Origin of the sequence: Vibrio sp. PID23_8, assembly GCF_003584965.1 — a bacterium.
Taxonomy (GTDB): domain Bacteria; phylum Pseudomonadota; class Gammaproteobacteria; order Enterobacterales; family Vibrionaceae; genus Vibrio.
In genome coordinates this window covers 57,672-288,357 of record NZ_LIXE01000005.1, presented here as the reverse complement: position 1 = coordinate 288,357, position 230,686 = coordinate 57,672, and the positions used below count along the sequence as shown (strand labels likewise).

Genomic DNA, 230,686 nt, shown 5'->3' with positions numbered 1-230,686 from the left:
GATTGCCTCGCTGCAAACTCGTGAACGTGCCCCAGTGGCGTCTTTAAATGCCAGCATTAAAGTGGTGGATGGCAGCAAAGAGCTTGCAAGCAATGCAGTCTCAGACGAGCAGATGTGCGAGCAGTTTGAGCGCTACATCCAAGAGACGTACGGTCGATAAGCGAAACCAAGAGCTAGGGGTATACCCAAGTAGAATTGGTAAAAGCCGAACTCCTTAAACTGATTGATGTCACTCGTGCCGAAGAAGGTTGTATCAACTACGACCTTCACCAAGATAACGAAAACCCAGCGCATTTCACTTTCTACGAAAACTGGGAATCACGCGAACTATGGCAACAACACATGGGTAACGAGCACCTAGTGGAATACATGAAAGCCACTGAGGGTGCTGTGGATGTCTTTACTCTGAATGAAATGTCGTACATCGGTTAAACCACAGCACAGCACAGCACAGCACACATTAAAAGCCAGCAACGGTTACCCTACTGGCTTTTTTCTCTTTTACTCCACGCATCTTCGACTCAGGCATAACATAAATTTATCATAATAAGAATAATTGATAATTTCATGTAATTCACACCACCCCATATACTCTCTCCATCGAAACGAATTCCCAATCATCATCAGCGTTTGGAGCACAGTTATGAAAATGAATCACGTAGGTATCATGGTCGGTGAAATGGACAAAGCCGTTGAGTTTTACACTAAAGCTCTGGGTCTAAAAATCGTCATGAACAACACAAAAGTAATTGAAGAGCGCGAAACGGCAATCGGTCGTATGTGTATCGCGGTATTCGGTGAAGGTTTTAAAGGCTTCAACATCGCACACCTTGTGACGACAGATGGTATCGGCGTTGAACTGTTTGAAATGAAAGCGCGTCAGGAACGTCACGAAGTGGATTTCTCTCGCCTCGGCATCTTCCACTTCTGTCTGCAAACAGACGACTTCGAAGGTGCGATCAAACGCACAGAAGAATTTGGTGGTAAAGTACGTATGGATATCATGCGCTACCACCCAGAAGACGATAGCAAACCGGCGCAGATGGTTTACCTGGAAGACCCGTTTGGTAACCTATTCGAACTTTACTCGCATACTTACGAAGAAACTTACGCATCTGATTACGAATAATTCAACACGTAAGAGACAGAAAGGATTGGCATTGTGCCAATCCTTTTTTAGTTTGAATCACGCAGGTTAATCGCTACCCCATTGATTGAAAAGCAGATTCACCGCCACTTACGACTCAACAAAACTTGGCTGAGGTGATGTTATCCAATAAGCTATCAAGCTGGTAAACCACCTCATAGCTGGCTTTCTCCATGGCTTTGATGGCGTTGTTCATCGAATGAGTGTCCGCATTTTTGCCATACTTAAGTGCGTTAATTCCATGCTCGTGCACTAACTTATGTGGCTCTTCTAGCAGAGCAAAACTACGCCGTTCTTTATATTGCGTACCCGCACCTTTGTAGTCGCTTGGATATATACTCTTCTCAAGGAAGAACAAAGGACAAAATCCGATGGCAAATCACGGCAACCCAATTGAAATTAGAGCGATCGACCACGTGGTGCTGAGAACCTGTAAACTGAACGACATGCTACGCTTCTATCGAGATATATTGGGCTGCCACATTGAACGTGAATTACCCGACCTAGGGCTCACCCAGTTACGAGCAGGCTCTGCCATTATTGATTTGGTGACCGTCAACGGTGAACTAGGCAGGCTAGGAGGAAAACCGCCAAGCCAAGACGGGCGCAATCTGGATCACTTCTGCCTACAAATTGGAGTTTATGAAGAAGCAGCTCTTCTCGACTATCTGCACCAGCACAATGTAAATGTTGCAGAATTTTCTGAACGTTATGGCGCGCAAGGCTTTGGGCGCTCAGTGTATATTGAAGATCCTGAGGGCAATGTGGTGGAGCTCAAAGCTCAAAAATAAAATGTGCTTCTAGATGATCTATCGTATGGCAACTTGCGTTTGTAAGCTCTAGAATCAACCACAACATCATTCTCAATAATGGCAAAAATGAACACTATCTTTCTGGTTAATGGTGACATCACTGAGGCGAAAGTAGACGCTATCGTCAATGCCGCGAATACTCGCATGCTTGGTGGCGGTGGCGTGGACGGTGCAATTCATCGCGCCGCAGGGCCAGAGCTTTTACGGGCTTGCTACGCGATTGAAGAAGTGAATGGCATACGCTGCCCTTGGGGGGATGCACGAATGACCACTGCAGGTAACTTGAATGCTCGCTTTGTTATTCATGCTGTTGGGCCTATCTACGATAAATTTGCCGACCCTCGTGCAGTATTAGAATCTGCCTACCAACGTGCTTTGGACTTAGCGTTAGACAATGGTTGCCAGAGCCTCGCCTTGCCCGCCATCTCATGCGGTGCGTTTGGTTACCCCCCTCATGAAGCCGCAGAGGTCGCATTGGCAGTTTGCCAACGTGAGGAATACCAAAATCTGTCAATGCACTTCTATCTGTTCGGCGAAGATATGTTGGCAATTTGGCAACAAGTCCTGGATAACACCGCACAATAGAAACAAAAATATCGAACAATTTTCACCGTTCGGTTTGATCTTATTGTGCCTAAACAAAAAAAGTCAAGCAGTTGCATATGCAAGGGGCAGCCATCTCCACGCCTAATCATTAACGTCTTTAGGGCGAGTGAGCGTTACTTACCCACGAAGCCGTTGTACAACATGTATGGATGTGCAGCACTCCATGAGAAATGATTAGCACCTTGTACCGCCCCCGTCTCAGGATTGTAGTTTTCCTGAATTGGCGTTGTTTCATCAGACATGCAGCGGTTGATGTACTCTTTCGTATCCGCCGCTTTTTCTGCGAAGGCTACTGCTTCTTCCGTTTTACAACTGCGGTAAATCCAGATGATCAATTCCATACTCAACGGCACTTCGACTAAGTCTTAAAAAGTCCACAATAAAGTCGAAACGCTGAAGCACGTGAATATCTATTTTTTCTTGATCTGCGCGCAATCTAGCATACAGAAATCTTACTAATTTAATGGAAATCAATTTTCACCAGAAGCTATATTTACACTATCGATATTGTGCGTAAACATCATCGTGAACATGAAATGATTGCAAACACACCATCATTTGAGCAACATGACATTAGCATTTCACCCTAATATTACTGCTTATAAAGATCATTCTAGCTTCCTATTTGGTTCCAACCTAAGACAGGGACTAGGACAAATATAAATACAATGCGCCTCTACGTGTTCCCAATGACTGGGTCATGTAGAGGCGCTTTGTCCGGTGTTATGGCGTTTATTGGCAACACGTCACACGTATTAAGATGCTGTTTGGGTCTACCCCACCTTTTGCAGCAGATCGGAACAGATTCTCTGCTGCTCACGAGTAAAAAAAGCATTCATCCAATGCAAAAAGAGCATCGAATCGTTCGGCTTCTTCAACTGAACAAACGCATCGTCGTACTGATGTTGAGAAAGTAGGTGCTGACGTTTCCTGACCAGTTTCTCAGTAAACTCTGGACTAAACTCAGGATGACCTTGCACGGTTAAAATATGATTGTCTTTCACCAGCATAAAGTTTGGGCAAAAATCATTACCCGCAATAACACGCATCCCTTTAGGTACTATCACCACCTGATCTTGGTGACTCACCAGCATGCGCGCACTATCAACGGCAAGATTCATCCATTTCTTTAGGGCCACTACTTTCACTTCGTAACAACCTAACCCCCAACCTTTGTGAGACTTTTCAACCATCCCACCCAAAGCTCTAGCAATGAGTTGGTGACCAAAACAAATTCCGACCAATGGTTTTCTTCTGGCTTCACAACTTCGAATCCAGTCAGCTAGCGCGAGAATCCATGGCAAATCATCATAAGCGTTATGTACGCTGCCAGTAATAATAAAACCATGGCACTCATCCAAACGAGGTAGCTCACCTTTCAGCGCATCATAGTTTTGAAATGTTATTGCAGCATTCACACCAGCAAAGGCGCGTTCTATCATATCGGCATACTGACCATGGCCATCCAATAAAGTCGGGTCGACATACCCACACGTGATTATTCCAATTCTCATCGTTCACCTATTTCATCGTTGGCATCACAAATTCACTCTCCCTTTGTCCTTTTGGCCAGCGAGCAGTAACGGTCTTCATACGAGTATAGAAACGCACACCATCATTGCCATGAACATTGAGAGGTCCAAATACAGAGCGCTTCCAACCACCAAAACTATGGAAAGCCATTGGAACCGGAATTGGCACATTCACACCCACCATGCCAATTTCGACTTTGTCAGTGAAGTCTCGTGCGGTATCTCCATCTCGAGTAAAGATGGCGGTCCCATTACCAAACTCATGTTCATTAATAAGTTTAAGCGCATGCTGATAGTCTTTCGCTCTTACCACAGACAGAACCGGACCAAAGATCTCTTCCTGATAGATTGTCATCTCTGGTGTCACGTTATCAAACAGGGTGCCACCAACAAAGTAACCAGGTTCGCTGGTTTCACAGCCTCGCCCGTCGACCACTAGTGTTGCGCCCTGATCAACCCCTGATTGAATGTAGTCACGCACTTTATTCCTATGTGGTTCACTAATCAGTGGTCCCATTTCATTTTCCGGTGATACGCCAAGCCCAGGGCCGACACGCAGTTCCTGCACTTTATGTTTCAATGTTTCCACCAGCTTGTCAGCGGTTTCATCACCGACGGCGACGGCAACCGAAATCGCCATACAACGTTCCCCTGCAGCGCCGTAAGCCGCGCCCATGATCGCATTAGCTGCACCATCTAGGTCGGCATCTGGCATCACCACCAAGTGATTTTTTGCTCCGCCAAGTGCTTGAACTCGTTTACCGTTTGTACTGCCTTTGCTATAAATCGCTTCTGCAATCGGTGTCGAGCCGACAAAGCTCACGGCAGCGACATCTGGCGCATCAAGTAATGCATCCACCACTTCTTTATCACCTTGGATGACATTAAATACCCCATCAGGCAATCCAGCTTCTTGCAGCAATTGTGCGAGCTTAAGAGACACGCTTGGATCTTTCTCTGAAGGTTTAAGAATAAAGCTGTTACCACAAGCTAAAGAGACAGGGATCATCCACAATGGAACCATCACCGGGAAGTTAAACGGCGTAATACCAACACAAACGCCAACTGGCTGCATCATTGAGTAGCTATCAACTTCACGTCCAACGTTGAGTGAATGCTCACCCTTTAAAAGGTGTGGAATACCACAGGCGAATTCGACCACTTCTAAGCCGCGTGTCAGCTCTCCCATCGCATCGCTATGAACCTTGCCATGCTCGGTTGAGATCAAGGTCGCTAGTTCATCCGCATGCTCTTCTAATAACGTCTTAAAACGAAACATCACTCGTGCACGTTGAAGTGGCGGTGTCGCTTGCCATTTTGCTTGCGCTTGTTTGGCAACTTGCACAACGGACAGCGCTTCACTCGCAGAAGAGAGCTGAACCTGGCCTCGAAGTTCACCATTTGCCGGATTAAACAAATCTGCGGTTCTTTGGCTGGTGCTTTTTTCCACTTGCCCATTAATAAAATTTGATACCAAAATCGACATTTCACTGTTCCTTGTTCTTTGTATTTATCCTGATCGTTCGTACTATATTTGGTGACTAACTCTCGTTAGCGGCTGGCGCGGTTTCGGTTATTACTCTTGGTAAGAAATCGTGCTTAAAACATCTGCAATTAAGTTAAACAAATCATCAATTTGTTGCTTCTCGATAATCAGTGGTGGAGACAATGCAATAATGTCACCCGTCACTCGAATCAAGGCGCCTTTCTCAAAACATTGCGTAAACACTTGGAAAGCACGCGAGCCCGGTTTATCCGCAATACCTTCTAATTCAATCGCAGCAACCAGACCGTAGTTGCGTAAATCTTTTACGTGAGGCAAGCCTTTTAGGCTGTGAAGGGCTTGTTCCCAATATCCAGAAAGCTCTGCCGCTCTGGTGTACAGGTTTTCATTACGATAGATATCGAGCGTCGCTAAACCCGCAGCGGCCGCCACTGGATGACCCGAATAGGTATATCCATGGAACAGCTCAATCGCTTGACTTTCCGGCGCAACCATCGCTTGATAGATCTCATCACTCACAAATACCGCGCCCATTGGGATCGCACCATTGGTCAACCCCTTCGCACTGGTGATCATGTCAGGTTTCACATCAAATTCTTGAGCAGCAAACGGACTACCAAGTCGACCAAATCCGGTAATAACCTCATCGAAGATCAACAAAATTCCATGTTGGGTACAAATTTCACGCAGACGTTTTAAATAGCCTTTTGGTGGAAGGATGACCCCTGTGGAGCCCGCAATCGGTTCCACGATCACTGCGGCAATATTGCTCGCATCGTGGAGGTTAACGATATTTTGCAAACTCTCTGCCCAGCCCGGATCATAATCCGGCAACCCTTTGGTAAAGGCACTCTGTTCAATGCTTAATGTATGAGGAAGGTGATCAACGCCTGTCAATAGTGTGCCGAACGTCTTTCTGTTATTGACGATCCCCCCCACAGAGATCCCGCCAAAACCCACACCATGATAGCCCCGTTCACGACCAATCAAACGAGTTCGCGTTCCTTGGCCAATGGCTCTTTGATAAGCGAGGGCGATTTTCAATGCGGTATCAACCGATTCTGAGCCTGAGTTCGTGAAAAAGACTCGATTTAATCCTTCTGGAGCAATTTCAGCCAAAGATTCAGCAAATTGAAACGGTAATGGATGTCCCATCTGAAAAGTAGGCGCAAAATCCAAAGTATGAATTTGACTTGCCACTGCCTCACTGATCTCATGGCGACCGTGCCCGGCATTACAACACCATAACCCTGCGGTGCCATCTAAGATTTGTCTCTTATCTTCCGAGGTATAGTACATCCCCTCCGCGGACACTAGCATTCGTGGGGTCGATTTAAACTGCGCGTTCGCCGTAAACGGCATCCAAAATGATTCCAGACTTGATTGAGCATTGGTACTTTGCATCTTGCCACTCCTTAACAAGCTTGCTGGGTGTTTTTTTTTATAAACACCATGGACAATTGACTCGATAATTGTAAATGAGATGTTATTATATATTTAACAAAAATGACTATAGACGGATTTTTTTGCGCTCGCAATGATTAAATCATGAACACCTGCTGGCTTTTTCAAATACATCCGCTAAGTTATGTTTAGTTTATTAATCAATCAGTCCGTTAACGCAAACGGAAAGGAAAATCATGATGGATGTGGAAATTGGTTCAAGATTCAGAGTGTTACGTGAGCAAGCTGGGCTCTCTCAACGAGAACTAGCCAAGCGCGCTGGTGTCACGAACGGTTTTATCTCGCAAATTGAAAACAATGCCGTCAGCCCATCTGTCGCTTCATTGAGCAAGCTGTTAAGCAAGATCCCATCATCAATGGCAGAGTTTTTTGCTGTTGATGAACATCAGCCAGAACAATTTTTTACACGCAGAAACGAACAACCAGAAATCGGTCGTGGACTGATTAGCTATAAACAAGTTGGCCACTACCACCAGGAACGACATATTGGTATGTTGCGTGAAACGCTAAGCCCTGGTGCTGATACCGGTCAAGAAATGTTAACTCATGAAGGACAGGAATGTGGCGTAGTGGTCGATGGACAGTTAGAGCTCACCGTTGGGGAAACCGTCGCGATTTTAAATGAGGGCGACAGTTATTACTTTGACAGTACTCGTCCTCACCGCTTTAGAAATACAGGTAATAAAGTGTGCGTTATTGTTAGCGCCAATTCGCCGGCCAGTTTTTAGTATTTCGTTCATTTTGTTGTCGCCATCAAGCCGTTTAAACCACGAATTCGCTCTGATGCTTCATCAAATTTGAATCAGAAACGGCTTTAAACTGTCCGCCAATATTTAACCATCTGGCAGGTTTAGCCCTCCGTTAGGTTTTACTTAAACGAAACAAAGGAGTAGGGACAATAGAATGGATACTATAACATGGCACGATAAGGCCGAAACGTTGAGTTTTAGCACACAAGCCTTCATTAACGGTAAGCTAACCAGCTCTATCACTAATGATACATTCGAGATTATTAACCCAGCGACGGGGAAATTTCTCGCTCACGTTTCCCGCTGCCGCCGGGAAGATGTCGACATTGCCGTTAAAGCAGCACGAGATGCCTTTAACTCTCGCGTCTGGGCAGGACTGCCACCAGCAGAGCGCAAAACCGTGTTACTCAACTACGCCAAGCTCATTGAGGAGCAGCAAGAACAATTTGCGCTCTTAGAGTCTTTAGATATGGGGAAACCCATTTCTGACGCAATGGGATACGATGCGCCAGCCACTGCACGCTGCATACAGTGGAATGCCGAGGCCATCGACAAGATTTATGATGAAGTGGCTCCTGTAACTGACGGTGCCCTCGCCCTTGTAACGCGTGAGCCTTTAGGTGTAGTGGCCGCTATTGTCCCTTGGAACTTCCCTACGGTCATGGCGGCGTGGAAAATCGGTCCGGCATTAGCCACCGGAAACTCGGTCATTATTAAACCATCCGAGAAGTCCCCTCTTACGGCAATATTACTTGCCGAACTGGCCTCTCAAGCGGGGATCCCTGATGGGGTATTACAAGTCCTACCCGGTTTCGGTCACGAAGCTGGACAAGCATTAGCACTTCACAACGATGTCGACTGTATTGCCTTTACCGGTTCGACCGCAGTTGGTAAGAAGCTCTTAAGCTTTGCAGGCGAATCCAACCTCAAGCGCGCCTTCATGGAGTGTGGTGGCAAAAGCCCTCATATTATCCATTACGACGTAAAAGACATTGAGAAAGCAGCCGCAACTGCCGCAACTGCCATTTGCTACAACCAAGGAGAGGTGTGTACCGCTGGTTCTCGTCTCTTAGTCCACTCTTCCATCAAAGAGCAATTTATCGAGCTACTGGTGAAGTACATGGACAAATGGCAACCTAGCGATCCACTTAACGGCAGCTCTCGCGTTGGCGCGATTGTGGATAAAACCCAGTTTGATCGCATCCTTAATTATATTGAAATTGGTAAACAGGAAGGCGCAACACTTCGATTCGGTGGTCAACCTGTTCATGAGCAGACTGGCGGTTACTATATCCAACCTGCCGTCTTTACCGATGTGACGCCTGAAATGCGAATATTCAGAGAAGAAATATTTGGCTCAGTTCTCTGTGTAACGACATTCGATACTATCGAAGAAGCCATTGAGCTTGCCAATGATAGCGATTATGGCCTCGCTGCGGGCGTTTGGACAGCCGATATTTCAACGGCAGTAAAATGCTCTCGTGCGTTGAGGGCTGGTACTGTATTTGTGAATAACTGGGATGGCGGAGACATGACGATGCCGTTTGGTGGCTACAAGCAAAGTGGTAACGGCAGGGATAAGTCCTTACATGCACTGGATAAATACACCGAAATTAAATCAACGTGGATTGAGCTGGACTAGAGCTACATTGGTCTTGGATTTTGTTGATCAGTTATAAATACGAATGGCCTCTTGTTTGAGGCCATTCTGCTAGTGTCCCATTCAGTTGGAGTCCGTTGCTACGCTTATTCTTCAATACAATGTGCGTTAGCTAATCTCGACATTTCTCGCTTCAGAAACCGTCGCCTCTACTTTAGGAATGACGACAACCAACACCCCATCCGTAAATTCTGCATAGATGTCATTGGCATTGACATTGCTACTCAACGTAAAGCTTCGGGCCATCTTGCCTTGGTAACGCTCTTTGTGTATGAATTTTCCTTCTTGTACAGTTTCATCTTGCTGTATGGTGGATGCTTCTATTGTCAGCACTCCCTTATCACAAGTCACTGAAATGTCTTTCTTCTCCACACCAGGGAGATCCGCCATTATTTCAAACGCCGTTTCCTTTTCTATCACATCGACATTCGGAGAAAACTGCCCATGGCTCCAACGTGCATGCATACTCGGAAAAGCGTTATCCAACAAATGGCTAAAATCAGACCAAGAATCTCTAGGAATTAAGCTCATACTCGCCTCCTTACTCTTTATACCCTCGCATAAAGTTTAGGCTCTTACTGGTGAAGATAAAGGCGAAAATTTCGATACATTGATCCAAATCAAAAGGCCTGTACGATTTCCGTTCGTTTCTTCAGCCTAGCAGAAGCACGACTACGATTATCTAGAACGTTGGTGGCGTTGCAGCGCTAATCAGCTCACACTCTACTTTGCCCTTATTACGGAATCGATGTGGTTTACGCGTTTCAAAATAGTAAGAATCCCCAGCTTTCAGTACTTGTGTGTGGCTACCTACGGTGATTTCAATTTCACCACGAATCACAACACCTCCTTCTTCCCCTTCATGTTGCATGAAGTCGGTGCCTGTATCAGAACCAGGGGGATAGATCTCACGCAAAATCGCCAGTTGACGACCATCGCGTTTCGCACCCACTAATAGCATTCGAATATGGCCATCACCCAAATCCGCGAGCTGATCGGGGCTAAAAAAGATATCGTCTTTTGGCTCAACATCTAAGGTGAAAAATTCACCCATAGAGATCGGAATGGCTTCGAGGATTTTTTTTAATGATCCTACGGAAGGATTCACAAGGTTCTGCTCAATTTGAGAGATCATGGAGTTAGTTACGCCACTTCGCTTAGCCAATTCTCGTTGCGATAAACCACGCATGGTACGAATCGTTTTAAGTTGCTTGCCTACATCCATGTATCTCTCCTAGATTATCAAAAGATAGCCTTACTGTTCACTCATCTTAATCTCTTGTAACCGGCGCTTTTCTGCTTTGGCTAACACCCACCACGCGATAAAGGTCGCACATGCCACCGCCATAATAATCAACGTTGCGAGAGCATTGATTTTAGGACTAACCCCAAGCCTTACACTGGAAAACACCACCATTGGTAACGTTGTTGCGCTTGGACCCGACACAAAACTGGCAATCACCAAATCGTCAAGCGATAACGTAAAAGCCAATAACCAGCCTGCAAGAATCGCAGGGGCAATACTTGGCAACGTAATTTGAAAAAACACTTTCCAAGGTGGCGCACCAAGATCCATCGCCGCTTCTTCTATTGAGCGATCAACCTCTTGTAATCTGGAGCTCACCACCACTGTTACATAAGCCGTACAAAAAGTGACATGCGCAATCCAAATCGTCATCATTCCACGCTGATTAAACAAATCAAATACTTGCCCTATAGCAATAAAAAGGAGTAGCAAAGACAAACCAGTGATCACTTCTGGCATCACCAATGGCGCCGTTATCATAAAGGCAAAACCCGTCTCACCTTTAAAACTACCGAAACGATTCAATACAAAGGCGGCGATTGTACCCAGAACAACCGCAGCACTGGCAGAAAGGACACCGATCAATAAGCTGAGTTTAACCCCACCCATTAGCAAATCGTCATCAAACAATTCCGAGTACCATTTGAAAGAGAATCCTGACCAAACCGTAACTAAACGATTTTCGTTAAAAGAGTAAATAATCAAGATCAAAATTGGTAAGTAAAGAAAGGTAAAACCCATCCCCAGAATCAGCCACTTCCATCGATTGTTGTAAACTGGAATATCATTCATCCTTGCGCCTCCAATTCACGCTTTTGATAACGGTGGAACCAAAGAATTGGCACCATTAATACCAGCAGCATCACGATGGCCACTGCCGAGGCCACTGGCCAATCTCGGTTATTGAAAAACTCTTGCCATAATACTTTGCCGATGAGAATTGAATCCGGCCCACCGAGCAGTTCGGGAATAACAAACTCCCCTACCGCAGGAATAAAGACCAACATCGATCCAGCAATAATGCCCGCCCGGGTCAACGGCACCAAAACGCTAAACAGCGTTGTTGCTGGTTTGGCACCTAAATCACCAGCGGCTTCAATCAATGAATAATCCACTCGCATGAGCGCGGTATACAAGGGTAAGACCATGAAAGGTAAATAGGTATAAACGATACCGATATACACCGCGATATCGGTATGCAATATTTTGAGCGGCTCATCAATGGCCCCAACCGTTAATAACACATTATTGAGTAGCCCATTGTTTTTGAGGATCCCTATCCAAGCGTACACTCGAATCAAGAAACTCGTCCATGACGGCAAAATAATGAGCATCAGCAGTACGTTACGCATCGACGGTGTAGAGTGCACAATGGCCCACGCAATAGGAAAACCGATCAATAGACACAACAACGTCGAAATAAGCGCAATGCGTATCGACTCCATATAAGAAGAGACATAGAGATCGTCTTCAAGCAGGTATTGGTAGTTACCTATATTCAACAGTAGCTGTAGTTGTTGCTCGGCATAACTAAGTAATTCAGAGTATGGCGGTATTGAAATCTGCGCTTCCGCAAAACTGATTTTAAAAACAATCAAGAATGGAAGTAAGAAAAACAGTAATAACCACCCATACGGGACGGCAAGCAATAAGCATTTGGGCGTTGGGATCACACGCCAGATATTCAATTTGGCTGATTTCATCATATTTTTAGTACCACGCAACTTTCCGTGTCCCAACTGAGCGTAACCTTCTGCTCCCACGTTGGCATATCTTTCCGTAAACGGGTGGTATTTTGTAACGTTGCCGTCACCAACTTGCCTGATGCTAAACGAACATGATAAATCGACTGATTACCCATATAGGCAATGTCTTCAACAACCCCAGAGCAGCTGTTTGCCGAATGGTTTGCACGTGTGCTCAATGTCATTTTTTCAGGGCGAACCGCGATCATCACCGAAATTCCCGGCGCACCAGAAATGCCATGATTAATATAAATTGGTTGCTCCAGCTCATGGCTTCTCACCGTACAATTGTCGTTCTGATTTGTTTCTAGGAGCCCTTCAAATATATTCACTGAGCCGATAAAGGTCGCTGAGAATTTAGAGTTAGGGTGCTCATAAATGGCTTCCGGAGAATCAATTTGAACAAACTGTCCTTTATTCATGATGGCAATTCGGCTGGCCATCGTCATGGCTTCTTCTTGATCATGTGTCACCATCACACAAGTCACGCCCACACGCTCTAGGATATCCACCACTTCGAGTTGCATTTTCTCTCTTAGGTTTTTATCTAGCGCGCCCATTGGTTCATCAAGAAGCAGCAGTTTAGGTTTTTTGGCTAAACTACGAGCGAGTGCAACACGCTGTTTTTGCCCACCAGAGAGTTGATGTGGTTTTCGTTTGGCATAGTCAGACATGTGCACCAATTCCAGCATCTGTTTGACGGTCTCATCAATTTCTTGGCGTGACATGCCATCCTGCTTTAAACCAAATGCAATGTTGCCAGCGACGGTCATGTGAGGAAACAACGCATAGGATTGGAACATCATATTCACGGGACGTCGATACGGGGGAATATCGGCCAGATCTTCACCATCTAAGATGATCTGCCCTGCGGAAGGTTGCTCAAAACCGGCGAGCATCCTTAACAAGGTTGATTTTCCGCAACCCGATGCCCCAAGCAAAGCGAAAAGTTCGCCTTGGTTGATCGTTAAATCCACACCATCTACGGCCACATGGCCATCAAAGTTTTTCGTTAATCCTCTGATTTCAAGTAATGGTTTTGGCGGTGTTGAATCCACATGTAAATGAGGACGATCGGTATCAAGTGACATCACTGTCATGGCATTCTCCAAACAAAAGCGGCGACCCGTTTAAGGCCGCCATGTTCTATCTATCTAGTTTTTGACAAAATCAGTCCACGCACGTGTCATTGCACGAGCGGTTTTATGAGGTAACATTTTTGAACTGAACAGTTTCTTTTGTGTTTCCTCGTCTGGGTAGATGCCTGGATCTTCCAGAATTTCAGCATCAATAAACTCACGTGAAGCTGGGTTCGGGTTCGCATACCAAACGTAGTTACTGATTTCTGCGATGATTTCCGGTCTTAGCAAGAAGTTAATGAAAAGATGCGCATTTTCCGGATGCTTCGCGTCTTTAGGAATGGCCATCAAATCAAACCATGCTAATGCGCCTTCTTTCGGAATGGAGTAGGCAATTTCAACACCATTATCCGCCTCTGCCGCTCGGTCCGCCGCTTGCAGAACGTCCCCTGACCAACCAATTGCGACACAAATATCACCGTTTGCTAAGTCATTAATGTATTGCGAAGAGTGGAAGTAAGTGACATATGGGCGTACGGGTTTCAATACCTCAAGTGCATCTTTCTTATAGTCATTCGGATCGGTGCTGTTTGGGTTTTTACCAACATAATTAAGCGCAGCCATCATGATCTCTGTTGGCGCATTCAAGAACCCAACACCACATTTTGACAGTTTTTCCATATTCTCTGGTTTAAACACCAAATCCCAACTGTCCACTGGGGCATCCTCTCCCAATGCGGCTTTGACTTTTTCAACGTTATAGCCAATGCCGGTTGTACCCCAAAGGTAAGGCACTGAGTAGGCATTCTCTGGGTCAACTGTTTCTGCCAGAATGCCCATAAGTTTCGGGTCTAGGTTTTTATAGTTGCTCAGCTTTTCTCTATCCAGCTTTTGGAAAGCGCCAGCTTTTGCCTGCCTACCCAAGAAATCGTTACTCGGTACGACAATGTCAAAGCCGGTATTGCCTGACAGAATTTTTGCTTCCAAAACTTCGTTAGAATCAAAAACATCATAGACCACTTCAATGCCCGTTTCCTTTTCAAACTTAGCAATGGTGTCTTCGGCAATATAATCAGACCAGTTATAGATATTGAGTACTTTGTCTTCAGCAGCAAGTGATGTTAACGGGGTTAACCCAATCGTCATCCCCAACGCTACCCCAAAGTAAGCTTTTATTTTTTCCATTTGGATCTCCGTTCCCTGTTGCGCTTTGGTGTTATCCTCGTCGGCTACTGCTGAACGTCGGCGAGTGTGTTAGTTAAAGACTGTTTTGCAAATTCAACTAAGTCGTCAATTTCAGATTTACTGATAATCAGTGGTGGTGAGCAGATCATTGAGTCTCCGACGGCTCTCAACACGACGCCATTATTAAAACAATGTTCGCGACATCGAGTACCAACATCTAACTCTTTATCGAAGCGTTCTTTGGTCTCTTTGTCCTTAACTAACTCAATCGCGCCTACCAACCCAAGACTGCGCGCCTCTCCAACCATAGGGTGGTCGGCTAATTCTGCCCAACGCTTAGCAAAATACGGTCCCGTGTCTTCTCGTACCTGATTAACGATGTTGAGACGTTGCATTTCTTTGATATTGGCGATGGCAACAGCACAAGCTGCTGGGTGACCGGAATAAGTGAAACCGTGGGCAAACTCGGTATCAGCATCAGTCAATACCTTAGCAACATGATCACGAACCATAACACCGCCTAAAGGTAAGTATCCTGATGTGATCCCCTTCGCCATACACATTAAATCTGGCTGAATGTTGAATGTTTGACTTGCGAACCACTCCCCCGTACGACCAAAACCACAAATCACTTCATCAACAATCAGTAGAATTTCATACTTGTCACAGATGCGTTGGATCTCTGGCCAATAACTCGCAGGCGGAATGATCACGCCACCCGCCCCCTGAATAGGTTCAGCAATAAAGGCAGCGACGTTTTCTTCACCCAGTTCTAAAATTTTCTCTTCAAGTTGTCTTGCCCGCTCTAAACCAAATTCCGCTTCATCTACACCATTACCTTCACCAAAATAGTAAGGCTGATCAATATGAACGATATTAGGTAAAGGAAGACCACCTTGAGCATGCATAAACGCCATACCGCCGAGGCTCGCCCCCGCCATCGTACTACCGTGGTAAGCATTTTTTCGACTGATAATGGTTTGCTTTTCTGGTTTACCAAGGCTTGCCCAGTAGTGGCGCACCATTCTCACCACGGTGTCATTACACTCAGAACCCGATCCAGTAAAGAATACGTGATTCATGCCTTCTGGTGTCACTTCAGCCAACAATGTAGATAACTCTACCGCGGGTGGATGCGTGGTTTGGAAGAACAAGTTGTAGTAAGGCAGTTCTTGCATCTGCTTGGTGGCGGCATCAATAAGAGGCTGACAGCTGTAGCCCATATTCACGCACCATAACCCGGCCATACCATCAAGGATCTTGTTATCATCCTCGTCATAGATATAAACACCTTCTGCGCGTTTAATAATGCGAGAGCCCTTATTATTTAGAGCCTTGAAGTTAGTAAAAGGGTGCAAACAATGTGCACTATCTTGTTCGATCCATTTAGACATAGTTTCTTTCCATTTTTAATATTAATAACGTGCAAGGACGACTTGCCCGCTATCTCCACAAACAAATGTTTTCCACTTAGAAGCCTCCTTTCATAGGAAATGACCTCCGTTGATACGTTAAGTTGGATTTATACGTTAAGAAGTAAGAACTCACGCTCCCAAGAACTGATCACTTGAAAGAATGTTTTGTACTCTTTGCGCTTAATCGCAACATAAGCTGAAACAAATCGATCACCGAGAATTTCTCTCAACTCATTACAATTTTCTAGCAACACCAAAGCCTCTTCCAACGTATGAGGAAGTGAATAAGGTTCGGTCGTCATATCACCGGTACTTTGTGGTGTCGGCGTGAGTTTCTCTTTCATTCCCAAGTAGCCACACGCTAGTGTTAATGCCATGGCTAAATATGGGTTCGCATCGGCACCGGCATAACGGTTTTCAATACGACGGGAATTTTTATCAGAGACGGGGACTCGAAGCCCAACCGTTCGGTTATCTTCTCCCCATGCCACATTGGTTGGTGCCGAGTCGCCAAAGACTAAACGACGATAGGAATTGATATTGGGAGCAAAAAAGGCAATCGCTGCAGGCGTATATTTTTGCATGCCGGCAATATAGTTGAGGAACAGTTCGCTGTTAGAACCATCGTCATTGGCGAACAAGTTTTTGCCATTCGCATCCACCAAGCTTTGGTGAATATGCATGGCGCTGCCTGGCTCATGCTCCATCGGTTTCGCCATAAAGGTGGCGTAAACATCATGGCGTAGCGCCGCTTCTCTGACTGTACGTTTAAATAGAAACACCTGATCAGCGCGATCCAAAGGCTCACCGTGATCGAAGTTTAATTCCATCTGTGCTGCGCCCGATTCATGAACTAACGTATCGACGTCTAAGCCCTGTATCTCACAGTAGTCATACATATCCTCAAAAATAGGATCGAATTCATTCACGGCATCAATACTGAACGACTGTCTTGCGGTTTCTGGTCTGCCATTTCGTCCAATAGGCGGCTCAAGTGGGTAGTCCCAATCGAGATTCTTTTGCACTAGGAAAAACTCAAGCTCAGGCGCGACAATCGGGCTCCAACCCTCTTTTTCATAGAGAGCCAAAACACGTCTTAATACTGCCCTTGGCGAGATTTCGACTGGATCACCATCTACCGTCTGACAGTCATGAATCACCTGAGCTGTTGGATCTTTTGCCCATGGAACAAATCTAATCGTGTTTGGATCGGGCTCTAGATTCATGTCTTTCTCAGTCAGATCGATCATACTTTCATCGTCTGGCCAATCACCGTTCACCGTTTGGAAAAAAACCACCTCGGGAAGACGCATCCCCCCTTCTCGAAGAAATTTTTTGGCGGGCATGATCTTGCCTCGTGCATTGCCTGTGATATCGGGGATAAGGCACTCAACCTCAGTAATACGATTCTCTTCAATCCATTTCTTGATTGTTTCCATAAATCCTTCTTTGCTACATTTTTCGTCCATTAAAATACGCTTCAGGCTTGCGCTAGCACGGTTAACCACTGACTGGCAACAAAATAACAATCGGATGTTTTCCTTAATCCCAATCCTCTTTCTGGCGTGCTAGGTAAAGAAAATCCCGGTTATTACTCCATCCAAAAATTCATGGATGTCTCAAAAAGCTTTATTTAGCATTGGCCTGAATCTGCTCAAAAGTCAACCGGTCATGTTAAATATTTTATAATATACCAAGCATTCATTAACATTTGAGTTACATTTGTGTTGTAATTTACTGAACATTGCGTGTATGGTTAAAAAGCAAGCAATGTGGTCTGCGGGCATTTCTGAGCCTTTATAGAACAAGGAATTTTTACGTTTAACGTGGAGGAGTCACTGTGGGTATGAGTAGTCTTGCCGATCAACCAAATAACATTAATCGACTAAAAACCAAACAAGAGCAGTTAGAGATTGCTCAATTTATTGAACGCCACCCAAACATTACGACAATTGATCTGATCTTGTTCGATATGAACGGTGTTGTAAGAGGTAAGCGGATCAACACCACCCAGTTAAGCAAAGTACTCGAGCAAGGTATTTGCTTACCCGCTTCTGTTTTTGCGCTTGATATCTGCGGTGAAACCGTCGAAGAAACTGGGCTGGGATTTGAAAAAGGCGATGGTGACCGTATCTGCCATATGGTTCCGAACTCTTTGCAGATTGTACCTTGGCAAGAAAACAGTGCCCAAGCCATCGTTACTATGTACGAGCCGGATACCAACCAACCCTTCTTTGCTGATCCAAGGCACGTACTCGCTCAACAACTCGAGAAACTTCAGAGCAAAGGTTTTCACCCTTGTATCGCGATTGAGTTGGAGTTTTATTTACAAGATCTTGAACACGATGACGCAGGAAGCCCCCAACCACCGCTTATGCCAGTGAGTGGCGATCGCATGACACAAACACAGGTTTATTCACTCGAAGAACTCGATGAATTTAAAGCGTTCTTGGATGAAGTCGTCAGCGCCTGCCAAACGCAAGGCATTCCAGCAGAAAACATCACCGCCGAATATGCTCCTGGCCAATTTGAAGTCAACCTGAAGCATTCAACTGATATCTTGTTAGCCTGCGATCATGCCATGCTGCTAAAACGTGTCGTCCGCGCTGTCGCAAAAAAACACGGTTTTCATGCCAACTTCATGGCGAAGCCTTACACGGAATATGCTGGCAGTGGCTGTCATGTCCACATCAGCTTGCAGAATAAAGATGGCATTAACATGCTCGGGCATAATGAAGATTTACTGCTTAATGCCATTGCTGGTGTATTAGAACATATGGATGAATGTATGGCTGTATTTGCGCCCAACGCAAACTCTTACCGACGCTTGCAGCCCAATATGTTCGTACCATTACATGCGTCATGGGGCTGGGATAACCGAACCGTTGCCGTAAGGGTGCCCGCCAGCGGCGTTGAAGATAAACGAATCGAACACCGTCTATCCGGTGCGGACGTAAACCCGTATCTGACCGTGTCTGTTTTGTTCGCATCCATCATTGATGGTATTGAAAGCAATCTGACACCACCAGCACCTATCGAAGGTGACGCTAATTTACTAGAGTTACAACCTCTACCAAGCTCCTGGGACAGCTCACTACAAGCATTTGCGACAAGTGCATTTTTACAAGCTAGCTTTGGCGAAGAGTTTTGCAAGGTCTATCTGGCAAACAAAAAGCATGAACAGGAAAGATTCTCAGCTCAAGTATCCCCACTTGAATACCAATGGTACCGCTAAGTTTTAATCAATATCATAAGAAAAGGACGTCAAGATGAGCACCAAACACACTCACTCTTACTATGCTGCATCAAAAAACTTGGATTTACGTTTTCCAAAATTAAAGGGTGACCATGTTGCCGATGTGTGTGTCGTTGGATCTGGTATCACGGGTGCAACTGCGGCGCTTGAGCTAGCAAACCAAGGCTTTAGCGTGATTGTATTGGAAGCAAATCGTGTGGGTTGGGGAGCATCAGGACGAAGCGGTGGTCAGGCAATTTTTGGCTGGGCAGCAGAACAGCCCACGCTCGAAAAACTTGTCGGCCAGTCGGATGCGAAAAAACTTTGGGATATTTCCATTGAGGCCTTAGCTCTGACCAAAAACAATATCAAAAAATACAACATCGACTGTGACTGGCGTGATGGCATGGTGCATTTAGGCATGAAGCCGCGCCATGATAAAGAACTTCAACAGTGGCATGATGACCTGACTGAGCGCTATGGTTATGGCTCCCTTGAAATGTGGGGTCAAAACCAAGTCCGAGAAAATATTGCCAGCGACAAGTACACGTCGGGGATGTTTGACAGCAATAGCGGCCATTTACACCCATTGAATTACACTCTCGGCATAGTCAATGCAGCGAAAGCCGCCGGCGCTCAGTTTTTTGAAGAAAGTGCGGTGACTAAAATCGAACATGGCGATCCTGCCGTTCTCTTTACTAAACAAGGCACGGTGAAAGCCAATCACGTCATTCTTGCATGTAACGCCTACATGGATGGACTTGAAAGTTCTTTAGAAAATAAAGTCATGCCCGTTGGCACTTATGTATGCGCCACTGAGCCTCTTGATGAAACTTTAACCAATGAGCTAATGAAAAACCATATCTCCGCCTGTGATATTAACTTTGTACTCGACTACTTCCGTTGCTCTGGCGACCATCGAATGTTATTTGGCGGACGAGTCAGCTATTCAGGTGTGGCACCATTTAATTTAGAGAATGCGATGCGAAAAAGAATGGTAGACATATTTCCTCAACTGAACCATGTCAAAGTCGATTTCGCCTGGGGAGGAAATGTGGCAATTACCATGAATCGCGCCCCTCATTTCGGCCGACTCAAACCCAATGTTTACTTTGCTCAAGGCTTTTCTGGCCACGGTATTGCTGCAACGGGAATGGCGGGGACCTTAATGGCCGAGTGTGTCGCAACAACGGCAGAGCGCTTTGCCATTTTCGACAAGATCCCTCATATGTCATTCCCTGGTGGGCGACTATTTCGCACCCCTGCATTGGTGTTAGCCATGTCCTACTTCCGAGTCCGTGATTTACTTTAATCATCTCGAACACAATGCGTATCAAAAGGGTCGAAAGTTCGGCCCTTAACACCGCCATCATCTCTTAGATATACTCATGTAATCGCTCTTATGACTAAAATCGACGCCTAGAAGAATGCCATGTGTTACACATCGCGCCCCTACGCATACCAACTCATCAAGTTAGTTAGGCGTGGGCGTGAAGCCCTTTCACATGTGGCACTTAAAGCAACCGACTGTTTTAGTATACACATCCCCGCGACACTGGTTCTCATTGGTCACTTGGCTGCATTCGTTTGTTTAATCCAAGCAATGAAAGATGGTATGCCCGTTGGTATTGTTCACGCACTTTGGGCAGGAGTCGCTATTGTGTCTGTCACCTTAATTTATCATTTGGTGCACCGCCAACATATGGATACCAACTTGTGGATTGGCATGGCACTTATCGCTGTGGGCGTGATGGTGATAAACTTCTCCCACGGACACGCACATTAAACCATAAGGCAACAGATTGTCAGACTCTCGAAAGCCCGCTTTAGCACTGTTTGATTTTGATGGCACCATCACTGACGAGGACATGTTTAGCGCATTCCTTCACTATGCAGTCTCTGGCCCGCGCAAGTGGTTCGGGAATGTGGTGATCATGCCATTTTACGCCCTTTTCAAGACTGGCATTATTCCGGCAAAACGAATGCGACCTATCGCCAGCTTTATTGCTTTTTTAGGGCGCAGTACCGAACAAGTCAGTACTTTGGGGGCGCAATTTGCACAAGAGGTGATCGCTCAGCACATTCGCCCCGAGGCTCAAGCCCGTTTGGACTGGCATCAAACACAAGGTGATACCATTGTCGTGGTTTCGGCTTCACTTAACGCTTACCTAAGCCCTTGGTGTAAAGGTCTGGGTTATCAATTACTTTGTAGCGAATTGCTTGGCGACAGCAAACATATTAGTGGCTTCTATTTGAGCGGTGATTGCAGCTTGAGTAGAAAAGTGGAACGTGTCAAAGCCGCTTTTGATTTAAACAAGTATCAAGCGATATATGCGTATGGTGATACTCATGAAGATATCCCAATGCTCAAACTAGCAGACCATAGGATGATGAACTGGCAACCTTGGTCTCCCGATAGCCTGAAAAGCAAAAATGAATAATCAGAAGCAAGAAACCCTTCTCTATCCAGAAGGGTTTTGTCTATTTGGAATGGAAATAAATTAGCGCCAAACGCCCCATTCACCCGTGGTACCAGGCTCTTCGCCACGCGTCCACCATTGTGCTGTCCATTCACGACCGTTGTGCGTCACAACATCACCTTGGTTGTAAATCGCATCTTTGCTCCAAAGATTGGTCGGCTCAACTGGTGGTGTGGTATCACCTTTAATCAATGACAACGCATAACTAAAATTGGCATTCGGCGCCAGTACTTGGTTCGCGTAGATATTATTCGTATCGAACATGTAATGTTTCATTGCTTCATGCCAAATGCCAACGTACCAATCACCGGTTTGTTGTGAGTTAAATTGATCGGCCAACTCTGCAGCCCACGTTGTGGTGTTGTTTGTACTGATGGCAAGCGAAAGATCAACGATCTCAGAGCCTGTTGCACTAAAGGTACGGAAACGCACGGTATCGCCCGATTCAACAGGACCAAAACCTTGCGCCACAAAATAGCCTAAAGAAGTCAGGTTGTTTGCCGGATCAGTTGGCTCGACTGGGTCAGTCGGAGGTGTCGTCCCATTTCCGCTTAACGTAATATCACTACAGTTGTAGAAACCCTCACCCACGACATCAATACGCTGCCAACGGGTAAAAAGAATGGCATCACCTGAGCGATCGGCTGGGAAGGTCACTTGAATTCGATAACGTTTTTCAGCATCAACATACACATCACCAGCGGTATCCATCAGTTCTAAATCATTCCAAGTAAGAGGCTGTGTATCATCATAAGTTGGTTTGGAAAGATAAAACTCCCAATAAGACGGGTTATGTGGCGCTTTACCAAAGAACACCATCTCAATTTGGTTATTGGTATCTAGCGTTACATTGGTACGCTGCCAGTTTGGCGATGGGATATTCAAACCTTTCTTAGCAGCATCACCCGCCGAACAAAGCTCACCGTCACGTACGATAGCTTTTACATGGGCCATATCGCGGTAATTTGGCACATTCGCGGCAATTTCACTGCGCTGCACAAATGGGTATGCACCCGATTCGTCATAAGCCGCCTGACAAGCTTGGTTTGGAATTTCATTGGTCCAAAATCCGCCATCTAAATAACAGGTGTTTTGGCGTGCGCTTGGAAACTCGACCCAGCCATGGGCATTGACATTAAAAGAGCTCAAAGCCGCGACTGCGCCCAAGCTCACCAGAGGGAGGGTTACGTATGATTTCATCATTCATCCTTACATTTGCTGACTCACTACTCGCGAATCAAGTCGCGATGTAGCAAAGCTAGCAGGATGAGATTATTTAGACGGTGAGAATTAATGCTGGCTGTGTCAGATTGCTGGTTGCTTTCCAACATTCAATGTTAACCACCACCCTACTCGACGTAGTCTTTCGACGCACTTCAAATATACGTGCTACAACAATAGGTAGCCTAACGTTGGTCCTTCGGAGTATCCATCACGACCATAGTCGTGATCGCTTTAACATGTTCACACTCCCCTAGCACATCGGCATGAAAAGCTTTATAAGACGCCAAGTCTTGAGTTTCCACTCGTAGCAAGTATTCGTTCGCGCCAGTGATATTATGGCACTCCACCACTTCATCAACAAAGCGGACGTGATCTTCAAAACCAAGCTGAGCCTGCTTCGAGTGGGATGCTAAACCGATCGATACATAAGCGACAAAACCAACGCCCATTTGTTGGTTATCCAGCACCGCACGGTAGCCTTTGATCACGCCCTTACGCTCCAAATCTTGCACTCGACGTAAAGTCGCAGATGGTGATAATCCCACACGTTCAGACAGCTCCACGTTAGAGATTCTTCCGTCTAATTTCATTATTTGCAATATTCTTTCGTCAAACCTATCCATGGTGCTCTTTTATTGTTTAATGGGCGTATTTTCATCAAATATAAGCACAAAATTGATAGCACTTCTACCTATCATTGTTCTCGACCGGTCAGAAAATGTAACCCTTTGCCCCGATGAGTGGCAGCAACAAAAATTCAGGAACACACTATGGAATATCATCAACTTGGAGCGTTGGCGCTGTTTGCGTTTGTCTCGACCTTCACTCCAGGCCCGAACAACATCATGCTTATGACCTCGGGCGCTAACGTCGGCTTTAAACGCACAATCCCTCATATGTTAGGTATTACTTTGGGTTTTGCCGCAATGTTGATTTTAGTTGGCATTGGTTTGATGGGCTTATTCCACGCTTACCCAATCACACATAGCATTCTCAAAATCTTGAGCCTGACGTACTTGTTGTACCTCACGTACAAAATTGCCACCAGCAGCAAAACCGAAGTCAAACACAATTATCAGCCAATGAGCTTTTTAGGTGCGGTGGCCTTCCAGTGGGTGAACCCAAAAGGTTGGTCTATGGCACTTACCGCCATCACGGTTTATAGCAGTGGTGGCTCTTGGCTTGATCTGGCTTTCATTGCTGGCATCTTTTGCTTGGCGAATTTACCATCCGTGACTTTTTGGACTGCCGCAGGCATGCAACTTCAACGTTGGTTAACCACATCCAAGCGAATCAAAAGCTTTAACTATTCCATGGCTGCTCTTCTGCTTTTATCGACTATCCCAATGATATAAATGACAAAAAGCAAGGATAAGTGTGATCAAGTTTTGGCAAGTCCTTTGATCGGTAAGTACAAATAATCGCCACTTATAGAGTTGGATTGGGTCATAGTCGCAATGGCAGTGAAAAGAATATTAACACCATCAAACATAAGCTTTATCGATACATTCGATTTTGGCTTTTCTTTCACTGCTTTGTCGCTTTTCTTTCTTAATAGCGACACCCCATTCATTCTGACCGACAAGCACGATGCTGACAGGTTCGTCACACAAAGTGAAATGCGGAGAAAATCTGTTTAAAAAGGCTAGCCGACTAAATGAACCGTCTGTTGTGGCCAAATGATTTTGAGAGAGCGTACCATGGTCTCATCAGTGCCGACACAATGATGCGGGGCAACTTTCGTCTTTAAGTTATTGATGGGCTGATAGCCACTGGATTGATAAACCGAGGTGAGGCCAAGCAGGGCTGAAATGCATCGCCTCTTTCTAACGCGTCCTAATGAACAGCCTCAGCAATATTTTTACTAATCCCTGCCCACATGAACCCGAATCGACGCAGACTTCAGCAATACCACAAATAGGAAAGGATTGATCGTCAATCATGACTTGCTTTTCATGCACAGCAATATGAGCGGCAAGTCTATTGCCATCCCAAAGTAGATAGTGATGGCGAGGCAATTCATTGAAATAGTGTTGGATTGGGAAAATTTTGTTTTGCTCCTTGGCAAAGCAAGTGGACAGCAAAGCTCTTAACTTAGCATCGAGTTCTTGGGTGACTTCATCATCAAGCAAGTATTCAAAGCGCATGATTTACCTTATTTATTTTTCAAATTTAAAAGTAAACCTTTGAAAACTCACTTACTGAGAGACAGCGTAAATAACAACACCACTGCCTCAACTATTACAAATACGTAAAAATCAATTTCAATTTAGCCAGATTATCATTTTTCTATAAATACCTAAAATGGGCACCAACAAAACGACGCAGCGCGGAGATAAAAGCTCTACTACGCTTATGGCGACACTCCCTATATTGAGAATATAAAGGAAACATCCGATGGCACTTGAAATCAAACCAGGTCAAACTCACATCAAATCTAAAGCAATGGTTGCATGGGCTGCCGGCGAACCTCTTAAAATGGAAGAAGTTGATGTACAGCTTCCGAAAGCGGGCGAAGTTCTTGTTCGCATCGTTGCGACTGGTGTTTGTCACACTGACGCATTCACGCTATCAGGTGACGATCCAGAAGGTATCTTCCCTTCTATCCTTGGCCACGAAGGCGGCGGTATCGTTGAAATGGTTGGCGAAGGCGTAACAAGTGTTGAAGTTGGCGACCACGTAATTCCGCTTTACACAGCAGAATGTGGTGAGTGTAAATTCTGCAAATCTGGCAAAACTAACCTATGTCAGGCAGTTCGTGAAACTCAAGGTAAAGGCCTAATGCCAGACGGCACAAGCCGCTTCTCTATCAACGGTGAGACAATCTTCCACTACATGGGTTGTTCTACTTTCTCTGAGTACACGGTTCTTCCAGAGATCTCACTAGCAAAAGTAAATAAAGAAGCACCACTTGAAGAAGTTTGTCTTCTAGGTTGTGGCGTAACCACTGGTATGGGTGCGGTACTGAACACAGCGAAAGTCGAAAAAGGCGACACCGTTGCTGTATTCGGTTTAGGCGGTATCGGTCTTTCTGCAATCATCGGTGCTCGCATGGTTGGTGCAAGCAAGATCATCGGCGTAGACATCAACGAGAGCAAGTTCGAGCTAGCAAAACAACTTGGCGCGACTGATTGCATCAACCCAATGAAGTTCGATAAGCCAATCCAAGACGTTATTGTTGAGATGACTGACGGTGGTGTTGACTACTCATTCGAATGTATCGGTAACGTAAACGTGATGCGTCAAGCACTTGAGTGTTGTCACAAAGGTTGGGGTGAGTCAGTCATCATTGGTGTTGCGGGTGCAGGTCAAGAGATCTCAACTCGTCCATTCCAACTAGTGACTGGCCGCGTATGGCGTGGTTCTGCTTTCGGTGGTGTTAAAGGCCGCTCAGAGCTTCCAGAAATCGTAAACCGTTACATGGCGGGTGAGTTCGGTCTACAAGAATTCATCACTCACACGATGGGTCTACAAGACGTGAACGAAGCATTCGAATTGATGCACAAAGGTGAATCTATCCGTACTGTTCTTCACATGGATAAGTAACCTTAAGCTTCGGCTCTCTTTTACATCGAAAGAGAGTCGCAAACTTTCACTTGCCGACTAACTAAGCCGCTCTAAGGCCCTTGTTTTATCGAGAGATGACCATGACCATTGAAAGCCTAAGCCAAGCCAAAGTATTCGGTGGTTGGCATAAACAGTACACTCACGAATCACGCGCTTTGAACTGCAACATGCGCTTCGCGATCTTCTTGCCGCCTAACGCAACCAAATCAAACCCAGTACCAGTGATTTACTGGTTGTCAGGCTTGACCTGCACCGATGAAAACTTCATGCAGAAAGCCGGAGCATTTCAAATGGCGTCTGAGTTAGGCATCGCCATTGTGGCACCGGATACCAGCCCACGTGGCGACGATGTTGCAGATGATGAGAACTACGATCTAGGTAACGGTGCAGGTTTCTACCTAAACGCAACTCAAGAGCCGTGGTCACGTCACTACCACATGTACGACTACATCACTCAAGAGCTACCTGCAATCATTGAAAGCAACTTCCCAGTCTCTGACGTGAAGTCGATTTCGGGCCACAGCATGGGTGGCCACGGTGCGATCACCATTGGTCTAAAAAATTCACAGCAGTACCGCTCAATTTCAGCATTTAGCCCAATCAGCAACCCAATGAAATGCCCTTGGGGTCAGAAAGCGTTTACCGCTTACCTAGGCACTGATATTGAAAGTTGGAAACAGTACGATGCGAGCGAGCTTCTCAAACAAAGCCAATCGCCACTGCCAATCTTGGTTGATCAAGGTGATGCAGATAACTTCCTCGCGGAACAATTAAAGCCTGAAGCGTTACTGGCAGCAGCCAAAACACACAATTCAGCGTTAAAGCTTCGTATGCAGCCAGGCTATGACCACAGCTACTTCTTTATCTCGAGCTTTATTGCTGAACACTTGAACTTCCACGCCAAGTATTTGTTTGCATAACAAGAGACTCGAACTTGAAAAACCACCAGAGGACACTCCGATCAATGGTGGTTCATCCAATATCCGAATCTCAGATTAAGATTACATGGATTGGACCGTCTTCGGGTTGTCGCCATATTGGTTTGTTCCCTCTTCGCTGTCTTGCACCAAGAAATACAGCATGACTAAAAAGCCGATGATTGGGATAATGGCGATGAATACCCACCAACCTGTACGATCCGTATCATGCAGGCGACGTACGGTCACAGCAAGCGAAGGAATAAGGATAAACAGCGCATAAAGCACGCCAAACAAGCCAAAGTTTTCGATTTGAAATACATTACCCATAATACGGTCAATGATGTTCATCACTAAATTGACCAAGATATTCACCAAAGTAAAATACCAATACTCTTGCCGCCTGGCTCGTCCACTAAATCCGGTGTAATTGCGGATCACCCCCAAATACCAATCAAACATATTCTCTCTCCTTCTGCCTACTCACCGTTTGACTACTGAGCATCAAATACGCTATTCACTGACTATATACCCTTTATAAAGGTATCGTATTGTTCCAATTTATTTTGATATTTCACCTATCGACCCTGGCTAATAGTGTTAATCACCATGATTTAAATATGGACCAAGTTTGACTTCCTGATCAATTTAGCTGATAAGCACATATATAAAATGAAATTCCAACGTTAAACGGAAAACATAATGAAAAAATTCATGCGAGCAATGCTGCTACTGCTAGTCATTGCCATAGGTGTATTGGCTTGGATGTTTATTCCATCTCATGAAACAATGGGGCAAAAGACCCTTGAAGAAGTACTCAACGATAACTATGTCCTGATCGGCCACCGCATTCATTCGACTGACCCGGATGCAGGTAATATGTTTGGCTACTTTGTGGTTAGCAAGGGCAACGGCATTGACGATGCCGAACCATTTTTGGTCACGTCAGATCAATTTATTCGCATGGAGCAGACTGGCGAAAATACTTTATCGCTAACGGTCAACGGACGCATCTATCGTTACCACAACGATCTGTGGGTAGCTAACACAGAGGGCAAACTGCAACACTGGCTTGTTAGTGCAACCGCTAACTACGTGCGCTAATTCGTTCCTCAACACCTAATAACATAAAAGCCCCGCGGAATACGCGAGGCTTTTGTTTGTCTAAGGCATACTTATAGCAATCGTAGTAAATAACTGTTCATTTACTTACTGTGATTAGTATTAAGCTAAGACTAAAGCACTTTCTCTCGGATCACTTTCATAACACCAGAGTCACGGTTACTTGGTGCAGAAAAACGGGCCACTTTCTTCACCGCTTCGTGGGCATTTTCCATCGCGTAGGAATGTTCACTCACTTTGAGCATCTCTATGTCATTGAAGTAATCACCAAACGCCATGGTTTCTTCTGGGCCAAAGTTCATCGTCTCTTGCAAATGCTTGATTGCCGCCCCCTTTGATGCTTGCGCATTCATGATATCTAGCCAAATTTTTGCACTCACTACGACTTGATGAGTGTCATCAAATTTTGCCTTCATCGTTGGATAAACCAACTCTTCTGTACCACCAAAATGACAAATCGCAACCTTGATAAAATCATCTTCAACCGCCAACAGATCGGGCACGTACTCGCAGCGATGGTAGTATTTTTGGAACTCTTCCAGTGCGTGGGGGGCTTTGGTCTCGATATAAGCTGAACGTTTACCGCACAATACGAGGTGCGTCCCTTCAACTGCGCGAGCCGCTTTTACAATCTCATCAATTTCTGCTTTTGGAATCGTGCAGCTATACAGCTCTTTATCTTGATACATCACCAAGGTGCCGTTTTCCGCCACATAAATCATACGATCTTGAATCGGTGAAAACGTATCGCGCAAACTGTAATACTGACGACCCGATGCAGCCGAAAACAAAATGCCCTTCTCTTCTAACTGCAAAAACAGATCAAAGAAATCAGGGTCTAAACGACCGTATTGGTCAAGCAAGGTGCCATCCATATCGGCGGCGATAAATTTAATACTAGCTTGTGACATCAACTTAAACTCTATAAATGGTGCAGCGCAAATCACTCAAAAAGTGAAGCAAGGCTGCTAAAAATTAGCTAGTAAGGTACAGGATCTTGGATGAATCTCAAGATGAAATCGCCTCAGAAATCAAGATAGCAATCCCTCTCAAAACAGGTACAATCCTCGCTCGATTTTTATTCGCGTGGACTCTCAATCATGCACTCGCCTGAACAATGCTTTACTCGATTTGCTGCAGACATTTCTGGCTACGATTTGCCAGCGCAGTTTACGTTTCCGTTCTACTACACGCCTCATCCATTGTGTGTGTTGGCTGCTGAGCAATTGCAACAGCACCTAATGACACAAACTGACTTCGAACATGATTTCGGGCTTGAGAATGAGCAAAGCGGACGCGGCAAGATGTTCGGAGTTTTGCTAGTACGTAACCCACAAGGTGAGCTTGGTTTTTTCAGCGCCTTTTCCGGCAAGATTGCTGATCAGAATTTACTACCCGGTTTTGTTCCGCCAGTGTTCGATATGCTGACAGAAGAAGGATTTTTCCGCAACGAAACCGACGCAATCAACGCGGCAAATGCACAGTACAAAGCCTTTGCTGCCAATCCAGAACTAGCACAACTGAAAGCTGAAATTAAAGCCGACCGCACGGCTTATGCGCAAGAAGAAAATGCCCACCGCCAAGTGATGATTGCAAGACGTGCAGAACGCAAACAGCAGCGTAAGCAAGGTGAGCAAACGCTAAGTTCAGAAGAGTTAAAAGCGCTGTTGGACGATTTGGGCAAACAGAGCGTGGCTGAAAAAAACGTCCTCAAGTACCTCAAGCAAGCTTGGGATGAAAAGTTAGCAATCAAAGAAGTGCGCCTATCAGAGTTAGAGCAGACATTGGCATCGCTAAAAGAGCAACGCAGAGTCTTGTCTAATGCCCTGCAACACAAACTGCATAAACAATACCAATTCTTAGATAATCGAAGTGCAAAACGCGACTTAGTTGACATTTTTGCCCATACCACTAACCCAGTGCCACCAGCAGGTTCAGGTGAGTGTGCGGCACCTAAATTACTTCAATTTGCATATAAACATGGCTACCAACCGCTTGCTTTAGCGGAGTTTTGGTGGGGCGCTTCACCTAAGTCGGAAGTGCGCCAACACAAGAAATTCTACCCATCGTGCAACAGTAAGTGTCAGCCAATTTTGGGCCATATGATGCAAGGCTTGGAGGTGGAAGCAAACCCATTAGCAGAGAACTGGGCAGAAGACAAAGAGCTAGAAATCCTATACCAAGACGAAGCAATGGTGATAGTGAACAAGCCTTCTGGCTTGCTTTCCGTTCCGGGTAAAACCATCAAAGATTCAGCCTATACGCGCCTACAAACTCTGTTCCCAGACGTAGAAGGCCCATTTGTGATTCATCGTTTGGATATGGCGACGTCGGGCATTTTGGTATTTGCTTTGACCAAACGGGCGAATAAGAGCCTGCAAAAACAGTTCATCAGCCGTGGTGTACAAAAGCGTTATATGGCGCTGCTAGAAGGTATATTAACCGAGTCTGAAGGTGAGATCTCACTGCCAATGCGTGGTGACCCTGACGACCGACCACGCCAGCTTGTGTGCTTTGAACATGGTAAGCCAGCCGAAACTTACTGGCAGTTAATTGAAGTGAAAGGCGAGCGTAGCAAGGTGTACATGTACCCAAAAACCGGACGTACTCACCAATTACGTGTGCACTGCGCGCACCATATGGGTTTGAACATGCCCATGGTCGGCGATGGCCTGTATGGCGAGAAAGCTAACCGCCTGCACTTGCATGCGGAGATGTTAGAGTTGAACCATCCTTACAGCAAAGAACGCATGCGATTTCAGGCTGATTGTGAATTCTAGTGCCTGCGAGTCGGGGAATACACCTCGACACCGCATCCGCATCCGCATCCGCATCCGCAAGGTAATGCTGTTCTAAATAGCTCTAAAACACCACCTGTTACTGCGTACTCTTATTTAAAGAAAGCTGTCCTATACTCATTCCAACCGTCCCGATATTTTTGATAAGGTTGAATATGAAGGAACTTGCCAAACTTGCCCAGCCAGGCGCACTCACAGACCCAACCACTCACGCTGAGTTTTTAACCTTTGCGCTTAAGGACCAATGGATGCACATCGATGAGATTACGTCCGCCCTTTCACAACTGCCGGGCATCGAGAAATCGATCCGACAAAAAGACCCTTCGGCCAATCTGAGTGTCACTTATGGCTTTTCAGCTAACGCTTGGCCTATGCTTTTTCCTGATGTTGCATTGCCATCAGAGTTACATCCATTTCCTCAAATGGAAAATGGTCCAAGACGCTTTCCCTCTACTGAGGGTGACATTTTCTTAATGATCAAATCAGAACGAAAAGACCTTAACTTCCAGGTAGCCAAGTACAGCGCAAAAGCACTCAAAACAATTACAAACTTAATCGAAGATGTTCAAGGCTTTAAGTACCTAGATAATCGAGACATGATTGACTTTGTTGATGGCACGGAAAACCCAATCGATCATGAGCGCATCGCCTCTGTTGTCGTCGCCAACGGGAATGAAAACGAAATCGGTGGCAGCTATTTAGTGGTTCAACGTTATGTCGATCGTGATAATGACTGGGATGCATTACCTACAGAGCAGCAAGAGATGGTAGTCGGTCGAACGAAAATGGATGACATTGAACTAGACGATGACACCAAACCCGTTTGGGCGCATAACGCGAAAAGCAAAGTAGAAATTGAGGGGGAAGAGATCAAAATGTTTCGTCAAAACCGTCCTTACGGCAATGCGTTAGAGCACGGAACTATGTTCGTCGGATTTTCCGCTTCGGTTTCGGTTATTGAAACCTCTCTCACTCAAATGATTCATGCTGACGATCAAGGCCATTACGATCGGCTGCTGGATTTCGTAGAAGCTAAAACGGGGAACAATTACTTTGTTCCGCCGACTTCCTTCCTTGAACAACGTTTTGAAGACTGAACGAAAACGCCCCTCTATTCGATAGCGTTGTAAAAACAAGAAGAGTGGTAAATCAATCCACTCTTCTTGTCACACCAATTTCACTAAATCCATCACCATCAATCAATCAATGAACGATGTTAACTCACCTTAAACTTCGTCCACACCTGCGAGCGCCAGCGTCTTGCCATGATGATACCTCGTACCCATTCATCCAGGGCAATCGCCATCCATGCGCCAATGACACCATAGCCAAGATGAATACCGAAGATATAGGAGAACACGACACCTAATCCCCACATACTCAGAATCCCCATTTGAACAGGGAACTTAATATCACCCGCTCCTTTCAGTGCCGAGATGAAAATTAAGTTAAATACGCGCCCGGCTTCTAGCAGGATCGACCCCATAATCAGAGTGCCGGTCAACGCCAAGATTTCGGGCTGATCGGTGAACACCGCTAAAATGTCATCACGGAAAAAATAAACCAAAGCCGTCACAACGGTTGAGGCTACAAAACCCACCAAGAAGTAGATTTGTACGCGCTTAAGAATACTGGTTACCCAACCTTTGCCAATGTAGTACCCCGTCTGGATTTGCGCGGCCTGACCGATTGCCAACGCAAACGCAAACGAGAAACGTGCAATATTTTGCGCATAAGTCAGAGCGGCAAGTGATGATGTGCCCATCTGTACCACAAAGTAGACAATACAGATTTGTGCCATATTGTAAGATAGCACCTCTCCAGCGTTCATACCGCCAATCTTGAGAATCTTTTTATAAACCTCACCCGGCACTTGCTTAAACTTAGACATTGGCACTTCAATGCGGCTACGGGTAAGAATCACGCCAAGCATCAATGTTCCAATCACTTGGCTAACCACAGTTGCCACTGCAACCCCCTCTACACCATACACCGGTAAACCGAACGGTTGATAAAGAGCAATATAGTTACCAATAATGTTAAACACGCCACTGATCAAGTTCACTACCATTGGCGAACGTGAATAGCCATGGCTACGCAAAATCGTTGTGAAAACAATACCCATGGTGACGTTAAACGTCATTGCACCGCTGATCAGCAGATATTCACGAGCATACTGTTCCACTTGAGCTTCAAGGCCGTAATACGGTAAGAAGAACACCGCACCAATGACAGCGAGCACACTAAGAAACACACCCACAATCACCGACAGTACAATACTCGCAACGCCGACGTTCACTGAATCATTCTCACGCCCTGCACCGTTATATTGCGCAATCAATATCCCTGTTCCGCTGCTAACGAAAGTCGAAACAATGATAAGGAAGAACGTAAGTTGAGTGATAACACCGACCGCAGATACCGCTTTATCTGAGTAACCACTTAGCATGAACACATCACTAGTGCCTAGTGCTGTCCTTAGCAGTATTTCAACAAGTATCGGCCAAGCCAATGCCACAATGGACATGCGCTGGTTGATGTTTTGGCTTTTCGGCATCTATCTGACCTTTCTTAAAACTAAAAACTGCTCCACAGAAAACTGTGAAGCAGTTGGTATTATTGACTGATTTTGTGCGCGGATTGTATAACTTTTGTACTCAAAGTCACGTTACTTTTAAGGTTATTTTTAAGAAAATGCCCCCTCGACCGCTCCATCCACACTGAAACCATAACGTCACGCTATCATTTAGTGCCTATTGTTTGATAATGGCGATTTTTTCTAGCTCTAAGCCTGGCTTAACAAAGTCAATATCTAAGGTGTAAAAACCCGGGGTCAACTTCACTTGTAAACCTTCGACCGTGATTAACTCACCGTCGGTGCCGTGCAATGGCAGCGTCATGCTAAAATCACCATTAAACGACAAACTGCACGATGATTGCGCCAACGAATCTCGCTCGTACTTCATCACACCATTAAACTGGTAAACCCCTGCCTCACGGACTTCGATAACCACCGAAGCATTCACTTTTGTATTCAGTACAATATCTTGACCAATAGGTTGAATTTGCCCCTCTGGCGCTTCGTTTTGCGCAACAAATGTTTTGATCGGCTCATACGCCTTCAACGGGCGATCCATAACTGGCGCAGCCATAATAAAGCGACAAATGTTCATCGCACTGCGTTGTAATTCGCCAATGGTGAGCGTGCCGTTTTCCAACGCTTCTAACGTGTCATCGCCCATAGCATTGCTTTCAGCGCCATCATTTTCCACCACCATATACAGGTCATTTTGTGCACGCACCATGAACGAGGTGAAGGTTTTACTCTCCGCTCCAGCTTCAACAGGATCGTTCATTTTCGCCCACCAATCCGTCATGACGATACCAGTGTAGCCCCATTCTTCACGCAAAATCGTGGTGTTAAGATCATAGTTTGATGCCGCCCAATGACCATTAACCGGGTTATACGACGTCATGATGGTCGATGCCTGCCCCTCTTTCACCGCCATCTCGAAAGGTTTAATATGCACTTCACGTAGCGCACGTTCCGACATAATGCTGTCGACATCAACACGCGCGGTTTCCTGATCGTTTGCCGCATAATGTTTGATGGTGCCCGACACCCCCGCCTTACTTAAGCCACGAGTTTGCGCCGCCGCCATGACACCCGTCATAAACGGGTCTTCAGAGAAATACTCAAAGTTACGGCCATTTAATGGATGACGATGAATATTAATGCCAGGACCAAGCAAGGTATCGATGTGATTCGCTCGTAGCTCTTGGCCGATCAAATAAAACAACTCTTCGTTCAACGCTGAGTTCCAAGTACAACCGAGCAACGTGCCGATCGGAACTTGGGTCGCTTTATGACCGCTGTCCATACGGATTCCAGAAGGGCCATCCGCTGCTGCTGCAACTGGAATCCCCAATTCAAACAGACTGTCACACACCCCTCCAAAGGCAGCAGCCGTCCCCGGCGTGACTTTTGGGCTGCACATGCCTTCACCGCGAACAATGGTTGCTAACTGCTCTGGTGTCATTTGAGCGACAAACGTGGCTAGGCTTGCTTTGCCCTGCTTAACGTCGATAAGTTTAATGCCTTGGTTACCGGTGATTTCATAACTGCGTGGCATGTTCGCTTGAATACGTTCCGCCAAATTTACTGTGCGCTGTGGTACTGCTTCACGGCCCAAATGGAACACACCATTATCATTCTTTTGTGCTGGCTTGATACGTTCAAACTCATGGATAGGCGCACAAGCTTCACTTAGCGCTTCAATCACCAACAGCGCTTCCAGCTCCAGCGTTGCTTCGATAGCTTGAGCATGACGCACACTGCCACCCAAGCAGAACTGATAAGTCCCCGCTTCTAAAACGTAGCAGCTACGATGACCCGTCACGCCGCTGTCATCGTAAGAAGCCAACGATGCAACCGGAACGGAAATGCGCACCACTTCACTTGCGCCTGGTTGAATTGTTTGCGTTTTGGCAAAGCCTGCCAGAACTCGCGAAGGCTTACCCAATTCACCCTGTGCCGCTTCAACATACAGTTGCACAACCTCTTTACTGGCAAACTCTTTGCCCAGGTTGGTTACCTTGATATCAAAGTGAATAACAGCGTCAGCCCCCGCACCTTCGTACTTGAACATCACTAATTCGCGCTGAAATTCGGTGTAAGATAAACCTGCACCAAATTCAAACTGCACCACTTCCGGATTGAAAGTTTCAAAATAACGGTAGCCAACGTAAATATCTTCCGCGTAGACGTTGCGATCTTTGCGTCCAAAGTTAGCAGACGATGGATAGTCAGCCAGTTGGTAAGCAATCGAATCCGTCAGGCGTCCACTTGGTGATTGTAAACCAGAAACCACATCCGCCAGACCATGACCACCTTCCATACCAGCCGCCCAGCTATATAGTACCGCTTTGATTGACGAGTGATTTTCAACGGAATTAAGCCACGCCATGTCCATGATGTTGGTCACGTTCATTACAATAATCACATCGGTGAAATGACGATTCACTTTCGCGATCATGTCCAACTCTTTCTCAGTCAGGCGATAACTGCCCGCTTCATCCGCATTATCTTGGTCTTCACCAGCGGTACGGCCAATAAAGACCATCGCCTTGTTCGATTGTTCGGCCGCTTTCGCCACCAGATCATCAGTCAATGGCATTTCTTGCTGGAACCAAGGCTCGGCAGCCCAACCACCACCGCCATCATCAAATGGGTGATCCGCAATCCAGTCTTGATAAATCGCAACTAACTCTTCATTCAAACGCACATGACTATTCGCACGCAGACCATCTAACGCACTGATTGCGTATGGAACGTTTACCGCGCCACCAGAGCCAGTACCACTGCGGTAAGTGTCGATTTGGCAACGACCAAACAGAGAAACGTTATCTTGCGCGTTCAATGGCAGCGCAGAGTCAGTATTTTTCAGCAGTACGATCCCTTCTGCCGCGGCTTGGCGGCTGACTGGGACAAGGTTATTTTGCGCTTGGCTAATTCGATTATTGTTCATATACAACCACACAACCGTTCACTTTTGTTTCTTGGAATGAGATCTGACTAAGTACGACTCTTGCGTCATGCGAAGTCACGTTATAAATTATTGAAATTAACAGGGGATGTGCTCGGAATTTTTCTTTAAAGAAAAACGTCACTAGCCCCGCAAAAACAGGCTAAAAACACCGGTTAAGATTCTTTTTACTGTGGAGAAATTGTATGCTGAGCAGGTGCGCCATTCTACCAAAATGGCGACAAAAAAAAGGAATATCGCGACATGAGCATTACCTATCAACTCAAAGCACATCAGAAACATCCCCACCTTAAGTTTGCTTACGTGGATGGGCATCATCATTGCGATTTTGCCGCGCATAAACATGACTTTTCTGAACTGTTTTTGGTGGTAAGCGGTAGCGGTAAGCACACGGTCGCCAACTACGAGTATCCGCTGCATAAAGGCGATGTGTTTGTCATCAACGGCGATATTGAACACGGCTTTCGAGATGTCAATAGACTCAAAATTATCAACTTAATGTTCGACTCACAAACCCCATTTTTTGAAATCCCTTCGATGCGTCAGTTGTCTGGTTATCAAGCCATGTTCAAAGTAGAGCCCATTGCACGCCAGACCACAGAATACAAGGCGAAGCTCACTCTCGACTGCCAGCAATTGCCAAAAATTGAACGCCTGCTCCACACGTTAAAAAATGAATACCAAGCGTCACAACCAGGGTTTGAGGTCATGCTCACGAGCTTAATGCAGCAGTTGGTTATCGCATTAGCGCGCATGTATCAAAATCAAAGCGAGGACTTGCCACAGACCACTTTGGCACTAAGCCGAGCATTGGTCTTTATTGAGCAACATTTTAACGATATCGGGGTGAATAGTGACGCGATAGCCAAAGCGGCCTTTATCAGTAAACGTCAATTAGAAAGGCTATTTCGCCAGTTCTTAAACACCTCTCCAAATCAATACCTGCGAGAAGTACAGCTCAATTACGCCACCAAACTGCTGTGTGATGAAAATGAACGCTCGGTGCTGAACATCGCCGAAGAATGTGGCTTTGCCGACAGTAATTATTTCTCGAAGTGCTTTAAGCAGAAATTTCAGCGCAGTCCGAGAAGTTACCGCAAAGAATATTTCTTACACGACATAAAAAAGCCGCTCTCTGAGCGGCTATGAATGGGCATCCATTCACTGCAATATAATCGAGCTCCCCCGTTAGTACTCAAACAACTTGGAACACATCAAGGCTCCTGTTTTGACTCTATTCTCTCGCATATTGCTAACTTAATGTGGTGCAGCCCCCAAGAACTGCACCCGAGTTATGAGCAAAAGCAGTGATTACCACCACATATCTGCTTGGAAACCAACAATAAAATCACCATCTTTACTGTTACCATCTCGGTCTTCACCACCTAGGTAAGAAGCAAGCAAACGGATTTCCGGGTTCGGACCAAAGCCAGAACTTACCACCATCGTTGGTGCAACCGTCAGTTTGTAATCGTACGAACTGTTTGATTCACCGTTACGATCTTCATAGTTGTACATCATGCCGCCTTCTGTCGCGATAAAGAAGTTTTGCGCAACAGGGAAGGAAGGACGAACCATTGCTGACACCCACCCGTCTGAAGATTTATCTTCAAAATCATTATATTGCGTTTGGATTGAGTGGAAAACGCTCACGCCATTTTCAAAGAAGTAACCACCCCAAACCAAACCACGCACCGACATGTTGTCCTCATCAACCGCTTTAACACATGAGGTACCACAGCCTGAACCTGTGGTTAGCCAGCTTTGATAATCACTACCAGGTTTGTACGTGTTGTAAGTGGTGATAGTGCCACCTAACAGGTTACCTGAACCTAAACCTTTACCCGCTTGAACAATGTACTTAGTAAAGCCTTTATCAGACAAACCAAACACAGAATCGCTGTTGTAAATACCGGTCATTTCAAAGCCGCTTTCAGCGAAAACCTCGTCCTCACCAAACAGTTTCACTACGTTATCTGGCATGAACTTCGCCATCGCCATCACTTCAAGTGAGCCAAAGTTTACTCCTGCATGCAACGCATGCATGATATTGTTACTATCACCCCAAAAATTGGCATCACCTGAGTCATCACTAGCAATGTAAGCAAAATCCCATGCATTACCACCTAGTTGGACGCCTTCAATACCAAACCCCGTCCCTGACATATCGGTATAGAAGAAGTCGGTCATGAAAATATAATTTTCTTTACCGTAAAAACGCTTACCCCCCCAGATAACACCTGTTTCAGAAACGTTTTCAAACTCAACGAACGTTTCAACTAAACCAACTTCACTGTTTGCTGCATCTGCGTTTGTACCAAGTTGGTTAGACGCTAGTTGTGCGTTGTTAGCGCCAAGGCGAGTTTTGATTCGGATTTTTTGATCTGCGTCATTAACAAAGTTTTTCTGTAGCGCAAGCTCAAAATGGTTGTCAGACTCCACACCCATGCGACCTAAACGCTCTTTCGATGCAGGGAATTTAGCGCGTTTAAAATCGTCATTTTCACTGAAAAGAGCGCCAGCACGGAAATAACCGTGGAACTCAAAACCATCGGATTTCTCAGCGTGAACAACCGGTGCTGCGGATAAACCTGCTGTCGCAACCAAGCAAGCAAGGGTAAGCTTAGAAAGTTTCATATTAACTCCATGTTCTATCAAATGCCTTCAAAGAAAGCGCTTTCTTTTTATTTTAAAAAAAACTGAACATCCATGACGATCACAATGAATATGCATGCGTTCAATAGTACAATGAAACCAATAATATATAGCCTCAAGTACTTTGTTCAGTATGTTGAAATTATAAATTGATCATTAAGCATAAACCGTGACCCCGCCCATCAAAGAAAGCGCTTTCTTGGTTATTGATCACAAATCTATATACAAATTATCAATTTCTTGTCTAGTGACCTTTGAGTATGCCCATTTATGTATCAGAGAGTTATCTATAAACAGGCCCCAAAAGCATCCAAATTAAGAAAAGCAAAAAGCTCGCAAAATCACTTTTGCGAGCTTTGGTTACACATTTTGATTACGGTTTCGCAAAACGCACGTTATCTAAACTAAATGTCATCGCGGCTGTAGGCTCAAACACGAGTAAGTTAGTGATAGCCGCTGGGTCAGCTTGATTGCCAGCGACAAAACGGTTTGTTTGTGCAAGCAGGTCCGCGAGCTTAATTCGCACTTCACCCCATTGTCCCATTTCTGGCAATGTTACCGTCATGTCAGATGCTTTAGGCCACCCGCTGTCGGTTTTCACCATCAGTTCACTGCCATCGGTCATCTCATCCACTTTGATATCAAACACTAATTCACCCGTTTCCAACCAGTGTCTTATATCCGTTGTCGGTGAACGGAAGTAGATGTTACCTGCGCCATTTTGTTTTGTAATCTTAAGCACTTTACCGCGGCTAACCTCGTCAATTTCTTCATGCTCGATGAGATTCATTGGATCGTAACTGCCATATGCGAGGCTGCTGTTGAGCGCATCTTCAAAAATCGCCAACAGTGGACCATCTGCGTAACTGTCATCTTGTGCCAAAATGGCTGGTGCTTTAAGACCATCTAGTACGATCGCTTGTTCACCAACCGCTGCACAACCTTTGCCTTTCCATCGATCGACACCACATCGATAAACTTTGACGGAATCTACAAGCAAGGTTTTCGGATAATCGTTGTCATCCACACCTTTTTCATTCGCATTCGCCGACCAGGCACCACCGACCGCCAGATTGAGTAATAAGTGGAATCGCTCATCAAAAGGCGCTGGGGATTTTGCATTCACCAGTTGGCCATCAACTTCATATTGACTGTACCAACCATCAGCCGTTTGTGTCGCATAGTGAATATTGTCTACATACCAGCGGATTTCGCCCTCTTCCCACTCAATTGCATAGGTATGAAAACCATCGGCTGGATTAACCCCATCTGGTAAGGTAGCCGCTTGCCCTGTGTATACGTTATCAGGCCATTTTTTTCCATAATGTAAGCTGCCGTATATGCGATTTTCTTTATCACCCGGTTTCGCCCCTGGCGCATCAGATTGCGCTTTTAAGTTCACCGCTTCTAAAATATCGATTTCGCCTGATGCTGCCCAAGTGCCATATTTATTGTCAGTTGGTAACATCCAAAATGCAGGCCAAGTTCCCTGACCGGTTGGCAGCTTAGCGCGGATTTCAAAACGACCATATTTGTGGTCTCGTTTACCTTTAGTGCGAAGACGTGCCGAAGTAAACGGTAGCGTTTTGTTTGCCCCCGGTTTACCTTCTGCGTCATCCGGGCCAGTAAAACTTTCTTTATGAGCTACGATGTGCAATAAGCCATCTTGAACAAAGGCATTGCGCGCGCGTTTGGTATAGCACTGCTGTTCATTGTTTCCTCCGCCCCAACAGTTTTCTTCCAAAGACCAATTACGACTGCTGATTTTGTCACCTTCAAACTCATCTTCCCATACTAGCTGCCATTTATCGCTTGGTTCAACAGGAGTATTGGTTAATACAGTGGGCTTTTTAGTTAAGCTGAAATCTGTTCCACCATCGTGGTCACCAGTTGATTGACACCCTGCCAACAAACCCATGGTCACAGCGAGGCCAAGTGGTTTGAGTATGTTTTTTTGCATCCAAGTTCTCCAGCAGCATATGCGCTGCAAATGTTACTAATCAATCCATATCGCATACTGCTTTTGCCTGCACTGATCGCGCTGCACAAACACATATGCTGACAATTATTATTGTTAAAATTCGGCTATACCTTGTGATATAGCCGATTATGATTAAAGCGATATCAAATCCGATAACGCTTTAACTTGACGTTTTAGTTAGTTAAACCAAGAGATGTTTCTAAATTGAATATCTGCCTCAGTCAGGCCATCCTTACCCTCGTTGTGAACCATGAATGGTGCAACCACCTTGGTTAAAACCGGTTCGCCTGAGAACTTAGAGATGTCAACTTCTATGACTTGCCATTCTTCAGTCAACGTATACTCACCCTCGTTAAAACGAATTGCGTGATTAGAAGCCCATTGCCCCCCCGTATCCGATTGGAAGCCAACACCAAAACCAAACTCAGCCAGTGCCTTACCGTTTTCGGTGGTACCACGGATCTCAAACTTCAGTGTTTTAATATCGCTAAAGTCACGGACACTGTTATCACCAATATGGGCACCCCATCCCCAATCGAGCGCGCTAGCAGGATCCGTTGCAATGGTTAAGATGCCGTTATCATCAATACCAGCCCAAGCGCTACCTTCCCACGCAAATGCATCTGCGCCATCATAAACAGCCGAACCCAGCACTCGGAACTCTCCGTCAACAAGTGGCTCATCCGGTTGTACGATAGGTGCATTCGGTGGTGCCAACACATCAGCCAACAACGAAGGCAAATCACCTCCATAGCTTGCCGTAAAATCACAATCTCGCGTCAAACCCAGTTGGTTTAACGTTTCAACTTTGTCCCAAGCAACGTATTTGACATTACAATCCATATCAATCAAGCCAAAGTGCTGCTCTGAATGCCCATCATTATTCGCATCCCCTTTCCATGGCTCATCAAATGCTTGGAAGAAGAAGAGTGACACATTTTCATTCGCTGAAAAATCACGCATATCATCGTGGAATCTTTTCTGCTTGTATTCATCCGCAGCTTGAGTACCACCCGCACCGTACGCTTCGGTAGAAAGAGAAGACCACCCCGTTTCGCCGATATGAATTGGCTTAGTTGGATCGACACTGTTGATAAATTGTTGAGCGAGGGCAAATTGCTCCAAGGAACGAACATAAGCTTTGTCCATTGACAGAGCTATCTGCTCTTCCTTAGTAAGGGATTGATCCTGCTCTGATATTTTCCAATCCGTTTTAAAATTCGGATCCCACTGAGTATCATGGAAAGCATAGGTATGTAGGGAAACGTAGTCCACCGCTTGAATAAGCGCTTTAAGATCAGATTGTTCATTGTGGTTTGCATTGGCATCTTGTCCTGCCCACACAGCCCAGTTATCTGACGTGGTCACCCACAAGTCTTTCGTCGCGTCATTTTCTTGCTTCCAACTTTGAAGGTCATTGACGTGATTAAGAATGATAGATGGGTGAACTTTGTAACTCGCAGCCCAATTGACCATCGCCTCATTGCCCACAGCAATCACTTTAACGATATCAGGGTATTCAAGAGCCAGCTCCTTAGCTTTCGCTAATTCCAACTGGTTATTTGGCGAATCAACTGAAGAGTCAATTGCCTGGCCAGTCCATGAGTTCAGAGCATCAATCCAAACACCTAGCATCACATACATTTCAAAGTTTTCATCTTCTGCTTTGAGAAGACGAATCGCTTCAAGAAGATTTTCCGTGTTACTCTCACCATCAAGGCCTTTAAAGCCTTGTGTGTTGTACGTACGGATGACCTTAATCCCCATGGCAGAAAGAACTCGCATATCTTCCATCTGATCAGCCACAGAAGGAACCGTATCACCATCCATTCGTTCTTTCGTTCGCCACGCGCCATATGAAATGGCTTGGTACTCTGGATTACCTAATAACGGTTTGCCTGAGTCTGACGTCGGGTAAGTTTCAGGTTTCGGTTGAGCAAGTAAACCATAACCTTCATGACGAATGTTGTGCCAATAAAAAACTTTGTCATTGGTTTCGCTCATGAAGTCAAAAAAGATGACTTTTTGGTTAAAAGTAAAGTCAGAATTAAGTTCACCACCTACTAAGTTGTTGAAATCAAATGTAAGCAGCTCCCATTCATTGGCTTTCGTCGTTTTCACTTCTACTTCAGCAAATTCATCCGAATTAGCTTTGTTTTCCACTTTGAGTCGAACTGGAATGTCAGCCGCTGGCGCATAAACCCAAACAGTAATAAGACTGCGTTCCTGATCCAAATCTAACGTTTTGGTATCAGATAAAATGGTGCCTGCCCATGGCTGCGCGTCGGCTGCTCTCGATGTTTTAAGAACCGTGCCTACTGGTTCAGATACGTTCAGCGCACTACTAGAAAGGCTATTTGGATTTACAACTCCTAGTTCAGTCACCGCACCTTCGAAATCATACGGTGCAGACAGATCCATTACGTAATCTGGTGCAACGGATACTGTTGGCGTAACAACCTCCCCCCCATTATCACCTCCGTCAGTAGGTGGCGGATCAGTTTTGACACTGTCGCCACCACACCCCAGTAGTGCAAGGCTAATCGCAGAACACAGTGCAGCTTTGGCAAATTGAGACCGCTGATTAATTATTCTCATTCTATCTTTCCTTGTTGTTTCATGTTGACCTTTCCCACAAAAGAAAGCGCTTTCTTTACGAGCGTTCAATTTTTCTTGATGTGTGGTATCTACGATGTATATCGGTCACTTATTACAGTCTTCACAGACATAAAAGAGACAATACATATCTACATCATAATGTCATTAACAAACAAAAACGTGAGATACCCCATAAAGAAAGCGCTTTCTTTATGCATTGATCACATGACGTACAAAATATTAATAAAATTGGGTGCCGTGATAATTAGGCTGGAACAAATTGTGTAATTGTGATGTTTTCTCTTTAGCTATCATCACAATACAAGTAATATGGTGCCTATTATGTAGAGGATAAGGTACTTCCCGTTGATCACAATTAAAGAAGTCTCTGAGTTGGCTAATGTGTCTCAGTCGACCGTCTCTCGCGTACTGAATGGACACCCTACGGTTAAAGAAGTTAATCGAAAAAAAGTATTTGATGCCATTAAGAAGCTTGGCTACAAACCCAATGCATTTGCCCAAGCTCTCGCATCGAGTCGTTCAAACAGTATTGGTATGCTTGTCGGGTCGTTAGATGGCCCATTTTATGGACCATTAATGCACAATGCTGAAAACACTGTTCGTGATAGCAACAATCACCTGATCGTTACCAGCGGTTTAGAGTCACACGCAAGAGAAATTGATTCGATCAACTTCTTGCGCTCCAAACAAGTCGATGGACTGATTATCCATTCAGATATGTTATCTGACGATGAGTTGATTGATGTCATTGAGAAGAATCCCGCGACCATCGTACTCAACCGTTATATTCCAGAAGTTGCCAATAAATGCATTTTTATCGATAACGAACTGGGGGGCTATCTCGCCACAAAACACATGCTAGAGCGTGGGCATACTAAAGTGGCCTGCATCACAGGTCAGCTAAGTAAAATTGACAGTCGTGATCGTTTGCAAGGTTACCGCCATGCACTAACTGAATTTGGGATAGAATTTGACACGAACCTGATAGTCGAGGGCCGCTTTGACCATGAGGAGCGCGGATTAAATCACATGTGCGCCCGCCGTTTACTAGAACGAGACTCGAACATTACCGCCATTTTCTGCCATAACGACAACATTGCATTAGCGGTGTACGACGTCGCCTATGACCGCGGCTTAGAAATCGGACGCGATATTTCCGTTGTCGGTTTTGATAACGACAGCCACAGCCAACACATGCGGCCAAAACTGACAACGGTAAACTTCCCGGTTCGAGAAATGGGGATTGAAGCGGCGAAAGGAGTGATTGCTTTGGTCAACAAGCAAGACTACTCACTCAAACATAAATTAACACCAGAGTTAATAGTGCGCGAGTCTGTTGTAGAAAGGTAAGTTACTGATTTTAAACGTTATCAATAAAAAAGGCCCCGATATGATATCGGGGCCTTTATTTTATCGGTTTGGTTTATGGGCGTAATAATGCTTCCGGAATGGACACCACCACTTTCTCAATCTCTCCTGAACGAGCAAAGATAGGGTCGCTCAGCTCCTTCGAGATAACTAGGCTATCCGCCACAAGACACTCACCTGTTGATTTTGTGAGTATAATACCCATTTGCTGATCAGCCCCTACGACCTTATAAATAAATGGTACTTGACAGAGGGTAAATGCCAATTGATCTTTTTCTACCACATAACTTTGCGTATTGCCCGCCACGCTTTGACAAGAGAACGATGCTGGCTCAGTCAGGAATTCATTACGATTGAGCAATCGAGGATCGATACGAATTTCACCGTTTTCCACCATAATACCGAGCTCAGTAAAGCGCGTGATCACTTCTTCTTTCACTTGACCAGTCATGCCCGGTTGCTGCGCACCAGCATGCTTTGGCGTGTGCGAGTATGGGTCAGTTGGGAATGCGCCGTAATTTTCTGGTGTTTTATTAAAGCCAATACCAGCGCGTACGCGGTAGTAGTATTCCGCTAACTTTTGCGTTTCTTCGCTATTGGCATCAAGTTCACGCGCCACCAAGTAGTTTTCTTGCACAGCAAGCAATAGCTTGGAAACCATATGCCAGTAGATACTACCCAGTCCTTCGTAACCAAACATGGTGCCTGAGCGGCCAGTAAACGCTTTGTGATTGAATACTTCTTCGTAAAGCGCCTCTACCCCTTCCCAGTCTTCATCTGTCGCGTCGGCGTAATCACCACACAACTTGTGGATTTGCGCTTTCAAGTAGCCATTGTTTTCTAGGCTCGCATGAAAGTGGAATTGACCTTGTGCATCAGCCATCACCAAACGGTGATCGCCTTTGCCCAACATTTTGCTTAGCACTGGTATCGCGCTAATTTGCTCCTCGGTCAGGCAATTCTTATTCATGAATGCACTTAAGTCACGATCTGGATACAACATGAAGCTGTCTTGATCTTCGCGATACATCTCGCTAGCGAATAGGTTATCCAGTAAGGTCACCGCTTGTGCTGGTGTAAGTACACCTGCACTTAATACTGCAACTTGACCTTCCAACATTGGGTACAACTCTTCAACCTGCAGGCTTTCTGCTGAGTAAGTCAGAATGTTGTACGCATTGTACAACCCATCTTCGCGTAAGTTGCTAGCAATGCTGGCATCCAATACCGTTAAGCTCACCTCAAGCAGCTGCTGAATCGCTGATGCTTCTACTGTCGTCTTGCCAGAAAAGCCATTGACACGGTAAACACGTTGACGGAAATCTTCTGCGGCTTTTTCTAGCTGAGTCAGAATCGCTTTGCGGGTTTGGCGCGTCACCGTTTCTTGACGGATCTCTTTTGCTGCCTCAGACAGAATACGTGTGGTTGAAAGTAACCATTCGAACACCTCTTTCGACATGCTGACGGAAGCAGGCGCATCGGCAAGCAGTTGCTGCAAAAAGGCAATATAACGACGCATGTAATATAACGTGACCATCGACAAACCATTGCCGACAATAGCGTTGTTGGCATCGTTCCATTCCGGACGCTGGGTATTCAGCCAAATACCGCCATCCAGAACCAAGTTGCTGAGCTTCGCCAACAGTGGCACTAGCACTTTCTCGGTCAAGTTAACCATGTAAATGTCGTTGTCACGACCAAGAACCAATCGACCATCGCTGCCCATTGCATCAACGCGTTGTTCGATACTGTGTTGCAGCTCATCATTGAAGGTCACGGTGTCTTTCGGATTGTCGAACAGCTTCTCAACATCGCACAACTCGTAAGGCACGTTGGCGTAGCTGAAGATATCTGACTGCATCAGTGCAAGTAGGTCTTCACGCTGATATTTATCTGCGAGTTCTAAGAACTTGAGCAAGTAGATGATTTGGTGATCCCCCCAGTAACCGATGTTACTCCATGGGTCATCCGCCTCTAGCATTTCCCAGTCAATGCCGTCTTTGGTGATGCGATATGGGTTGTAGCCGTCCATTGTAGATGCGTTCACAAACTTCGCTAAGAAAGATGGAATGAAGCCAGGATAGCTAAGCGCAATCGCCTCCCAGTTTTGGAAGATGTCACGCCAGTTGCCTTGATAAGAAAGCAAACGCTCACCATTGTCGTCTTTAAGTTTGATTTCATAGTGGTTCCAAGGGCGGCTTGGATCGCCATGACGACGACCGAATGTCAGCGGCAGATATTCGTAGCTTAAACGGATTAACTGCGCATCTTCACTTTGCTTGGCCAGGCTGACAAGCTCTGTATGGGTAAACTGATCCGGTAGGTCGGCGAACAACCCGACGTGACGCTCAAACACAATGCGGTTGGCGTTGCGAATCGTCGCTAGCACATCTTTCTTGTCTAACGTGTAGTTGTTTTCAAATACCCCACCGCGCATGTTATTAAACAGTACGTTGGCGTAGTGGTGTACGCTGGTTGCTTCTTCAGCCGTAATTTGCCACGCATCTGCGCCAGACATCAAACTGATCAATTCTTGCTGGTTGGCAGCAATGCTCTGCTCAACTACTTCCGTCATGTTGATTGGCTGGACAAGACGGTGGCGCATCGCCGTAACATCACTGTGATTCTTGTCGATATCCGCAATAATCAACCAAGACTTGTTCTGATTTGCGTCGAGCTTAATAGACTTGTGGATCAAGTAGCTACCACGCACCCCTTTAGTTAGGGTTTCGTTACTAATTTCACGACCTTGACGGAACGCGCTCACTTGTTCGCTGCTCAATAGACGCTGACCGTAATCATTGTCGATACTAAACACGGTGGTTGCGAGCAAGGATTCGGCAGGCTCGGCACGATCACTGAGTTTCGCGTACATGGTGAAGAGCGCAAGTGAGCTACCATCGAGCAACTCATTCCACTTGTAAGCATCCACTAATGCACTCCGTGTTTGCAATGCCGACAATGGCGCACCAGATGGCAATAGGTTTTGCAGACCATCAATTAGCTCCATCTCTCGAGCCTTACCTGATAGGTCCGTGATTTGTGAGCGACGAACAAAACCAAACTCTTCACTGGTGTTCCAGCTGTATTGGAACTTTAGTTGTAACGTATGGTTAAGCTCTTCAAAAACAATCTTGTCACCAATGGTGTTTTTGTACAGATGACGCTCAACTTGGTACAACCCATCGTGATGGCGATTGAACGGTTCCCACATGGCAACGCCTTGCTCACCTGCGACTTTGATGATGGTTTTCGAACCAGTGTTTTCCGCACTCTCATGGATGTGGTCGACGGATTTGTATGGAAACAGCGCGTTCTCTGGACGAATGCGTCCCGCAGATAAGCTACCAGTGGATGAGATGAATAACCAGTGATCGCTAGCAGAAACCACACTGATGAAAAACGGGTTCATTTGGTCGACGTGAGAAATCTTGTAGTAACGTTCACCGTCTAAATCAACGAAACTTCCCTCTACGGTTGGGCTAGAAAAATGTTCAAAATTCATAATGTTCTTCCAATATTTATGAAAGCGCTTTCGAAAAGCACTTTTTTTAGACTAATTCGAGTGCTTTATCCGAGGTGATGGCAACGAGCGTAATGGTCTTCGGCGACTTTGGTCGGTTCGGGCACAGATTGTGTGCACACTTCAGTCGCTTTAAGGCAGCGGGTGGCAAACGGGCACCCTACACTGCTTGGCTTCCACAATGGGATATCGCCTTTCTTCGCCGTAAGCTCACGTTTTCCTGAGTTACCCACCTCTGGTACGGCGGATAACAGCAGCTGTGAATATGGGTGCTGCGGATTTTGTGTCACGTTATCACTATTGCCCCACTCAACCATATGGCCAACGTACATCACGGCCGTTTTCTCAGCAAAGTAGCGCGCAGTAGCGATATCGTGAGTAATGTACATAAAGGAGATGCCGTGCTTATCTTTCAAATCTGACATCAAGTTTAAGATACCTAAGCGCACTGACACATCGAGCATTGAGATAGGCTCATCAGCCAGAATGACTTCTGGATCAACCGCAATCGCACGGGCAATCGCCACACGTTGACGCTGGCCACCACTGAGTTCGTGCGGGTACTTTTCTGCCGTCTCTTTCACCGGAGAAAGACCTACCAGCTCAAGCAACTCGTACACTAATTTTGGAATTGCGTGCTTCTCTGCGCGGTTATGAATCATCAACGGACGAGCAATGTGATGATAAATAGTATGCACTGGGTTTAACGAACCAAATGGGTCTTGGAAAATCATCTGAACCTGACGTGCGTATTCCAGCTCACCATGCTCTTTGATGTACTCACCGAGATCCTGACCTTTAAAAGTCACATTACCATCGGTTTTATCGTAGATACGAGTCAGTATGCGAGCACCGGTACTTTTTCCCGATCCTGATTCGCCCACGATAGCGAGCGCTTCGCCTTTACGCAGTTCAAATGATACATCGTTAACCGCACGCATCAGATTGCTTTTTGCAGACTGACCAAGTGGAAAGTCTTTCACCAGATTCTTTACTGAGAGAATCACTTCTGGGGTAGTTACATTGTCCATTCATCTCTCCCGATTACATCAAATGGCAGGACACTAGATTGCCATTACTAACTGGCACCAGTGTTGGATCGCTCTTCTCGCACTGTGCAAAACATTCATTACAGCGTGCTTGGAAGTTACACCCTTGCGGGATCTTAAGTAGGTTCACAGGGTTGCCTGGAATGCCATAAAGGCGTTCTTTTGGCCCATGAATGGTTGGGAATGATGAGATCAAACCTTTGGTATACGGATGTTGTGGGTCGCCAAATACATTTTTCGCGTCACCCAACTCAATCAGATTACCGGCATACATCACACCAATACGATCAGCAATCTCTCCCATCAAGCTCAAATCGTGACTGATGAACAGAATCGAGAAGCCGAACTTACTCTTGAGTTCGTACAATTCATTGAGGATTTCACGCTCAACCACCACATCAAGAGCGGTGGTTGGCTCGTCCATAATGATCAGTTTTGGCTCTAGTGCCAATGCGATTGCAATGACGACGCGTTGGCGCATGCCACCACTCAATTGGTGTGGAAAACTTGCCATGCGATCCCCGTGAATACCGACGATACCAAGTAGCTCAACCGCTCTACCATAGGCTTCTTTATAAGTGGTTTTACGGTGAGCCAAAATCACATCGGTGAGCTGTTCACCAATGGTGATCACTGGGTTGAGTGAGTTCATTGCACTTTGGAATACCACTGACACGTCATTCCAACGGAACTTACGTAACTGTCTGTCGTTCATTTTCAGTACATCCTGACCTTTGTAGAGAATTTCTCCTTCAGAGATCAGTGCAGGGGCTTTGTGCAAACGAGAGATGGCAAATGCCAATGTGCTCTTGCCACAACCAGACTCACCCGCAATACCCAACGTTTCACCCGGCGAAATGCTGATACTGACGTTGTTCACGGCACGAGCCACGCCATTTGGTGACACGTAATCGACGCATAGATTATTAATTTCTAATAAGTTGCTCATCTTAAACCTCTGCGCTTATCGGCTTCTTTTTTCAGTTTGTGCCACAGCTTGATGTGTGGACCAGTACGAAGTTTCGGGTTGCTCACTTGGTCAATCGACATATTGATCAGCGCCAAAGCACCACCTGTGATGGCCAGTGCCATTGCTGGAACTAACATTTCCCACCAAGCTCCAGTGTAGAGCGAAGACGACGTTTGCGCCCAGTACAACATAGAGCCCCAGCTCACCTCTGTTGCGTCACCCAAACCTAGGATGCCTAAGCCCGCTTCTGAGCCCATTGCGTAAATCACTGTGCCCAAGAAACCACCAAATACGATCGAGACAAGGTTCGGTAAGATTTCGACTAAGATGATGCGGATTTTTGACTCCCCCATCACTTCCGCAGAGATAATAAATTCTTTGTTTCTTATTGCCATGGTTTGTGAACGAATCACCCTTGCGCCCCAAGGCCAAGAGGTTATCCCGAGCAATATGGTGATCACGAGGGCCCCCACCTGCCCTAAGAAAGCAGCGAGCACTATTAGCAGTGGTAACTGAGGGAACACCAAGAAAACGTTAGTTAGGAAGTTAAGGCGCTCATCGATCTTGCCGCCGAAATAGCCCGCTGAGACGCCAATAACCACGGCGATACTCATCGCAATCACACCGGCAGAAATCGCTACCGCCAGCGACTTTCTCGCCCCGTAGAGCACTTGGCTGTATACATCACGCCCACTTCGAGTTGTACCCAGAACATGTTCTGAGTTTGGTGCAATGTGTGGTCTTGCGACGCGGCGATCAGGATCATGCGTTGCCAGAATCGGAGCGAAAACCGCGCCCGCTAAAACAATAGAGAGTAACAAGCCACCAATAATGGCTGGCGGATTACCGTAAAAGAACGCGTAAACTTTGCCCAAGCTCTTTTTAATGCGCTTCCAAGAAAATTTCGATTCACGAATCATCAGTTCATCGTGCTCTGAATTCGTTGGGTTATTAATTAATTTTTCCATGATACACCCTAGTTCGAAATTCGTGGGTCAAGCCACACATACAACAAATCCGCAATGAAGTTGGCTGTCAGAACCGCCGTCACTAAGATCAATAAGATAGCTTGAATAAGTGGGTAATCTCGCGCCACGATGCCTTTTAGCAAGATGTTGCCTAGGCCTTGGTAGTTAAACACCACTTCGGTCATGATCGAACCCGCGAATGAGAAACCGATCGCCATCGCAATGGCCGTTGCCACTGGTAAGATTGCATTTCGGCCCGCATAACGGTTCATCACTTTAAAGCTACTCAAACCTTTAGCTTCTGCCATGGTCACGTAGTCTTCACCCAATATGTTGATCATCGCATTACGCATGTTGAACACCCAAGTGGAGATACCCACTACCACCATTGAGCCCATTGGTAGTACCGCATGTTTCGCCACACTACTGATGAATTCCCAGTTGAAGCCTGGCTCCAATGAAGGGTCATAAGTATATGCTAGCGGCAGCAATTCCATCTTCAAACCGACGAAGTAGAACAACAGCAAGGCAGTTACGATGTATGGGAAATTACTGATGAAGGCCAACACTGGTGGCATAATTTGACCAAACAAGCCTTCGCGATGGTAAGAAGCATAAGTACCGATACTCACGCCAATGATCAGAGCGACAATCAGAGAACCAAGCGCTAGAAACATGGTCCATGGTAGTGCCATAGCAATCACTTCAGATACGCTAACCGGGAACATCAGAACTGATGGACCAAGTTCAAGCGTAAATACACTTTTCATGTACGCGATGTATTGAACAAAGATGTTGCCGTCAACAAAACCGTACATCTCACGTACAGCATCCATCTGAGCAGGATCCATTCGACCTTGTGCTGCTGCAAATAAAGCGTCAACTGGGTCACCTGGCATTAAGCGTGGCAACATAAAGTTGAACGAGATCGCAATCAGAAAGGCAGTAAAATAAAAGCCAAATCGGCGAGCTAGAAACGACATATCAAACCTTTAACTTACGAGCCACAACGCACGGTTACTTTTGCGGTTGCGGTTGTGGCTCCGATGTTAATTAAAAAAACCTACCTACAACTGAAAGTGCTAGTTATTTCAGATGTAGGTTGTTCAGGATGATCACGCGCTTACCGCCGTCATACCAAACTGGTTGTATGTAAGGGTCTTTCTCGCTTGGCCAGCCAACGATTTTCTTAGTGCTGTACTGGAACCAAGTTGCATTAGAGAACAAAGGGATAAATGGCATATTTTCTGCGGTGAACTCTTGAAGCTCAGAAATGATCGCTTCTTGCTTCTTCGTATCACCAATTTTACCAAAGCTCTCAATTAGCTTATCGATTTCAGGTGAGTGAACACCATGACCTGCGTGGAAGCCTTTACCTATACGAGAGGTGTGGTAGTACTCTTGGAACGCCAGAATTGGGTTATCCGACACCATTGACCAGTTGATCGACATGGTGAACGCACTGTCTTTCAGGTTCTTATCGTAAACCGCCCAGTCAACCGTCTTCACGTTGGCTTTGATGCCCACATCGGCATAGTATTCGGTTACCATCTGAACCACTTGGATCCAGTCCGTCCAACCGTTAACCACTTCAATATCGAACTCGACAGTAGATCCGTCAACGTTGTCACGGAAGCCATCACCATTACGGTCAACAATGCCCGCTTCATCAAGTAAGGCCTTCGCTTTGCCTGCATCGTATTGCGTCAAATGTCCGTATTTTTTGTTCACTTCAGCATCAATGTGGCTCTTGTAAAGTTCGGCGATGCCACCCACATTATAGTTCACAGTAGGGTAACCATAGGCCGCAATATCAACGATCGCTTCTCGGTCTAGCGCCATTGAAAGTGCCTGACGTACACGTAGGTCATCAAATGGTGCTTTTTTGGTATTCACGTAAAGATGAATCGCATCATTTGCTGGGTACCAGAAATGGTTGTTCTCTTTGTCTTGATTAACAAACGTCGATTCAACATCAGCGATAAAGTTTGAACCCCAGTCGATCTCACCCTTAATCAAAGCGGGTTGAATTTGTGAGTTATCGTTGTATGAACGGTAGTTTACACAGTCAAGGTATGGGCGATTCTCTAAGTAGTAGTTTTCGTTACGGCACAACTCCATTTGCTGAGGTTTAACGTACTTCACGGTCGTCATCGGGCCACTACCGACTGGATTCGGGTTAGTAAAAGTAGTGTAATCCGTTACTTTTGACCAAGTATGTTTCGGAACAATGTGATACGCACCGATGCTCCAAAGGAACGTCGAATCAGCTTCTGCAAGATCAAACACAACGGTATGTTTATCGGTCGCTTTAATGCTAGTCAGGTTACCTGTCGGCCAAATCGCTTTTACATCAAATGCTGGCGCTTTCTTCGTCAGCTCAAAACTGAATACCACATCTTCCGCTGTCAGCGGAGCGCCATCAGACCATTGTAGGCCGTCACGTAATTTCAAGGTAATGGTTTTTAGATCGTCTGAGTACTGTACAGATTCCGCTAGGCGAAAGTGCGTTTCACCTGTCATGTTATTCAGGACGAACAACGGCTCATACATAATGCCATGTAGCAGATCACCTGATGTGTAAGGGTTAAAATTTTTCACAAAACCGGTGTTAATGATTGGCACTGTCAGCGTACCACCTTGTTTAATGCTGTCCGCTTGAGCAGTAGTGGCAAGCAACATACTGGCAGCAAAGGTAGCAAGTAGGGTTTTCTTATGCATCACATTGTCCTTTTATAATGTTGGATACGAAAAGAAAGCGCTTTCTTATGACTCAAAAAAATAAAGCGACTCAATTGAGTGATCTCGTTCGCTTGGCCATTACGACTCATCGCAAATAGATTATAAACCCAGCAGGAAAGCGCTTTCTTTGCTTTACCATAGTCGTAAATCTCGCAAAGTTCTTCAATGAAAGGGAGTAAAAACAACGCGTTGATCACAACACGAAAAATTCTTTTATATCAATAACTTAAAAACAATAGAGATCTCACTTATGTTTTTAAGCCTTATAATTCAACAAGTTAAACACCTATCGCTTAGCTCGGTTTTTGTGAACCAATCCAAGTTTATCTCTACTTACCATTGCCACTTAGACCAAACATGTCACCGCCCAATATCAAAGGCTCAATTGACTACAACTCGTGCTGATGCACACAAAATCAGCACAAACATTAAGAAAGCGCTTTCAAAATCTAATATTCAGTGAAATCATCCATTCGTCTGAGCAAATTTGAGGAACAAACATGGTTCATTTTTGGAATGGCAACAAATCAGTGATTCGCCAAGAATTCGAATGGAAAGTGCTACAGCTTGTGCTAGAACAGACGAAGTTAAACATTATTATAAACAATGACTTGACTGATTACCCAAGTGCTAAAGATGAAGGACTTGTCTTTTCACATGGCACCGATGTATTGGTTACAGTGGCGGGCAATCGCAAGTTTACGCCAGGAGCCTATTCTATGATTCCACAACCTCTATGCCGAGGATTGTTAGGCTGCCGTATATTGATCATACACAAGAGTCGGTTAGCAGAATTTAGTCGATTGACGCCGTTGCAGCTCAAGCAGTTAAGCGTTGGTATTCCGGCCACGTGGGCTGATGCCGAGCTGTTTCGTTTCAATCAATATCACGTTGTCGAACAAGGGAGCTTGCAAGAGAGGCTGATCGCGGTACAGAACGGTGAGTGTGATTACGTCTCTCTTGGAGCCAATGAAGCCGAGGCAATTGTCACTCAATTTGCGCACCTCACGCCGGATTTGGTCGTGGAGCCGAGCATACTACTCTACTACCCATTCCCTTTGGTTTTTTATTGCCACCCAGAAAAAGCAGCATTGCAGAAAGCCATTGCCCGAGGGTTAGAGCGTTGCTTAGCCAACGGAGAGCTGGATATGCTATTTGAACAGACTTATGGCGCGGAAGTACAAGCTGTCAAACTCCACCAACGCCGTGTTTTTCAGTTAGTGAATCCAATCTTACCAAGCGAATTTACGGGTTATCAGTCAGAATTACTGCCCATTTAACATCAGCTCGGGCGAAATTTAGATACCGTCGACTCCCGCACAATTAAGTCTATCGGTGGGAGTCGGGGACTGCATTTTTCGCCAGTTAGCAGGCTCAAGATTAACTCTGCACACACCACACCGAGCTCCTCAATGGGCTGACGTAATGTGGTTAATCCAGGAGTAAAGTACTTCGACGCAGGCAAATCGTCAAAGCCAATGACAGAGACATCTTCTGGTACTCTCAAACCATGATCATGCAGAGCTTTAATAGCCCCATACGCCATCTGGTCATTAGAGGCAAACAACGCGGAAAAGTGCACCTTAGATTTGATCAACTCTACTGTACGCTCATAACCAACCTCGCTACTAAAATCGCCCTGCTTAATCAGATTATTGCGCACTATAATCCCAGCTTCGGTCAGCGCCTTTTTGTAACCAACAAAGCGTGACACTGCGTCTGGCTGATTAAGCGAACCTTTAATATGTGCAATGTTCACATGCCCTTGTTGCAACAAGTGCAGCGTCGCCATGTGACCGCCAAGCACATTATCAATATTCACCGATTGCAACTTGTTATCCATACAGCTGTAGCCCACGGCGACCACGGGGATCTTTTTGGAATAATCCACCAGTTCTTTCTCTGTCAAACTGCCCGCCACAACAATCACGCCATCGACATTACTCTTCTCTAAATAACTCAGCGCTTGTCGTTGTATGCTGTGTTGCCAATATCCAGAGGCAATCACAAGGGAATAGCCTTTCGATCCGAGAAACCGCTCCATGTCGTTAAAGATGCGACTGATAAAGGGGCTTCCTGGATTTTGTACCAACACGCCAATCGTCATCGAACGTGTGTTGGTGCCTTGATTCATTTGGTAATTGGGCTTGTAGTCTAGCGTTTTAATCGCATCTTCAATCGCGATAGTTTTGTCTTGGGAGATAAACGTTGTGCGATTAAGAAAACGCGATACGGTGCTAGGAGAGACACTGGCTAATTTAGCCACATCGTAAATCGAAGGAGAACGTTTTTTCTTTTTCATAGGTTATTCAGCAGATCCAGGCAGGCAAATGATAAAAATATAAATGACGGAAAATTTTCACTCAATTCTATTTAGATATCGCGTATGGATAAAAAAAGCCAGTGCACAAACACTGGCTCTTACACTTTTCCTACAACGCGATTTAGAAAGTCGCAAGCGAGTTTTCACTCAGCGCATCAAATAGGTGAATCGAATCCAAATCCAAGTACAGCGTGAGTGTATCTACATCCACTTCTGCGGCTTGAGTTTCCACCATCAGAGGCTGACCAGCAACTTCTGTTTTCAATAGAATGCTTGCGCCTAATAGCTCTTTGTCTTTGATTTTCACTGGGAATGGCAACACGCGATCATGATCCACTTGCTCCGCTCGCAGATGAATGTCGGTTGGACGCACACCAAAATGCAGTGCAAGATTTTTCGATGCGTGCGCTTTAAAACGCTCCGGCAGTGGAATACGAACATCGCCCAATTCTACTTCCCAATTGCCCTCTTCTCCCACCAACTTCGCATCCAGCATGTTCATTGATGGATTACCGATAAACTGCGCCACGAACTTGTTTGCAGGGCGCTGGAACACTTCCGTTGGCGTACCCACCTGAGCCACATAACCGTCTTTCAGAATCACGATGCGATCTGCCAATGTCATCGCTTCTATTTGATCGTGAGTCACATAAATCGTCGTGGTTTTTAACTCACGATGAAGGTGTTTGATTTCTTCACGCATCACACCACGTAGCTTGGCATCAAGGTTTGATAATGGCTCATCAAACAAGAATACTTTCGGTGTACGTACCATTGCTCGGCCCATCGCCACACGTTGACGCTGACCACCAGACAGCTCTTTTGGTTTGCGCTCAAGAAGCGCATCTAGCTCCAACATCTGCGCCGCTTTACGCACTTCGATGTCGATTTGGTCTTTCGGCATACCTTTCAATTTAAGTGCAAAGGCAATATTCTCGTAAACCGTCATATGCGGGTATAGCGCGTAGCTTTGGAACACCATCGCAAGGTCACGGTCTTTAGCGTCGATTTTGTTCATCAGCTTATCGCCAACATAAATCTCACCGCTAGAAATACTTTCTAGGCCAGCCAGCATTCGCAACGTAGTCGACTTACCACAACCTGATGGTCCAAGGAAAACCACGAATTCGCCGTCTTGTACGGTGAAATCAAAGTGCTTCACGACTTCCACATCATCGTAAGATTTCTTGATGTTTTTGAATTCTACTTTAGCCATTATCTGTTCTCCTCAGCTCGGTCTAGCAGCATGTTTCGGTACGCAATCGCACTCTGCTTGAAGGTGCGCTCTTGAGTTTGGTAATCAACGTGTACAATACCAAAGCGTTGTTTGTAACCATATGCCCACTCGAAGTTATCCATTAGACTCCAAGCGAAGTAGCCATTCACATTCACGCCAGCTTTAATCGCTTCATCAAGTGCTTCTAGATGTGATTGGAAGTAGCGCACGCGTTGTTCATCATTCACTTGGCCTGCAACATGGTGGTCATCACCCGCCGCTCCATTTTCGGTAATGTACAAAGGCGGTAGATTTGAATAACGCGTTTTCAAACGTAGCAATAAATCCGTCAATGCTTGTGGGTAGATTTCCCATCCAATAAAGGTGTGCTCCGCTTCTGGCTGAGGAATGCTCTCTAGCATGCCATTTTCATCGAATCGTACCACACAACGGGTGTAGAAGTTGATGCCAATAAAGTCTAGGTCTGTACGAATGATATCGAGGTCACCCTCTAGAATCATCGGCATGTTGTGCGCTTGACGCTTAAGTACGGTTTCTGGATATGTCCCTTTCAACACAGGATCCATAAACCAGTGGTAGCCTTCCGCATCGCTGTACTCTGCCGCTTCTGCGTCTGCCTCTGTGTAAGGGTACGCAGGCGTCGCATTGAACACACAACCGTGCATCGCATTTGGTGCGTTCTTGCGCATGTGTGGAATTGCCAAGCCATGACCCAACATCAGGTGGTGTGCCGACAAAAAGCCTTCACGCTCGCCTTTTATACCTGGCGCATGCTCACCCCAACGGTAGCCTAGGTAAGCAGAGCAGAATGGTTCGTTCAGTGTTGCGTAAGAGTCAATCTTGTCACCGAAGTAAGCACTAACTACATCCGCATACTCTGCAAACTTGTAAGCCGTTTCACGGTTCAGCCAACCACCTTTATCTTCAAGGTATTGAGGCAAGTCCCAGTGGTAAAGCGTCACGAACACTTTCAAACCACGAGCATGGCACTCATCGATGATTTGCTCGTAAAACTTAAGACCTTCTTCATTCACTTTGCCATCTTCTGGCAGAATGCGCGGCCATGCCATCGACAAACGATACGCATCGACACCGAGACCTTGAATCATCTCAATATCTTGTTTCCATAGGTGGAAGTGATCACACGCCACATCACCGTTATCGGCATTGTCTACTGCACCAGGCTTGTTGCAAAATGTATCCCAAATCGATGGTGTACGCCCACCAAGCTGTGCGCCCCCTTCAATTTGGTAAGAAGAGGTCGCGACACCAAATAGGAACTCAGGGTGGCGCATTTTAGAATCTTGGGGTAATTGGAATTTATTCATTATATTTTTATGCCTTAAATTTCTCTTAACCTTTCACAGCGCCTGATGTCAGACCGCTAATCATCTGTTTCGAAGCAAATAAGTAAGTAATTACTAACGGAAGAATGGAGATAGTGGTGCCAAGCATCACCGCACCCCATGGCGTATTTGGAATCCCTTGCACGCTTCGTAGTGCCTGAGTAATAACGTAGTTGTCTGGGGAGTTCAGTACCACCAATGGCTGCATAAACATGTTCCAGAAGAAGACAAATTGGACAATGGCCAGTGTCGCTAGAGCTGGTTTCATCAATGGTAATACGACGCTCCAGTAAGTTCTAAATTCACCAGCGCCATCGAGTTTTGCCGCTTCCAAGAGTTCTTTTGGAATTGACGCGATCACGTGCTGACGCATGAGAAAGATACCAAATGGCGTTGCTGTAAATGGTAACCAAACGGCGATATGGCTATCTAGTAAACCTAGGAACTTCACGATCATGAAATACGGGATCAGGCTCAAAACAGGCGGAATCGCCATTGAACCCACCAACATACCAAACAGTAGGTTCTTACCTTTAAACTTGTACACTGCGAAGGCGTAGCCGCCCATGCTACAGAACAGTAATGAAATTGTCGTACCTAAAAAGGCAACATAAATCGAGTTAAACATCGCTTGCCAAAATGGCATAATTTCAAGCAGTTGAGCGTAGTTGTATGCCAAACTATCGCCAATCGCTAAGCTGATACCTGTACCGAAAATCTCCGAACGATCACGTGTCGACAATAGTGCAGACCATATAAATGGAAACACTGTGATAATTGCCGAGACAATCAATACAAAGGCTAGTAGCACCATCGCAACCTTCGTCAACAGGTGGGTGGTACGCTCGCTTGGCATAAGTCCGCTCAAGGGGGACGCTGTGGTTTTAATTGAGGTCGTCATGCTATTGCTCCCCTAAGCCTTTCTTACCAAAGAATAAGAATTGAATTGCCGTACACGTTGCGATTAGAGCAAACAGTAACCATGAGATTGCCGATGCAGTCCCCATCTCTAGCCACTCCCAACCTACTTTGTAAAGATACATAGAGATCGTTAGACCAGACTGACCGGTACCACCGCCCCCACGAGTCAAAACAAACGGTTCTTCAAATAACTGCAGATTCCCGATAATCGTCATGGTGATAGCAAAGAAGATAAATGGACGAATCATTGGTAATGAAATGTGCCAGAAGCGGCGGAATGCATTAGCACCATCCATACGTGCTGCTTCAAGAATGTCTTTTGGAATTGTCATCAAGCCTGTCGTGTAAAGCACGATATTAAAGCCGGTGTACTTCCAAAAAATCACAATAGCAATCGATGGTTTGATCATCGTTGCATCATCGAGCCAGCGAATTGGCTGATAATCATATACCCAAGAAAAAGCCCAACCTAATAGCTGGCTATCCGCCAAGGCAATCAAAGTTTGGTTGATAATGCCCGAGTTTGGCGAATACATATTAAAGAAGATGAGAGATGCAGCAACCGTAGAAGTAATAAATGGTAGGAAATAAGCCGACGTCAACCAGTGACGCAAGCGATCGCCCATTGATACTAAAATATACGCTACAGGAATTGCCACTAAGTGCTGTGCAACACCTGAAGTGACAGCAAGCCATAAGGTATTTTTCAATGAGCGCCAAAGCCATGGGTCTGTGAGTGCAATGTGGTAATTTTCAAAACCAACAAACTGCATCGCATCCATGCCCTCTACAGGGTTCCACATTTGGAACGATAGAAAGACAGAAAACAGTAAAGGGAATATCCCAAAAACAGAAAAAATGATCAGAAACGGCAGAAGGAACCCATACGGTGTAAGCGCTTTCAAATTTAGATATGAAAAAAAGCTTTTACGACCCGTAGTTTCCATGACGTTGCTCGCTGCGTGATTCATAGTAACGACCTCTTACAAAGGAGGCGTTTGCACGCCTCCAAACTTTAAAACTAGCGAGTTGCTTACATATTACGTGTGCGGCGCTTAATTAGGCGCTCTGCTTCACTAAGTGCAACTTTAATATCTTTACCTTCATCAAGCACTTCCATCAGAGCATTTTCAAGAATGATTGAACGTGCTACGTGGTCGCCTTTCGCTGGTTGAACCGGCTTGATGTTTTTAGCAACTTCAGCAAAAACGAGACGTGCTTGCTGGCCACCAAGGAACGGTACTGGCTCTTGGAATAGCTCGTCATCGTACGTTGCTGTGTTCGCTGGGAATGCTGCAATCGTTTCAAAGTGCTTAAGCTGAACATCGCGATCTGCTGTCATGTATTCAATAAGTTTCCATGCTTCATCTGGGTTAGGTGATTGAGTTGGAATTGAAAGGAATGAACCACCCCAGCTACCATAAATGCCATCAGGAAGGTGCTCTACACCCCACTTACCCGCTGTATCTGGTGCAATCCAGTTATTTAGGTGGCCCAGTAGCCATGCACCTGAAAGCTGCGTCGCGAATGTACCGTTACGGAAACCTTCGTACCATTCATTAGACCAAGCAAGGATGCGGCCATCTAAGCCTTTATCTCGAATCTGTTTTGCCACTGTAAATGCATGAACGAAGCGCTCTGAGGTCACCACTGGGTTCCCGTCTTTGTCGAAGTACAAGCCTTCACCTTCAGGAACGGTGGTAAAGATGATCGCTTGCGCAACGTCTGCTGCCGAAGCAATAAGCTGTATGTTTTGTTTTTTAAGCGTTTCACCCGCAGCGATGTAAGAATCCCAATCTTTGATCGCTTCGTTGATATCAATGCCCGCTTTTTCAAAGAGGTCGGTGCGGTAGTACATGACGCCAGGGCCTAAGTCGACAGGCATGCCGTAGATATCACCATCTGCACCTTTGCCTTGTGCCCATGCGTAAGGCGCAAAACTGTCTGCGTATTTATCTGCACCGTAATTTTCAGACAGGTTAACCAAACCACCTGAAGCCACAAATGGGCCAATTTTTTCTACATCAACAACAATCACATCACCCGCACCAGACCCCGTTGCCAAGTTGGTTGTCAGCTTGGTATGGTGGTCGCCATGATTGTTCATTAGGTAATCAACCTTAATACCGTTTTTTTTCTCGAAATCTGGCAGCAGTACTTTCAAGCTGCTATCGAAGTCAGGAAAGCCATCGAAGCGGATTTTGGTTTCGTCGGCAGCGTTTACCGTTGCAGCGACACCGAGTGCAGCAGTCATAGCAAGCGTCAAAGTTTTCAGTTTCATGTTGTCGTCCTTAATTATTGTTCTAGAGATTATTCAGTAACTTGACCGAACCTCTGGGTACTAGGGTTGGTGTGAGCTTGAAGTTCACATCACGTTTGTTCTTGTTCAGCGCTTGGATGACAAGTTGCACCGCCTCTGCGCTCATCTGTTCTATAGGGAAATTAACGGTGGTAAGGGCTGGCGTGAGATAGCGAGCAAACAAGATATCATCAAACCCCACTAGTGAAATTTGCTCTGGTACTTGCATGCCCTCTGCTTTCAACACTTCATAAGCGCCAAACGCCATGTGATCGTTACAGGCAAATACGGCAGTGAAAACACATTCACGTTTTAGCAACTTACGCATAGCACTGATGCCTGATTCTTCAGTAAAACCGGCCTCGGACACTAACGCTTCGTCATACGCGATTTCCGCTTCTTCAAGAGCCTTGCGGTAACCTTGTAGACGCCCCCGTGCGTCAGATTTGTCCAGAGGACCGGTAATACATGCAATGTTGCGATGCCCCATTCGCAACAAATATTCAGTCGCCATTCGGCCACCTAATTCGTTATCGATCTCGATACAACTGTGGGCCATTTCTGGGATATAACGGTTAACCAACACCACCGGAATCCCCTTGTTATCAAGATCAATCAAATAATCATCAGAAAGACTTTGCGTGTGCAAAATCATCGCATCGACACGGCGACCAAGCAGAAACTCTACCGATTCGCGCTGGCTTTGCTCTGTATTCGATCCCGCCGTAACAATCACGTGATAGCCCATACGTCGCAAGCGTTCTTCAATGCTGTGTAAAATACCGGAGTAAAATGGGCCACCTAACTCAGGAACAATGATGCCAATACTGCCAGTACGACTGGATGCGAGCGCCTGCGCAATCGAGTTTGGACGATAGCCTAAATCCTTAATTGCTTTTTCGACTTTGAGTTTCTTATCATGGCTAACGCGGCATGTACCGTTAATCACTCTAGAAACGGTCGCTTGAGAAACGCCTGCGTATTCAGACACATCTTTAATCGTCGCCACATCAACCTCTTTATGGACACCACATCGCAAGTTTCAAACACCTTCGAAACCGCTTTCATCATTCGATTATTCAATATCTAGCTAAGAATTAGCGTGAGTGAGTTCACAACAAGTTTGGGGCTAAATAGAGTAATTTGATAAAGAATGAGGCAACTTACAGTTTTCTTTTCACTTGTGAAACTGTTTCATGACCAGAAGAATTTGCCTGCCTCAGGAGATAAAAAAGCCTCCACGAGGGAGGCAAAAATACAAGAATTAAGAGTAAATAGATGGTAAGCATTTGATCGTTCTGCCTTAAACACTCACCACCTTAGCATGGACAGTAATTAACTAGGTGTGGCTTACCACCAAGCTTCGAACATTGCACCAACCGTTAGGGTGTCAAGATCGGTTGCCACTTTGTTGCCATTGTCATCAAAACCTGTGTACTCGTTATCGGCATTACCCACTGTTGCATAAAAACGTAGCATCGGACGTGACCAAGTATGTGGACCAATCGCCATGTTCTGAGACAACGTCATCTTCCAAGAGCTGTTCGTCGCATCGATGTCATCGTAATCCACGACGTTGTAACCACCTTCTAACCACGTCGAGTGTATGTCATTCCACTGGTACGTCGGGCGAACAATTGCATTGTAGTTCACACGACTGTCATTTCCTTCAACGTCTAGTGCTTGATAAGCCGCTAGATATTGGATTCCCGCTTTGTCTGTCAGCATTGTGCCGCCATCAAAGCTGACTAACGTCGCCGTTTGCCCTTCGGCTAAATCAAACACACTGTCTTTTGCGTTATCAGAGTAACGAACAATCAATCGTTGACCTGCCATCGACAACTCACCCGCCACTTGGTAAGACGTCACGCCATCCACGGATGTACCTTTCAATTTGTCTGACGTAAAACCGTAGTTCGCGTAAAGGCTAAGGTTTGCCATTTCACCCAACTGAATGCCATGCAATTTACTGGTAATAGCGTAGCGACCGTTGTCACCCACCATGTCACCCTCTACTTGCCCTATGGCACCAAAGTCGAACTTAGCAGCGCCTAAGTCTAGGTTATAAAAACCCGCACCTTGACCATCGTGCATCATCCAGAAGTAGTCGTTCAAATCAGTTTGTGGACGTTGATGGAAGTCACGGCCTGCCCATACGTATAGGTCTGGTTGATCTTCAAATAGATTGGCCGCTCCTGCGTAAAACTTCTTAAGGTTAACACCACCATCATCTGCCCATGAAGCATCTGCCCAATGCTCAAGCATTAACACGATATCCCAAATAGCACCACCGTCGCTCTCAAACGCGCGGGCAAACTGGTATTCACCACCGTTTTGTTCATTACCTAAACGACCTGTTGCGTTTCCGTTCAACGCCCCTGCCGTACCGACTGTCACTGCATCACTGCCCTGGTAAGCCGCGCCATAACGAGCATAACCAGAGAACACCACGCCTAGTGGCACTTCGGTTTCAGAAGTCAATACGGCTGGTTGCTGATCAAAAACGTAACCGGTTTGAATTTTGGTTTCTAGCTCTTGAATACGTTTTTCTAATGCCTCTACATCGGCATCAGCAGCAAAAGAAGGTAAAGAAGCAAGCGAAGCGGCCACCGCAATAGAGAGAGGTAAAACTTTAAAGCTTTTCATGTTATATCCCTAAAATTTGTATGTGTTGTTATCTCGTAAGGAATATTAAGGAATGAAAGCATTGAAAAGTTGCTGCTGCTTCACATGTCAGGAGCCCCAGAATGACATGAAACAACGCATGAAACAAAAAACACAATTTATTATTTACAATCATAGGGATAGAAAGAAAGAAACATGGCAATCACATTTGAAATCGCTTTCATTTCACCAATTTGTTTAATTTTTATCACGTTAATTTGCTCAATCCGATGGTATTTTTCACTCTCCTCTATGAAAAATTTCATTATTCTGAAAATATTCACAAGCCGTAAGTTTCTTACAATGCTATATACCTTGAGTAGAGGAGCGGATACAACCTAAGCAAACATATACATCATCCACAACCCCATCAGGAGGAAAGTGACTAACCAAATCACTTGACCAGTTTTACTCGGTTTCACTCTTTTTGACGGAAGGCAAGGTGTTAACGCTTTCTCTTTCGCTTTGGCCAATCGACTTTTCTCCAAAGCTTGTCGATAAGAGATTCTACGTCTGTGTGCTTCATTGGCCACGGTGGTAAAACGATGCCTTTGGTCTGTGGTAAAGTCTGCTGCATCATAGCGAGGAGGAAGATCAGAATGTTTAGATTGAATTGCCATTGTGTCCTCCTTAATTGACCTATGTATCTATTCTAAGTATATACGCTGCTGGCACTTTATTTCTAAAGACTGTTACAACTGGATAACATGCACAAAAAAACCACCCGACGGTGGCTTTCTTAATTTTTTCTTTGCTAAGCGCTTATAAATACTCACACAAATAAGCGGTGGCATCTTTTACTTCCAGTTCAAACGACGCGTTACCTTCCACTTCGAAGAACTCACCACTGTTGTATGTTACCCAATCGGCCTCACCTGCTTTCTTTACAATGAGTGCGCCTTTTACAACGGTCATACGTTCTGGGGCTTGGGTTCCAAACGTGTATTCTCCTGGAAGCATCACACCGACACTAACGTCTTGTCCTTGTTGGTCAAAACCGAGTGACTTTACACCGCCAGCAAAATAACTGTTTTCCTTAATATTCATTGTTGGTTTCCTTATCAAAAATCCGCTCTTTTTTACCCTGTATTGTTCTGCTACTCAAGCTCGACATTACCTATATCAACGAAGATGAACGACTAGCAGCCTTGTGTCGAAATGTAAAAGTGGACATTAGATCATAGTTTCAATATCACATTCTAGAGATTGTTTGTTTTTACAACTGAATCTTTCCACCATAACCCAAAAAACAAGAAGCAGGGATCATGACGAGCACAACACTCCAAAAACGCAAACAAGACCAAACTCCGCCTCCCTCATTTTGGGCACACCATCAGTTCAAAATAATCAAAGGGGTATTTGTATTGTTCAGTTGTAGCTTACTAGGATTCATTAGCTATCAACTTTACGTATCCTATAACGACTACATTGATCCAAAAAAAGTCTATGGTGAGTGGATAGAGATTGGCGCACCGCCATACCAAACTGAGCATCTCAATTTCACTCCTGACGGTGTATTTCGAAATCATCGCCTTATTGCCACTCAATTTGAGTTCGATGGCAAGCAAATCACCTTAAACACAGGGCTAGGAAAAACAGCCTACCAAATATCTGGATCTCATCTCTCTCCTCAACTCCGTCGTGTCAAACCCGCCTTACCTGAGCAACGATTCGTCTCTAAAGAGTTCGAGCACACGGTGCAAGGCTCAGAAACCGGTGCTGCATCTAAGCGCCGCGCTGCGCTAAGCAATCACTTTGGTGGTGATTAGCGATATTAAATGCAAAAAGCTTTATTTCGCTCGCAAAATAACGCACACAAACTGAGTAGAAGATAAATTAAGTAGATGCCAAGAATTTATAAATTATTGGCTCGATTTAGCATTTTTCCTGCAAAACAATGTTACCATAACGTTAAAGTTATGTAGCAAAGTCGATTCTTGGTTTATTTTTTCACGCAAATAAATAAGCGTCTGAAATGCTAAATGCGATGCTTTTGCACTGCACGTAAACTAATTGTCTTTTCTGTCGCAAGAGCAGCTTATGTTCATAAGTGAACGTAAATTCAAGGATTGAGAGAGAAGTTATGATTCGATTTAACCTATGTGCAGCTGGGGTTGCCCTAGCACTATCTGGCGCGGCAAACGCGGCGCCTACCGCACCAAGTATCGATATGTACGGTTCCAACAACCTGCAGTTTTCTAAAATTGAGTTGGCAATGGAAACCACATCTGGCTACAACGACATGGTTAAGTACCATGATCTAGCTAAGATCAACGTGAAATTTAATCAGTGGAGCGGTACTTCTGGCGACACTTACAACATCTACTTTGATGGCGTAAAAGTGGCGACAGGCCCTATCACTGGTAGCCAAACCACGGCATCATTTGAATACGGCCAAGGTGGCTTGTACCAAATGGAAATCGAAGCGTGTGACGCAACAGGTTGTGCTAAGAGCGCACCAGCAGAGATCACTATCGCGGATACCGACGGTTCTCACTTGCCGCCTCTCACCATGAATGTTGACCCAAACAACAAAACCTACAACACAGACCCAAGCGTTGTGATCGGTACTTACTTTGTTGAATGGGGTATTTACGGCCGTAATTACACGGTTGATAACATGCCTGTCGATAACTTGACTCACATCATCTACGGTTTTATTCCTATCTGTGGCCCGAATGAATCAGTAAAATCGGTTGGCGGGAACAGCTTTAATGCGCTACAAACTGCGTGTCGTGGTGTGGATGACTATGAAGTGGTGATTCATGATCCTTGGGCAGCATTCCAAAAAAGTTTCCCTCAAGCGGGACATGAATACAGCACACCTATCAAAGGTAACTATGCGATGTTGATGGCGCTAAAACAGCGCAATCCTGATCTGAAAATTCTTCCTTCTATTGGCGGCTGGACTCTGTCAGATCCGTTTTATGATTTCGTCGATAAAACCAACCGTGACACCTTCGTTGCTTCGGTTGAAAAATTCCTGAAAACATGGAAGTTCTATGACGGTGTCGACATCGACTGGGAATACCCTGGTGGTAGTGGTGCTGCTGCTGATAAAGGTGATCCTGACAACGATGGTGCTGCATACGTTGCGCTAATGCGTGAACTGCGAGCAATGCTCGATGAGCTAGAAGCAGAAACAGGCCGTACTTTTGAGTTGACCTCTGCGATTGGTGTTGGCTACGACAAAATCGAAGACGTTGATTACGCAGATGCGATTCAGTACATGGATTACATCTTTGCAATGACATACGACTTCTACGGCGGTTGGAACAACGTTCCTGGCCATCAAGCCGGACTTTACTGCGGAAGCTTCATGCGTCCTGGCCAGTGTGACGGAAGCGGTGTCGATGAAAACGGCGAAGCGTACAAAGGCCCAGCTTACACGGCTGACAACGGCATCCAACTACTACTCGCGCAAGGCGTTCCTGCGAACAAACTGGTTCTAGGTGCAGCAATGTACGGCCGTGGTTGGGAAGGTGTAACACCAGATACGCTGACGGATCCAAACGACCCAATGACAGGTACTGCGACAGGTAAACTGAAAGGCAGCACGACTCAAGGCGTTTGGGAAGATGGCGTGATTGACTACAAAGGTATTAAGTCATTCATGCTAGGTGCGAACAACGCTGGCATCAACGGCTTTGAATACGGTTATGACGAGCTAGCAGAAGCACCTTGGGTGTGGAACCGTTCGACGGGTGAACTGATTACATTTGACGATCACCGCTCTGTATTGGCAAAAGGCAACTACGCAAAATCTCTGGGTCTAGCAGGTCTATTCTCTTGGGAAATTGATGCAGATAACGGCGACATTCTTAACGCAATGCACGAAGGCATGGCTGGTGGTGTCGTTGTTCCACCAAACCGCCAACCAACGGCAGCCGCTGGTTCAGACCAAGCAGTAACAGGTCCTGCAAGTGTTGTTCTTGATGGCAGCAACTCAACTGACTCTGATGGCACAATCGCAAGCTACGCTTGGGAGCAAGTATCAGGTACTGCAGTGGCTCTATCTGGCGCGAACACTGCGACAGCAAGCTTTGATGTAGCACAAGTGACTGCAGAAGAGCAGCTAACGTTCAAACTAACAGTAACCGATGACAAAGGCGCAACCGCTTCTGATCTCGTTGTAGTCACGGTTAAGCCTGCTGGTGTGATTGATCCACCAAACACTGCGCCAGTTGCAAAAGTTTCTACACCTACAACAGTGAACGCTGGCGACGTAGTCGTGATTGATGCTTCAGATTCTAGCGATGCTGACAACGACACGCTAACGTTTGATTGGACGCTACCTCAAGGTCTAAACGCTACGGTTAACGGCGCGAAAGTGACGTTCACGGCAGCAGAATACCCACAAGACACAAGCCTAAGCTTCACTGTCAGCGTAAGCGATGGTCAAGCAACTTCGACTGCAAGCGCTACGGTTGTTGTCGCGAAACACAACCCAAATCCTGGAACGTGTGACAATGCCTGGGATGCTAGCACAATTTACACCGGCGGTGACCAAGTCACTCACGCAGGCAAGACCTGGGAAGCGAAATGGTGGACTCGTGGCGAGGATCCAACCAAGTCTGGTCAATGGGGTGTTTGGAAAGAGGTTGGCCTAGCAAGCTGCAACTAAGTTCCACTAATGCAATGTCACTTTGACATTATTAAAAAAAGAAAAGGACAGCTTCGGCTGTCCTTTGTTATTCAGTGTTATTGAATTTCTTGTATCAAGCGGTCAAAACTGCGAAACACCTCTTCACACTTCATCACACGCCCATGACCTTGGCCCTGAGTGGTCACCAGTTCCACTCGTTCAATTTCATTCGCAGCCTGAACCGATACACTGTGCTTAGTGAACTTGTCTTGTTCATCATGAACGATGATGGTTGGCGAAAAACGTTCTGAGAGGCGCCTAAATGGGTCAATGGATTGTAAAGGGTAACTAAACTGATCTTCGATTTCTGATACCACTGCGTTGAACAGTTTCATCGAGTAACCTGAACGGGTAATAGTGCCAAATAAATTCTCAACATAGTTCAGCACTGGCGCAATCAGCAACAGTGGTTTGTTTTCAAGCTTACTATGACGACACTCCAACGCAGAAGCCGTCCCCATACTGTGCCCCACCAAACCTGCGACATCACCCACCGAATCAAGCACATCCTCTAAACCACGTACAAACGATGGAATGTGACCATATTGCCCTTCGCTTTCACCATGCGCAGGGTGATCGTAAGCCAAAGCCGTATAGCCTTTTTGTGCAATGTATTCCATCAAAGGGTAGAACTGACTGGCGGTTCCAGACCAACCGTGAGTGAGCACCCAAACCGGTCCAGTACCGAGTGAATAGGTTTTGATCACCCCTGTGTAACCTTGCAACTCACTTTTAATCAGTCCTTTAGGCTCGGCATTCTTTGCCTGTGTCCTTACCGGAGTAAGCAGTAACTTTCGCGCCGTGTTTTTAGCATGTGTTGGGGCCAACGTATGGTGCAATCGTGTACTAATGTTGACCAAACTGCGTTTAATGCTGAAACGCTGCGAGGTGTTAAAGTAGATTTTCTCACTCATGATCTTTTCCTTAGCTATCAGCTTTGCACAAAATAGAACGGTCGTGCTTTTTGTGCTGATAAGAAAGAGCGCTCAGTGTCGCCCTTTGTTATAAAACGCTTACTATGCCCCTGACCGCAGGGCTAATGCTTCCATCGAGTAAACAAGTTATCGATACCCTGCCAGAACAGTCTCTGGCTTTCTTGTTCCCCTTTGATCGAATAAAACACATGCGCACTCAAGTACTGCCCGTACAGATCAAAGGTCGCTTGTTGCGTATCTAAATCCGCCCTAAACTCATGGTTTTCTTTGCCTTTTATCACTTGAATTTGCAAGTAATTCAACCAAGTATCAATCGACTGACGCAGTGCTAATTGCAGTGGGCAATCCTCTTCTGCCGCGTCATTCCATGCATCAAGAAACATGCAACTGCCTTGAAACGAATGATTCCACGTCATCCAGGCATCCAACAGACCACGAATCTTTCGCTCAATATTGCTATCCCCAAACTCTCTCGCAGGTGCGATAACTCGCTCAGCAAATACGTCATTTGCATAGGCCAATACCGAGAGCTGTAAATTCAACTTGGCGTTAAAATGTGCGAATAAGCCACTTTTTGACATTCCACATTGTTTTGCGAGTTCGCCAATCGTGAGGCTTTCTAAGCCATTTTCACTCGCCAACTGAAATGCGCGCTGAAGAATGAGTTCTTTGGTCACTTTTCCTTTATTCATACCTATAGTTTTAGCACGGTCGTTCTTTTTTGTAACCTTAAATTTTCCGATATCAGGCTAGCGAAGAAAGACGGATAAGTTTGAGCTGGATCTAAATTTCGGAAACGGATTGCCATCAATTGATCATGACTTGATTTTTTACCTAAGCTAATCAGGTCTTTACCTGCTAAGTTTGCGCTGATTTTTTCATTTATTTTAGGTAAGCATACTATGGCAACCACCCAAAAAATTGCCAGTTTAGAATTTGCTCGCATCATTGCGATGTTTGCAATTGTTGGACTTCACTGCCAGATGGCCCTCACCTATTGGCAATGGGATGAAGTGCCTTGGGTAGGCTATATACTCAACCAGCTCGCTCGCTTCGCCGTCCCGCTGTTTTTCCTCATTTCCGGCTATTTGATTCAACCAAAGTTAAGCGAGCGCCCTCTCGAGACACTAAAAAGTTACGCCAAGCCACTAATGAAGATCTGGCTGATATGGAGCATGATATGTCTAGCTGTGCCATTTCGCTGGCACACCGTGGCTGAAGCGGGCTATTTAGCCGAGCGCCAAGGTTACTGGGGCTACTTAATGACCAACCCATTGAATTCCTTGTTAGAAGGTGGCTTGGTGCATCTATGGTTTATTCCTGCACTCGTGATTGCGGTTGCGTTGATCGCGTTATTAGTTCGTATTCGTATGGCTCAGTTGCTGCTACCAACGGCGGTACTGCTCTACATCTATGGCGTTTTCGCCGGCAGTTACATTACGCTCACCGAACTACCAACCCTATTCTTTACTCGTAACGGTCCGTTTTTCAGTACCCTGCTTGTCGTACTCGGCTATCTGGCAAGGCAACAGCAATGGCATTGGTCACGCAATAACACGATTCGTTTCATCTTGCTCGGTATGGCACTACATTTCGGTGAAGCGTATTACTTAATGAATGCCGACATTGCCTTCAACTCACATGATTTCCTCTTTGGTACGGTTATTTGGGCACTCGCAGTGTTCATGTGGTTATTGGCTCACCCGAATTTTGGCAACATGCCATGGGTGTTTAAATGGTCTCCGCGTATTCTCGGTATTTATGTCAGCCACTTATTGGTGATCATCATGATGAAGAATGTGGCCGGTATTTTGGGGTTACAAGGCTTAACAGGTGATCTGTTTCTTTATTCCGCCACCATCGTTATCACTGTGCTGTTAGTGACCGCGATTGAAGCCTCTCCATTTAAAAAGCTATTGCTGCGCTAAATTCATTCAGAACTTCATACCCAAGTAACCTCAAGATTCTTGGGTATATATCGCTTGCTCTTACACTTAAGGTTTAGAGCAAGCCTCATAAAAAATGAGAGCACTCTCTCACTCAGAAAAATTCTCATTTTTAAACCAACAGAATTTGCTTCCTCTCACAAAAAACATCGTTCATTTGTTTTAGATTACTCTTTATCAACAAAACGCTCATTAAACGGAGGCTGTATGTGGGCAGGTCAGGAACTCATTCCTTTTTTAGAAATTAGCCATTGGCTAACTTATGGTTTATACGCTGCAGCAGTCCTATTTGGCGCAGCGAGCATTGCGTCGCTCAGAAAGTAGTGACGCAAGCTACATTTATCAAAAACTCCTCCTGTTAAATTCGAGCTTTCTCACACTTAACCCTCTAATTTATGACTAAAATTTCTCCAGTAAGACAAAGGAGAAATGTCTATGCCAATCTATCCAGTTGTCGCTTTTTGCTGCTTGCTATTCTCTAGCGTAAGCTTTGCCGCGACCACCAACGACCTCCATCTAATCCACACGAATGTCGGCTATGCGGCTCTGGCTTTCTTTACCATCGCTTATATTTTAGTCATGCTGGAAGAGTACTTGCAGATGCGGAAGTCAAAACCCGTACTGCTCGCAGCGGGATTGATCTGGATTCTGATCGGTTATACCTTCGCTAAAAACAACCAAGCCGATGTGGCAAAAGCCGCACTAGAGCACAACCTACTCGAATACGCCGAGCTATTGTTGTTCCTATTAGTTGCAATGACGTATATCAATGCGATGGAAGAGCGAAGGCTGTTTGATGCCCTACAGGCATGGATGATTGGCAAGGGTTTCGATTTTAAAAAATTATTCTGGATCACCGGTGGATTAGCTTTCGTTATTTCGCCAATCGCAGATAACCTCACCACCGCCTTATTGATGTGTGCAGTCGTCATCAAAGTCTCTGGTGATAACCCTCGCTTTGTTAACCTTGCCTGCATCAACATAGTCATTGCCGCCAACGCGGGCGGCGCATTCAGCCCCTTTGGCGATATCACCACACTCATGGTCTGGCAAGCCGGCCACGTAAACTTTATCGAGTTTCTTCCCCTATTCGTGCCCTCATTGGTTAACTACGTGATACCTGCGTTTATCATGTCAATGTTTGTACCAAATACTAAGCCAAGCACTGTACATGAGCACATCGAGCTCAAGCGTGGCGCACGACGCATCGTTGGCTTGTTCATCTTGACGATCTCAACGGCAGTGGCATTCCATGCCGTACTACACTTCCCTCCGGTAATAGGCATGATGATGGGCTTAGCATATCTGCAGTTCTTCGGTTATTTCTTGAGGAAAACCCTCAAGCAGTCTCTAACTAAAAAAGCCGCATTAGCGATTGCCAATGGTGATGACTATGCCTTAAGGCGTTTAGGGTCTGTCGTTCCATTTGATGTATTTCACCGTGTTGCCCGCGCCGAGTGGGACACCTTACTGTTCTTTTATGGCGTTGTAATGTGTGTTGGGGGATTGAGTTTACTTGGCTACCTCGAACTGGTTTCTAACGTGATGTACACCGAGTGGAATCCAATTTGGGCAAATGTGATGGTGGGTATTCTGTCCGCTATCGTGGATAACATTCCGGTGATGTTTGCCGTTTTGACCATGGAGCCAACCATGTCAATGGGTAACTGGCTATTAGTGACGTTAACTGCCGGTGTGGGTGGTAGTTTACTGTCCATCGGCTCAGCGGCCGGTGTCGCACTCATGGGGGCGGCGCGTGGACAATACACCTTCTTCGGCCACCTAAAGTGGGCTCCGGTCATCGCACTGGGTTATGCCGCCAGTATCGCAGTGCATTTGTGGATGAATGGCAACCTGTTCACCTAAACAATGCAACCTAACATCTGGTGGGTGGTTCGCGCCACCCATCGCCACCAGCCTTACTGTGTAAAGTATGTTAAACAGTTAACATCGATGCAATTTGGGCGAAATACTCGACATTGGTCACTTTTCACGACACTTTATTCAGCGATTTATCACTCTTTGGTTGGCCTTTTGCTAACCGCACCCGCTTTGGTTGCCTGTTTGCTTCCAATTCGGGTTTAAAACCAAGGAAAATATTTTTATGGATAAAGATCATAGCCTAAGAGAGAACCTCTTGGCCTTGACGCTCGGCAGCGCGTTGGTGTCATTGGGGGTTATCTTCTTCAGCAAAGTGGGGTTACTTACTGGCGGTACCGCTGGCTTGGCCATCTTTCTCACCAAAATAAGTGATTTTAGTTTTGGTCAGGTGTTCTTCGCTCTTAATCTACCTTTCTACATTTTGTCTGTGATGCGCATGGGATGGCGTTTTACCATCAACACGTTTATTGCGGTTTCAATCGTGTCGGTTGCGGTAGACCACCTGCATCATGTGATTGAGATTTCAAGAATCGAACCCATTTACGCCGCCTTATTGGGTGGAGGCTTAATAGGTATTGGAATGCTCGTTATTTTCCGCCACAAGATGAGCCTAGGAGGGTTCAACATCTTGGCGCTATACCTACAAGAGCACTTTAACATCCGGGCGGGTAAAGTTCAGATGGCGCTAGATTGTACTATCGTGGTGATTTCACTGTTCATTGTTGATGTCTACCTTATTGCACTTTCAATATTGGGCGCGATTGCGACTAACCTAATTCTGGCGATGAACCACAAGCCCGGACGTTATCAGCCAAAACCTCAAACAGCATAAACATTAAACGTAATAGCCCCGGACTTGAACCGGGGCTATTTTTATTCTGGCGCGGGTTTAAGCTAACGTTGAATTAACGCAGTATTGCTGCATATCAAGCCCCAATTGCTGCTTATTGATTTGACTAAGGTGATAATGCACTAACATCAGCAAGTCATTAGCACAAAAGAGTTCAAATGCATCTCCACCATTGTGTTGGCAAATCTCTTCACAACGCTCAGCATGGATTTTGGCTTTCTTAGGCTCGCCCGCCTTAAGTAAACTCATCGCAAGGCGATATTCTGCGCGTTCCTCTTGCATCCAACCACCGGCAACTTTCCAATACTCTAGCGCCAATGCTGCCGCTTCAAGCATGTGCTGAATTTGCGTCGCAGTGCGCTCAGAAAGCTCTTCATACTGACATGCGAGGTTGTTTCCAGTAATCGCAATAGAACGCGCCAGTGGCTCTGCTACGCTGCCTGAATTAAGTCCAGATACCGCTTTTGTTAACCATTCGCTGGCTTGTTGCAGTTTGTTCATAGCCGATAGTTCGTTGGCGATTTGAGCAAACACGCGGCGCTGGTCGACCTCAGCCAATAACGCCATGCCAGTATCACTGCCATCAAAAAAATACTGCGCTACCGATTTCGCGCGCTGGCGAGCAAGACACTCAGTTGCGACGCCATTTTCTAGCTTATCGAGGCTGGTAATAAACTGCTTGGGGTCGTTTAAATGACCAACCGAAGTATGCAGCATCAATGGCAAAATACGCTCGGCGTGATTGGCGTCCTCCACCTCTCCTAACGCATGCTCCAGTTGGTTGTAGACCAGCTCTGGCTCGGCTTCATGCTGCTGCCAACTCTGGTTGATGAATGCATCAAAATCCGTTTTGAAAGACATGCTCTTGTTATCCCTATTGATTACTCTGGATTGCTGTGTTTATAGATGGCTCCCACCCTACATAAAATTTAGACAAATACGGTAAACCTTGCTGAATTCTGAGAATCGCTTCACTTAAAGCGGTGTGCCTTGCTCTAAAGCTAATAAACGTTGTTTGCGCTCAACCCCACCCGCATAACCAGTAAGCTTGCCACTTTTACCAATCACACGATGGCACGGCACCACAATCGAGATGGGATTCTTGCCATTGGCAAGCCCTACCGCACGCACCGCTTTCGAATTGCCGATCGCATTAGCTAAGTCCTGGTAACTCCACGTTTCACCATAAGGTATCGTCGTGAGCGCATGCCAAACTTGAGTCTGAAACTCTGTTCCTGTCGCGGCTAATGGCAAATCAAATTCATTACGCAGGCCAGAAAAATACTCATCCAACTGAGTCCTGGTTAGGCTTAATACTGGGCATTGATCGTCGCGCTCCCCTAGGCTGTCTGGCTTGGTGGTACAGGTTTCAAACCAGATCCCCAACAAACCTTGGCCATTCGCTTGAATGGTCACCGTGCCTAACGGGCTTGGCATTATCGTATAACGTGATTTCATGATTGATTCCATAAATGAAACGTGGCGTAACTTCCCCAAGGTGAAGCGGTGTGGGCGTTCAATGAGGGATAATACGGCATGGCTTTCTTGACCACTAAGTCTTTATCTAAAAAACAATCCGGCTGAGACTGGCCACGCAACTGCGCATAACTGACCGTCCAAGGTCCAATACCTTTCAACTCAAGCCACTGCTGCGGATCAGCGTCAGGGTGACTCTGAACAAAATGAGCAAAGCGTGTCAGCGTGTCCTTTCGACTTTGCGGCATACGTAAAAAGCTCATATCCGCCTTTGCGATTGCGGTGGGTGTCGGGAAATAACGGAACGATTCGCCATCACTTAACGTTGCCACCAGCAAATTAAGTTGGCTTATGGCCGCTTTCACCGACACCTGCTGACCCAAAATCGCTCGCACGCCCGCTTCCCAAGCACTCCATACCCCCGGAATACGAAGACCTCGGGTGGTAACCAGACCTGGGGCTATGTAATCTAGGTGTTGCTCCACACTATATATGTCCACATCCAAATCGAACATTCGTCGTACACCAGACACGAGATTTTGCAGTTTAGATACCTCCTCGATTTCAAACACCATCTCAAGGTAACCTTCCCTTTGAGACATTTGCAACCATGCTTTCCCACCGCCGAGCTGCAAGGTTCTTTGATAACAATCACCCGTCACTAACTCCACGCCTTCTATGGCACGTAGGCGATAAAAATCTAGCATGTGCGGCCAGTTCAACTCACCTCGATACGGTAACGCGATCCGGTTCGTCCCTACCCCACCCAACTTTTTGCGCTTCACCTGAGAAGGTGTCAGTTTGAGGATCTTTTTAAAGGCATCATTAAAGCGGCGCGTACTATGAAACCCCGTAGCAAAACCAACATCTGCCACTGACATCGAACTCGAGTGCAACAGTTGCTTAGCAAACATCAATTGTTGGTATTGCGCGTATTGCTTCGGTGACAGGCCAAGATATTGCTCGAATAACATGCGTAAATATCGATCTGATATGCCAAGCCGACCCGCTAGGTTTGCCAGCGATTGTTGATGCAACTCACCGCTATCGATCATATTGATCGCCCGTTGAAAAGTGGTTTCAACCCCTTTCCACGCCCAAGATCCCGGCGCACTGTCTGGCCGACAACGCAAACACGGACGGTAACCAGCCTTAAGAGCCTGCGTTTTATCTGTGAAATACTCCACATTCTCTTCTTTAGGCAAATTGGCTGGACAAATTGGGCGACAGAAGATTCCCGTGGTTTTGACCGCAACGTAGAAGCAACCGTCAAAACGACGATCACGGGCCATACGCGCCTTTTGGCACTGTGCAAAGGTCAGCGATGTATGAGGATGAATAAACATAGTGCAACCCTAGCGAATGCATTCTGTTGTTGATGAACTTAGCCCTTCCATTGGCTGAGTAGACATGACTTGATTTTAGAACGTACCGTTAAAGCAAGTTAGCCATTTTCGGAAATCAATATTGAGAAATTTTTGCATTAGTGAATCTGTGCACTAAATTTAGAATCAGAATAACACAACAACGTCAGCTAAAAGGAATTGGCATGGACTTACACACTTGCGTCATTGTACTAAAAAATCAAAAGGTGATTACTAGCAAATCGGTAGAGCACTCGATAGGAATCATTGAGCGCGACTCTGATAAGGAAATTTCAGAGATTCAAATCAACACAACGGATGGTGAGAAGATCAGAACTTACCACTACAACTGCGTAGAGGCTTCGCTTGAAAGCTTAATGAACCTTTAAGCCTCCCAGTTCCATCAGTTGAATATCAACGGGCGCCGTTCGCGGCGTTCTTTTTCATCAAAACATGATGCCAAGTACTCACACCACCAAACGATCAATCTCTTCCAAACCATGGATTTATTGCACCGCATTCCTCTAGCGTGCCGGGCTAACCGAGCGCCGACATAAGTAACGTGTTCGAGTTTTTTGAATGAGAACATCGAATAGCGACGATGTTTTCTTACGTCAGCCCCTCCTACACTGATTAGAATAACAAGGGAGTCCTTACTCTCCACTAACGGAACCATGAGATTGCGCCAAACTGAGGCGAGGAGACGATTATGATTACAGTAAGGCACGCCGATGACCGAGGTCGTGCGAGTTATGGCTGGCTAAACAGCAAACACACATTCTCTTTCGGCAACTATTACGATCCACAGCATATGGGTTTTTCTGCATTGCGAGTGATTAATGATGACATCGTACAACCTAACGCCGGGTTCGATACACACGGTCATCAGGATATGGAAATCATCAGCTATGTACTGGAAGGGGAGATTGCGCACAAAGACAGTGAGGGTAACGTTCAAACACTATCCGCAGGTGAATTCCAACTGATGTCGGCTGGCACAGGGATTTATCATAGCGAGTACAACGCGTCAAATACTAGCACGCTACGTTTTTTACAGATTTGGATTGAGCCAAACACATTTGGCAATAGGCCTAGCTATCAGCAAAAGAATTTTAGTCGTAAGTCAGGGCTCACCAGCATTGTGACGCCCACTGGAGAAGGCGATAGTCTGCGCATCAAACAAGATGCAAGTTTGCACCAATTAATTCTACCACCGCACTCGCAGCTCAGCGTTAGCATCCAATCCGGAAGAAATCTATATGTACATCAAGTCGAAGGAGAACTGGAAATCGACAATACCTCATTGTCGGGCGGAGATGGCGCTAAAGTTGAAAAGCAAGATATGGTGACGTTTCGCAATGATTCTGCTTGGCCTGCCACTGCACTGGTCTTTGACTTGCCGTAACTTTTGATTTAGTGGATATACCCAAGTAAACTCGAAATGCTTGGTTCAGCAAGAATGACTTGGGTATATAGCATCAATACAGAAAGCCCTCTCGCAAAACACTAAAGGGCTTTTATGATTTTTTTGCGCCACATAACCAGCACTATTCGTCTACTGGCAATTCTGCGATTTGCTGCAAGCTGTAAGCGGTCAACGGATCAATTTCTTTTACGATGTCTTCGACCTGTTTAATCGCCTCTACCGACGAGCTCGCTTTACGGTAGCTTAAATAGATAGGTCGACACCAGTTGTCAACACCCGTCACCTTATGAAGCTGACCGTTTATAATAAACGGCTCTACAAGTGATGCTGGTAGGTAAGCGCTACCGCCTTTCTCTAATACGAAATCGAGAGCAATACGAGCGGTCGAAGTGCGTAGGTAGGGCGCAGGGATCTTCGGATGGCGTTCTGCGTGCTCTGACGCAAAGCGTGTGCCCCAATCGACATAAACGTATTTCTTTTCAAATACCGTTTCAATCGAATCTGCCTGAGTGGACACTAAAACCAATACCACATCAGCAACTTTTTTACAGTTCAGCTCATCCGCTTTAATTTGGTCAAAAGCAAACGCCATATCGAGTGTACGCTCAAGCAAACTACGACTTAGCATCTCACGCCCCATCACCTCGGCCATAAAACCGTAACCGCCAAATGAATCCGTGACAACGCTTAAACAGTTTTGCAAATACGCATCCCAAATATTTGGCGTACCGCCCATGGTCAGCTGTAAGGCCTTACCGTCCTCTAGCGACAATTCAAGTTTGGCTTGCTGCAATGTGGTGACCATAACCTCCGCATAATTAATTAAACGCTCACCTGCAGAGGTCAATTTAATGTTATTTCGATCACGAATAAACAACTGTGTATCAAAATAACTTTCCAGTTGTTTGATTCGAGCGCTCACTGCCGCTTGCGTAATATATAAGTTTTCAGCAGCTCGTCCGAAGTGCCGAACCTTTGCCAACTCTAAAAATGTTCGAAAGACCTTTACATCCATAAACCATCTCCTGGTTAATATAAAACCAGATTAACAACTAATTAAAATCGTGACGACAAAAAAATTTTGTTTTTCTTTTTTTTACTTTGAGCCTAATTTTTGCCGTAATTCACCACATTCATCAATAACGGTTACAGAGGCTGTTGATATGTCTGACACTGAATTTCGTCATGGCAAAAAACGTTTTTACGACAACGTCAAATTCCCACGCGGCTTTGCAAAGTCTGGCGATTTTACTCTTTCAGAAGAGGAAATCCTAACAATTTATGGGGATACTATGCTCGGCTTGGAGTCTGGCGAGCTATCACCAGAGAATAACGAAGAGAAACACTTCGTTAAAGTTCTCGAAAACCCAGGCAAAGCAAAAACGAAAATAGAGCGTACTTGGTTGAAATACACCCAACTTGCTCGTGGTCGCAAGAGATTCCATACGCTTAATGGCCGTACCAAACCTGAAGCGACTGACGACTATGCAGAAGAGACATTGGCTGAAGACGATTAAAAGAATAAAACCCGCCTCAGCTAATTTAGCTTGACCGAAGAATCATTCACTATAAAGAATGACGTAAAAAACAGTTCTTCTCAAAAAGCCCGAAGGAGTCTCCCTTAAGGGCTTTTTCTATTTGTATCCCACAAAACTCTCGATGCTACTTAGTCAGCATCGCTACTTTTTTCAGAAAGCTCTCTTTCAAATGCTCTTGGTCGTATTCCAAACGGTAAGTATTATGAAACCCGATCTTCAATTCCACCCCATTACCTCGTAGAAACACGTTATAACCATCATAATCAGAAAACGCTTCGATTCCTTCGTAAATTTTGCCAAATTCAGTCGGACTACCGTTATTCATCACACATTCATAAGCCTGTAGCACTTTAGCCGGATCTATTTCATTTTTCATTGCAAGCCCCTCAACAGTCTACACAACCTAAGTATGGTTAAGGAAATAACGCCACGCCATGTTGTGGTATGCGCGAGATCATACTTTACAAACTCCCCTTTTAGATTCTGCACTTGTTGCGGTGTTCTCAGCAAAAAAATCAATTCTTCAAATACGATTTTTGATTTAGGGCTACGAGTTCTACAAGTCACTCCCGCAAGCGGCATCATTCGAGCTGAACTACACACCTTAAGGCGACTTGAAGAAACTTAATTCAAGGCCTAAATTTTACCTATTCGCCAACGACCTCATGGCGCAATCGCATAGAACATAAAACATAGGCAAACGTCAAAACTGCTGACAAAAACCGCACTGGTTAAAGAAAAAGCAAATTTTTGACCTAAAACAATAGCAGTTCCTTACCACTTATTTTATAATGCGAATTAATGTTTCAAAACATCTTAAATTCCAATAACTAGGGGCACAAAATGAGACTTATCCCGTTAGCTCAAGCAGCACAAGTTGGCAAGTGGGCAGCAGCACACATCGCTAAGCGCATCAACGATTTCAAACCAACAGCTGAGCGTCCGTTCGTTCTGGGTCTACCTACTGGTGGCACTCCTCTAGCAACATACAAAGCACTGATCGAACTTTACCAAGCTGGCGAAGTAAGCTTCGAGCACGTTGTGACTTTCAACATGGATGAGTACATCGGTATTCCTGCAGATCACCCAGAGTCATACCGCTCTTTCATGTACAACAACTTCTTCAACCATGTGAACATCCAAGAAGCAAACATCAACCTACTGGATGGTAATGCTGAAAATCACGAAGCGGAATGCCAACGCTACGAAGATAAAATCAAGTCATACGGCAAGATCAACCTATTCATGGGCGGCGTGGGTAACGACGGTCATATCGCATTCAACGAGCCAGCATCTTCTCTGTCTTCACGCACTCGCATCAAGACACTAACGGAAGACACTCGTATCGCGAACTCTCGTTTCTTCGATGGCGACATCAACCAAGTTCCTAAATACGCACTAACTATCGGTGTTGGCACGCTACTAGACGCTGAAGAAGTGATGATCCTAGTAACTGGTCACAACAAAGCGCTTGCTCTAGAAGCAGCAGTAGAGGGTTGTGTAAACCACCTATGGACGGTTTCTGCACTTCAACTTCACCCTAAAGCGGTAATCGTTTGTGACGAGCCATCACAACAAGAGCTAAAAGTGAAAACTGTTAAGTACTTCTCTGAGCTAGAAGCGGAAAATATCAAAGGTTTCTAATCCCTAGGGTTACACTGAGATAAGCGCTAAAAATACAAAACCCGTGAACATTCACGGGTTTTTTCGTTTCTGGGCAGGGTTAAAATGAAAAGCTAATAAGCTTGAATACCAAACAAGCGTAAACGTTTCGGCAACACCTCATCCAACTTGTCTAATTCACTCGATTCAACCTCAATCAGGTTAAAATAGTGCTGCTCATAAACCACGCGGATCTTCTCTCGCTCAGCTTCGGACATCTCGCCCGTATCACTGCCCCAAAACTGCAAGTAAACTTTGCCACTGGGCAAATAGAAGTCACTCGTCACATCTTGGTCAATCGGCAACTGACGTTCATAAGCGTGCACCACACCCGCCAGATACAACCAGTTGTCGATCAGTAACTCACCTTTGGAACGCACATAGTGACCATCCAAAGTGCGGTGCTTGGCTTCAAATTTTTGGCGAAAGCTGGAATAGGACTTATCGGTAGCATGGGACTCCGCATCTTGACCTAAAAACTCCACCACAGACTGCTTCAATCGCTTGTTACGTAATACAACATCATGCCACACAACAAAGGTGTTCTGTGACGCTTTATCGGCTCTCTGTTGCCCTCCAGCGCGTATTCCAGCCTCTGTCAGAATCCATCCCTCTTCAGATTTGCTAATCCACCCTAATTCGCTCAGTAATTGATTCATTCGCTTCGCATTAAGATTTAGTTTGTCACCAAGTTGTGTCGCGCTGTAGGTTTTACCAGAGGAGATGGCAAGTTCTATGTGCAAGTTGATCGGCCAAACGATGAACTGTCCAAATTTAGGGTGATCGACATACTCGCCGCCGAATTTGGCGCCCTCTTCGGTCAAAGTCCATTTGTCACCTTGGCGAACAAGGTAACCAGCACGTTTCAGATCGGCAAACAACAGCTTCACTTCTATCTTACGCATTTTTGCTAATGCCGATGTCGATACTTTTTCAGACACGATTCATGCCTCCTGCAGCTGTTGATGGTGTCAATCTTGATATTAACGCATTGATTTCATTGCTTGAAGCAACAATAGAATAGATTGCCAAGAGGCCACAAAAAAAGCCAGTCGGTGACGACTGGCTTTTTATGTAAGTGCAGGATGTTTATTTGATGAAAGAGATACAACCTTGCAGAATCACTAGATTCACGATGTCGATAAAGAACGCCCCGACAATTGGCACCACCATGAATGCTTGTGGCGACGGGCCAAAACGGTTGACGATCGACCCCATGTTCATTACCGCCGTTGGCGTAGCACCCAAGCCAAAGCCACAGTGTCCACTCGCGATCACCGCTGCGTCATAGTTGCTACCCATCACACGGAATGTCACGTAATAAGCGAATACTGCGAGAATCACCGACTGAACCGCCAAGATGATCAAGAACGGAATCGCAAGGTCAAAGATATTCCACAACTTCAAGCTCATCAACGCCATCGCTAAGAACAGTGACAAAGAAACGGTACCCAGAATATCCACGGTCTCTACGTCCACTTTGCGCACTTTGGTCACTTCCATAGTATTGGTGATCACGACGCCAATAAACAATGCATAAACGAAATCGGGGATGGTCAGCCATTTAATACCTAGCGAGCCTACCCAATCGCCAACGTAACCAGCCCCCGTCACACACAACAAAATGATTGAGAGTCCCTCGACCACTTTTTTTGCAGTCACACGGTCTTCTTCGTGCTCGTTGTACGTCACCAACTCCGGGAAACGTTCATGCGTTTGGTTGGTGTGACCATATGCCGACTCAAGGTTGCGCTTTTCAATCAAACGCTGCGCTACTGGGCTACCAATAATACCGCCAACGACTAAACCAAACGTCGCAGATGCCATGGCGACTTCAAGCACGTTGTGTAAACCATACATGTCCTGAAAGGTTTGCGACCATGCCGCGCCCGTACCATGGCCACCAGAGAGCGTGATAGAACCAGCCATTAAACCCATTAGGGGATCTAACCCCAATGCGGTCGCCAAAGACACGCCTACCGCGTTTTGGATAAGGATGTAAACTGAAGCGATCGCTAAGAAGATAAATACCTTCGCGCCGCCTTTGATTAACTGCGTATAGTTCGCAGCCAAACCAACCGTTGCAAAGAACATCAACATGAACGTATTTTGCAATGGCAGGTCAAAAACCAAATCGACACCATTAAAATGCATCATCGTGATCGCGCAAGCGACAATCAATCCACCAACGATGGGTTCGGGAATATTGAACTTTCTCAAAATTGGCAATTTGGTGTTGATAAACTGACCCAAGAACAACACACAGATTGCGACAAGAAACGACTCTTGTGGGCCGACAGAAATGACCTGATTCATAAAACCTCTTTGCTTCCTTTTTCTCATCCGATGAGTAACAACTCATCATTTGAGCGGCATTTAGGCAGGTCAGAGTGCCTATTGAATATTCTGTTGGCTACCGTAAAGAATCATTGAATTCTCAACAAATAAGAAATGCACTAACATGACTTGATGCAAATTCTCACCCAGTGATAAATAAGCACAAAGCATCAATCTTCGATAATAAAATGATTAAGAAAGCATCGCTTCTCAACCGATGAGAAGAGGTGCGTCTTCATACAAGACACAGCGCCGCTAAAACCCGGAATTGACGTCACAACTTTCTTCTGTTTCGCCGAATACAAACGATTATCCCCAAGTAAGATCGAAAGCCTTTTTCCCTTAATCAAGAAGAGTACGTACAACAAAATGATCACGTCAGACAAAAAACTAAAGTGCCTTTAGGACGTAAAAGCTATGATCTACTTGTAGATAATAAACGAGTAGAGTAGAAACAGGGCCTGACGTACTCGTCACTCAACAAATTCATCCAACCACTCAACTATTTAAAGGTCTCTAATGAGTGCACTAGTCAGTGTAAAACATGTTTCCAAGCAATATCGGCAGCAAGGTGAAACGCTGCAAGATGTCAGTTTTGAATTGCGAGCAGGCCAGGTACTAGGGCTTCTTGGTCACAATGGTGCTGGTAAATCGACCTTAATCAATGCCCTGCTGGGAGCGCTCGAATATCAAGGTACCATTCGAATCAACGGGTATGAGCCTATTATGCAGCGCGATAAGGTAATGCAAAACTTATCGTACATATCAGATGTCAGTGTATTGCCAGATTGGATGACGGTCGCACAACTGTTCAGCTATACCGAAGGTGTCCACTCAGGTTTCAATCGCCATAAAGCCGATGCGCTTTTACGTGAAACCAATATCAAGTCACGGACTCGTATTAAAGCGCTGTCGAAAGGTATGAAGGTACAACTGCATCTCGCGTTAGTGATTGCCACCAACACACAAATTCTCATTCTGGATGAACCTACCCTGGGTTTGGACTTAGTCTATCGTGATACGTTTTATCGCCACTTATCGGAATGGATCCAAGGTGGCGAGCGCATATTGATCATCACCAGTCATGAAGTATCGGAGATTGAGCATCTGCTAACAGACGTGCTGATACTTAAGCAAGGACGTACGATTCTACAATCGTCGATGAATACGATAAGTGAAGATTACCTCATTGTGGAAGCGCGCGATGAACACCGCGCACAAATTGAAGCGATGCAGCCACTCTCTTCACAAAAATGCCTCGGTGCCACCAAATGGCTGTTATCTTCAAAGTATGCCGAACAAGCGGAAAGACTTGGCGAAGTTCGTGACGTTAAGTTAGCGGATCTATTTTTAGCCTTACAGAAGGAAGTATCATGATGCGCTCTACTGTCGCCATGTTACGCAAAGAGTGGTTAGAGAACCCTCTCGTCTGGCGTGTACCTCTGTTTATGTTTGTCTGCAGCCTATTACTGTTTGTTGGCGTCATGAACAACACTCCCCTGCAGCACAACCTCGTTTTTCAAATGAGCTTTAGTGGTGACGCAGATGAGTTCAGCATAGCCCTCGGCGATGACATTAACCGACTCATCGCGGGCGTGGTGGGTCTGATATCCATTCTGCTTGGCACTCAATACTTCCCGAGAACCCTACATAAAGAGCGTTCAGAGGGCAGCATCATGTTCTGGCGTAGCATGCCAGTCAGCGATATTAAAACTCATCTAGTGAAGCTAACGTTTGGTTTACTGGTGATCCCGTTAGTCTGTTCCACCTTGGTCTTTACCGCTGATTTCATGCTGTGGTTATTGAAGTTCTCCACTGAGCACCAGTTAACATCACTATTCCATCAAGCATCGTTGAGTGATGTGTGGTTGAATTGGGTTGAATTTCTTCTGCGTATGACGCTGGCTGGCATTCTGCTGTTACCGTTTGCATTAACCGCAATGGCCATTTCTCAGAAAGTAAACTCGCCACTAGTGATCATGCTCATCGCAATTTACACCTTACGTTGGATGCCCATTGCTCTATTTGGTTACCATGGCTTAGATCAGTTCTTCTCTGAAATGTTCTATCTCCCTTTGTACGCGATTATTGCGCCGCATCCATTGGCGACCATCCAAGAGGCGGGATGGACGAATATCGGCATTTATGCTTTTTTGGGTATGTTAGCTTGGACCGCCAACCTCAAGTTTAGCCGAACCGTTCGGTGATTTAACCTAAGCTGGGGATAATCTAAAAAATAAAAAAACGGCCACAACTTGTGTTGTAGCCGTTTTTTTAGGTTGGTCTCAGTCTACCCAAGGAATGAAATATAACCCTGTAGAATGATTAAGTTGACGATGTCGATAAAGAACGCTCCAACAATCGGCACCACCATAAACGCCTGTGGTGAAGGACCGAAGCGGTTAACGATAGAGCCCATATTCATGACCGCCGTTGGCGTCGCACCCAAACCAAAACCACAATGACCACCAGCGATCACCGCTGCGTCATAGTTGCTGCCCATCACCTTGAAGGTGACGTAGTAAGTGAAGATTGCCAGAATCACCGACTGTATGCCAAGAATCACCAAGAATGGGATCGCCAAGTCAAAGATGTTCCACAGTTTTAGACTCATCAATGCCATCGCTAGGAACAAAGACAGCGATACCGTACCTAACATATCAACGGTTTCTGCATCCAGACTACGAATCTTGGTGACTTCCAAGAAGTTTGTAATGATCACACCAATGAATAACGCATACACGAAATCAGGGATCATCAACCATTGGATCTCGAATGTGCTCACCCACTGCTCTACGTACTTAGCGCCAGTGACACAAATCAATAGGAAGAACAATTTCTCGACCACTTTTTTAGCGGTAACTTTATCTTCTTCGTACTCGTTGTACGTCACCAATTCTGGAAATTTCTCGTGAGTCTTAGAGCCGCGACCATATTCCGATTCAAGATTATTTTTTTCTACAAGACGCTGTGCCACCGGACTACCGATGATACCGCCCATGATCAAACCAAAGGTAGCCGATGCCATGGCGATTTCCAACACATTATGAAGTCCATACACATCTTGGAAAGTCTGTGACCACGCCGCCCCTGTACCGTGACCACCCGATAGCGTAATCGAACCCGCGATCAGCCCCATCAGAGGATCCAACCCCAGTGCCGCAGCCAATGACACACCGACACCGTTTTGAATAATAACGTAGAACGAGGCAACGGCTAAGAAAATGAAAACCTTCGCGCCACCTTTCATTAACTGAGTGTAATTTGCTGCCAAACCGACCGTCGAGAAGAACATCAGCATGAATGTATTTTGTAACGGCAAGTCGAACTGTAAGTCGATACCGTTGAAATGAAGAGCAGTAATGATACAGGCAACAAGCAAGCCACCTACAATCGGCTCAGGTATGTTGAACTTCTTTAAGATCGGTAGCTTGGCATTAATGAAATGCCCTAGGAAAAGCACACTGATTGCAACCAAAAAGGACTCCAGTGCGCCCACAGATATTAAATGATTCATATCGCCTCTTATTATTGTTCTCTTCATCCTCCGTAATGATTGAGTGTTAGTTTAACCTTAGTTCAATAGCAAATTTTCTCGCTATATTTCTACGAAAATACTCAAAAGGTTGTGTTAATGCGCCTTAGGCTAGTTCCAGGGACGGTCGTTAAGCGATGTTCTGATTTACGCGCTATCCGCAAGCCCTAAAATGTAAAAGGAGCCTATTCAGCTCCTTCTATGCCCTTAGCATCGACAAAAATGATGGTACGTCGCGATGGGTATCGTGTTGTGAGTATGTCCGAGTGACACTTTTCTGAACCGCTATCGGGCTCCCTGACTTAAACAGAAAGTGATCATAATGACTATTGAGCAACGTTTCTTCCCGTCATAACGAATAGAGTGCCTAACATGGCGCTCTAGCATCTGGGTTTGCTTGTTCCCATCGTAGTACTCTGACTCATGGTGATTAAAACGAGCCAAATCCAGGGAAATCATCAAGCTTGCAACAAGTGTTATCATTACAACGGAGCGAGATTATAACATATCGCTGAAAATTTTCCTCATTTCAGTGATATTCGCCACTTTCATAGTTTGCTCTAGCAATGATCAACTACCCAATATCATTGCTACAGATAAAAACGCGAAGCGACTCAAACTTGGCTTCATCCCAAGTGTAGATTTGTGGGAGGAACCGTTTATCAATGGTACCTTGCTCGATGAAATTGACAGGGGTTACTGGCGCAATAGCAAAGAACTCTTCCAATTCAATGATGGCAACATCCGCGATAATTGGCCGCATTACTTGCAAGACAATGAACTAAAAGAAAAATAATCGCGTAAAAAAGAAAAGAACAACCAACGATGAGCTCAACCATGACCAAACTGACTGTATTTTACGATGGCACTTGTCCCTTATGCGCCAAAGAGATGAAAGCGCTAAAACAACGCGATGCCAAGCAGCAAATCAAAACCGTCGACATCTACAGTGAAACGTTCGCCGATTATCCGCAAATCGATCCCGAGCAAGCCAACAACATCTTGCATGCTCTCAACGAGAAAGGTGAACTGTTGTTTGGGCTGGATGTCACCTATCGCGCATGGCAATTGGTTGGTCAGGGTTGGTTATATGCCCCGCTACGTTGGCGAATTTTCAAACCTGCTGCAGACTGGCTTTACCTCAAGTTCGCCAATAACCGCTACCGAGTCTCATATTGGTTAACGGGCACCTCTCGTTGTAGCAATGGTGTTTGTTCTCGCAAATGATCGACATAACTTCGAAACCGTAAAAGACAGCGACGCCAAAACGTTGCTGTTTTTATTTCTGCTATCCTCAAACGACTTAGTTATAATGCCGCCAACTTAGCACCCATAAGGGCAAAAAAGATGATTATCATGACCACCAATTTCGGTGACATCGAGATTGAACTGAATCTAGAACGAGCGCCAGTTAGCTCAAAGAACTTCAAAAAATACTGTGAAGATGGCTTCTACGACGGCACCATTTTCCATCGCGTTATCGACGGCTTCATGATCCAAGGCGGCGGTCACACTGAAGATATGGCAGAAAAGCCAACGCGTGCGCCAATCGCGAATGAAGCAAACCGTGGTCTAAAGAACCTTGTTGGCACCATCGCAATGGCACGTACTGACGCACCGCACTCTGCAACGGCACAGTTCTTCATTAACCTAGAAGACAATGATTTCCTAGATCACACAGCAACCACCAATCTAGGCTGGGGTTACGCGGTGTTTGGTAAAGTGACCGCGGGTATGGATGTCGTAAAACGCATCGCGAAAGTGAAAACGACCTCTAAACTTGGTCACGATGATGTGCCATGCGATCCAATCATTATTGAGAAAGTGACGATCAGCGAATAAGCACATTCGCCTCTTCGGAGACATCGTCACTATAAATCGATAAAAGCGCCTAACGTCTTATGACTTAAGCGCTTTTTGTTTTAGTTGCTGAAGCAAATGAGCTGCGAGTTTACAGTGTAAAGCGTGAGCAGCTCTAGTGATTGCATCCCTTTAAACAAACGTTGAGATGCACGACTCACAGAGAGCTTAGTTTCTCCAACGTGCACAAACATTCTTCCACTAAAGTCTTTGTTTACTTTTTACTTTTTTAATTTTATAAACTTACACCGCGCTTGAACGGTGCACTGGCCGGAACTGTTCGGGGTTAAGCCGCCCTATCAACTCTTTCAACGATGTGCTAATCAAATACTCCTGCACTTTGCCTTGTCCTTGTTGGGCATACACGAAAACGAATTTTTCTTCTGCTTTGAAGTACAACACGTCAGATGTGGCGATCAGATGAATGTCTTCCCCTTGCGTCGCTTTGATCCACTGAGGGTATTGCGGCGTTTGTGGAGCTTCGATTCTCCAGTTTATCTGACGCTGTATCCAACCATCATCATGACAAAGAACAAAGACGACTCTTGGTTTGGTCTGATTCGTACCTTGCTGCCAGCGTTACTGGCAGCGATCGCGGCGTTGGTGGTAACCGAAGTGTTTTACTGCATCCATTTGTGGTTTGGCCATTAGTCTGTACTTATTCGACTTTATGCGCTGCCGAGCAACCACCCCGGCTAAAAAAAGGCCAGATGCTAATGCCAACCTTTAACTGGATCCTGATTGTGGTATTTGCTCAGCACATCACCATGGTGACTTTGTTCCCTGTTGAACGTGAAGGCAAGCCACCAGTATTTAAGGAAGAACCAGTCACGTTTGAAAGCCGAGCGATCTCATTGGCGTTGATTGGTCTTGGTGAGGCGTTCTTGATGATTGTGGACATCATCTCTGCAACGTTCTGTTTGGTGCCATGCTGCCTATTCAGATTGATATGACGAGTAGTGACCTTGGTTTAGAAAGTACCTTCCTGCGTGCTTGGGAGCTTTCTGTAACGCTGTTCATCTTGTATGCCTTACATCACCTCACACATAAACCTGTATTCAGCTCCACAAAATAATCCCCCAAGCCAAGAGTGCAGCGTTGTACTCTTGGTAATCCTCCTCTCTCTTAAGCCTTAAGAGAATAAAATACACATCCTTGTTATAAAAAGTGTGGCGAAAAACGTCAGGCTGGTGTATTTATCCGTCCACGACTTTCCTAGTCAGCTTATCCAAACAGACGGTGCCGCCCCCTCCCCTTTACACACCTTTGCGTCGTGTCTGTTACTTCCGAATTGGATTCTTAGCATTGGATTAGTTTGAACTCGCAGAGTTCTGTTATTTTCGCCTCGCACATGGGCGTTATTAGGTTATAGAAAATGAACAAGCGTTTCTTTCCTAGGATTGATTTGCCATTATTACTGGCGATCATTCCGCTCATGCTTCTCAGTTCACTCACTCTCTGGAGTGCCAGTGGTTTTAGCGAAGCAATGCTCTTTAAACATCTTGCACGTTGCGCACTCACACTCATGTGTATTTTAGTAATGTCATCGATTCCAGCGAGCACTTACCAGCGTTCTGCCCCGTATCTATACCTTGTGGCGGTGGCTTTATTGCTCGCCGTTGCGTTGTTTGGTGACAGCACCAATGGCTCTCAGCGCTGGCTTGATATCGGATTCTTCCGTTTCCAACCTTCAGAGCTGATCAAACTGTCCATCCCCATCATGATCGCGTGGATGCTACACATTGAAGGCGGGCGACCCGATGTTCGCAAAATCGCTCTGTGCTTATTGATCACCTTGATTCCTTCGGGCTTGATAGCCCTGCAACCCGACTTAGATGGTGCGATATTCACAGTAATCTATGCGCTGTTTGTTTTGTTCTTCGCAGGGATGAGCTGGAAGATCATTGGTGGCTTTGTAGTCACTATTCTGACTCTAGTACCTATTCTGTGGTTCTTTGTCATGGAGTCTTATCAAAAAAGCCGTGTTACTCAGTTCTTAAATCCAGAATCCGATCCCCTTGGTTCGGGCTACCAAATCATTCAGTCACTGATTGCGATTGGTTCTGGCGGACTGAAAGGCAAAGGCTGGATGAACGCCACCCAAGGCACATTAGGCTTTATTCCAGAAAGCCATACTGACTTCATTTTTTCAACCTATGCAGAAGAATGGGGCTTTATTGGCTGTACGGTGTTGTTAGCACTGTACTTGTTCATTACCGCGCGGGTGATGCTGCTGGCGTGCCAATCTGAGCACTTCTTTGGTCGCCTTGTGAGTGGCGCACTGGCGATGAGCTTCTTCCTGTACGCATTCATCAATACAGGCATGGTCAGCGGCTTACTACCGGTAATGGGTAGCCCACTGCCATTCTTCAGTTATGGTGGTACCGCCATGTTGACTCAAGGTATCTGTTTTGGCGTGATCATGTCGCTGTGTTACTCCAAATACCGCAACACCTAAACGCGAGTCACAACAGAGAAGACAAGTAACACGATCAAAAAAGGCTTCCCGAGGGAAGCCTTTTTTACAACTGGAGAATCAAATTATAGTTCGCCGTTGTGGTATACCTGTTGAACGTCGTCACAGTCATCTAGAAGGTCTAGGAACTTCTGGAATTTCTCAGCGTCTTCACCCGCCACTGGCGTATGAGTTTGAGGAACGAATGTAATTTCTTCAACATCGATCGTTAGATCTGGGAATGCCGCATTAAGTGCAGTTTTCGTTTTGAAGAACTCAGTGTGCGGTGCAAATACCGTGATCACGCCGTCTTCTAGTTCAACGTCTGTTACATCCACATCTTCCATCATTAGCGTTTCTAGGATGATTTCATCATCTTCGCCTTTGAACTGGAACACTGCTTGGTGGTCGAACATGTGAGAAACTGAACCTTCAACCCCAATTTTCGCACCTGTCTTAACAAAACATTGGCGAACGTCTTGGAAAGTACGGTTACCGTTGTCTGTTAGACAGTCAACAATCACACTTGTGCCACCAGGGCCAAAACCTTCGTAACGTGCAGGTGCGTAATCTTCACCGCCACCGCCGTTCGCTTTATCGATCGCTTTTTCGATAACGTGTGCAGGTACTTGGTCTTTTTTCGCTTTAGTGATCAGGTGCTTCAGAGCCAAGTTCATGTCTGGATCACCGCCACCGTTTTTCGCGCACATGTAAATTTCTTTACCGTATTTGGAATAAACTTTAATTTTTGCGCCTGCAGTTTTCGCCATAGAGGCTTTGCGCACTTCAAAACTTCTTCCCATCGGGATGTCTCTCTAAATTTAATTTTAATGCGAAGGATTTTAGCAAAAAGCGAAACTGTTTCCATTTCGCCCTGCAAAGGAATGGGGAGGCAACCTCATTCGCCGCTGTGGTTCACACCAGAGCCACGATCCGCTTTACGCGACACCCATTACTCGTTTGTACTTCTCGACTGACTGTTGAAAAAATGCTTTTTCATCAGCGTCGTAAATCTTAGACAACTGTTCTTCTATCGCCTCAGGGCCAGATTTGGCCTCTCTGAGCTTCCAAACCAGAAACGATGCTTGTTTATCAAGTTCGATTCTGTTCTTCTCGTCAGGCGGTAATAGGGAAAGGTTGAACGACATTTACAGCCTCAAGGTACTTTAAATACTAGTCGAGTACTATAACACACGGACTTAACTTTGCAGAAGTGAAACACACTTATATTGATCAAATTCCAGTCGCTTTCTTCTTGATGGGGAGATTTATTGGTGTTTGTAGGTGAATTTATCCAGTTTAGCGTTCACGCATCATTGCGAAAATCGGACTTGTCTCCCCCTTGCAGCATGAGCGTATTCCCACATGAATCGAGGGAGACGTCAGAAAATGAAAAGGGCAGTCCTATGACTACCCCATGGTTCTAAATACCCCTGTGTAAGAGTTAGTGGATCAGACCAAGTTCCCTTGCTTCTTCAATGCTCAACCCGCTTTCACGGATCTCACGTAGCGCTTCAATGCGTCTTCTCGCTTCAGCTGACTTCACTATTTTCTCTGGCTTCACATTGGTTTCTTCTTCCGGTAATTCCCATTTGTGAGCGATGTGGGTCATCTCGTCATGGTCGATAGAATTAATGGACATATTTCCTCCGAACACACCATGTTTTCGATGAGTAATCTATAGCAAACCCAAAATGCGGAGGTAAGCAAAATTGTGGGGAAATGTGACCACTCCCGACCTTTCATCAAGTCGTTAATAAATTCATCATTTAACTTTTGCCAAAAGCATTCTTAACGATTAAATTTGAAAGATTCCCCTATCAAAAGTGAGCCGATCTAGCTCTCATTTTGCTTATTATCAACAGCAAACAATGCCTTTTACAGCTGCTCACGTTCAACGCTTCTTGCCATTCTCTCACTCACATCAGTTAACCTTCCTAACAAGCTTACGCTTACCTACACGACAAACAGTAACTGAACTCACTTACTCATCAGTCAACTAAGCCAAACTCTACTTAGCGTCCACCGTCATAGCACTCATGCCAATGTTTCATAGCCCATTTGGAAACTTTGCTCAAAATGAGCCAAACTCTTTTAAAGACTCGCCTAAAAGCGGATCACATTGGATAAACCACTCGGTAAAACAAACGACTGAGGTAACACAATGGAATTGAAAAGCTGGCAAGATCTCATTTCAAGTTGGTACGAAAATAGGAAGCATGATCAAGTTGAAAGATTAGAAACGATCTTATCTCAAGCACCGGAGTCTGTATTTGGGCCAGATCTTACCGATCAACAGAGCAAAGCAATCGCATGTTGGTTAGATGGTTATCTCCGAGTGTTTCAACACGCTCGATATCAAGACCAGCAAAAAGCTTATCAAAGCCTGCTGTATGCGAGCGCTAAACTTGAACAAACCGCTTGCCAATCAATGACTGATCTACATATTAAAGATTGGTGCTTAAAGCGTTTGCAACACTTAACTGTATTAGCGCTAGAGTTTTGCAATCAACAAAATGATCAAACTAAGTGGCAGCAACATGCTAATAAGATGATCGAGTCACATGTGGCTTTGATGCGTGCAATGAACTGGAATGAAGCTTGGAAAAATGATCTAAGATTACGTCATTAGCCCGGAAAAATGATCAAGATAAAATATAACCTCGTAATACTGGCTTGATCGGCAATGATTTGGTTTGTCAACGTGGTGAAAATTTGTTGCTCTCGTGGCTCTAAGTGCCAAAATTCAGATAAAAAAAAGCGAGTTTCTTGAGGAGAAACTCGCGAAGTCTATTCAGAATGAATGTAACAATATGAGCCAATCTATCTAATCATCAGAAAGGACAAAAAGGTTGTCTATTCGGGATAAATATTAATCCGAGCCCCAACCCATAATGTCATTGATTTGTTAGAGTTAAGTCTGATTTCCATCAGTGCAATTCATTGTTACATTCTGAATCAATTCGTCACGTTTATTACTCAATAAACATCCAAAAAATTCATATTAAATGGCCATCTCATCAAGTGCTCTTAATACCATCTCGTCCATATGACCATCAAAAATCTGGCGACATACTTTCCGTCGAACGGCTAACCCTGCAATCAAACGTTCTATGGTCAAATGTTTCACGTCGTTTTGATTGTTAAACAGCTCTACCGTTTTACTCAATGTTTCGTATGGTAGTGGCTCTTCTCCAACTCTTAACCAATCAAGCTTCTCAATGAACTCAGAACACTCTTCTTTGATCGAGGCATAGGAATGCCCTGTCATTGCTGATAAAGCCATTACGCTGCGTTCTAGAGCCTCTGGAGAGGTGTATTTAGAGAGAGTAATCGTGATCTCATCAGCGTTGATCTCTACTAAATGTTTTTTCTGCTTCACACGACGACCCAAATTACCGCGTGGAGATGGTGCTTTGCGCTGAATAGGCTCAAATTCACCATCAATGATACCTGAGAGTTCTTCTAGTTGTTGTCTCGTTACCATCTCATTACGAAGTGGGTTTGGTAACGTAGGGGCCATGTTACGTTTACCAGCGTTCGTCGTGCGCGCGCGGGAGTAACGAAGTACCTCTTCGACATCACATTTGATGTCAATTTGGTAATCCACCACTTTTCCGTTCTCGATCATCGTTTCAATTGTGAGGTGGTAACCCCACAAATTCACCACAAAAAGATCTTCTGTCCCTTTACCATCGGACAAGCGTTTTAGTTCACGGATCAGATCCATTGAAAAACGACGCCATTCGATATTGCGCGCTAATTTCTGATTTAGCTCGCTCAGCAGCATACAATCCGTATGTCTGCGCACCATACGACTACGGAAAAATGAGTACATCTGGAACACTAAAGTATGCTGTTTCAGAATTTCAGGCGGGAACAAGAAGAAATAATCACGAGTCAGTAACTCTTCGTAAAACGATGGCTCCCAAACCAAGATATACAAATTTGGTTTAATACGTATCTCACCATCACTGCCTTCAACGGGGGCTTCTTCTGATGCTGTAATGGTTCGTGCGATAAAACGGAAACGATCACTTTTAAAGCCTTCTGGCATATTTTCACTTAGCCAGCGACCGGTAAGTTCATGCAATTGAAAATCGGTAAATTCAATACGATCAATACTGTCACGAATTGAATCACGCGCAGGTCCACTGTCTTTCTTGCCGCGGAGGGACAAAATATCGGTGATATATAACGGCGTTTTATTGGGGACGTGTGCAGCATCCATGTGGTACTGATCTTTATGATGATCATGATACTGCACTGTTAACGTGAACAGCGCAAATAGGGTCATTAGATCGTCAACCGTCATGATGTTTTTCGATGATCGAGTTTCAATCACCGCTTTGGTGCCAGAGATCGACACCATAGATTTCTGGTAGCTTTTGCGAGTGCGAGGAGGTGCGAGAGCTTGATCAATGATCCCTGCCCAATTGGTTGGTGAAACGATAAATTGATCGGCTTCATCCTTCATCATTGGGGGGGTATTTAAACCATGTTCATTCAACAATCGTTTATTGACTTGTGTTTGTGCTAACGCTTTAGAGCGCTTTTGCTTCTCGTTTTGCCGAACTTTTTCTGTCACTAAGCTGGTGGCTCCTAGGACTGAGATAAGCTGATTCGGATTCACAAACTTATGTAACATCGTTTTGCCAGCCAAACCTTCCTCAAAACGAACTGGCGTTTGCGTAAACAACCCAATATTAACAGCTGCTCGCAAACGTTGCTGAAGTGCCGCACGAGTCAATTGACCGTCTGTTGCTTCGACAATTTCAGTGGTAGACACTAATCCATCTTTGCTACTGAAGCCTCGAAGTGAAATCAGATTAAGCAACTCTAGGATACTTTTAGTTACCCCTTTGAAATATTGGTATTGCTCAACCCAATCTGTCGAAGATTCGTGAATTTCAAAAAGGTGCCCATCCTTATGGCTTCTAGGCGCTTTAATCAGAACTTTTTCATCAGAGCTCATTTTAGATCCAGATCTCACTAGCCGTAGTTTTGCTATGTTTCCGAAGGATAAAGAAAAATAGATCATAAATAAAGAAAAATTCTTTGTTTTTAATTAACTGATCTTTTTGATTAATCTGATCTTAATTGATTATATGATCTAATGATCTGGACGGATTTGTGTGTGCAATTCCTTGTTTATATACGATATTTTTTTATTAGCTTCGGAACTATGATCATACGCTTATCGAAACCATGATCAACACAATAAGGAAAGCATGATCATAAACTCTCGTAAGCATGATCATTGGAACTCTGAAAAGATGATCAAAATAGGTTCGAAACGATGATCATGACATTTATACAACTTATCCACAGAACTCCGTCATTGATTGGAATGAACCTACCCCGTTGCGTTGTGTGTAAGCGTGTTTTATACCTGGAACGATGATCAAGAGAATGCTATTTCATCTTTCGTTTGAACGAATCGAGTGGAAATTATCCAATTGTTGAAAAGTTTGCCGTTTTTCAGTTCTTTCATTGTTGATAACGCATTATGAGCAAATGAACGGAAGCATGATCATGATAGTTGTATTGCACATCATTGAGATCGCTTTTTCCATCGTTCCGTGTTTTCTCTCTTCATTATCTCTTTAGCCCCCGGTCTATCTGCATTCGACCGTAAGTTATCTTATAAATATCATGCTTCCGGCGTGTAAATTCACTTGATCATTTTTCCGAGAAATTGATCTCAACGAAATATAGCGTCTGGATGTAGGTTGGATGGTATGTCCCTTGATCATGCTTTCTTAATTAACCTAACTATCGGAAGCATGATCATGAATAATCCTTGATCATTCTTCCCTCGTAAATTGAGCTTTCTAACGTAAATCACATTGGACACATGATCAAGGTTCGATGCATGCGTCACTTTGCTTTCATTAAAGTTAGATTAGGTTCATTTCACATTATCCGTAATTTAGGTCACTGTTATAATCGTTCCGGGAATATGACCTATTTACATTGTAAATAAGTGACAGTGTGACATTTTTGTTTCATTCAAAGTTTCGATGTCTTACTCGAAGATTTTTGATTAAGATTCGTCATGCTTTTACATTTAAAACATAAAATAGAAGTTTGTAACTATTTTTTATGTGATTGTTGTTCAAAATGTTTGTGCACCTTTTTGTTGTTTTTTGATTGCTGTGCTGTACAATTGAGCCCAGATATCTTTCCAACGGAATTTGGCATGAAAAGAGAAAAAACGATTGAAAATCTTCTGGAGTTAGCGGAACTGACGCAACAAGTTCAAGCTGACCGTATTGAGATTGTTTTGGAAGAGCGAAGTGACAACTACTTCCCACCAATGTCTAAAGCAATGATGGAAACCCGCTCAGGTTTAACACGCCGTAAGCTGGATGAAGCTATCGGTAAAATGGAAGCAGAAGGCCATCAATTTACAAAGAATAATGCCAACCATTATTCCATTACTTTAGAAGAAGCTCACATGCTAATGGATGCGGCGGAAGTGCCAAAATTCCATGAGCGTAAAAAAAACTTGGATAACAAACCGTGGATCATTAACGTACAGAACCAAAAGGGCGGTACGGGAAAATCGATGACAGCGGTGCATTTGGCGGCATGTTTAGCGCTTAACTTAGATAATCGCTACCGTATTTGTTTGATTGACCTTGATCCTCAAGGTTCATTGCGTTTATTCCTAAACCCACAAATTAGTGTGGCTGAGCATGACAATATCTACTCAGCAGTTGATATTATGCTGGGTAACGTACCCGACGGTGTGGAAATCGATCGAGAATTCCTACACAAAAATGTATTGTTACCGACGCAATACCCGAACTTGAAGTCGATTTCTGCTTTTCCAGAAGACGCTATGTTTAACGCAGAAGCGTGGCAAACGTTGTCAGAAGACCCGTCGTTGGACATCGTGCGTCTGCTAAAAGAGCAGTTGATTGACAAGATTTCCAATGATTTTGATGTGATCATGATTGATACTGGTCCACACGTTGACCCATTGGTTTGGAATGCGATGTACGCGTCTAACGCGTTATTAATTCCATGTGCGGCAAAACGCCTTGACTGGGCTTCAACGGTAAACTTTTTCCAGCACTTGCCAACGGTTTACGAGATGTTCCCTGAAGATTGGAATGGTCTTGAATTCGTTCGATTGATGCCGACAATGTTTGAAGACGATAATAAGAAGCAAGTTTCGGTTTTAACTGAAATGAACTATCTTCTTGGTGACCAAGTTATGATGGCCACTATCCCACGTAGCCGTGCATTTGAAACTTGTGCTGACACTTACAGTACGGTTTTTGATTTGACGGTAAGTGATTTCGAAGGGGGTAAGAAAACGCTCGCGACAGCACAAGATGCGGTTCATAAGAGCGCGCTTGAACTTGAAAGGGTATTGCACTCTAACTGGCCGTCATTGAATCAAGGGTAATTAGTAAATGGCATTGAAAACGTCTGAATTAAACGCAAAATTATTTGGTAAAACCAATAAGCGTCGTGTCGCGACACCTCAAGAGGCGCAAACCGCGGCAAAAGACAAAGCGCAAGTGATTGAACTTGCTGTTGCAGGTGAGGGTACTGTTCAGTTTGAACTGGTCCGTATTCCTGCAGATAAAGTGGCAACGGATACGACGGTTTTTGCTGAGAATGCTCGTGAACAATCATTCTTGAATGAGCATGCTCTCTCGGATGTCCTGGCGACATTGAAAGAACGTGGTCAACAGTACCCTGCTGTTGGTCGTCGTACAGCGGATGGAAAAATAGAAGTTCTCGACGGTAGTCGTCGTCGTATGTCATGTATTTTGGCTAGAAAGGATTTCTTGGTTTATGTTGGTGAAGGTATCAATACAAGCCATGCCAAATTTCTTTCTGACGTGGCGAATGCACACAAACCACTCTCGCTTTATGAGAAAGGCAAAGAGATGCAAGCTAAGCTAGAAAGTGGCGAAGCGGAAGACCAAAAAGCACTGGCAAAGATGTTCCAGTGCAGTGAAGCTTTGGTCAGTGGTGCATTGAAAGCCGCATCTTTACCTCGTGAGTTGTTACAAGCTTACCCTAATGTGGGTGATCTTGGTCGTCCAACAATTGTAAAACTGCATAAACAATTCTCGATGCTCGCACCTGAACATCAACAAGATTTGCTTGATAAATGTCGTACTTCTGAAGGGTTCTTATGGCAACGCAGTAGCGCTCAAGGTGTGGCTCGTTTGACCAAAGAGGTGACCGAAAGCCTTGAAAGTTGGATTGCAGAATTATCACCAGCTAAAGCGAGCAAAAAGGCGGATAAGGTTGAGCTAGTTAAAGGCCGCGCAAGCTACAGTCGTAAAGGCAGCAATTTGGCATTGCACCTTAAGAAAGTCGACGACAGCTTGATCGAAGAAATCTTAGCGTTTGTACAAAGTAAAATGCAATAGATTGTTTTTATTAATAACCGCCCTAGGGCGGTTTTTTTATGTCTTTTAATTCCCCGCTTGTGATGAATCACGGCTTAACAAAGATGTGATAACATGGCGCCAGTTCAATATTGGATAGACGCTATGCACGCACAATCTGAATTCCTTTCTCAACTGCAGTTTCAATCTCGACTCGCTTTTCAGCGTACTGGTGTGGTTCTTCAAGGTGATGCAACTTGGCAAGATGAGTTGATTTCGTTTTTTTATCAAACTAAAAAACCAACACAGCAAGAACAATGGTTCTGTGTTGGGAATTGGCGGTTGGATGATGCCCTTTGCGTAAACTCGAAACAGGGCAATATGTTACTTGGGAGAGAGTGCGACGTATTGTTATTTGATGCGAGAGAAGAGTTTGATGCGAACAGCTTTACTGCATCTCTGGGTGCGTTAGTTGGTGGAGGTTTGCTGATTGTTGTTACTCGAGAGCAAGAGATAATGAATCAAGCGCAGCGGTGGATGCAAATTCAGTGGCAGAAGTTGGTGGTTATTGAACAAAATCATCCACTACCCAAACTCCCACCGTTTACTCACACACCAAGAGAAACCCAGTATACCGAACAGGCCAAAGCGATTTCTCTTGTTGAGAATGTCGTGAATGGGCACCGCAAACGACCGATCGTACTAACGGCCGATCGTGGGCGAGGAAAAAGCAGTGCATTAGGAATGGCTTGTGCGCGACTGCTTCAGCAGAAACCGTTGAAAATTTTGCTTACAGCGCCTTCGATTAAAGCGGTCGAACCCGTCTATCAACATGCATTGCGTTTGCTTGAGAGCGCACAACGCATAAAGAAAGACAGATTAGAAATAGGCTTGGGTTACATTCAATTTGTCGCGCCAGATGATTTATTATCTTCATTGCCGGATTGCGATCTACTTTTGATTGATGAAGCCGCTGCTATTCCTGTGCCGTTGCTCAAACAAATTACCGCTCACTATCATCGTTTAGTGTTTTCTAGCACGATACATGGTTATGAAGGTTGTGGAAGAGGATTCACACTTAAGTTTGTTGAGTGGTTAAACACGCAAAGACCAGGGATGAAAACCTGCCATCTGCAACAACCGATCCGTTGGTCTGCAAACGACAAACTAGAGTCGTGGTTGTATCAGGCGTTTTTGTTGAACGCTGAGTTGACAGATATCGACGCGGTTAAAAACGATGACATCTTATTGTCCAAAGTCGGCAAATCCGAGTTGGTTTCTAATCCTTCCGTTTTGAATGCGTGTTTTGCTCTACTGGTTAATGCCCACTATCAGACATCCCCAAATGATTTAATTCACCTGCTGCAAGACGAAAGTTGCGAGGTTCATATTGCAAAAAAACAAGAGCACATTATTGGTGTCGTGCTCACGGTAGAAGAAGGTAATCTTGATGATGAACTGATTCGTGATGTTCAGCTTGGGAAGCGTCGGCCAAAAGGGCATTTAGCGCCAATTACGATTGTTAACCAACTGGGCTACCCGCAAGTTGGGAAGCTTTCAACTCAGCGTATTATGCGTATTGCGGTTCATCCCAAATTGCAAGGTAATGGCATTGGCCAGTCTATTTTGAAACAATTCGAACAGTCGCTCGCCCCACACATTTCTTATCTCTCCACTAGTTTTGGTGCGACTGAGGAGTTGATCCACTTCTGGCAGAAGTCGGGTTATCAAGCGATTCGTTTGGGTACAATGCGTGATGCGGCGAGTGGGTGTTATTCGTTGTTAATGGTCAGGTCGTGTGGTCCATCAACCCAACCTTGGATTCAACAAGCGGAGATGTTGTACAAGGAGCTTCTCTCTTCGACCACGAATCAGGTTTATCCAAAATTAGAACCTGCACTATTTCGCGCTCTATTTTGGTATCCCTTTGGTGGCATTCAATTGCATCCTATCAAGCTTAATTTGATTTCTTGCTATACCCAAGGTGGGAACAGTTATGAATCTGTTTCAGTTTGGATTCAGCAATGGTTACTTCTGAATGGGCTTGAGGCGGTATCTGATTTTGTTATTGCTAAAGTATTTTTTGCTCAAGATTGGAGTGAATGCGCGAAACAGTTTGGGTATTCTGGCCGTAAACAAGCTGAGCAGAAATTTCGTCAAGAATTAAAAAATTGCTTTCAAAAATTTACAGTGTAAATACGATTAAGTGTAAATTTACACTGTAAAGGTAAACGAAAGAAGGAGAGGGTTTACACTGTAAATCCTCTTTTTTTATATTACGGTAACTCCGTCCCAAGAGATTGACTGCTGGTGAAATTTACATTGTAAATGACCTTGTTATAAAACAGACGGTGAGTGCTTTCTTACGAAAAGAAAATTGCGCCTCTCGCAAAACGGTAAGAAGAAAAGCAAGATTTCGTCTTTAGTGATGTGAGCTTGATTATGAACAAGCGGCTGTTTGTGGGCAATGAGAATTTGGTTAGACTGAAGCTGTGGATGAAACGCGAATGGTTTGGGTATGTGGAAGCTGTGTCTTGAGTGGTCAGAAGACAAAACAAAAATTTTTGCCCGTCTTCCGGGAGATGTTGATCTTGGAAGTGAGCTAAACTTTAAAGAGTTACCGGAACAACTTCTATCGATGTCAGCAACGAATGTGTTTGTTGATGAGGAAGCAGTTATTAGGTTTATTAATTGTGCGCGAGAACGTAAGTCTGAGGCGTACGATGGAATGTTGATTGCAGCAATGAAGAACGCTCGTGTGGATGTCGAGCTTACCAACAATGACATGTTAGCTTGTATGATAGTGACTGGTGCGTATGGCGGACGAGGATTACGTGGCGCGGAAATAGTGCAAGCGTTAACAAACGCGAGAGTCATGAAAGGCATCAATAAGCTAGCCTTAAAGAAAGTGATGGTGGTCAGCAACCAACTTAAGCCAGGGGAGACATTTTCTCAGCCTGTCGCTATCGGTAAACAAGCGATTAAAGGTAAGGACGCGTGTTTCACTCCACTTGTCAAAGATATCGCCAAACGGATTCTAAAACCCAAACAAGGCCAAGCCGCTAGCGAAAAAATGGATTTGCGAAACTTAGGCGAAACCATCGCTGTGGATATTGGTGATGAGGTTATGCGTCGTACGCCAGCTACTAAGGGTACACCCGGTTATACGGTTCAAGGTCGTATCATTCCACCACAAGCTGGAAAAGACAGCCCAATGAAGGCCGGTAAGGGGACTCAAATTTGTAAAGATGATCCCAACTTACTCGTTGCGACCGTTTCGGGAACCCCGCTCATTAAGGATAAAACGATAGAAGTGGACAATGCACTTTGCCTGAATAGTGTGGGCGTAAATACCGGACACGTGAATTTTAAAGGCAATGTGATCATCGGCGGCAATATTGAATCAGGTATGATAGTACAAGCGACGGGCTCGATTACTGTCGGTGGGTTTATTGAATCGGCGAGTGTCCAAGCGCAGGGTGATATTCAAGTAGGAAAAGGCATTATCGGACACACGGTGAGTGACGGACAGCCAAAGAGTTGCAAGATTCAAAGCAAAGGTTCAATTCGTGCGAATTACGCTCAGTATTGTGACTTGCATGCATTTAAAGATATTGATTTAGCCGTACACAGCATGAACAATACCATTCATTGCGGGCGTAATCTCACCGTTTTGGATGCCCGTGGCGCCCACGGTACATTGAGTGGTGGCGAGGCAAAGGTCGGTGCAAAAGTGTTGTGTTCTCAACTTGGTGTAGAAGGCGATACGGCAACGAAAGTTGAAGCGTTTGCTAGTTATTTTGGGTTCAAAGAACGTATTGCTCATTTGAAAGAGACATACAAGCAGGCGCAAGAGGGCACGATGGATGTGATTCGAAAAGAGCTCGAATTTAAAAAACGTCCTAAATTGGAGCGGTCTGAGAACGAACTACATCAAATTGAACAGGCGAAAGTGGCGAACAATGCGCGCCTTGATGAAGTACGACAAAAGCTGGAACACACTGAGACCGAATTTGAGTTGGCGCTTGAAGACTGTATCGTGGAGGCAAAAGATAAGGTCTTTACCCGCGTAACGGTGAAGTTTGGTGACGAGCACGTGATAACTAAACGTGCGTACGGTGGTTGCACCTTTAGCTTCAATCAATACGAAATTAGAGTTTCAGCGACGTTTGATGAAGAAGATATAGCGGTTTGATCCATTCATTTAGCACTCTTCGGTAAAAGAGCGTATTAACATCGGCACTGCAAATAACCTTCATCGCTTTCTTGATATGGTCTAGTGGCCAGTTCCACCATTGTATTTCTAGTCGCTTAATGATAGTCGCTTCATCGACGCGTTGTCGTACTACGTGGTTATTTCCGACCACGATTGACTAAGGTGGCACATTTTTGGTGATAACCGCACGCGCCCCAATGACGCACCCATGCCCAATATTTACGCCTGGCATGATCATCGCATCTGTACCAAACCAGACATCATTGCCGATAATTGTATAACCTGTTCGTTCGAAGCCACTTTGAACATCGTCTCCAAACTCATCTGGTGAGAAGGTGAATGTTGAAATCCAATCAACGCGATGACCTGATTGCCTGCTATCAAAACCGTTGCTTCGAAAGCGAATGAGTAAAACTTACCAATGATAAGTTTATCGATCTCTCCGAATATATCACTTTGCCATACTTCTTGCGTGACGTTATCAGCGAGTAAATTACGGTTGGCATGATCTCTGAATGACTTTCCGTGTTAAAAGTCAGACCAATTGCTATATTCGCCGACGATAATATTGGGATTAGAAATATTATCTTTGATCACTTACCTTACTAACCAAGAATAAAAAACTCATTTACTTTTTCTCGACACTTTTCGATGGTTCGATTTTAGTGCTTCTATGTCCTTTATTATATAAACCCAAATCAAGCACTCGAGCTTATCGACATGGTGTGGTTAGTGAAGCAATCTTATAGTTGATAGAAGGGTATGAGTTAGAGTGTCATGAATTACGTTGGTACGCTCTGTGTTCGCTTACAGCGGACTTTAACCATGACGAAGGCGTATACATCCAATGTTCCTCATTCCGTGGTGACTGATAAAGAACGGAGTGAAGGGATAAATTTACACTGTAAACTATACACAAATAATGCTCACTGAACTAAACACCTTGCAATCTAACGTTTAGTCTTCATTTCGTTTGTCGTTGTGGTGGGTTAAACGGAAAACGCCAATAACCTATTGAGAAGCCATAGATATTCTTATTTACTATCGCTGCTATAATCAAACCGTTATGAATACCACGTTTTAGCGGCTTGCGAGGCTAGCAGAATAAATGGTTTGATTGGCACTGGTTCACAATTGAAAACCGTCAACAGAGGCCAAGATCTATTTAAGTACGTTCAGGAGAACAAAAAAATATGGATGTAAAAAACGATTCTAAAGAAAGTTCATTGTATGCCTTGTCGCTTCTTTTTTGTCAGTCGGCGTAAATGCAGGAACCATGGTGGAGGGAAGCGCTCTTGCTGCCGAACAACATTGAGTTCGTGCGAATGATGCGTAAGACGCAACTTAAGATCCCGCTAAGGCAAAAGGCCTGCCAGAAATGCACGTAATACGTGACTTGTTTGAAGGGCTTGTGATTTAAGATCGTGATGGCAACCTCGTTCCAGGAGTTGCGAACCGTGGGAAACAAAAGACAACCAAACGTGTGTTTTTCACCTAAGTAAAGATGCAAAATGGTCTAACGGTGATGCCTGTTACATCCGACGATTTTGTTTATGCCTTGAGGCGAGCGCTTGATCCAAAATTAGCCTCACACAATGTTTGGTACTTAAAACTGACCAAAATTAAAAATACTGCTGATGTGGCGGAAGGGAAAAAGCCTTTGGAAGCGCTTGGTATCACCGCGGTCGACAAGCATACTGTCTGCTTTGAGTTAGAGGGTAAGGTGCCATATTTTATCGTGATGTCATTACTAACGGCGTGACACAAGTTGGTCACTTACCGGCGTACACTTTTGCTCATCAATATACGGCTGGATTTGACGCGACCACGCCTGAGTACAGTCGATGGACACAATCACAACGAGATGAAAAGGCGCGTCAATTATTGAGTAATACAGGCTACGGTGACGATAATCCGCTCGACTTTACGTTATTGTACAACACCAGTGAAGCAAACAAATTGATGGCCATTGCTTCAATGCTGAAGAAAATTTTAGGTGCGAGTGTCAACTTAGAGAATCAAGAATGGAATTCGTATCTAGTGGCGCGCAAGCCGGGCGATTTTGATGTGATGCGAGCGTGGTGATTACAATGAAGCATCAACGTTCTTGAGTTTGTTGAGTTCTGGATCGTCGGGCAACTCTGCACGTTATTGTAGTGATAAATACGACGAGATAATGAATGCTGCTCTCGCGGCGGCCGATGAAAAAAGCCCCAATCGGATAACCGTTGGGGCTTTTGTAATTATTAGCGGATATTTTGTTTTCTTCGAGTATAAATTCGAGAGGTCGTTTTTTGTGTATCTGGCTTGGGGGCAGTCAGTTTTAGTACGGCTTTTTGTAGCATTAAATTATTTGGATAAGTAATCAGGTTGCCGTTGTCGTGCTTTATTAACACGTGGAACATACTGATTTCTTGGATCTCGCCACAAATATCTTCGTCTTTATCCACGACTTTGATTCGATCTCCAACACGGTAAGGAAACACAAAGAAGATAAGGAAACTGGCCGTTATATTGCTAAGAATCGACCATTGTGCGATGAATGCTACCCCTAAGACCGCAAAGATCGAAGATAGAAATAGGGATACATCACCGTATCCGATGCCGGCCACTATCGCAAAAAGTGATGCGAACAGGAACAAAAAGGTCACATTGAAGCAGCGTTGGATAAAGCTAAGTCGGGCTTTATTTACGCCTTTCGACTTGGCCAAATTAAGGATTGCGCGATTCGCGATCTTTTTCAGTACCTGGTAAGCAATTAAAATAATGATGGCCATCAATACCTTATAACCGACAGATCCTGCGGTAAAGTACTGGCCAATTTGTTCTAGGTGGATCCAATGATTCATTTAGTTAGATGAAAGAAAATTATAAAGTCACGTTTTATAGCCTATTTTTGCTTCCAAGTAACCACAAATTTATGGCGTCAGCCAATAGCCGTCACGTAGTAGCTTGCAGTACAAGGTTTGATATTCAACCCTCCGAATGTTAACGTAATGTTGTGTTTGTTGTGTTTGTTGTGTTTGTTGTGTTTGTTGTGTTTGTTGTGTTTGTTGAGTTTATTATGCGAAGGTTTCTGAAGGCGCTAGTGTTATTCATATTGGTTGCGTGGCCCATTGTCGTATCCGCTTATAACGATAGTCAGCGACTGGCACAGCATGTTGGTTTGGACGCAAATAACATTTCCACAATCATGTTTGATCACAAAGGTTTTATGTGGATTGGTACGCAACATGGGCTATACGTTTATGATGGCTATCAACTTCAGGATTTTAAGCCAAACTTTAATGATCCGGGTTCAATAAATGCGATTGATATTCGTAACTTATACCAAAGTAAAGACAACAAGATCTGGGTCTCTACCAATAGTGGTGGCTTAAGTTGCTTTAATCTAGCGACGAATACCTTTACAAATTTTAGGCACGACTCTAACGACAGTAATTCGATTAGTAATGATAGCGTTTATGACGTTATTGACGGACCGGATGGTCATCTTTGGGTCGCGACACAGATAGGTTTAAACAGACTAAACAGAAGTACGGGAAAAATCACTCGTTTTTATAAGCAGCAAAGTAATGTTCACTCACTTCCTAGTGACTATGTCTATAAATTATTTGCAGATAGCAAAGAACGACTTTGGGTCGGCACGTTAGGCGGAGGGTTGGCTTATTGGCAAGAGGAGAGTCAGAGCTTTGTCTCGTTTGATCTCGGTGATGGGGTTGATGACGTTTTTTCTATCGAAGAGGATGATTCCGAAAATTTGTGGATAGGCACAAGGGAAGGATTATTCAAAGTTGACTTAAATAATATGCAGTCAAATGAGATAGAACTCACCTCGTTAATGAAAAATAAGTTAGCGATTATCTCATTGCATTATGCGGGAAATCACAAGCTTCTTCTTGGAACGTATAAAAATGGGTTGCTGGCTTATGACGTAACAAATCATAGGTTATCGAGCAAACATGTCAGGCAATCGATTGAGTCTGATGCCGTCACAAGTATTATTGAAAACGAGCAAGGTGAGTTGTTTTTCTCAACATGGGGCAATGGCCTGCACCTTTTAAATGGTCAATTGGCAGAGGTTTTCTTTAACAAAGAGATAGATAACCATTGGTTCTCAATGCGAGATGTCAGTGCAGTACTGGCGGATCCGCAAGAGAATATCGTTTGGTTAGGGTCAATAACGCAAGGTTTGCACAAGATTGAAAAACATTCAGGTGAATGGATTAAAACTCACGCCGATTTGCCGAACGTTGATGTAAACAGCATTTTTAGTATCGAAAAAGCGGCAAATAATGATCTGTTTGTTGGTACTTCAAGTGGTCTTTGGCATTTATCTGCCCAAGGTGAAACACTCCACTTCTTTCAACATGACGCGAGTGAACAAAAATCGATAGGCAAAGGGTTTATCAGAGCGGTTAAGCAAAGTTCTGATGGTAACGTTTGGGTTGGTATTGGTGGTAGTGGCTTATATAAATATCACATTGATACTAAATCGTTCTCTTCTTATAAGCATGACGCAGAAAATCATCACTCTCTTAGTGGTAACTATATCACCGCATTAATGGTTGAGGACGATTATCTTTGGGTTGGTACAAGATCAAATGGCTTAAATCGCTGCCGTGTTATCGGTTGGTACTGTGAAAGGTTTCTTGTCGATAATAATTATCTAAGTCATTACTATATTTCAGATATTGAAAAGGATGTTAATGGTAATATTTGGATTGGCACCGATAGCGGTGGATTGCACAAGGTCGTCTACAGAAGTAAGAATGATATTTCCGGGCTTGAAAATATACCCGGCGTGACCTCACCAGGAGAATCGATTAAATCAATATTAAGTCAGGATGATGGATCTATTTGGATTGCTACAAATAAAGGGGTCTCAATCTACAGACCGCAACAGCATAGTTTAAAGTTAACCAATAAAATATTATCCAATATAGGCTCATTTATTATAGGTTCGAAAGCAAAGGATCGGACACATAACTTGTTAGGGGCTCAGAATGGCTTGGCGATTTTAAAAAGAGACAATAACTATTTACCTTCCACCTCTTTTCCATTACGTATTACTCGGATCAATCACGATACCTTTTCGAGATCTATTGCTCACTTATCGATCCAAGATGGACAGCAAATATCCATTCCATGGGGAGGTATGCTAACGGTTGACTTCGCATTGTTGGATTTTAGTGCCACCAAGCATGAATATGAATATAGGTTAACACCTTCTAGCCATTGGCAAGCCTTAGAAAACAGAAATCAAATTAATTTTTTTAATGTAGAGCCCGGATCGTATCAACTTGAGGTTAGAGGAAAAGGCAGCAATGGCCGTTGGAGTGAGCCTGCAAACTTAAGTATTGATATTGTTCCTCCATGGTGGCGAAATATAAACTATATAGGCCCTCTAGCTTTATTGATTATATTCATCGCGATAAGTTATCACCGGTATCATATGGCCAAATGGTTAGCTCACTCTACACGTCTCAATCTTATAAAAGTGCAGAAAGAGTTGGCGATTGATGAGCTTAAGAGTAGGGAAGCAACACTAAAGGATGCCTATCGAGGAATAAGAGACCTGACAGCAAAAATTCAAAATGCCAAGGAAGAAGAGAGAAAGTCCATTTCAAGAGAGCTGCATGATCAATTTGGGCAATCTTTGACCGCGACTCAAATCAATTTACAACTATATAAAAAGGAACACCCGGAAAACAGCATCAGAATTGATGATTCGATAAAAATTGTTCAAGCGATGATAAAGCAGGTACGTAGTATCTCTTTCGATTTAAGACCGAGCATTTTAGATGATGTCGGCTTGATCGCGGCACTAAATAATTTACTCCACAAGATGTCATTATCTTTGGAGCACCCAATAAAATTTGATGCACAAGTTAACTTTCCGATGATTCACTCTCAGCTTGCAACGACGCTGTTTAGAATCATACAAGAGTCAGTGAATAACGCGATACGTCATTCAAAAGCAACAGAGATTGTGGTTCGTCTCAGCTTTAGCGAAAGCCTTATTACAGCCGAAGTTAACGATAATGGAATGGGTTTTAACGTGAATGAAATTAAAGAGAAGGTGATAAAAGGCAAACACTTAGGGCTATTGGGAATCGAAGAAAGGGTATTAACGCATAACGGAAAGTTAACGCTAAACTCTCAACTCGATAGTGGGACTTCTGTTTTAGTTGAGTTTGAATATGAAGAATAACAGCACAGTGGTACTTGTAGACGATCATGAGTTAGTCAGAGCAGGTATAAGAACGTTATTAGGTGCAATAGAGAGTATTGAGGTGGTGGGTGAGTGTGGGGAAGGATTGGATGCTCTTCCTATATTAAAACAGTTGACTCCTGATCTTGTCGTTCTGGATATTTCTTTAAAAGGTCTGAATGGCATAGAGTTAGTCAGCCTGATAAGAAAGCAAAATACGAATATAAAAATTCTCATGCTATCAATGCATAATAATGTTGAATATGTAGCAAAGTGTTTAAGAAATGGTGCCCAAGGTTATTTATTGAAAGACTCTGCAGTCGATGAGCTAGAGCCCGCTGTGATGAATGTTTTAAGTGGTGATTCATACATTAGTCGAGAAGTCGATGAGAGTATGCTAGATAAGCTGTTGTTGGATGAAAATACACCCACGTCACTTTTGGAATTATTAACCAGTCGACAACGACAAATCCTTCAGTTGATTGCAGAAGGATATTCTACTAAGCAAATTGCAGATAGCCTTCACGTGAGCGTTAAAACTGTTGAAACGCATAGAACTCATATTATGAAACGTTTGAATATCTTCGATATAGCGGGCCTCGTTAGATTTGCCATGGAAAAAAGGTTAATCCAATAACAAACCCTCAATGCTTAAGTTTAAGCCAGTCGATTGACCGGGGAATAGATTCTCCCCCGGATAGTACTCACTACAGTGCTTTATTCAAATGTGTTGCGTGTGTTATCCGATTTCTTATCTCAGTGGTAGAACAAATCTATATATAGTCCAGTAAATATATTTTGTGTGGTTACTAATTAAAAATGTGATCTTTGCATTTATTTAGACAAGATATCCCATGAATTAAAACCAAAAATCAGGGATTCCCTGATATCACGATGAATAGCTATTCGTTATGTTGAGTTGTGGTAGTGCATCTACCTAATAATTAAAACATTAACAAGGATAGCTAATGAAATTTAAACCACAGATGCTAGCGCTGTTGTCAGTGCTCATGATGCTTGCTCCGATATCACAAGCAGCCAAACTTATCCCTCAAAACCTCAAGCAACTTATTTCTGAATCAGAGAGTATTTTATCAGGACAAATACAAACCGTATCTGATGGCATTTCTGAGCAAGGCATCCCTTATACCGAGGTGACCATTAAGGTCAGCTCCGCCGCGAAGGGGCCGCATGCAAAGGGATCAAACTACACATTTCGTCAGTTTGGCCTAACACAGCCTCGAAAACTTCCGAATGGCAAACAAATGTTAGCGGTATCCCCAGAGGGTTTCCCTCGCTGGAATCAGGACGAAGCGGTTATTGTATTTATGCATAAAGCCGCGAAGCACACAGGATTGCGCACCACGGCAGGTATGGCGCATGGCAAGTTCAATGTCCGCGGCAACAAGGTCGTTAATGAGTTTAATAACTACGGAATCTTTGAAAACCTCGAATTTGCCGATGGTGCTCTTTCTCCGTCAGAGCAAGCGATGTTGCAAAACCAAGGCGCTTATAACGCAGCAGACTTTATGGGGCTAGTTGGCAAAGCCGTATCAGAGCAATGGATCAGCAATGGGAAGATGAAATAATGAATATTAATAAATTAGCGATTGCAATCACCACCTTGCTTGCTGCAAACCATGTGATGGCCGCTGGCCCGTTACTGACAACCGATGATGGCGCTCCCACCCCTTACGTATGGGACACATCAAAAGGCTCAATTCCTGTCTATGTCGATGGAGGAGAAGCGTTTACCTATGACTATGATGGCAGTGTGTTTTTATCTATTGAACGCGCGAATGAAATTACCCAGTTTGCTTTTGACGAGTGGAACAAGGTAGAGACATCCACCTTTAGAGCTGACATTGTTGGGACGATCGAAAGCCAAACTGGTATCGCAGATGTGACTGGCGCTAATGCCGCGCAAATCTATACCAAACAGAATGGTTACGGCTTTTGGGTACTTTACGATACTGACGGCAGCATCTTAGAGAACTTCTTTGGCGTTCCAAAAACTGCGGTATTAGGTATCGCCTTCCCAGAAATTGCCGATGAGAACAATGTCATTATCGAAGCGACAGCGGTAATGAATGGTTGGAACGTCTTTGATGATGATACACAAGGTAATCAAGTGGCCGGCGTGTTTACTCACGAATTTGGCCACGCTATCAACCTCTCTCACTCGCAAACCAATGGCCATTTGGGCTACATGAGTCATCCGCTAAACCCACACTTCCCTGGCGTTGAAGGGTGTGAGGTGGCTCCTATTCATGCTCATGACGCACCCGATTGGTATGGTCCGGTGAACAATGCCGATCCGGATATTATCGAAACTATGTTTCCATTCATTAGCCACAATGGTGCGGGTGGCGTTAGCCAGAGCACCATCAATGTGTTGGATGACAAAGTCTCGATTTCTAACCTCTATCCAACCGCAGGTTATAAAGCCAACTACGGCTCAATTGAAGGGACGCTTCGTCTAAAAGATGGCTCTACTGAGTATAGTGGCGTCAACATTATTGCTCGCAATGTTGATGATCCATTATTTGATGCGGTGTCGGCTCAATCGGGCTATTTGACGCAAGGCAAAGTTGGCCCAGATGGTTACTTTAAAATTAACGGACTTACCCCAGGTCAGCGTTATGTGCTGTATACCGAAGAAATCACCCAAGGTGGTTACCCAACACAGCAAACACCAATCATTTCTGTTGCGGAATATTGGAACGAGGGCGAAGGAAGTAACCCAGTGTCAGATAACCCATGTGACGCGACTCCGATTGTAGCGCAAGCGGGAGAAACGAAGCAGGCAGATTTAACCTTCAATGGCTATACCGACGGTATCCATTTTAGGCCGATTGTGAACGCGCACCTTACTGATCTTGCGAAAAATGGTAAGTCCTCGATGGGCACCATCATGGGGGTTGGTTTTACGTGGGTTGAAAACAAAGGATTTGAACTATTACCGGACTATATCTCCGTCAATTCTGGTCAAATGAACCGCAATGGGACAAAGCTACTGGTTAACTCCGATCATGACAGAAATGGCATCAGTGAGCCGGCTATCTGGACTGATGCACACGGTCCAACACCTCTCGGTGACTTAACGGGTAACGCTTGTGGCGGCGGTGGCATGTTTGGAGCTCAATCGGCTTCTGCGTGGGGCATAGACGATGCAGGTAATACTGTTGTTGGCTTGGCGTATAAAGACGCGAATGGTAATGGGAGCTGTACGGAATACTCAAAAGGCGAGCTAGTCCCATTTGTCTGGACGCCTAACAAGGGCATGCGAGAGCTAGATACGCGCAATGTTGACTGGAATCGCTATAGCTGGGCTCGTGCACATGGTATTTCGGGTAACGGTGATGTAGCTGTAGGTTCGCTTGATGGCTGGGAAGCCATCGCTTGGGTTAATGAAGGGGAAATGATCAATCTTTATGACGAAATAGGCGCAATTTCGGCTAACGCAGTATCCCAAGATGGCAAACAGGTTGCATTGGCAACCGAGCAAGGTACCGTTCAACTGTGGGATCACACCAAGAAAGGTCACGCTGCCTTTACGGATATTGGTGGCCTGAAATGGTGTGAAGATGTGCCGTTTGGATTTTGGGGCAGCAATGCTTGTGAAGAGATGGGCGTCGATTGGGTTCACGATTGGGTTGGTGAATACGCACCGTTAACCCCATTTGATATGAGTGACAAAGGCGATGTGATTATTGGTCGTTCTGGCGATTTCTGGGCGGGCTTCACGGGCGCGATTTATATCAAAGGATTAGGTTGGATGACACTTGATGACTTCTACAGCAAGCAAGGTGTACTAGAAGCACAAAATGCTGCGATGGATAACCCTCTCTCGCTTAACGGCTCGGGATCAAAAATGGTTGGCGGTGTCGCTGGTGCCATGATTTCTTACCATGTTGATATGTCACAAGTTTATGTGTGTGAAAATGGCTCGTCAGTGAAAACAGGTTTCCCGAATGGATTGATTCAGAAAGTGAAATCCGGGGCGGAGTTTGGACGCTGTGAGCATCTGAACTAGCGGCTGCATTTTCATCTTCATTAAGGTGGTGGGTGTTAGCCCACCACACCTTTGCTCACGTCAATTTCAGAGGCGAGGGCATACGAAAAACGCATTGATTTTCTGGGAGTGGATGTTTCCAGAAGCACTTACCTAAGTGAGCCATCAAGATGGTTGAAGTGACAGACGGTAAGTAACCATATTTAGGGAAAATTATGAAACTGATCAATAAAACGCTGATTGCAGCAAGTATTTGCTTATCCTTTAATGCTTACGCGGCGGATGACCGTTATATCATTCAGGTCGACAGTGCAAATAAAGGTGTGGTTAAAAACTTAGCCAAAAAGCTAGGTGCGGACATCAACGTTGAAGGGGAGGCATTTTTCTCCGCCACGTTTGCGGGTAAAGACCTTGCCACGGTAAAAGGGCTACTGAACAACCCACACATCAAGCTGATTGAAGAAGATGCGAAACGTGAATTGTTTAGCTATAGCGATGATATTGGTGATGCGCGTGAAACACAAATCACCCCTTATGCTATTTATCAATCGCAGGCTCAAGCACTGACGCTGCAAGCTAATACAGGAATGAAAGTGTGTGTGATCGACTCCGGTTTGGATCGCTCCAATGCCGATTTTGAATGGCAGTACATTACGGGTGATGATGATGCTGGGACAGGCAGTTGGGATCAGCATGGCGGGCCTCATGGTACTCACGTAGCGGGAACCGTTGGTGCTGCCGATAACGGATTTGGTGTGATAGGTATGGCTCCTGGTGTACCGATGCATATCATCAAAGTGTTTAATGCCGAAGGTTGGGGATACTCTTCTGATCTCGCGTATGCGGCAGAAAAATGTCAAGCCGCAGGGGCAAATATCATCAATATGAGCTTGGGTGGTGGGCGTCCGAATAGTACAGAGGAGAACGCCTTCAAAGACTTTACCGCAGCAGGTGGCTTAGTTCTTGCCGCGGCGGGTAACTCTGGTAATGATGTTCGCAGTTATCCAGCGGGCTATGAATCGGTGATGATGGTGGGGGCGAATGATGCCAATGATGACATCGCGGTGTTCTCTCAATTTCCGCCTTGTACAACGGTTTACACCGGGAAACGAGGTAAAGACAAAGAGCAAATCATTGATAGCACGTGTGTTGAGGTGACCGCTGGTGGTGTGAATACCTTTTCAGCTTACCCTGCGGATATGGCCGTTACTTCCGTGCTGAATGCTGATGAGCAAACCGTCTCGTCCACTGGTCTAGATAATTCAAGCCAAGGTTACGTATCTGGTGATGTTCACTTTATGGGCATTGCGGACGCTATTGATAGCAATGCAGCCGGTAAAATCTGTCTTATTGATCGCGGTGTTATCTCCTTTAACGACAAAGTGATGAACTGTGAGGCTTCGGGCGGTATTGGTGCGGTTGTGGTCAATAACGTAGAGGGGATGCTTTATGGCACATTGGGTGAAGAGACAACCTCAACCATTCCTGCGGTAGGCACCGATTTGAAAGACAGAGATGTGTTGCATGCCGCGACTAACTTGAGTGTTGACATCAGTAACTCTGATTATGGTTTCATGAGCGGCACATCGATGGCAACGCCTGCGGTTTCTGGCCTTGCAGCGCTGCTATGGTCAAATCATGCTGAGTGTACCGGTAATGATATTCGTGATGCGCTTAAGCAAACTGCATTTGATGCGGGTGCCTCTGGTCGAGACGATTACTTTGGTTACGGCATCGTAAAAATTGCGGATGCACACCAGTACTTATTAACAAATGGGTGTAATGCAGCGCCAGTAGTTGATATTCAATTATCAACAGAGACCTACACGTCTAAGCGAGGTGAAAAGGTGGATTTGACATGGTCAGGCGCAACCACGAGCAAAGTGAATGTTTATCGTAACGGTGCTGTTATCTCAACAACCGGAAATGATGGTACGTTTACCGATACGTTGGGCGATGCCTATGGCATGTACACCTATCAAGTTTGTGAGCAATCGAGCAGTAACTGTTCAGATTTATCAAGCGTGTCATTTGATTAAAGAGTATCGTTAAACAGTAAAAAATCGAGCGCCCGTTTGTGGCGCTCGTTTTGTCTATGCCTTTTATGTGGCTGCTCACCACTTGCAACCGTCGCTTTCGTCTCAAACCTGTACATCAGTAAGACTATCCGATAAAAATATTTGCTGTTATCGAGTAAGCTATGGAATACAGGGCCAAAATGGATTGGCATAAACCTGAGATCAGAATCAAAAGTGGCTATGGTTAAGCTAAGTGGATGTTGTCAGGAGAATTTCATGGAAGAAGATGAAAAGGCAATTCTGGGGTTAGTGGCGATTGTCGGTGTGGTGTTGCTGTGGGTCTTTCTGGAAGAGTTCCGCTATTTTGGCTTACCTTTTACCCCGTAAAACACAGCGCTTTACGGGGCGTTAAATGAAACCTGGCTTGCTTGGTTAACCTTCTTTACTCGTTTACTGCTCGTACTTTGCCTTGCTTTAAGTCATACAAGACTTTTGCTTTCGGACCATCAGCAATGATGCTACCTTTTTCCATCACAATGACGCGATCGACAATGTCTAGCATCGAAGTCTTGTGCGTGATCAGTATCAGCGTTTCACTTGGCTTAAGGTACGCCAACTGGTGCTTAATATGCATTTCTGAGCGATTATCCATTGCGCTGGTTGGCTCATCCATTAATAAGATTGGGGGGCGACCGAGGAATGCTCGCGCAATATTGACGGCTTGACGCTGGCCACCAGATAACATCGCACCGCCTTCGCCTACTTGGCGCTCGAGTCCGGCTGGGTCCGATTGTGTAAACGTTGTCACACCTGCGCGGTTGGCGGCATCAAGCACATCACGGTCGTCAGTTAACGGTCGGCCTAAAGTAATGTTATCTCGAATCGAGCCAAAGAACAGGTTCGAATCTTGCGATACACAGCCGATATTGCGGCGAATGTCCACATGATGGAGCTGTTCTATGTCGGTGTCATCAATACGAACATGCCCTTCTGTTGGCTTATATAGGCCCATAATCAAGCGCTCAAGGGTGGTTTTACCTGAGCCGATACGGCCAATGATCGCCACTTTCTCTCCCGGGTTGATGGTCAGACTCAAATTACGAATAGAAGCAATGGGTGCTCCTGGGTAGTGAAAGGTGACGCGGTCAATGTCAATCTTACCTTGCACGATAGGACGATGAATGTAGCGTTTACCTTCTTCTTGTTCGTCAGGCATTTCCATCACTTGGTTAATGATAGTCATGGATGACTTTGCTTGGTTGTAGCGAGTAGAAAGTAATGAAAGTTGCACGAGAGGCCCAATCGCGCGACCGCTTAACATGGTTGCAGCAATAAGGCCGCCCATGGTTAGGTTGCCCTCGGCTATTAAGTAAACACCGAGAATGATCATTCCAACATTACTACTTTGTTGCACGAAACCTGCTGCGTTTTGAATACTATCGGTGATTCGACGGCTTTTGATGTTCCAGTTCGCCATGTGCGCGACGGCCTCTTCCCAACGGTATTGGAATTGACTTTGTGCACTGAGCATTTTCACGGTTTCTAATCCTGCTAAGCTCTCAATCAAGTTGGCGTATTTCTGTGAAGCAAGACGAGAACCTTCTTCAATTGAACGACGCAGTGGCCCTTGAATCAAGAGTGAGTGAATCACCAGTATCACGACACCAATCATTGGCACATACACCAAATCGCCCGCCATCAACCAAATGATGACTAAGAACAGAATGGCAAATGGAAGATCGATAAGCGCACTCACGGTTGCGGAGGTGAAGAACTCCCGGATGGATTCAAACTCTTGTAGATGACGAGCAAACGCACCGACAGAAGGGGGTTTGGACTCCATCCGAATGCCCATCACTTTGCTAAATAGCTTAGAGGAAATCAGAATATCGGACTTTTTACCCGCTACATCGATGAAATAGTTTCGTAGTGACTTGAGTAAGAAGTCAAACAAGAAGACCAAGAAGATGCCGCTTGCCAGCACCCACAAGGTCTCAAACGCGAGGTTTGGTACCACTTTGTCATACACCAAGCGAGTGAACATTGGTGCCGCAATAGCGAAGATGTTGATGAGCAGGGAAGCGATGAGCACATCGCGATAAATGCGTTTTGATTGCCACAAGGTTGACCAGAACCAGTGACCTTCATTCGTTTTGAGCACTTCAGGAGAGCGCTCGTCATAACGGAATTGCTTTTTAACTAAAAAATAGCGACCAGTGTACAGCTCAAGTAGGTCTTCTAATGGAATGGATATCGGAACCATTCCGCTCTCAAGGGGGGTGACTTCGGCTTCTTGCTTCTCTAGATCGATACTGTTGAGAACACAAGAGTCACCCCCTTTAAGAAGTAAGATAGCCGGTAGGATTAAGCTGGAGATATTCGCCAGCTCGGCACGGTTCTCCTTGGCAACCAATCCGGCCCTTTCCGCCGCTCTTGGTAGCAGGAAGGGGGTTAGTTTGCCCTCAGAGAGCGGAAGCCCATGAATAAGCGCTTCTGGAGAGTTGGCTAATCCGAAATAACGGCTAACGTAAATGAGCGAGTTCAGTAAAGGGTCTTTCATCCTTGGTAAACCTTTTAATCCTTATCAACGATGAAACCTTGGAATACCTCAACAAAGTGTTCGGTGAGGAAGTCCAACTGAATTTGTGTCTCAACACGCGATGCAATGGTCGTGATGCCCAAGTTGTGAGCAGTACGAGAGATCGAGGTTAAGGTGAATTTCTGTTTTTCGTCGTGCAGATTGTGGGTGAATAGGTAGTCCAGTTTGACGTAATTCGGACGGAACTCCTGAATGTACTCAAGCGACTGGAAGTTACGGCCATAGTTGTCGACACCAAACTCTGCCCCCGATTGACGAAGGGCATTACATAGTAGCGCCGTGTGGTGAGGATGCTCAATGTAACACTCTTCTGGGATTTCAAAGTGGAGCATTGGTGCCACTTTCGCATGTTTATAGAGCGTGCTAGTAACCCAGCGGATAAAGGATGGTTGAGATAAACTACTTTGTGCGATATTGAGCGCAACGGGTTCGGTCAGTTCACCACTTTCCAGCATGTTAATCATCGATTCAATCACGTATTGATCGAAGATATCGGTCGCTTCAAGTTGCTCTAGAGCAAACAGGTATTGGTTGGCACGATAGGACTCACCATTTTTCTCAATACTAGAGAACACTTCTTTATGGAATACTTTGCCCCAGGTGTTCTTTGCTGACTGAAAGCGGAACTTAATCCAACCGCTGTGGATTGCCTCTTCCACCAGTGCTTTCCATTGCTGTTTTCCCATCAAGCTCGATGGGCTATCGCTGCCAATAAAACCGTACGCTTTGTCTGGCTGTGCTTTTGCTTTGGAGAGCGCATTATCCACAAGAGAGAGCACTTCTGAACGTGACTTCAGGTCTTTACTGTGTGCCACCCCCAGAGCGACTTTAGGTTTTGCCAAGCCCGTTGGATCAGTATTGAGACCATTGACACAGTTGATGATGGTGTCGGCGATAATTCTTAGTTCGCTCTCGTCCATGTGTGGGAAAAGCAAACCAAATTCGTCGCTAGATAGACGAGCGATGGTGACTCCAGGTACATCGATGGTGTTTTTCAGACGTTGAGATAGCTCTTTCACGTGGGCATCAGCGCGTTGGTAGTCTTTCGTCTCGTAGATGTCACCAATATATTCTGCATGGAGTAGCGCGATACCCCCCTGAGTTTGTTCTGCTAACCATTGATCAACTTGGGTGATGTAGAAAGAACGATTACCAAGACTAGAGATAGGATCTAGGTACGCTTGTGCTCGCAATCGCTGCGCTTCTTTGGCCTGCTCTTTAAACGACAACTCAATTTGTGCAGACATCATGTTGATGCCATCGACGACTGCGATCAAATCTTTGGTTTTTGGACGAGTGAGTGGGTCGCCAAACTGGTTGTTGGCAATCTCATGCATTTTTTTCACGATCGCCGCTAACGGTTTGAGCGAACGACGCAGGATGTAGGAGATAGAGATTAAACCCGCTACGAAGATGATACCAAAGGCGGTCAGCAAGCGAATAAAGCCTTTCCATAGCTGTTCGTATGCAGCGCCTGGATGGCTAATGATCTCAACTTCTGCAAGTTGCATCCAACCGCTGGTGACCACTCGCTTATCGTGGATAGGCTTAAAGAGGTTAAGGTTGATAAACCATTGCGGCACCGTGCTTGGTTTGACTGGGTAAGAGCGCACAACTTGGTAGTCAGAATCAAGTGCAGTCAGGCGAACCACAGAATAGGTACTGCCGTCGAACAGTGCATTAATGACCGACTCAACCGCTACCTTGTCTTTGTCTTTTAGATAAGGAGCTAGTGCTAAACCCACGGTATTAATGGTGTTGTTGACCTCTGAACGTTGCTGTTGCTCCAAGCTGTCCCGAGTAGTATTGAATTCGATTACGAATACTGATGCCATCAAGAGTATAAAGACCGTAACCATTCCCACTACAAGCTTTTTATATAGGGTCATGTTTTTCACTCGTCATAGTTAATTATAGGTTTATTTAACTGCAACTTACGTTCGCGCGAGCGTAAGTCATTCCAAAGGCTCAAACGTGATGATTCTCCTGCTAGTTCTCCCGTACTAGCTGCAGATTTCATTAACCACAGGTCTTTACCGTTAAAACTGTATATCGGTAGCAAATTGCTACGCTTGGAGGCTCGAACTATCTTTGGATTGAGGTTATCAAGGATGAGCGGCTCTGAGCTGGCTGTTGGGTAGTAGGCTAACACCATATGAAACTGATTAAGTTCAATGGCCTTAACGTAGACTAAACGCATCTTTGAATCAGGGATGCCTAGCTCTAACAACGAGAAGTACTTTGCAATGGTAAAATCTTCACAGTCGCCCGCATTGCTGCCCAAAAATTCAAGGGGGGTTGCCCAATAGTCATTTTTCCCCCACAGTTTAATATCGTCAACGAAATACAGTTGATTGAAAAAGTCGTTGACGGCATTTAGCTTCTCCCGTGGTTCAAGTGCTTGGTAGACATCGAGGTTGCTGCGCCATGTTTTGACGCGCATCCCCGCTCGTTCTCCATAAATAGAGGTGACCGTATCCACCCAACTCTGCTCTTTGCTGTTTAGCGCTCCAATTTGAAACGAGAAACAACTTAGACAGGCTATCAATGTTACTTTACGCTTCAAATTAGGGGGCATACTCGACTCGTAACACAACTGTTCTCTTCCATTAGATTCGTCTATGAGAAATAATCGCTTTTTTGTTAAGCCGCTACCTATAATGCAGTGAGAGAGCATTGATACTACTCACTCTTTTAGTGCATTGGTTTTTGCGTTTAAAATTGGTTTAAGCAGGTACTCTAAAACGGTTCGCTTGCCAGTGATAATGTCGACCGAAGCGGTCATTCCTGGAATGATAGGCAAATCTTCGTTTTGACCGAAATTCGTCTTATCTGTTCGTACCCGGACAATATAAAAGCTGTTACCTTCTTCATCTTGTGTCGTATCGGCACTGATGTGTTCCAACTCGCCTGCTAAGCTGCCATATTTAGTAAAGTCATAGGCGGTTAATTTTACTATCGCATGTAAGTCAGGGCGTAGAAAGGCGATGTCTTTCGGCGCGATTTTGGCTTCAATTAATAAGGTATCTTCTGTTGGCACGATCTCAACGATATCCATGCCAGGTTGGATCACGCCACCAACAGTATTGACGTTTAAGGTATTAATTTTACCCGTTACTGGCGAGACTACAACGGTTCGATTTACTCTGTCTGCTAAGCCCACGGCAGATTCTACTAGCGCAGACAACTGGTCTTGGGTGTGATTGAGTTTCTCTTGTTGCTCTGAGCGGAACTTGAGCGCCACATCAATGCGATTAAGCATCGACTCTTTGATCGACGATCTGATCATGGGTACTTTGAGTTCACTAGATGTCATTTCGCGACGCGTATCGTTCACTTGACGCTGTAACTTCAGCAATTCGATGCGTGGCACGACGCCTTCATCCGCAAGTGGCTTCGTGATATCGAGTTCTTTTTTTGCAAACTGGTAACTTTGACGCAGGTTGTTTACTCGAGCTTGAATTTCAACCAAGTCTTGTTGTTTCTGTTTTACTTGCTGATCAATGACGGACAACTGGTTTCTTAGGTTGTCTAAGTCTTGGCGGTATTCGGCTTTTTGACGGTGAGTCAGTTTCGGTTGGGTTTCTTCCAACATCGGTGGAAAAATGAGCTTGCCGTAGTCAATAATGACGCTGTCTTCCCAGTCTGCTACTTCAAAGTCACGGTTAACCCTCACACTAGTGATGGAAGCTGAAAGTTGTAACACGGAAGCGGTCAAGTTGGCGACTTGCTGCTCGCGCTCGCGAAAGTCAGAGCGGAATCGTGTATCATCAATGAGTAGTAGCTGTTGGCCTTTTTCAACGAGTTGGCCCTCTTTGACCAAAATTTCTTTAACCAAGCCTCCTTCTAGGTTTTGCACGACTTGGATTTGTGAAGAAGGGATCACTTTGCCTTTGCCGACAGTGACTTGATCGATTTGCGCCCAAGATGCCCAGCCAATTGCCGCAACAAAAAATAGCACCATAACCCAAAGCATCACGCGAGCGCTGTTTGGGGTGTTGAGGAGTAAAGCGGCGGTTTTGTCATCGACAAAATCCAGCTCCTCTTCACTGAGTTTGTTGTAATTGTCTCGGCTCATCACGTTCCTTGGATTACAAATACGAATTATCTTCTTGATCTTATTATTATTAACTGTGTATGTCAGCATGTATTTGTTAATAAAAGTGTGTGGAAAACTTGCGGATTGCGCGGCTAGAACATTTTGAACTCTGACTTATCCAATTGATGCTTTTTTAGTTTGTCGTATAAGGTTTTTCGAGATATTTGTAGCTCGAGCTGCACCTCTTTAAGCCTCCCTCCATGTCGCTGCAGGGCATCAAACAATAGGCAATACTCAAAGTGCTCCGTGCGTTGAGCCATGCTTTGAATTTCAATACTCTTTTCACTGTTCCATTCTTCGATGCGAAAGGTATCTGGCTTGAGTGCGCGTAACTCGGCAAACTGGCGTAATTGTTTAATATTCTCAGGCCAGTTAAGCTCAGTGAGCTGGGCGATCTCTTCGGCTGTTATGTGCGGTGGCTGTAATTGATATCGGCTAGCGGCATGGCGGACGAAGTGCTTATATAGCGGGCCAATGTCTTCTTTTCTTTGGTCTAAACTCGGTAAATATATCAAAGTGGCCAGTGTCTCCATATCTGCACTGACGTTGGTGGCTGCACCAAACACGCGTTGCAATCTAGGGTCGTTAAATAGGCATTGCCACTGTTCCATTGAAATATTTTCCGCATTGTGTAGGTATAAACTGCAATGGTCTTTTCCTTCGGTGAGCAGATGAAGGGCGCTATCGAAGGCATCAGATGATAAGCCGCATAAGTCGTCTCCTGATGCGGCGATCAATTCGCTATCAGCTAAAGCGTGTATGTCATGTGAAAACTGGGCGGCTAGCCTTCGACCTGTACCATTTTGTCCAACAAAGATAAGCGGTTGATGAGGAGCTGTGCTGATCAAGGTGCGACGGATGTTGACCATGGCTTGACTGTGGCCAATCATCTTGGGGCCAACATGGGTCTGCATGTCGAGCTCCTTTTTCAACCATACGTTTTCACGCAATAGGGTAAGCTTGTCGCTTGCGTTGTTGAGAGACTTTAATAGTTGCTCGGTAGAAAAAGGTTTTTCTAAAAAGTCGTACGCACCACTTTTCATCGCTTTTACCGCTGTTTTCACATCACCATGACCGGTCAATACGATGAATTGAAACTGGTGGTTTTTACCGAGCAACGCATCCATAAACTCCAAACCGTCCATTACAGGCATATGGATATCGGTAATGATGATGCTGGGAGAGTGCGGATCTATTACACGTAGCGCTTCAACTGCATTGGGGAAGGTGTTGACATCAATTCCCTCAATAAGCAGAGCTTGAGTGACCGCATCGCGGATATGCGGATCGTCATCCACAAAGAAAACCGGGTCACGCATGCGCACCTTCCTTTTGTTTATTCTGCTGTTGCTTATTAAAAGCGTTTACGATTGGCACCGAGATGACAAAAGTCATACCGGCAATGCGTTGTGCGTTGCTATCAAAATGATGATGGACACTCAGTGAGCCTTGATAACTTTCTAGAATACGTTTTGATATCGTCAAACCGAGTCCAAGCCCCTCAGGCTTGGTGGTAAAGAATGGATCGAATACTTTTTCCAACGCCTGTTCTGACATGCCAGGCCCATTATCAGAAACTAAGATGTCACAATGTAATTGATGATGTTGAATGGCAATGGAGATCTGTGGATCGATACCATGTCCTTCCATTGCTTGAGCTGCATTATGAAAAAGGTTAATCAGCACTTGTTCTAACTCGACATGGTGAATCGCTAACTGTAAGTCGTGTGCAATGCTAGGCACTTTGAGTGTCACGCCTTGCTTGATCAGTTTATTGCTCAGAATGCTGGTGGCGTTGTGCACGGCATCATGCAGTATCGAAATTTCGTTCTGCGGACCATTATCGGCTTTGCGAGTGAAAATTTTGAGCCGTGCGATGACTTCAGCAATGGTGTCATTGAGGGTAAGCATCTTGTCTAAATTGCTCTCAACCATTTGGTAGCGCTCCATGGTCATCAAGCGTTGTGAATTTTCCGTATAGGTTTTTAGTGCGGCGAGCGGTTGGTTGATTTCATGATTGATGCTAGCGGAGAGCTCACCTAATAGCGCTAGTTTCGCTGCTTGAGTCAGTTCTTGTTGGGTCTGTTTGAGTTCTTGTTGGCTTTGTTCATATTGACGTACGGTTTGTTGTAGTTTGCGATTGGCGTCGCTAAGCACTAAGGTTCGTTGTGTCACTTTTTCTTCTAAGCTGATGTTCATTTGAGCTAAATGTGCTTTGTTGATCATCATTTGTCCCCATGCTAGAGCAATTAATGCCAGCAGTGCGAACAAAATGAGAAAGATCACATCTGCTTGCAAAACGGCGTTTAAAACTTGCTGCTGGCTAACGAGTGCGATAACACGAAAACGCTTATCAAACAGTGGCGTCACGTAAGCGAAGTAGTCAGGTGACCTCAACAGCTGATTGTCGGTGAATTCAGTGTCACCACTTTGCGCCGTTAAGTCACCACGATACAGCGGTAATGTGTCGCCGTATTGACGAGTTTGATTTAGCTCCGTGCGAGCTGACTCCGATAGTGGGAAGAGGGCTCTATAACGCCAATTGGGTAAATTTGTCATAAAGACGACATCGTGCACGCCCGTAACCAGCACGCCTCCCTCATGCTGAATAAGACGTTGCTCGAGCTGTTCTAAATTGACCTTTATGGTAATAACACCTGCTACTTGATTATTGATCCAAAGTGGCGAGGAGGAGAAGTAGCCTCGCTTATTAGAGCGTAAACCAAGCGCCACATACTGCGCTTTTTCACCTTTGAGTGCATTTTGGAAGTAAGGACGAAAACTAAAATTGGCGCCGATAAAGCTGTCAGCTTGTTGATAGTTACTTGAAGCAATGACTAACCCGGTACGGTCGTGAACGTAAATCGTATCGGCCAAGCTTTGTTTCAACCAATCAGACAGCAATAGGTTGAGGCCTCGAGATGGCTGGCCTAATTCAACCGCTGTTAATAAGCGAGGATCGTGGCTAAGAAGACTGGGGATCTGCTCAAATTTTGCTAACTCGTAACTAATTTCTTGCGCGGTTTGAGAGGCTTGTTTTTCGAGTTTATTTTGCCATTGTTCATATTGGTATTGAGTTGCGTATTGATGAGTCAGAACAAGGCCGATCGTTCCAATGGTAAGCAATAACGGTAAAAAAAAATAGCGTAGGTTTTTTGGGTGGGATAAATTCACGTTCGGCTCACTTGTTTTTAACGTTATGTTATCAAAAGGTATTTAGCGATGCTGTGAGCCGCAGCGAGAATGAGAGATAACATTTGTTGAATTCGCTTGATGAGTGATGCGATGGAGCGTGAGATTGACGATTGCGTGGCTTAAGAACGGAGTCGGGGCGGTTTGCTGTCCTTGAATTTCATCATCATCAAGCGCACAATCAACAAAAACGAGTCAAGGAGTGAAGATGGAACTTGCTGATATTCGTCGTGAGTACACAAAAGGTGGCCTGCGTCGGAAAGATTTAAAAGCAGATCCGATTGATCAATTTAACCTGTGGTTATCGCAAGCGGTAGAAGCTGGATTGACCGATCCAACCGCAATGACGGTCGCAACCGTGGATGCGAACGGCATGCCGTATCAACGCATTGTTCTGCTGAAAAACGTCGATAAAGATGGCTTTGTGTTCTATACCAATTTAGGCAGCCGTAAAGCGCAGCAGCTTGAGCACAATAGCCGTATCAGCTTGCATTTCCCTTGGCACCCACTTGAGCGTCAGGTTCACATTACGGGTGTTGCAGAAAAGCTGACTGCGATGGAGAATATGAAGTACTTCACTTCTCGCCCGAAAGATAGCCAATTAGCAGCGATTGCCAGTAAGCAAAGTAGCCGCATTTCTGCTCGTGGGGTACTGGAAGGTAAGTTTTTAGAGTTAAAACAGAAATTTGCTAAAGGTGAAATCCCAGTCCCCACCTTCTGGGGTGGTTTTCGCGTTAAACCGCAAAGCATCGAGTTTTGGCAAGGCGGTGAGCATCGTTTACATGATCGCTTTTTATTCGAGCACCATGAAGGCCGATGGGACATCGAGCGTCTTGCGCCATAAGTTTTGCGATTTAACTAGATAGATAAACACCGCTCATTTTGGCGGTGTTTTTGTTTGTGGATTGAGTGACGGTATTGGAGTCTATCTATCACCATTGATCACGATCGACAGTTGATATTGCGCACATTCAATGATCGGGCTGGCCATTTCAAAGTCGGTTTTACCAATACAGGCTTCAGGCGAAACGTGCCCTATCAATTCTGCATATTCTTGATTCACATAGCGGAATACTGAATCTTTATCCTTGCATCCCCAACACCCCGGTAGTTGCCGAAGAAGCGGCTGTTATATGGTATTGATTGGAATATTCACCAGAGGACTCACTTTGACCTTATCGCCAGTGTTATTGCTGGTCTTTGTGCTCACGTCATTGACTATTCATGGTTCGACACACCTCCATGCCTTGATCATGCTTTCGATCGTCAAACCAGGCTAAGCCGAGTGGAGAGAAATATGCTCAAAAAAACTCAGCGTGATGACTAACATCAGATTACAGTGAGGTATGCCATATGGTATCAGGTTATGCTTTTGTTTTTATTTGAATAAGATAAAAAAGCCCACCTGATACGGGCTGGCAACACATGATAATCTTGTCGACGTGTAGAAGCGGTTCTAAATTACCAGGCGAGGGTCTGTCAAGTAAGTTCGGGGTATCAATTAGATACCGTGAGCTTAGGCTTGTATGCAGCCTAGAGCTTCAGTTCTAATGTATTGAATCTGGGGCATATTAGTAAGGGGGAAATGCCTCTATGCCCCTGTTTTAGTGATTTTTGTGTGCTTTAGAGCGTAATTTTTATCTTGGCTCTTACATTGGTGTGCATTTTAACGGTAAAGATCTTTGATAAGTGTTTATCTCATCTTCGGTCATTTTTGCTATCTGGCGGTTTTTGTTAAGAAAATTGATTGCACATTGACCGTAGGTTATATTCACATGATCATTGTTCCGGAACGATGATCATGCAGGGCGCTATGATCACATTGATTTGATCTTGGATGATTGGTCTAGGGAAGATTTGCAAGCTAGCAGAGAAGGTATATGATGCCAATGTGTAAGCCGACCGTGTAAAGACGACTGTTCGAAATGAGTGATTCAGATAACCCGAAAGCCCCGAGATATAAAGAGATCATGTTGCCAAAACCAGCAGAATTGATCACACTTCCGTCTTATATGGATTGCCATGATCATGCTTACACGCAGATCGTGATCGGTTTGAAAGGTCAAGCGGAATTTGAAGTGCGTGGACAAGGCAATTTGGTTGGCCCTGGTCAAGGTTGTATCGTAACGGCGTGCTCTGATCATGCTTTCGGAGGGGTGATTCATCAGTCAGATATTTTGGTGCTTAACATGCCAAAACCGACTAACGATGATCCAGAAATGCTTCAGAAAATCAATAATCTAGAGCGGTCTCATCTTTATTTCCAACTGGATGGCCAAATTCAAAAGCTGATTCAGATGTTGGTGCAAGAGATGCGCAATCATCCTAATGATTTGTTACTCAGTCGTGCGTGCAACGACACTGTGATTGCTCTGATGCAGCGTCATATCTCGGCATTTGAAACCTCGAAAAAAGAATCCCGTTTTGATTTGGATGCCATCGATCGTTACATCGAGCTGCATCTGAGCCATAAAATTAGTGTCGCTCAATTAGCCGGCAGCGTGTTCTTGGGTGAGAGTCAATTCCACAACCTTTTCAAAGAGCAAATGGGTATTACGCCGCATCAGTATGTTCTAGGCAAACGTATTGACATGGCGCGTGACTTGATTGAGCAAGGCCACTTAACGCTAGGGCAGATCGCCGAGTTTACGGGCTTTTCTAGCCAAAGTACGTTTACTCATACCTTCACTCGTTTACAAGGCTTATCACCGTCTCAGTATAAGAAACAAATTGGGTAATATTGCTCAATCTATAGCTTATTTAATGACAGCTGCGCATCTGCCGCGGTTTGTTGTACCTGAATTTTGTTCGGAAAAGTCGAATTTTTTGAGTCATTTTCAGCAAACTTGTTGTGTTTTTATCCATTTCTTGCCAAAGCGCAATCTAAATCGTTCTTATTCAAACAAAGTCTGGCGAAAATTAACCCGAGTTTGTTGTAAATAACGCGTAAAAATGAACTTTTACAACACAATATATTATCTATTTATGTGTGACTATGTAGATGTTTTGTTATAAAAGCGAGTATTTAGCAAAAAACTCGGAGTTTTTGACAAGTATTCTTTATGCCCTCAAAATACACTGCCAGCCATTGATGAGCCTCGAAGCGGTTTTCGAGGAGAGAGATTGAGGAAAACGCATGTTTACAGCAACGAACGTGTTAGCACCGGAATTTATCGAGCAGTCGCTTGATAACTTGTGGTCACTGATCTCGCCATTGTATATGGTGGACGAGTCTCAATGGCTAGAGCAACTATTGCCACTAGCAACGCCGACAGCGGAAGAAAAATCGGCAATCACGACCCAAACAACCCAACTTATTGAAGCCATTCGGGCCGATAAGAAATCAATCCAAATGATTGATGCATTGCTGCTGGAGTACAGTTTAGATACCCAAGAAGGTATCTTGCTGATGTGTCTTGCAGAAGCGTTGATGCGTATTCCAGATTCAGCAACGGCTGATGCACTGATTAAAGACAAGTTAAGCGTGGCTGATTGGAAATCTCACCTTAAGAGTTCTGATTCGGTGTTCGTTAACGCATCAACTTGGGGCCTAATGCTCACGGGTAAAGTGATTGGCCTTGGTGAGCAAGAAACCCAGAGCCCAGGTCAGGCTGTAAACCGTCTGGTGAACAAATTCTCAGAACCGGTGATTCGTAAAGCCATGTATCAGGCAATGAAGATCATGGGTCATCAGTTTGTACGTGGTCGTACGATTGAAGAAGCGCAAAAGAATGGCCGTCCAATGCGCGACAAAGGTTTCACTTATTCATTTGATATGTTGGGTGAAGCAGCGCTAACTACGGCAGATGCAAGCAAGTACTTCAAAGATTATCTAATGGCGATCGAAGCTGTTGGTCGTGAAACGTATGGCAGTGACACGAGTCCTGCGCCTTCTGTCTCTATCAAGCTGTCTGCACTTCATCCACGTTACGAAGTGGCGAATGAAGAGCGCGTGATGACTGAGCTTTACGACACGCTAACGCAACTGCTCAAGCGTGCGATTGAAGTGGACGTTGCTATCACGATTGACGCAGAAGAAGCTGATCGCCTAGAGCTGTCATTAAAACTGTTTGAAAAGCTATACCGCAGTGACCTAGTGAAAGGTTGGGGCAAGTTTGGGTTGGTGGTACAAGCCTACTCAAAACGCGCACTACCGGTCCTGGTGTGGTTGAACGGTCTAGCGAAAGAGCAGGGCGATCTTATCCCACTACGTCTAGTAAAAGGCGCGTACTGGGACAGCGAAATTAAATGGTCGCAGCAAGCGGGTTACACCAACTACCCAGTTTACACTCGTAAAGAAGCCACTGATGTCTCTTATCTCGCGTGTGCACGTTTCCTACTAAGTGAAGGCGTGCGTGGCAATATCTTCCCGCAGTTTGCGAGTCACAACGCACACACCGTGACTGCGATTGCCGTGATGGCCGCGCACAAAGATTACGAATTCCAACGTCTGCATGGTATGGGTGATTCGCTTTATAATCATGTGATGGACACTTACGGTCAGCCTGTGCGTATTTACGCGCCAGTTGGTAGCCATGCGGACCTGCTGCCTTACTTGGTTCGTCGCTTGCTAGAAAACGGCGCGAACAGCTCGTTTGTGCATCGTTTGGTGGATGCGCGTTGCCCGATTTCAGAGCTGACGCAGCATCCAGTGGATATGCTAACCAGCTTCGACAAGCTGAATAACGGTCAAATTCCATTGCCAACGGATATCTTCCCAGAGCGTAAAAACTCATACGGTGTGAACGTTGATATCGACAGCGAAGCGAACCCATTTGAAGCGCAAGTTGAAAGCTTCCTAACTCAGCAATGGATGGCGGGTCCGATCATCAATGGCGAGAAGCATGCCGAAAGCATGATCAAGGAAAGTTCAGCAGAGATCATTACCGCACCTTACGATCGTCGTATCGAAGTGGGTCAGGTGGCTTTCGCAAACCTTGATCATGTTTCCGCTGCGATCGAAGCCGCTGATGCTGCATTTCCTGATTGGAAAGGTACGGTGATTGAACAAAAAGCCGCATGTTTAGACAAGCTTGCGGATCTGATGGAAGAAAACCTCGCGGAGCTGGTGGCGATTTGTCATCAAGAAGCAGGTAAGACGATTCACGATAGCATTGATGAAGTGCGTGAAGCGGTCGATTTCTGTCGTTACTACGCCAAACAAGCGCAAAACCTTCAACCATTCGAGTTGGAAGGCTTTGATGGCGTGAAGCGCATTTCTAGCCGCGAAGGTTTAGGCGTATTCGTTTGTATCAGTCCATGGAACTTCCCTCTGGCGATTTTCCTTGGTCAAGTGACAGCGGCACTTGTCGCAGGTAACACGGTTGTGGCCAAGCCAGCTGAGCAAACCAGCTTAATTGCCGCTCGTGCGATTGAATTGATGCTAGAAGCAGGTTTCCCTGCGGGTGTGATTCAGCTATTGCCGGGTCGTGGTGGTGAAATTGGTCATGCACTTACATCTCACGATGCTATCGCAGGTGTGGCATTTACTGGTTCGACAGCAACGGCGCAGCGCATCAACGTGACGCTTGCCGAACGCAGCGCGAAGCCAGTGCCGTTTATCGCTGAAACTGGCGGTCAAAACGCTATGATTGTTGATAGTACTGCACTGCCAGAGCAGGTTGTGCGTGACGTGATTCGTTCTGCTTTCGCTTCTGCAGGTCAACGTTGTTCTGCTCTGCGAGTGCTGTTTGTTCAAGAAGACGTAGCGGATCGCATCATCAACCTGATCCAAGGTGCGATGAATGAACTGCATGTTGGTATCCCTTATCTACATAAAACCGATGTGGGTCCGGTTATCGACAGCAATGCAAAAAACAAACTCCTTGCTCACCTTGAACACATGACGAACACGCAAACCAAAGTTGCGCAGCTTCAATTGGATGAAGCTTGTCAGCACGGTGATTTTGTATCGCCAAGCGCGTTCGAAATCTCGGGCATTGATGTTCTGAAAGAAGAGCAATTCGGTCCTATCTTGCACATTGTTCGCTTTAAAGCATCTGAGTTGCCAAACGTGGTTGAGCAAATCAACCAAACGGGTTTTGGTCTCACAATGGGCATCCACAGCCGTAACGAAACCACTTACCGTTGGATTGAAAAACACGCTCGTGTAGGCAACTGCTACATCAACCGTGATCAGGTTGGTGCTGTCGTGGGCGTTCAGCCATTTGGTGGTCAAGGCTTGTCTGGTACGGGTCCGAAGGCGGGTGGTCCTCACTACCTATACCGCTTCACTCTACAACATCTTGTTCAAGCAGAGCAGGCATAAGGAGTCGCATTATGGTTCATCAGATTACGTATTTTAAAGATGCATTCTCTGCGTGGGAGCAGTGGAATCTGACCGATTTTGATTATAAGTGTGAGCATTTGCTGGCATTTAAATCTGCTGTTGAAGCGCAGCATGCTGTGGTTGGCAAAGTGGTGTCTTTCCATTTGCAACAAGCGTCTACACTTTTAGCAGAAACACATCAGTTAGTAGGACCTACGGGAGAAACTAACGAGCTGTATGCTGCGGGTCGCGGTGTGGCTTTGGTGGTTTGTGAAAACAACCTAGAAAACACCGAGAATGCGCTATACAGCACTTTTGCAATGATCACCAGCGCCCTAATTGCAGGGAACAGTGTGGTGATTTGTAGCGACAATGCAGAGCTTAATCAATTGGTTAAGCAAGCTTTGGCGTCAACTAACTTCCCATCAAATGTAGTCCAAGTGGTTGCGTACGATGCGTCTGGCCTATTGCTAGACAGTGACGTGCGCAGTGTGGGCTATGTTGGGTATTCACAGGTTGAGCATGCGCTTAACTTGCAATTGGCTAAGCGTGACGGTGCTATCGTCGGCTTAGTTTCTGAAACGGATTTAGAGTCACCGACAGTGGCTCACGATCCTCATTTGTCGTTACGCTTTATTACTGAGCGTACTCGAACGATAAATATTACGGCGGTGGGCGGCAACGCAACTCTACTCGAGTTGGGGAGCGACTCTCACTAACCTGACTTGTGGTGCCAACCTAACAACAAAGAGCCGTAGAGCTCATTTGGGTTGGTCTCTCTTGTTTTGGTGTATTGCTGAGACGGCAAAATATCAAAGAAGGCAAGGAAGGAAATAATTATAACGAGGACTATCTAATGATAGAAAATGGTTTTGCTATCACGACCACATTCGTGGCGTATTTGTTAATTATGGTTGCCATTGGCGTCTATGCGTATAAAAGAACTTCCAATTCATCGGACTACTTTCTAGGTGGTCGTAGCCTTGGCCCTTGGCCTGCGGCACTTTCTGCAGGCGCATCAGACATGAGTGGTTGGTTGCTACTCGGTCTTCCGGGGTATGCGTATGCGGCAGGTATTGAAGCGTTTTGGCTAGCTGGTGGTCTATTGGTGGGGACATGGGCAAACTGGTTAATCAACGCGAAACGTCTACGTACGTTCAGTATTCAAACCGATTCACTGACACTGCCAGAATTTTTATCGCGTCGTTTTAACGATAAGTCGAAACTGATCCAGACAATCTCTGCGTTCTTTATTCTTCTGTTTTTCCTTTTCTACACCAGTTCTGGCTTGGTCGCAGGGGGGAAATTGTTTGAAACCGTATTTGGCTTGGATTACAGCATCGCGGTTGTTATTGGTACCGTATGTGTGGTTTCGTACACAATGTTTGGTGGTTTTTTAGCAGTATCTTGGACCGACTTGGTGCAAGGCTTGCTAATGGCCGCGGCATTAATGATCGTGCCAGTTGCCGTTATGGATGGTGGGTTAGGTCAACTTGCTACTGACATGCGCGATATTAACCCAGAGTTGCTGACACTTTGGAATGATGTCAATGGTGAACCTCTATCTGCAATCGCGATCATCTCACTCGTTGCTTGGGGCTTGGGTTACTTTGGTCAGCCACATATTTTGGCTCGCTTTAAAGCATCACGTTCAAACAAAGATCTGACGACTGCGCGCCGTATCGCAGTGGGTTGGACTGCACTTTCTATGACGGGTGCACTGTTGATCGGCCTAGTGGGTTTGGTATGGGTGACAAACCACCCTGGTACGCAGCTCGATGACGGTGAAAAAATCTTTATGCTGTTGGTGAACACCGTATTCCACCCGGTGATTGCAGGTATCCTACTTGCGGCCATTCTAGCGGCAGTAATGAGTACGGCGGATTCTCAGCTGCTTGTATCGTCATCTGCACTTGCAGAAGATTTCTACAAGCAGGTGATCAAACCTAACGCTTCTTCTGAAGAAGTGGTGATGATTGGCCGTGTAGGTGTTATCGTGATTTCTCTTATTGCTCTGTTCCTAGCGATGACGCCAGACAGTTCAGTTTTAGGTCTGGTATCTTATGCGTGGGCTGGCTTTGGTGCTGCATTTGGCCCTGCCGTAGTACTAAGCCTTTACTGGAATGGTATGAACCGTAACGGTGCCTTGGCGGGCATCCTAGTGGGTGGCATTACTATCGTCGTATGGAAACAACTGACGGGCGGTTGGTTTGATGTGTATGAGATTGTTCCAGGAATCATCTTCTCTACCATCGCTATCGTGCTTGTGAGCAAGATGACTGGTGGTGCGACGCAAGAAGTTATCGAACAATATAAAGAGTACGAGAAGAAACTGGTTGAACTAGATTAATTCTTCTTGAGTCAAAACTAAGCCCGCGATCTTCGCGGGCTTTTTTGTCGCCTCAATCATAGTTTATGTTCAGTATATGGGGATCCAAAGAAGGTGCGCCGCAAATGTATTCTGGCTACACATGGCGGTTTGGTGTGTTTTAGCTGCATGAGCTACGTTTTGATGTTAGTTTGAGCGGATCTCTTTAGCATAACTAAAAGTCATTTAAACAGATACACTTAGATAGATTCCGTTGGGTGACGCTGATTATTAACTTGGTTTACTAGGAATAAACTGCGAGAATCGAAGTGTCAAAAAATACCAAATGGTTAAATATGAAACTTTTAGTTCGTAACTTGGCTCGTGAAACCACGGAGCAAGAGATCCGCAAGCTGTTTTCAAACTACGGCAAAGTTGAACTTTGCACGCTAGTGTTGGATCAAGATACTGGTCTGTCGAAAGGCTTTGGCTTTGTGATCATGCCTGATGAAGCAGAAGCGGCTTCTGCTCTTAAAGCGTTGAACCTGTCTCAGGTTGCAAAAAACGCGATCCGCGTGAAAGTCGCTCAAGACTAACACCGAATAGAAGCCAGCATCCACGCTGGCTTTTTATCTTCAACCTTTGACGTATTTTCTAAATGGAGACGTTCAAAGACATCGGCACATAGCGAATGCCTTGCTTTTCGTAGATAGTGTCAGTTGGCTCAAAACCGTGTTGTTGGTAGAACTGGACGGCATTTGGGGCAGAACGAAGGCGTACCGAAGTTCCTGGCAGGCGTTTGGTATGCTCTAATATCGCGTTAAGCAGCAACTTACCCAAGCCTTTATTTTGCTCCTCAGTGGCGACAAACAAGTGCGTGAGATAGTTGCCATCTTTGAGCGCGGCAAAACCAACAATCTTAGTACCGCTTATGACTTTTAGCGTAACAAAGTTCGTGTGAGTGATCGCTTGAGTCACATCCTGCTCAATTCTCGCGAGGAATCGTTGTTTCCCTTCCGGCGTGAAATGCTCAAGAATATGTTGTTGCGTTGTTTTAGAGACTAACTCCGCAACCGCGATGATATCTTCAATTTGGGTTTGAGTTATCTCGGGCATTAATCTTCTCTTCAAGTGTCTTTATTAATTCTTCTAACTGCTGCTGATCGAAATTGTCCGAATTGGGGACTTGATGTGCGTCGTTCGCAGTGTAGAGCATCAAATCTCTCCCATTGCGCCTTTTTGTGTTGTCTTGCATACGTCGTGTGCGACTTTTAAATTTAGCACTATGCGCTCTTCAAATCATTGCGACGTGAACAAACCAAATTATGTCCGTTACCCTAGCATCTTGGGGTTACCAGATACATGAATGACAACAACGTACTGGTCGTAATTCACACTGTAAATTATCCAAACTATGAATGAAATGAGCGAAAAGAATGAATTTGGACAGAACAGCGCCATGCTCGAAGACCGCGTAGAATATCGCTTAGCTTAACTGATAGACAATATGTCGAATTTATTGGCTGTATGGCGTAATATTGTCCAAAAAGGGGTGAATAAGAGGTCAGACCAATGTCTCAGTTTTTTATTTTTTATTGGTATTTTTTGAACGTAGTACTCAAAAAAAAGATTGGCCTTTTTCTTTAGGGAATTATTTTGAACAGAATGTGTCAATTGTCAGTAGTACAGCAAAAGAAGGGAGAAAGGAAATGCCGGATATTTATTGCTCAGCATGCAGAAAATCGACGCAGCATAAAGTGATTATGAAGCGTAGTGAGCCCGAGCAAGTAGAAACATTGACTGACAAAGTCGTAAGTTTTACACAACTGATGGCGAAGTTTGTAACCGGTGAACATTATTATGAAATGGAGCCGCAATACTACTGCCGAAGCTGTAACCATCGCGCTATCGGTGAAGTTATTCAGCATCCAGCGCAACAGACATCGGCAATAATGTGAACGAGGTTAAGCGGCCTGTTCTTCTTCTGCACTGACCGGTAGGCCATCGACCATCACTGGCCAACCGTATGATGCGTACTCTGAAGCCAAAAATTTTGCGACCTCATGTGAAACGGTCGTGTACGTCCATTCACCAACACCAAATGGCTTGTACGCAAGTTGTAGGGTTAACATTACTTTCTCCTAATTCTTTTTTCCTATTATTGCCTTACCATTTGATGTAGTACTTTTCTTTAAAGCTCAGTTTTTTCTCTGCAAAGGTCATTGTCTCATTTTTTATTAACATAATTAAGTTTGACTATAAATCTTAGTGATAAGCTGATGATTTTATAAACTAAGCATTCATGGTCTGTACACTTTGTATTTCGGAGCTTTTTGTTCAAAGCAATCGTTAAATTCTTGTGGAATTCACACCTTCTTGATTTTGTGATTTGCAAAACCAAGCGTAACTATTAATGTAACGACTCTTGAATTGTTGCAAGGATGTAGTGAATGAGTTACCAGCTGGACAGGATTGATTTGCAAATTTTGAGATTGCTGCATTCAAAGGGGCGGCTCCCGATTGTTGAATTGGCGAAACAGGTTAATTTAACGACCTCTCCCTGCTCCGAGCGTGTAAAAAGATTGGAGAAAGAGGGTTACATCAATGGCTATCATGCAGAAATCAATGCCGAAAAGCTTGGTTTAGATGTACAAGTTTTCATTCATATACGGCTTGATCAAACCAGCTTTTCCATTTTTGAGAAGTTTGCTAAAGCCGTAGAGTTAATGCCGGAAATTGAAGAGTGCTATTCATTATCAGGAGACTTTGACACGATGATCAAAGTGAGGGTGAAGAGCATGAAAGCGTATCAGGAATTTATGTCGAGTAAGATGGGAACATTGCCTGGTGTGATTCAAACTCGTAGTGAAGTGGTGATTGAAGAGCATAAAACTGGGTTTGGTGTGAATCCCGAGCTGATCAGTTAAGGCATCGCACTTTTAGATAGAACAAAGGAGCCATGCGGCTCCTTTGTTATTTTGCTCGGGCACAATCTATGCGCTCACATATGTGGTCAGTACGCCAATCAAACCGCCAAAAACGCCCCCCCAGACGACAAGCCAGCCTAGGTGTTCTTTAATCATTTTCTGCACGATTTCTTTCACCAGTGCAGGAGTGAGCTCACTCAAGCGCTGTTCGATGATGCTTTCGATGTTCTGTTTGATTTCATCCATCATCGCAGGAGACTCTAGCTGCTCTTTTAACGCATCTTTAATGGTATCGCTCTGGCTGAGCTCAACAATGGACTGCTGCATTTTTTCGATGAAAGGTTGCTTCATTGGCTGTAGGGCTTCTGCGCCACCAAACATCGCTAGCATGCCACCGAACTGTGAGCCTTCTATCACTTCTACTAGTGAGTCAAACGCTGGGGTTAAATCGACTTTATCGATCACTGGCTGAAGGTCAATGTTTACACCACCCGCCATCTCATTGTTTAGGAAGCGGTCGATATTGGCTTCGGTAAAGAACTGTTCCATCATCAAGTTCTTAATGGCTAATTTGAATTCTTCAAATCGTGCGGGAATAACACCAGAGCCGTATAGGCCTGGTACTTTCTCAAATAGCATGTGCACCGCAAGCCAGTTCGTGATTGCACCTGAAAATGCAAATAGACCTGCATACCATAGGTAATCATTTTGAATGTGATGACCTGCGCCCATCAAAGCGATAGCGAGGACATTAGTGAGTAAACTTTTGTTCATATTGAGCAATTATGAATAGAAGAAGTAATGAGTAGGCATGATTTTATACCCAAGTTACCTAGAGATGCTAGGTTAGATGGAATGGTTTAGGGTAAGTGAGGGGGAGAAAGAGCACAAGGGAATTGGTCGAAACCAAAAATTAACCCGACAATAATTGTCGGGCTACTGCTTTTTCTTAGAAGCTCTAAGATTATTATTTTGGTGTTTTAGAAGCGGAAGATCTTACAGCAAAGTTGGCATTTCCAGCGCTCTGAGTAGCCGAATAGTTTGTCAGCCCAACTTGGTTTCACTTTTACGATCTGCATTGAACCACATTTACACATAAGCCAATTACCTTATTATTAATGTAATAACTAAGCCATATATTGAGTATAGCTGTTTCTTAAAAAGTGAAGTAACAAATGAAGCCAGCTCAATGCTCTACGTTGTGTCCACTGCTTTAGAATACACAACGGGACGCTATGCTAATAAGTGGAATGTGATGTATGTCACCTTTTTTGTTTTGGTGGTGAGAGAATACGTGATCGTTGTCGCGTTTTGTTTTTCGGGCGATAATAGGTTCGGTGCCGTGATTATAGCGAAATGATATAAAAAACGGCGCTAAGAAGCGCCGCTTTTAGGGGGGGAAGATAGGTTTTATGAGTCTTGTCGATTTTCGATCTCTTCGCCAATAAACCCACCGGTTTGATGCGCCCAAAGTTGAGCGTAAATACCATTATTGGCAATTAATTCTTGGTGCGAGCCTTGCTCAACGATACTGCCTTTATCAAGTACGATTAGGCGATCCATAGCAGCAATGGTCGACAGTCGGTGTGCAATAGCGATAACCGTTTTGCCTTGCATAAGTTCGATTAAACTTTCCTGAATAGCGGCTTCGACTTCAGAATCCAGCGCAGAGGTTGCTTCATCAAGGACCAAAAGTGGCGCATCTTTTAACAGTACTCGCGAGATAGCAATCCGCTGTCGCTGACCTCCAGAGAGCTTCACGCCTCGTTCACCGACCTGAGCATCGTAACCGACATTGCCAAATGGGTCAGTCAGAGTCTCGATAAATTCGTGTGCGTGTGCTTGCTTGGTCGCGTTGAGCAGCGCTTCTTCTGTTGCATCAGGGTTGCCATACAAGATGTTGTCGCGAATAGATCGGTGCAGCAGCGATGTATCTTGTGTCACCATCCCAATTTTCGAGCGTAGTGAATCTTGAGTTACTTTTGATATCTCTTGTCCATCAATCTTAATACAGCCCTCTTCGACGTCATGGAAACGCAATAGTAAGTTCACTAATGTTGATTTGCCTGCGCCAGAACGACCCACTAAGCCGACCTTTTCGCCCGGTTTGATGTTAAGGTTGAGGTTGCTGATCACACTTTTCTTCTCACCGTAATGGAAACTCACGTTGTCAAAGTGAATCCCTCCCTCAGAGACGTTGAGATCGTTGGCATCTGGTTGGTCTTTGATCTCTATTGGTTTAGAGAGGGTTTTCATGCCATCTACGACCGTTCCCATGTTTTCGAACAGTGCGCCGACTTCCCACATGATCCACATTGACATTCCGTTGATTCGTAGTGCTAAGCTGATAGCAATGGCGATAGCTCCGACACTGATTGCACTGTCTAACCATAGATAAATGGATAAGGCTGCAACGGAGAACACCAAAATGTAGTTCGATATTTCAACGGCCACATCAAAGCCGGTCACTAAGCGCATTTGGCGGTAAACCGTATTTAAGAAGCCTTTCATGCCTTGTTCTGCATACTCAGTTTCTCGTGTGCTGTGTGAGAACAGTTTTACCGTTTGGATGTTGGTGTAACTGTCTACAATGCGCCCCGTCATGGTTGAGCGCGCGTCAGCTTGTTCTGTGGCGACATTTTTGAGCTTTGGTACAAAGTAGATTTGAATCGCCACGTAGGCAGCAAGCCAAACCAGCATTGGGATCATCAAACGCCAGTCTGAGGCGGCGAGTATTACAATCATACTGGTGAAATAAACTGAAACGTAGACGAATACGTCCATTGTTTTCATCACCGTTTCTCGAACGGCAAGGGAAGTTTGCATCACCTTAGTCGCAACACGCCCTGCAAAATCGTCTTGATAAAAGTTCAGACTTTGGTTGAGCAAGTATCGGTGCGCGAGCCAACGAATTGACATCGGATAGTTGCCAAGCAAGGTTTGGTGGATTAGCAGTGAGTAGAACACCACTAACAAAGGCATGACGACTAGCAATAAGGCGCAGTAAAAGATCAGAGTATCCTTATTGTCTTGTAAAAACGTCTCTGGGTTGCTAGTGGAAAGCCAGTCAACCAGTTGTCCCATTGCGCCAAATAAGGAGACTTCGACAATGGCCACAATCGTCGACATCAAAGACATGATGATCAGCGGCTTTTCATAGCCTCGAGTATAGTGACGCAAAAAAGCAAAGATCCCTGAAGGAGGCTGATCAGGGTTGGATCTGGGGAACGGCTCGGTAAAGCCTTCAAATCGTTTAAACATAACTCATCCTAAAGTTAAAACTGTGCCATCTCAGACATTGAACTCATAAATCATCTTTACCCTGGACGAGGCAGCGTTCCGAGAATGGAGGTAAGATATATTGTTGTGTCTACCAGCCAGAAAGGTAGACGATTTTAGGTTGTGAGGGGTGAAAAAGTAGTCTAACTGATTGGCTTTGAAATGTAACCATTAGGTTATAGACAGTGATGGGAACGGTGTCTTGTTTTTGATATTCCTTGATTAGAAAACAACGAACTCGCTTTCACCCAATAAGAAGTCGCGTAAAAATCGTTATTGGCAGTAAATATCACTTTTCATTGATTGAATCATTAATAAAAACAGCAAAACCATGCTTAACATTAAATTTACAATCTGATCATTCTAGTGAGAAGGAATGTATTGGATGCTATTACACGAATCAGTGCCTCAGAATGCACATGGAAGAAAAGAAAGCATACAAAGTGCTCTGCGTCATACTGCAAACTGTGTCGTCATGGTGCCGCCGAAAGAGTTTCGCTTCAATGACGAAACGGCACAAGATAATGAATTTCAACACCAAGTATCACTTAGCCAAGAACAAGTGTCGCGTAAAACCATGTCTGAATTTTCTGCTATGGTGGCAGCATTGCGCCAAGAAGGTGTGCAAGTTGTTGAATTTGATTACCCAACATCAGATGTTGCCACGCCGGATGCTGTATTCCCTAATAACTGGTTTAGTACTACGCCTGAAGGAAGCTTTTATACTTTTCCTATGGCGTGTGAAAATCGTCGGCAAGAAGTGCGCCCAGATGCTTTAGTGGCTGCGCTAGCACATGCTGGACGTGTAGTGCATCAACAAGATTCGTTGACAGGCTATGTAGAAGATGAAGCCTATCTAGAGAGCACCGGCGTGATGGTTTTCGACCATTTTAATAAAACGGTTTATGCGGCACTTTCGCAACGCTGCGATCGTCTCGTATTAGAAGAGTACACCAAGCGCATTGGCTACGAGCGAGTGATCTCTTTCCAAACTCGACTGCCTTCTGGCGCGCCGATTTATCACACCAACGTGATGATGGCGGTCGGTGAGCAGTTTTGTGTCATTTGTGATGAAGTGATCCCCGAGTTCGAGCGCCGCTTCGTGATTAAATCACTCGCAAAAGATAAGCAAGTCATCTCGATTTCTCTGGAACAGATGAATCAGTTTTGTGGCAATATTCTTCAGTTGGAGAGTGTTAACGGCGATAAAGTGATTGCAATGTCTCAATCTGCCTACAATGCGTTTTCGCCAGCGCAGCGAAACCAACTTGCGACACACGGGAAATTGCTGCCGTTTGATGTTTCTACCATAGAATCGATTGGCGGAGGTTCTGTGCGCTGCATGCTTGGTGAAGTGTTCTTACCTCGTCGTAAAGCTGTGTTGTAATACCTGAACGCTGCTTCCCAAACACACGATTAAGAGGTGCGAGACGTGATATTTAAATGAGTACAGAATGCCACTCTCGAGGAGTGGCGTTCTTAATTTTAATGAATACGTTAGATTTTCATCGTTAATCGCTGCTTCGTCTTTATATCAAGTCATTCTCGCGGAACTAAGCATCTCGAGGCTGGTGCAGGCCATCGATATCTCCAATGGGCCTTTTGCTCGACCAGACCTCAATGTGCTGTTATCGGGTGTCGCGTTCATCCGCAACCCGGAGAACAACTACCCAATTAGAGGTTCTTACCTGTAAACGCACCGCTAGCATAATAGGCTCTGCGGGAGGCATTGAAAACGGAAAGGGCTTACTCTTCTAAAACAAGGTGGTTCACCAAAAAGATTGTGATAAAGTCCGCGCCTGCGTTTTATCACGCTCTCATCGTTTTCACTGCCTCCAGATAAAGGGCCAAGCAAATGTCATTTTCTACTCTTTCATTGAGCTCAGAGCTTATTCATGCGTTGCCAAAAGAGATCAACAAGCCTAGCGATATTCAAGCATTGGTGATTCCTGAAATGTTGGTAGACCAAGATGTGTTGGCATTAGCCAATACGGGCAGCGGAAAGACATTAGCTTACGGCCTCCCGTTACTTGAAAAGCTAAGTGCAGATACTGGCCAACAAGCGGTAGTTTTGGTGCCAACACGAGAGCTAGCGATTCAGGTAAGTGACGCGATTAATCAAGTTGGTCAAAGCTTAGATCTAAGTGTGGTTTGCTTATGTGGTGGCGTAGATAAAGAGCCACAGCAGCAGGCGCTCGCGAACAACCCTGCTATTCTTGTCGCAACAACAGGCCGTTTAGTTGACCTTATCAAGCATGGCTTGGACTTAAACCGTGTTGGTTACCTTATCCTGGATGAAGCCGATCGCCTGCTCAACATGGGCTTTTGGCCTGATGTGCAAAGTATTGCCGCCCAAATCTCAAGCAAGCGTCAAACGGCGATGTTCTCAGCGACATTTTCTGATGAACTGAAGCAAAAAGCGAAGCAGCTGATGCACTCTCCAAAGCAGGTGTCTGCGCATAAAGAAAACAGCATCAACAAAGATATCGTTGAAACGCTGTATTTGGTGAACAAAGGCAGTAAAACCCAAGCGCTGATTGAGTTAATCAAGCAAAATGCATGGTCGCAGGTGTTGGTGTTTATTGGTGCTAAAGAGAACGCAGATGGATTGGTGAAAAAGCTGAACAAAGCGGGCATCTCAACCAATGCACTACATGGGAATAAGAGCCAAGCCGAGCGTGAAGCCGCGCTCACTGAGTTTAAAAGTGGTGAAACGAACGTACTGATCGCAACGGACTTACTCGCGCGCGGCATTCATATTGAACAGCTTCCTGTCGTGATTAACTTTGAGCTGCCAATGCACGCTGAGACGTACGTACATAGAGTAGGCCGCACCGCGAGAGCAGGAAAGCAAGGTGTGGCGATGTCGCTCGTCTGCCATGGTGAAATGGAAGCCCTAACCGCCATTCGCAATCTGACGCAGCGTGAACTGCCAGTGCAAGATTTAGAGGGATTTCCTGTCACTGATCAGCCATCTACCGGCGAAAGCAAACGTACGCCGAGAGACAAGAAAGCAAATCGACGCACGAATAGCAAAAAAAGCATTAAGCAGTTTCAAAGTAAACCGAAGCGCCACGCGCCACGAGTCAAATAAAATTTGTGGTTGGAACCATCAGGCTGGGCCTTTGATCTAATAGGGGTATCGAAATATGGATACTCCAATATGCTTCAGAGCCTGCTCCTCAACAATACGAACTCGAAGTCGCTCACCTCTACTGTAAAGCCAATGGTCGCCCACTTGTTGACCCTGTTCGGTTACCGAAGACCGTCACGAACAAAGAATACGTTCAAGAAATGGCACTTTATCTACAACAGACCCGAAAGAGCGTGCGTTCTGCCCATAGAGAGATGAGTGTACTCAGAGTAAGAACATGAAAAAGGTGATTACTCGGCATATCTATACAAATGTCGTAGATAGAGCAAACCAAATGTGCCTTTCAGCGTATGGACGGAAGACCTACAGATGGAGATAAGGTATCACAGGCACCGTTATGCTCGCTTCTGTGGGCTGAAGAACGTGCAAATGCTATGTTGGCTTGCAGCCGCCGCTCATACGAAAGAACCCCACTTTAAAAAGTGGGGTTCGTCAGCAATCTGACGCCACGCTAACAACGCGGCGTTTTTTTTTGGACATGAGTTGATTATTTAACATTCACAATTGGCTTAAAGTGATTACAATACGTCGGTCTTTATTTTGCGGCGATTCCACTCTTGAAACTCAGTAAACGACTCAATCAAATAATACAACTTGTAGAGCCTAACTATACTCATATCTGGGATTGCTGCTGCGATCATGGGTTGCTCGGTACCGCTTTACTCAATAGTGAAATCGCACCGAATATCCATTTTGTCGATATTGTCGAGCCGTTGGTATCGGCAGTGGAGAGCAAGCTGCAGCGTTTTTACTCCGACACATCAGCAGCTTGGCATGTGCACTGTTTGGATGTGGCGACATTGCCTTTGCATCAATATCCGGGTAAACATTTGGTGATCATCGCTGGTGTTGGCGGGGATTTGATCGCCGAGTTTGTACAAGCCATACATCAGCAATACCCAACACTCGATATCGATTTTATTCTGTGCCCTGTTCATCACCAATTTAAGCTGCGCCATGTTTTGAATCAACGCAACTTTGGCTTAAAAGACGAGGTGTTGGTAAAAGATAATCACCGATTTTATGAAATTATCTATGTTTCATCTCAGCAGAGTTCGCAAGCAAAAGTGAGCTTAGTCGGTGATAAAATTTGGTTGGCCGCCAATGAAGAACAAACGCGGTTGAGCAGAGAGTATTTGGACAAAACCCTAAACCATTACAACCGGATCCTGCAGGGCAACAAAAAAGACGTTGCTCAGATTGTAGAGAGTTATCAGTCGGTTATGCTCTGATATTTGAATAGAGTGTCGTTGTTGCGATTACTGCACGGTTGAACATGGGCGACGTGAGGGACGGTTGAGCTGACTACAACGCCAATCTCATGCTACTAGCTCTGTTCTTAGCGGACGAATCTTCTCGTTCTTTCTCTCTTTTTTCTTCATTTTACGCAGTCTTTGTTCTGCTCGTTTTCCCTTGTCCGCTCGTCACTTTTATCAGCCCATTTGTTTTTTCTTTTTATATTCAGTGCAATTACAAAAAATGCACCATAATTGGAGTTATTGACATGTTTGTATATAGCAAGGGTGGGTAATAGCACCCCCTGAAATGAGTTTCGTGATAACGCAGTGGTGAGTGGCATGAGTACGGTAGGCTGGTGGAATCAACTGGCCAAAAGGTAGAAATACCTCAACGTCTCCGAAGGCCTTAAGGCGTTGGACTTTTCGTAAGGAGAAAGCATGAGAGGCGTTGCTTTGCATTTTTCACTGGATGAGTTCCAGGATCGGCTAACGAAAGTTCGGTTATCGATGGAAGAGCAGGAACTGGATCTTTTGATCATCCACGACCCGTCGAATATGGCGTGGTTAACCGGGTATGACGGTTGGTCATTCTATGTGCCTCAATGCGTGGTGGTGGCAACGACGGGAGAGCCTGTTTGGTTTGGGCGTTGTCAAGATGCCAACGGGGCATATCGAACAGCGTATATGTCAGCGGAGAATATCACCTACTACCCCGATCACTATGTGATGAACCCACCGCTCCATCCGATGGATTGCTTAGTTGAGGGCGTACTCGAGCCAAGGCTTTGGGATCGCGGCCGTATCGGTGTGGAAAAAGACAATTACTACTTCAGTGCCACGGCTTACGAATCGCTGACCACTCACCTACCTAATGCTCGATTATTAGATGCAACAGGCTTAGTGAACTGGTGCCGCGCTGTAAAATCGGATCAAGAGTTAGCGTATATGTATCGCGCGGCGCGTATTGTCGAGAACATGCACCGGGTCGCGTTTGAGATGATTGAACCAGGCCTGCCAAAGCACCACCTCGTGGCTGAAATTAACCGACAAGCGGTACTTGGCCATGAAGAACATTTTGGCGATTACACCGCCATTGTGCCGTTATTGCCCTCCGGTTCTGACGCCTCTGCGCCGCATCTGACCTGGGATGACCGGCCGTTTCAAAAAGGGGAAGGCACCTTCTTTGAAATCGCTGGGGCTCACCGCCGCTACCATTGCCCGCTTTCTCGTACTATTTTTTTGGGTGAACCCGATGACAAATTTAAGCGCGCCGACGAAGCGCTGACATGTGGTATTGAAGCGGGGTTGGAAGTCGCGAAACTAGGAAACACCTGCGCAGATATCGCCAATGCACTCAATCAGGTTCTGGACAAGGCGGGGTTCTCACGCGAGGGAGCGCGCTGCGGATACCCTATCGGCTTGAGCTACCCGCCAGACTGGGGGGAGCGAACCATGAGTTTACGAGACACCGATGGGACGCCCCTTGAAGAAGGCATGACATTCCACTTTATGCCGGGGTTATGGTTTGAGGACTGGGGATTAGAAACCACAGAGAGTATTGTGATCACAAAAGAGGGCGCAAAAACCTTGTGTGATTTCCCTCGCCACTTATTCATTAAACATTAGTGTCACTTCATTCAACTTGAGCCGCAGAAAAGTAGGGAAGAAGAGGGTTGTAGTGATGGGCGAAGACGGTGATGAACAACACTTATACTCCCATGATAAGGAGGGGTAACCATGCGTCTTGATCGTTATGACGTTAAAATTCTACAAATTCTTCATGATAATGGGCGCATTACCAAATCCCACCTTGCCGAAGCGATTAACCTGTCAGTCAGCCCCTGCTGGGAGCGTGTCAAAAAGCTCGAAGAGGCTGGTATCATTGAAGGTTACGGAGCAAAAGTAAATACGGATGTGTTGTTTAAACACACCTCAGTGATGGTTGAAGTGACGCTAAAAGAACATAGCGCCCAAGCCTTCAGACGCTTTGAACAACTGGTACAACATACCCCAGAGGTGACAGATTGTTACGCCACTGGCGGCGGCATCGATTATATCCTCAAAGTTCAATCGGAAGACATTGATCAATACCAACGGTTGATCGATAACTGGTTAGATTCAGAAGTCGGCATTGAACGCTACTTTACCTACATCGTGACGAAAACCATTAAAAGCCATTCTGTCTCTTTAGACATCAATCCAAACTCGCTCACTTTAAATGGTTAGCCTCGCGTAACGGTGTGCAGAAAAAAATGCATGTATTTTCCTCTTAAACAGAAAGTTTTGTCCTCCTCTTTGGCGTCATCAGAAATATTCGGAATATTTCCTCCTCTACAGTGTATCTATATGTCGGATTTCTATGACTTTGAGTACTCATTCATATGGGTATCGATACCATAATGATCGATACATCTGAGTATTTAAAGGAGTCGTAAGTTCTCACGGCTGCGTGAAGGCGCAAGGGGAAAATCATGAATGACAAAACGCAACAACTATTGGATATCGATCGTCAACGCGTATTTCACGCCTCAACGCATCTAAAGCAATATGCCTGTGGGGAATTGCCGGGGAGAATCATCACAGGTGCAAGCGGCATTCGTATCACCGACTCAGAAGGAACGGAGTTAATAGACGGTTTTGCTGGATTGTATTGTGTCAATATCGGTTATGGCCGACTAGAAATGGCAGAGGCCATTTATGAGCAGGCAAAGCAATTGGCGTATTACCATACCTATGTGGGGCACACCAACGAAGCACTGGTTAAACTCTCTGATCGCATCATTAAAATGGCACCAGAGGGCATGAGCAGAGTCTATTATGGCATGTCAGGAAGTGATGCCAATGAAACTCAGCTTAAACTGGTGTGGTATTACAACAATGTGCGTGGACGACCAGAGAAGAAAAAAATCATCTCACGCGATCGTGGTTATCACGGCTCTAGCATTGCTTCTGGTTCGATGACCGGACTCCCCCTTTTTCATGCGCACTTTGACCTGCCACTAGACCGGATCAAACATACGCTTGCCCCTTACTATTATCGCCGAGAAGATGAGAGCTTATCTGAGTTAGATTTTTCGCAGTATTGTGCTGATCAACTTGAAACACGGATTCTTGCAGAAGGGCCAGACACCGTTGCCGCGATGATTGCAGAACCTGTGCTGGGAACGGGAGGAATAGTGCCACCTCCGCGAGGCTATTGGCCGGCAATCCGTAAAGTATTAGATAAATATGATGTGCTTTTAATTGCCGATGAAGTGGTGTGCGGCTTTGGTCGTCTTGGCGCGAGTTTTGGCTCGATACATTATGATATGAAACCGGATTTGATGACAGTCGCGAAAGGGCTTACATCGGCCTACCAACCGTTATCTGGAGTGATAGTTGGTGAGCGAGTGTGGCATGTACTCGAAAACGGAACTGAACAATGGGGAGCAATCGGTCATGGTTACACCTATTCCGGTCATCCAATGGGAGCGGCAGCGGCAAACTGCAATTTAGACATCATTGAGCGAGAGGGCTTAGTGAGTAACGCCGCAGAAGTCGGGGCCTATTTACAGCAACGAATGGCCGACACATTCAGTGACCATCCGCTGGTGGGGGACTCTCGTGGTGTGGGCATGTTGCATGCCTTAGAGTTCTCTGCAAATAAGCGCAATCGTGAACATTTCGATCCAAACTTGAAAGTGGGTTCCCAAATCGCCGCCGCTTGTCTAGAGCAAGGTTTAATTGCCCGTGCCATGCCACATGGCGATATTCTTGGCTTTGCACCGCCGTTGATTACTACTCGTGCTGACATCGATATGATGATTGATAAAGCCCATCAAGCAATCAGCAAAGTGATGGATCGTTTGGTTACCTCGAATCAGTGGCAGCCGAAATAAAGTGGTCGTACAAGCAACGCATTCTCACTGAATCACGCATCTCGAGGTTAGTTATAAATTGGAAGGGGTGACAAGTGCTAAAACTGATCCTATATTTGGAAGCAGAGGGCTAGGGTACACACACGTTGTTTACCATTGGGGCCAGAAGGACACCGATGGTTACTGCTTCTACTAGCGATGTCAGACTTTTTCTCTAAAGTGATTTAGGTGACGGAAAAAGTTTGATTTAGTGAAAGAAGATCGCGTGTTAGGCGTGCTCGAGTGAGTTACTTAGCCCTTGTAGAGCTAAAGAAGTTAGGATTCATTGAAAAAGTAAAAAAAGTAGTTGTATGAAATTTATGCTTCTGCTAGTATACCGCGCAGTTGTTCAAAGAGTTATTAAATGCAGCATCAAGTACAAGTAAAGCTTCCACTACGAAATAACCATTTTTGTAGTTAGATGTTTCCCTTTTATTTTAGCGTATCATGATATAATTCAACTCATTAACATATTGTTAATAATGAACTTTTACTCAAAATAAACTAATAGGGGCATAACATGTCTAATTCAAATACTGGTATCGTAAAATGGTTCAACGAAGAGAAAGGCTTCGGTTTCATCACTCAAGATAACGGCGGCGCTGACGTATTCGTTCACTTCCGTTCTATCGCTTCTGAAGGTTTCAAAACTCTGAAAGAAGGCCAAAAAGTGTCTTTCGAAGTTGAACAAGGTCAAAAAGGCCCACAAGCTAGCAACGTTATCGCTCTTTAATTAGGCGAAGCTGTGTAAGCTTAAAAGAATATAGAAGGTCGCTTATTATTAGCGGCCTTTTTTGTATCTGTCGTATAGCAATCCTCCCCTTCGAGCCCAGTATTTTGGCATCGTCGATGTTGAATATAAGAGGAGGGATAGTGAGCCGAATCTACCTATTGTTTCAGTTCGATAAGTTACGCAGCTTTGGGTCGTCTGAAAGGTATTCGACAAATTCGATTTCAAAGCCTGAAGGGTCAACAAAATAGACGTTCTTACGGTATGGTTCTTCAGCGCCGGGGTTGGCAATTTGATAACCTGCTTCAACCAGTCTTTTCGTCACGCCATCAATGTCGTTGGTCACATACGCGAAATGCGCTAGCCCGACTTGATAACCGCTTAGATCGCGATTCTTTCCTTCGCCATGATCGCTCATCGCAATGTATTGGTACTCATCACCAAAGTGGATCCAGTTTCTTGGTTTTCCGCTCCATTCGCCTTTGCCTTCGTCACGCATATACCAATGTGGAAATGCTGCTTGGTAAAACTTCAACATTTCAGGGATGTCCTTAACCACTAAGTTCACATGTTCGAGTTGGATCATGGTTTGCTCCTTTGTCATTTTTTAACCAACGAAGAATAGGTTAAAACCTCAAGTTAAGTGGAGGTAAAGGGCTTTTTCATTTTTTTATGTTGAATGGATTATGTACTTGCGATTTGGTTCAAACTATTGCTTGTTATGGCCTTTTGCGAATTGTTTTTACAGATGCTTGCGGTAAGTAGATTCCGTATCATGCTCCTTCGTCGCTGTACGGAATGACGCAGTGGGATTGAGCATAGGACTCGCGATGTCATTCTGAAAGAGCCAAAGAGAGTATTCAGAATCTGCTTGAAGCGTGCAGTGATGCTGGTGGTTTGAATGGGACAAATCATGTGGGCTGGATCAGTTTTTCCGGTTTCTTTCCCATATGACGTTATATGGAGCTTGGGTGCGGTATCTGTTTGAATATAATATGATTTCCTCAAGAAACAAAAAAAGCCAGCAGTTAATATCTGCTGGCAAAGTTTTTGGGCTTCTAGGTTTTTGCATTTATTTCTTGTTACTCATCGCTGTCACGGTGCCCCGATTGGTTTTCCAGGGAAGAAAACACAGCACCGTGCGCTTTGTGCTTAAGAAACTGGAGATTAACCTTGCTTACGGATCAGGTAGTCAAATGCGCCTAAGCTTGCTTTTGCACCTTCCCCCATCGCAATGATGATCTGTTTGTAAGGAACGGTTGTAGCGTCACCCGCTGCGAAGACACCTTCTAGGCTAGTATCGCCACGGCTACCGACTTCAATTTCGCCACGCTCAGATAGCGCTACTTCTGAATCTTTTAGCCATTCGGTGTTTGGCACTAGACCGATTTGGACAAAGATACCTGACAGTTCGATCTCTTGGATTTCATCTGTGTTGCGGTCTTTGTACTTCAAGCTGGTTACGCGAGTGCCGTCACCCACGACTTCTGTGGTTTGTGCCATCGTAATGATGTCTACGTTTGGTAGTGAATTCGCTTTGTCGATAAGCACTTGGTCTGCACGAAGTACGTCTGCGAATTCAAGAACCGTTACGTGTTCTACGATACCAGCAAGGTCGATAGCGGCTTCGATGCCTGAGTTACCACCACCGATAACCGCGGTTTTCTTGCCTTTGAACAATGGACCGTCACAGTGTGGGCAGTACGCGACGCCTTTGTTGCGGTACTCTTGCTCACCCGGAACGTTCATTTCACGCCAGCGTGCACCAGGGCTAAGGATGACACTCTTACTCTTCAGCGTTGCGCCGCTTTCAAGTTGAATATGAATCAAACCATCTTCTGTGTGTGCAGCGCCCATCAGCTTCTCTGCTTGTTGCTCAGTCACGACGTCTACGTCGTATTCTTTTAGGTGCTGAGCTAGGTCAGTTGCCAGTTTTGGACCTTCAGTGCGTTTTACCGAAATGAAGTTCTCAATTGCCATGGTGTCCATAACCTGACCACCAAAGCGTTTAGCGACAACGCCAGTACGAATACCTTTACGAGCGGCGTATAGAGCAGCGGCGCTACCACCAGGACCACCGCCGACAACAAGTACGTCGTATGGGTCTTTTTCGCTCAGTGCTTTCGCGGCTTTCTCGCTCGCGCCGTCATCCACTTTGTTTAGGATTTCAGTCAGAGACATACGACCTTGACCGAACAGCTCACCGTTCACGAATACGCTTGGTACGGCCATGATGTCACGCTTCTTCACTTCATCTTGGAACAAACCACCGTCGATCATGGTTGCTTTTACTTTCGGGTTGATCGCCGCCATCATGTTGAACGCTTGAACCACGTCCGGACAGTTTTGACACGACAGTGAAATGAAGATTTCTACGTCTAGCTCTTTGTCTAGTGCTGCGATTTGCTCGATGACTTCCTGCTCTAGTTTGATTGGGTGACCGCCAGAGTGAAGCAGTGCCAATACGAGAGAGGTAAATTCGTGACCCATTGGCAATCCTGCAAAGCGTAGTGCTGTACCTTTTGCTGGGTTAGTTACCGCCATCACTGGTTTACGTGCGCTTGTGTTGTCGTCACGTTCAACGGTGATTAGGTCGCTCATCTCTGCGATTTGGTTCGCTAGAGATAGAATATCCTTCGATGCTTTGCTTTCATCTAGACTAACCACTAAACGAACTTCTTCTTTTACATTAGCCAGATATTGTTTGAGTTGTTGTTGGATCGCTTGGTCTAACATAGCTGTTACTACCTTAAAAATATTAAAAAGTGGTTACTGTAGATAAAACCTGAGGGGGAGAGAGCAAATCAGGCAGAAGGTCGTCAAGGTATCTAACCTGAAGTGCTCTCTTATTCAGTTCTAATCAGAAAAAGGAAATCGGAACTGATTAGAACTTAAATTTCAGTGGCTTAGATTTTGCCAACTAGGTCTAGTGATGGAGCTAATGTCTCTTCACCTTCTTTCCATTTAGCTGGGCAAACTTCGCCTGGGTGCGCTGCTACGTATTGAGCTGCTTTCACTTTGCGTAGTAGGTCTTCTGCGTCACGGCCGATACCTTCAGCAGTGATTTCCATTGCTTGGATAGTACCTTCTGGGTCGATTAGGAACGTTGCACGGTCTGCAAGACCTTGACCTTCACGCATCACACCGAAGTTGTTTGTGATGTTGCCTGTTTGGTCGCCAAGCATGTAGTACTGAATCTTACCGATAGTGTCTGAGCTGTCATGCCATGCTTTGTGAGTGAAGTGTGTATCAGTTGATACTGAGTAAACTTCTACTCCACGTTTTTGTAGTTCTTCGTAGTGGTCTGCTAGGTCGCCCAGTTCTGTTGGACATACAAACGTAAAGTCTGCTGGGTAGAAGAAGAATACTGCCCATTTACCTAGAACGTCTTGTTCTGTTACTTCAACGAATTCGCCGTTTTTGTACGCTGTAGCTGCAAATGGTTTAATTTGAGTATTAATCATAATTTACTTTCCTTTGAATGTTTTAAGCTGAGTTGTTGTTGCTTTCGGAAAGTATATTCTCATCGGAGTGTGTTTAAGGAAAATCGCTTGTAACTATCCTATTGATAGCCATTTCCTATTTAACTTGATAGGTCGTTTCGATGTAAGGAGAGGCGATGTTAAGTACCGATTGTTTGGATTTGAACAACTCATCCGCAGCGGCTTCTAAGCGCAACCGCCTAATGAAATCTGCTAACGTCTCGCCCTGCATGGCTTTAAAGGTACGATAAAAATGATATTGAGACAGGTTCGCCAACGCGGCCACTTCTGGCAGGTTTAATGGCTCATTGAAATTCTGTTCCAAGTAACGAATCACAGGAATCAGCCGTTGGTGATAATCGATGCGCATTGCAGTATGTTCTTGTTCTGTTCATCCCATTTTCTAAGCTCAAAGCGTACCGAAATCAAATTGGCTTGCAAGATTGAGATAGGATAAGTGCGTGTTGGTAAGGACAAATAACAACAAACAAAAAGGCCGTTAACCCCATGTTCGGGTTAACGGCCTTTTCTATATTCAGCACTTAGCGGGTATAAGGCTTAGTTAGCTTGGTTTTGGGTCTGAAGCTTCTCTTTTGCCTCTTCAACTTTTGAGAAATCCAATCCCAACTCTTCGACTGCTTCTTTAATTAGCGTAGGGTTTTGCATGACTTGCGCCATCAACATCTGCAATTTATCTTGAGGCAAACCTAGTTGACTGATTGTTGCCATTGCTGCAAAAGGGTTCTGCGTTAGAGTCTGAAAAATCTCATGGATCTTCTCATCACTGATGTTGTTCTCTTTCAGCATTGCAAGAATCGGGTTCATCACATTTCCTTTTAATCATTCAATGAAATAGAGGCCGAGTTTATCACTTGGTTTTGCTGGGGTGAACTAGGAACATTAGCGAGGATACATATCCAAGGCGATTTGCTCTGAATCCTGCTTCTTGAAGTCACTTGGGTATACGACTGCTCTTCAACATAATCGCTATCAATTCCCCTAATGGGTGAAATGTCACAATTTTCAATATCCTGTCAGTTCCATATATCCCGTTCCAGAATGAGTGCCTTTAATGCGTACCGGACCTTCCCAATAAGGCACAGAAAGCGGCATCTTTGCATTGGGGTTCAGTGCTGAAACCGTCACTTCAATTTGTTGAGTTGGAATGGATATTTGCCATTCCGTTGGATAACGGTGTCCTTGAATTTCCGTTTGCTTGGTCGACTTTAAGCGGATGTCTTTTTGCTTAATGGCAATGCCAGAACCGTCTTTCTGCATCAATCTTGCGTTGGAATAGCTTGCTTCACCCGTTATTGAATCACGCAGTTGGAACGTCACCAAACTGGTTTTGTCACTCAACCTCAACGCAAACCAATCCCAACCTTGTTGCGAATCGAGTAAGAATTGTGAGCTCCATTCTCGGTCAATCCAACCTTTGCCGGACACTTGGTGCGTTTTTCCATCAATGGTGACTTCGCCTGAAACATCAATAAATGGTTGGCTATAATAATACGATGCGACCTGACCATTTGCACTTTTGGTGCTGTAGCCTTGAACGCCCTGTTTTTGATAAGGTGCAGAGCTGGTAAGATTTAATGAGTAGCTAAACAGACTTGAATCGACCTTTAAATTGGCAGGGAATAGGTCGTCAGTTTGTGAGTGCCATTGCCAGTTATCAAGGAAAGCTCTGAACGGTGCGCCTTCTATGCCTGCCAGTTGTTTGTGGCCGCGAGACCATTTTTCATCGGCGTAATGTTTGTCTTTGGTTGTAACAGCACTGTGCGCCATGTAGATCTGCTGACTTTGCCATGCACTGGCGTTATCGGTGTTGCTGCTTTCAGCTTGAGGTGAGGTTGCAAAACGAAACTGTGTCCACTGTAGGCCGAGTGGATTGCCATCTTCATCGATTAGATTCGCGGTTAAATACCACCACTCATGGCGAAAATCGTTGTGTGCCTGATGATCGGCAGGGAACGTGAGTTCGGTGCCTTTCACTACTGGAGTAAATTGGCCATCCTCGGTTTGAGCGTCACTTCCGTTCATTAATGCTCCCATGTTTTGCGGTGGTGACTCTTCACAGCCGATCAGTGATAAAGAGCCAAGGAGGAAAACCGCCGCTTTTACTGATTGATTCATCACAATACCTCGCTCTGTAAACTGGACACGACCGGTTTGCTCACCAAGCGCCAAAGTGGGATCAAGGTGGCAATCACAGCAACCAAAATAGTGATGGCGGCGATACTGAGTGCGTCACTCCAACTCCATAGGTAATTCAAGCTCCAGCCAAAAGCTCGCAAGGTGACAATATCAGTGAGCACATAGCCAACCATCGCACCTAAAGGTAAGGCTATAACGAGCGTAAACGCCACCAAAGCCACGATTTGGCCGATGGCCATTGCCATCAACTTTCGACGGTTGACGCCTAAAGCATACAACCTTGCCACTGCGGCCTTTCGAGCATCAAGCAACATAAAACAGGCACTGAACAGGCCGATCATTGCTACCAGTAAAGTGACCCCATTTAATGCGCGAGTAATGGCAAAAGTTTGCGAGAAGATTGCTAAGGCGATGGATTTGATTTGCGCTTGATCGTAGAGCTGACTTGGGTGCAGATTGAGTTGATCACGTATTTGGTCGTATGCGGTTTGTTGATCGCCAGTGACCTTGATACCAAGGCTGGTGGGCAAATCCGTAAAGCCACTTTTACGCCATAAACTCGGTGCAATGAGTACTTCACCATTGGGTGAACCGTAGTCATGGAAAATAGCCCCAATAGTGAGGTTAGTATTTTTCACTGATGTGAGATTGAGTTCCTCCCCTAGTGACAATCCGAGTTTTACGGCCGTCGGTTCACTTATTGCGACTAACTTCCCTTGATAAAAGAGCGGCCAGAAATTAGGAACGTGCGATTGAAACACCATGGTCTGCTCTAAGGTGGCGGTGTCTTTGGTGCCGAGTAATATCGGCAAGCCTTGCAAGTTGTCATCAACATAATACTGTTTATAGACTCGTTCGACGTTGTTGAATTGCTCTAATGCGCGCTCAACATTGGCGATATCTTTTTGGGACGGGCTGACATAAATATCGGCATGCAGTCTTTGTTCGAGCCACTGTTTTAAGGTGGATTCGAAGCTGCCGACAAGGGTGTTCATGGCCATGTTAGCGGTGATGGCGAGAAGTAATGCCATCATGGCGAGTGAGAGTGGAGAAATCAGTTCACGTAGCTCGGCAAACAGATATTTGAGTAAGCCTGATGTGGTGCGTTGTTCGCTCCATTGCGCCAATACGCTAAGGGTTTTAGGAAGATAAAGCGGAATGGATATTACCAACACTCCCACCCAAACCATGGTAAAACGGTGATGTTCGCTTAGCCATAATCCGGTGAATGACAACAGAGTTAGCACAATGCCAACGACAAACAGTTGGTTTTCGTTGGCGTTTTCTGGCGTTTGGTAAAAGCCTCCATGAGAAGAAAGCGGTTGGCGAACACGCTGTTTAAAGTGCTGCCAACAGGCGAGTAGCGTGGCGGCTAAAGTGAGTATCAGAGCCTGCGCCCACCATTGCCACTGCCAAGTCCCAGGCAGTAAGGTTGCACCGTAAAGCTGTTCTAACGTCAGGGCCACTGTGGGGTGGAGCCAATGGCTCAGTTGCATGCCTAAAACGAAGCCAAGTGTCGCGCCGATCGTCACCAACATGGTTAATTCAATCAGCAGTGCGGAGAACACAATCATAGGAGCAACACCAGCTTGCTGGATTTGAACTAACAGACGATTGCGTTTGAGCAAGCTGTATTTCACGCCGTTGTAAGCGATAAATAAGCCAACCAAAAACGCCAATAAGCTCATTGCTGTCAGATTGAGATGAAAGCTGTCGGTCAGGGAACCAAGGTCTGTGCTTTGGGTATTGGTGATCCATTGCCCTTGCTCGCCAATCAGGTTCTGCCATTTTGCTTGCGTGTCCTTACCCGTATCAAAAACTGCAATGTAACTGAGCTTACCTTGCTTGTTCAGTAACCGTTGTGCAAAGCCAATATCCATTAGCATTCGGCTACCTAACTGCCATTCATCAGGTAGGACAGTGACTTTGGTTTCCACGCTGTCCAGAGTGAGGTACTCGGCTTCACCAACGCTTTGATGTTGTGATTGGCTCATCATCACGATGGGTTCTCCCGCCATTAATTGGGCCAATGGAAGTGCATCGCTGGAAAGTGAAATGGGTTGTGGATCCTCTGCTCTCTTGTTGTCTGCTGCAGAGCGAAGGCGAGACGTAATGGCGGCGACTAACTCACTGCCTTGCACTGACCAGCGGCGGCCTTGTTCATCGCGAACGCGTCCTTCAATGATGGGCAATGCCGCGCTTAATCCCTTGTGACGCAGTGAGAAGTAGAGTGACTCTGACAAATATCGTTGACCTGCTGGGGGAATGATCAGGTTTTGCGCTTGAATACTGAGCTGTTCTGTGGACTGGGCATAGCTACGTTTAGCATTGAGGTTAATGGCTTGCACTGCAACAAATAAGGTCACCGCAAGCACGATGCCAATCAAAATGGCGGCAGCCTGAAGTGGCGCTTGTCGATAATGAGCAGCAAACAATTGGAGGGTGAGTTTCGTGTGTATGAGCCTAGTAGGATTCATGCTGCGACTCATGATTCAAAGGAGCGGTGAAAAGGTGGCCATTTTGCAAGTGACAGCGAGCCTGCATAAAGTCGGCACACTCTAAGCTGTGGGTCACTAATATAATGGCGGTGTTGCCTTGGCTAGCGATCTCGGTAAGCAGTTGCATTACCTCTAATCCTGCTTTTTGGTCGAGGTTTCCGGTCGGTTCGTCAGCCAGTAAAAGCTGAGGTTGATGCGCCAATGCTCGAGCGATGGCCACGCGTTGTTGTTGTCCACCGGATAAGGAAGAGACGTGCCGACTGAGCAGTTGGCTGATGCCAAGCGCGCCCACAAGATGATCACACCAATCATTCCAAGGTTGCTGGTTTAGGTTGAGAGGGAAGGCGATATTTTGCTTTACGTTTAGTGGCGTTAATAGATTGAATTGCTGAAAGACCACGCCGAGTTGCTGGTATCGAAAGCGGCTCCATTGTGGATCTTTCCATGTTGCGGTGTTGTGCCCACTCAACAGCAACTCTCCACTCGTGAGTGGTTCAAAGCCGGCAATGATATTGAGTAACGTGCTTTTGCCACTACCACTGGCGCCAGTGAGTGCGATGCTTGCGCTGGGAAGCAGCGAAAAATCGAGGCCATTTAATACGTGATGGGTCTCCTTGCCATCCACAAAACTCTTTGTCGCGTGCTTTAGTACAACAAGCGGGCTTTCCATTTTACCTCCATGTAAACCTGGGTTATCGACGATTATCTTACGCATTGCCGGGCTATATCGCTCAATACTTAGCCATTAATAGGTTGCCCTGCTAAGAGATACGCTATCGTATTGAGATGGGGATCCTATGCCGTCCAAATGGTTTCTTGAGAGGAGCAAAGCGGCCGGCGAGTTGGTAACCACAGTACTCACACTTACCGTCATCGGTTAAGTGGCGATCGCCAAGCTGATACCAATTTCTTGCTAGCACCTTCTTCTTACAATGTGGGCAATAGGTGCTGTCCCCTTCCTCATCGTACACATTGCCGACATAAGCGTAGTTAAGACCATTTTTGAGTGCGATTTCTCTGGCTTTTTGAATGGTACTGATCGGTGTTTGTGGTTTATCCAACATTTTGAAATCGGGATGAAAGGCACTGAAATGAATCGGCACATCACAGCCTAAGTTGTCGCACACCCAACGAGTGAGGGCCTCCAACTCGGAGGTGCTGTCGTTCTCCCCGGGGATCAGCAGTGTGGTAATTTCAAACCACACATCGGTTTCATGTTGTAGGTAAAGTAGGGTATCGAGTACTGGCGCTAAGTGGCCACTGCAGATCTTATGGTAAAAGCGCTCGGTAAAGGCTTTTAGATCAACATTAGCGGCGTCCATATAACGAAAGAACTCCGTTCTTGGTTTGTCGCAGATATAGCCAGCCGTCACGGCAACGCTAGATATACCCAATTCATGGCAAGCTTGGGCGGTATCAACGGCGTATTCCATGAAAATGACCGGATCATTGTAAGTAAATGCAATACTTTCACAGCCGTGACGCTGAGCGGCTTGGGCAATTTGATCTGGCATGGCACAGGAACCCAGAGTATCAATTTGGCGTGATTTGCTAATGTGCCAATTTTGACAAAACTTACAGCTTAAATTACAGCCAGCTGTGCCAAAAGAGAGCACCGAACTGCCAGGGTAAAAATGATTGAGTGGCTTTTTCTCTACAGGATCAATGCAAAAACCACTGGATCGCCCGTAACTGGTGAGTGCGATTTCGCCATTGTGTGCCAGACGTACAAAGCATGCGCCACGCTTATCTTCCCGTAATCGGCAACGTCTTGGGCACAAATCGCAAATCACTCGACCATCACCGAGTTGGTGCCAGTATCGGGTTGGATAAAACTCTGGGGGTTGTTGTGGAGATGGTTGCATCGTGATCACCCAAACTGAATTCTGTTCCTATAATTAAGTATGGCACTTTGTCTCCCATTACGAGTTTTATAAGGTCACTGCTATGAATGTTCGTCCTCCAGCCGTTGCAGGACACTTTTATCCTCACTCACAACAGCAATTAAGCACCACCATTCAACAGTGGGAGCGAGACGCGCCCGAATTCCCTCACTCCATCAGAGCCTTGGTGGTACCCCATGCGGGGTACGTTTTTTCGGGGAAGGTGGCCGCAGAGGCTTTTCGCTACTTGAAAGCACAATCCGAGCGTATTAAGCGGGTGATTTTGCTTGGCCCTAGCCATCATTTTGCTTTTCAGGGCAGCGCATTACCGAATGTGGATTACTTTGCGACCCCCTTAGGGAACATTCCGATAGATATCCCTTGGCAACAAAAATTGGCATTAGAGGATGATGTCGTGCTATCCGATGAAGCGCATGAGATGGAGCATTGCCTCGAAGTACAGTTGCCGCTATTGCAAACGTATCTTGGGGCGTTCACCATTTTGCCGATATTGACCAGTCAAGTTTCTCCCGCCAGAGTGGCCGAGCTTATCGATCCTATTTGGCGTAACGATGATAGTTTGCTAGTCGTCAGCAGTGATTTAAGCCATTACCACTCTTACGCGCAGGCACAAGCACTTGATCGCCGTACTTGTGAACAGATAGAAGCGTTCCAATCGTCCATTGCTCCAGAGCAGGCTTGTGGTTCAACAGCAATCAATGCCCTGTTATTGCTCGCAAAACAGAGGGGTTATGAATTAACACGAACTCGTTTAATCAACTCCGGTGATACCGATCTCGGAGACCAACACCGCGTGGTAGGTTATGTCAGTTATCTCGTCTCAGATCCTCAATAAGGATGAACTCACCCAACTGCTCAACATCGCAAATGATACCATTCAGCTCAGTTTTTCTGATGAGCCCGTGCTGCCGCCCAATCTGGGCGAGTGCCTGCCTCGATTACGTGAACTGGGCGCGAGCTTTGTGACCTTAAAAGTGTTTGGTGAGCTTCAGGGTTGTATTGGCAGTATCGTCGCACAGGGGCCTCTTGCTCTTGATGTTTATGATAAGACGTTAGCAAGCGCATTTGAGGATTCACGCTTTGCGCCGTTGACGAAACGACAGCTCCCGCATTTGTCGATTGAAGTGTCAGTGTTGTCGCAACCAGAGAGACTGGAGGTGGCATCTGAACAAGCACTGATGGATTACCTCGCTAAGCACAAGGTGGGGCTCATTTTGTCTTATCAGCATCAACGCGCGCTCTTTTTACCGCAAGTGTGGGAGCAACTACCGAGCCCTATTGATTTTGTTCAGCAACTGAAACGCAAAGCGGGTTGGCCGGCCTCGTTTTGGGATGACGATATGGTGGTAAAAACGTTTGTGGTGGATAGTATTGAGGGGGCGTTCGTAGGGGAATGTTAGGGGCGTAAAGAAAGCGATCGATATAGGTAAAAAAGCCTGAGACGGGTCTCAGGCTTTTAGCTGTTTAGGTCGCTTACACGTAGTACGCTTCAACCGTACCTTTTAGTTTGATCAGCATTGGGTTACCGAAACGGTCTTTTGCTTTAGGAGACGCGATTTTTACCCAACCTTCACTGATGCAGTATTCTTCAACGTCAGTACGCTCTTGGCCGTTAAAACGGATACCGATTTGGTGCTCGAAGCATTCTTTAACAAAGAATGGGCTACGTGGGTTGCCTGCTAGGTGATCTGGTAGAGCTGGTTTAGTTGTATCTGTCATGTTATGTGACCTTGAAGTCCGTAAAAAATGTGCGCTATTGTAGTCAGTGCACGGCGAGTGTTCAAGAAGTGTCAGTACTACATTGTACAACCTTTCCTTGTGTAACGTTTTATAACACGCCCATGCATGGTTATTTTAAGGTTTATAGAATTTACTGTTGTTGAACACATCGCGATCGCGAGGGTCGTTAGACAAGAACATCCAAATCTCTTTCATGCTTTGCTCGAAGAACTCTTCTTCAAACACCACCATAGAACAATGCTCACCTAATCCGATAGCAAAAGGCTCGAGAGTTTCGAATCCGATGCTTTCGATATCAGTGATATCAAGGAAATAGAGCTTCTTATCGGTTTTTTGCTCATATTCCCTTGGTAGTTCACCTTTGCTCAGTACAGAGAAGTTCAGCTCTACCGTTAAACCCGTCCGGTTTTGTTTTAACTCATAAACCTGTTCGGATTGCGTAACGATGCTGTAATTCAAATCATCAAAATAGTTAAGCGTTTCTTGTTTCATTGGGTGCATAAGTCTTCCATAAATTGTGCGGGCGAATCGGAAGAGATTCGCTTACAAACCTTTCAAATACTGGGCATTTGCTGTTGGGTGAACCATTGTTTCTAGTGCTTCAGCATTGGGCGCATTGTGTTCTGCAAGCAGTACCTTAAAGGCATCAATCAGCTCAGGTTTCGTTACAGTGACGTTGGTTTCTGTCTGTATATCACGTAAGTCTATCAACACGTCAGTAAACAATTGCGGTAAATCTTGCAGTACTTGCAGGTTCAACACGTTGTGTTCGCTGTAGATTGAGTTATGGCTGCCTTTCTGCTTTTGCACCACATATGGGTTGTCTTTTAGATTGATGATTGACGTGCGCTTATCACAACGCTTCAAGCAGCCCTTGTTTACTTTAATCTTGCGGCAACCTTCGGTCTGTTGGAACAAACACTGGCGGCTAGTGAGCAGTGTATTGGGGTGGTAAATACTGTAGTAGCTGCGCATGGATTGTGGACGTTTGATATGGCGCATCTGCTTCATGTTTAGCTCGTTGGAGACAAATGCACCGCTGGCTGCAAACTCTTCTTGCAAGCATTTGAACGAGTACGAGTTCACCGTGTTCATTTGCGGGCCAGCCACCCAACCGAGCCCTAGCTGTTGTGCGATTAGGCCGACGCCAGAGTTATTGGTGATCGACAGTTCTGGCTTTATTGTTTCTAGAAATACGCGCGCTGCTTGGTAATCGTCGCCAATCAAGATAGCAGGGAACCAAGGTTTGAGCGTTGGATTGGCCAAGAATAACTCGATCAATACGCTTAGCTCACCCGATAATCCCATCGGTAGCTGAAAATACACATCCACATCCGTGTATTGGCATAGTGCGGTGTCTTCTACCGATGAAACCAACACCGACAGTTTCGGTGCGCCTTCACGTACTTCTGGTTGAGGCAGGGCAGGCAAGGTAGGTACATCAATTGCGCCTTTTAGGCTGCTGCCAGAAACTTGCGTTGCCGTCACGTCGAAGTATTGCGTCTTCTCTGTCACTTTCTCAATGATTGCCGTTTTGTCGTCGTACAGCTTTTTCTTCACGATTTGTACATCGTCTGCGGATTCGCATTTATAGATTTTTGAGAAGTGCTTCACGGCGTGGTCACGAGGGTTGTCGATGTACATCGCTTTACCGAAATCGCCTTGCAAAAATGCGTTGGAGAAATCACGGTTGAAAACGGTGTACAGTTCGGTGGTGTCGCTCGACAGTTCTACGCCTTCGCACAAGCGATCAATCTGTTTACGCCAGTTATCGACCACCGTGTAAACGTAGTGGGATTTTTTGATGCGACCTTCTATTTTCAACGAGTAAACGCCCGCATCGGCAAGGGCTTGTAAATCGCCAAATGCGGAGTTGTCTTTCATGTTGAGCGGGTAGCTGTTGCCCGTTTTGGTTGTCTCGTACTGTTCACGGCAAGGTTGGCTGCAACGACCACGGTTACCGGATGCACCATTACGTGCCGAGCTGATGTAACAAATCCCTGAAAAACCAATGCAGTAAGATCCGTGTACGAACACTTCCATCATCACATCGTGCTCACGACCAAATTGAGCCAGATGTTTGATCTCATCGATGTTTAGCTCGCGAGATAGGTTTACGCGGCTTGCTGTTAACTGATTGAGGAACAAGATTTGCCCTTCGTTGTGAGTGTTCAGCTGCGTAGAGGCGTGCACATCTAGGTCAGGGAAGTGATGCTTCAGGATGTAGGCAAGGCCGAGATCTTGCACGATCACACCGTCAATCGTGGTGGTGTTTAATTGACTGAGCAAGCGAACGATAGCAGGGATCTCGCTCTCTAGGATCAGCACGTTCAGAGTCAGGAAAATCTTACAGTTGTGCTGATGTGCAAGTGTTAACACACCATTTAAGTTATCTAAGGTGAGGTTGGTTGCACGGTTGCGGGCATTAAAGCGGTCTAAACCACAGTAAATGGCGTCGGCACCGGCAGCAATGGCGGCTTTGATGGAGTCTAAATCGCCACCTGGCGCTAATAACTCAAATTGATCGCGTGTCACTCGTTATCTCTTGCTCACTAAAAATAGGCACGTATTTTACGGGTTTCACATTTTCTATTCTTAATTAGTTAACACTTTATTAATCTGAATCAATTAATCACGCTCATCTTGCCTGTTGAGAAACCCAAGCATCCCGAGGTTGCTTGAGTTTCAATAGAGAGGCACTCAAGTTCGCAACGGCAGAGGTTGGCTTCTATAGTATTGTTATTATGCAAAGAGCAAGGCTTAACAAATGTTGAAAGTGATCACCATGGGGTTAGCCGCAGTATTGGCTTCATTTACTGTCTTGGCGCAAGAGAGCCTGATTCGAGTCGCGAGTCAGCATTCCGTGCAAGATACCGCCGATAAATTGGTTTCTATCGCACAAGAGAAAGGCCTCAATGTTTTTGCGCGTATCAATCATCATGAGAATGCGGACAAAGCAGACATGCTTCTCAGGCCCACAGAAGTGATCGTATTTGGCAACCCCAAAGTAGGGACGCCGCTGATGCTCTGCTCTCAGGAGGTCGCTATCGACTTACCGCAAAAAGTGTTGGTGTATGAAGATGTCCACGGTCAAGCATGGCTTGTTTACAATAACCCGGATTACCTTAAGCTGCGGCACAATATTGAAGGTTGTGATGAGGTCTTAGCGAGAGTGAGTAGCGTGTTGGGCCAACTGACCAATGCGGCAGCGCAATAGCGGTGTATGACGATCCAAAGCCCGGGCCTTAATGGGTGAAGGTGTGGATGTTTTTTTCGGCTTACGAGAGTGTATTTCTTAACGTGACTATTGCGTCTGCAAATCGAGCTTCTTTCGCTGACAAGCATCTCAAGGTTGTTTAGAGACGCGTGACTTGGTGACAGTAAACCATCCTGAAGTACGCTTGCATATACTTACCAGCATTAACATCACTGGCACTTCAATCAGAACCCCGACCACGGTGGCCAGAGCGGCGCCGGATGAAAGTCCGAAAATCATTACCGAGGTTGCAATCGCTACTTCGAAGTGATTGGATGCACCGATCATCGCTGCTGGTGCTGCATCCTCATAGGATAAATTTAGGAGTTTTGCTGCGAAGTATCCTAGAGCAAAGATAAATACTGTTTGGATAAAAAGCGGAATCGAGATCCAAAGAATTGTCAGTGGGTTGTTTAGAATGGTTTCACCTTTAAAGCTAAAAAGTAGCACGAGAGTGAGCAGTAGTGCACCAATGGTAATTGGCGTAAGAATATGCAGAAACTTCTCTTTAAACCACTCTTCACCTTTATGGTTAATGATCCATTTACGGGAAAAATAACCCGCAATCAGTGGAAGTGCCACATAGATGGTGACCGAGAGCAGCAGTGCTTGCCATGGCACCGGAAGTTGACCAATGCCGAGTAAAAAGCCGCCAAGAACCCCATACAAAACCAGCATGACCAACGAGTTGATCGCAACCATGACGAGAGTCAGTCCATCATTCCCTCTTGCCAGATAACCCCAAACCAAAACCATGGCGGTGCAGGGAGCAATACCAAGCAAAATGCATCCGGCAAAATAGCTTCGCCAAAGCGGGATCTGAAGCATTTTTATACCGTCTTTCAGGACAACAATTCCGTCACCATACGCTGTGCCAACGGGTAGGTTTAGACCTAATGGCATTTTGACCAGATCCACCGCATTATCACCGATCAGACCTTTCAATAAGATGCCTAGGAACAGCATGGCAATGGCATACATAGTAAAAGGCTTGATGCACCAGTTGATAAATAGTGTCAGAAATACAGGCTTACCACTCTGTCCGGTTTTGACGACACGAGTAAAATCAATTTTTACCATGATGGGGTACATCATGAAGAAAAGGCAGATGGCAATGGGTATCGAAATGACGGGAGCCCCATTAACATAAATGGCCATGCCATCGAGTGTGCTGGCCAGATTAGGCGCGATTTTACCAAGGGCGATACCAATAACGATACACAGCCCAACCCATACGGTCAGGTATCGTTCAAATACACTTGTCATGGTGCGGTCGTGCATCGATTTTTCTATGCCACTCATCAGTTTTCCTCATAAGCACATGGTTGCCCTTTTAATGTGAGTATAGTTGCAATGTGAATAGGTTGGATATTATTGAGAACCAAAGAAAATATTCTGACGAATAGCTCTATACCCAAGCCAACTTGAAGTATTTGGCTCAGTGAGGTGATCTGGGGATAAAAAAAGGGTGACCATATGGTCACCTTTTGAAATCTGGTATTTTGAACGTAAAAAATTAATCGTTCTTTTCTTTACCGTAAACACGAACGCCCGCCTTCGAGCCTTCAGAATTACCGTAAACTTCAATGTTTTTCACACAACGACGGTAACCGAAGTGGCGCCAGTCGGTCGTTTTGTTCTTCTTTAGATCGCGGTGGAAGCGAATGGTTTTCTCATCACCATTTTGGAACTTCACCACGACCTTTCTCAATTCTAGGTCTTTCTCTGCCTTCACTTTGATCGCATTAGTATTGCGACAAATAACCATCGGGATTTTTGCTGCAAGGTTACCGTGCTCAAGTAAAATTGTGCGACCTAGAGTGAATTTGTCATCAGCGTGTGCTGGTGATGCCAGTAGTGTTGCAGCGATAGCTGCACTTAAAAGAGTAGTAAATAGTTTCATTCAAGTTAACAACCTAATTAAGGAGCGCGAATCATAGTCGAGAAGAATGAATATCAGATAGAAAAATTTTGTGATGTGAGTCATGTTTTACCTGGCGTTGACTTTTCTCTGAAAAAGCTGACGACTAGATGAACCAACTAGCCATATCATCACCAGACAATACCCAAGTATCTTGAGGATACTTGGGTACAAAACATCTTGTTAAGCGCTTTTAGAAGCCGCCTGCTTTTCGCTGTTTGCTGTGTTCGCTTTTTTAACTGGTGCTTTCTTAACCGTGCTTTCAGACGTTTTGCTTTGCAGTGTTACCACTTCTTTGTCTGGTAATTCTGCGGCTTCACCAAAGAATTTACCGCCAGGTTCAATGCTCAGGTTGTTGCTCCAAATCTTACCGCTAACGCGACCTTTTGCAAGCACTTGGATATGCTCAGAATGACAATTTCCATCGATTATGCCATTAACAATCAAGTGGTTAGCGAAGATGTCACCTTTGACTCGTCCACTCTCTGCGATGACCAAAGTGCCTTCAACATGGATCTGACCACTGAGTAGACCGTCAATCTGAATGTCGCTTTCTACTTTGAGTTCTCCGCTAACAGTACAACCTTTGGCGATGAGAGTTGAAGCTGCTGAGCGACTCGTTGTTCCACGGTTTTGATTAAAGATTCCCATCGTATATTTCGTTCCTTAGTAAATATATCTTCAAAATCATTGAGGTTCCAATCGACAAAGGTCTTTGGATTTAGTGCTCGTCCGACAAAGCGCACTTCGTAATGGAGGTGAGGTCCAGATGAAAGCCCACTGTTGCCGGAGAGCCCAATAAGCTGCCCCTTCTTTACAAACTGACCGCTTTTGACTTTGAACGCTTTCAGATGTGAATAGGAGCTCGAAAAGCCAAATGAGTGCTGCAATCTAAGAAAGTTACCAGAGCCTTTGTTGCTTCTGCGAGTGACTTCCACGACGCCATCGGCAGGCGCATAGATTTTGGTACCGATGTTGACGGCAAAGTCTAATCCACGGTGCATCTTTGAGACTTTAGTGACAGGGTGGATACGTTTACCAAAGCCAGAAGAAAGGCGAGCTTTTTCAACCGGAGATCCACTAGGAATTTGATTTAGCATCACCATGCGAACATTCGAAGTAATGGCGGCGGTGTCGAAGCGGGTGTCTAAGCTGTCGTTAGCGGTGTGGTTGCTCACGCCAAGTACTTTTTCCAGATCACCAAGGCGTTCAGATACAAGTTGGACTCGCTCTTCCCGCTCAGATAAGTCGCTCTCAAGTTCTGATTTGAGGGCTTTTAAATCATTCAGTTCTTGCCCGATATTGCGTGAGTGTTCTGTCATTTGAGCTTGCTTAAGCACGGCATCATCGACACGAGTGTAGAGGTGATTGATCAGGAATGCGGTTGCCCCTAACGCTAGCAAAAATAGACCGAAAAAGGTTTTTAAATTGCGTTGCATCGCTTTACTGAAGTACCAATGCTTAGAGCCATTAATGGTTGAGATGGAGAGCGTCAGCTGATCTTTCATAATTCTCTACGGATCGTGTGTTTTACAAACCTCGTCATTAGGAGGTTTCGACTGTAAGCAAAAGTGAGGAAGGTCGCTAGTTCTGTTATAGAGCGAAATGTCAGGTCGTGAGCTGTTTTCAGACAATGAAGAAAAGTGGTTAGTCGAATTTAATCTTGCCGCCATTTTGGTCGCTAGCTTTGCTTCATTCTAAGGTAGAGGGAAAGAACTCGCCTGATTCGAGAGTTTTTCAGTAGAGGCGCGCATAACAAAATCAACCTAAGTTAAACTGTCCAGTCCAGTCCCATCATTGGCTCGGTGATACACATCCTTTCTTAGTGCGTAAAAGGTGAACGAAAAGAAGCATATTTACTGCTCTGAAGGCTGCTCCGTACCAAAACCGCGCAGGATATTGGTGAGCGTGATGACGCTGAACGCCATAATGACCAATGATAGGTGCCAGGCTTGGCTTAGACCTAACTGCATCAGCGTCATACTTACTATCGATGACACCACCATTTGGCCACCACCGGACATGGCTGCCGCCGCACCTGCTTGTTTTTTATAAGGCTGCATGACCATCGCTTGCGCACAAGGTAAGGCGATCGAGTTGCCTAAGATCATCAATAGCTGCCCCAACATTAAGTAAACGGGTTCAACGGGACAGAAGAATAGCCATAACGCTGAACTTATATGCAAAGCTGGCGTCATCAATAGCGTTCTTTTACTGCCAATCATTGGGCGAATACGGTTACACAGGCTGGTGCCGCAAATCATGCCAAAAGCAGGAATCAACGCCCACATTGCGTATTCGTCTGATGTCATGCCGATTTGGTTTTGCATGATGAACGGCATCACGGATACCGTGGTGATCATCAAACTGAAGTTGAGCCAACCTATGCTGGCGAAGCTCATAAAGTAGCGTGAAGTGAGCAAATCACGATATTGCAGCAGCATCTTCTTTGGTGAGGGAATGGGAGTTGGGTGCGCGATGGTTTCCTGAAAACGCAGCGCAATAATGGCCCAAGCAAACGACACGTACCCTAATAGTGAAATGAATACCATGCTCCAGCCAAAATGGAAGTTAATGAAGCCACCAAGCACTGGCGCGATGAGGGGCGTAATCGATGCGGCCATCGCAATGTAAGACATGGCGACGGGCAGCTCCGAGCCACTAAAACGATCGCGAGTGGATGCCCGCGCCAATACGGCACAACAACCGGTGCCTAAACCTTGTAAGAAACGTCCCATCACCATGCCAGTAAAGCTATGGCTGTAGAAGATGATCATCAAAAGACCAGACATGGCGATCAGCAAACCGGTCAGTAGTACTTTCTTTCGTCCAAGCGCATCTGATACAGGACCATAAATAAATTGGGAAGGGCCAAAGCCAAGTAAGTAAATACTCACCAGTAGCTGAGCTTGGTCGAGGGAGATATCAAAGTCTTTGGCGATCCAGGGTAAAGATGGAAAGACCAAACCCATGCTGAGTTGACCAACACTGATGATCAAACACGCCAGTAGGATGGTTTTAAAATCAATCGGGCGGTTCATGATCGCGGTGAGCCTCTTTTGGTGGAGGCATCAACATACAGAAGTTCATTAATGCTGACAATACCAAATGAAGCCATGGGTAAGGGGCTAAGCTTATCTCAACAACGAATGCGGTGCTCAATAAGCAACGAAAGTGAAGCGCGTGGTAAATCAATGGGTAACGAGGCGGTGTTTTTCAAAATACAGAACTGCAAGCTGGCTAATCAGGAGAGCCTAGAGAAAGTTTCGAATATTGGCTAAAGAAAAGCCAGAGTGAAAATCGAGCTCTGGCTTTGCTTTTTGATATGCCGTTATGCTGCGTTGAGTTGGATCACGCGGTTCCTACCGAGTCGCTTCGCTTGATAAAGCGCTTTCTCAACTTGGTCTATGACGTTGTGATAGCTCTCTTCCAGAGGCGTAAAGCCGATGCTGGCGGTAAAGCGAAGTTCACCACAGCCTAGTGATAGGTGGCTGTTTTGAAGAGCGATTCTAAAATTGTCCAATTGTTGCTGCGCATCGAGTCCATCATTGGCTTGTAAGAGAAGCATGAATTCTTCGCCACCATAACGCGCAAGACAAACCCCCTTTGGTTTAGGAAAATACTCTCGGAGTACATCGGCGGTTTTCTTCAGCACTAGGTCACCAACGGGGTAACCATACTTATCGTTGATGTAGGTAAAGTTATCAATATCGATCATCGCGACGAAACGGTTTTCAGTGCCCAGTTCTCGGGCAATGTGGGTTACCAAACACGTTTTATTTTCCAACTGAGTTATCGGGTCTTGATGACGTAAACGTTCACGTAGGCGTAGATTGGCGAGTGCTGTTTGGGCATAGCATTGTATCAACCTAAGTACGTATTTGTAGGTTGAGAAGCGACAATTTATATAAACCACAGCCATCAGGTCGTGCCCGTCAAATAATGGCATGCAGTAGTGTTTGTTGTTGATCTTAAGTTTCTTAGCAAGCAAGTCATTACATTTTTTACTGCGGATGGTTAGCGTAGTTTTGGAATAGCGTGTAGTGCACGTCTCATCTGTTAGAACTCGCCGTCTGTTTCCGTGATAGTCGAGAATGTAAATGCCGTAATTGGTGCTGTCATAGAGGCACAGTTGAATTCCGCGATGGTAGCAAAAGCGATTGAGGACCTGTTTCAATTGAGCTTTAAATTCATCTACGTTCTTCACGCCATTTAAGTCACCTAAGGAGCCATGCAGTTGTGAAGTGAGGTAGTGAATGCTGATCGCCAGTGCGAGTAAGGAGGCAACCACGCCGGAGATTAATGCAAATGGATAGCTGCTGTTAAAAATGTCTGCTCGGTCTGTGCCTGCGATGAACACCCAGTTCATGCTATTGTCAGCATCGAATACAGAGAGTTTAAAATGGTCTTGGTAGTAGTATTCGTGTTTACCAAACAGTTGCCCATCATCAACTTTTTTACTGATTCCACCATGGAAGCTAACCGAAGGATCACCAATTCGACTTGGGTCGGGATGGAAGACTAAGCGTTCAGTATCACGATCAACAACGAATACGTACCCATTACTGAGTATTTTCAAGCCACGGAGTTGCTGGGTGGTATGGAATAAGTCGAATTCTAGCCATAACTGATGCTTGAGTGTTGGGTTTATATGCTTAATCGCGAATACCCAACGTTGCTGTGGGTTTTGATAAAGGGATGAGATATAAAAATCCTCGTGGAGGGTATTGAGTTTATTCCAGGTCAGCCGGGTTGTGTCGGGTTGTGCTACGTGGCCAGAAGGGAAGTACGCTACTGGATGATTTATCTCTGAGTAAAGAACCGCAGAGTACAGTGATGAGTAATCGATGATGCTATTACTCAAGTTAGTAAACTCGAGACTGTTTGGGTTGTGTTGATTGGCTTTTAATGCGGATTCCAACAAATAGAATTTGCTGAAAGCGGCTTCTATTCGTGATTGTATTAGCCGGTTCGCGGTGATCAGATTGGTTTGAGATTGTCGATAAACTAACGACTCTGAGTCGCTCAGTTGATCGTAAGACAAATAAACAATGAAACCTGCGAGTAGCAGCAGGTAAGGCCGTATAAAACGGATCAAAAATTTGGGTAAAGCCATATGCCAAATAACGCTGCAAATATTATAAGTGTGATTTGGTGTGCAATATTAGACTTATATCATGCACATAACAATGCGTATGGTGTGTTTAATAAATTGGCGGTATCTGCTCTGACTAAATTGCCATCAAAACTGTATCAGAGAGGTGTGCGCTTATGCCGTTAGCTCATGTTTGACTTTGAATACCCATTAACATAAGCCCGCAATTTAACATACTGAATCGCGGACTCATGCTGGTTAGGTGATGCTATTTAGGTTGATAGTGGAGTATCATCATTGATGTCGGTGACAACAGTACCTCGCCTTTAGCATGCCCAGGGTTTAGATTTCGGACGTTGGTATTGCAGATGGTTACCCATTCTTGAGCACGATCACTGGGCAGTTTGAAGCGCGCTGGCGCATTGGTTTGGTTGATCAGATAAACCAGCTCTTGGCCTTTTTTGCCAATACCCAAGTGAAGTGCAACGGAGCTTAAACGGTTCCAATCGTCATGCTCCATTAAACTACCATCGGTTCGATGCCAAAAAATGCGATTGTTGTTGCGATGCTCACCACTGAACGCTCGAATGAATGGCACCATGTACTGATTGCGGTTAGCAACCATCTGCGACATCCAAGCCATAAAGTGATGCTTTCGCTCGGATTTAGACCAGTCTAACCAACTGATGTCGTTATCCTGACAGTACGCATTGTTGTTGCCTCGTTGGGTATGAGATAACAAATCGGCGGTAAGAATATGCGGAATACCAAACGCAAACAGCAGACTCGCCATGAGGTTGCGTTTTTGCTTCTCACGTGTCGCTATGATGATTAAGTTCTCGCTTTCGCCTTCTACACCGTAGTTTTCGGAGCGGTTATCACCATGACCATCGCGGTTTTGCTCCCCATTGGCCTCGTTGTGTTTTTGCTTGTACGAGACCAAATCTTGCAGTGTGAAACCGTCATGATACGTGATGTAGTTAACCGTGAGTTTGTAAGGCCAATTCGCAGCGCTGTAAATATCACGCGAACCCATCAAGCGAGTGGCAAATTCTTTTAAGTAACCTTGATCACCTCGCCAGAAGCTGCGAGCAATATCGCGCAGTTTGTCATTGCACTCATTCCAACCAAATGGGAAATTGCCAACTTGATAGCCATTCGGACCAATATCCCAAGGCTCGGCAATCAGTTTGGTTTCACGCAGCACGGGATCTTGCGCCACGGCTTTGAAGAAAGCAGCGTCTGGATTGTAATCGTCGCCCTGACGACCTAGTGTAGCCGCTAAATCGAATCGGAAACCGTCAACTTTAAACTCACTCACCCAGTAGCGTAGGGTATCCATCACTAAATTCAGTGCGGGTTGGTAAGTCAAATCTACGGTGTTACCACAACCGGTAAAATTTGCGAAGTGCTGGCCGTGTTTGATGTAAAAATGTGGGTCGAGCGCTTTAAGGTTGAAGGTCGTCGGACCATCACCACCTTCAGCCGTATGGTTATAGACCACGTCGAGAATCACTTCGATGCCATGTTTGTGTAACTCTCGGATGGTGGTTTTTAGCTCCGTTACTGCGTCATTTTCTGCGTAGCGTGGGTCTGGCACCATAAACAGGTATGGGTTGTAGCCCCAGTAATTCACCTTATCCATCTTGAGTAGATGCGGTTCATGCATACACGCTGCAACGGGGAGTAATTGTAACGTGTTGATATTTTGTTGTTTATAAAACGCTAGCATCTCTGATGATGCTAACCCTAAGTAACGTCCTTTCGTGGCCTCTAGGACCTCTGGATGCTGCTGTGTTAATCCCTTAACGTGCGTTTCAAATAGCACCATTTCTTCACGTGGAATGCGAGGATGCTCGGTTCCTTGCCAATCAAAGGTGTCCTCAATGACGACACATTTTGGCATATCGAAGCTTTTAACGGCAGAGAAAGGAGGGCGGTAGTGAAGAGCGGCATCTATGGATTTTGCATAAGGGTCAGAGATGAGTCGTGGTTCATCATGATGAGTCACTACATAACCGTATTTTTGTCCCGGCTTTATATCTGCGATGAAGGTGTGGCGAATTCCGGCGTGTTCGCCGGGTAAGTCATACAAAGTGTAACTGCCATCGTCAGAAAATAAGGCCAGTTGAATGTCATTACCACCCGGGGCGTAAACAGAGAAGTTACAACCTTCTTGATTCACGGTTGCGCCGAGCGGGTACGGACGAGAGAGAAGTTGTGTCATTAGCGAGTCTTTTTCTAATATTTATTGCTACCTTTAAGAACTATAAGTAAAAAACTTTGTCTTACTAAGGTCAACCACCTTATGCCGAAAAATATGACTGTAATTTAATTACTTTCTATGATCCATTTTGGTCAAAAATATGAAATAGCTATCACTTTGTAGCGATCTAGAATTGGAGATACTTACTAATTCCTCCCCACATTGGTGATCTGACTCTAAGAAACGCCATTCGGTAATTCTTCTCATCCCTTCTCATCCCCCCTAAATTAGTTTGGGGTGGAGGACGTCATTCTTGTTCGCCTTGGATAATCTGTAAACCGTTGAAACAAACGGGGACTTGTTCCCATCTTACCTCTCTTTCTTTAGGCGCATTTTTACTGCCTATATTCGCCCAGGGAGTGAGCAGGGAAGACAGAATTATAAATACCCTTAATGGAGTTAAGAATGAAAAAAGTAAGTGTAATTGCTGCTGCAGTGGCTGCAACTTTGGCTGCTGGTTCTGCTTTCGCAGTGGACTTTCATGGTTACATGCGTGCTGGTGTTGGTGTTAACGCTGACGGCGGCCAGCAACTAACGTTCGAAAAGAACAAAGTAGGTCGTCTTGGTAACGAGAGCGATATTTACGGTGAAGTTCAATTAGGTAAAGAAGTTTACAATAACAACGGTAAAACGTTCTACGTTGACTCAATGTTTGCGATGACTTCTAACGGTTCAAACGACTGGGAGAGCACTTCTGCAAACTGCGGTCTTGACGGCGCTGGCGATGTTAAATGTGTTGATGATGCACAATTCGCGCTGCGTCAGTTTAACGTTCAAGCTAAAGGCGTTCTTAACTTCGCTCCAGAAGCGACGCTATGGGCAGGTAAGCGTTACAACCAACGTCACGACATCCATATTTCTGACTTCTACTACTGGAACATCTCTGGCGCGGGCGCTGGTATCGAAAACATCGAAGCGGGCCCAGGTAAATTATCTTTTGCATGGATTCGTAACGACCGTGGCGATATTGTAGATCTTGGTAACGATGGTGGCGACGCGAACGTAAACACGTTAGATGTGCGTTATGCTGGTATCCCAGTATGGGAAAATGGGTCACTTGAAGTTGGTGTTGACTACGCTCTAGTTCACCCTACAGAATCAGCATCTCAAAAAGCTAAAGATGCGAAAGATGGCGTAATGTTCACAGCTGAACTGACTCAAGGCCTAGATTCTGGCTTCAACAAAACGGTATTCCAGTATGGTACTGAAGGCTACTCAAAAACGATGGCTTTCTACGGTGACGGTAGCTGGTACGGTGCAGAAGCGAAAGATGGCGCATCTGGTTACCGCCTAATTAACTGGGGTGTAATCAGCATGGGTGAAAGCTGGGAAATGGGTCACCAGTTAGTATACGGTGTTGGTGAAGACATGTGGGATGGTCAAGACAAGTGGGAAGCAATGTCTGTCGTTGTACGTCCAATGTACAAATGGGATGACAACCACAAAACTATCTTCGAAGCTGGTTACGCTATCGATGACAACGACGGTGATGAGAACAAGTTCGGTAAGCTAACAGTTGCTCAAGCATGGTCTGCTGGTTCTAGCTTCTGGGCTCGTCCTGAAATCCGTCTATACGCTTCTTACCTAACGGCTGATAAAGCGGATAACTCAAACACATTTGACGGCGGTCGTTCAGACGATACATTCCAATTCGGTGTACAAGCTGAAGCTTGGTGGTAATCATCTAGCCACTAAGTCCTAAATTGTCCTAGAATGATACAGCCAGAGCCTATCTGGCTGTATTTATTTCAAAAAACAATAATGAGTCGAGGTAGACGGTAATGAAAAAATGGCTTGCTCCTGTCCTATTGGGAATGTTGGCTACTGGTTGTTCTTCTGTAGAGCAAGTCGAGCTGAACCCGAAAGGTCTGCAACAAGTGATCACGCAATCGGGTGATATTCAATGGGTACCAATTGATGTACCTGCGGTTACTGAGTTCGCTTTGACTGATAAAAGCCAAATGCTATTAGATGGTAATAGCGCAGGCGCAATTGCAGCGTTCGCTCTACCGGGTAATCGCGGCAGTCTCGATATCAAACTAGAGACATTCGTAAACAAGAACCTAGAGTTCTATGCACCAAACGTCGTAGTAATGAACGCGGCGGGTGAACCTATTTACCAAGCAGATTTTTCAAAGTTTGAGTACGTGCCAGCAAAACTACTGGATAACGATAAGTTCGTACTTGAAATGAATGTAATTCCAGACATGACAGGTAACGATTTGCATGTGTTGGTTTACACCACTTCCGATGATCTAAAAGGAAGTTCAGAAGTTCTTCACCCTGCAAAAGCCTTCGCACTGGCAAATCACACTCAGCCGCCAGATATTGCAGATCCTCAAGCGAAACACAGCCCACTTGGTCAGTTCCGCTTTTCAGTATCCGCGAACGATATCGTGAATACTAAAATTGTCGCGAAAAACGACAATATCCCACAAGGTACGGATTTAACCAGCTACTACCACAGCTCGATTAAAGCAGCGGTCGCAGCTAACGATATTCCGAAAGCACTAACACTGCTTGATGAAGCGAAAGAATTGGGCATCGAAGGTGCACAAGAAGTATTTGTGAAAGCAGTGAATACAAAATAATTTAAAAAGGTCAGCGATATGCTGACCTTTTTTATTAATCTATTTGAATGTCTAAAACTCACCCCTACATATAGTTAGCTTATTCACAAATTTATTTGTTTTACTTTGTTTTTTATATTTAACAGATCAATAATTAAATTGTGTTCCTAACCTTACTTGTCATCGATTAGGAAATAATTAAACCTCTCAAAGTAATATGGCTCAGCAAGATATAGAATAATGTTATTTATCGATGGTTCGATATTTTGTTCTTTTTAAATATTAAATCTTTACCAACTTGGTGAGTTTTTATTTACTTTGGAATATTAAAAAGGAATTAACGTGAAAATGAACATGATGAAAACATCACTTGCTGCTGCCTTACTTCTTGCTCTTGCTGGTTGTCAATCGACGGCAGAACCAGAAGGTGCTGCTGAACCTATTGTTAATCTATCTCAAGATGAAGTCGTTGCTTTTATGGCGGCTTGTGATAACCCAGACAGCACAGCGAAAGGTCCAATTTCTAAGCCGTTGTTTGTTGTTGGTACGTTTGCTGATTCAGATTGGAAACATGTACCTCAACGCCAATACACTTATAAAGGTAATAACTTCTACCAAGTTGTGACGCAAGAAAAAGCAGGTTCTTATAAAATGCAATATGCGACAGAGTTGTGGTTCCCACAATTTACTGCGAAAGGCAATCGAATGAATGTGGGTGAATTAACTCAACTGACATTTGGTGGTTACGGTACGGATACTTCAGTGGATATTAAAGAAGATGGTAAATATGTTTGGAGTCTTCAATTTGAAGGCGAAGGCAAACCACTTCATGTTAAGGTTAGTAAGTGCCAATAATATTCCATTTGGTTATTTGATTTTATTTTTTATTTATTAGCCCCACCATGTAATTCATGTTGGGGTTAATTTTGTCTGGGAGAGTTTTAATGCATCATATCCGATATAAAAAACTGCTCGGTAAATCACTTATTGCCTTGAGTGTTGTCGGTGTTTTATCCGCGTGTAACTCCTCAGGTGGAAGTGATGGTAGCACACCATTGCCAGAGACGAGTTACGCTTGCCAAGCGAATGTGATAGAGCAAAGTAATCAGCTGCGAACTTATCAGATCATGGTAGAGAGTTTTGTTGATGGTGACTCGAGTATTGGCCACGGTACGGGTTATGGCACTAGTCACCACAATGGCGATCTACAAGGTATTATTAATTCGCTCGATTACATCCAAGACTTAGGCATGAATGCAATTTGGCTGACGCCTGTTTTTGAGTCAGAAGTGCTCGATGGTCAAGATCATTGGGCAGACCGTTTGGATGCAACGGGGTACTTTGCGACGGATTACTTTAAGATTGATCCACGCTTTGGCGATTTGGAAACCGCGAGAACGTTGGTTAATGAAGCGCACAAGCGAGGCTTATACGTTTTCTTTGATGGCGTGTTTGGTCACCACAAAGACGGTTTGATTAAGCCATCTCCATCTGGTTTGCTACCTTCCGGTGCAAGCAATCCTGTCGATTACCCAGCAAGTTTAGACTTTTACAAAGAAGTCGCGACTTATTGGGTGAAAGAGTTAAAAATTGATGGTTGGCGCTTGGATCAAGCCTACCAAGTACCGACGGATGCTTGGACGCAAATTCGTAAAGCCGTGGATGAAGCCTCACAAAGCGTGACTTATACCAACAGCGAAGGCAAACCAGTCAACCCACTGGGTTACATGGTGGCAGAAATTTGGAAAGGCGAATCTGAAATCGCGGATGATGCTTATGGAATGGCAAATACCCCTGCACTTTGTTCTGCGTTTGATTTCCCGATGCGCTATCGTGTGGTTGAAACCTTAGCGGTAAATGAGAGTGGTGTCGGTGGTCGAGATGTTGATTGGCTAGACAATGGCTATCAGACTCACAATCAATACCCAGCCCATGCCCAGCCTAACTTGATGATAGGTAACCATGATTTAGTGCGCTTTGGTGATTTGCTGCAACGTGGTGGGTTGGCTGATGTTAATGACGCGGAATACTGGCAACGTCATAAAGCCGCATTTGCTTTCCAAGCCGCTTACACCGGGCCAATCACGCTTTATTACGGTGATGAAATTGGTGACCAAGTTGATGGCTTTGCTGCCAAAGAGGACAACCATACCTGTGCGATCCGAGGCGTATGTGATGATCACGTGGCTCGTAGCAGCGCCAAGATCGAAGGGGTCACCGCAACGTTGGATGCGAATCAAGTGGATCTAAAAGCTTATGTGAAGTCTTTGATGATGATGCGTGCGTCCCATCCTGCTTTGTACGAGGGTACTCGCACCAACGTAGTCGCAACCAATGGAAGTTATGTGGACCTGAAAACGTCAGGTGATGATCAAGTTCTGTTTGTGCTGAACACATTAGAAAGTGCGAGAAACGTTGTGTTGACCGAAACGCAGGTGGGCAGTAACCAAGCGCTGGTGGACTTATTGACGAACGAGAAAATCACGCTAAGCGATGGGCAATATCAAATTCTGATGTCGTCGTTACAAGGTCGGTTCTTTAAGGTCACATCAAGCGGTCAGTAAGCCATTGAGACGCTATCTAAGGATAGTTGGTTAAGGATTGAATACGTAAAGCCGAGTGATGCTATCTACCCCCCCCCCCATAGCTGCACACTTGGCTTTTTCATTACTTGGCCAATAGTGAGCCATAAATAAAAAAGGGAAGCATAACGCTTCCCTTTTATCTTGTTGTAATCTTAACGGTTAGTTCTTGGTTACCGTTACGATTGGCGCGGTCTTATCTGCTGCATTGAAGTGGAAGCGGTAGTTTCCATTTTCTGGTAACGTGATGCTGATGTTGCCACTTGCACTGCCAGCTTCCATTGTTAGAGGCGTACCGAACTCAATCGCACCTTGACCACCAAAGTTAGTTGAAGCTGCCCAGTCAGAGCTTGCTACCTTCATCTCGAATGTCCCTGCTGTTAGGTCGATGTTTAGTGAGTAAACATCATTCGCTACGTAGCTGAACTTCGCGGTTTCAATGGCTGCCCAGCCCGCGTCGGTCACATCACCACGTAGATAAAGTGCCGTTTCGCCGAATGTTGGAGCATCTGCTGCTTTGGTTACCGACACGACAGGTTTTTCAACGTTATCATCTTGTTCATGGATCGCATTTAGAATGAATGTATATTTACCTGTCTCTGCAATAGATAGTTGACAGTTCCCCTCAGCCCCAAGGTCGAGAGAACCGCTTGCCAACTCAACCGCATCACAACCAAAGTTTGGTGTCCCCCAGTTACCGTCGGCAAACTTAAAGCCATAGTCGCCTGCTTCTAACACGCCAGTTACTGAGTAAATGCCGTTACCAATAAAGGACATTTCCCACTCCGCAACAGGATTCCAACCATTCATGTCTCCACGAATGTAAACCTTAGTGTCACCGTACGGAGGAATGCTAGAGACATCCTTTTCGCCCACAGGCAGACCAGTACCTTGTGCCCCGTTTTGTGGCTGAACAAAGACTGCCGTCGTCAGGGCTGGTACTGTGAATGTATCGCCAGAGAAGCTCGCACCTTTCACCGTTGTGTCCATCGAGTTCTTCTGAACGTTATGCAGTTCGAAGCTTGTGGCACCTTCAACTTTGAATGATTGCTCTGTCGCTGTTGAGTTTACCACGGCAACGATGGCATCGTAGTTTTGGTCGAGGTCCGCGCCTGCCGAAGTACCGTCATCGATAGACATAACGATCAAGCCCTCTACTTGGTTTTGACCTACGTTATGGAAATCAACACGGTTCATCACTTCCTGAGCCGTATCTAAGCGGAACAGTTCGCTTGTACTACGGATTGTCAGTAACTCTAGGAATTGTTGTTTCGTTTGCTCGATGTCTGTTGTATCTGGCTTCGTTGTGCTATCTCCAATGATGGTTTTGATCAGCGCCCAGTTTGCACCGTCTTTGTCTTCACGAGGCAGACCAACGTTCCAGTTGTTGTCTGTGCCGTCGAAGAATACACGGTTAAACCAATCGCCCGAATCGTAAGAATCACGCTGCATCGATTTTGAGCGTAGTAATTCAGAGCCCATGTGGATAAATGGGATACCTTGCCCTAGCATCACAGTGGATAGGGATACTGACTGCATACGAGCACGGTCAGCTGAACTTGTTCCGGCGTCCACTTTGTAGGCGTTATTGTCCCAAAGCGTTTGGTTATCGTGTTTAGAGACGTAAGAGATGTTCTCTGAAGGCGCTTTCGTGTAACCCGCTGGCGCACCATTGTAGTCAACATTTTTACCCAGCTTAGTTTCGCCGGTGTAATCGATAAGAATAAAGTCAGCGAGGTTACCTGCCATGCCTAGACGCACAAGATCTTGATTGTGTAATGCACCATCAATTTCGTCTTGGCTACCCGTTTGCAGTTCATTCGGGTATGCGGCATTGCCGAAACCTTGGTTTTTGCGTAACCCGGTTCCCGCACCATCAAATGGTGAACCACCACGAACCGCATCACGGAGACGGTCAGAGAAGGTGCCGATGTCAGTGCCTGCCATGTTGATTTGATTTGCTTGATCAAAGCGCGCGTTGTTTGCGACTTCACCAAAGTCCCAACCTTCACCATAGAACAGTGTGTTCGGATCAATCTTACGAACTTGCTCCAGCGCATAAACCATCACGTCTTTAGGTTGGTGACCCATCAAGTCGAAACGGAAACCGTCTACTTTGTAGTCGTCAGCCCAAACCAGCAATGAGTCCACCATCAGTTTACCCATCATCAAGTTTTCCGTTGCGGTGTTGTCACAACAGGTTGAGTTCTCGACGCCGCCAGTGTTGACGTTAAGGCGGTGGTAATATCCAGGGACGATCTTATCCAGAACCGATTTGTCGTTTACGCCAGATGCGTTGGTGTGGTTGTACACCACGTCCATGACAAGCTTCAGATCCATCTTGTGGGTCGCTTGCACCATTTCGCGGAATTCCAGAATACGCTTGGAGCCGTTCGGATCCGTCGCGTAACTGCCTTCTGGAACCGTGTAATGGAATGGGTCGTAACCCCAGTTAAAGCTGTCTAGCATGCGCAGATCATTCATCAACGCTTGTGCTGCGCCTGTTGTTGGATCGTAGCGGTTTAGCACATCTTCAATGACTTTCGCGTCATCTTCTGTTCCACAAATCGATGCTGCTGGTTTGATGCCACATAGCTTGCCAACGGTATCGGTGATGTCTACGCGTTTCTCTGCGTTTTCATCTACGGTCGCAATGTCGAAGGCAGGCAGAATATGAAGCGTAGTAAGACCGGCGTCTTTCAGTGCTTGAAGGTGAGTAACCGACTCTCGGTCAGCTTCCGTTAGCGCGAGATATTTACCATTCAGGCTAGGCGTTCCTTTGCTATCACTGAAGCTGAAGTCCCGAAGGTGAGATTCATACAATACGTGATCTGCGTCTTTTTCAACGGTTGGGCGAACGTAGTTATCCCATTCTGCTGGTTTCAAGTTTGCACTATCGAGATCAACAACTTGTGAGTACATTGAGTTCTGAGACAAGCTTAATGAGTATGGGTCTGTCACCAAGCGCGATTCTACAACACCAGTTGTTGGATGATAAACGGTGACTTTATAGTGATAGTATTGGTTTAGGGCATTACTCTGCGCCTCTGATGCCCAAATACCAGTTTCGGGATTTTCCGTCATCTCAATCGTAGAGACTTCTTTAAAATTCTCATCGTAGATGACTAGGTCGACATTTTGTGCAGTTGGCGCCCAAAGTTTAAATGTCGCTGCGCTGCCCTCAACGATTGCACCAAGGGTTTCTCCAATTGCGTTACCAGTATTGGCATCTGCAAATACGGCGTCGAGCACACCAGGCTTTTGTACCTCTGTTGCTGAAATAACGTCACCATCTGCGTTATAAGCCACCATGACGATTTGTGACTTCAGGATAGAGCGCAATGTATCGGTATCAACATCGATCCCTGCGGCTGGTAAACTAGCAAGGTGACGGAAACGCGTTTTTAATGGTTCAGACAATTCACCCGCTTTCGTCAGTTCAACCGCTGTACCGCCTGTGATTTGCTTGTCTTCATCCATCGAGATGTCGTTGGTCAAACTATAGAAAAGCTTCATGATGTCGGCATTTGCTGCCGCTTCCCACGCGATCGTGTTCGCGTCTAACCAGTGCGCTTTTTGGCCATCGATGTCGACCGGGCGTTCTTCAATTGGCTCATAGTAAAGTTCGCTGCTACCATGGAAACCGAACAGACCTTTCGATTCGCCGAGCTTAGTGAGCTCAACTTTCGAGTTTGCGCTGCCGAATGCTTTTTCATCGCCTTTGTGCAGAATGAAGTTCATGCATGTGTGAGGATCGTTCGCATCAGGATCCATTTTGAGTACGTAATATGCGCCGTAGGTTTCACTGATGCCAGTGAAGAGCAGTGGTGCTCCCCAATCTGTGCCACTATCTGCAATGCCCATGGCTTCTAGGTCAGTACTGGTACAACCTTCACCATTCCAAAGGTGCAGACCCCAGCCGTCATAGTTACTGTTTTTTGCGGTTGAGGCCACATCGCGTTTGTAGTAGATGACCACTTCGTTCTCTCCCGCAGGGTATAAACCGGAACTTGGTTTAACGGTGTCATCATTGGAGTTGCCACAACCACTGATCACCGCGACGGAGAACAATGGCAATACAGTTTTAGCAATCGTTGTTAATTTGAATATTTTATTGTCCACGTTTACAAATCCATTTTTATTTGGGTATATAGGCGAAATGCCGAAAGTAGATGTTCAAATAAATGCTAATACAGTCAGTCATCAGCAAAGTGTGAGAGGGGACCGTTTAGTTTTTTACAAGAGAAAAATTTCTATTCGAAGGGGTTTTGCTCGCAATTTTGATAATAAAACGTGTGCATAATGAGATGTTCAGCGCAGCTTAACGACGTCATTGTTTATAGGAGGAGAAGAGGAGGATGAGAAGGGAGGAGAATACCTCAGCCCCAAAACCGTGATTTGGTTCAATAAAATCTGGGTGAATATTTCTTGTCGAAAAATAAGTAGGATTGATGTGAGGCAATCTTATCGAATACTTTGATGGGATACTTCAGATTTTACTCAAGCGGTCGTTATATAATAGAGCGGTAATTTACTTCAAGATGCTCGGGTATACACCCATGGTTGGCGTGTCACTCGTCTCAGCATTTTCAATACTCCCCGGTTTGTGGGAAGTTCAACATAGGCCCTGACCTAAAAAGAGGATGCTTATGAGTAGTATGGGCATTGCTATTGCGGCAACTGGCCTTTCACTCGTCCTGATATTTTTTTGGATGATCTCGTTGTCAATGCGTAAGCAACGGCTTCAGGCAGAGAGGAAAGCTCGCGAAGTGGCGTATCGCAAAGCGATGCAAAAAGCACGAGAGCAAGAACAAAAAGAGCGAAAGTTTAAAGCAGAAACCGGTCATATCCCGACGATTTTGTTTTTGGCCAAAGAAGCAGAGCGAGAAAATATTAAGGAAGCTCTGTATTGGTACGATAAAGCGGCCAAACTGGACAACATTACTGGCATGTACGGTATGGTGAGACTGAGCGAGCGGATGCGTGAAGATGTCATTCTAAGAGAGCAAGCCAATTTCTGGCGCATGGCTATTGCTGGATTGGAAGGTGATGTAGATGCGACCTTTGCTACAGGTAAAGCGCTCGTCTTTGGCCGAGGAGTAGAGAAGAACCTAGCGAAGGGACATCAACTTATCGAAGCGGCCGCCAACAATGGTTGTATTGCCGCAATGCTGCATATGGGGGAGTGGCAACTTTCCCCTGAGAACGTTTTAGGCCGTAGTGCGGATGCATTGTATTGGTTTATGAAAGCAGCAGATAAAGACAGCGCTGATGGAAAGATCCAAGTTGGACTTTGTCATCTAAATGGCATTGGCACAGAAATGAGCATGGTAAAAGGATGTTATTGGCTAGAGAGAGCCGCTGAAAGTGGTAACGCAGAGGCGATGTTCCATGCTGGTGATGCGTGGAAGGACACCAGTAAAACAGGTAATGCGATTGCGTATATATGGCTCTTTCTTTCTGCGAATATGGGTTTTGAACCTGCACGAGCACTGCGCGATGAGGTCGCTAGTAACATCGGCGTAGATGTGGTTGTCGGTTTGCAATCTATTGCGAAGCCTCTTCAACGTAAACTAGTATCTGGTATGGTGAAGAAGCATTCCATTATCCGTGCATTAAATAAAGTTTATAAGCGTGAAGCATACTTCCCAAGTGGCGCAAAATTGTCCGAAGAGCTTCATCATGCGGATCAAGAAGAGACGCAATCACAGGGTGAGCTTTTAGAGTTAGGTCTTCAGTCTAAGTTGGTTGAGGAGCCTGCATTCTCTACAACCCTCTCTAAGGAGGCACTCGACTTTACGCAAAACTTCTTACAGCCACAGAATCTCAACAAGCCTCATTCGTGAGGCTTTCTTAACGATACCCAAGCATCTAGACGTTACTTGGATAGTATTTCGCACTATTCTAGATTAGTTACCAGCGTATTTTCAATTGAGTCTTCCCGTATGCTGTGTGGAAGGCTCTTTTTTTGGAGAACTGAAAACCTATTTTTAACAATTGGAGCACGAAAGATGATTAGCTAACCTGTTGAGTTCGCGGACGATACCGGCGTAGTCATTCCAAGCGTGAACCTGACTGAACCTCGGGATAAGAGAGGGGGATACCCTCAAGATTGCGCTCAACAAAGTCAAAATGGAAATTAAGAAAATGGTCCTGAAAGCGAGCTCCCTTATCGGCTCCAGTGAAGAGCATGAGAATTGAGTTAGAGAATCCTAGTTTGTCGGATACACTACGTCTTTCGTGAATTTGGCGCTTGACGCTGTCTTTGAATTATTGATAACAACAAGAAGAGGTCTGGTACTATGCAAGGTATCCTCTCTATACAATCGCATGTTGCTTTTGGCCACGCTGGTAACAGCAGTGCTGTTTTCCCGATGCAACGTATGGGTTTCGAAGTGTGGCCTATTCACACGGTTCAATTTTCTAACCACACTCAGTATCAAGAGGGTTGGACGGGCCGTGCGTTTTCGGCTGACGACATCAGTGAATTAGTTTGTGGTCTTGGCAACATTGGCGCGCTAGAAAAATGCCAAGCGGTATTGACTGGCTATCAAGGTAGTGCAGAGCAGTGCTTAGCTGTTGTCGACACGGTGACTAAAGTGAAACAGGCTAACCCTGAAGCGCTTTATGTGTGTGATCCAGTAATGGGCGCGCCTGACAAAGGCTGTATCGTTGCGCCAGGTATTGCGGATCATTTGTTGACTCGATTGATGCCGATGGCGGATGTGATCGTGCCAAATCAGTTCGAACTAAGTCAATTTGCTGAAATGGAAATCCACACGCTAGACGATGCAATCACGGCGTGTCAGCGTGCTCTGGAGAAAGGACCTAAAGTGGTATTGGTGAAACACTTGTACTGCCTGTCAGACTCAAGCTTCAACATGTTGTTAGCGACCCAAGAAGGCACCTACTTAGCGAAGCGTCCTCATTTCGAATTTGCTAAAGCACCAGTGGGAGCGGGCGATTTGATCTCGGCGATCTTCACTGCAGGCTTACTGAAAGGGTGGACACCGAAGCAGGCGTTCCAACATTGTCATGATGCTTGCTTTGGCGTACTTAACGCGACTTTCCAAGCGGGTGAATGGGAACTGCAAACCATCGCGGCCCAACAAGAGTTCGTTGAGCCTAGTGCACACTTCCCATTGGAAGAAGTGACACTAAGCCACTTATAATCGTGACGTTTATACTACCCATGCATTTGAAGGCAACGGGAAAAAAGAAAGGGGGAGCCAATTGGCTCCCCCTTTGTTTATTTTCGCACTGCGTTTCAGTGTTCTTTTTGTTGCTCTGCACGGCACACAGCGGCGGTGAAGATAACATCTGTTGAGCTGTTTAGTGCCGTTTCAGCCGAGTCTTGAATCACACCGATGATAAAGCCAACGGCAACAACCTGCATCGCCACATCGTTAGAGATACCAAATAGACCACACGCAAGTGGGATAAGTAGCAGAGAACCACCGGCTACGCCAGATGCACCACATGCAGAAACCGCTGCCACAATGCTAAGAAGTAGAGCCGTCATTAGGTCGATTTCAATGCCCATCGTATGCACTGCTGCAAGTGTTAGCGTGGTAATGGTAATTGCCGCACCTGCCATGTTGATGGTCGCACCAAGTGGGATAGACACAGAATAAGTATCTTCATCTAGCTTTAGTTTTTCACACAGTGTCATATTCACCGGGATATTTGCAGCACTTGAACGAGTGAAAAATGCGGTTACACCACTTTCACGAAGGCATTGAAACACCAATGGGTAAGGGTTCTGCTTGGTTTTGTAGTACACGATTGCTGGGTTTACCACTAATGCAATGATCGCCATCGCACTTAGCAGTACCGCTAGCAGGTGAGCGTAGCTGGCTAATGCGCCAAAACCCGTTGTTGCAAACGTTGATGCAACTAGGCCAAAGATACCAAATGGTGCCAGACGAATGATGAAGCGAACAATATGAGAAACACTGTGGCTGAGATCTTCAAATACCGCTTTCGTTGTTGCTGACGCGTGATGAAGTGCCAGACCAAGACCCACACCCCAAGCAAGAATCCCGATGTAGTTTGCTTCTACGAGGGCGTTCACAGGGTTATCAACCAGTTTGAACAGCAGTGTTTGAATGACTTCTGCAATGCCTTGTGGTGGTGTTGCACCTTCAGCACCAGTTACTAGCATTAAATTAGTTGGGAAAAGGAAGCTAAGAACTACCGCAGTTAGTGCCGCAAAAAAAGTACCGGCTAAGTAAAGCACCACGATTGGACGCATGTAAGTGTGTTGGTTTTTCTTTTGGTTTGCGATAGATGCCGCGACTAAGATGAATACTAAGATCGGAGCAATCGCTTTTAGTGCGCCAACAAAAAGGTTACCTAGCATGCCAACGCTTTCGGCGTGGTTGGGTGAGATTGTTGCTAATAAGATCCCGAGGACGATCCCGACGAGAATTTGGAGGACGAGGTTACCACGAGCGTATCGGGCAACGAGGCTGTTGTGTTGCATACATCATTCCTGCAATTTATGTCTGAGCAACGGCGTAATGTTCCTTGAACGAAAAGGGGGGCCAAATATTGATTTATGCGTTGCTAAGAGCTCTGATTATCGATTTTCCAATTTAATCAATTCAGCTAATTTACCCGCTGAATATCACACATCTTAACTTGGTAATATTTTGTGTCTAGTTTTAGTTTGTTCTAAGGATGATTGTTTGCAAAAAGTTGATTTGGGTGAGGGTGATGTTGTTATGTGTAACTAAGTATTAATGGCGGGGCGGCATTAGATTCTAAAAAGGAGGCTTTCGCCTCCTTGGTATTATCGCTAATAAGAAAACAGCATACACCCAAGCATCTCGAGGTTACTTGGGTATATCAAAAACCTTGCTGACGCTTACGTTTACCATCAACAACACTGCGCACCATTTTGCCGAACTGTTTGTTTTGCGCTCTCTGCTCTGCGAGAGTCGCGCCGTTATGGGCTTGTTCGCGCAATAACTTCTGATAGTTAGTAAAGCGTCGTAATTCAAGAGCGCCGTTTTCAATGGCGGCTTGAATAGCACAACCCGGCTCGGTTTGATGTTGGCAATCACTGAATCGACAGTTTTCTGCTAGTGCTTCAACATCGGCAAAGGTTTCACTGACGCCCGTTTCGCAATCCGCTAGTTGGATCTCCCGCATTCCCGGCGTGTCCATTAAGATCCCACCGGAAGGCAGTAGATGGATTGAGCGTGCAGTCGTTGTGTGTCGACCCTTGCTGTCATCCTCGCGAATGTCGCCTGTTGCTTGTTCTTGCTCTCCGAGTAGAGTATTGACCAAGGTAGACTTACCTACACCAGAAGACCCGATGAAAGCAACAGTCTGACCTTCACCACACCAACTCTTCAACTTAGCAACGCTTGCCTTATTCAGACCATTGACACTTTCTACCATAAGCAGTGGGTCGAGTTTTTGTACTTGAGCTTTGAACTCGTCAGCATCTTCACATAAGTCTGCTTTCGTCAGTACAATCACGGGCCCTACGTCAGCTTCATTGATGAGTGCTAAATAACGCTCAATACGGCTGAGGTTAAAGTCGTGGTTGAGTGAACAAACGATAAAGACAGTGTCCACGTTGGCGGCGATTAGCTGCTCCGCGACTTTACTGCCGGCGGCTTTACGGCTGAACAGGCTGCGACGTTCAAGTAAACGAGAAAACTGCTGCTGGTGGTTTAGTATCACCCAATCGCCCACCGTCATGCTAGGTAGCGAGGTCTGGATAGGGAGATGGATTTCGCCTTGTTCGCTAACCAAGACATAGCCACTACGATGGTGAGCAATCACTCGTGCGAAAAGCGTGTCTTCGTAATCGTCTAATGTCAGTTGTTGGTGAAAAAATGGTTTCCAACCTAATCGTTTTAATGGGTTAGGTTGAGTAAGTAGTGCTTCACAAAAAGAGTGTGTTTTGTTCATTGTTGAATTATCCCAGACGCAACAAAGTGCATTAATACAAACCGCATTAGGGTCTAATTCGCATAGAGCTGACCCCGGTGAAGACCGGGCAAAGAAGGGAGGAGTTGTGGCTCAGCCATGATAAAAGTTGGATGTTTACCCTTTCACTGCCCAGTTAGTGCTATTCATTACAATCATCATATTTCCTCTTAGTTGGTGAGTTAACGACTGAAGTATAACGGCTGTAATTCGAATCTTACAACTTCTTTGCGTTTTTTAGAGTTATATTCGACGCTCTTCCATCACTTGTGAATAGGCGAGAAATCGATTGTAGCATTGCGTAAAAAATACTTGTAAATCGCGCCTTGATTATATGTCTAAGTGACTTTACGCCAAGTCATTCTCGCCAAATCGGGTATGGGTATATCTAAGAAGGGAAGTCGTGGCACGGAGGTAAAGCGAAATCACGCTTTGAGCTCACCAACTGAAATAAAAACGCTCCTGATGTACAGGAGCGCTAACAGATGATTCAAGCGATTAATGATGAACGTGCTTTTTCATTCCTGCCATCACTTTCTTAACGGGTGCTTTAAAGCTTTGTTTCTGGCCATTGTCGTAAGTAACAGTCACTTCGATTTCATCACCTTCGTTAAGCGGTTTTGTCAGGTCAAATAGCATGATGTGCAGGCTGCCTGGCTTAAGCTCGGTGGTTTCGTTCGCCTTTAGCGTGATGCGTTCAATTTGGCGCATTTGCATCACGTCACCATCTTTAATTACGTCATGCAGTTCCACTTTGCCGGCTGCAGGTGTTTCTGCTGCGATGATATTGATGTCCTCTTGGCTACGGTTGGCGAACGTGACAAAGACCGCACTCGTCAATGCACCAGGTGCCATTGCACGTGCATATGGGTCCTGCGGCATGACACTTAAGTTCGCTTGAGCAATCGAACTAAGTAGAAGTGCGCCCAGCACTAGCGTTTTGATTGCGTGTTTAACCTTCATTCGAATTTCCTTCTGCAGTCAGTTTTGAAATGGCGTCGACGATCGGCGCTGGTGTGAGTGTGTGCGGCACCTTGGTAATCAGCGTACCGTCAGGTTTTAAGAAGTAAAAGTAGGAACTGTGGTCTAGGGTGTATTTTAGCTCGGATCCTTCAAGCTCAGTCTTACGGAAAATGACGCCATAGCGGTGAGCGAGAGGAGTAGTGACATCGAGTGGTGCCGACAGGCCTTCAATCATTGGGTGGAAGTAGTGGGCGTATTTAGCAGAAGCATCCGCTTCATCACGTTCTGGGTCGAGAGAAATGAACATAGGACGAAGTTTTGCTTTTTGTTCATCATCAATTTGGTTCAACGCACCAGCCAACATCGCGAGTGATGTTGGGCATACGTCAGGGCAACGCGTAAAACCAAAGTACACCACGCGCACACGTTCGTCGCCCGTATCAAAAATCCTGACAGGCGTATCGCCTTCACCGAAGAGAATAACCTGTTCAGAGGTGGCTGCTTGCTTTTTCTCGGTTTCTGCTTGTCCATCTAAGTAGGTTTTGGTGCCAAAGCCGAGCACGAATGCGACCACGAGAAATAGGGACCAGTTGCGGCTCATAAGCGTTCCTTATCTTTGCATTTTTATGGCAGGGTAAATGGTGCTCTGCCCATCTGTGAGTTTTCCGACCCATGTCATGGTATCGTGCATACATACGGGCAGGGTTATCTCTCCTGAGTATGTGCCTAAAGCTTCTTTTTTAAGCACAAATTTAGGTTCTCCCATGTCCATTTCTCGTCCTGAAAGGCTCAGGACTAATTGTTCCGCTTGGCTGTCATGCCATGAGACTTCTAAATAGGCAGGAATCAGAGGTTGAGCGGTATCCACATTGAGTGTCATGCTGACTCCTTGTTGGAGACAAGCCGTGGTTGAGAGCAAGCAATACTCATCGAGAGGCTTTGATTCGGGAGCGGAAGAGAGCTTGTGGATGAGGTCGGGCGCGTAAAAACCCGCGACTAAAGCCGCAACCATCCCTAAGATTTTTAACACTTTCATTAAGATTCAGCATTTATAACTTAACATTGCCCGCATCCTAGCACAGATGCAAAACGTAAAAAGGTGTCACGTCGACAAATTTTGTACTACTCCTATGTAATTGAGTGGGTTGTGGAAATAAAAAAACGGAGCACTTGGCTCCGCTTTTCAATGGTTTTGTATTAGCTTATTTGCCCGAATCTGCGAATTTCTCTAGACCAAGGACAAGCGCAATGGCGACCAGCATCATGATAATCGCTAAGACCAGCTGCGAAGGTTGCGAGGTGATGTGCTCGAATTCAAACGGTGACAGGTTGTGTTGCAATAGTGGTACTTGCTCGCCTTTTGAATTAGTGCGCCAAGTCAGCGTCTCTTTCCATGGCCAAATTTTAGGCAACGTACCGATCATTAAGCCTGTTAGGAACATTAATGTGAAGTCGCGGAACTTGCGTAGTAACCAAGACAATAAATGCGAGAAAGAAAGTAGACCAATCACGCACCCAGTCAAGAATAAGGCGAGAATATCGACTTGGAGCCCCTTTACTGCAGCGAGAACAGGCGTGTACATTCCGATCAGAAGCAAAATGAAGCTGCCAGAAATCCCCGGTAAGATCATGGCACAGATGGCGATGGCCCCCGCAAGCAGAGTGTTCATCGCTGTTGGTTCTATATGTAATGGGTTAAGAACCGTAATGCAGTAGGCAAAAGCCACACCTGCGAGTAGGGTGACAAAGCTTAGGGCATCGCGTCTTTCCACTTGGCGAACGATGTGGTACACGGACACCAAAATCAGACCGAAAAAGAAAGACCAAATTGGAATAGGGTGTGTGTCGAGTAACCAAGTAATTAACTTCGCTAGGGTCACGATACTGGTAAAGACCCCAGTAAACAGCGAGATAAGAAAGAAGCCATTTATATGATTAAACGCGGCTTTAAAGCCATCTCTTCGCCAAATAGAGAAAAGTGATGGATTAATGCGACGAATACTTTCTAGAAGCGTGTCATAAATGCCCGTGATGAATGCAATGGTACCGCCTGATACGCCAGGAACAACATCGGCTGCACCCATCGCCATTCCTTTAAAGAAGGTGATTAGATAGTTCATTTCTCGAGTACTAAGTCATGTAGATGGTATTGAGTATACAAACATTGATGCCAAAAAAGTATGAAATAGTGGTACGGATGATATCGAAACAAATGCCAATTCTGAGAAAAGTAAGTACTTTACGACTTTAAGCTTGGGAAACACAGAGTGATATGGCGTTGTGCGCGGTGTCTATCTCTTAAGTAACCATCGCTGTTAGTTAGGTAAATTACAGCAAATAACAGACAAATACGGTGAATCTAGTTGTTTGATGACTTATTTATCATTTATGTTATCGAGTTGCGCAATGCAAATGCAATTTGCATTATTGTTTTGCATTTTGCAAAAGGTTGTTGCTTAAAGGAATTTGATATGAGATATCGTGCCCAAAAATAACACTTTACATTCATGGCATGATTAATGCATAATTTGTCTCGACCCTTCTTAAGCCGAGGGTCACCTAGCCAACTGACGTTGTTAGTGAATACATATTGTTCACATCAAATATAAGCCAATCGCGTTTATTGCGGTTGGCTTTTTTTTGTCTGAACGATATTCCTAAGGCAACCAACCCTTTGGGAGCGTGTCACTGAGACAATGTTATCGTTAAACAACTTGGAAAGAATTCGCGACTATGTTGCGTTATTTTCTTTGAGCTTGAGTCAGCGACCACGCACTGAATCCTGCATCTTGAAACCACTGGGTGTATATCTAGGTGATGTTGCTATATGTGAAAAGTTGCTTATTTTCTTTGCAATTTGCATTATTTGATAAAATTGCGAAAAAAAAGGGCTGACGTATTACGTCAACCCGGTGTTTTACAGCGGTCATCTAACGGCTTAATAGCCCATCAACTGCAACAAGTTTTCTGCTGTAACAATCGCTTCTTTACGATTAGCAATATTCAGTTTCTGATATAAGTTGCGAATGTGCGTCTTGATAGTCGTGCCAGCAACATCCAATTCTTGAGCAATTTGCTCATTGCTAAAGCCCGAATAAATTAAGCCCAGTACTTGCCATTCACGTTGAGTGAGTGGGCTAGTACGCACTAGTTCTGGCACGTTCGGGTGATTCACCAATTTTTCGATGAAGTCTTCATCAAAGTGAATGGATCGACTCCGCTGATTGGAAGAGATGTCTTTCATCAACTGTTGGGCGCGGTGACGCTCTAGATCGCCCAATTCATGGCGTAGACTCAGTTTTTCGAGTAATCCGCCAATGATCGCGCCATCAATAAGGAAGTTGCCAATCATACCGGTTTGGTTGGTCATCACCAATGCCTCTTTCAGCAGATCTTTTGCTTGTTCCTCGTCTTTTTGACGCACCGCAAATACCGCCTCTACGACTAGGTTGCGGTTGGTGTCAGTGATCAAATTGGCACGCAGTGCTTCACTTTTTAAGAATTCCAACGCTTGGCGAGCTTCATCGTACTGACCCAAATTAATGTGGGCACGTACGATGTTACGCCACTGAAGTTGCTGGAAGTGGTTGCATGCTGACTCAGGGCGCACAGCAGTAATTAACCACTCTTGAATCGCTTCTATATTGCCACGGGCTTGCCAGAAAAGGATCAACGACAGTGAGGCATTTGCTGTCCAATCGACGTGGTAAGTCGATTGATTCATCAAGTGTTGAATGTGCTCAATGAACTTGCCCGCTTTGTCCAGTTCACCACGGCCAATTGCAATACGTGCCAGCATAGAATAGCTGTGTAAGTGCTTGCTTGGTGAATGGTTTTCCAGGATTTGCAGACCCTTGTACGCACACTCTTCGGCTTCATCTAGACGATTCCAACACCAGAAAACTTGCGCACGAATACGCAGCAAGAACTCGTGCAAAGGAACATGCTGCAGTTGTTGGTCTTCAATCAAGCGGAAGGCGGAATCTTGCAATTCGAATGCTGCTTGAACGTAACCTTGCGCGATCATGATCTCACTTTGCTGCAAGATCGCCCAAAGTGCTTGGTGGTATACCTGATATTGGCGTGCCAGTTTTTCAGTTTGTTGCATCATCGGCAACGCTCGGTCTAGTTGACCAAGCACATGATTCACTTCACCTACGACTGAGGTTGCAACGATACGGCTACGGTATATCGTTGAACTTAGCTGGCTCAACGCCAGTTCAGCGAGTTCAAGCGCGCGTTCTGGCTGGTTACTATTTATGGCAACTTGGGCAAGTAGGGCATTGGCTTGGCCTTGGTAGCCAGAGTCTAATTCGATCTTGCGCTTAGTGTGTTCCTTTTCTGCCTCTGCTAGTAGCTTGCCAACTTGATTATAGCGATGCTGACTTTGCGCTAGCCAAGCACGTAGCATGGTTAATTTAGGGTGACTAAACAGCAGCTCACGATCAAGTTGGTTAATTGCCGCTTCGAGAGTGGCCAACTCACCTTGGTTAAACATCTTCCAGCCAAACTCGTTAAGAATTTCAATGATTAAGCTTATGTCACAGGATTTCTGTGCATGATGGAGCGCTTGATGTGGTGCTTTTTGGTTTAGCCACGCTACGGCGGCATTGCGGTGTAAGTCTTTTTCTTGCTGAGGAATGCGAGCAAGACGCTCATGAGATAAAAACTCACCAAACAGATTATGGAAACGGAACCAGTTTTGCTCGCCTTCTAATGGATAGATGAAAAGACCGTATCGGTTGAGCGATTCAATCATGCCTAATGCATCTTCACGTTGAGTCAACGCGAACACCAGCTCATCATTGAAGTGGTTCAAAACCGACACTTGCATGAGAAAATGACGGGTTTCGTTATCGAGTAGGTCAAAAACCTCTTCAACTAAGTAATCCCATAGATGAGCGTGATTAAACTGAGAAACTGACTCTACCGTTTGCGCGAGAGTACGGTTTTGATGCTGTGCTTGTAGTGCAATGAGCTGCAATGCCGATGGCCATCCTTCTACGTAACCGCGTAGGTTGTTTGCCATATCTTCATCAATGCCATCGGCAATGCGTTGGTTAAAAAAGCGCGTGGTTTCTTCGGTATCGAATGCCAGCAGCTCATTGCCAATTTCGATCATCAGGTCACGCACTCGTAGGTTAGCAGTCCCTAGTGGTGGGTTAGCACGACTCGTCACGACCACCGTGAGGTTATCTGGCATGTGCTTTAAGAAAAAACGCATCGATTCATGGATTTCGTCGTTGGCGATCAGATGGTAATCATCTAAAACGATATAACACTCGTACTGAAAATCTTCCATCTCAGCGAAAACTTCGCTAAATAAAGAGCGTAAAGAAGAGAATTGACGCTTTTCAGCCAGCTTTTGAGCGTTAGAGCAACTGTAATTGGTTGCTTTGTTTAAAGCTTGTAGTAAGTAATTGACGAAACGGAAGCCATCATTGTCGCTATCGTCGATGCTATACCACCCGACGTTTGGCTTATCTGACAACCATTGAGCTGCCATGGTTGTTTTGCCGTAACCAGCAGGGGAGCGAAACAAAACCAGTTTGTAGTAAGGCGCATGTTGTAGTAAGTCCAACACTCGTGGGCGGACGATGGCATTGTGTAAGCGGCCGGGGCGAGTGAGTTTAGATGGAATCCACATTGTTAATTCTGTCCTTAAATTTTTGAGCTAGCGAAACTAGAAACAGACCCACACGACCAAATTTTGATTGTGTGCAAAAAATGTTAGGGTGGCGAGTCGCTTTGAATGGTACGACATGAGAAATGCTATTTACTTTGATCCACTTCCTAATTCTTAAGAACTGAGTAAACATTGCTCATCTACGCCCTAATTTTGTGATTTTAATCACCTAAATGTTGATTTTGTTAGTCTCGTGTAGATTGGGTTGCGCGATTTTTACAGAAAAACCATTAGCGTAAAATATTTTAATGTGATCGATAAGACAGTTTTTACATCCCAGTAAAAAGGTCAATTAAAAAAACGTCATGAATAAAATTTACTCTTTCTCTAAATTGGTTGTGATCTGAATCACTAGCAAGGGCAGGATCGACTGCTGTGTTGAGATTTAGATCACTAACTTTGCAATGCTCCCCCCCCTACGCCCTAGCCCCTACTCCTATCAGTGAGGAGATGCAGGAGGATGTTTCTTCACCTAGGGAAATGCACGATGTATGGCAGATGAATTACTACAAGACGTGAGAATTTCTTAATGAAACCTACTCAACAGAAACAATTTGACAAGAAGTCGTTCCAAGAAAGCGTGAAGAAACATCTATCTGTCACTTACGCACATACGATTGAAAATGCAGATAGCCGCGCTTGGTATCTAGCAATGGGGCGCGCATTGGCTGAATTCACAACATGCGATTTGTTGGCCACAGAAGAAGATCCTCGCATTAAGAATGCGAAAAGTGTTAACTACCTTTCACTAGAATTCCTTATCGGTCGTTTGACTGGTAACAACCTAATCAGCATGGGCCTTTACGAAGAGATCACTGAAGCAATGGCTGAACTAGGTCACAACCTAACAGACCTTCTAGAAGAAGAGCGTGACCCATCATTGGGTAACGGTGGTCTAGGTCGTCTAGCGGCATGTTTCATGGACTCATGTGCAGCGCAAGAATTCCCAACCGTAGGTTACGGCCTGCACTACGAATACGGTCTGTTTAAGCAGTCGTTCAAAGATGGTCGTCAACAAGAAGCGCCAGACGCATGGCGTGGCGTTGAAGGTTACCCATGGGAAATTGCTCGTCCAGAGCTCGCACAAGAAATCGGCTTCTATGGTCACGTTGAAGTGGTCAACGTGAACGGTAAAGAAGTTCGTAAATGGGTTCCTGGCATGTCTGTAAAAGCAATGCCTTGGGATCTACCTATTGTAGGTTACGAATCAGATACGGTTTACCCTCTACGTCTTTGGGAATGTCAGGCAATTGCACCATTCTCACTAGCTAGCTTTAACAATGGTGATTACTTCGAAGCGCAACACGCGCTGATCGACGCAGGTAACATCACCAAAGTGCTTTACCCGAACGATAACCACGAGAAAGGTAAAACACTGCGTCTAATGCAACAGTACTTCCACTCAGCAGCGTCTGTGCGCGACATCCTACGTCGCCACGAAGCAGCAGGTTACACGCTCGCGGAATTGCCGAAGCAAGAGACTATCCAGCTAAACGATACGCACCCAACGATTGCTATCCCTGAGCTAATGCGCATCCTAGTGGACGAGAAAGGTCTTACTTGGGAAGCGGCTTGGGAAATCAGCTCTCACACGTTCGCGTACACCAACCACACGCTACTACCAGAAGCGCTAGAGACATGGCCAGAGTCGCTAATCCAGCGTCTACTTCCACGTCATATGGAAATCATTTTTGAAATCAACCACCGCTTCCTACAAGAAGTTCGATCGATGTGGCCTGGTGACGGTGAGAAGCAAGCTAAGCTCTCTATCATTCAAGAAGGTTTCAACCGCATGGTTCGCATGGCTAACCTATGTGTCATCGGTTCTTACGCGGTAAACGGCGTAGCAGCGCTTCACTCTGAGTTGGTTAAGAAAGACCTATTCCCAGAGTTCCACGAGATGTACCCAACTCGTCTACATAATGTAACGAATGGTATTACGCCTCGTCGTTGGTTGAAGTTCTGTAACCCAGGCCTTTCTAAGCTAATCACAGAGAAAGTGGGTTCAGAATGGCCAGCGAAACTAGAGCAACTTGAAGGTATTGCTCAGTACGCTACTGACGCGAAATTCCAAAAAGAATTCATGGCAGTGAAGAAAGAGAACAAAGAGCGCCTCGCGAATTGGGTGAAAGAGAACATGGGTATCGAACTTGATACGAATGCTATCTTCGACGTTCAAATCAAGCGTCTGCACGAGTACAAGCGTCAGCATCTCGATCTGCTACACATTCTATCTCTATACCACCGCATCCTAAACGAGCCTAGTTTTGAATGTGAGCCACGCGTATGTTTCTTCGCAGCGAAAGCAGCACCAGGTTACCACCTAGCGAAAGAAATTATGTTCGCAGTGAACAAGGTTGCCGATAAGATCAACAACGATCCTCGCATCGGTAACAAGCTTAAAGTGGTATTTATCCCTGATTACCGCGTGAGCATGGCCGAGATCATCATCCCTGCGGCAGATGTTTCACAGCAAATCTCGCTAGCGGGTAAGGAAGCATCGGGTACAGGTAACATGAAGATGGCTCTTAACGGTGCACTAACTATCGGTACGATGGATGGCGCGAACGTTGAGATTCGTGAAGAGGTGGGTGATGAAAACATCTATATCTTCGGTCTTGATGTTGAGGGCGTGAAAGCGGTTAAAGCAGCTGGCTACAACCCTTACGACTACTACAATGCTGACCACTTACTAAAAGCGTCTCTAGACCTACTAACAGGTGATGAGTTTACGCCAGGTCAACCAGGTCTACTACGTGCAACGTACGACAGTTTACTTGATGGTGGTGACCCGTACCTATGTCTTGCTGACTTCGCATCTTATGTGAAAGCGCATGAAGAAATGGGCAAACAATACAAAGACCAAGCTGGCTGGGCTAAGAAAGCCATTCTTAACACTGCCCTAGTTGGTAAGTTCACATCAGACCGCTCAATCCGAGATTATGTGAACAACATCTGGAAACTTGAAGCAGTAAAGCGTTAACAAAGCCCAGTTAAGACCAAGGTAGCCGAGCGCTACCTTTGGCATTTTTAAATAATTATCGATAAAAAAAGACCCTACATGGAAGGTGTTGGTATTACCTTCGGAGAAAGCGATGAAAGAACAAACAGCATTAAAGAAAGTCGCAGACATGGCGCGATTGGCTGATAGCTACGTCAGCGCGTGGGGAGACGAGGCAAAAGTTTCTGAAGAAACATTACGCCGTTTGCTCACTTCACTTGGCTACGATACTAGCAGCGACGAGAAGCTAGTGGCTTCTGCTGAGAAAAAGCATAAGAAAGACGTACTAGCCCCAGTTCTTGTTTTACGCGACGGCGAGCCAGTCGAAGTGGAACTAAACCTAGGTACGAGTGCTCGCGAGAGTGAATTTAGCTGGCGTTTAGAAACAGAACAAGGAGAGGTACTTGAAGGCTATCTTCAGTCTCAAATTGTTCGTGACGAACGTGCTGAGGGTGGCCCTCTAGTGTTTGCATTGCCAAAGAACTTGGCATGGGGTTACCACAAACTGATCATTATCCGTAAGCGCCGTAAGACGCCTTATGAAATGTCGTTGATCGTCACACCAAAAGCGTGTTTCAAACAAGAAGATCTCAACCAGCATAAAAAGCTATGGGGCCCAAGCATCCAGCTTTACACGCTACGCACTCAGCATAACTGGGGTATCGGTGACTTTGGCGATCTTAAGCAGTTGGTGAGTGACATTGCCTCTCGTGGCGGTGACTTCATTGGTTTGAACCCAATTCACTCGTTGTTCCCTGCGAACCCAGAAGCCGCAAGCCCATACAGCCCATCTTCTCGCTGTTGGCTGAACATCATGTATATCGACGTAAGTTCAGTACCTGAGTTCGCGTTAAGTAAAGAGGCGCAGCAGCACGTTGGTAATGCGGATTTCCAACAACGTTTGCAAAAAGCGCGAGAATCACACTGGGTCAACTACACCGAAGTGTCTGAGCTCAAGATGAGCGTTCTACCGCTACTATTTAGTGAGTTCAAAGCACGCCATCTAGATAAGAACACGGTTCGTGCTCGTGCATTCTTAGAGTTCGTTGAGCTAGGTGGCGAAAGCCTACTTCACCAAGCCGCATTCGATGCGTTACACGGTGAACTGCATGCTCAAGATTCAAGCGTGTGGGGCTGGCCGGTATTCCCTGAGAAATATCGCACATTTAATTCTGTGGAGACTCAGAAATACATTAAAGATAACCAAGACCGTGTTCACTTGTACATGTATTTACAATGGATCGCAGACAGCCAGATCAAAGAAGCGCAAGCACTGGCCAAAGAGAAAGGCATGTCTGTCGGTCTTTACCGCGACCTAGCGGTAGGTGTTGCGGATTCTGGTAGTGAAACTTGGGCGGATGAAGGAAACCTAGTGTTGGATGCGAGCATTGGTGCGCCACCTGATGTTCTTGGTCCTCTAGGCCAAAATTGGGGTCTACCTCCGCTAAATCCACAAGTGCTGCAAGCAACAGGCTACGATGCGTACATCAAGCTGCTACGTGCAAACATGAAGCACTGTGGTGCGCTACGTATTGACCATGTGCTGGGTCTTTTGCGTCTGTGGTGGATTCCAAAAGGCGAGAAGGCGACAGAAGGTGCTTACCTGTACTATCCAGTGGAAGACATGCTAGCAATTTTGGCGCTAGAGTCACACCGTTATCAGTGTTCTGTTATCGGTGAAGATTTAGGTACGGTACCAGATGAAATCGTCGACATTCTTCGTGATGCAGGCGTGCATTCTTACAAAGTCTTCTTCTTCGAAACCTCAAAAGAGGATGGTGGTTTTATTTCACCTAAGCACTATGCTGAACAATCTATGTCGGCACTTTGTACGCACGATATGCCAACTCTACGTGGTTTTTGGCATTGTGATGACCTGAAAATGGGGCGTGAAATTGGCTTGTATCCAGATGAAGAGCAGCTAGAAGATTTGTTTGGCGATCGCCTTAAGTGCAAACAGGGTATTCTAGATAGTGTTCGTTGGCATGGTTACTTACCGGAAGGTATCGGTCATGATGCGCAGTATGTGCCTATGGATTCTTTCTTAAGTGAAGCACTGCAACTGCATGTTGCTGCCGGTGACTCTGCGTTGCTTAGTGTGCAACTTGAAGACTGGCTAGAAATGGACCAACCGGTCAATATTCCTGGTACGGTAGATGAGTATCCAAACTGGCGTCGTAAACTGTCGATGAACCTTGATGAAATATTCAGTCGTGAATACGTAAACCGTATATCTCGACGCCTTACTGAAGTACGCGCGAAAGCAAGTAAATAAGTTGAGAAAGGTGACCTAAGTACCAATGAAATTAATTCCGTCAAGGTATGAAACTATAGCCTAGGTCACTCATTAAATCGGCACAATCCGTTAGGATGGAGTACCGTTATTATGCCCGCAACAATAGCGGGCATTTTTGTTTTTTGACGGCGTTTTATTCGAAGTTTGAATAAAGCCATGTCTTTTGTGAATACACAACGTTTGGCTGTGGAAACTCGATGTTCAAAATCTTTATGGAGAATATCGGTGCTAGGGAGAATAAATTGAAAACTAAGGTAAAGAAAAACTACCAACGCGCTTATGAATTACTTGCTGAGGCGGCTTACTCAGACCCATTTGCGTCGCTTGGTCCATTCATTGATGACGGTGAAGGCTCGTTACGCGTTTGGATGCCTGGTGCTGACAAAGTTGAGTTGGTGATCAGTGGTGAGCCTCGTGTGGAACTGGATCGCAAAGGCGAAAGTGGTTTTATCCTAAAAGAAAAGCGCGATTTACATCTGACTCACTATCAACTTGCGGTAGACTGGAATGGCGTAGAACAGCTTGTTGACGACCCTTACCAGTACCATAATATCTATCAAGAATACGAACATCTGCATACACCAAAAGAGATGTATCGCTACATGGGTGCACAATTTGTGACACTAGAGCGAGGTGGTGAAAATATCACTGGTGTTCGTTTCCTTGTCTACGCACCTCACGCTTCGGCAATCAGCTTAGTGGGTGGATTCAATCAGTGGGACGGTCGTCGTCACCCAATGCAGCGTCTGGATTACGGTATTTGGGGCTTGTTCATTCCTGGCTTGGAAGAGGGCGTACAATATAAATTTGAACTCAAAGGTCCAAATGGGGAAGGACTTCCTCACAAACAAGACCCTTGGGGCTTCTACTCCGAACAATACCCGTCATTCGCTTCCATCACTTACGATCACAATCGTTACCAATGGCAAGATGCGAAATGGCAAAACCGTCCAGTTACTCAAAAATGCGATGAAGCCTTGTCTTTTTACGAACTGCATGCAGGCTCTTGGAAGCGCAATTCGGATGGTGATTTCCTAAACTACCGTGAATTAGCCGCAGAGCTTGTGCCATACCTCGTAGATATGGGTTACACCCACGTTGAGCTAATGCCAGTTTCTGAACACCCATTCTTTGGCTCTTGGGGTTATCAGCCAGTTGGCCTATTTGCGCCAACCAGTCGTTACGGCTCACCTGATGACTTTAAATTTTTCGTTGATGCGTGTCACCAAGCGGGTATTGGTGTCGTACTTGACTGGGTACCGGCACACTTCCCATCCGACGATCATGGTTTGGCTAATTTCGATGGCACACCACTGTTCCACGATCCCGATCCTCGTCGCGGTTGGCACCAAGATTGGAACTCGTACATCTACGATTTAGGTCGTGAGCATGTGCGTCGCTTTCTAGTTTCCAACGCGCTGTACTGGTTTGAGCAATTCCATATCGATGGTATCCGTGTGGATGCGGTAGCTTCGATGCTTTATCTTGATTATTCACGCAGCCACGATCAGTGGATCCCGAATGTAGACGGTGGTAATGAGAACTACGACGCGATCGCAACGCTGAAATGGATGAACGAAGAAGTGTACAAGCACTTCCCGAATGCGATGACAATTGCTGAAGAATCTACGGCATTCCCTGGCGTGTCAGCACCTACTTTTATGGGCGGTTTGGGCTTTGGCTTTAAGTGGAACATGGGCTGGATGCATGACAGCCTTTCTTACATCAAAGAAGAATCTGTTCACCGCAAATACCACCATAATACCATCACGTTCCCACTTGTTTATGCACACAGTGAGAACTATGTATTGTCGCTGTCGCATGATGAAGTGGTGTATGGCAAAGGCTCCATCCACAACAAGATGCCGGGTGATGAGTGGCAGCAAACCGCGAACCTACGCGCTTACTACGGCTACATGTATGGCCAACCGGGTAAAAAGCTGAACTTCATGGGCGCAGAGCTTGGCCAAACCGCCGAATGGAACCATGACGATCAGCTGCAATGGTTCTTGTTGGAGTTCGGTCGCCATAAAGGCGTGCAGACATTGATTCGTGACTTGAACCATTTGTACCGCAATGAAGCAGCGATGCATGATCAAGATAGCTCACCTGCCGGTTTTGAATGGCGTTTACAAGATGAAGCGGATGCGAGCATTTTAGCGCATGAGCGTATCAGTCAAGATGGTGAGCGTGTACTGGTGATCAGCAACTTCACGCCAGTGCCACATGAGCGTTTCCGTTTAGGTGTTCCGATGGAAGGTGAGTATGAGCTTTTACTGAGCACCGATGATGCAAAATACGACGGAAGTGGTTTTGAAGTACTGACCAATGTAGTAACGGAAGAAGTGGAAAGCGAGTCACTACCTCAATCGATAGCGCTGCGTTTACCGCCATTATCGACGGTGTTCTACAAGTTGGTTAAGTAAACCTCTGTAGCGAAAAACTAAAAAACCAATATCGAGCCCGTTTTACAATGTAAATCGGGCTTTTTTTGACCAGCTGTTAACGGCCAAAGCTTGTCGATATGAGAGATTCAGGCAATCTTCGCTCCCATTTAAATGTATTACTGGCGGGCTTGGTTAAATATGTTAACCCACCATTATGGGGATGGAAGATCAGCCGTATGATTTCACCACTAGAGGGGTATCCATCAAGCAGTTCACAAGAATGGGAGCCACTTGCACGCATTTCAAAAAATATTCAACTTGCGGTGATGGCGACAGAAGATCAGAAGTTCCCTCATCATCATGGAGTGGATTTGGACTCTTTATTTAAAGTGATCTCGGGAAGCCGGAGAGAGCACTCCTTCACGCGGAGCGAGTACGATCAGCCGACAAACGGCGAAGAACGTGTTTTTGTTTCCTTCTCATTCTTATGTTCGTAAAGCGTATGAGCTTTACTTCTCGTTACTGATGAAGCTTATGTGGAGCAAAGAACGTATTCTAGAGGTGTTGTGGAGTTCGGCCTTGGTATTTACGGTATTGAAGCGGCAGCGGTGTTCATGCCAGCCACTTATCGAAGTGGCAAGCCGCAAGGCTAGCGGTGGTATTGCCGAATCCATATCGAATCAAAGTGTTCCCCCAAAGTGATTACACTCAACATCGCACCAACTAGGCGCTAGCGTGCAGCTTTGTTGACTCGACGCACTCCAAATCACGCTCAAATAGAACTACGCCCCGATAAAAGCAAAATGTGAAGCGTCACAAGCTTTAGGGCGTAGGCATTTAGAATGATGCGATCAAAAATTAGTCCAAGTATCATTTTAGTGAACAAAACTAATAAATTAGCGCCGCAAACATGCGCAATCAATGGACTGAACGATGAAACTGAATCTGATTACGACTGCCTTATTGCTTGCATCGGCAAGTGCCATCGCCGAGCCAAACATCACCATTTCTACCACGACCAACAGCCGTGATTTCCCACTAAACGCGGAGCAGCCTTTAGTTGTGCCATTAACCAAAGATGGCTACACACTAAAAATCACCGGAGTTGATGGTGACTGTGTTGCGCCTGATGGTCAGAAGGTGAAATTCAACAAGCCGACTGCGCTTAACTGTGGTAAACCCACCGAATTACCGCTGAAAATCCGTTTCACGGGCAATTACTCGTTCGCCTTTGATGAAGAAGCAAAAACGCTGCGCTTTAAACGCGAACCTAAGAAAGCCGATAAGACAGAATTCAAACGCCCAATCCCGCAAGTGAAATGTGAAGTGTACCAAGGTGGTGAAGTGACCATTGCATTGGGTGACAGTTTCCCCAACGGCACTAAGTTGCGTGATGCATACTCAGGTCAGATAGTCGAAGTCCATGATCAACAAGTATCACTAACACCAAGCAAAGATTCTGGTGGTTTGGTGTTACTAGAGACGGTGAAGAAAACCAAACAAGCGGTACCCTTCGACTACCGTAATGCCAACATTTACTTCGTGATGGTGGATCGCTTCAACAATGCGGATACCAGTAACGACGGTAGTTACGGACGCAAGAATGACGGTAAAGATGAAGTGGGTACCTTCCACGGTGGAGACCTTAAGGGGATCATCCAAAAGCTGGATTACATTAAGAGCCTAGGCACAGACGCGATTTGGTTATCGCCAATTGTCGAACAGGTACACGGCTTTGTTGGCGGTGGCGACAGTGGTTCGTTTCCTTTCTACGCATACCACGGTTACTGGACACGCGACTTCACCAAGATTGACGAGAACTTCGGTAACGAAGATGATTTAAAAACGTTGGTGGAAGAGGCGCACAAACGTGGTCTTAAAGTCCTGATGGATGCGGTGATCAACCATACCGGTTACTCAACCTTAGCGGATTTACAGTTCGACGGTATTGAGGTACTCAAGCAACATGCTGAATTGCCTAAGAAATGGGCCGATTGGCAACCGAAAGCTGGCGAGAATTGGCACAGTTACCATCAGAACATTGACTACCAGGGCCCGAACTGGGCGAATTGGTGGGGCGGCGATTGGGTAAGAACTGGCTTACCGGGATATCCTGCGCCGGGCAGCAGCGACATCACCATATCATTAGCGGGTTTGCCAGATTTTATTACCGAATCAGACAAAGCGGTGATACCACCACAATGGCTATTGGATAACCCAGGAACTCGTGTCGAAGCGCGTGATAACTACACCGTAGCGGATTACTTGATTGAGTGGCAAACCGATTGGGTTAAGCGCTTCGGTGTTGATGGCTACCGCGTAGATACAGTGAAACACGTCGAAGGTGATGTGTGGAAACGCCTAAAAGAAGAAGCGTCGAGTAGTCTTGAGCAGTGGCGTAAAGAGAACGGTCAATCGGGTCAGCCATTCTGGATGATGGGTGAGGTGTGGGGGCACACCGCGTACCGTAGCCCGTATTTCGACGACGGTTTTGATGCGTTGATTAACTTCGATATGCAGAAGAAGCTAGATAAAGGCGCGGCGTGTTTTAGCCAAATGGCAGACACCTACCAAAGCTACGCGGATACCATTGCCAACGAGAAAGACTTTAACCCAGTGAGCTATATGTCTTCTCATGATACCGAGCTGTTCTTCTCTCGTTTTAAAGACCACGGTATGCAGCGTAACGCAGCGAATGCACTGCTTCTAAGCCCAGGTGCTGTTCAAGTTTACTACGGTGATGAGGTTGGTCGTAACATTGGTCCTTACGCGGATGATTTCCACCAAGGCACACGCTCTGACATGATATGGAAGCTCTCGGATGACAAGAAAGCCTTGCTGAAACACTGGCAGACACTAGGTCAGTTCCGCAAATCTCACCCAGCAATTGGCGCAGGTCAGCATCAAGTGATCGAACAAGAAGGCGCGTATGTGTTCTCTCGTTCGTTGGGGAGTGACAAAGTTGTGGTCGCGTTTGTCGGCCGGGATAAGTAACGTCGCTTAAACGTTCACATTCAGTTTGAAAAGCTAGTTAATGAGCCTTTCTTTGGTATACCAAGGAAAGGCTTTGTTATTTTTAGATTCTTTATTGCTATAAGCTTTAATGGCGATATATTGAACAGCTTTGAGCCGTTTGAGAACGTTATGGTTCAATTAAAAAAGTATTTAAACAATAAGATAGGTGCTTATTTTCCTGTTTTGGCTAAGTGAAAACTACGTGCTTCAGACATATTTTATATACAATTAAGGGTGAAATTTAACGTGTTTCGGTTTTTATCGTTTTTAGATAAATTCTCCTTATTGCCGTAATAAATATTTATTATCTTTTAAGTGTGATTTAAATCATAAAATAAAATTTCATAATTGAGTGGAAGCCCTGTTCGACGCACGGATTGATTTCGATCATCTCTCTAGCACGTACTTCAAGGGATCATCTATGTGTTCTGTTCCACACATATAGGTGAATTTATGACAAACCCTGTTCAAGCCGAACGCAAAGTGACGATCGGGTGCTATATTGCACTCGCGTTTGCTGTTGTGTTCTTCTCTGGTCTGATGCAATCGAGCGAATGGTACGGTGTATTTGACTTTACAACGCTTAATGGTTCTTTTGGTAAAGTTGCGTACGGCGTAACGGAAGGGGCGGATGGCGCGGTTCAAGCGGCGACGACTTCATTCCGCGGTACTGGCGGTAGTGGTGCACGTGACGGTTTCATTTTTGCTCTTACTTTGATCCCAACCGTTATGTTTGCACTAGGTATGATCAACGTTCTTGAGCACTACGGTGCACTTGAAGCGGCTCGTAAGCTTCTTACACCTCTTCTACGACCTCTAGTGGGTATCCCTGGTAACTCTGGTCTGGCTCTGATTGCTTCACTACAAAGTACCGATGCAGGTGCGGCGATGACGCGTCAGCTAAAAGATGAAGGTCACCTAACTAAGCGCGAAACGGACGTATTCACTATGTTCCAATTCACGGCGGGTGCGACCATTGTTAACTTCTTCTCATCAGGTGCGGTGTTGTTCACGCTGACGATGGCAGATGGTTCTTTAGCAGTAACGTCTTCTATCGGTTTGGCGGTTGTGGTGATGTTCGCATTTAAGATCATCGGCGCGAACCTATTCCGTATCTACCTAAACATCACAGAAGGTAACGAAGACAAACAAGAGCAAAACAAATCAGAGAGCCTAAAAGAGGAGACGGCATAATGGGTGACGTTAAAGCGAAAAAACCAATGGTGACGGATATCTTCGTCGAAGGTGCTAAGAAAGGTTGGGTGATTGCAACGACTTCTACCGTGCCAAACGTATTGATGGCATTTGTGATCATCAAAGCGCTGCAAATCACTGGCGCACTGGATCTGATGGGCACGGTTTTCTCTCCCATCATGGCGGTATTTGGTCTTCCGGGCGAAGCGGCAGCGGTATTGATCGGCGCATGGATGTCGATGGGGGGGGCGGTTGGTGTGGTTATCACACTGTTTGACCAAGGCATCCTGAACGGTACGCACATTGCGATTCTGGCTCCTGCAATTTACCTAATGGGTTCTCAAGTTCAGTACATGGGCCGTATCATGGGTCCTATCGGTACGGAAGGCCGTTATATTCCAGTCATGATTGCAATCTCAGTATTGAACGCATTTGGCGCGATGCTGGTGATGAACTTGTTCGTGTAGGAGTGGGGAATGCAATTTTCTCTAAATGAATATCTTGAAGAGTTGCGTCCGCTAATCAATGTGGACTGCGGTACTTACACCACCGATGGTATCGAGTTTATCGCTTCTCAGTTTGAGGAGAAATACCAAGCAATGTCGGGTTGGAGCGTAAAACGCATCGATTGTGGCAAAGCAGGTATTGGTCTAGAAGTACGAAACAAACCAGAAGTAGAACAAATCGACGTAATGCTGATTGGCCATATGGATACGGTCTTCCCTGTGGGTACGGCTGAACTGCGTCCAATGTCTCAAGACGCAGAGAAAGCGTACGGTCCGGGAGTATCGGACATGAAATCTGGTTTGCTGAATATCGTGTACGCGATGCGCAAGTTAGACCAAGCGGTGTTGGATAAGCTGTCTATTGCAATCTGCATGAACCCAGATGAAGAGACGGGCTCTCTGGATTCTGTGGATTGGATTCAATCGGTAGCGAAGAATGCGAGGCATGTTCTGGTAGCAGAAGCGGCACGTGCCGACGGTGGTTTAGTAAAAGCTCGTAAGGGCATGGCGTGTTACAAAATCAGCTTTAATGGTGTTGCTGCTCACGCAGGTAACGAGCCAGAGAATGGCCGCAGCGCAATCACAGAGATGGCGAACTGGATTCTGGCGATCAATGCGATGACCAACTACGAATCTGGTACAACACTCAATGTCGGTGTCGTTTCTGGCGGTAATGGAGCAAACATTGTTCCTGAACAAGCGGAAGCGATTGTTGACGTACGCTTCTGGAGTAATGAAGAGTACGATGATGTCGACAGTAAGCTAAATGGTTTGGTTACGACGCCGTTTGTTGATGGTGTCAGCATCAGTCTAACTCGTGAAGCGTATAAGCCATCCATGATACCTAGCCCACAAACAGACGGTTTGATGGCATTGGTAGAAGAAGCGGCTCAAGAGCTTGCGATTGACATCAAATGGCATGAAGTCGGCGGTGGTTCCGATGCAAACAATACGGCGATCCTTGGCATTCCTACCATAGATGGTTTAGGACCAATCGGTGCTGGTTTCCATAGTGACCAAGAGTATTTGTTGCTTGAGTCTATCGAACCTCGTATCAAAATGCTGATGCGTGTCGTAGAGAAGATTGCCCAATAAGGCATTGTGCTTTAAAACTTGGTTCCAATAACACAATCCCCGGACTTCGGTTTGGGGATTTTTTTATGCTTTCAATATTGTTTCTGGTTATTAATCTTACGTTCAGGTTTCTCTCTTTACACTCTGTGTCACAGTCACAAATATTGGAGGCAACGATGACCACAACCATGTCTGTAAAGTCGGCGCCTAATGACGTCGTCGATGAATCGTTAAATGCGCCAGATGAAAAAACGTTTTGGCGTAAAATGAAAAACTCGGTCAAAAAAGCGGGTGAAGAGGTGGCCGTCATGGGCATCAAATCATGGCTTGCAATGACCGACTCTAGTACTGCTGTGCGTCATAAAGCGATATTAGGTGGGGCGCTGGCGTACTTTGTTCTACCCACCGATATGGTGCCAGATGTGCTTGCTGGAGTGGGGTTCACTGACGATATGGCAGCACTCACTCTCGCGGCAAACTCAGTCGGCAGCGCTATTACTGAACAGCATGAAGAGCAAGCAAGAGAAAAGCTAGGCTCGATGATGGACTAGACCCAACCGCGTCGAAAAACAAAAGCCCCGATGTTTCCATCGGGGCTTGTCTTTGACTGGATAATTGTGCTTGCTAGCTTTGTGCTTCGGCACGTTTCCAGTGCACTTCTTCTTCTGCTACGCCAGCGCTTGGATCGTTAAAGCGAGCTTCATCTAATGCACCTTCTGATTTAGCGACAATGATGGTCACAGCGCTATCACCGGTGATATTGACGGCGGTACGAATCATATCTAGCAGACGGTCAACCCCCATGATCAGTGCGATACCTTCAAGTGGCAGACCAACTTGGTTCAATACCATTGCTAGCATCACTAGACCAACGCCAGGGACACCCGCCGTACCGATAGACGCCAATGTTGCCGTCATGATCACCATCAGGTAATCACCCATCGTTAGATCAATATTAAACGCCTGAGCGATGAACGCTGTTGCAACACCTTGCATAATGGCTGTGCCGTCCATGTTCACTGTCGCACCCAGAGGTACGGTGAAAGACGATACGCGGTTATCAACCCCCATGCGGTACTTTGCTGTTTCCATGGTGACAGGAATGGTCGCGTTTGATGATGCAGTAGAGAAGGCGAACATGATCGCGTCTTCCATCTTGCGCAGGAACTTCATCGGGCTAAGTCCTGTGAAACCTTTTAGCATCAAACTGTAAGTTACCAAACCGTGCAGCAGGAGTGTGCCTGCTAGTACGAGGAAGTACTCTGCTAGGTTCAAAATGGCACCCAATCCAAGGCTAGTAAACAGTTTCGCCATTAGGAAGAATACACCGAAAGGTGCAAGGTGCATTAAGATTGCAACCAGCTTCATGATCACATCATTAAGATCAACGAAGAAAGCGGCAATGCGTTCCCCTGGTTTACCAGCAGTACTGATCGCGATACCGAATAGTACTGCGAATACGATAACTTGCAGGGTTTTACCTTCTGCCATTGCACTGATTGGGTTTGTCGGGAACATGTTAATGATCACCTGACCCAGTGATGGCGCTTCTGCTGATTTGAATGACGTTGCAGCGGTTAGATCAGCCCCTGCTCCTGGTTGGAACAAGCTACCCATCGTTAGAGCAAGGGTAATAGCAACCGCGGTGGTTATTATGTAGAACGCAAGGGTTTTACCGCCCATGCGACCCAAGGTAGTGAGGTCTTTGAGAGAGCTAGTACCACAAACCAGTGAAACAAACACGAGCGGTACGACAAGCATTTTCAAACTGGCAACAAAGATTTGACCACCAACTTCAAATAATCCATTAACAATGTATGCGTCGACAAATCCGTTGTCGGCGAAAAGCGTACGAATTGCAAATCCGGTCAAGATACCCGCTACCATACCCAAAATTACGCGGCTAGTAAGCGACATCGGTTTCTTGGTATTCATGAGAACACTCCTTATAGTTATGCACCTTGAGTTCACTTCAAGGCGGCAAGCAGAGTAGCAGGGGAGGATAAAAATACGAAAGAATAATCGTCTGAATGGTTAGTGAATGTGATCTTCATCACTATAAAGTTTGGGTTTTTAACTGGGCATTAACACTTGTTGTGGTTTAAAGTGCTGGTTTTTTACAATTTCATCGAATATGCAACCGTAGGAAATGTTTTATTACATTTGCAGGTGGGGCTGGATTGAAAGCATCAAAGGGTGTTTTCAGCACCTAGTGCATAACTAGGCGCTGATTATTCAGTTTATTTCTTCAGAGGCGGGCGAGTCTGATCATCGACCGATTTCGCAAAGCTGGCTAATGGTTGAAAGTCTCGTGTCGACCAAATCGATTTTGACTTCAGTGCGTTAGGCAGAGTCGAAAATGCGTTTTCTTGGTCGCCCGCAACAAGCTCAATAGTCATCCATTGATCGATGGGTTGCTGGTTGGTAAAGCGATCATTGAGTGAAAGTGAGTGGGTTGAGCCAGAATAGTTTGGGCTTAATGTGAGTGCTAAATGATAGTCACGGAATCGGACTACCCACTTATCTGGTAAACGTCGTGAGCTGTCCCACCAAGTACCATCAAGTTGCTGAATAAGTTCTTTAGTGATTGATTTAGATTGCGCTTGCAAATCAGAGAGTGCTCGCTGTAACGCACTATCCATCGCCTTTGAAAACGCTTGTTGATCAAGTTCTGGGTTGCTCATCAGCACTTGTTTCGCCAATTTCGCGCCTAGCATATTGGAGTAAAGGTCCTCAGAAGAGAATGCCGAAGCCAGCTCCTTAAAGCCACTCACGGATACCATACCAAACCACTGCGCAATCTCATGCCATTGTGCGAGTTGAAATGCGGTTAAGGCGGCTGCCTGAGCGCTGCGCTCGATTTTCTCTTGCTCACTGAATGGGGTGTTCTGTTCAAACCACCGAATACGTCTGATACGTAGTTCAGCAGGTAAATCCAGATACGCGGCGCGTCCTAAATAATAACGGTTTAGCTGGAATAAATAGTAGGTGTAGTCGGCCGTATCACGAACGTGCGCCGTATCAATAAAACCACCGAGTTCGGTAAAGATAATGCCATTGGCTTCTTCGTTTAGTCCAAGTATGCTAGCAGAGACGGATTCGCTACCATCATTGTAGTGATGAGTGCCCACTTCGCTGCTGGATAAAACATTCTCAAGAGAGAAGAAAGGAACGGGCACGCTTCCTAATTGCGCTTTAAGATCGACACCGAACGCACAGCAAGGTCTGACGCCGACTGGCGCTTTGAGTTCTTGTGCTTGGACGAATCCGGTGCAAAGGCTAAATAGTAATAGTGCTGTTTTTTTCAAACCCCCACTCCTAAAATGCTTCATTAATTTGGAAATAGAAACCCGTGCTGTCTTTACCCACGCCTAAATCAATACGCACATTAATACGAGCTTTAAACGCAAATCGGTAACCAACACCTACCGTCGGTAGCCAACGGCTTTCGAATAAGTCGTGATAGGTTGGTGCGATATTGCCGGCACCCACCCAGCCCACCACACCATGACGACCTGCAATGGTATGGCGAATTTCTACTTGTGTAGAAAGCTGATGTTTGTCGCGATATTGCCCTTGGTAATAACTACGCATACGTTGAGCATCACCCAGTTGGGCATAATCGAACCAAGGAGCATCACCGGAAATCGATTGTGAATATACCTCCATTGCGATAATCGTGGTGTCGGTCCATTGTTGGTAAACACGATAGTTCGCCACGAGATTGTCGTAGTCCTCATCACTGCCGAGCGAATCACGGTTCGCAATCCATTCAAGATCGAGAAACTGACCATGCATTGGGTTTGGTTCGAAATCACGAGTATCGTATTCCATTCCAATCAAGACGCCACTGCTGGTGGCATCGGTGACTTCTGAAGGAAGTATATCGCCATCAACACCGTTTACTTTACTGAATGATTGCCATTGCCAACCGAGCTTGGCGTAGGTATTGGGTGCGATTTCTACCGCGATTTTTGGGTTCAACTGTATACGTTGACCATCATACTGCACTTTATTGTTATCGTTCTCTGCTGCTTGGCTGCCAATACCCCAGTAATAACCGGGTGTATGACTGATCCATGCTTCACCTAAAAGACGAACTTTGTCATCTTTTAAGTAAGTGCGGTTGTTTAACCCCAAGCCGTAAGAACCAGAGGTTGAACCGTAAGACGTTGCCGTGACAGTGGAATAAGGGGCGCCTTTTTGCCAATCGTAAGGGGTGTATAGACCCACCGCGGCAACGCCAATGCCAAAGCCTTGTTCTGGATTCACGAATGGACCGGGCAGCACGCCCCAGTCGATCAGCTTCGACTCGTCTACGGCTTCGCTTGAGCCAAGTTTGGTCAACAACTCATCCATCCAACCGCTATCTTGTTTTTCTGCGAATGTGTGAGGGGGGAAAAACAAGGCAGACAGAGCAATGTATTTTATCGCTTGCATAGTTTTTACACTCTAAAAGCGGCGGTCTAGAGAGAAAAAGATGCTTTGGCGTTCACCAAAACCCGCTTCACCCAAGAGATACCAATCATCATTGATTTGGTATTGCATGCCAGCGATGGTGTTCCATTCAGAAGTCAATTGTTGTTTAACTTCAAAACGACCTGGAAGTCCCTTGATTCCAGCTTGTTTCAGTGTGCCTGATAACTCTTGTTCCACATTTTGGTACATGGCACCGATCCAAAATCGCAAAGGTATGCCATGGTTATTGAAGTCATAACCAATTCGTGGAGACACGACAATAGCGTCAATTGCGCCATCGATGACATTCAAATTGGTTTGGGTATAACTTGCATCAACAAGTGCAAAAAGTTGTTTGTAACCGCCCGCGAGTACGAACCCTCCGCCATAGGTATAGCCATCCAGATCTAAGCGGAAAGGCGTTTCAAATAATGTATGATCAGAAACTTTTAGTTTAACGGTGGTTTCAGAATAACCGTCTAAAGTTCCGACTAGTCCATAAAGGTTTAAAAATGGAAATAGCCAAACGTCCGCACGAAGTGTCATCACATTTGTTGCTTGTTTTCCAGCACCAGCTTCTAATGGAAGTTCATCAAGATCAATTGGCCCGAGCTGAACGCCTTTTAAAGCAATAGAGTCGACATTGATGCCTTGCTCCATGCTCATGTAGCTGAGATTTAGACCAAAAGGTTTTGGTAAGTTGTAGCCAAGCTCTTCTGCTTTTTCTTTCCAAATAGGCAGTGAAAAAGAATCAGCATTCGCGATTCCAGAGAGTAAGCAAGAGCAAGCAAAGATCAAAGATCGTAATTTCATAGTTAATTTCATCAAACGTGACGGATAAAAATACGCCGGAGATATTGGAATATCTTCGGTGTTTGCATCACGGAAAAAAGATTACTTAGTCAGGAAGACAAAGCACCACAGCTTAAGTTAAGCGATTTTAGTTATTGATTGATAGGCTCTTAACATCGACGAGCGCATCTTACTCCATAAATTGAAAAAGTAAACTTCAAAGTATACTTTTGATTGCTGTGCGCTATACTCTGAACCACTTACATGAGGTTGGTGAATCTAGAACGATGAAACTTTCAGAGAAAAAGCGCTTGGCGCTCATTGAAGCGGCTCAACAAGAATTTATTGAGTATGGCTTTACTTGCGCAAATATGGATAGAGTGTGTGGGCGTGCAGCGACATCAAAACGGACGTTATATCGCCATTTTGAAAGTAAAGATGTGTTATTCATTGAATCCATTCGAGCCGTTTTAGAGACTCAAAGAGCCAAATTACAATTACAGTATTCGCCAACGTTAGAGGTAGAAGCGCAACTCAGAGACTACCTACACGCTAAGCTGGACTCTATGTACGAAGATTTTGGTTTACCCTTGGCCAAAATGGTGATCGGTGAATTTATGCGTACGCCAGAACTGGCAGAAAATTATCTGCACCAACTGCAACGCCAAGACGAGTTGTTGGAGAATTGGTTTTCTGAGGCAATGGCCGATAACAAAGTTAAATCGCTCGATCCTGCGATGATGAGTAACATGTTGATGTGTTTATTAAAGGGCAACTTTCTGTGGCCGCAACTCATCGCAACCCAAGAAGTGCCAAGCATAGAGCAGCGCAAGAAAACCGTTGATGATATTCTTGCCCTGTTTCTCGAAGGATATCGCTGTTAACTTATCTTACGATTATTGGTTTTGAACACCATGGTTGAGCGTGGGCAACTGCTTATGATCTCAAGTCCAACGGTCATGTTCATGGTTGTGAATGCCACCGACCCGATAGAGTATCCGTATCGTTTTGACGAATCGCTTTTAAACGTTTCTTGGCGATAGATTTTTGCTGATTGAGATTAATCGAGAAGCTGTTTAGAGATTGCATTTTTCACCTTTCTTACCTCTTCCACACTCGCCAAATTAGACGTTATAAAAGAAGGTAAAAACAGATTGTTCCTGCTAACGAGGGCGGGGGAGTGTGATTGCCGTGAACCGAGTTCTTTCCGCGAGTGTTGAGTGCTCTGGGCGTGAGCTCCGTCAGAGTAGGTGACGATGATTTATCCTGTAATCCAAAATATGACAGGAGGCGTATAGTTGCATTTTATCTCACATAACTCCCTAGTAATTACAAGGGAGTTATGTGAGATAAAAGAAGGAAAGGTGGCCTAACTTGATTGACGTAGCTCTTGAAACGTTAAATGCGTTCCGACGCACTCTCCAATAAGGTTTGGTGTGGTTAAGCTTAGCGTTTCGCAAGCCCTTTACTGTTTAAATAGGGGAGAATGTGCGGACGCGATTCTCCAGACAGTTTGGTGGTGACGTCTTGTGACCAAGTGCTTTGTTTTTGATTGGCAGAGCGATTTGCGTAGTATACTTGCATAGTTTGGTCATAATGTTGAATATCATCCATATTAAGTGGTTGATATTGATTTTCATGCATAACAACATGCGCTGGCAAACGTGGCTTAATTTCAGGGCTCTGATCCGGATACCCTAAACACATACCAAATAGCACAGCCGTGCCTTGAGGCAGCTCAAGCAGTTCATCCACTTTTTCGGCGTGATTTCTTAAACCGCCAATGTAGACACCGCCTAATCCCATTGACTCTGCGGCAAGCAAGCAATTTTGCGCCATAATGCCAGAATCGACAGCGCCAATAAGTGTTAATTCAGTATAGTCCGCTTGGACTGCAGGATTGATGCTGATGTGACGCTGATAGTCGATACAAAACACCAAAAACTCAGCCGCATCTTCAACATAGGCTTGATTTCCCGCGTATTGAGCAAGCAATTTACGTTTGGCTTGGTCGGTGACTCGGATGATAGACACGGCTTGTAACAGGCTGGAGGAAGAGGCGGCTAATCCGGCTTGGATAATCGCTTGTAGCTGTTCGTTCTCAACAGGTTGAGGCGTAAATTTTCGAATTGAGCGATGAGCCATAATGGTTCGAATGGTATTGTTCACGAGATAGCTTCCTTGTTTTTGTTATGTATGTTTTGTGTCTGAAGGTACAACATAATCATTTTTATCGTGACGGTAAACAATCAGAATAGTAAAGCGGGAGTAGAGAGCTAGACTTGCGCCTTTTCTTTGAAATGGCGATTCATCATGCGATGTGAATTCTTTGCTCAGCAACGTTGTGCTTCTTGTAAAAACAGCGACATCCCATACTCACTTCAAGTTGAGCAGAAAGACGCTCGGCTGAGGGCGATGTTTGCTCCATTTTCCCCAAAACAATGGTTAACACCCGTACTGAGTCACAAAACGCAGTTTCGCAATAAGGCAAAGATGGTTGCATTGGGGGCCGCGCATCAACCGACGCTAGGCATCGAAAACGTTCAGGATGGTTCGCCATTATCATTAGTGAACTGTCCTCTTTACCCAGATGAGACTCAGCAGCTGTTAAGCTATTTGCAAGACTGGATTCGCGTCGCAGGTATTCCGCCTTACAACAAAGTGAAAAAGAAAGGCGAATTGAAGTTTGTGTTGCTGACACGAGCGCAAAACAGCGGTGAATTTATGCTGCGATTTGTCATGCGCAGCGACACGGCTTTGGAGCGTGTGCGAGCGAACTTACCGCGTTTACAGCAAGCCTTTCCTAGCGTAACGGTTGTGACGGTGAACCTACAGCCGATCCATATGGCACGCCTTGAGGGTGAAGAAGAAATCTTTTTGACCGAGCAACAAAGCTTGCTTGAGCGATTTAATCATGTCCCTTTGGTGATTCGTCCCAAGAGCTTTTTCCAAACCAATCCACAGGTGGCTGAACAACTGTATGCGACAGCACAGCAGTGGGTGGCGGAGATCAAGCCCAAGACAATGTGGGATCTTTTCTGTGGTGTTGGTGGTTTTGGTTTACATTGTGCGTCGAAGCATACTGCGGTAACGGGAATCGAAATCGAATCAGAGGCGATCGCGAGTGCAAAGCGTTCAGCCGCAATGATGGGTATTGATAATCTTGATTTTGCCGCATTGGATTCAAGTCGTTTTTCTCAGTCACAAGATAAAATGCCAGAGTTGATCTTAGTTAATCCCCCTCGTAGAGGTTTAGGTGAGTCACTGGCCACGCAATTAGAGCAATCGGGTCCAAAATACGTGATTTATTCGAGCTGTAATCCAGAAACCATGGCTAAAGATTTATTGGCGATGTCGAGCTATCAGGTACTCCGTTGCCAGTGGTTTGATATGTTTCCTCACACCGATCATGCTGAGGCTATGATGCTGTTAGAAAGACGTTAATTAATCACTTTGCGCTTGTGATGTGGGCGCAGGGTTAATAATTAGTCCGTAAGTGATGTAATAACTTGGGTATATACTGAGGATTAGGATCAATAGCTTACAGAAGTGAATTGCATGAAAGATCTAATCCTGCATACCGTTACGGTGTTTATGGGCTTTTTTGCCATCATGAATCCGCTCGCCAATATTCCGATCTTTTTGAGCCTGACGGCAGATGAGGACAAAGAGACCGTGCATTCGATAGCGTTCCGCTCGGTGTTATTTGCTTTTGTCATCGTCACGGTGTTTGCCGTTGCCGGAAAGCTCATCTTTGACCTGTTTGGCATTACACTGTATGCGCTGCGCATAACAGGGGGAATCTTGGTCTTTGTCATCGGATTCCATATGCTTCAGGGCGATTCGACTCACCAAAAAACCAAAGAGAAGGCGTATTCACCAGCTCAGCAGCAAGCGGCATTGAGTATTGCTGTCTCTCCCCTGGCAATGCCGATATTAGCAGGGCCAGGTACGATTGCTACCGCGATGAACTTTGCGACATCAGGCGGGCTTGATCAAACCATCATAACTATCGTGTCATTCGCCGTGTTATGTGTGATCACCTATGTATTATTTTTATTTGGTGATCGTCTAGTCAAAGCGGTTGGTCCAAGTGCGCTAAATGTTATCACCAAAATGATGGGACTCATCCTTGCCGTGATCGGTACTCAAATGTTCATTGATGGTGCAGCAGAAGCGTATAAAACCGTCTTTTCATAATTCTATCGAGTTTAATCCACATTTGCTTTTGGGCTTGGGCTTTGTGAATTTTATGAACCTAAGTTTTCATTTTAAGCGTCAGATAAACATAGACTTCATCTATCTCAATGATAAGAATAACCGATTGTTGCTATAGCACGAATTTCAGTAGTCTTTTAACGTATTTATTGGGGGGGACATATGGCAACAAGAGCAATCGTCGTCGAAGGTGGTGCAATGCGTGGCGTTTTTGCCAGCGGCGTGTTAGATGCATTTTTAGAACAGGACTACAAGCCATTTGATTTTGCGATTGGTGTGTCGGCTGGGGCATCAAACTTAATTGGTTATTTGACCGATTACCCGCACCGCAGCATTAATGTGATCACCAAACTTGCAACCAGCAAGCGCTTCTTCGATCCCACGCGCTTTCTAAAAGGTGGTGATCTAATCGATGTTAAATGGTTGTTTGAAGAATCCAATCGTTTGTACCCGGTCGATGAAGCAAAACTCTTTGATGGTATCCCTTTCTTAGCGGCGACTACTAACGTGGATACAGGCAAAGCAGATTACTACCGAGTGAATCGAGATAATTTTAATCACGCAATTGAGGCAACCACTGCGCTGCCGATTGCTTATAAACATACCCCATGTTTCTCTGGTGGTTGTTATACCGATGGCGGCGTCGCAGACTCTATTCCGGTGCGTGAAGCCCATCGCCGTGGCGCGCGAGACATCACGGTATTGCTTTCACACCCTTTAAATTATGAGAAGAAGCCAGTCAAAACCCCTTGGTTAATGAAAAAACTGTTCGCAGAACACCCCAAAATGGCAGAGGCCATGTTGAATCGCTCAGAGAATTACAATGAGTCACTAGCGTTCATTCGTAATCCGCCTGAAGGGACTCGAGTGCGTGTTATTGCTCCACCTGATGAGTTTCATGTTCAGCGCCTTTCTATGCGCCAGTCGGTATTATTAGAGGGTTATGAAATGGGGTTATTGGCAGGCCGTGAACATTTAATGCAACGCTCTTTTACGGGGCTTAGGTAGAGCAAACGGTCACATTGATATTATCGCAACACTTCATTCATGATTGCTTAATAGCCTCCCCGCATCATGCGGGAGGCTATTAATAAAGCTGAGGTATTGGTCTGTCATTGATGGATAAAATCGAGAGTGATTTGTGTAGTCAAGATATTGAAGAAATTCGATTGACCGTCGCGTCATTTAATCATGAAGGTGAAGATTTCTACCATAAAATGGGCTATAGAGTGGTCACCAAAGCCATGAGCAAACGAGTGAAAGATTAAGTTAATCTGAACTTAGAATGAGTGAGAGTTCGTATACAGAAGCGCCTCTTCATCATGAGTGAAGAGGCGTTTTTTACCCCTTATATCAGAGTCGCAGCGGTTTGTTTACCCATGGCGATTAGCTTATCCAGAATGCGTTCGCCGTCTGCTCGCAGTCCGTTATGTTCATATTCGTTAGTGATCCATGCTTTCGCATTTGGCATGATAGCCAGTGTTTCACGGCTGATGTCCATTTCTACAAACATATCGTCAGCGTAGACCGCACAGCTAACTGGCACTTTGTTTTGCGCCAGTTGCTCTGCATTGTAAAGTGGCGTCCAATCTTTTTTCGTTGCTAATAACTCTGCCGCGGCTTTAAGTGGTTTTAGGTTCGCGTATTGGTCGAACATCCATGGAAAAACCATTTCTCCGGTGAAGTAGAACGGTTTACCTGGCTCATAGTTGAACGCATCGTACGATTGGCGAACTCGATGGGCACTCCAGTTGGAAGCGAAATCCTGGCAGTAGATTGATTCATGTAAAATGGCATAAATTGGGTTGGTCTGGAAATTCTGTTGCGCCAACATGTCATTTAAGAACTCGTAGCGTAGCTGAGGCTTGCCATTGACTTCTATGAAGGCACTTTCCAACCAATAGTAGGTTGGTAGAAAGGTATCGCTAACACCAAAGTTAATGCCGATTTGTTGGAATTGCTCAACGGTAAAACGTTGGCCGTTCGGCAAAAACGCTTCGTTTTCTAGCAGATGATTGGCGATATTTTGGCAAAGTGCTTGTGCCTGTGGAAATTGCTGGAAGAAGGCTCGGTTTTTCTCCATTGTACGCTTAAATGTTGCTTGATAAACATCATCAGCATGACGAGAAACGGAAGGTACGCCTCCTGTAATGTAGCTTTGTAGCAAGCTATCTGGGAACATTGATAGGTACGTCAGAGTGCAGAACCCACCAAAACTTTGTCCTAAAGTGGCCCACTTTTCGATGCCAAATTGGCGACGAACAAATTCAGCGTCTCTAATGATGTTATCTGCACGGAAGTGGCTTAGATACTCAGCTTGCTGCTCTGGATCTAAATGCGCCAAGGTTTGGTGGTTGATTACGCTGCTGTTACCTGTACCGCGTTGGTCTAAAAGCAGAACGCGATACTCTTGCAGTGCACGCTTGATCCAACCGCTGTTGCCATTTTGACGCGGAGAAGGATAGCCAGGGCCGCCTTGTAAATACACTAACCATGGCTTGTCTGACTCTTCATCACCGACCAAAGATACGCTGCGTGCGAAGACGTTAAGCGTCCCTTTGCTAGCGTCTTGATAGTTGAGTGGAACGGTGAAGGTATGGGGAATGTAATGCAATCCTGCGTCGATAAATGCTTGAGCGTTCATTGTTATTGGTATTTCCTTATTGAGAACGGTTTGTGCGACTCGCTTTAGTATCATCACTTTACTTCGGTTTAGCGCTTTAACCAATGGCGACAGACTAATAATTCGATAGCCGTAGTGCAGTAGTGCGCGTCTCTCGCGACAGAAAGTGTTCCTTTGAAGTGGTGCTATGTGTGTAGTGGACTATGATCACATTACAGCTTATTGCTTTAGCAATGAAATCACACGCTTAAATGCATGGGCTGTGACAGAAACCCACAATATGTTCGGCAATAGAGGTGTGCGTTGCCGTTAGCTGTATCGCTGTGCTGATCATGGAGGAAGCCAGATGAAACGTTCTTTACCCCGATGGATATTAGTCGTCTACTTAATTAGCGCGCCAGTGTTGGCGGTGATCACGCCAGAGCCCCCGGAACTGCAAGCAAAAGGCTATGTATTAATGGATTATCAATCTGGCGCCATTATTGCCGAGCAAAATGCAAGGGCAGGATTAGCGCCTGCCAGTTTAACCAAATTGATGACGGCATATGTGATAGGGCAGGAGATCAAAGCTGGCCGTTTGAGTTGGGAAGATAAGGTGACAGTGAGTGAAAATGCATGGTCAGCAAAATTTCCTGACTCTTCCAAAATGTTTATTAAGCCCAAAGACGAAATCAGCGTCGGGAACTTGATGCGCGGTGTGATCATTCAGTCCGGAAATGATGCATGTGTGGCGCTCGCAGAACATGTCGCGGGCAGTGAGAGTGCATTTGTGTCTTTGATGAACGGTTGGGCTGAGAAGTTGGGTTTACAAGATACCTATTTTGTTAACTCTCATGGTTTAGATAGTGAGGGCATTCAAACTTCTCCAGCAGATATGGCAAGGCTAATGCAGTCAATTATCAAAGATGTACCAGACGTTTATGCTCTTTATAGTGAAAAAGTGTTTAAGTGGAATGACATCACTCAGTACAACCGCAATAAGTTGCTGTGGGATAACTCGATTGATGTAGATGGTGGGAAAACTGGTTACACCAGTAACGCCGGGTACAGTTTGGTCAGCTCGGCAAAAGAGGGGAAGATGCGATTGATATCTGTGGTGATGGGAACGCCAAGCAAGCGCTCGAGAATAAGCCAATCTAAGAATTTGTTGAGTTATGGTTTCCGTTTTTATGATACCAAGCAAATTGCGAAACAGGGCGAAGTTGAATCTAAAGTGAGGATTTGGAAAGGTGATGTCAGCGAAATCGACTTAAGTTTTGCTCAAGATGTATTCCTTACTCTTCCACGTACCATGCGAGCGAAGTTAGACAAAGTGGTCATTGTGAATGAGCCTTTGATTGCTCCAATCAAGAAGGGGGACGTCGTTGGTAAAGTGATATGGAAAAATGACGACGAAACGGTCGCAAGCTATCCGCTTGTCAGCAACCAAACTGTAGATGAGGGATCATGGATTGGTCAGCTTTGGGACAGCTTCATGCTTTGGGTTAAATCATTATTTAATTAAACAAAAATCCCATATACCCAATACCATCAAGGTGCGTGGGTATATGGAGTCGTCATACTAATTACTCAAAATGTTGCCAGTACTTTCGCCCGTTTCTGACGGCATTTTTCTTGTATGAAATTGCGGAACGAGCGAATGGTTGGCGTCAGCAAATGACGGTCAGCACACATCATGTAGAGTGGCACTGGACCGCAATCCCAGCCTAGTCATACGCGCACAAGTCTACCCTCAATTAAATCTTGGCTAATGTCCATTAATGATTTGTTGGTAATGCCCTTCCCCTTAATCGCTAAGCGATGTGATAAATCGCTGTTGTTGCTCAGTAGATTTCCTCTTACAACGACTTGTTCGGTTTCGCCATTTCGAGTTAGCGTCCATTTGTTGTAAGCCGAATCAGTGACTATGTAACACAGGCAGTTATGCTGATTGAGATCTTCTGGTTTTGTTAACAATGGATGGCGAGATACGTACTCAGGTGAGGCACATAAGGTTTGTTCGTTTGCACCACACCAAGCAAAATCACAAGGTTCACCATAACGAATCGCGATGTCTACCGGCTAGGTGTACATGTCGGTGAGGCTATCAGCAAGGTCAAGCTTAATAGAAACATTGGGGTAAACATTGATGAATTCATCTACCCAGCCGAGGAGCATATTTCGACCCAGTTCCGAGGGAGCGGTGATGTGCAGTTGGCCCGATAGCTCACCACGCGCACTGGCGATTTTATCTAGGCTCTCTTGCCGTGTAGCTAAGGTCTGCGTAGTTTTGTCGAGAAATAACTCACCTTCAGAGGTTAAACGCAGACTTCGTGTTGAGCGTACAAACAGTGGAACCCCAATCTGTCCTTCAAGGCGTTTAATTGAGGCGGAGATTGCCGCAGACGTCATATCTATGCTGTTAGCGGCTTTGGAAAAACTCCCTTGCCGGGCCGTTGCGACAAAAATATTTAGGTCATTGAGGGCTTTCTTAGCGGAGGGCCATTAAACTATTTGAGCGACTATAGGGGGGGATGAGTAGGCTAATACAAGCTTAAAATATTAGGTGGCAGGTAAACTTTGGGTTAGATTAGGCGATAATGCATAAGCGAAACTATTATCGGATCAACATTATGAGCCACCAACAGCCGAATAACCCTCTGCATGGGTTGAGTTTAGAAAAAATCCTTACCCGTTTAGTGGAGCACTTTGGGTGGAACGGAATGCATGAGCGCGTAAGTGTGAACTGTTTTAAGAAAGATCCGTCGATCAAATCATCTCTGAAATTTTTGCGTAAGACTCAGTGGGCGAGAGACAAAATCGAATCTTTGTATATTGAGACGTTTTGCTAAGCTCAACAACCATGAGAAGGTGGCAATAGGCCACCTTTTTTATTGGTTCGATTATTTTAAATGGTGCGTGCCGCCACTGCTTTCTAATTCAAGAATGGAGTCACGCACGTGTTTTGGTATCGCTGTTTTCACGTTGTTTTTGAAGTCAAACATCACACCAGTTGCGGTCGCGATCGTCGCAATTTTGCCCCACTTCTTGCTAAACACTTGGTATTCCATCGTGAGTCGGTCTTCTTGTATGTCAACGACACGAGAGCCAATAAGAAGCGTATCAGGGAAAGTCACAGGAAGTTTGTAGCGGCATTGTGTTTCACTCAGTACTGGGCCGACCTGTGTTGTTTTTAGATCAACCAATATATTGATTTTATTAAAGTAATCCAATCTTGCCGTTTCAAAGTAGCGGAAATAAACGGCATTGTTGACGTGTTGTAGGGCATCCATCTCCCCCCAAGCGACTTTTATCTCCGTAATGACTGGAAAGTCATTCAATAGCGTATCCATCTTTGTGTTCCCTTATCTCTACATGACTGCATTTTGCGAAGCGGCTTACTAATTTGAGTAAACATTCTAGATGGGGCTGTCTAGAATGTAATAAGTTTGTGCTAAAAGTGTGAAATTTAATGGTTAATCACATCGTGTAACCATATAACGTTTTATACAGCACTGCTTTAAATATGAACCACCAGAGGAGATGAGCAATGACAGAACTGAAAGGTTTTAACCTAGGCAAGGTAGAGAAGCGAGTCGATTGGACTGATGAACTGTTTAGCTTGCGGGTTTCTGGCGCCCCTTTGGTTTTTAAAGCAGGGCAATTTACTAAGCTCGCTTTACTCAATGAACGAGGAGAACCGATCAGCCGCGCGTATTCGGTAGTGAATGCACCCAGTGAGCAATTCGACTGGTTAGAGTTTCTTATCGTAGCTAATCCACAAGGGCGGTTAACCCCTAAGCTTCAGAAGCTCAAACCCGGTGACCGCATTTTCGTTGGTGAAGTGGCACATGGTGACTTGGTACACGATACGATTCCAAAGCACGCCAATGACTTATGGTTACTCTCTACAGGCACCGGCATTGGTCCTTTTCTTTCCCTCTTAGATGACATCAATTTGCTACCTCACAGTGATAATATCGTGTTGGTGCATGGGGTGAGATATGGAAAAGACCGGGTATATCAGTATTTAATTGAGCAACTTCAACAGCGTTATGAAGGACGTTTGAAATACGTTCCAATTGTCAGTCGAGAAAGTATTGAAGGAAAATTACAGGGGCGAATGCCGGAGCTTATTGCCTCTGGCGAGCTTTCGAATATGGCAGATGTCTCTTTCTCTCAGCAGAGCAGTTTTGTGATGATGTGTGGCAACCCAGAGATGATCAAAGATACCTCTCAGGTCTTGCAAACGCTAGGCTTAGATAAATATCGAACTCGTACCGGAGGAAATATCATTTATGAAAGATATTGGTGATCCTGTGTTATCTGCCACGCTAAGTTTAATGCTGATCGCATTTATGTGATTCAATCTTTCTCTTGCATCGTTACTACCCATTTGACGGTCGCAATTTATCAACGGCCAGTTACAATTTTCGTAACGAACCCATCATTAACTTACATTGCATTGAGGATCAAGGATGACCAAGAGCGCATTGTGGTCAGTTTACCTTGCTACATTAATGCCTTTCTCTGCGCAGGCCGCGGAGTGGGAGATAGAAGTAGGCGGATTTTTCTCGCGAACTGACACGAAACTTAACGCGTACGATCCCTATTTAGATAAGATTCGCTCGATTGACTTTGAATCGGATCTCGATCTAAAAGAAGTGGCGTTACTGCCCTATCTAGATCTCGAGTATTACTTTAACGACAAGCATAGTGTCTATTTTGATTGGCGTAGTTTACATAGGGAAGCAACCAGAACGGCGGTGACTAAGCCGTTTGAGTTCACCTCTGGCGGTGTGGCCTACGTCGTACAAGCGGGATCAAAACTAATCACAGAGTTAGATATCGATATCGCACGGATTGGCTATGGCTACCAGTTTTACACCAATGAGAAGTGGTCTTTAGATGTTTTAGCTGGCTTGCACGTGATGTGGCTGTCGCTAGGCTTTGATGGCAAGTTTGGTGTTAAAGTCGGTGATGAAGTTGAAATCCCGACGTTGCTCATTGATGAAAAGGTGATTAATGAAGTGACAGCGCCTTTACCTGATCTCGGGATTCGAGTTGAATATGCTTTGAGTGAAGAGTGGCTCTTGAGAAGTCATGCGCAGCTGTTTTATTTATCAATAGAGGATATTGAAGGTTACCTTGCTGAGGTCGATATTGGTGCAAAGTACTTTATCACTGATCAGTTTAGTGCCACGGGATCGTTTAATTATTATGAAGTTGGCGTGGATTACGACAGTAGCCGCTCTGATATTGACGTTACATTCCGCTTTTATGGGCCGATGTTGACTCTAGCGTACAAGTTCTGATCAAAAAAGCCACACACATGCGTGGCTTCGATTTTCCTAAGAAAGGAATGAGTAAACACAGGATTATTGCTTGTTTACGTATTCTTTAAAACGCGCTTTGGTCTCGGCGTCCGCTTTTTGGTACCAAAAGTGAAGCATCTCTTCTGCGGTTGAGTCCGCTTTTACTGCTACAGCGGCTTGGTTCGCTTGTGTCGGAATCTTTGCCGGCTGAACCGCGCCTGCAACGGCGATTGCCGCTACGCCACCCGTACGATTGTAGTCTTCTACTTCACGAACGTAGTCACGGCCGATTTGCATGCCAGGTTTGATGAGTTTGTCTTGCTCAACAGCAATCGCGTTACCAGATGCATCAATCAGTTTCCAATCTAGGTCTTTGATTTTGCTTTCTGCTTCACGAAGGTCACGGTACTTAGGAAGTTGGAACGTAAGCGTTGCGTCAGTTGCGTTGAATCGAGTGATGATTGCGTCACTTTCAACGCTAACACGGTCATTACCTTGACTAAAGAATGGAGAGTAGCGGAAGACCACTTGATTTATGCCATCTGGTAAAGTGACCGTTTTTTCAGACGCAAAGAAGCCACCTGATACTTTTACTTTCTCTCCATTTGCCGCCAAAATTGAAACGTTATCAGGAACATTTATCGTCACGTCCGCGAAGGCCATACTACTCATTGCAAGAGCAAGCGCACAAGTTAAAGGCTTGATCAATTTCATTGTTTTTATCCTAAGCACAGTCATTAGTATTAGTGGCCATTGAGGTTGCATCGATAAGTGACTGATTGCAACTCTTGAATGTAAGAAGAATGAAAATTTAACAAGAATGTCATTTTCATCTTATTTGACCAGGCAAAACGGTAAACTAAATAGCGCAAACCGCTGGTTCACAGCGGTTTGTTGCAATTTGCTTAACGATTAAATACCGGCACCGTGACCAGAATCAGCTTCTTCTGATGGTTTTTCTTTGGGTTTGCTCTGACCCTCTTGCTGTTGTGCTTTTTCAATGTCTAGCCACCAGACAAATAGTTCATACCAGATCGCGAGAATAACAGCGCCTAAGAACAATCCGACAATACCATAGATCAACATACCACCGATTGCACCGAGCAAAATCACGGGCATTGGCACGTCGACGCCACGTCCCATCAGCATAGGTTTGAACAGATTTTCGGACAGTGCCGCCACTACAACCCATACGGTGAACAGCGTTGCTGTGGTCGTGTCGTTGGTCATGTACATATAGCCAATGACAGGAAGGAGTGGCAGTAGTGCTGGGATCTGAGCAATACAAAGAATCATCAAGATCAACGTGAGTAGGCCAGCTGCTGGTACGTCGAAGAAGAAAAAACCTGCACCAATTAACAGTGCTTGAATTGCTGCCACTCCGACAACGCCGAGTAATACGCTTTTTATGGTGGCAGCGATAAGCGTGGTCCAACTTTTGGCATTCTCACCAGCGGTACGCACTGCGATGGTTTTTAGCCCAGAAGCAAGAGGCTCAGAATACGCCATAAAACCGGCAGCAATCGCAAGGGACAAAATAGAAAGTAACAAACTGCCCAGAGCGCTCCCTACCATGCCCAGA

Annotated in this window: 183 protein-coding genes and 13 pseudogenes (2 of these 196 only partly in view); 91 read left to right on the top strand and 105 right to left on the bottom strand. The window is 45.4% G+C overall.

Annotated features, from left to right (window positions below; all coding sequences use genetic code 11):
* The 3 genes from AK966_RS11635 to AK966_RS11625 form a co-directional block, all read left to right on the top strand.
* Window positions 1-160 carry the 3' portion of a M3 family metallopeptidase gene (locus AK966_RS11635; RefSeq protein WP_119464193.1) on the top strand. 1,688 nt of this gene lie to the left of the window's left edge, so only the last 160 of its 1,848 coding nucleotides appear in the window; its start codon lies off the left edge, out of view; its stop codon occupies window positions 158-160.
* A gap of 35 nt (window positions 161-195) precedes the next feature.
* Window positions 196-432, top strand: coding sequence for a putative quinol monooxygenase (locus AK966_RS11630; RefSeq protein WP_119464192.1), 237 nt, complete (start codon window positions 196-198; stop codon window positions 430-432).
* A gap of 211 nt (window positions 433-643) precedes the next feature.
* Window positions 644-1,129 (top strand): VOC family protein, encoded by a 486-nt coding sequence (locus AK966_RS11625; protein ID WP_099078366.1) that lies wholly within the window; start codon window positions 644-646, stop codon window positions 1,127-1,129.
* A gap of 115 nt (window positions 1,130-1,244) precedes the next feature.
* On the opposite strand, the gene AK966_RS11620 is transcribed toward AK966_RS11625, so the two are convergent.
* On the bottom strand, window positions 1,245-1,505 hold the full coding sequence (locus tag AK966_RS11620) for a CZB domain-containing protein (RefSeq protein WP_119464191.1): 261 nt from the start codon (window positions 1,503-1,505) through the stop codon (window positions 1,245-1,247).
* 13 nt (window positions 1,506-1,518) lie between these two features.
* Here AK966_RS11620 and AK966_RS11615 point away from each other — a divergent pair, with 13 nt between their 5' ends.
* Both AK966_RS11615 and AK966_RS11610 read left to right on the top strand, forming a co-directional pair.
* Window positions 1,519-1,938 (top strand): VOC family protein, encoded by a 420-nt coding sequence (locus tag AK966_RS11615; RefSeq protein ID WP_119464190.1) that lies wholly within the window; start codon window positions 1,519-1,521, stop codon window positions 1,936-1,938.
* Between the two features lie 87 nt (window positions 1,939-2,025).
* Window positions 2,026-2,544: a macro domain-containing protein gene (locus AK966_RS11610; protein ID WP_119464201.1), complete on the top strand. Its 519-nt coding sequence runs from the start codon at window positions 2,026-2,028 to the stop codon at window positions 2,542-2,544.
* A 134-nt stretch (window positions 2,545-2,678) separates the two neighbouring features.
* On the opposite strand, the gene AK966_RS11605 is transcribed toward AK966_RS11610, so the two are convergent.
* The 4 genes from AK966_RS11605 to AK966_RS11590 form a co-directional block, all read right to left on the bottom strand.
* Window positions 2,679-2,906 (bottom strand): hypothetical protein, encoded by a 228-nt coding sequence (locus tag AK966_RS11605; RefSeq protein ID WP_099078369.1) that lies wholly within the window; start codon window positions 2,904-2,906, stop codon window positions 2,679-2,681.
* Window positions 2,907-3,338: 432 nt separating this feature from the next.
* Window positions 3,339-4,079 (bottom strand): glutamine amidotransferase-related protein, encoded by a 741-nt coding sequence (locus AK966_RS11600; protein WP_099078370.1) that lies wholly within the window; start codon window positions 4,077-4,079, stop codon window positions 3,339-3,341.
* A gap of 7 nt (window positions 4,080-4,086) precedes the next feature.
* Entirely contained in the window at window positions 4,087-5,583 is a 1,497-nt protein-coding gene (locus AK966_RS11595) for a CoA-acylating methylmalonate-semialdehyde dehydrogenase (RefSeq protein WP_099078371.1), read from the bottom strand.
* Window positions 5,584-5,673: 90 nt separating this feature from the next.
* Complete coding sequence (locus AK966_RS11590; RefSeq protein ID WP_099078372.1) at window positions 5,674-7,005, bottom strand: aspartate aminotransferase family protein; 1,332 nt, start codon at window positions 7,003-7,005, stop codon at window positions 5,674-5,676.
* A 245-nt stretch (window positions 7,006-7,250) separates the two neighbouring features.
* On the opposite strand from AK966_RS11590, the gene AK966_RS11585 reads away from it, so the two are divergent.
* Entirely contained in the window at window positions 7,251-7,793 is a 543-nt protein-coding gene (locus tag AK966_RS11585) for a cupin domain-containing protein (protein ID WP_301182221.1), read from the top strand.
* Window positions 7,794-7,968: 175 nt separating this feature from the next.
* Window positions 7,969-9,456, top strand: a complete 1,488-nt coding sequence (locus AK966_RS11580) for an aldehyde dehydrogenase (protein WP_099078374.1) — start codon at window positions 7,969-7,971, stop codon at window positions 9,454-9,456.
* Between the two features lie 126 nt (window positions 9,457-9,582).
* Here the strand turns inward: AK966_RS11580 and AK966_RS11575 are convergent, their stop codons facing one another.
* From AK966_RS11575 to AK966_RS11540, 8 genes are all read right to left on the bottom strand, one after another.
* A complete protein-coding gene (locus AK966_RS11575; protein ID WP_099078375.1) occupies window positions 9,583-10,005 on the bottom strand; it encodes an Hsp20/alpha crystallin family protein in 423 nt (140 codons plus the stop codon).
* A gap of 151 nt (window positions 10,006-10,156) precedes the next feature.
* Complete coding sequence (locus AK966_RS11570; protein WP_099078376.1) at window positions 10,157-10,699, bottom strand: cupin domain-containing protein; 543 nt, start codon at window positions 10,697-10,699, stop codon at window positions 10,157-10,159.
* Window positions 10,700-10,729: 30 nt separating this feature from the next.
* A complete protein-coding gene (locus AK966_RS11565; RefSeq protein ID WP_099078377.1) occupies window positions 10,730-11,572 on the bottom strand; it encodes an ABC transporter permease subunit in 843 nt (280 codons plus the stop codon).
* Complete coding sequence (gene potH, locus AK966_RS11560; protein WP_099078378.1) at window positions 11,569-12,486, bottom strand: putrescine ABC transporter permease PotH; 918 nt, start codon at window positions 12,484-12,486, stop codon at window positions 11,569-11,571. Before potH ends, AK966_RS11565 begins: the two co-directional genes overlap by 4 nt.
* Window positions 12,483-13,625, bottom strand: a complete 1,143-nt coding sequence (gene potA, locus AK966_RS11555) for a polyamine ABC transporter ATP-binding protein (protein ID WP_099078379.1) — start codon at window positions 13,623-13,625, stop codon at window positions 12,483-12,485. The genes potH and potA overlap by 4 nt, the downstream gene beginning before the upstream one ends.
* A 54-nt stretch (window positions 13,626-13,679) precedes the next feature.
* On the bottom strand, window positions 13,680-14,789 hold the full coding sequence (locus tag AK966_RS11550; protein ID WP_099078380.1) for an extracellular solute-binding protein: 1,110 nt from the start codon (window positions 14,787-14,789) through the stop codon (window positions 13,680-13,682).
* A 44-nt stretch (window positions 14,790-14,833) separates the two neighbouring features.
* Complete coding sequence (locus AK966_RS11545; RefSeq protein WP_099078381.1) at window positions 14,834-16,183, bottom strand: aspartate aminotransferase family protein; 1,350 nt, start codon at window positions 16,181-16,183, stop codon at window positions 14,834-14,836.
* 128 nt (window positions 16,184-16,311) lie between these two features.
* A complete protein-coding gene (locus tag AK966_RS11540) occupies window positions 16,312-17,643 on the bottom strand; it encodes a glutamine synthetase family protein (RefSeq protein WP_119464200.1) in 1,332 nt (443 codons plus the stop codon).
* Window positions 17,644-18,050: 407 nt separating this feature from the next.
* On the opposite strand from AK966_RS11540, the gene AK966_RS11535 reads away from it, so the two are divergent.
* The 4 genes from AK966_RS11535 (at window position 18,051) to AK966_RS11520 (ending at window position 21,880) form a co-directional block, all read left to right on the top strand.
* Window positions 18,051-19,439: a glutamine synthetase family protein gene (locus AK966_RS11535; RefSeq protein WP_099078382.1), complete on the top strand. Its 1,389-nt coding sequence runs from the start codon at window positions 18,051-18,053 to the stop codon at window positions 19,437-19,439.
* Window positions 19,440-19,473: 34 nt separating this feature from the next.
* Entirely contained in the window at window positions 19,474-20,751 is a 1,278-nt protein-coding gene (locus tag AK966_RS11530; RefSeq protein WP_119464189.1) for an FAD-binding oxidoreductase, read from the top strand.
* 120 nt (window positions 20,752-20,871) lie between these two features.
* Complete coding sequence (locus AK966_RS11525) at window positions 20,872-21,225, top strand: multidrug efflux SMR transporter (protein WP_119464188.1); 354 nt, start codon at window positions 20,872-20,874, stop codon at window positions 21,223-21,225.
* A 16-nt stretch (window positions 21,226-21,241) separates the two neighbouring features.
* The gene (locus AK966_RS11520; protein WP_119464187.1) at window positions 21,242-21,880 is read left to right on the top strand and encodes an HAD family hydrolase; all 639 of its coding nucleotides are present in this window, start codon (window positions 21,242-21,244) and stop codon (window positions 21,878-21,880) included.
* A gap of 60 nt (window positions 21,881-21,940) precedes the next feature.
* Here the strand turns inward: AK966_RS11520 and AK966_RS11515 are convergent, their stop codons facing one another.
* Both AK966_RS11515 and AK966_RS11510 read right to left on the bottom strand, forming a co-directional pair.
* Window positions 21,941-23,119, bottom strand: coding sequence for a lytic polysaccharide monooxygenase (locus AK966_RS11515; RefSeq protein ID WP_119464186.1), 1,179 nt, complete (start codon window positions 23,117-23,119; stop codon window positions 21,941-21,943).
* 206 nt (window positions 23,120-23,325) lie between these two features.
* Window positions 23,326-23,766, bottom strand: coding sequence for an Lrp/AsnC family transcriptional regulator (locus AK966_RS11510; RefSeq protein ID WP_099078387.1), 441 nt, complete (start codon window positions 23,764-23,766; stop codon window positions 23,326-23,328).
* A gap of 147 nt (window positions 23,767-23,913) precedes the next feature.
* Here AK966_RS11510 and AK966_RS11505 point away from each other — a divergent pair, with 147 nt between their 5' ends.
* Window positions 23,914-24,498 (top strand): LysE family translocator, encoded by a 585-nt coding sequence (locus AK966_RS11505; protein ID WP_119464185.1) that lies wholly within the window; start codon window positions 23,914-23,916, stop codon window positions 24,496-24,498.
* 471 nt (window positions 24,499-24,969) lie between these two features.
* Here the strand turns inward: AK966_RS11505 and AK966_RS20160 are convergent, their stop codons facing one another.
* A complete protein-coding gene (locus AK966_RS20160) occupies window positions 24,970-25,290 on the bottom strand; it encodes a GNAT family N-acetyltransferase (RefSeq protein WP_259343752.1) in 321 nt (106 codons plus the stop codon).
* Between the two features lie 250 nt (window positions 25,291-25,540).
* On the opposite strand from AK966_RS20160, the gene AK966_RS11490 reads away from it, so the two are divergent.
* Window positions 25,541-26,689, top strand: a complete 1,149-nt coding sequence (locus AK966_RS11490; protein WP_099078392.1) for an S-(hydroxymethyl)glutathione dehydrogenase/class III alcohol dehydrogenase — start codon at window positions 25,541-25,543, stop codon at window positions 26,687-26,689.
* 101 nt (window positions 26,690-26,790) lie between these two features.
* Complete coding sequence (fghA, locus tag AK966_RS11485) at window positions 26,791-27,630, top strand: S-formylglutathione hydrolase (protein WP_099078393.1); 840 nt, start codon at window positions 26,791-26,793, stop codon at window positions 27,628-27,630.
* An 81-nt stretch (window positions 27,631-27,711) separates the two neighbouring features.
* Here fghA and AK966_RS11480 read toward each other — a convergent pair whose 3' ends face one another.
* Window positions 27,712-28,089: a DUF805 domain-containing protein gene (locus AK966_RS11480; protein WP_099078394.1), complete on the bottom strand. Its 378-nt coding sequence runs from the start codon at window positions 28,087-28,089 to the stop codon at window positions 27,712-27,714.
* Between the two features lie 240 nt (window positions 28,090-28,329).
* Here AK966_RS11480 and AK966_RS11475 point away from each other — a divergent pair, with 240 nt between their 5' ends.
* Window positions 28,330-28,731 (top strand): hypothetical protein, encoded by a 402-nt coding sequence (locus AK966_RS11475; protein WP_172438064.1) that lies wholly within the window; start codon window positions 28,330-28,332, stop codon window positions 28,729-28,731.
* 131 nt (window positions 28,732-28,862) lie between these two features.
* On the opposite strand, the gene AK966_RS11470 is transcribed toward AK966_RS11475, so the two are convergent.
* A complete protein-coding gene (locus tag AK966_RS11470; RefSeq protein ID WP_099078396.1) occupies window positions 28,863-29,660 on the bottom strand; it encodes an HAD family hydrolase in 798 nt (265 codons plus the stop codon).
* A 189-nt stretch (window positions 29,661-29,849) separates the two neighbouring features.
* Between AK966_RS11470 and AK966_RS11465 the strand changes: the two genes are divergently transcribed.
* Window positions 29,850-31,529, top strand: coding sequence for an RluA family pseudouridine synthase (locus tag AK966_RS11465; protein WP_099078397.1), 1,680 nt, complete (start codon window positions 29,850-29,852; stop codon window positions 31,527-31,529).
* A gap of 173 nt (window positions 31,530-31,702) precedes the next feature.
* Window positions 31,703-32,644 (top strand): Dyp-type peroxidase, encoded by a 942-nt coding sequence (locus AK966_RS11460; protein WP_099078398.1) that lies wholly within the window; start codon window positions 31,703-31,705, stop codon window positions 32,642-32,644.
* A gap of 119 nt (window positions 32,645-32,763) precedes the next feature.
* Here the strand turns inward: AK966_RS11460 and AK966_RS11455 are convergent, their stop codons facing one another.
* Together AK966_RS11455 and AK966_RS11450 are read right to left on the bottom strand one after the other, a co-directional pair.
* The gene (locus AK966_RS11455) at window positions 32,764-34,104 is read right to left on the bottom strand and encodes an MATE family efflux transporter (protein ID WP_119464183.1); all 1,341 of its coding nucleotides are present in this window, start codon (window positions 34,102-34,104) and stop codon (window positions 32,764-32,766) included.
* A 196-nt stretch (window positions 34,105-34,300) separates the two neighbouring features.
* Window positions 34,301-37,075 carry a glycoside hydrolase family 3 C-terminal domain-containing protein gene (locus AK966_RS11450; RefSeq protein WP_119464182.1) on the bottom strand — a complete coding sequence of 925 codons (2,775 nt, stop codon included), beginning with the start codon at window positions 37,073-37,075 and terminating at the stop codon, window positions 34,301-34,303.
* A 261-nt stretch (window positions 37,076-37,336) separates the two neighbouring features.
* Here AK966_RS11450 and AK966_RS11445 point away from each other — a divergent pair, with 261 nt between their 5' ends.
* On the top strand, window positions 37,337-38,242 hold the full coding sequence (locus AK966_RS11445) for a helix-turn-helix domain-containing protein (protein ID WP_099078401.1): 906 nt from the start codon (window positions 37,337-37,339) through the stop codon (window positions 38,240-38,242).
* Window positions 38,243-38,404: 162 nt separating this feature from the next.
* Here AK966_RS11445 and AK966_RS11440 read toward each other — a convergent pair whose 3' ends face one another.
* The 3 genes from AK966_RS11440 to AK966_RS19925 all read right to left on the bottom strand — a co-directional run bounded on the left by AK966_RS11440 (window position 38,405) and on the right by AK966_RS19925 (window position 44,327).
* A complete protein-coding gene (locus AK966_RS11440) occupies window positions 38,405-39,730 on the bottom strand; it encodes a carbohydrate porin (RefSeq protein WP_119464181.1) in 1,326 nt (441 codons plus the stop codon).
* 391 nt (window positions 39,731-40,121) lie between these two features.
* Window positions 40,122-41,708: a glycoside hydrolase family 16 protein gene (locus tag AK966_RS11435; RefSeq protein WP_099078403.1), complete on the bottom strand. Its 1,587-nt coding sequence runs from the start codon at window positions 41,706-41,708 to the stop codon at window positions 40,122-40,124.
* A 198-nt stretch (window positions 41,709-41,906) separates the two neighbouring features.
* Complete coding sequence (locus AK966_RS19925) at window positions 41,907-44,327, bottom strand: hypothetical protein (RefSeq protein WP_182852655.1); 2,421 nt, start codon at window positions 44,325-44,327, stop codon at window positions 41,907-41,909.
* A gap of 366 nt (window positions 44,328-44,693) precedes the next feature.
* On the opposite strand from AK966_RS19925, the gene AK966_RS11425 reads away from it, so the two are divergent.
* Window positions 44,694-45,698 (top strand): LacI family DNA-binding transcriptional regulator, encoded by a 1,005-nt coding sequence (locus tag AK966_RS11425; RefSeq protein ID WP_119464180.1) that lies wholly within the window; start codon window positions 44,694-44,696, stop codon window positions 45,696-45,698.
* A gap of 73 nt (window positions 45,699-45,771) precedes the next feature.
* Here AK966_RS11425 and AK966_RS11420 read toward each other — a convergent pair whose 3' ends face one another.
* From AK966_RS11420 to AK966_RS11395, 6 genes are all read right to left on the bottom strand, one after another.
* A complete protein-coding gene (locus AK966_RS11420; protein WP_119464179.1) occupies window positions 45,772-49,221 on the bottom strand; it encodes a hypothetical protein in 3,450 nt (1,149 codons plus the stop codon).
* A 65-nt stretch (window positions 49,222-49,286) separates the two neighbouring features.
* A complete protein-coding gene (locus AK966_RS11415) occupies window positions 49,287-50,270 on the bottom strand; it encodes an ABC transporter ATP-binding protein (RefSeq protein WP_099078406.1) in 984 nt (327 codons plus the stop codon).
* Window positions 50,271-50,283: 13 nt separating this feature from the next.
* A complete protein-coding gene (locus tag AK966_RS11410) occupies window positions 50,284-51,237 on the bottom strand; it encodes an ABC transporter ATP-binding protein (RefSeq protein WP_119464178.1) in 954 nt (317 codons plus the stop codon).
* Window positions 51,234-52,226 (bottom strand): ABC transporter permease, encoded by a 993-nt coding sequence (locus tag AK966_RS11405; RefSeq protein ID WP_119464177.1) that lies wholly within the window; start codon window positions 52,224-52,226, stop codon window positions 51,234-51,236. Before AK966_RS11405 ends, AK966_RS11410 begins: the two co-directional genes overlap by 4 nt.
* Window positions 52,227-52,234: 8 nt before the next feature.
* Window positions 52,235-53,209, bottom strand: a complete 975-nt coding sequence (locus tag AK966_RS11400) for an ABC transporter permease (RefSeq protein WP_119464176.1) — start codon at window positions 53,207-53,209, stop codon at window positions 52,235-52,237.
* Window positions 53,210-53,312: 103 nt separating this feature from the next.
* The gene (locus tag AK966_RS11395) at window positions 53,313-54,947 is read right to left on the bottom strand and encodes an ABC transporter substrate-binding protein (protein WP_119464175.1); all 1,635 of its coding nucleotides are present in this window, start codon (window positions 54,945-54,947) and stop codon (window positions 53,313-53,315) included.
* Window positions 54,948-55,468: 521 nt separating this feature from the next.
* Here AK966_RS11395 and AK966_RS11385 point away from each other — a divergent pair.
* A complete protein-coding gene (locus AK966_RS11385; RefSeq protein WP_119464173.1) occupies window positions 55,469-56,248 on the top strand; it encodes an ABC transporter substrate-binding protein in 780 nt (259 codons plus the stop codon).
* A 2-nt stretch (window positions 56,249-56,250) separates the two neighbouring features.
* On the opposite strand, the gene AK966_RS11380 is transcribed toward AK966_RS11385, so the two are convergent.
* The 10 genes from AK966_RS11380 to AK966_RS11335 form a co-directional block, all read right to left on the bottom strand.
* Window positions 56,251-57,270, bottom strand: coding sequence for a LacI family DNA-binding transcriptional regulator (locus tag AK966_RS11380; RefSeq protein WP_119464172.1), 1,020 nt, complete (start codon window positions 57,268-57,270; stop codon window positions 56,251-56,253).
* A 142-nt stretch (window positions 57,271-57,412) separates the two neighbouring features.
* On the bottom strand, window positions 57,413-58,507 hold the full coding sequence (locus tag AK966_RS11375) for an ABC transporter ATP-binding protein (protein ID WP_119464171.1): 1,095 nt from the start codon (window positions 58,505-58,507) through the stop codon (window positions 57,413-57,415).
* The gene (locus AK966_RS11370) at window positions 58,507-59,856 is read right to left on the bottom strand and encodes a GH1 family beta-glucosidase (RefSeq protein ID WP_119464170.1); all 1,350 of its coding nucleotides are present in this window, start codon (window positions 59,854-59,856) and stop codon (window positions 58,507-58,509) included. Before AK966_RS11370 ends, AK966_RS11375 begins: the two co-directional genes overlap by 1 nt.
* Window positions 59,857-59,881: 25 nt before the next feature.
* Window positions 59,882-60,730, bottom strand: a complete 849-nt coding sequence (locus tag AK966_RS11365) for a carbohydrate ABC transporter permease (RefSeq protein ID WP_182852660.1) — start codon at window positions 60,728-60,730, stop codon at window positions 59,882-59,884.
* 46 nt (window positions 60,731-60,776) lie between these two features.
* Window positions 60,777-61,766, bottom strand: a complete 990-nt coding sequence (locus tag AK966_RS11360) for a carbohydrate ABC transporter permease (protein ID WP_099078416.1) — start codon at window positions 61,764-61,766, stop codon at window positions 60,777-60,779.
* Between the two features lie 62 nt (window positions 61,767-61,828).
* Window positions 61,829-63,076, bottom strand: a complete 1,248-nt coding sequence (locus tag AK966_RS11355) for an ABC transporter substrate-binding protein (RefSeq protein WP_099078417.1) — start codon at window positions 63,074-63,076, stop codon at window positions 61,829-61,831.
* A 22-nt stretch (window positions 63,077-63,098) separates the two neighbouring features.
* Window positions 63,099-64,103 (bottom strand): LacI family DNA-binding transcriptional regulator, encoded by a 1,005-nt coding sequence (locus tag AK966_RS11350; RefSeq protein WP_099078418.1) that lies wholly within the window; start codon window positions 64,101-64,103, stop codon window positions 63,099-63,101.
* A 341-nt stretch (window positions 64,104-64,444) separates the two neighbouring features.
* Window positions 64,445-65,740, bottom strand: a complete 1,296-nt coding sequence (locus tag AK966_RS11345) for a carbohydrate porin (RefSeq protein WP_119464168.1) — start codon at window positions 65,738-65,740, stop codon at window positions 64,445-64,447.
* A 356-nt stretch (window positions 65,741-66,096) separates the two neighbouring features.
* A complete protein-coding gene (locus AK966_RS11340; RefSeq protein ID WP_099078420.1) occupies window positions 66,097-66,378 on the bottom strand; it encodes a hypothetical protein in 282 nt (93 codons plus the stop codon).
* Window positions 66,379-66,520: 142 nt separating this feature from the next.
* A complete protein-coding gene (locus tag AK966_RS11335; RefSeq protein ID WP_099078421.1) occupies window positions 66,521-66,805 on the bottom strand; it encodes a pyrimidine/purine nucleoside phosphorylase in 285 nt (94 codons plus the stop codon).
* A 218-nt stretch (window positions 66,806-67,023) separates the two neighbouring features.
* Between AK966_RS11335 and AK966_RS11330 the strand changes: the two genes are divergently transcribed.
* Entirely contained in the window at window positions 67,024-67,527 is a 504-nt protein-coding gene (locus AK966_RS11330) for a DUF2850 domain-containing protein (RefSeq protein WP_119464167.1), read from the top strand.
* Between the two features lie 314 nt (window positions 67,528-67,841).
* Window positions 67,842-70,382, top strand: a complete 2,541-nt coding sequence (locus tag AK966_RS11325) for a glycosyl hydrolase family 18 protein (protein ID WP_119464166.1) — start codon at window positions 67,842-67,844, stop codon at window positions 70,380-70,382.
* Window positions 70,383-70,459: 77 nt separating this feature from the next.
* Here AK966_RS11325 and AK966_RS11320 read toward each other — a convergent pair whose 3' ends face one another.
* Together AK966_RS11320 and AK966_RS11315 are read right to left on the bottom strand one after the other, a co-directional pair.
* A complete protein-coding gene (locus tag AK966_RS11320; RefSeq protein WP_119464165.1) occupies window positions 70,460-71,317 on the bottom strand; it encodes an alpha/beta hydrolase in 858 nt (285 codons plus the stop codon).
* Window positions 71,318-71,439: 122 nt separating this feature from the next.
* Window positions 71,440-72,030, bottom strand: coding sequence for a TetR/AcrR family transcriptional regulator (locus tag AK966_RS11315; protein WP_119464164.1), 591 nt, complete (start codon window positions 72,028-72,030; stop codon window positions 71,440-71,442).
* A 210-nt stretch (window positions 72,031-72,240) separates the two neighbouring features.
* Here AK966_RS11315 and AK966_RS11310 point away from each other — a divergent pair, with 210 nt between their 5' ends.
* The 3 genes from AK966_RS11310 to AK966_RS11300 all read left to right on the top strand — a co-directional run bounded on the left by AK966_RS11310 (window position 72,241) and on the right by AK966_RS11300 (window position 75,997).
* Window positions 72,241-73,266 (top strand): acyltransferase, encoded by a 1,026-nt coding sequence (locus AK966_RS11310; RefSeq protein WP_119464163.1) that lies wholly within the window; start codon window positions 72,241-72,243, stop codon window positions 73,264-73,266.
* A 453-nt stretch (window positions 73,267-73,719) separates the two neighbouring features.
* Window positions 73,720-75,150: a sodium:proton antiporter NhaD gene (nhaD, locus tag AK966_RS11305; RefSeq protein WP_099078427.1), complete on the top strand. Its 1,431-nt coding sequence runs from the start codon at window positions 73,720-73,722 to the stop codon at window positions 75,148-75,150.
* Between the two features lie 238 nt (window positions 75,151-75,388).
* Window positions 75,389-75,997, top strand: a complete 609-nt coding sequence (locus AK966_RS11300) for a YitT family protein (RefSeq protein WP_099078428.1) — start codon at window positions 75,389-75,391, stop codon at window positions 75,995-75,997.
* Window positions 75,998-76,054: 57 nt separating this feature from the next.
* Here the strand turns inward: AK966_RS11300 and AK966_RS11295 are convergent, their stop codons facing one another.
* The 3 genes from AK966_RS11295 to AK966_RS11285 form a co-directional block, all read right to left on the bottom strand.
* The gene (locus tag AK966_RS11295; protein ID WP_099078429.1) at window positions 76,055-76,876 is read right to left on the bottom strand and encodes a hypothetical protein; all 822 of its coding nucleotides are present in this window, start codon (window positions 76,874-76,876) and stop codon (window positions 76,055-76,057) included.
* Window positions 76,877-76,990: 114 nt separating this feature from the next.
* Window positions 76,991-77,473, bottom strand: a complete 483-nt coding sequence (locus tag AK966_RS11290; RefSeq protein ID WP_099078430.1) for a methylated-DNA--[protein]-cysteine S-methyltransferase — start codon at window positions 77,471-77,473, stop codon at window positions 76,991-76,993.
* A complete protein-coding gene (locus AK966_RS11285) occupies window positions 77,470-78,837 on the bottom strand; it encodes a DNA-3-methyladenine glycosylase 2 family protein (RefSeq protein ID WP_119464162.1) in 1,368 nt (455 codons plus the stop codon). The genes AK966_RS11290 and AK966_RS11285 overlap by 4 nt, the downstream gene beginning before the upstream one ends.
* A 203-nt stretch (window positions 78,838-79,040) precedes the next feature.
* Here AK966_RS11285 and AK966_RS11280 point away from each other — a divergent pair, with 203 nt between their 5' ends.
* Window positions 79,041-79,244: a hypothetical protein gene (locus AK966_RS11280; RefSeq protein WP_099078432.1), complete on the top strand. Its 204-nt coding sequence runs from the start codon at window positions 79,041-79,043 to the stop codon at window positions 79,242-79,244.
* A gap of 320 nt (window positions 79,245-79,564) precedes the next feature.
* The gene (locus AK966_RS11275) at window positions 79,565-80,260 is read left to right on the top strand and encodes a pirin family protein (RefSeq protein ID WP_099078433.1); all 696 of its coding nucleotides are present in this window, start codon (window positions 79,565-79,567) and stop codon (window positions 80,258-80,260) included.
* A gap of 142 nt (window positions 80,261-80,402) precedes the next feature.
* Here AK966_RS11275 and AK966_RS11270 read toward each other — a convergent pair whose 3' ends face one another.
* Window positions 80,403-81,296 carry a LysR family transcriptional regulator gene (locus AK966_RS11270; RefSeq protein ID WP_099078434.1) on the bottom strand — a complete coding sequence of 298 codons (894 nt, stop codon included), beginning with the start codon at window positions 81,294-81,296 and terminating at the stop codon, window positions 80,403-80,405.
* Window positions 81,297-81,444: 148 nt separating this feature from the next.
* Between AK966_RS11270 and AK966_RS11265 the strand changes: the two genes are divergently transcribed.
* Complete coding sequence (locus AK966_RS11265; RefSeq protein WP_099078435.1) at window positions 81,445-81,798, top strand: DUF413 domain-containing protein; 354 nt, start codon at window positions 81,445-81,447, stop codon at window positions 81,796-81,798.
* A gap of 145 nt (window positions 81,799-81,943) precedes the next feature.
* On the opposite strand, the gene AK966_RS11260 is transcribed toward AK966_RS11265, so the two are convergent.
* Complete coding sequence (locus AK966_RS11260) at window positions 81,944-82,195, bottom strand: DUF3081 domain-containing protein (RefSeq protein WP_099078436.1); 252 nt, start codon at window positions 82,193-82,195, stop codon at window positions 81,944-81,946.
* A 467-nt stretch (window positions 82,196-82,662) separates the two neighbouring features.
* Between AK966_RS11260 and nagB the strand changes: the two genes are divergently transcribed.
* Window positions 82,663-83,463, top strand: a complete 801-nt coding sequence (gene nagB / locus AK966_RS11255) for a glucosamine-6-phosphate deaminase (RefSeq protein WP_099078437.1) — start codon at window positions 82,663-82,665, stop codon at window positions 83,461-83,463.
* Window positions 83,464-83,555: 92 nt separating this feature from the next.
* On the opposite strand, the gene AK966_RS11250 is transcribed toward nagB, so the two are convergent.
* The gene (locus AK966_RS11250) at window positions 83,556-84,422 is read right to left on the bottom strand and encodes a glycerol kinase (protein ID WP_099078438.1); all 867 of its coding nucleotides are present in this window, start codon (window positions 84,420-84,422) and stop codon (window positions 83,556-83,558) included.
* A 148-nt stretch (window positions 84,423-84,570) separates the two neighbouring features.
* A complete protein-coding gene (gltS, locus tag AK966_RS11245) occupies window positions 84,571-85,797 on the bottom strand; it encodes a sodium/glutamate symporter (protein WP_099078439.1) in 1,227 nt (408 codons plus the stop codon).
* A gap of 540 nt (window positions 85,798-86,337) precedes the next feature.
* On the opposite strand from gltS (AK966_RS11245), the gene AK966_RS11240 reads away from it, so the two are divergent.
* Window positions 86,338-87,195 (top strand): ABC transporter ATP-binding protein, encoded by an 858-nt coding sequence (locus AK966_RS11240; RefSeq protein WP_119464161.1) that lies wholly within the window; start codon window positions 86,338-86,340, stop codon window positions 87,193-87,195.
* Window positions 87,195-88,025, top strand: coding sequence for a hypothetical protein (locus tag AK966_RS11235; RefSeq protein ID WP_099078511.1), 831 nt, complete (start codon window positions 87,195-87,197; stop codon window positions 88,023-88,025). Before AK966_RS11240 ends, AK966_RS11235 begins: the two co-directional genes overlap by 1 nt.
* Before the next feature lie 83 nt (window positions 88,026-88,108).
* Here the strand turns inward: AK966_RS11235 and gltS (AK966_RS11230) are convergent, their stop codons facing one another.
* Together gltS (AK966_RS11230) and AK966_RS20155 are read right to left on the bottom strand one after the other, a co-directional pair.
* Window positions 88,109-89,335 (bottom strand): sodium/glutamate symporter, encoded by a 1,227-nt coding sequence (gltS, locus tag AK966_RS11230; protein WP_099078441.1) that lies wholly within the window; start codon window positions 89,333-89,335, stop codon window positions 88,109-88,111.
* A gap of 592 nt (window positions 89,336-89,927) precedes the next feature.
* Window positions 89,928-90,116, bottom strand: coding sequence for a hypothetical protein (locus tag AK966_RS20155; RefSeq protein ID WP_253252658.1), 189 nt, complete (start codon window positions 90,114-90,116; stop codon window positions 89,928-89,930).
* Window positions 90,117-90,190: 74 nt separating this feature from the next.
* On the opposite strand from AK966_RS20155, the gene AK966_RS11220 reads away from it, so the two are divergent.
* Together AK966_RS11220 and AK966_RS11215 are read left to right on the top strand one after the other, a co-directional pair.
* Window positions 90,191-90,580, top strand: a complete 390-nt coding sequence (locus AK966_RS11220) for a thiol-disulfide oxidoreductase DCC family protein (RefSeq protein ID WP_119464199.1) — start codon at window positions 90,191-90,193, stop codon at window positions 90,578-90,580.
* A 120-nt stretch (window positions 90,581-90,700) separates the two neighbouring features.
* Window positions 90,701-91,195, top strand: coding sequence for a peptidylprolyl isomerase (locus AK966_RS11215; RefSeq protein ID WP_099078442.1), 495 nt, complete (start codon window positions 90,701-90,703; stop codon window positions 91,193-91,195).
* A gap of 143 nt (window positions 91,196-91,338) precedes the next feature.
* Here the strand turns inward: AK966_RS11215 and AK966_RS11210 are convergent.
* Window positions 91,339-91,702: pseudogene (locus AK966_RS11210) on the bottom strand (LytR/AlgR family response regulator transcription factor); the annotation flags it as partial.
* Here AK966_RS11210 and AK966_RS11205 point away from each other — a divergent pair.
* Window positions 91,634-92,288 (top strand): annotated as a pseudogene (locus AK966_RS11205) (DUF2955 domain-containing protein). The pseudogenes AK966_RS11210 and AK966_RS11205 sit on opposite strands and share 69 nt — an antisense overlap.
* Window positions 92,289-92,588: 300 nt before the next feature.
* Window positions 92,589-93,671 carry a rod shape-determining protein RodA gene (gene rodA, locus AK966_RS11200; protein ID WP_099078443.1) on the top strand — a complete coding sequence of 361 codons (1,083 nt, stop codon included), beginning with the start codon at window positions 92,589-92,591 and terminating at the stop codon, window positions 93,669-93,671.
* A gap of 83 nt (window positions 93,672-93,754) precedes the next feature.
* On the opposite strand, the gene AK966_RS11195 is transcribed toward rodA, so the two are convergent.
* The 3 genes from AK966_RS11195 to AK966_RS11185 all read right to left on the bottom strand — a co-directional run bounded on the left by AK966_RS11195 (window position 93,755) and on the right by AK966_RS11185 (window position 95,310).
* Complete coding sequence (locus AK966_RS11195; RefSeq protein WP_099078444.1) at window positions 93,755-94,471, bottom strand: YebC/PmpR family DNA-binding transcriptional regulator; 717 nt, start codon at window positions 94,469-94,471, stop codon at window positions 93,755-93,757.
* Window positions 94,472-94,606: 135 nt separating this feature from the next.
* Window positions 94,607-94,816 carry a DUF3283 family protein gene (locus AK966_RS11190; protein ID WP_099078445.1) on the bottom strand — a complete coding sequence of 70 codons (210 nt, stop codon included), beginning with the start codon at window positions 94,814-94,816 and terminating at the stop codon, window positions 94,607-94,609.
* 296 nt (window positions 94,817-95,112) lie between these two features.
* Window positions 95,113-95,310: a hypothetical protein gene (locus tag AK966_RS11185; protein ID WP_119464160.1), complete on the bottom strand. Its 198-nt coding sequence runs from the start codon at window positions 95,308-95,310 to the stop codon at window positions 95,113-95,115.
* A gap of 522 nt (window positions 95,311-95,832) precedes the next feature.
* Here AK966_RS11185 and AK966_RS11180 point away from each other — a divergent pair.
* Complete coding sequence (locus tag AK966_RS11180; RefSeq protein ID WP_099078447.1) at window positions 95,833-96,300, top strand: transcriptional regulator; 468 nt, start codon at window positions 95,833-95,835, stop codon at window positions 96,298-96,300.
* Between the two features lie 372 nt (window positions 96,301-96,672).
* Here the strand turns inward: AK966_RS11180 and AK966_RS11175 are convergent, their stop codons facing one another.
* On the bottom strand, window positions 96,673-98,643 hold the full coding sequence (locus tag AK966_RS11175; RefSeq protein WP_099078448.1) for a replication initiator protein RctB domain-containing protein: 1,971 nt from the start codon (window positions 98,641-98,643) through the stop codon (window positions 96,673-96,675).
* Window positions 98,644-99,870: 1,227 nt separating this feature from the next.
* Here AK966_RS11175 and AK966_RS11170 point away from each other — a divergent pair.
* From AK966_RS11170 to AK966_RS11155, 4 genes are all read left to right on the top strand, one after another.
* Window positions 99,871-101,088: an AAA family ATPase gene (locus AK966_RS11170; protein WP_099078449.1), complete on the top strand. Its 1,218-nt coding sequence runs from the start codon at window positions 99,871-99,873 to the stop codon at window positions 101,086-101,088.
* 7 nt (window positions 101,089-101,095) lie between these two features.
* Entirely contained in the window at window positions 101,096-102,070 is a 975-nt protein-coding gene (locus AK966_RS11165) for a ParB/RepB/Spo0J family partition protein (RefSeq protein ID WP_119464159.1), read from the top strand.
* Window positions 102,071-102,193: 123 nt separating this feature from the next.
* Window positions 102,194-104,224, top strand: a complete 2,031-nt coding sequence (locus AK966_RS11160; RefSeq protein WP_119464158.1) for a tRNA(Met) cytidine acetyltransferase TmcA — start codon at window positions 102,194-102,196, stop codon at window positions 104,222-104,224.
* A 322-nt stretch (window positions 104,225-104,546) separates the two neighbouring features.
* The gene (locus AK966_RS11155; RefSeq protein ID WP_119464157.1) at window positions 104,547-106,223 is read left to right on the top strand and encodes a DUF342 domain-containing protein; all 1,677 of its coding nucleotides are present in this window, start codon (window positions 104,547-104,549) and stop codon (window positions 106,221-106,223) included.
* Here AK966_RS11155 and AK966_RS11150 read toward each other — a convergent pair.
* Window positions 106,180-106,841: pseudogene (locus tag AK966_RS11150) on the bottom strand (CatB-related O-acetyltransferase). The gene AK966_RS11155 and the pseudogene AK966_RS11150 overlap by 44 nt on opposite strands.
* 628 nt (window positions 106,842-107,469) lie before the next feature.
* Between AK966_RS11150 and AK966_RS11145 the strand changes: the two are divergent.
* Window positions 107,470-108,453 (top strand): annotated as a pseudogene (locus AK966_RS11145) (ABC transporter substrate-binding protein); the annotation flags it as partial.
* A gap of 37 nt (window positions 108,454-108,490) precedes the next feature.
* Here AK966_RS11145 and AK966_RS11140 read toward each other — a convergent pair.
* On the bottom strand, window positions 108,491-109,093 hold the full coding sequence (locus AK966_RS11140) for a mechanosensitive ion channel family protein (protein WP_119464156.1): 603 nt from the start codon (window positions 109,091-109,093) through the stop codon (window positions 108,491-108,493).
* A 152-nt stretch (window positions 109,094-109,245) separates the two neighbouring features.
* Between AK966_RS11140 and AK966_RS11135 the strand changes: the two genes are divergently transcribed.
* The 5 genes from AK966_RS11135 (at window position 109,246) to AK966_RS11115 (ending at window position 118,512) form a co-directional block, all read left to right on the top strand.
* Window positions 109,246-112,458, top strand: a complete 3,213-nt coding sequence (locus tag AK966_RS11135) for a sensor histidine kinase (RefSeq protein WP_119464155.1) — start codon at window positions 109,246-109,248, stop codon at window positions 112,456-112,458.
* The gene (locus AK966_RS11130; RefSeq protein WP_119464154.1) at window positions 112,448-113,095 is read left to right on the top strand and encodes a response regulator transcription factor; all 648 of its coding nucleotides are present in this window, start codon (window positions 112,448-112,450) and stop codon (window positions 113,093-113,095) included. The genes AK966_RS11135 and AK966_RS11130 overlap by 11 nt, the downstream gene beginning before the upstream one ends.
* A 331-nt stretch (window positions 113,096-113,426) precedes the next feature.
* Window positions 113,427-114,047: a hypothetical protein gene (locus AK966_RS11125; protein WP_119464153.1), complete on the top strand. Its 621-nt coding sequence runs from the start codon at window positions 113,427-113,429 to the stop codon at window positions 114,045-114,047.
* A complete protein-coding gene (locus AK966_RS11120; RefSeq protein ID WP_119464152.1) occupies window positions 114,047-116,494 on the top strand; it encodes a hypothetical protein in 2,448 nt (815 codons plus the stop codon). Before AK966_RS11125 ends, AK966_RS11120 begins: the two co-directional genes overlap by 1 nt.
* Before the next feature lie 194 nt (window positions 116,495-116,688).
* On the top strand, window positions 116,689-118,512 hold the full coding sequence (locus AK966_RS11115) for a S8 family serine peptidase (protein ID WP_119464151.1): 1,824 nt from the start codon (window positions 116,689-116,691) through the stop codon (window positions 118,510-118,512).
* Window positions 118,513-118,933: 421 nt separating this feature from the next.
* Here the strand turns inward: AK966_RS11115 and AK966_RS11110 are convergent, their stop codons facing one another.
* From AK966_RS11110 to AK966_RS11085, 6 genes are all read right to left on the bottom strand, one after another.
* Window positions 118,934-121,051 (bottom strand): type I secretion system permease/ATPase, encoded by a 2,118-nt coding sequence (locus AK966_RS11110; protein ID WP_119464150.1) that lies wholly within the window; start codon window positions 121,049-121,051, stop codon window positions 118,934-118,936.
* 14 nt (window positions 121,052-121,065) lie between these two features.
* Complete coding sequence (locus AK966_RS11105) at window positions 121,066-122,979, bottom strand: LapD/MoxY N-terminal periplasmic domain-containing protein (protein WP_119464149.1); 1,914 nt, start codon at window positions 122,977-122,979, stop codon at window positions 121,066-121,068.
* 5 nt (window positions 122,980-122,984) lie between these two features.
* A complete protein-coding gene (locus AK966_RS11100) occupies window positions 122,985-123,668 on the bottom strand; it encodes a transglutaminase-like cysteine peptidase (RefSeq protein WP_119464198.1) in 684 nt (227 codons plus the stop codon).
* Between the two features lie 108 nt (window positions 123,669-123,776).
* Window positions 123,777-125,168, bottom strand: a complete 1,392-nt coding sequence (locus AK966_RS11095; protein ID WP_099078460.1) for an HlyD family type I secretion periplasmic adaptor subunit — start codon at window positions 125,166-125,168, stop codon at window positions 123,777-123,779.
* Between the two features lie 113 nt (window positions 125,169-125,281).
* Complete coding sequence (locus AK966_RS11090; RefSeq protein ID WP_119464148.1) at window positions 125,282-126,508, bottom strand: sigma-54 dependent transcriptional regulator; 1,227 nt, start codon at window positions 126,506-126,508, stop codon at window positions 125,282-125,284.
* A complete protein-coding gene (locus AK966_RS11085; RefSeq protein ID WP_119464147.1) occupies window positions 126,501-128,405 on the bottom strand; it encodes an ATP-binding protein in 1,905 nt (634 codons plus the stop codon). The genes AK966_RS11090 and AK966_RS11085 overlap by 8 nt, the downstream gene beginning before the upstream one ends.
* A 184-nt stretch (window positions 128,406-128,589) precedes the next feature.
* On the opposite strand from AK966_RS11085, the gene pdxH reads away from it, so the two are divergent.
* A complete protein-coding gene (gene pdxH / locus AK966_RS11080) occupies window positions 128,590-129,225 on the top strand; it encodes a pyridoxamine 5'-phosphate oxidase (RefSeq protein ID WP_099078463.1) in 636 nt (211 codons plus the stop codon).
* Between the two features lie 117 nt (window positions 129,226-129,342).
* Here pdxH and AK966_RS11075 read toward each other — a convergent pair.
* Window positions 129,343-129,537: pseudogene (locus tag AK966_RS11075) on the bottom strand (PAS domain-containing protein); the annotation flags it as partial.
* A 769-nt stretch (window positions 129,538-130,306) separates the two neighbouring features.
* On the opposite strand from AK966_RS11075, the gene AK966_RS11070 reads away from it, so the two are divergent.
* From AK966_RS11070 to AK966_RS11050, 5 genes are all read left to right on the top strand, one after another.
* On the top strand, window positions 130,307-131,119 hold the full coding sequence (locus AK966_RS11070; RefSeq protein WP_099078464.1) for an AraC family transcriptional regulator: 813 nt from the start codon (window positions 130,307-130,309) through the stop codon (window positions 131,117-131,119).
* 398 nt (window positions 131,120-131,517) lie between these two features.
* Window positions 131,518-134,649, top strand: a complete 3,132-nt coding sequence (putA, locus tag AK966_RS11065) for a bifunctional proline dehydrogenase/L-glutamate gamma-semialdehyde dehydrogenase PutA (RefSeq protein WP_119464146.1) — start codon at window positions 131,518-131,520, stop codon at window positions 134,647-134,649.
* 11 nt (window positions 134,650-134,660) lie between these two features.
* On the top strand, window positions 134,661-135,368 hold the full coding sequence (locus tag AK966_RS11060) for a 1-pyrroline-5-carboxylate dehydrogenase (RefSeq protein WP_099078466.1): 708 nt from the start codon (window positions 134,661-134,663) through the stop codon (window positions 135,366-135,368).
* A gap of 137 nt (window positions 135,369-135,505) precedes the next feature.
* A complete protein-coding gene (gene putP / locus AK966_RS11055) occupies window positions 135,506-136,999 on the top strand; it encodes a sodium/proline symporter PutP (RefSeq protein WP_099078467.1) in 1,494 nt (497 codons plus the stop codon).
* 314 nt (window positions 137,000-137,313) lie between these two features.
* The gene (locus AK966_RS11050; RefSeq protein ID WP_099078514.1) at window positions 137,314-137,553 is read left to right on the top strand and encodes an RNA-binding protein; all 240 of its coding nucleotides are present in this window, start codon (window positions 137,314-137,316) and stop codon (window positions 137,551-137,553) included.
* Window positions 137,554-137,611: 58 nt separating this feature from the next.
* Here AK966_RS11050 and AK966_RS11045 read toward each other — a convergent pair whose 3' ends face one another.
* On the bottom strand, window positions 137,612-138,073 hold the full coding sequence (locus tag AK966_RS11045; RefSeq protein ID WP_119464145.1) for a GNAT family N-acetyltransferase: 462 nt from the start codon (window positions 138,071-138,073) through the stop codon (window positions 137,612-137,614).
* Window positions 138,074-138,666: 593 nt separating this feature from the next.
* Between AK966_RS11045 and AK966_RS11040 the strand changes: the two genes are divergently transcribed.
* A complete protein-coding gene (locus AK966_RS11040; RefSeq protein WP_099078469.1) occupies window positions 138,667-138,915 on the top strand; it encodes a hypothetical protein in 249 nt (82 codons plus the stop codon).
* 6 nt (window positions 138,916-138,921) lie between these two features.
* Here the strand turns inward: AK966_RS11040 and AK966_RS11035 are convergent, their stop codons facing one another.
* Complete coding sequence (locus tag AK966_RS11035; protein ID WP_099078470.1) at window positions 138,922-139,089, bottom strand: hypothetical protein; 168 nt, start codon at window positions 139,087-139,089, stop codon at window positions 138,922-138,924.
* 318 nt (window positions 139,090-139,407) lie between these two features.
* On the opposite strand from AK966_RS11035, the gene AK966_RS11030 reads away from it, so the two are divergent.
* Window positions 139,408-139,884 carry an Lrp/AsnC family transcriptional regulator gene (locus tag AK966_RS11030; protein WP_099078471.1) on the top strand — a complete coding sequence of 159 codons (477 nt, stop codon included), beginning with the start codon at window positions 139,408-139,410 and terminating at the stop codon, window positions 139,882-139,884.
* Between the two features lie 66 nt (window positions 139,885-139,950).
* Here AK966_RS11030 and AK966_RS11025 read toward each other — a convergent pair whose 3' ends face one another.
* Both AK966_RS11025 and AK966_RS11020 read right to left on the bottom strand, forming a co-directional pair.
* A complete protein-coding gene (locus tag AK966_RS11025; RefSeq protein WP_119464144.1) occupies window positions 139,951-140,658 on the bottom strand; it encodes a DUF445 family protein in 708 nt (235 codons plus the stop codon).
* 636 nt (window positions 140,659-141,294) lie between these two features.
* Entirely contained in the window at window positions 141,295-143,145 is a 1,851-nt protein-coding gene (locus AK966_RS11020; protein WP_099078473.1) for an ABC transporter ATP-binding protein, read from the bottom strand.
* Window positions 143,146-143,548: 403 nt separating this feature from the next.
* Here AK966_RS11020 and AK966_RS11015 point away from each other — a divergent pair, with 403 nt between their 5' ends.
* From AK966_RS11015 to AK966_RS10975, 9 genes and pseudogenes are all read left to right on the top strand, one after another.
* Complete coding sequence (locus AK966_RS11015) at window positions 143,549-144,550, top strand: arginine deiminase-related protein (RefSeq protein ID WP_099078474.1); 1,002 nt, start codon at window positions 143,549-143,551, stop codon at window positions 144,548-144,550.
* 184 nt (window positions 144,551-144,734) lie between these two features.
* Window positions 144,735-144,857 (top strand): annotated as a pseudogene (locus tag AK966_RS20150) (thioredoxin peroxidase); the annotation flags it as partial.
* A gap of 161 nt (window positions 144,858-145,018) precedes the next feature.
* On the top strand, window positions 145,019-146,257 hold the full coding sequence (locus tag AK966_RS11005) for a DEAD/DEAH box helicase (RefSeq protein WP_119464143.1): 1,239 nt from the start codon (window positions 145,019-145,021) through the stop codon (window positions 146,255-146,257).
* Window positions 146,258-146,398: 141 nt separating this feature from the next.
* Window positions 146,399-146,713, top strand: a pseudogene (locus AK966_RS11000) (IS5/IS1182 family transposase); the annotation flags it as partial.
* Between the two features lie 161 nt (window positions 146,714-146,874).
* Window positions 146,875-147,549: a tRNA (adenine(22)-N(1))-methyltransferase TrmK gene (locus AK966_RS10995; protein WP_119464142.1), complete on the top strand. Its 675-nt coding sequence runs from the start codon at window positions 146,875-146,877 to the stop codon at window positions 147,547-147,549.
* Window positions 147,550-147,993: 444 nt separating this feature from the next.
* Window positions 147,994-149,181, top strand: coding sequence for a M24 family metallopeptidase (locus tag AK966_RS10990; protein ID WP_119464141.1), 1,188 nt, complete (start codon window positions 147,994-147,996; stop codon window positions 149,179-149,181).
* 111 nt (window positions 149,182-149,292) lie between these two features.
* On the top strand, window positions 149,293-149,781 hold the full coding sequence (locus AK966_RS10985; protein WP_099078478.1) for an Lrp/AsnC family transcriptional regulator: 489 nt from the start codon (window positions 149,293-149,295) through the stop codon (window positions 149,779-149,781).
* A gap of 245 nt (window positions 149,782-150,026) precedes the next feature.
* Window positions 150,027-151,433, top strand: coding sequence for an aspartate aminotransferase family protein (locus AK966_RS10980; RefSeq protein ID WP_099078479.1), 1,407 nt, complete (start codon window positions 150,027-150,029; stop codon window positions 151,431-151,433).
* A 538-nt stretch (window positions 151,434-151,971) separates the two neighbouring features.
* Window positions 151,972-152,184, top strand: a complete 213-nt coding sequence (locus AK966_RS10975; RefSeq protein WP_099078480.1) for a cold-shock protein — start codon at window positions 151,972-151,974, stop codon at window positions 152,182-152,184.
* 163 nt (window positions 152,185-152,347) lie between these two features.
* Here AK966_RS10975 and AK966_RS10970 read toward each other — a convergent pair whose 3' ends face one another.
* The 9 genes and pseudogenes from AK966_RS10970 to amrS all read right to left on the bottom strand — a co-directional run bounded on the left by AK966_RS10970 (window position 152,348) and on the right by amrS (window position 162,183).
* On the bottom strand, window positions 152,348-152,767 hold the full coding sequence (locus AK966_RS10970) for a VOC family protein (protein ID WP_119464140.1): 420 nt from the start codon (window positions 152,765-152,767) through the stop codon (window positions 152,348-152,350).
* Window positions 152,768-153,348: 581 nt separating this feature from the next.
* Window positions 153,349-154,917: an alkyl hydroperoxide reductase subunit F gene (gene ahpF / locus AK966_RS10965; protein WP_119464139.1), complete on the bottom strand. Its 1,569-nt coding sequence runs from the start codon at window positions 154,915-154,917 to the stop codon at window positions 153,349-153,351.
* A gap of 170 nt (window positions 154,918-155,087) precedes the next feature.
* Window positions 155,088-155,645 carry an alkyl hydroperoxide reductase subunit C gene (gene ahpC, locus AK966_RS10960; RefSeq protein WP_005374632.1) on the bottom strand — a complete coding sequence of 186 codons (558 nt, stop codon included), beginning with the start codon at window positions 155,643-155,645 and terminating at the stop codon, window positions 155,088-155,090.
* Window positions 155,646-155,787: 142 nt separating this feature from the next.
* Window positions 155,788-156,033: pseudogene (locus AK966_RS10955) on the bottom strand (helix-turn-helix domain-containing protein); the annotation flags it as partial.
* Window positions 156,034-156,221: 188 nt separating this feature from the next.
* On the bottom strand, window positions 156,222-156,488 hold the full coding sequence (locus tag AK966_RS10950) for a DUF2999 family protein (protein ID WP_119464138.1): 267 nt from the start codon (window positions 156,486-156,488) through the stop codon (window positions 156,222-156,224).
* 198 nt (window positions 156,489-156,686) lie between these two features.
* Window positions 156,687-157,799, bottom strand: a complete 1,113-nt coding sequence (locus AK966_RS10945) for a lipocalin-like domain-containing protein (RefSeq protein WP_119464137.1) — start codon at window positions 157,797-157,799, stop codon at window positions 156,687-156,689.
* Window positions 157,799-160,297 (bottom strand): FtsX-like permease family protein, encoded by a 2,499-nt coding sequence (locus tag AK966_RS10940; protein ID WP_409119918.1) that lies wholly within the window; start codon window positions 160,295-160,297, stop codon window positions 157,799-157,801. The genes AK966_RS10945 and AK966_RS10940 overlap by 1 nt, the downstream gene beginning before the upstream one ends.
* The gene (locus tag AK966_RS10935) at window positions 160,284-160,988 is read right to left on the bottom strand and encodes an ABC transporter ATP-binding protein (RefSeq protein WP_099078487.1); all 705 of its coding nucleotides are present in this window, start codon (window positions 160,986-160,988) and stop codon (window positions 160,284-160,286) included. The genes AK966_RS10940 and AK966_RS10935 overlap by 14 nt, the downstream gene beginning before the upstream one ends.
* Before the next feature lie 103 nt (window positions 160,989-161,091).
* Window positions 161,092-162,183, bottom strand: a complete 1,092-nt coding sequence (amrS, locus tag AK966_RS10930) for an AmmeMemoRadiSam system radical SAM enzyme (protein WP_099078488.1) — start codon at window positions 162,181-162,183, stop codon at window positions 161,092-161,094.
* An 82-nt stretch (window positions 162,184-162,265) separates the two neighbouring features.
* On the opposite strand from amrS, the gene amrB reads away from it, so the two are divergent.
* On the top strand, window positions 162,266-163,057 hold the full coding sequence (amrB, locus tag AK966_RS10925) for an AmmeMemoRadiSam system protein B (protein ID WP_099078489.1): 792 nt from the start codon (window positions 162,266-162,268) through the stop codon (window positions 163,055-163,057).
* Window positions 163,026-163,622, top strand: a complete 597-nt coding sequence (gene amrA / locus AK966_RS10920; RefSeq protein WP_119464135.1) for an AmmeMemoRadiSam system protein A — start codon at window positions 163,026-163,028, stop codon at window positions 163,620-163,622. The genes amrB and amrA overlap by 32 nt, the downstream gene beginning before the upstream one ends.
* A 73-nt stretch (window positions 163,623-163,695) precedes the next feature.
* Here amrA and AK966_RS10915 read toward each other — a convergent pair whose 3' ends face one another.
* From AK966_RS10915 to AK966_RS10905, 3 genes are all read right to left on the bottom strand, one after another.
* Entirely contained in the window at window positions 163,696-163,941 is a 246-nt protein-coding gene (locus tag AK966_RS10915; protein ID WP_099078491.1) for a DUF3297 family protein, read from the bottom strand.
* 135 nt (window positions 163,942-164,076) lie between these two features.
* Window positions 164,077-164,463 carry a hypothetical protein gene (locus AK966_RS10910; RefSeq protein ID WP_119464134.1) on the bottom strand — a complete coding sequence of 129 codons (387 nt, stop codon included), beginning with the start codon at window positions 164,461-164,463 and terminating at the stop codon, window positions 164,077-164,079.
* A gap of 42 nt (window positions 164,464-164,505) precedes the next feature.
* On the bottom strand, window positions 164,506-166,497 hold the full coding sequence (locus AK966_RS10905; RefSeq protein ID WP_119464133.1) for a peptidase U32 family protein: 1,992 nt from the start codon (window positions 166,495-166,497) through the stop codon (window positions 164,506-164,508).
* Between the two features lie 232 nt (window positions 166,498-166,729).
* On the opposite strand from AK966_RS10905, the gene AK966_RS10900 reads away from it, so the two are divergent.
* A complete protein-coding gene (locus tag AK966_RS10900; RefSeq protein ID WP_119464132.1) occupies window positions 166,730-167,179 on the top strand; it encodes a DUF302 domain-containing protein in 450 nt (149 codons plus the stop codon).
* Between the two features lie 129 nt (window positions 167,180-167,308).
* Here the strand turns inward: AK966_RS10900 and arsB are convergent, their stop codons facing one another.
* The 7 genes from arsB to glgX all read right to left on the bottom strand — a co-directional run bounded on the left by arsB (window position 167,309) and on the right by glgX (window position 176,461).
* Window positions 167,309-168,520 carry an ACR3 family arsenite efflux transporter gene (arsB, locus tag AK966_RS10895; protein WP_099078495.1) on the bottom strand — a complete coding sequence of 404 codons (1,212 nt, stop codon included), beginning with the start codon at window positions 168,518-168,520 and terminating at the stop codon, window positions 167,309-167,311.
* Between the two features lie 214 nt (window positions 168,521-168,734).
* Window positions 168,735-169,121, bottom strand: coding sequence for a DUF2541 family protein (locus tag AK966_RS10890; protein ID WP_099078496.1), 387 nt, complete (start codon window positions 169,119-169,121; stop codon window positions 168,735-168,737).
* Window positions 169,122-169,322: 201 nt separating this feature from the next.
* Window positions 169,323-169,790 (bottom strand): polymer-forming cytoskeletal protein, encoded by a 468-nt coding sequence (locus AK966_RS10885; protein ID WP_099078497.1) that lies wholly within the window; start codon window positions 169,788-169,790, stop codon window positions 169,323-169,325.
* Window positions 169,694-170,647, bottom strand: coding sequence for a M23 family metallopeptidase (locus AK966_RS10880; RefSeq protein ID WP_099078498.1), 954 nt, complete (start codon window positions 170,645-170,647; stop codon window positions 169,694-169,696). The genes AK966_RS10885 and AK966_RS10880 overlap by 97 nt, the downstream gene beginning before the upstream one ends.
* 348 nt (window positions 170,648-170,995) lie before the next feature.
* Complete coding sequence (locus AK966_RS10875) at window positions 170,996-172,180, bottom strand: multidrug effflux MFS transporter (RefSeq protein ID WP_099078499.1); 1,185 nt, start codon at window positions 172,178-172,180, stop codon at window positions 170,996-170,998.
* 290 nt (window positions 172,181-172,470) lie between these two features.
* Entirely contained in the window at window positions 172,471-174,183 is a 1,713-nt protein-coding gene (locus AK966_RS10865; protein ID WP_253252660.1) for a diguanylate cyclase domain-containing protein, read from the bottom strand.
* 319 nt (window positions 174,184-174,502) lie between these two features.
* Window positions 174,503-176,461, bottom strand: a complete 1,959-nt coding sequence (glgX, locus tag AK966_RS10860; RefSeq protein ID WP_119464131.1) for a glycogen debranching protein GlgX — start codon at window positions 176,459-176,461, stop codon at window positions 174,503-174,505.
* A 444-nt stretch (window positions 176,462-176,905) separates the two neighbouring features.
* Between glgX and AK966_RS10855 the strand changes: the two genes are divergently transcribed.
* The 4 genes from AK966_RS10855 to AK966_RS10840 all read left to right on the top strand — a co-directional run bounded on the left by AK966_RS10855 (window position 176,906) and on the right by AK966_RS10840 (window position 181,634).
* Entirely contained in the window at window positions 176,906-178,180 is a 1,275-nt protein-coding gene (locus tag AK966_RS10855; RefSeq protein WP_119464130.1) for a maltoporin, read from the top strand.
* 101 nt (window positions 178,181-178,281) lie between these two features.
* A complete protein-coding gene (locus AK966_RS10850; RefSeq protein WP_119464129.1) occupies window positions 178,282-179,091 on the top strand; it encodes a MalM family protein in 810 nt (269 codons plus the stop codon).
* Window positions 179,092-179,418: 327 nt separating this feature from the next.
* Window positions 179,419-179,925 (top strand): glycosidase, encoded by a 507-nt coding sequence (locus tag AK966_RS10845; RefSeq protein WP_099078505.1) that lies wholly within the window; start codon window positions 179,419-179,421, stop codon window positions 179,923-179,925.
* Between the two features lie 89 nt (window positions 179,926-180,014).
* On the top strand, window positions 180,015-181,634 hold the full coding sequence (locus tag AK966_RS10840; protein WP_119464128.1) for an alpha-amylase family glycosyl hydrolase: 1,620 nt from the start codon (window positions 180,015-180,017) through the stop codon (window positions 181,632-181,634).
* Between the two features lie 180 nt (window positions 181,635-181,814).
* On the opposite strand, the gene pulA is transcribed toward AK966_RS10840, so the two are convergent.
* A complete protein-coding gene (pulA, locus tag AK966_RS10835) occupies window positions 181,815-185,774 on the bottom strand; it encodes a pullulanase-type alpha-1,6-glucosidase (RefSeq protein WP_119464127.1) in 3,960 nt (1,319 codons plus the stop codon).
* A 527-nt stretch (window positions 185,775-186,301) separates the two neighbouring features.
* Here pulA and AK966_RS10830 point away from each other — a divergent pair.
* The 3 genes and pseudogenes from AK966_RS10830 to pdxY all read left to right on the top strand — a co-directional run bounded on the left by AK966_RS10830 (window position 186,302) and on the right by pdxY (window position 188,824).
* A complete protein-coding gene (locus AK966_RS10830) occupies window positions 186,302-187,498 on the top strand; it encodes a tetratricopeptide repeat protein (protein WP_099079588.1) in 1,197 nt (398 codons plus the stop codon).
* A gap of 210 nt (window positions 187,499-187,708) precedes the next feature.
* Window positions 187,709-187,853: pseudogene (locus AK966_RS20325) on the top strand (AbrB/MazE/SpoVT family DNA-binding domain-containing protein).
* A 101-nt stretch (window positions 187,854-187,954) separates the two neighbouring features.
* Window positions 187,955-188,824: a pyridoxal kinase PdxY gene (gene pdxY / locus AK966_RS10820; protein ID WP_099079589.1), complete on the top strand. Its 870-nt coding sequence runs from the start codon at window positions 187,955-187,957 to the stop codon at window positions 188,822-188,824.
* A 95-nt stretch (window positions 188,825-188,919) separates the two neighbouring features.
* Here the strand turns inward: pdxY and sstT are convergent, their stop codons facing one another.
* The 7 genes from sstT to malT form a co-directional block, all read right to left on the bottom strand.
* A complete protein-coding gene (sstT, locus tag AK966_RS10815; RefSeq protein ID WP_099079590.1) occupies window positions 188,920-190,137 on the bottom strand; it encodes a serine/threonine transporter SstT in 1,218 nt (405 codons plus the stop codon).
* Window positions 190,138-190,502: 365 nt separating this feature from the next.
* Window positions 190,503-191,579 (bottom strand): ribosome small subunit-dependent GTPase A, encoded by a 1,077-nt coding sequence (gene rsgA, locus AK966_RS10810; RefSeq protein ID WP_119464126.1) that lies wholly within the window; start codon window positions 191,577-191,579, stop codon window positions 190,503-190,505.
* A gap of 516 nt (window positions 191,580-192,095) precedes the next feature.
* Window positions 192,096-192,560: a copper chaperone PCu(A)C gene (locus AK966_RS10805; protein WP_099079592.1), complete on the bottom strand. Its 465-nt coding sequence runs from the start codon at window positions 192,558-192,560 to the stop codon at window positions 192,096-192,098.
* A complete protein-coding gene (locus AK966_RS10800) occupies window positions 192,550-193,161 on the bottom strand; it encodes an SCO family protein (RefSeq protein WP_099079593.1) in 612 nt (203 codons plus the stop codon). The genes AK966_RS10805 and AK966_RS10800 overlap by 11 nt, the downstream gene beginning before the upstream one ends.
* Window positions 193,162-193,170: 9 nt before the next feature.
* The gene (locus tag AK966_RS10795; protein WP_099079594.1) at window positions 193,171-193,596 is read right to left on the bottom strand and encodes a hypothetical protein; all 426 of its coding nucleotides are present in this window, start codon (window positions 193,594-193,596) and stop codon (window positions 193,171-193,173) included.
* 166 nt (window positions 193,597-193,762) lie between these two features.
* Window positions 193,763-194,680 carry a DUF368 domain-containing protein gene (locus AK966_RS10790; RefSeq protein WP_119464125.1) on the bottom strand — a complete coding sequence of 306 codons (918 nt, stop codon included), beginning with the start codon at window positions 194,678-194,680 and terminating at the stop codon, window positions 193,763-193,765.
* Between the two features lie 818 nt (window positions 194,681-195,498).
* Window positions 195,499-198,207, bottom strand: coding sequence for an HTH-type transcriptional regulator MalT (malT, locus tag AK966_RS10785; RefSeq protein WP_119464124.1), 2,709 nt, complete (start codon window positions 198,205-198,207; stop codon window positions 195,499-195,501).
* Window positions 198,208-198,775: 568 nt separating this feature from the next.
* Between malT and AK966_RS10780 the strand changes: the two genes are divergently transcribed.
* From AK966_RS10780 to AK966_RS10740, 9 genes and pseudogenes are all read left to right on the top strand, one after another.
* Window positions 198,776-201,229 carry a glycogen/starch/alpha-glucan phosphorylase gene (locus AK966_RS10780; protein ID WP_119464123.1) on the top strand — a complete coding sequence of 818 codons (2,454 nt, stop codon included), beginning with the start codon at window positions 198,776-198,778 and terminating at the stop codon, window positions 201,227-201,229.
* A gap of 112 nt (window positions 201,230-201,341) precedes the next feature.
* Entirely contained in the window at window positions 201,342-203,522 is a 2,181-nt protein-coding gene (gene malQ / locus AK966_RS10775) for a 4-alpha-glucanotransferase (RefSeq protein ID WP_119464122.1), read from the top strand.
* A 218-nt stretch (window positions 203,523-203,740) separates the two neighbouring features.
* Window positions 203,741-205,969, top strand: a complete 2,229-nt coding sequence (gene glgB, locus AK966_RS10770) for a 1,4-alpha-glucan branching protein GlgB (RefSeq protein WP_099079599.1) — start codon at window positions 203,741-203,743, stop codon at window positions 205,967-205,969.
* A 98-nt stretch (window positions 205,970-206,067) separates the two neighbouring features.
* A pseudogene (locus AK966_RS10765) lies at window positions 206,068-206,657 on the top strand (transglycosylase domain-containing protein).
* A gap of 206 nt (window positions 206,658-206,863) precedes the next feature.
* A complete protein-coding gene (locus AK966_RS10760; protein ID WP_099079600.1) occupies window positions 206,864-208,924 on the top strand; it encodes an alpha-amylase in 2,061 nt (686 codons plus the stop codon).
* Window positions 208,925-209,398: 474 nt separating this feature from the next.
* Complete coding sequence (locus AK966_RS10755) at window positions 209,399-210,139, top strand: nucleoside recognition domain-containing protein (protein ID WP_119464121.1); 741 nt, start codon at window positions 209,399-209,401, stop codon at window positions 210,137-210,139.
* Complete coding sequence (locus AK966_RS10750) at window positions 210,139-210,606, top strand: YjiG family protein (RefSeq protein WP_005374849.1); 468 nt, start codon at window positions 210,139-210,141, stop codon at window positions 210,604-210,606. The genes AK966_RS10755 and AK966_RS10750 overlap by 1 nt, the downstream gene beginning before the upstream one ends.
* 9 nt (window positions 210,607-210,615) lie before the next feature.
* Window positions 210,616-211,740 (top strand): M20 family metallopeptidase, encoded by a 1,125-nt coding sequence (locus AK966_RS10745; protein WP_119464120.1) that lies wholly within the window; start codon window positions 210,616-210,618, stop codon window positions 211,738-211,740.
* Window positions 211,741-211,895: 155 nt separating this feature from the next.
* A complete protein-coding gene (locus tag AK966_RS10740; RefSeq protein WP_099079603.1) occupies window positions 211,896-212,270 on the top strand; it encodes a YkvA family protein in 375 nt (124 codons plus the stop codon).
* A gap of 73 nt (window positions 212,271-212,343) precedes the next feature.
* On the opposite strand, the gene AK966_RS10735 is transcribed toward AK966_RS10740, so the two are convergent.
* From AK966_RS10735 to AK966_RS10720, 4 genes are all read right to left on the bottom strand, one after another.
* Window positions 212,344-213,654: a dicarboxylate/amino acid:cation symporter gene (locus AK966_RS10735; protein WP_099079604.1), complete on the bottom strand. Its 1,311-nt coding sequence runs from the start codon at window positions 213,652-213,654 to the stop codon at window positions 212,344-212,346.
* A 305-nt stretch (window positions 213,655-213,959) separates the two neighbouring features.
* Window positions 213,960-215,027, bottom strand: a complete 1,068-nt coding sequence (locus AK966_RS10730) for a DUF4056 domain-containing protein (RefSeq protein WP_119464119.1) — start codon at window positions 215,025-215,027, stop codon at window positions 213,960-213,962.
* A 10-nt stretch (window positions 215,028-215,037) separates the two neighbouring features.
* Window positions 215,038-216,159: a BamA/TamA family outer membrane protein gene (locus AK966_RS10725; RefSeq protein ID WP_099079606.1), complete on the bottom strand. Its 1,122-nt coding sequence runs from the start codon at window positions 216,157-216,159 to the stop codon at window positions 215,038-215,040.
* Between the two features lie 12 nt (window positions 216,160-216,171).
* The gene (locus AK966_RS10720) at window positions 216,172-216,990 is read right to left on the bottom strand and encodes a TonB-dependent receptor (protein WP_119464118.1); all 819 of its coding nucleotides are present in this window, start codon (window positions 216,988-216,990) and stop codon (window positions 216,172-216,174) included.
* Window positions 216,991-217,256: 266 nt separating this feature from the next.
* Between AK966_RS10720 and AK966_RS10715 the strand changes: the two genes are divergently transcribed.
* On the top strand, window positions 217,257-217,853 hold the full coding sequence (locus AK966_RS10715) for a TetR/AcrR family transcriptional regulator (RefSeq protein WP_119464117.1): 597 nt from the start codon (window positions 217,257-217,259) through the stop codon (window positions 217,851-217,853).
* Between the two features lie 562 nt (window positions 217,854-218,415).
* Here the strand turns inward: AK966_RS10715 and nfsA are convergent.
* The gene (nfsA, locus tag AK966_RS10710) at window positions 218,416-219,138 is read right to left on the bottom strand and encodes an oxygen-insensitive NADPH nitroreductase (RefSeq protein ID WP_119464116.1); all 723 of its coding nucleotides are present in this window, start codon (window positions 219,136-219,138) and stop codon (window positions 218,416-218,418) included.
* 144 nt (window positions 219,139-219,282) lie between these two features.
* On the opposite strand from nfsA, the gene rlmC reads away from it, so the two are divergent.
* The 4 genes and pseudogenes from rlmC to AK966_RS10690 form a co-directional block, all read left to right on the top strand.
* Window positions 219,283-220,413 (top strand): 23S rRNA (uracil(747)-C(5))-methyltransferase RlmC, encoded by a 1,131-nt coding sequence (gene rlmC, locus AK966_RS10705; protein WP_099079626.1) that lies wholly within the window; start codon window positions 219,283-219,285, stop codon window positions 220,411-220,413.
* A gap of 114 nt (window positions 220,414-220,527) precedes the next feature.
* Window positions 220,528-221,169 carry a MarC family protein gene (locus AK966_RS10700; protein ID WP_119464115.1) on the top strand — a complete coding sequence of 214 codons (642 nt, stop codon included), beginning with the start codon at window positions 220,528-220,530 and terminating at the stop codon, window positions 221,167-221,169.
* Window positions 221,170-221,349: 180 nt separating this feature from the next.
* Window positions 221,350-222,238, top strand: a pseudogene (locus tag AK966_RS10695) (patatin family protein).
* A gap of 49 nt (window positions 222,239-222,287) precedes the next feature.
* Window positions 222,288-222,455: pseudogene (locus AK966_RS10690) on the top strand (GNAT family N-acetyltransferase); the annotation flags it as partial.
* Between the two features lie 80 nt (window positions 222,456-222,535).
* Here the strand turns inward: AK966_RS10690 and AK966_RS10685 are convergent.
* The gene (locus AK966_RS10685) at window positions 222,536-223,831 is read right to left on the bottom strand and encodes an alpha/beta fold hydrolase (protein WP_119464114.1); all 1,296 of its coding nucleotides are present in this window, start codon (window positions 223,829-223,831) and stop codon (window positions 222,536-222,538) included.
* A 325-nt stretch (window positions 223,832-224,156) separates the two neighbouring features.
* Here AK966_RS10685 and AK966_RS10680 point away from each other — a divergent pair, with 325 nt between their 5' ends.
* Window positions 224,157-225,314 (top strand): D-alanyl-D-alanine carboxypeptidase family protein, encoded by a 1,158-nt coding sequence (locus AK966_RS10680; RefSeq protein WP_099079630.1) that lies wholly within the window; start codon window positions 224,157-224,159, stop codon window positions 225,312-225,314.
* Window positions 225,315-225,379: 65 nt separating this feature from the next.
* Here the strand turns inward: AK966_RS10680 and AK966_RS10675 are convergent.
* Window positions 225,380-226,295, bottom strand: a pseudogene (locus AK966_RS10675) (LysR substrate-binding domain-containing protein).
* A gap of 127 nt (window positions 226,296-226,422) precedes the next feature.
* On the opposite strand from AK966_RS10675, the gene AK966_RS10670 reads away from it, so the two are divergent.
* A complete protein-coding gene (locus AK966_RS10670) occupies window positions 226,423-226,641 on the top strand; it encodes a VF530 family DNA-binding protein (RefSeq protein ID WP_099079631.1) in 219 nt (72 codons plus the stop codon).
* Between the two features lie 51 nt (window positions 226,642-226,692).
* On the opposite strand, the gene AK966_RS10665 is transcribed toward AK966_RS10670, so the two are convergent.
* Window positions 226,693-227,142, bottom strand: coding sequence for a thioesterase family protein (locus tag AK966_RS10665; RefSeq protein ID WP_119464113.1), 450 nt, complete (start codon window positions 227,140-227,142; stop codon window positions 226,693-226,695).
* A gap of 197 nt (window positions 227,143-227,339) precedes the next feature.
* Here AK966_RS10665 and AK966_RS10660 point away from each other — a divergent pair, with 197 nt between their 5' ends.
* Both AK966_RS10660 and AK966_RS10655 read left to right on the top strand, forming a co-directional pair.
* A complete protein-coding gene (locus AK966_RS10660) occupies window positions 227,340-228,104 on the top strand; it encodes a ferredoxin--NADP reductase (RefSeq protein ID WP_119464112.1) in 765 nt (254 codons plus the stop codon).
* A 163-nt stretch (window positions 228,105-228,267) separates the two neighbouring features.
* Window positions 228,268-229,104 (top strand): DUF481 domain-containing protein, encoded by an 837-nt coding sequence (locus AK966_RS10655; protein ID WP_099079634.1) that lies wholly within the window; start codon window positions 228,268-228,270, stop codon window positions 229,102-229,104.
* A 63-nt stretch (window positions 229,105-229,167) separates the two neighbouring features.
* On the opposite strand, the gene AK966_RS10650 is transcribed toward AK966_RS10655, so the two are convergent.
* Together AK966_RS10650 and AK966_RS10645 are read right to left on the bottom strand one after the other, a co-directional pair.
* Window positions 229,168-229,818 carry a DUF2057 domain-containing protein gene (locus AK966_RS10650; protein ID WP_119464111.1) on the bottom strand — a complete coding sequence of 217 codons (651 nt, stop codon included), beginning with the start codon at window positions 229,816-229,818 and terminating at the stop codon, window positions 229,168-229,170.
* 198 nt (window positions 229,819-230,016) lie between these two features.
* A protein-coding gene (locus AK966_RS10645) for an AI-2E family transporter (protein ID WP_099079636.1) crosses the window boundary here: on the bottom strand, window positions 230,017-230,686 show its 3' portion. It continues 479 nt past the right edge of the window; 670 of the gene's 1,149 nt are visible here — the last part of the coding sequence; its start codon lies beyond the right edge, outside the window — the gene reads right to left on this strand; its stop codon occupies window positions 230,017-230,019.

Coding starts and splice junctions, on each gene's coding strand:
- AK966_RS11450 (WP_119464182.1), bottom strand. CDS start 37,075: ATGAACAATAATCGAATTAGCCAAGCGCAAAATAACCTTGTCCCAGTC.
- AK966_RS11285 (WP_119464162.1), bottom strand. CDS start 78,837: ATGTTTATTCATCCTCATACATCGCTGACCTTTGCACAGTGCCAAAAG.
- AK966_RS11090 (WP_119464148.1), bottom strand. CDS start 126,508: ATGCGTGACCCGGTTTTCTTTGTGGATGACGATCCGCATATCCGCGAT.
- AK966_RS11490 (WP_099078392.1), top strand. CDS start 25,541: ATGGCACTTGAAATCAAACCAGGTCAAACTCACATCAAATCTAAAGCA.
- AK966_RS11605 (WP_099078369.1), bottom strand. CDS start 2,906: ATGGAATTGATCATCTGGATTTACCGCAGTTGTAAAACGGAAGAAGCA.
- AK966_RS11045 (WP_119464145.1), bottom strand. CDS start 138,073: ATGCCCGAGATAACTCAAACCCAAATTGAAGATATCATCGCGGTTGCG.
- AK966_RS11330 (WP_119464167.1), top strand. CDS start 67,024: ATGACGAGCACAACACTCCAAAAACGCAAACAAGACCAAACTCCGCCT.
- AK966_RS11320 (WP_119464165.1), bottom strand. CDS start 71,317: ATGAGTGAGAAAATCTACTTTAACACCTCGCAGCGTTTCAGCATTAAA.
- AK966_RS11105 (WP_119464149.1), bottom strand. CDS start 122,979: ATGACCCTATATAAAAAGCTTGTAGTGGGAATGGTTACGGTCTTTATA.
- AK966_RS11625 (WP_099078366.1), top strand. CDS start 644: ATGAAAATGAATCACGTAGGTATCATGGTCGGTGAAATGGACAAAGCC.
- AK966_RS11480 (WP_099078394.1), bottom strand. CDS start 28,089: ATGTTTGATTGGTATTTGGGGGTGATCCGCAATTACACCGGATTTAGT.
- AK966_RS11130 (WP_119464154.1), top strand. CDS start 112,448: ATGAAGAATAACAGCACAGTGGTACTTGTAGACGATCATGAGTTAGTC.
- AK966_RS10650 (WP_119464111.1), bottom strand. CDS start 229,818: ATGAAATTGATCAAGCCTTTAACTTGTGCGCTTGCTCTTGCAATGAGT.
- AK966_RS11095 (WP_099078460.1), bottom strand. CDS start 125,168: ATGAGCCGAGACAATTACAACAAACTCAGTGAAGAGGAGCTGGATTTT.
- AK966_RS11575 (WP_099078375.1), bottom strand. CDS start 10,005: ATGAGCTTAATTCCTAGAGATTCTTGGTCTGATTTTAGCCATTTGTTG.
- AK966_RS10715 (WP_119464117.1), top strand. CDS start 217,257: ATGAAACTTTCAGAGAAAAAGCGCTTGGCGCTCATTGAAGCGGCTCAA.
- AK966_RS11300 (WP_099078428.1), top strand. CDS start 75,389: ATGGATAAAGATCATAGCCTAAGAGAGAACCTCTTGGCCTTGACGCTC.
- AK966_RS11540 (WP_119464200.1), bottom strand. CDS start 17,643: ATGGAAACAATCAAGAAATGGATTGAAGAGAATCGTATTACTGAGGTT.
- AK966_RS10740 (WP_099079603.1), top strand. CDS start 211,896: ATGACCACAACCATGTCTGTAAAGTCGGCGCCTAATGACGTCGTCGAT.
- AK966_RS11005 (WP_119464143.1), top strand. CDS start 145,019: ATGTCATTTTCTACTCTTTCATTGAGCTCAGAGCTTATTCATGCGTTG.
- malQ (WP_119464122.1), top strand. CDS start 201,342: ATGAAAGAACAAACAGCATTAAAGAAAGTCGCAGACATGGCGCGATTG.
- AK966_RS11020 (WP_099078473.1), bottom strand. CDS start 143,145: ATGTTTAAACGATTTGAAGGCTTTACCGAGCCGTTCCCCAGATCCAAC.
- AK966_RS11125 (WP_119464153.1), top strand. CDS start 113,427: ATGAAATTTAAACCACAGATGCTAGCGCTGTTGTCAGTGCTCATGATG.
- AK966_RS11040 (WP_099078469.1), top strand. CDS start 138,667: ATGCCGGATATTTATTGCTCAGCATGCAGAAAATCGACGCAGCATAAA.
- AK966_RS11050 (WP_099078514.1), top strand. CDS start 137,314: ATGAAACTTTTAGTTCGTAACTTGGCTCGTGAAACCACGGAGCAAGAG.
- AK966_RS11030 (WP_099078471.1), top strand. CDS start 139,408: ATGAGTTACCAGCTGGACAGGATTGATTTGCAAATTTTGAGATTGCTG.
- AK966_RS11510 (WP_099078387.1), bottom strand. CDS start 23,766: ATGGATAGGTTTGACGAAAGAATATTGCAAATAATGAAATTAGACGGA.
- AK966_RS11115 (WP_119464151.1), top strand. CDS start 116,689: ATGAAACTGATCAATAAAACGCTGATTGCAGCAAGTATTTGCTTATCC.
- AK966_RS10845 (WP_099078505.1), top strand. CDS start 179,419: ATGAACATGATGAAAACATCACTTGCTGCTGCCTTACTTCTTGCTCTT.
- AK966_RS11410 (WP_119464178.1), bottom strand. CDS start 51,237: ATGAGCAACTTATTAGAAATTAATAATCTATGCGTCGATTACGTGTCA.
- AK966_RS10655 (WP_099079634.1), top strand. CDS start 228,268: ATGACCAAGAGCGCATTGTGGTCAGTTTACCTTGCTACATTAATGCCT.
- gltS (WP_099078441.1), bottom strand. CDS start 89,335: ATGAATCATTTAATATCTGTGGGCGCACTGGAGTCCTTTTTGGTTGCA.
- AK966_RS11615 (WP_119464190.1), top strand. CDS start 1,519: ATGGCAAATCACGGCAACCCAATTGAAATTAGAGCGATCGACCACGTG.
- AK966_RS10900 (WP_119464132.1), top strand. CDS start 166,730: ATGTTGAAAGTGATCACCATGGGGTTAGCCGCAGTATTGGCTTCATTT.
- AK966_RS11325 (WP_119464166.1), top strand. CDS start 67,842: ATGATTCGATTTAACCTATGTGCAGCTGGGGTTGCCCTAGCACTATCT.
- AK966_RS10780 (WP_119464123.1), top strand. CDS start 198,776: ATGAAACCTACTCAACAGAAACAATTTGACAAGAAGTCGTTCCAAGAA.
- AK966_RS10875 (WP_099078499.1), bottom strand. CDS start 172,180: ATGAACCGCCCGATTGATTTTAAAACCATCCTACTGGCGTGTTTGATC.
- AK966_RS10850 (WP_119464129.1), top strand. CDS start 178,282: ATGAAAAAATGGCTTGCTCCTGTCCTATTGGGAATGTTGGCTACTGGT.
- AK966_RS11455 (WP_119464183.1), bottom strand. CDS start 34,104: ATGCCGAAAAGCCAAAACATCAACCAGCGCATGTCCATTGTGGCATTG.
- AK966_RS10685 (WP_119464114.1), bottom strand. CDS start 223,831: ATGAACGCTCAAGCATTTATCGACGCAGGATTGCATTACATTCCCCAT.
- AK966_RS11600 (WP_099078370.1), bottom strand. CDS start 4,079: ATGAGAATTGGAATAATCACGTGTGGGTATGTCGACCCGACTTTATTG.
- AK966_RS10855 (WP_119464130.1), top strand. CDS start 176,906: ATGAAAAAAGTAAGTGTAATTGCTGCTGCAGTGGCTGCAACTTTGGCT.
- AK966_RS10840 (WP_119464128.1), top strand. CDS start 180,015: ATGCATCATATCCGATATAAAAAACTGCTCGGTAAATCACTTATTGCC.
- AK966_RS10975 (WP_099078480.1), top strand. CDS start 151,972: ATGTCTAATTCAAATACTGGTATCGTAAAATGGTTCAACGAAGAGAAA.
- ahpC (WP_005374632.1), bottom strand. CDS start 155,645: ATGATTAATACTCAAATTAAACCATTTGCAGCTACAGCGTACAAAAAC.
- AK966_RS10985 (WP_099078478.1), top strand. CDS start 149,293: ATGCGTCTTGATCGTTATGACGTTAAAATTCTACAAATTCTTCATGAT.
- AK966_RS10830 (WP_099079588.1), top strand. CDS start 186,302: ATGAGTAGTATGGGCATTGCTATTGCGGCAACTGGCCTTTCACTCGTC.
- AK966_RS11275 (WP_099078433.1), top strand. CDS start 79,565: ATGATTACAGTAAGGCACGCCGATGACCGAGGTCGTGCGAGTTATGGC.
- AK966_RS10940 (WP_409119918.1), bottom strand. CDS start 160,297: ATGAATCCTACTAGGCTCATACACACGAAACTCACCCTCCAATTGTTT.
- AK966_RS11110 (WP_119464150.1), bottom strand. CDS start 121,051: ATGAAAGACCCTTTACTGAACTCGCTCATTTACGTTAGCCGTTATTTC.
- AK966_RS11360 (WP_099078416.1), bottom strand. CDS start 61,766: ATGAATCACGCAGCGAGCAACGTCATGGAAACTACGGGTCGTAAAAGC.
- AK966_RS11290 (WP_099078430.1), bottom strand. CDS start 77,473: ATGAAATCACGTTATACGATAATGCCAAGCCCGTTAGGCACGGTGACC.
- AK966_RS10885 (WP_099078497.1), bottom strand. CDS start 169,790: ATGGGAATCTTTAATCAAAACCGTGGAACAACGAGTCGCTCAGCAGCT.
- AK966_RS11035 (WP_099078470.1), bottom strand. CDS start 139,089: ATGTTAACCCTACAACTTGCGTACAAGCCATTTGGTGTTGGTGAATGG.
- AK966_RS10915 (WP_099078491.1), bottom strand. CDS start 163,941: ATGACAGATACAACTAAACCAGCTCTACCAGATCACCTAGCAGGCAAC.
- amrS (WP_099078488.1), bottom strand. CDS start 162,183: ATGCAACCATCTCCACAACAACCCCCAGAGTTTTATCCAACCCGATAC.
- AK966_RS11070 (WP_099078464.1), top strand. CDS start 130,307: ATGAGTGATTCAGATAACCCGAAAGCCCCGAGATATAAAGAGATCATG.
- AK966_RS10935 (WP_099078487.1), bottom strand. CDS start 160,988: ATGGAAAGCCCGCTTGTTGTACTAAAGCACGCGACAAAGAGTTTTGTG.
- AK966_RS11240 (WP_119464161.1), top strand. CDS start 86,338: ATGAGTGCACTAGTCAGTGTAAAACATGTTTCCAAGCAATATCGGCAG.
- AK966_RS10795 (WP_099079594.1), bottom strand. CDS start 193,596: ATGAAAGTGTTAAAAATCTTAGGGATGGTTGCGGCTTTAGTCGCGGGT.
- AK966_RS10945 (WP_119464137.1), bottom strand. CDS start 157,799: ATGAATCAATCAGTAAAAGCGGCGGTTTTCCTCCTTGGCTCTTTATCA.
- AK966_RS11025 (WP_119464144.1), bottom strand. CDS start 140,658: ATGAACAAAAGTTTACTCACTAATGTCCTCGCTATCGCTTTGATGGGC.
- AK966_RS10950 (WP_119464138.1), bottom strand. CDS start 156,488: ATGAACCCGATTCTTGCAATGCTGAAAGAGAACAACATCAGTGATGAG.
- AK966_RS11515 (WP_119464186.1), bottom strand. CDS start 23,119: ATGAAATCATACGTAACCCTCCCTCTGGTGAGCTTGGGCGCAGTCGCG.
- AK966_RS11580 (WP_099078374.1), top strand. CDS start 7,969: ATGGATACTATAACATGGCACGATAAGGCCGAAACGTTGAGTTTTAGC.
- gltS (WP_099078439.1), bottom strand. CDS start 85,797: ATGAATCAGGTCATTTCTGTCGGCCCACAAGAGTCGTTTCTTGTCGCA.
- AK966_RS10805 (WP_099079592.1), bottom strand. CDS start 192,560: ATGAAGGTTAAACACGCAATCAAAACGCTAGTGCTGGGCGCACTTCTA.
- AK966_RS11190 (WP_099078445.1), bottom strand. CDS start 94,816: ATGTCGTTCAACCTTTCCCTATTACCGCCTGACGAGAAGAACAGAATC.
- AK966_RS11595 (WP_099078371.1), bottom strand. CDS start 5,583: ATGTCGATTTTGGTATCAAATTTTATTAATGGGCAAGTGGAAAAAAGC.
- AK966_RS11565 (WP_099078377.1), bottom strand. CDS start 11,572: ATGAATGATATTCCAGTTTACAACAATCGATGGAAGTGGCTGATTCTG.
- AK966_RS10755 (WP_119464121.1), top strand. CDS start 209,399: ATGACAAACCCTGTTCAAGCCGAACGCAAAGTGACGATCGGGTGCTAT.
- AK966_RS11015 (WP_099078474.1), top strand. CDS start 143,549: ATGCTATTACACGAATCAGTGCCTCAGAATGCACATGGAAGAAAAGAA.
- AK966_RS11365 (WP_182852660.1), bottom strand. CDS start 60,730: ATGCCAAGCGAGCGTACCACCCACCTGTTGACGAAGGTTGCGATGGTG.
- pdxY (WP_099079589.1), top strand. CDS start 187,955: ATGCAAGGTATCCTCTCTATACAATCGCATGTTGCTTTTGGCCACGCT.
- putA (WP_119464146.1), top strand. CDS start 131,518: ATGTTTACAGCAACGAACGTGTTAGCACCGGAATTTATCGAGCAGTCG.
- rlmC (WP_099079626.1), top strand. CDS start 219,283: ATGCGATGTGAATTCTTTGCTCAGCAACGTTGTGCTTCTTGTAAAAAC.
- fghA (WP_099078393.1), top strand. CDS start 26,791: ATGACCATTGAAAGCCTAAGCCAAGCCAAAGTATTCGGTGGTTGGCAT.
- AK966_RS11545 (WP_099078381.1), bottom strand. CDS start 16,183: ATGTCTAAATGGATCGAACAAGATAGTGCACATTGTTTGCACCCTTTT.
- AK966_RS11370 (WP_119464170.1), bottom strand. CDS start 59,856: ATGAATAAATTCCAATTACCCCAAGATTCTAAAATGCGCCACCCTGAG.
- AK966_RS11345 (WP_119464168.1), bottom strand. CDS start 65,740: ATGAAAAGCTTTAAAGTTTTACCTCTCTCTATTGCGGTGGCCGCTTCG.
- AK966_RS11415 (WP_099078406.1), bottom strand. CDS start 50,270: ATGGACAATGTAACTACCCCAGAAGTGATTCTCTCAGTAAAGAATCTG.
- AK966_RS10720 (WP_119464118.1), bottom strand. CDS start 216,990: ATGAAATTACGATCTTTGATCTTTGCTTGCTCTTGCTTACTCTCTGGA.
- AK966_RS10725 (WP_099079606.1), bottom strand. CDS start 216,159: ATGCAAGCGATAAAATACATTGCTCTGTCTGCCTTGTTTTTCCCCCCT.
- AK966_RS11155 (WP_119464157.1), top strand. CDS start 104,547: ATGTGGAAGCTGTGTCTTGAGTGGTCAGAAGACAAAACAAAAATTTTT.
- AK966_RS11235 (WP_099078511.1), top strand. CDS start 87,195: ATGCGCTCTACTGTCGCCATGTTACGCAAAGAGTGGTTAGAGAACCCT.
- AK966_RS11355 (WP_099078417.1), bottom strand. CDS start 63,076: ATGAAACTGAAAACTTTGACGCTTGCTATGACTGCTGCACTCGGTGTC.
- AK966_RS11610 (WP_119464201.1), top strand. CDS start 2,026: ATGAACACTATCTTTCTGGTTAATGGTGACATCACTGAGGCGAAAGTA.
- AK966_RS10700 (WP_119464115.1), top strand. CDS start 220,528: ATGAAAGATCTAATCCTGCATACCGTTACGGTGTTTATGGGCTTTTTT.
- AK966_RS11385 (WP_119464173.1), top strand. CDS start 55,469: ATGGTTCATTTTTGGAATGGCAACAAATCAGTGATTCGCCAAGAATTC.
- AK966_RS11475 (WP_172438064.1), top strand. CDS start 28,330: ATGAAAAAATTCATGCGAGCAATGCTGCTACTGCTAGTCATTGCCATA.
- pdxH (WP_099078463.1), top strand. CDS start 128,590: ATGGAACTTGCTGATATTCGTCGTGAGTACACAAAAGGTGGCCTGCGT.
- AK966_RS10970 (WP_119464140.1), bottom strand. CDS start 152,767: ATGATCCAACTCGAACATGTGAACTTAGTGGTTAAGGACATCCCTGAA.
- AK966_RS11400 (WP_119464176.1), bottom strand. CDS start 53,209: ATGTCGTTTCTAGCTCGCCGATTTGGCTTTTATTTTACTGCCTTTCTG.
- AK966_RS11170 (WP_099078449.1), top strand. CDS start 99,871: ATGAAAAGAGAAAAAACGATTGAAAATCTTCTGGAGTTAGCGGAACTG.
- nagB (WP_099078437.1), top strand. CDS start 82,663: ATGAGACTTATCCCGTTAGCTCAAGCAGCACAAGTTGGCAAGTGGGCA.
- AK966_RS10790 (WP_119464125.1), bottom strand. CDS start 194,680: ATGAACTATCTAATCACCTTCTTTAAAGGAATGGCGATGGGTGCAGCC.
- AK966_RS11165 (WP_119464159.1), top strand. CDS start 101,096: ATGGCATTGAAAACGTCTGAATTAAACGCAAAATTATTTGGTAAAACC.
- AK966_RS10745 (WP_119464120.1), top strand. CDS start 210,616: ATGCAATTTTCTCTAAATGAATATCTTGAAGAGTTGCGTCCGCTAATC.
- AK966_RS10660 (WP_119464112.1), top strand. CDS start 227,340: ATGACAGAACTGAAAGGTTTTAACCTAGGCAAGGTAGAGAAGCGAGTC.
- AK966_RS11340 (WP_099078420.1), bottom strand. CDS start 66,378: ATGGCAATTCAATCTAAACATTCTGATCTTCCTCCTCGCTATGATGCA.
- AK966_RS11195 (WP_099078444.1), bottom strand. CDS start 94,471: ATGGGAAGAAGTTTTGAAGTGCGCAAAGCCTCTATGGCGAAAACTGCA.
- AK966_RS11570 (WP_099078376.1), bottom strand. CDS start 10,699: ATGGATGTAGGCAAGCAACTTAAAACGATTCGTACCATGCGTGGTTTA.
- AK966_RS11265 (WP_099078435.1), top strand. CDS start 81,445: ATGTCTGACACTGAATTTCGTCATGGCAAAAAACGTTTTTACGACAAC.
- AK966_RS11395 (WP_119464175.1), bottom strand. CDS start 54,947: ATGCATAAGAAAACCCTACTTGCTACCTTTGCTGCCAGTATGTTGCTT.
- AK966_RS11215 (WP_099078442.1), top strand. CDS start 90,701: ATGATTATCATGACCACCAATTTCGGTGACATCGAGATTGAACTGAAT.
- AK966_RS11280 (WP_099078432.1), top strand. CDS start 79,041: ATGGACTTACACACTTGCGTCATTGTACTAAAAAATCAAAAGGTGATT.
- sstT (WP_099079590.1), bottom strand. CDS start 190,137: ATGCAACACAACAGCCTCGTTGCCCGATACGCTCGTGGTAACCTCGTC.
- AK966_RS11525 (WP_119464188.1), top strand. CDS start 20,872: ATGTGTTACACATCGCGCCCCTACGCATACCAACTCATCAAGTTAGTT.
- glgX (WP_119464131.1), bottom strand. CDS start 176,461: ATGACACAACTTCTCTCTCGTCCGTACCCGCTCGGCGCAACCGTGAAT.
- AK966_RS11310 (WP_119464163.1), top strand. CDS start 72,241: ATGGCAACCACCCAAAAAATTGCCAGTTTAGAATTTGCTCGCATCATT.
- amrB (WP_099078489.1), top strand. CDS start 162,266: ATGAATGTTCGTCCTCCAGCCGTTGCAGGACACTTTTATCCTCACTCA.
- AK966_RS11140 (WP_119464156.1), bottom strand. CDS start 109,093: ATGAATCATTGGATCCACCTAGAACAAATTGGCCAGTACTTTACCGCA.
- AK966_RS10990 (WP_119464141.1), top strand. CDS start 147,994: ATGAGAGGCGTTGCTTTGCATTTTTCACTGGATGAGTTCCAGGATCGG.
- AK966_RS11160 (WP_119464158.1), top strand. CDS start 102,194: ATGCACGCACAATCTGAATTCCTTTCTCAACTGCAGTTTCAATCTCGA.
- AK966_RS11185 (WP_119464160.1), bottom strand. CDS start 95,310: ATGTCCATTAATTCTATCGACCATGACGAGATGACCCACATCGCTCAC.
- AK966_RS10800 (WP_099079593.1), bottom strand. CDS start 193,161: ATGAGCCGCAACTGGTCCCTATTTCTCGTGGTCGCATTCGTGCTCGGC.
- AK966_RS11260 (WP_099078436.1), bottom strand. CDS start 82,195: ATGAAAAATGAAATAGATCCGGCTAAAGTGCTACAGGCTTATGAATGT.
- potA (WP_099078379.1), bottom strand. CDS start 13,625: ATGACAGTGATGTCACTTGATACCGATCGTCCTCATTTACATGTGGAT.
- AK966_RS11550 (WP_099078380.1), bottom strand. CDS start 14,789: ATGGAAAAAATAAAAGCTTACTTTGGGGTAGCGTTGGGGATGACGATT.
- AK966_RS10750 (WP_005374849.1), top strand. CDS start 210,139: ATGGGTGACGTTAAAGCGAAAAAACCAATGGTGACGGATATCTTCGTC.
- AK966_RS11100 (WP_119464198.1), bottom strand. CDS start 123,668: ATGCCCCCTAATTTGAAGCGTAAAGTAACATTGATAGCCTGTCTAAGT.
- AK966_RS11530 (WP_119464189.1), top strand. CDS start 19,474: ATGAGCACCAAACACACTCACTCTTACTATGCTGCATCAAAAAACTTG.
- AK966_RS11060 (WP_099078466.1), top strand. CDS start 134,661: ATGGTTCATCAGATTACGTATTTTAAAGATGCATTCTCTGCGTGGGAG.
- AK966_RS11505 (WP_119464185.1), top strand. CDS start 23,914: ATGGAATATCATCAACTTGGAGCGTTGGCGCTGTTTGCGTTTGTCTCG.
- rodA (WP_099078443.1), top strand. CDS start 92,589: ATGAACAAGCGTTTCTTTCCTAGGATTGATTTGCCATTATTACTGGCG.
- AK966_RS11380 (WP_119464172.1), bottom strand. CDS start 57,270: ATGAAAAAGAAAAAACGTTCTCCTTCGATTTACGATGTGGCTAAATTA.
- potH (WP_099078378.1), bottom strand. CDS start 12,486: ATGATGAAATCAGCCAAATTGAATATCTGGCGTGTGATCCCAACGCCC.
- AK966_RS10910 (WP_119464134.1), bottom strand. CDS start 164,463: ATGCACCCAATGAAACAAGAAACGCTTAACTATTTTGATGATTTGAAT.
- AK966_RS11175 (WP_099078448.1), bottom strand. CDS start 98,643: ATGAGCTCTGATGAAAAAGTTCTGATTAAAGCGCCTAGAAGCCATAAG.
- putP (WP_099078467.1), top strand. CDS start 135,506: ATGATAGAAAATGGTTTTGCTATCACGACCACATTCGTGGCGTATTTG.
- AK966_RS10890 (WP_099078496.1), bottom strand. CDS start 169,121: ATGAAACTATTTACTACTCTTTTAAGTGCAGCTATCGCTGCAACACTA.
- AK966_RS11315 (WP_119464164.1), bottom strand. CDS start 72,030: ATGAATAAAGGAAAAGTGACCAAAGAACTCATTCTTCAGCGCGCATTT.
- AK966_RS11375 (WP_119464171.1), bottom strand. CDS start 58,507: ATGGCTAAAGTAGAATTCAAAAACATCAAGAAATCTTACGATGATGTG.
- AK966_RS11270 (WP_099078434.1), bottom strand. CDS start 81,296: ATGGATGTAAAGGTCTTTCGAACATTTTTAGAGTTGGCAAAGGTTCGG.
- AK966_RS10760 (WP_099079600.1), top strand. CDS start 206,864: ATGAAACTGAATCTGATTACGACTGCCTTATTGCTTGCATCGGCAAGT.
- AK966_RS11435 (WP_099078403.1), bottom strand. CDS start 41,708: ATGCAAAAAAACATACTCAAACCACTTGGCCTCGCTGTGACCATGGGT.
- AK966_RS19925 (WP_182852655.1), bottom strand. CDS start 44,327: ATGAGAATAATTAATCAGCGGTCTCAATTTGCCAAAGCTGCACTGTGT.
- arsB (WP_099078495.1), bottom strand. CDS start 168,520: ATGAGTGGCATAGAAAAATCGATGCACGACCGCACCATGACAAGTGTA.
- AK966_RS11535 (WP_099078382.1), top strand. CDS start 18,051: ATGAGTAGTCTTGCCGATCAACCAAATAACATTAATCGACTAAAAACC.
- malT (WP_119464124.1), bottom strand. CDS start 198,207: ATGTGGATTCCATCTAAACTCACTCGCCCCGGCCGCTTACACAATGCC.
- AK966_RS10680 (WP_099079630.1), top strand. CDS start 224,157: ATGAAACGTTCTTTACCCCGATGGATATTAGTCGTCTACTTAATTAGC.
- AK966_RS20160 (WP_259343752.1), bottom strand. CDS start 25,290: ATGCGCTTTGAATACTTGCTTGATGATGAAGTCACCCAAGAACTCGAT.
- AK966_RS11465 (WP_099078397.1), top strand. CDS start 29,850: ATGCACTCGCCTGAACAATGCTTTACTCGATTTGCTGCAGACATTTCT.
- ahpF (WP_119464139.1), bottom strand. CDS start 154,917: ATGTTAGACCAAGCGATCCAACAACAACTCAAACAATATCTGGCTAAT.
- nhaD (WP_099078427.1), top strand. CDS start 73,720: ATGCCAATCTATCCAGTTGTCGCTTTTTGCTGCTTGCTATTCTCTAGC.
- AK966_RS10665 (WP_119464113.1), bottom strand. CDS start 227,142: ATGGATACGCTATTGAATGACTTTCCAGTCATTACGGAGATAAAAGTC.
- AK966_RS11460 (WP_099078398.1), top strand. CDS start 31,703: ATGAAGGAACTTGCCAAACTTGCCCAGCCAGGCGCACTCACAGACCCA.
- AK966_RS10980 (WP_099078479.1), top strand. CDS start 150,027: ATGAATGACAAAACGCAACAACTATTGGATATCGATCGTCAACGCGTA.
- AK966_RS10735 (WP_099079604.1), bottom strand. CDS start 213,654: ATGAATACCAAGAAACCGATGTCGCTTACTAGCCGCGTAATTTTGGGT.
- AK966_RS11420 (WP_119464179.1), bottom strand. CDS start 49,221: ATGAATTTTGAACATTTTTCTAGCCCAACCGTAGAGGGAAGTTTCGTT.
- glgB (WP_099079599.1), top strand. CDS start 203,741: ATGTTCAAAATCTTTATGGAGAATATCGGTGCTAGGGAGAATAAATTG.
- AK966_RS11335 (WP_099078421.1), bottom strand. CDS start 66,805: ATGAATATTAAGGAAAACAGTTATTTTGCTGGCGGTGTAAAGTCACTC.
- AK966_RS10670 (WP_099079631.1), top strand. CDS start 226,423: ATGAGCCACCAACAGCCGAATAACCCTCTGCATGGGTTGAGTTTAGAA.
- AK966_RS10880 (WP_099078498.1), bottom strand. CDS start 170,647: ATGAAAGATCAGCTGACGCTCTCCATCTCAACCATTAATGGCTCTAAG.
- AK966_RS11220 (WP_119464199.1), top strand. CDS start 90,191: ATGACCAAACTGACTGTATTTTACGATGGCACTTGTCCCTTATGCGCC.
- AK966_RS11180 (WP_099078447.1), top strand. CDS start 95,833: ATGGAATTGAAAAGCTGGCAAGATCTCATTTCAAGTTGGTACGAAAAT.
- AK966_RS11445 (WP_099078401.1), top strand. CDS start 37,337: ATGAGCATTACCTATCAACTCAAAGCACATCAGAAACATCCCCACCTT.
- AK966_RS11470 (WP_099078396.1), bottom strand. CDS start 29,660: ATGTCACAAGCTAGTATTAAATTTATCGCCGCCGATATGGATGGCACC.
- AK966_RS20155 (WP_253252658.1), bottom strand. CDS start 90,116: ATGCGGCCAATTATCGCGGATGTTGCCATCATTGAATTGGAAGAGTTC.
- AK966_RS11405 (WP_119464177.1), bottom strand. CDS start 52,226: ATGGAAAAATTAATTAATAACCCAACGAATTCAGAGCACGATGAACTG.
- AK966_RS11295 (WP_099078429.1), bottom strand. CDS start 76,876: ATGTCTTTCAAAACGGATTTTGATGCATTCATCAACCAGAGTTGGCAG.
- AK966_RS11590 (WP_099078372.1), bottom strand. CDS start 7,005: ATGCAAAGTACCAATGCTCAATCAAGTCTGGAATCATTTTGGATGCCG.
- rsgA (WP_119464126.1), bottom strand. CDS start 191,579: ATGAACAAAACACACTCTTTTTGTGAAGCACTACTTACTCAACCTAAC.
- AK966_RS11440 (WP_119464181.1), bottom strand. CDS start 39,730: ATGAAACTTTCTAAGCTTACCCTTGCTTGCTTGGTTGCGACAGCAGGT.
- amrA (WP_119464135.1), top strand. CDS start 163,026: ATGTCAGTTATCTCGTCTCAGATCCTCAATAAGGATGAACTCACCCAA.
- AK966_RS11120 (WP_119464152.1), top strand. CDS start 114,047: ATGAATATTAATAAATTAGCGATTGCAATCACCACCTTGCTTGCTGCA.